Source organism: Haloarcula marismortui ATCC 43049 (genome assembly GCF_000011085.1).
GTDB lineage: Archaea > Halobacteriota > Halobacteria > Halobacteriales > Haloarculaceae > Haloarcula > Haloarcula marismortui.
In genome coordinates this window covers 1802751-2022973 of record NC_006396.1, presented here as the reverse complement: position 1 = coordinate 2022973, position 220223 = coordinate 1802751, and the positions used below count along the sequence as shown (strand labels likewise).

Annotated in this window: 236 protein-coding genes, 1 tRNA gene and 2 pseudogenes (2 of these 239 cut by a window edge); 123 read left to right on the top strand and 116 right to left on the bottom strand. The window is 62.9% G+C overall.

Going from position 1 to position 220223, the window contains the following annotated elements:
* A protein-coding gene (locus RR_RS14115) for a nitric-oxide reductase large subunit (protein ID WP_011224118.1) crosses the window boundary here: on the bottom strand, nt 1-1739 show its 5' portion. Its footprint begins 544 nt before the window's first position; the window shows 1739 of its 2283 coding nt (coding positions 1-1739); the start codon lies at nt 1737-1739; its stop codon lies off the left edge, out of view.
* 175 nt (nt 1740-1914) lie between these two features.
* On the opposite strand from RR_RS14115, the gene RR_RS14110 reads away from it, so the two are divergent.
* Together RR_RS14110 and RR_RS14105 are read left to right on the top strand one after the other, a co-directional pair.
* On the top strand, nt 1915-2487 hold the full coding sequence (locus RR_RS14110; RefSeq protein WP_011224117.1) for a YbhB/YbcL family Raf kinase inhibitor-like protein: 573 nt from the start codon (nt 1915-1917) through the stop codon (nt 2485-2487).
* A gap of 198 nt (nt 2488-2685) precedes the next feature.
* Nucleotides 2686-2865, top strand: a complete 180-nt coding sequence (locus RR_RS14105; RefSeq protein WP_004515335.1) for an HVO_0416 family zinc finger protein — start codon at nt 2686-2688, stop codon at nt 2863-2865.
* Nucleotides 2866-3142: 277 nt separating this feature from the next.
* On the opposite strand, the gene RR_RS14100 is transcribed toward RR_RS14105, so the two are convergent.
* A complete protein-coding gene (locus RR_RS14100) occupies nt 3143-3640 on the bottom strand; it encodes a PadR family transcriptional regulator (protein ID WP_004958931.1) in 498 nt (165 codons plus the stop codon).
* Nucleotides 3641-3772: 132 nt separating this feature from the next.
* Here RR_RS14100 and RR_RS14095 point away from each other — a divergent pair, with 132 nt between their 5' ends.
* The 3 genes from RR_RS14095 (at nt 3773) to RR_RS14085 (ending at nt 6374) form a co-directional block, all read left to right on the top strand.
* On the top strand, nt 3773-4123 hold the full coding sequence (locus RR_RS14095) for an ArsR/SmtB family transcription factor (protein WP_004958928.1): 351 nt from the start codon (nt 3773-3775) through the stop codon (nt 4121-4123).
* Nucleotides 4124-4151: 28 nt separating this feature from the next.
* On the top strand, nt 4152-4451 hold the full coding sequence (locus tag RR_RS14090; RefSeq protein WP_004958925.1) for a DUF7521 family protein: 300 nt from the start codon (nt 4152-4154) through the stop codon (nt 4449-4451).
* An 81-nt stretch (nt 4452-4532) separates the two neighbouring features.
* A complete protein-coding gene (locus RR_RS14085) occupies nt 4533-6374 on the top strand; it encodes a UvrD-helicase domain-containing protein (protein WP_004958922.1) in 1842 nt (613 codons plus the stop codon).
* A 14-nt stretch (nt 6375-6388) separates the two neighbouring features.
* Here the strand turns inward: RR_RS14085 and RR_RS14080 are convergent, their stop codons facing one another.
* Nucleotides 6389-7501 (bottom strand): RNA ligase, encoded by a 1113-nt coding sequence (locus RR_RS14080; protein ID WP_011224116.1) that lies wholly within the window; start codon nt 7499-7501, stop codon nt 6389-6391.
* 96 nt (nt 7502-7597) lie between these two features.
* Between RR_RS14080 and RR_RS14075 the strand changes: the two genes are divergently transcribed.
* Nucleotides 7598-8272 (top strand): RNA ligase partner protein, encoded by a 675-nt coding sequence (locus tag RR_RS14075; RefSeq protein WP_004958916.1) that lies wholly within the window; start codon nt 7598-7600, stop codon nt 8270-8272.
* On the opposite strand, the gene RR_RS14070 is transcribed toward RR_RS14075, so the two are convergent.
* A complete protein-coding gene (locus RR_RS14070; protein WP_004958914.1) occupies nt 8269-8523 on the bottom strand; it encodes a DUF7533 family protein in 255 nt (84 codons plus the stop codon). The two genes, RR_RS14075 and RR_RS14070, sit on opposite strands and share 4 nt — an antisense overlap.
* Before the next feature lie 112 nt (nt 8524-8635).
* Here RR_RS14070 and RR_RS14065 point away from each other — a divergent pair, with 112 nt between their 5' ends.
* Nucleotides 8636-9127 carry a metallophosphoesterase gene (locus tag RR_RS14065; protein WP_011224115.1) on the top strand — a complete coding sequence of 164 codons (492 nt, stop codon included), beginning with the start codon at nt 8636-8638 and terminating at the stop codon, nt 9125-9127.
* A gap of 3 nt (nt 9128-9130) precedes the next feature.
* Here RR_RS14065 and RR_RS14060 read toward each other — a convergent pair whose 3' ends face one another.
* Entirely contained in the window at nt 9131-10195 is a 1065-nt protein-coding gene (locus RR_RS14060) for a type II glyceraldehyde-3-phosphate dehydrogenase (protein WP_011224114.1), read from the bottom strand.
* Nucleotides 10196-10387: 192 nt separating this feature from the next.
* Here RR_RS14060 and RR_RS14055 point away from each other — a divergent pair, with 192 nt between their 5' ends.
* Nucleotides 10388-11341: an aminopeptidase gene (locus tag RR_RS14055; RefSeq protein WP_049938976.1), complete on the top strand. Its 954-nt coding sequence runs from the start codon at nt 10388-10390 to the stop codon at nt 11339-11341.
* A gap of 187 nt (nt 11342-11528) precedes the next feature.
* On the opposite strand, the gene RR_RS14050 is transcribed toward RR_RS14055, so the two are convergent.
* Entirely contained in the window at nt 11529-11942 is a 414-nt protein-coding gene (locus RR_RS14050) for a DUF1648 domain-containing protein (protein ID WP_011224112.1), read from the bottom strand.
* 110 nt (nt 11943-12052) lie between these two features.
* Between RR_RS14050 and RR_RS14045 the strand changes: the two genes are divergently transcribed.
* The 3 genes from RR_RS14045 (at nt 12053) to RR_RS14035 (ending at nt 14124) form a co-directional block, all read left to right on the top strand.
* Nucleotides 12053-12706 carry an HVO_0476 family zinc finger protein gene (locus RR_RS14045; RefSeq protein WP_007189348.1) on the top strand — a complete coding sequence of 218 codons (654 nt, stop codon included), beginning with the start codon at nt 12053-12055 and terminating at the stop codon, nt 12704-12706.
* 1 nt (nt 12707) lies between these two features.
* Complete coding sequence (locus tag RR_RS14040) at nt 12708-13331, top strand: protein-L-isoaspartate(D-aspartate) O-methyltransferase (protein WP_049938975.1); 624 nt, start codon at nt 12708-12710, stop codon at nt 13329-13331.
* 61 nt (nt 13332-13392) lie between these two features.
* Entirely contained in the window at nt 13393-14124 is a 732-nt protein-coding gene (locus tag RR_RS14035) for a protein-L-isoaspartate O-methyltransferase family protein (protein ID WP_004958889.1), read from the top strand.
* Here the strand turns inward: RR_RS14035 and RR_RS14030 are convergent.
* A complete protein-coding gene (locus tag RR_RS14030) occupies nt 14121-14567 on the bottom strand; it encodes a DUF7382 domain-containing protein (protein WP_004958888.1) in 447 nt (148 codons plus the stop codon). The genes RR_RS14035 and RR_RS14030 overlap by 4 nt on opposite strands.
* 75 nt (nt 14568-14642) lie before the next feature.
* On the opposite strand from RR_RS14030, the gene RR_RS14025 reads away from it, so the two are divergent.
* Nucleotides 14643-15725: an ATP-binding protein gene (locus RR_RS14025; protein ID WP_011224110.1), complete on the top strand. Its 1083-nt coding sequence runs from the start codon at nt 14643-14645 to the stop codon at nt 15723-15725.
* Here the strand turns inward: RR_RS14025 and crcB are convergent.
* The 3 genes from crcB to RR_RS14010 are packed head-to-tail and all read right to left on the bottom strand — an operon-like array spanning nt 15722 to nt 16814.
* Nucleotides 15722-16081: a fluoride efflux transporter CrcB gene (crcB, locus tag RR_RS14020; protein WP_011224109.1), complete on the bottom strand. Its 360-nt coding sequence runs from the start codon at nt 16079-16081 to the stop codon at nt 15722-15724. The genes RR_RS14025 and crcB overlap by 4 nt on opposite strands.
* Nucleotides 16081-16464 (bottom strand): fluoride efflux transporter FluC, encoded by a 384-nt coding sequence (locus tag RR_RS14015; protein WP_004958879.1) that lies wholly within the window; start codon nt 16462-16464, stop codon nt 16081-16083. Before RR_RS14015 ends, crcB begins: the two co-directional genes overlap by 1 nt.
* A gap of 2 nt (nt 16465-16466) precedes the next feature.
* Nucleotides 16467-16814 carry a hypothetical protein gene (locus tag RR_RS14010; RefSeq protein WP_007189345.1) on the bottom strand — a complete coding sequence of 116 codons (348 nt, stop codon included), beginning with the start codon at nt 16812-16814 and terminating at the stop codon, nt 16467-16469.
* A gap of 300 nt (nt 16815-17114) precedes the next feature.
* Between RR_RS14010 and RR_RS14005 the strand changes: the two genes are divergently transcribed.
* From RR_RS14005 to RR_RS13990, 4 genes are all read left to right on the top strand, one after another.
* A complete protein-coding gene (locus tag RR_RS14005) occupies nt 17115-19076 on the top strand; it encodes an archaea-specific SMC-related protein (RefSeq protein WP_011224108.1) in 1962 nt (653 codons plus the stop codon).
* A gap of 44 nt (nt 19077-19120) precedes the next feature.
* A complete protein-coding gene (gene rdfA, locus RR_RS14000) occupies nt 19121-19738 on the top strand; it encodes a rod-determining factor RdfA (protein WP_004958870.1) in 618 nt (205 codons plus the stop codon).
* Nucleotides 19739-19942: 204 nt separating this feature from the next.
* Nucleotides 19943-21046 carry an aminotransferase class V-fold PLP-dependent enzyme gene (locus RR_RS13995; protein ID WP_007189343.1) on the top strand — a complete coding sequence of 368 codons (1104 nt, stop codon included), beginning with the start codon at nt 19943-19945 and terminating at the stop codon, nt 21044-21046.
* Between the two features lie 76 nt (nt 21047-21122).
* Nucleotides 21123-22418 (top strand): NUDIX domain-containing protein, encoded by a 1296-nt coding sequence (locus tag RR_RS13990; protein WP_049938974.1) that lies wholly within the window; start codon nt 21123-21125, stop codon nt 22416-22418.
* A gap of 24 nt (nt 22419-22442) precedes the next feature.
* Here the strand turns inward: RR_RS13990 and RR_RS13985 are convergent, their stop codons facing one another.
* Complete coding sequence (locus RR_RS13985) at nt 22443-23189, bottom strand: MBL fold metallo-hydrolase (RefSeq protein WP_004958861.1); 747 nt, start codon at nt 23187-23189, stop codon at nt 22443-22445.
* Nucleotides 23190-23284: 95 nt separating this feature from the next.
* Between RR_RS13985 and RR_RS13980 the strand changes: the two genes are divergently transcribed.
* Nucleotides 23285-24421: a site-2 protease family protein gene (locus RR_RS13980; protein ID WP_049938973.1), complete on the top strand. Its 1137-nt coding sequence runs from the start codon at nt 23285-23287 to the stop codon at nt 24419-24421.
* Between the two features lie 208 nt (nt 24422-24629).
* Nucleotides 24630-25484, top strand: a complete 855-nt coding sequence (locus RR_RS13975) for a ZIP family metal transporter (protein WP_004958855.1) — start codon at nt 24630-24632, stop codon at nt 25482-25484.
* Between the two features lie 7 nt (nt 25485-25491).
* On the opposite strand, the gene RR_RS13970 is transcribed toward RR_RS13975, so the two are convergent.
* From RR_RS13970 to RR_RS13945, 6 genes are all read right to left on the bottom strand, one after another.
* Nucleotides 25492-25791, bottom strand: coding sequence for a CPCC family cysteine-rich protein (locus tag RR_RS13970; RefSeq protein ID WP_004958854.1), 300 nt, complete (start codon nt 25789-25791; stop codon nt 25492-25494).
* Between the two features lie 71 nt (nt 25792-25862).
* Nucleotides 25863-26147 (bottom strand): DUF6360 family protein, encoded by a 285-nt coding sequence (locus RR_RS13965; protein WP_011224105.1) that lies wholly within the window; start codon nt 26145-26147, stop codon nt 25863-25865.
* Between the two features lie 34 nt (nt 26148-26181).
* Nucleotides 26182-27345: a nicotinate phosphoribosyltransferase gene (locus RR_RS13960; protein ID WP_004958847.1), complete on the bottom strand. Its 1164-nt coding sequence runs from the start codon at nt 27343-27345 to the stop codon at nt 26182-26184.
* Between the two features lie 132 nt (nt 27346-27477).
* Nucleotides 27478-27732: a HalOD1 output domain-containing protein gene (locus RR_RS13955; protein ID WP_011224104.1), complete on the bottom strand. Its 255-nt coding sequence runs from the start codon at nt 27730-27732 to the stop codon at nt 27478-27480.
* A 219-nt stretch (nt 27733-27951) separates the two neighbouring features.
* Nucleotides 27952-29310, bottom strand: a complete 1359-nt coding sequence (locus RR_RS13950; protein ID WP_011224103.1) for an Hvo_1808 family surface protein — start codon at nt 29308-29310, stop codon at nt 27952-27954.
* The gene (locus tag RR_RS13945) at nt 29303-30760 is read right to left on the bottom strand and encodes an Hvo_1808 family surface protein (protein ID WP_011224102.1); all 1458 of its coding nucleotides are present in this window, start codon (nt 30758-30760) and stop codon (nt 29303-29305) included. Before RR_RS13945 ends, RR_RS13950 begins: the two co-directional genes overlap by 8 nt.
* 143 nt (nt 30761-30903) lie before the next feature.
* Here RR_RS13945 and RR_RS13940 point away from each other — a divergent pair, with 143 nt between their 5' ends.
* Nucleotides 30904-31476 carry a cysteine hydrolase family protein gene (locus RR_RS13940; RefSeq protein ID WP_004958835.1) on the top strand — a complete coding sequence of 191 codons (573 nt, stop codon included), beginning with the start codon at nt 30904-30906 and terminating at the stop codon, nt 31474-31476.
* Between the two features lie 69 nt (nt 31477-31545).
* Here the strand turns inward: RR_RS13940 and RR_RS13935 are convergent, their stop codons facing one another.
* Nucleotides 31546-32400 (bottom strand): hypothetical protein, encoded by an 855-nt coding sequence (locus tag RR_RS13935; protein ID WP_011224101.1) that lies wholly within the window; start codon nt 32398-32400, stop codon nt 31546-31548.
* Nucleotides 32401-32625: 225 nt separating this feature from the next.
* Between RR_RS13935 and RR_RS13930 the strand changes: the two genes are divergently transcribed.
* On the top strand, nt 32626-33309 hold the full coding sequence (locus RR_RS13930; RefSeq protein WP_011224100.1) for a lipoate--protein ligase family protein: 684 nt from the start codon (nt 32626-32628) through the stop codon (nt 33307-33309).
* Nucleotides 33310-33333: 24 nt separating this feature from the next.
* Entirely contained in the window at nt 33334-34665 is a 1332-nt protein-coding gene (locus tag RR_RS13925) for a dihydroorotase (protein ID WP_007189334.1), read from the top strand.
* On the opposite strand, the gene RR_RS13920 is transcribed toward RR_RS13925, so the two are convergent.
* The 5 genes from RR_RS13920 to RR_RS13900 all read right to left on the bottom strand — a co-directional run bounded on the left by RR_RS13920 (nt 34657) and on the right by RR_RS13900 (nt 41548).
* Nucleotides 34657-35022, bottom strand: a complete 366-nt coding sequence (locus RR_RS13920; RefSeq protein WP_011224099.1) for a DUF7268 family protein — start codon at nt 35020-35022, stop codon at nt 34657-34659. The genes RR_RS13925 and RR_RS13920 overlap by 9 nt on opposite strands.
* The gene (locus RR_RS13915; protein ID WP_007189332.1) at nt 35022-35951 is read right to left on the bottom strand and encodes an ABC transporter permease; all 930 of its coding nucleotides are present in this window, start codon (nt 35949-35951) and stop codon (nt 35022-35024) included. Before RR_RS13915 ends, RR_RS13920 begins: the two co-directional genes overlap by 1 nt.
* The gene (locus RR_RS13910) at nt 35948-37030 is read right to left on the bottom strand and encodes an ABC transporter permease (RefSeq protein WP_011224098.1); all 1083 of its coding nucleotides are present in this window, start codon (nt 37028-37030) and stop codon (nt 35948-35950) included. The genes RR_RS13915 and RR_RS13910 overlap by 4 nt, the downstream gene beginning before the upstream one ends.
* A 20-nt stretch (nt 37031-37050) precedes the next feature.
* On the bottom strand, nt 37051-38778 hold the full coding sequence (locus RR_RS13905; RefSeq protein WP_011224097.1) for an ABC transporter substrate-binding protein: 1728 nt from the start codon (nt 38776-38778) through the stop codon (nt 37051-37053).
* Nucleotides 38779-38875: 97 nt separating this feature from the next.
* On the bottom strand, nt 38876-41548 hold the full coding sequence (locus RR_RS13900) for a dipeptide ABC transporter ATP-binding protein (protein WP_011224096.1): 2673 nt from the start codon (nt 41546-41548) through the stop codon (nt 38876-38878).
* An 86-nt stretch (nt 41549-41634) separates the two neighbouring features.
* Here RR_RS13900 and RR_RS13895 point away from each other — a divergent pair, with 86 nt between their 5' ends.
* Nucleotides 41635-42153, top strand: coding sequence for a DUF7529 family protein (locus tag RR_RS13895; protein ID WP_011224095.1), 519 nt, complete (start codon nt 41635-41637; stop codon nt 42151-42153).
* A gap of 33 nt (nt 42154-42186) precedes the next feature.
* Here RR_RS13895 and RR_RS13890 read toward each other — a convergent pair whose 3' ends face one another.
* Both RR_RS13890 and RR_RS13885 read right to left on the bottom strand, forming a co-directional pair.
* On the bottom strand, nt 42187-42612 hold the full coding sequence (locus tag RR_RS13890; protein WP_004958803.1) for a hypothetical protein: 426 nt from the start codon (nt 42610-42612) through the stop codon (nt 42187-42189).
* 11 nt (nt 42613-42623) lie between these two features.
* Nucleotides 42624-43355, bottom strand: coding sequence for a DUF5806 family protein (locus tag RR_RS13885; RefSeq protein ID WP_011224094.1), 732 nt, complete (start codon nt 43353-43355; stop codon nt 42624-42626).
* Between the two features lie 115 nt (nt 43356-43470).
* On the opposite strand from RR_RS13885, the gene RR_RS13880 reads away from it, so the two are divergent.
* Nucleotides 43471-43842, top strand: a complete 372-nt coding sequence (locus RR_RS13880) for a universal stress protein (protein WP_049938972.1) — start codon at nt 43471-43473, stop codon at nt 43840-43842.
* Nucleotides 43839-44360 carry a GNAT family N-acetyltransferase gene (locus RR_RS13875; RefSeq protein WP_011224092.1) on the top strand — a complete coding sequence of 174 codons (522 nt, stop codon included), beginning with the start codon at nt 43839-43841 and terminating at the stop codon, nt 44358-44360. Before RR_RS13880 ends, RR_RS13875 begins: the two co-directional genes overlap by 4 nt.
* Here RR_RS13875 and RR_RS13870 read toward each other — a convergent pair.
* Nucleotides 44357-44791 (bottom strand): universal stress protein, encoded by a 435-nt coding sequence (locus RR_RS13870; RefSeq protein WP_007189327.1) that lies wholly within the window; start codon nt 44789-44791, stop codon nt 44357-44359. The two genes, RR_RS13875 and RR_RS13870, sit on opposite strands and share 4 nt — an antisense overlap.
* A 124-nt stretch (nt 44792-44915) precedes the next feature.
* Between RR_RS13870 and RR_RS13865 the strand changes: the two genes are divergently transcribed.
* The 4 genes from RR_RS13865 to RR_RS13850 all read left to right on the top strand — a co-directional run bounded on the left by RR_RS13865 (nt 44916) and on the right by RR_RS13850 (nt 48785).
* The gene (locus RR_RS13865) at nt 44916-45380 is read left to right on the top strand and encodes a universal stress protein (RefSeq protein WP_007189326.1); all 465 of its coding nucleotides are present in this window, start codon (nt 44916-44918) and stop codon (nt 45378-45380) included.
* The gene (locus RR_RS21525) at nt 45377-47092 is read left to right on the top strand and encodes a PAS domain S-box protein (RefSeq protein ID WP_332379637.1); all 1716 of its coding nucleotides are present in this window, start codon (nt 45377-45379) and stop codon (nt 47090-47092) included. Before RR_RS13865 ends, RR_RS21525 begins: the two co-directional genes overlap by 4 nt.
* Before the next feature lie 84 nt (nt 47093-47176).
* On the top strand, nt 47177-48268 hold the full coding sequence (locus RR_RS13855) for a DHH family phosphoesterase (RefSeq protein WP_011224089.1): 1092 nt from the start codon (nt 47177-47179) through the stop codon (nt 48266-48268).
* Nucleotides 48269-48347: 79 nt separating this feature from the next.
* Nucleotides 48348-48785 (top strand): hypothetical protein, encoded by a 438-nt coding sequence (locus tag RR_RS13850; RefSeq protein WP_011224088.1) that lies wholly within the window; start codon nt 48348-48350, stop codon nt 48783-48785.
* A gap of 1 nt (nt 48786) precedes the next feature.
* On the opposite strand, the gene RR_RS13845 is transcribed toward RR_RS13850, so the two are convergent.
* A complete protein-coding gene (locus RR_RS13845; protein ID WP_004958780.1) occupies nt 48787-49218 on the bottom strand; it encodes a DUF5807 family protein in 432 nt (143 codons plus the stop codon).
* 104 nt (nt 49219-49322) lie between these two features.
* Between RR_RS13845 and RR_RS13840 the strand changes: the two genes are divergently transcribed.
* Entirely contained in the window at nt 49323-49745 is a 423-nt protein-coding gene (locus tag RR_RS13840; RefSeq protein ID WP_011224087.1) for a dCTP deaminase, read from the top strand.
* Between the two features lie 21 nt (nt 49746-49766).
* Here the strand turns inward: RR_RS13840 and RR_RS13835 are convergent, their stop codons facing one another.
* The 9 genes from RR_RS13835 to RR_RS13795 form a co-directional block, all read right to left on the bottom strand.
* Entirely contained in the window at nt 49767-50645 is an 879-nt protein-coding gene (locus RR_RS13835) for a CheF family chemotaxis protein (protein WP_011224086.1), read from the bottom strand.
* Nucleotides 50646-50745: 100 nt separating this feature from the next.
* Nucleotides 50746-51174, bottom strand: coding sequence for a DUF7112 family protein (locus RR_RS13830; protein ID WP_049938971.1), 429 nt, complete (start codon nt 51172-51174; stop codon nt 50746-50748).
* A 5-nt stretch (nt 51175-51179) separates the two neighbouring features.
* Nucleotides 51180-51569: a 30S ribosomal protein S6e gene (locus RR_RS13825; protein WP_007189320.1), complete on the bottom strand. Its 390-nt coding sequence runs from the start codon at nt 51567-51569 to the stop codon at nt 51180-51182.
* A 69-nt stretch (nt 51570-51638) separates the two neighbouring features.
* Nucleotides 51639-52913, bottom strand: coding sequence for a response regulator (locus RR_RS13820; protein ID WP_011224085.1), 1275 nt, complete (start codon nt 52911-52913; stop codon nt 51639-51641).
* An 82-nt stretch (nt 52914-52995) separates the two neighbouring features.
* Entirely contained in the window at nt 52996-53859 is an 864-nt protein-coding gene (locus tag RR_RS13815; RefSeq protein WP_007189318.1) for a CheF family chemotaxis protein, read from the bottom strand.
* A gap of 59 nt (nt 53860-53918) precedes the next feature.
* Nucleotides 53919-55151, bottom strand: coding sequence for a HEAT repeat domain-containing protein (locus tag RR_RS13810; RefSeq protein WP_011224084.1), 1233 nt, complete (start codon nt 55149-55151; stop codon nt 53919-53921).
* Between the two features lie 6 nt (nt 55152-55157).
* Complete coding sequence (locus RR_RS13805) at nt 55158-55967, bottom strand: CheR family methyltransferase (protein WP_004958756.1); 810 nt, start codon at nt 55965-55967, stop codon at nt 55158-55160.
* Complete coding sequence (gene cheA, locus RR_RS13800) at nt 55964-57952, bottom strand: chemotaxis protein CheA (protein ID WP_011224083.1); 1989 nt, start codon at nt 57950-57952, stop codon at nt 55964-55966. Before cheA ends, RR_RS13805 begins: the two co-directional genes overlap by 4 nt.
* Before the next feature lie 2 nt (nt 57953-57954).
* A complete protein-coding gene (locus RR_RS13795; RefSeq protein WP_007189315.1) occupies nt 57955-59064 on the bottom strand; it encodes a protein-glutamate methylesterase/protein-glutamine glutaminase in 1110 nt (369 codons plus the stop codon).
* Between the two features lie 170 nt (nt 59065-59234).
* Here RR_RS13795 and RR_RS13790 point away from each other — a divergent pair, with 170 nt between their 5' ends.
* The 6 genes and pseudogenes from RR_RS13790 (at nt 59235) to RR_RS13770 (ending at nt 62949) form a co-directional block, all read left to right on the top strand.
* On the top strand, nt 59235-59669 hold the full coding sequence (locus tag RR_RS13790; RefSeq protein WP_004958750.1) for a chemotaxis protein CheW: 435 nt from the start codon (nt 59235-59237) through the stop codon (nt 59667-59669).
* A gap of 88 nt (nt 59670-59757) precedes the next feature.
* Nucleotides 59758-60483: an RAD55 family ATPase gene (locus tag RR_RS13785; protein ID WP_011224082.1), complete on the top strand. Its 726-nt coding sequence runs from the start codon at nt 59758-59760 to the stop codon at nt 60481-60483.
* A 156-nt stretch (nt 60484-60639) separates the two neighbouring features.
* On the top strand, nt 60640-60975 hold the full coding sequence (locus RR_RS13780) for an ArsR/SmtB family transcription factor (RefSeq protein ID WP_004515272.1): 336 nt from the start codon (nt 60640-60642) through the stop codon (nt 60973-60975).
* Nucleotides 60976-61058: 83 nt separating this feature from the next.
* The gene (locus RR_RS13775; RefSeq protein ID WP_004958731.1) at nt 61059-61334 is read left to right on the top strand and encodes a DUF7521 family protein; all 276 of its coding nucleotides are present in this window, start codon (nt 61059-61061) and stop codon (nt 61332-61334) included.
* 250 nt (nt 61335-61584) lie between these two features.
* Nucleotides 61585-61953: pseudogene (locus RR_RS23085) on the top strand (archaellin/type IV pilin N-terminal domain-containing protein); the annotation flags it as partial.
* 78 nt (nt 61954-62031) lie between these two features.
* Entirely contained in the window at nt 62032-62949 is a 918-nt protein-coding gene (locus tag RR_RS13770) for a hypothetical protein (RefSeq protein WP_232508576.1), read from the top strand.
* A gap of 582 nt (nt 62950-63531) precedes the next feature.
* Here RR_RS13770 and RR_RS13765 read toward each other — a convergent pair.
* Entirely contained in the window at nt 63532-64128 is a 597-nt protein-coding gene (locus RR_RS13765; RefSeq protein WP_049938970.1) for an archaellin/type IV pilin N-terminal domain-containing protein, read from the bottom strand.
* Between the two features lie 89 nt (nt 64129-64217).
* On the opposite strand from RR_RS13765, the gene RR_RS13760 reads away from it, so the two are divergent.
* The 10 genes from RR_RS13760 (at nt 64218) to flaJ (ending at nt 74026) form a co-directional block, all read left to right on the top strand.
* Complete coding sequence (locus RR_RS13760; protein WP_004958722.1) at nt 64218-64781, top strand: DUF7500 family protein; 564 nt, start codon at nt 64218-64220, stop codon at nt 64779-64781.
* 148 nt (nt 64782-64929) lie between these two features.
* Nucleotides 64930-65289 carry a chemotaxis protein CheY gene (gene cheY / locus RR_RS13755; protein ID WP_004515265.1) on the top strand — a complete coding sequence of 120 codons (360 nt, stop codon included), beginning with the start codon at nt 64930-64932 and terminating at the stop codon, nt 65287-65289.
* Nucleotides 65290-66507 (top strand): chemotaxis protein CheC, encoded by a 1218-nt coding sequence (locus RR_RS13750; RefSeq protein ID WP_004958720.1) that lies wholly within the window; start codon nt 65290-65292, stop codon nt 66505-66507. It begins immediately after the preceding gene.
* The gene (locus RR_RS13745; protein ID WP_011224079.1) at nt 66507-67028 is read left to right on the top strand and encodes a chemotaxis protein CheD; all 522 of its coding nucleotides are present in this window, start codon (nt 66507-66509) and stop codon (nt 67026-67028) included. Before RR_RS13750 ends, RR_RS13745 begins: the two co-directional genes overlap by 1 nt.
* Before the next feature lie 241 nt (nt 67029-67269).
* On the top strand, nt 67270-68955 hold the full coding sequence (locus tag RR_RS13740; RefSeq protein ID WP_011224078.1) for a FlaD/FlaE family flagellar protein: 1686 nt from the start codon (nt 67270-67272) through the stop codon (nt 68953-68955).
* On the top strand, nt 68939-69376 hold the full coding sequence (locus tag RR_RS13735; protein ID WP_004958708.1) for a flagellar protein F: 438 nt from the start codon (nt 68939-68941) through the stop codon (nt 69374-69376). The genes RR_RS13740 and RR_RS13735 overlap by 17 nt, the downstream gene beginning before the upstream one ends.
* A gap of 1 nt (nt 69377) precedes the next feature.
* A complete protein-coding gene (locus RR_RS13730) occupies nt 69378-69830 on the top strand; it encodes a CARDB domain-containing protein (RefSeq protein ID WP_011224077.1) in 453 nt (150 codons plus the stop codon).
* On the top strand, nt 69827-70588 hold the full coding sequence (locus tag RR_RS13725) for an ATPase domain-containing protein (RefSeq protein WP_005537381.1): 762 nt from the start codon (nt 69827-69829) through the stop codon (nt 70586-70588). Before RR_RS13730 ends, RR_RS13725 begins: the two co-directional genes overlap by 4 nt.
* A 13-nt stretch (nt 70589-70601) precedes the next feature.
* Nucleotides 70602-72275, top strand: coding sequence for a type II/IV secretion system ATPase subunit (locus RR_RS13720; RefSeq protein WP_004958702.1), 1674 nt, complete (start codon nt 70602-70604; stop codon nt 72273-72275).
* Between the two features lie 2 nt (nt 72276-72277).
* Entirely contained in the window at nt 72278-74026 is a 1749-nt protein-coding gene (gene flaJ / locus RR_RS13715; protein ID WP_011224076.1) for an archaellar assembly protein FlaJ, read from the top strand.
* Nucleotides 74027-74378: 352 nt separating this feature from the next.
* On the opposite strand, the gene RR_RS13710 is transcribed toward flaJ, so the two are convergent.
* The gene (locus RR_RS13710) at nt 74379-75476 is read right to left on the bottom strand and encodes an aminopeptidase (protein WP_049938969.1); all 1098 of its coding nucleotides are present in this window, start codon (nt 75474-75476) and stop codon (nt 74379-74381) included.
* A 264-nt stretch (nt 75477-75740) separates the two neighbouring features.
* Between RR_RS13710 and gnd the strand changes: the two genes are divergently transcribed.
* From gnd to RR_RS13675, 7 genes are all read left to right on the top strand, one after another.
* A complete protein-coding gene (gnd, locus tag RR_RS13705) occupies nt 75741-76640 on the top strand; it encodes a phosphogluconate dehydrogenase (NAD(+)-dependent, decarboxylating) (protein WP_011224074.1) in 900 nt (299 codons plus the stop codon).
* A 128-nt stretch (nt 76641-76768) separates the two neighbouring features.
* Nucleotides 76769-77353 carry a 2Fe-2S iron-sulfur cluster-binding protein gene (locus RR_RS23000; protein WP_004958689.1) on the top strand — a complete coding sequence of 195 codons (585 nt, stop codon included), beginning with the start codon at nt 76769-76771 and terminating at the stop codon, nt 77351-77353.
* Between the two features lie 44 nt (nt 77354-77397).
* Nucleotides 77398-77470 (top strand) — tRNA-Arg (locus RR_RS13695).
* A gap of 351 nt (nt 77471-77821) precedes the next feature.
* A complete protein-coding gene (locus RR_RS13690; RefSeq protein ID WP_007189304.1) occupies nt 77822-78706 on the top strand; it encodes an NAD(P)H-binding protein in 885 nt (294 codons plus the stop codon).
* 60 nt (nt 78707-78766) lie between these two features.
* A complete protein-coding gene (locus RR_RS13685; RefSeq protein ID WP_011224073.1) occupies nt 78767-79669 on the top strand; it encodes an NAD-dependent epimerase/dehydratase family protein in 903 nt (300 codons plus the stop codon).
* A 112-nt stretch (nt 79670-79781) separates the two neighbouring features.
* On the top strand, nt 79782-81176 hold the full coding sequence (locus RR_RS13680) for a selenium-binding family protein (protein WP_011224072.1): 1395 nt from the start codon (nt 79782-79784) through the stop codon (nt 81174-81176).
* Between the two features lie 22 nt (nt 81177-81198).
* Nucleotides 81199-81516, top strand: coding sequence for a 2Fe-2S iron-sulfur cluster-binding protein (locus tag RR_RS13675; RefSeq protein ID WP_007189301.1), 318 nt, complete (start codon nt 81199-81201; stop codon nt 81514-81516).
* A 9-nt stretch (nt 81517-81525) separates the two neighbouring features.
* Here the strand turns inward: RR_RS13675 and RR_RS22830 are convergent, their stop codons facing one another.
* Nucleotides 81526-81675, bottom strand: a complete 150-nt coding sequence (locus RR_RS22830) for a hypothetical protein (protein ID WP_011224071.1) — start codon at nt 81673-81675, stop codon at nt 81526-81528.
* 125 nt (nt 81676-81800) lie between these two features.
* Nucleotides 81801-82868: a zinc-dependent alcohol dehydrogenase family protein gene (locus RR_RS13670; protein ID WP_011224070.1), complete on the bottom strand. Its 1068-nt coding sequence runs from the start codon at nt 82866-82868 to the stop codon at nt 81801-81803.
* A gap of 111 nt (nt 82869-82979) precedes the next feature.
* On the opposite strand from RR_RS13670, the gene RR_RS13665 reads away from it, so the two are divergent.
* Both RR_RS13665 and RR_RS13660 read left to right on the top strand, forming a co-directional pair.
* Nucleotides 82980-83312 (top strand): hypothetical protein, encoded by a 333-nt coding sequence (locus tag RR_RS13665; protein ID WP_011224069.1) that lies wholly within the window; start codon nt 82980-82982, stop codon nt 83310-83312.
* A 62-nt stretch (nt 83313-83374) separates the two neighbouring features.
* Nucleotides 83375-84703: a M28 family peptidase gene (locus tag RR_RS13660; RefSeq protein ID WP_011224068.1), complete on the top strand. Its 1329-nt coding sequence runs from the start codon at nt 83375-83377 to the stop codon at nt 84701-84703.
* Nucleotides 84704-85168: 465 nt separating this feature from the next.
* On the opposite strand, the gene RR_RS13655 is transcribed toward RR_RS13660, so the two are convergent.
* Together RR_RS13655 and RR_RS13650 are read right to left on the bottom strand one after the other, a co-directional pair.
* Complete coding sequence (locus RR_RS13655) at nt 85169-85858, bottom strand: hypothetical protein (protein ID WP_049938968.1); 690 nt, start codon at nt 85856-85858, stop codon at nt 85169-85171.
* Nucleotides 85859-85960: 102 nt separating this feature from the next.
* On the bottom strand, nt 85961-86335 hold the full coding sequence (locus RR_RS13650; RefSeq protein ID WP_004958661.1) for a response regulator: 375 nt from the start codon (nt 86333-86335) through the stop codon (nt 85961-85963).
* 141 nt (nt 86336-86476) lie between these two features.
* Between RR_RS13650 and RR_RS13645 the strand changes: the two genes are divergently transcribed.
* The 4 genes from RR_RS13645 (at nt 86477) to queC (ending at nt 88948) form a co-directional block, all read left to right on the top strand.
* Complete coding sequence (locus tag RR_RS13645; RefSeq protein ID WP_007189296.1) at nt 86477-86767, top strand: hypothetical protein; 291 nt, start codon at nt 86477-86479, stop codon at nt 86765-86767.
* A gap of 231 nt (nt 86768-86998) precedes the next feature.
* Nucleotides 86999-87448, top strand: a complete 450-nt coding sequence (locus tag RR_RS13640) for a 6-pyruvoyl trahydropterin synthase family protein (RefSeq protein WP_011224065.1) — start codon at nt 86999-87001, stop codon at nt 87446-87448.
* Complete coding sequence (locus RR_RS13635; protein WP_011224064.1) at nt 87448-88230, top strand: 7-carboxy-7-deazaguanine synthase QueE; 783 nt, start codon at nt 87448-87450, stop codon at nt 88228-88230. Before RR_RS13640 ends, RR_RS13635 begins: the two co-directional genes overlap by 1 nt.
* Nucleotides 88231-88249: 19 nt before the next feature.
* Nucleotides 88250-88948 (top strand): 7-cyano-7-deazaguanine synthase QueC, encoded by a 699-nt coding sequence (gene queC / locus RR_RS13630; protein ID WP_011224063.1) that lies wholly within the window; start codon nt 88250-88252, stop codon nt 88946-88948.
* Nucleotides 88949-88977: 29 nt separating this feature from the next.
* Here the strand turns inward: queC and RR_RS13625 are convergent, their stop codons facing one another.
* The 4 genes and pseudogenes from RR_RS13625 to RR_RS13610 form a co-directional block, all read right to left on the bottom strand.
* The gene (locus tag RR_RS13625; RefSeq protein WP_007189293.1) at nt 88978-89361 is read right to left on the bottom strand and encodes a methylglyoxal synthase; all 384 of its coding nucleotides are present in this window, start codon (nt 89359-89361) and stop codon (nt 88978-88980) included.
* Between the two features lie 58 nt (nt 89362-89419).
* Entirely contained in the window at nt 89420-89698 is a 279-nt protein-coding gene (locus RR_RS13620; RefSeq protein WP_011224062.1) for a HalOD1 output domain-containing protein, read from the bottom strand.
* Nucleotides 89699-89922: 224 nt separating this feature from the next.
* Entirely contained in the window at nt 89923-90582 is a 660-nt protein-coding gene (locus RR_RS13615) for a helix-turn-helix domain-containing protein (protein ID WP_004958638.1), read from the bottom strand.
* A 222-nt stretch (nt 90583-90804) separates the two neighbouring features.
* Nucleotides 90805-91287: pseudogene (locus RR_RS13610) on the bottom strand (deoxyuridine 5'-triphosphate nucleotidohydrolase); the annotation flags it as partial.
* A 141-nt stretch (nt 91288-91428) separates the two neighbouring features.
* Here RR_RS13610 and RR_RS13605 point away from each other — a divergent pair.
* The 8 genes from RR_RS13605 to RR_RS13570 all read left to right on the top strand — a co-directional run bounded on the left by RR_RS13605 (nt 91429) and on the right by RR_RS13570 (nt 97974).
* Nucleotides 91429-93402, top strand: a complete 1974-nt coding sequence (locus tag RR_RS13605; protein WP_004958634.1) for an aconitate hydratase — start codon at nt 91429-91431, stop codon at nt 93400-93402.
* A gap of 580 nt (nt 93403-93982) precedes the next feature.
* The gene (gene rimI / locus RR_RS13600) at nt 93983-94480 is read left to right on the top strand and encodes a ribosomal protein S18-alanine N-acetyltransferase (protein ID WP_049938966.1); all 498 of its coding nucleotides are present in this window, start codon (nt 93983-93985) and stop codon (nt 94478-94480) included.
* A 131-nt stretch (nt 94481-94611) separates the two neighbouring features.
* Nucleotides 94612-95085 carry a DUF5810 domain-containing protein gene (locus RR_RS13595; protein ID WP_007189290.1) on the top strand — a complete coding sequence of 158 codons (474 nt, stop codon included), beginning with the start codon at nt 94612-94614 and terminating at the stop codon, nt 95083-95085.
* A gap of 23 nt (nt 95086-95108) precedes the next feature.
* Complete coding sequence (locus RR_RS13590; RefSeq protein ID WP_004958625.1) at nt 95109-95522, top strand: DUF5809 family protein; 414 nt, start codon at nt 95109-95111, stop codon at nt 95520-95522.
* On the top strand, nt 95522-95935 hold the full coding sequence (locus RR_RS13585; RefSeq protein ID WP_011224058.1) for a hypothetical protein: 414 nt from the start codon (nt 95522-95524) through the stop codon (nt 95933-95935). The genes RR_RS13590 and RR_RS13585 overlap by 1 nt, the downstream gene beginning before the upstream one ends.
* A complete protein-coding gene (locus RR_RS13580) occupies nt 95932-96474 on the top strand; it encodes an NUDIX hydrolase (protein ID WP_011224057.1) in 543 nt (180 codons plus the stop codon). The genes RR_RS13585 and RR_RS13580 overlap by 4 nt, the downstream gene beginning before the upstream one ends.
* Nucleotides 96475-96512: 38 nt before the next feature.
* A complete protein-coding gene (locus tag RR_RS13575) occupies nt 96513-96896 on the top strand; it encodes a rhodanese-like domain-containing protein (protein ID WP_011224056.1) in 384 nt (127 codons plus the stop codon).
* 292 nt (nt 96897-97188) lie between these two features.
* The gene (locus RR_RS13570) at nt 97189-97974 is read left to right on the top strand and encodes a DUF7260 family protein (RefSeq protein WP_049939175.1); all 786 of its coding nucleotides are present in this window, start codon (nt 97189-97191) and stop codon (nt 97972-97974) included.
* A 40-nt stretch (nt 97975-98014) separates the two neighbouring features.
* Here the strand turns inward: RR_RS13570 and RR_RS13565 are convergent, their stop codons facing one another.
* Complete coding sequence (locus tag RR_RS13565) at nt 98015-99019, bottom strand: phosphate uptake regulator PhoU (RefSeq protein ID WP_004958590.1); 1005 nt, start codon at nt 99017-99019, stop codon at nt 98015-98017.
* A gap of 332 nt (nt 99020-99351) precedes the next feature.
* Between RR_RS13565 and RR_RS13560 the strand changes: the two genes are divergently transcribed.
* From RR_RS13560 to thiE, 7 genes are read left to right on the top strand one after another with little or no spacing between them, the layout of a single operon-like run.
* Nucleotides 99352-100506: a substrate-binding domain-containing protein gene (locus tag RR_RS13560; RefSeq protein ID WP_007189285.1), complete on the top strand. Its 1155-nt coding sequence runs from the start codon at nt 99352-99354 to the stop codon at nt 100504-100506.
* A gap of 60 nt (nt 100507-100566) precedes the next feature.
* Nucleotides 100567-101688, top strand: a complete 1122-nt coding sequence (gene pstC, locus RR_RS13555; RefSeq protein ID WP_004958585.1) for a phosphate ABC transporter permease subunit PstC — start codon at nt 100567-100569, stop codon at nt 101686-101688.
* On the top strand, nt 101685-104339 hold the full coding sequence (gene pstA / locus RR_RS13550; protein WP_011224054.1) for a phosphate ABC transporter permease PstA: 2655 nt from the start codon (nt 101685-101687) through the stop codon (nt 104337-104339). The genes pstC and pstA overlap by 4 nt, the downstream gene beginning before the upstream one ends.
* Complete coding sequence (gene pstB / locus RR_RS13545; protein WP_004958581.1) at nt 104332-105273, top strand: phosphate ABC transporter ATP-binding protein PstB; 942 nt, start codon at nt 104332-104334, stop codon at nt 105271-105273. Before pstA ends, pstB begins: the two co-directional genes overlap by 8 nt.
* Before the next feature lie 2 nt (nt 105274-105275).
* The gene (gene phoU, locus RR_RS13540) at nt 105276-105953 is read left to right on the top strand and encodes a phosphate signaling complex protein PhoU (RefSeq protein ID WP_007189282.1); all 678 of its coding nucleotides are present in this window, start codon (nt 105276-105278) and stop codon (nt 105951-105953) included.
* Between the two features lie 2 nt (nt 105954-105955).
* Nucleotides 105956-107017 (top strand): phosphate uptake regulator PhoU, encoded by a 1062-nt coding sequence (locus tag RR_RS13535; RefSeq protein ID WP_011224053.1) that lies wholly within the window; start codon nt 105956-105958, stop codon nt 107015-107017.
* A gap of 43 nt (nt 107018-107060) precedes the next feature.
* Entirely contained in the window at nt 107061-107696 is a 636-nt protein-coding gene (gene thiE / locus RR_RS13530; protein WP_011224052.1) for a thiamine phosphate synthase, read from the top strand.
* Between the two features lie 92 nt (nt 107697-107788).
* On the opposite strand, the gene RR_RS13525 is transcribed toward thiE, so the two are convergent.
* Both RR_RS13525 and RR_RS13520 read right to left on the bottom strand, forming a co-directional pair.
* Entirely contained in the window at nt 107789-108088 is a 300-nt protein-coding gene (locus RR_RS13525; protein WP_011224051.1) for a hypothetical protein, read from the bottom strand.
* A 77-nt stretch (nt 108089-108165) separates the two neighbouring features.
* A complete protein-coding gene (locus RR_RS13520; RefSeq protein ID WP_011224050.1) occupies nt 108166-108420 on the bottom strand; it encodes a glutaredoxin family protein in 255 nt (84 codons plus the stop codon).
* 84 nt (nt 108421-108504) lie between these two features.
* On the opposite strand from RR_RS13520, the gene RR_RS13515 reads away from it, so the two are divergent.
* Together RR_RS13515 and RR_RS13510 are read left to right on the top strand one after the other, a co-directional pair.
* Nucleotides 108505-109446, top strand: a complete 942-nt coding sequence (locus RR_RS13515; protein ID WP_011224049.1) for an oxidoreductase — start codon at nt 108505-108507, stop codon at nt 109444-109446.
* Between the two features lie 83 nt (nt 109447-109529).
* Nucleotides 109530-110606: a CNNM domain-containing protein gene (locus RR_RS13510; protein ID WP_011224048.1), complete on the top strand. Its 1077-nt coding sequence runs from the start codon at nt 109530-109532 to the stop codon at nt 110604-110606.
* Between the two features lie 44 nt (nt 110607-110650).
* Here RR_RS13510 and RR_RS13505 read toward each other — a convergent pair whose 3' ends face one another.
* Nucleotides 110651-110953 carry a cupin domain-containing protein gene (locus RR_RS13505; protein WP_004958563.1) on the bottom strand — a complete coding sequence of 101 codons (303 nt, stop codon included), beginning with the start codon at nt 110951-110953 and terminating at the stop codon, nt 110651-110653.
* Between the two features lie 56 nt (nt 110954-111009).
* Entirely contained in the window at nt 111010-112242 is a 1233-nt protein-coding gene (locus RR_RS13500) for a hypothetical protein (RefSeq protein ID WP_011224047.1), read from the bottom strand.
* A gap of 152 nt (nt 112243-112394) precedes the next feature.
* Between RR_RS13500 and RR_RS13495 the strand changes: the two genes are divergently transcribed.
* Nucleotides 112395-112574: a ribbon-helix-helix protein, CopG family gene (locus RR_RS13495; RefSeq protein WP_004958557.1), complete on the top strand. Its 180-nt coding sequence runs from the start codon at nt 112395-112397 to the stop codon at nt 112572-112574.
* A 28-nt stretch (nt 112575-112602) separates the two neighbouring features.
* On the opposite strand, the gene RR_RS13490 is transcribed toward RR_RS13495, so the two are convergent.
* From RR_RS13490 to RR_RS13480, 3 genes are all read right to left on the bottom strand, one after another.
* Nucleotides 112603-113838 carry an MBL fold metallo-hydrolase gene (locus RR_RS13490; protein WP_007189275.1) on the bottom strand — a complete coding sequence of 412 codons (1236 nt, stop codon included), beginning with the start codon at nt 113836-113838 and terminating at the stop codon, nt 112603-112605.
* 409 nt (nt 113839-114247) lie between these two features.
* Nucleotides 114248-114553: a hypothetical protein gene (locus tag RR_RS13485; protein ID WP_004958552.1), complete on the bottom strand. Its 306-nt coding sequence runs from the start codon at nt 114551-114553 to the stop codon at nt 114248-114250.
* A gap of 296 nt (nt 114554-114849) precedes the next feature.
* Complete coding sequence (locus RR_RS13480; RefSeq protein WP_049938965.1) at nt 114850-115713, bottom strand: sulfurtransferase; 864 nt, start codon at nt 115711-115713, stop codon at nt 114850-114852.
* Nucleotides 115714-115977: 264 nt separating this feature from the next.
* Between RR_RS13480 and RR_RS13475 the strand changes: the two genes are divergently transcribed.
* The gene (locus RR_RS13475) at nt 115978-116772 is read left to right on the top strand and encodes a sulfurtransferase (protein WP_049939174.1); all 795 of its coding nucleotides are present in this window, start codon (nt 115978-115980) and stop codon (nt 116770-116772) included.
* 31 nt (nt 116773-116803) lie between these two features.
* On the opposite strand, the gene RR_RS13470 is transcribed toward RR_RS13475, so the two are convergent.
* The 3 genes from RR_RS13470 to RR_RS13460 all read right to left on the bottom strand — a co-directional run bounded on the left by RR_RS13470 (nt 116804) and on the right by RR_RS13460 (nt 119516).
* On the bottom strand, nt 116804-117808 hold the full coding sequence (locus tag RR_RS13470; protein ID WP_004958520.1) for an AI-2E family transporter: 1005 nt from the start codon (nt 117806-117808) through the stop codon (nt 116804-116806).
* A 64-nt stretch (nt 117809-117872) separates the two neighbouring features.
* Nucleotides 117873-118955, bottom strand: coding sequence for a geranylgeranyl reductase family protein (locus RR_RS13465; protein WP_011224043.1), 1083 nt, complete (start codon nt 118953-118955; stop codon nt 117873-117875).
* 81 nt (nt 118956-119036) lie between these two features.
* Nucleotides 119037-119516 (bottom strand): DUF5518 domain-containing protein, encoded by a 480-nt coding sequence (locus tag RR_RS13460; RefSeq protein WP_007188634.1) that lies wholly within the window; start codon nt 119514-119516, stop codon nt 119037-119039.
* Between the two features lie 68 nt (nt 119517-119584).
* On the opposite strand from RR_RS13460, the gene RR_RS13455 reads away from it, so the two are divergent.
* Nucleotides 119585-119971: a hypothetical protein gene (locus tag RR_RS13455; protein ID WP_004958512.1), complete on the top strand. Its 387-nt coding sequence runs from the start codon at nt 119585-119587 to the stop codon at nt 119969-119971.
* Nucleotides 119972-120029: 58 nt separating this feature from the next.
* On the opposite strand, the gene RR_RS13450 is transcribed toward RR_RS13455, so the two are convergent.
* The 5 genes from RR_RS13450 to uvrA all read right to left on the bottom strand — a co-directional run bounded on the left by RR_RS13450 (nt 120030) and on the right by uvrA (nt 129316).
* Entirely contained in the window at nt 120030-121004 is a 975-nt protein-coding gene (locus tag RR_RS13450) for a WD40/YVTN/BNR-like repeat-containing protein (RefSeq protein WP_011224042.1), read from the bottom strand.
* Nucleotides 121005-121044: 40 nt separating this feature from the next.
* A complete protein-coding gene (locus tag RR_RS13445) occupies nt 121045-123270 on the bottom strand; it encodes a pentapeptide repeat-containing protein (protein ID WP_049938964.1) in 2226 nt (741 codons plus the stop codon).
* Between the two features lie 137 nt (nt 123271-123407).
* On the bottom strand, nt 123408-125315 hold the full coding sequence (locus RR_RS13440; RefSeq protein ID WP_011224040.1) for a S9 family peptidase: 1908 nt from the start codon (nt 125313-125315) through the stop codon (nt 123408-123410).
* 172 nt (nt 125316-125487) lie between these two features.
* Complete coding sequence (locus RR_RS13435) at nt 125488-126255, bottom strand: hypothetical protein (protein WP_007188639.1); 768 nt, start codon at nt 126253-126255, stop codon at nt 125488-125490.
* 82 nt (nt 126256-126337) lie between these two features.
* Nucleotides 126338-129316, bottom strand: a complete 2979-nt coding sequence (gene uvrA / locus RR_RS13430; protein ID WP_011224039.1) for an excinuclease ABC subunit UvrA — start codon at nt 129314-129316, stop codon at nt 126338-126340.
* A gap of 116 nt (nt 129317-129432) precedes the next feature.
* On the opposite strand from uvrA, the gene RR_RS13425 reads away from it, so the two are divergent.
* Together RR_RS13425 and RR_RS13420 are read left to right on the top strand one after the other, a co-directional pair.
* Nucleotides 129433-130014 carry an LURP-one-related/scramblase family protein gene (locus tag RR_RS13425; protein WP_007188641.1) on the top strand — a complete coding sequence of 194 codons (582 nt, stop codon included), beginning with the start codon at nt 129433-129435 and terminating at the stop codon, nt 130012-130014.
* 54 nt (nt 130015-130068) lie between these two features.
* On the top strand, nt 130069-131475 hold the full coding sequence (locus RR_RS13420; RefSeq protein WP_011224037.1) for an LVIVD repeat-containing protein: 1407 nt from the start codon (nt 130069-130071) through the stop codon (nt 131473-131475).
* Nucleotides 131476-131504: 29 nt separating this feature from the next.
* Here RR_RS13420 and RR_RS13415 read toward each other — a convergent pair whose 3' ends face one another.
* The 3 genes from RR_RS13415 to RR_RS13405 are packed head-to-tail and all read right to left on the bottom strand — an operon-like array spanning nt 131505 to nt 133482.
* Nucleotides 131505-132905, bottom strand: coding sequence for a DUF402 domain-containing protein (locus RR_RS13415; RefSeq protein WP_011224036.1), 1401 nt, complete (start codon nt 132903-132905; stop codon nt 131505-131507).
* Nucleotides 132902-133276, bottom strand: coding sequence for a DUF7532 family protein (locus tag RR_RS13410; protein ID WP_011224035.1), 375 nt, complete (start codon nt 133274-133276; stop codon nt 132902-132904). Before RR_RS13410 ends, RR_RS13415 begins: the two co-directional genes overlap by 4 nt.
* A gap of 44 nt (nt 133277-133320) precedes the next feature.
* A complete protein-coding gene (locus RR_RS13405) occupies nt 133321-133482 on the bottom strand; it encodes a preprotein translocase subunit Sec61beta (protein ID WP_004514908.1) in 162 nt (53 codons plus the stop codon).
* A gap of 115 nt (nt 133483-133597) precedes the next feature.
* Between RR_RS13405 and RR_RS13400 the strand changes: the two genes are divergently transcribed.
* The gene (locus tag RR_RS13400) at nt 133598-133864 is read left to right on the top strand and encodes a thioredoxin family protein (RefSeq protein ID WP_004591027.1); all 267 of its coding nucleotides are present in this window, start codon (nt 133598-133600) and stop codon (nt 133862-133864) included.
* Between the two features lie 54 nt (nt 133865-133918).
* Here the strand turns inward: RR_RS13400 and RR_RS13395 are convergent, their stop codons facing one another.
* The 5 genes from RR_RS13395 to RR_RS13375 form a co-directional block, all read right to left on the bottom strand.
* On the bottom strand, nt 133919-134665 hold the full coding sequence (locus RR_RS13395; RefSeq protein ID WP_011224034.1) for a response regulator: 747 nt from the start codon (nt 134663-134665) through the stop codon (nt 133919-133921).
* Nucleotides 134666-135004: 339 nt separating this feature from the next.
* Nucleotides 135005-135673 (bottom strand): NADPH-dependent F420 reductase, encoded by a 669-nt coding sequence (gene npdG / locus RR_RS13390; protein ID WP_004958477.1) that lies wholly within the window; start codon nt 135671-135673, stop codon nt 135005-135007.
* A 49-nt stretch (nt 135674-135722) separates the two neighbouring features.
* Nucleotides 135723-136112, bottom strand: coding sequence for a hypothetical protein (locus tag RR_RS13385; protein ID WP_011224033.1), 390 nt, complete (start codon nt 136110-136112; stop codon nt 135723-135725).
* A 75-nt stretch (nt 136113-136187) separates the two neighbouring features.
* The gene (locus RR_RS13380; RefSeq protein WP_011224032.1) at nt 136188-137060 is read right to left on the bottom strand and encodes a TIGR01548 family HAD-type hydrolase; all 873 of its coding nucleotides are present in this window, start codon (nt 137058-137060) and stop codon (nt 136188-136190) included.
* A 19-nt stretch (nt 137061-137079) separates the two neighbouring features.
* Nucleotides 137080-137493 (bottom strand): UPF0146 family protein, encoded by a 414-nt coding sequence (locus RR_RS13375; protein ID WP_049938963.1) that lies wholly within the window; start codon nt 137491-137493, stop codon nt 137080-137082.
* A 30-nt stretch (nt 137494-137523) separates the two neighbouring features.
* On the opposite strand from RR_RS13375, the gene RR_RS13370 reads away from it, so the two are divergent.
* Together RR_RS13370 and RR_RS13365 are read left to right on the top strand one after the other, a co-directional pair.
* On the top strand, nt 137524-138045 hold the full coding sequence (locus tag RR_RS13370; protein ID WP_004514915.1) for an archaemetzincin family Zn-dependent metalloprotease: 522 nt from the start codon (nt 137524-137526) through the stop codon (nt 138043-138045).
* A gap of 68 nt (nt 138046-138113) precedes the next feature.
* Nucleotides 138114-138329, top strand: a complete 216-nt coding sequence (locus RR_RS13365; protein ID WP_004958463.1) for a hypothetical protein — start codon at nt 138114-138116, stop codon at nt 138327-138329.
* A gap of 28 nt (nt 138330-138357) precedes the next feature.
* Here the strand turns inward: RR_RS13365 and RR_RS13360 are convergent, their stop codons facing one another.
* Nucleotides 138358-140187 carry a ribosome biogenesis/translation initiation ATPase RLI gene (locus RR_RS13360; protein ID WP_011224031.1) on the bottom strand — a complete coding sequence of 610 codons (1830 nt, stop codon included), beginning with the start codon at nt 140185-140187 and terminating at the stop codon, nt 138358-138360.
* Nucleotides 140188-140189: 2 nt separating this feature from the next.
* Nucleotides 140190-140486 (bottom strand): hypothetical protein, encoded by a 297-nt coding sequence (locus tag RR_RS13355; RefSeq protein WP_007188651.1) that lies wholly within the window; start codon nt 140484-140486, stop codon nt 140190-140192.
* 125 nt (nt 140487-140611) lie between these two features.
* Here RR_RS13355 and RR_RS13350 point away from each other — a divergent pair, with 125 nt between their 5' ends.
* Nucleotides 140612-140875 (top strand): winged helix-turn-helix domain-containing protein, encoded by a 264-nt coding sequence (locus tag RR_RS13350; protein ID WP_004958458.1) that lies wholly within the window; start codon nt 140612-140614, stop codon nt 140873-140875.
* 46 nt (nt 140876-140921) lie between these two features.
* Here the strand turns inward: RR_RS13350 and RR_RS13345 are convergent, their stop codons facing one another.
* The 4 genes from RR_RS13345 to uvsE all read right to left on the bottom strand — a co-directional run bounded on the left by RR_RS13345 (nt 140922) and on the right by uvsE (nt 145285).
* Nucleotides 140922-141479, bottom strand: coding sequence for a cysteine hydrolase family protein (locus RR_RS13345; protein ID WP_011224030.1), 558 nt, complete (start codon nt 141477-141479; stop codon nt 140922-140924).
* Between the two features lies 1 nt (nt 141480).
* Nucleotides 141481-142302: a YqcI/YcgG family protein gene (locus RR_RS13340; RefSeq protein WP_011224029.1), complete on the bottom strand. Its 822-nt coding sequence runs from the start codon at nt 142300-142302 to the stop codon at nt 141481-141483.
* Nucleotides 142303-142400: 98 nt separating this feature from the next.
* A complete protein-coding gene (locus RR_RS13335; RefSeq protein WP_049938962.1) occupies nt 142401-144278 on the bottom strand; it encodes a PINc/VapC family ATPase in 1878 nt (625 codons plus the stop codon).
* An 83-nt stretch (nt 144279-144361) separates the two neighbouring features.
* Nucleotides 144362-145285, bottom strand: a complete 924-nt coding sequence (gene uvsE, locus RR_RS13330) for a UV DNA damage repair endonuclease UvsE (RefSeq protein WP_011224027.1) — start codon at nt 145283-145285, stop codon at nt 144362-144364.
* 212 nt (nt 145286-145497) lie between these two features.
* Here uvsE and RR_RS13325 point away from each other — a divergent pair, with 212 nt between their 5' ends.
* The 6 genes from RR_RS13325 to RR_RS13300 all read left to right on the top strand — a co-directional run bounded on the left by RR_RS13325 (nt 145498) and on the right by RR_RS13300 (nt 151964).
* Complete coding sequence (locus tag RR_RS13325; RefSeq protein ID WP_011224026.1) at nt 145498-146580, top strand: M20 family metallopeptidase; 1083 nt, start codon at nt 145498-145500, stop codon at nt 146578-146580.
* Between the two features lie 185 nt (nt 146581-146765).
* Nucleotides 146766-147932 (top strand): acetamidase/formamidase family protein, encoded by a 1167-nt coding sequence (locus RR_RS13320; protein ID WP_011224025.1) that lies wholly within the window; start codon nt 146766-146768, stop codon nt 147930-147932.
* A gap of 88 nt (nt 147933-148020) precedes the next feature.
* A complete protein-coding gene (locus RR_RS13315) occupies nt 148021-149523 on the top strand; it encodes a carboxypeptidase M32 (RefSeq protein WP_011224024.1) in 1503 nt (500 codons plus the stop codon).
* An 89-nt stretch (nt 149524-149612) separates the two neighbouring features.
* On the top strand, nt 149613-150599 hold the full coding sequence (locus RR_RS13310) for a methyl-accepting chemotaxis protein (protein WP_004958436.1): 987 nt from the start codon (nt 149613-149615) through the stop codon (nt 150597-150599).
* Between the two features lie 82 nt (nt 150600-150681).
* The gene (locus RR_RS13305; protein ID WP_004958433.1) at nt 150682-151497 is read left to right on the top strand and encodes an SAMP-activating enzyme E1; all 816 of its coding nucleotides are present in this window, start codon (nt 150682-150684) and stop codon (nt 151495-151497) included.
* A gap of 95 nt (nt 151498-151592) precedes the next feature.
* Entirely contained in the window at nt 151593-151964 is a 372-nt protein-coding gene (locus RR_RS13300; protein ID WP_007188657.1) for a DUF5658 family protein, read from the top strand.
* Here RR_RS13300 and RR_RS13295 read toward each other — a convergent pair.
* Complete coding sequence (locus tag RR_RS13295) at nt 151961-152872, bottom strand: cobalamin-binding protein (RefSeq protein ID WP_011224023.1); 912 nt, start codon at nt 152870-152872, stop codon at nt 151961-151963. The genes RR_RS13300 and RR_RS13295 overlap by 4 nt on opposite strands.
* 95 nt (nt 152873-152967) lie before the next feature.
* On the opposite strand from RR_RS13295, the gene RR_RS13290 reads away from it, so the two are divergent.
* Nucleotides 152968-153447, top strand: a complete 480-nt coding sequence (locus RR_RS13290) for an RNA-binding protein (RefSeq protein ID WP_004958425.1) — start codon at nt 152968-152970, stop codon at nt 153445-153447.
* Nucleotides 153448-153469: 22 nt separating this feature from the next.
* Here RR_RS13290 and RR_RS13285 read toward each other — a convergent pair whose 3' ends face one another.
* Nucleotides 153470-153889: a hypothetical protein gene (locus tag RR_RS13285; RefSeq protein ID WP_011224022.1), complete on the bottom strand. Its 420-nt coding sequence runs from the start codon at nt 153887-153889 to the stop codon at nt 153470-153472.
* Nucleotides 153890-154034: 145 nt separating this feature from the next.
* On the opposite strand from RR_RS13285, the gene sepF reads away from it, so the two are divergent.
* From sepF to RR_RS13270, 3 genes are all read left to right on the top strand, one after another.
* Nucleotides 154035-154394, top strand: a complete 360-nt coding sequence (sepF, locus tag RR_RS13280; RefSeq protein WP_049939172.1) for a cell division protein SepF — start codon at nt 154035-154037, stop codon at nt 154392-154394.
* A 123-nt stretch (nt 154395-154517) separates the two neighbouring features.
* Complete coding sequence (locus RR_RS13275) at nt 154518-155462, top strand: ABC transporter ATP-binding protein (protein ID WP_004958416.1); 945 nt, start codon at nt 154518-154520, stop codon at nt 155460-155462.
* The gene (locus tag RR_RS13270; RefSeq protein WP_004958413.1) at nt 155459-156226 is read left to right on the top strand and encodes an ABC transporter permease; all 768 of its coding nucleotides are present in this window, start codon (nt 155459-155461) and stop codon (nt 156224-156226) included. Before RR_RS13275 ends, RR_RS13270 begins: the two co-directional genes overlap by 4 nt.
* 398 nt (nt 156227-156624) lie before the next feature.
* Here RR_RS13270 and RR_RS13265 read toward each other — a convergent pair whose 3' ends face one another.
* Together RR_RS13265 and RR_RS13260 are read right to left on the bottom strand one after the other, a co-directional pair.
* Entirely contained in the window at nt 156625-157017 is a 393-nt protein-coding gene (locus RR_RS13265) for a DUF5611 family protein (RefSeq protein ID WP_004958411.1), read from the bottom strand.
* Nucleotides 157018-157055: 38 nt separating this feature from the next.
* Entirely contained in the window at nt 157056-157904 is an 849-nt protein-coding gene (locus RR_RS13260; protein WP_007188661.1) for a DUF7093 family protein, read from the bottom strand.
* A 148-nt stretch (nt 157905-158052) separates the two neighbouring features.
* Here RR_RS13260 and RR_RS13255 point away from each other — a divergent pair, with 148 nt between their 5' ends.
* From RR_RS13255 to RR_RS13245, 3 genes are all read left to right on the top strand, one after another.
* Nucleotides 158053-159441, top strand: coding sequence for a PKD domain-containing protein (locus RR_RS13255; RefSeq protein WP_011224020.1), 1389 nt, complete (start codon nt 158053-158055; stop codon nt 159439-159441).
* A 467-nt stretch (nt 159442-159908) separates the two neighbouring features.
* Nucleotides 159909-160574: a hypothetical protein gene (locus RR_RS13250; protein ID WP_011224019.1), complete on the top strand. Its 666-nt coding sequence runs from the start codon at nt 159909-159911 to the stop codon at nt 160572-160574.
* 431 nt (nt 160575-161005) lie between these two features.
* Nucleotides 161006-161299 (top strand): DUF6432 family protein, encoded by a 294-nt coding sequence (locus RR_RS13245; protein WP_004958397.1) that lies wholly within the window; start codon nt 161006-161008, stop codon nt 161297-161299.
* A 22-nt stretch (nt 161300-161321) separates the two neighbouring features.
* Here the strand turns inward: RR_RS13245 and RR_RS13240 are convergent, their stop codons facing one another.
* On the bottom strand, nt 161322-162500 hold the full coding sequence (locus RR_RS13240) for an MBL fold metallo-hydrolase (RefSeq protein WP_011224018.1): 1179 nt from the start codon (nt 162498-162500) through the stop codon (nt 161322-161324).
* A 70-nt stretch (nt 162501-162570) separates the two neighbouring features.
* On the opposite strand from RR_RS13240, the gene RR_RS13235 reads away from it, so the two are divergent.
* Nucleotides 162571-163173 (top strand): hypothetical protein, encoded by a 603-nt coding sequence (locus tag RR_RS13235; RefSeq protein WP_011224017.1) that lies wholly within the window; start codon nt 162571-162573, stop codon nt 163171-163173.
* Here RR_RS13235 and RR_RS13230 read toward each other — a convergent pair.
* The 4 genes from RR_RS13230 to RR_RS13215 all read right to left on the bottom strand — a co-directional run bounded on the left by RR_RS13230 (nt 163170) and on the right by RR_RS13215 (nt 167642).
* Entirely contained in the window at nt 163170-164756 is a 1587-nt protein-coding gene (locus RR_RS13230) for a hypothetical protein (protein WP_171814233.1), read from the bottom strand. The two genes, RR_RS13235 and RR_RS13230, sit on opposite strands and share 4 nt — an antisense overlap.
* Before the next feature lie 20 nt (nt 164757-164776).
* The gene (locus tag RR_RS13225; RefSeq protein WP_011224015.1) at nt 164777-165517 is read right to left on the bottom strand and encodes an ABC transporter ATP-binding protein; all 741 of its coding nucleotides are present in this window, start codon (nt 165515-165517) and stop codon (nt 164777-164779) included.
* A gap of 400 nt (nt 165518-165917) precedes the next feature.
* Entirely contained in the window at nt 165918-167291 is a 1374-nt protein-coding gene (locus RR_RS13220) for an RNB domain-containing ribonuclease (RefSeq protein WP_011224014.1), read from the bottom strand.
* A gap of 66 nt (nt 167292-167357) precedes the next feature.
* Complete coding sequence (locus RR_RS13215) at nt 167358-167642, bottom strand: DUF7562 family protein (RefSeq protein ID WP_004958380.1); 285 nt, start codon at nt 167640-167642, stop codon at nt 167358-167360.
* 129 nt (nt 167643-167771) lie between these two features.
* Between RR_RS13215 and RR_RS13210 the strand changes: the two genes are divergently transcribed.
* The 4 genes from RR_RS13210 (at nt 167772) to RR_RS13195 (ending at nt 172376) form a co-directional block, all read left to right on the top strand.
* Nucleotides 167772-169352, top strand: a complete 1581-nt coding sequence (locus tag RR_RS13210) for a bacterio-opsin activator domain-containing protein (RefSeq protein ID WP_011224013.1) — start codon at nt 167772-167774, stop codon at nt 169350-169352.
* 256 nt (nt 169353-169608) lie between these two features.
* On the top strand, nt 169609-170580 hold the full coding sequence (locus tag RR_RS13205; RefSeq protein WP_004958374.1) for a phytoene/squalene synthase family protein: 972 nt from the start codon (nt 169609-169611) through the stop codon (nt 170578-170580).
* 48 nt (nt 170581-170628) lie between these two features.
* Nucleotides 170629-171354, top strand: coding sequence for a lycopene cyclase domain-containing protein (locus RR_RS13200; protein ID WP_011224012.1), 726 nt, complete (start codon nt 170629-170631; stop codon nt 171352-171354).
* A complete protein-coding gene (locus tag RR_RS13195; RefSeq protein ID WP_171814232.1) occupies nt 171351-172376 on the top strand; it encodes a Brp/Blh family beta-carotene 15,15'-dioxygenase in 1026 nt (341 codons plus the stop codon). Before RR_RS13200 ends, RR_RS13195 begins: the two co-directional genes overlap by 4 nt.
* Before the next feature lie 277 nt (nt 172377-172653).
* Here the strand turns inward: RR_RS13195 and RR_RS13190 are convergent, their stop codons facing one another.
* Nucleotides 172654-173244 (bottom strand): 50S ribosomal protein L15e, encoded by a 591-nt coding sequence (locus RR_RS13190; protein WP_004958369.1) that lies wholly within the window; start codon nt 173242-173244, stop codon nt 172654-172656.
* A 260-nt stretch (nt 173245-173504) separates the two neighbouring features.
* Between RR_RS13190 and RR_RS13185 the strand changes: the two genes are divergently transcribed.
* Together RR_RS13185 and RR_RS13180 are read left to right on the top strand one after the other, a co-directional pair.
* Nucleotides 173505-175451, top strand: coding sequence for an aldehyde ferredoxin oxidoreductase family protein (locus RR_RS13185; protein WP_011224011.1), 1947 nt, complete (start codon nt 173505-173507; stop codon nt 175449-175451).
* 36 nt (nt 175452-175487) lie between these two features.
* A complete protein-coding gene (locus RR_RS13180; RefSeq protein WP_004958366.1) occupies nt 175488-175853 on the top strand; it encodes a hypothetical protein in 366 nt (121 codons plus the stop codon).
* Here RR_RS13180 and RR_RS13175 read toward each other — a convergent pair.
* From RR_RS13175 to RR_RS13165, 3 genes are all read right to left on the bottom strand, one after another.
* Complete coding sequence (locus tag RR_RS13175; RefSeq protein ID WP_004958364.1) at nt 175837-176205, bottom strand: hypothetical protein; 369 nt, start codon at nt 176203-176205, stop codon at nt 175837-175839. The two genes, RR_RS13180 and RR_RS13175, sit on opposite strands and share 17 nt — an antisense overlap.
* A 10-nt stretch (nt 176206-176215) precedes the next feature.
* A complete protein-coding gene (locus RR_RS13170) occupies nt 176216-176470 on the bottom strand; it encodes a hypothetical protein (protein WP_004958362.1) in 255 nt (84 codons plus the stop codon).
* A gap of 104 nt (nt 176471-176574) precedes the next feature.
* Nucleotides 176575-176943, bottom strand: coding sequence for a hypothetical protein (locus RR_RS13165; RefSeq protein WP_004958360.1), 369 nt, complete (start codon nt 176941-176943; stop codon nt 176575-176577).
* 91 nt (nt 176944-177034) lie between these two features.
* On the opposite strand from RR_RS13165, the gene RR_RS13160 reads away from it, so the two are divergent.
* A complete protein-coding gene (locus RR_RS13160) occupies nt 177035-177436 on the top strand; it encodes a MoaD/ThiS family protein (RefSeq protein ID WP_011224010.1) in 402 nt (133 codons plus the stop codon).
* Between the two features lie 25 nt (nt 177437-177461).
* On the opposite strand, the gene RR_RS13155 is transcribed toward RR_RS13160, so the two are convergent.
* Nucleotides 177462-177734 carry a ubiquitin-like small modifier protein 1 gene (locus tag RR_RS13155; protein ID WP_004958357.1) on the bottom strand — a complete coding sequence of 91 codons (273 nt, stop codon included), beginning with the start codon at nt 177732-177734 and terminating at the stop codon, nt 177462-177464.
* Nucleotides 177735-177898: 164 nt separating this feature from the next.
* On the opposite strand from RR_RS13155, the gene RR_RS13150 reads away from it, so the two are divergent.
* Together RR_RS13150 and RR_RS13145 are read left to right on the top strand one after the other, a co-directional pair.
* Nucleotides 177899-178861 carry a C-terminal binding protein gene (locus tag RR_RS13150; RefSeq protein ID WP_011224009.1) on the top strand — a complete coding sequence of 321 codons (963 nt, stop codon included), beginning with the start codon at nt 177899-177901 and terminating at the stop codon, nt 178859-178861.
* A gap of 89 nt (nt 178862-178950) precedes the next feature.
* On the top strand, nt 178951-179730 hold the full coding sequence (locus RR_RS13145) for a DUF7537 family lipoprotein (RefSeq protein WP_011224008.1): 780 nt from the start codon (nt 178951-178953) through the stop codon (nt 179728-179730).
* A 15-nt stretch (nt 179731-179745) separates the two neighbouring features.
* On the opposite strand, the gene RR_RS13140 is transcribed toward RR_RS13145, so the two are convergent.
* Nucleotides 179746-180147 (bottom strand): hypothetical protein, encoded by a 402-nt coding sequence (locus RR_RS13140; RefSeq protein WP_011224007.1) that lies wholly within the window; start codon nt 180145-180147, stop codon nt 179746-179748.
* A 95-nt stretch (nt 180148-180242) separates the two neighbouring features.
* On the opposite strand from RR_RS13140, the gene RR_RS13135 reads away from it, so the two are divergent.
* Both RR_RS13135 and RR_RS13130 read left to right on the top strand, forming a co-directional pair.
* Nucleotides 180243-181028: a helix-turn-helix domain-containing protein gene (locus tag RR_RS13135; RefSeq protein ID WP_049938961.1), complete on the top strand. Its 786-nt coding sequence runs from the start codon at nt 180243-180245 to the stop codon at nt 181026-181028.
* Between the two features lie 238 nt (nt 181029-181266).
* A complete protein-coding gene (locus RR_RS13130; RefSeq protein WP_004958347.1) occupies nt 181267-182286 on the top strand; it encodes a transcription initiation factor IIB in 1020 nt (339 codons plus the stop codon).
* A 28-nt stretch (nt 182287-182314) separates the two neighbouring features.
* On the opposite strand, the gene RR_RS13125 is transcribed toward RR_RS13130, so the two are convergent.
* From RR_RS13125 to RR_RS13115, 3 genes are all read right to left on the bottom strand, one after another.
* Complete coding sequence (locus tag RR_RS13125; RefSeq protein WP_011224005.1) at nt 182315-182641, bottom strand: cupin domain-containing protein; 327 nt, start codon at nt 182639-182641, stop codon at nt 182315-182317.
* A 110-nt stretch (nt 182642-182751) separates the two neighbouring features.
* The gene (locus RR_RS13120; RefSeq protein WP_049938960.1) at nt 182752-183486 is read right to left on the bottom strand and encodes a class I SAM-dependent methyltransferase; all 735 of its coding nucleotides are present in this window, start codon (nt 183484-183486) and stop codon (nt 182752-182754) included.
* A 77-nt stretch (nt 183487-183563) separates the two neighbouring features.
* Complete coding sequence (locus RR_RS13115; RefSeq protein ID WP_007188676.1) at nt 183564-184448, bottom strand: aldo/keto reductase; 885 nt, start codon at nt 184446-184448, stop codon at nt 183564-183566.
* A gap of 127 nt (nt 184449-184575) precedes the next feature.
* Between RR_RS13115 and RR_RS13110 the strand changes: the two genes are divergently transcribed.
* Both RR_RS13110 and RR_RS13105 read left to right on the top strand, forming a co-directional pair.
* Complete coding sequence (locus tag RR_RS13110) at nt 184576-185535, top strand: S49 family peptidase (protein WP_011224003.1); 960 nt, start codon at nt 184576-184578, stop codon at nt 185533-185535.
* Nucleotides 185528-186571 (top strand): DUF4350 domain-containing protein, encoded by a 1044-nt coding sequence (locus tag RR_RS13105; protein WP_004958335.1) that lies wholly within the window; start codon nt 185528-185530, stop codon nt 186569-186571. The genes RR_RS13110 and RR_RS13105 overlap by 8 nt, the downstream gene beginning before the upstream one ends.
* 29 nt (nt 186572-186600) lie before the next feature.
* Here the strand turns inward: RR_RS13105 and RR_RS13100 are convergent, their stop codons facing one another.
* Complete coding sequence (locus RR_RS13100) at nt 186601-187131, bottom strand: hypothetical protein (protein ID WP_049939170.1); 531 nt, start codon at nt 187129-187131, stop codon at nt 186601-186603.
* Between the two features lie 213 nt (nt 187132-187344).
* On the opposite strand from RR_RS13100, the gene RR_RS13095 reads away from it, so the two are divergent.
* Nucleotides 187345-189693 carry a PAS domain S-box protein gene (locus tag RR_RS13095; protein WP_011224001.1) on the top strand — a complete coding sequence of 783 codons (2349 nt, stop codon included), beginning with the start codon at nt 187345-187347 and terminating at the stop codon, nt 189691-189693.
* A 39-nt stretch (nt 189694-189732) separates the two neighbouring features.
* Here the strand turns inward: RR_RS13095 and RR_RS13090 are convergent, their stop codons facing one another.
* The 9 genes from RR_RS13090 to RR_RS13055 form a co-directional block, all read right to left on the bottom strand.
* Nucleotides 189733-191055, bottom strand: coding sequence for an ABC transporter ATP-binding protein (locus tag RR_RS13090; RefSeq protein WP_011224000.1), 1323 nt, complete (start codon nt 191053-191055; stop codon nt 189733-189735).
* Nucleotides 191048-192229, bottom strand: a complete 1182-nt coding sequence (locus RR_RS13085) for an ABC transporter ATP-binding protein (protein WP_011223999.1) — start codon at nt 192227-192229, stop codon at nt 191048-191050. Before RR_RS13085 ends, RR_RS13090 begins: the two co-directional genes overlap by 8 nt.
* Entirely contained in the window at nt 192229-193266 is a 1038-nt protein-coding gene (locus RR_RS13080) for an ABC transporter permease (RefSeq protein ID WP_007188682.1), read from the bottom strand. Before RR_RS13080 ends, RR_RS13085 begins: the two co-directional genes overlap by 1 nt.
* Before the next feature lie 3 nt (nt 193267-193269).
* Nucleotides 193270-194223, bottom strand: coding sequence for an ABC transporter permease (locus RR_RS13075; protein ID WP_004958323.1), 954 nt, complete (start codon nt 194221-194223; stop codon nt 193270-193272).
* A 9-nt stretch (nt 194224-194232) separates the two neighbouring features.
* Complete coding sequence (locus RR_RS13070; protein ID WP_011223998.1) at nt 194233-196182, bottom strand: ABC transporter substrate-binding protein; 1950 nt, start codon at nt 196180-196182, stop codon at nt 194233-194235.
* Nucleotides 196183-196483: 301 nt separating this feature from the next.
* Nucleotides 196484-196810 carry a NifU family protein gene (locus RR_RS13065; RefSeq protein WP_004958317.1) on the bottom strand — a complete coding sequence of 109 codons (327 nt, stop codon included), beginning with the start codon at nt 196808-196810 and terminating at the stop codon, nt 196484-196486.
* Nucleotides 196811-196979: 169 nt separating this feature from the next.
* A complete protein-coding gene (locus RR_RS13060) occupies nt 196980-197399 on the bottom strand; it encodes a metal-dependent transcriptional regulator (RefSeq protein ID WP_004958315.1) in 420 nt (139 codons plus the stop codon).
* Nucleotides 197396-197545, bottom strand: coding sequence for a hypothetical protein (locus tag RR_RS22450; RefSeq protein WP_164734765.1), 150 nt, complete (start codon nt 197543-197545; stop codon nt 197396-197398). Before RR_RS22450 ends, RR_RS13060 begins: the two co-directional genes overlap by 4 nt.
* A gap of 548 nt (nt 197546-198093) precedes the next feature.
* Nucleotides 198094-199002 carry a serine/threonine-protein kinase RIO2 gene (locus RR_RS13055; protein ID WP_007188684.1) on the bottom strand — a complete coding sequence of 303 codons (909 nt, stop codon included), beginning with the start codon at nt 199000-199002 and terminating at the stop codon, nt 198094-198096.
* Between the two features lie 848 nt (nt 199003-199850).
* Here RR_RS13055 and RR_RS13050 point away from each other — a divergent pair.
* Nucleotides 199851-201083 (top strand): DolP-mannose mannosyltransferase, encoded by a 1233-nt coding sequence (locus RR_RS13050; protein WP_011223997.1) that lies wholly within the window; start codon nt 199851-199853, stop codon nt 201081-201083.
* 3 nt (nt 201084-201086) lie between these two features.
* Here RR_RS13050 and RR_RS13045 read toward each other — a convergent pair whose 3' ends face one another.
* From RR_RS13045 to RR_RS13035, 3 genes are all read right to left on the bottom strand, one after another.
* Nucleotides 201087-202271, bottom strand: a complete 1185-nt coding sequence (locus RR_RS13045) for an AI-2E family transporter (protein WP_011223996.1) — start codon at nt 202269-202271, stop codon at nt 201087-201089.
* A 103-nt stretch (nt 202272-202374) separates the two neighbouring features.
* Entirely contained in the window at nt 202375-202794 is a 420-nt protein-coding gene (locus tag RR_RS13040) for an acyl-CoA thioesterase (protein WP_049938959.1), read from the bottom strand.
* Between the two features lie 89 nt (nt 202795-202883).
* A complete protein-coding gene (locus RR_RS13035; protein ID WP_004958307.1) occupies nt 202884-203213 on the bottom strand; it encodes a hypothetical protein in 330 nt (109 codons plus the stop codon).
* Between the two features lie 359 nt (nt 203214-203572).
* Here RR_RS13035 and RR_RS13030 point away from each other — a divergent pair, with 359 nt between their 5' ends.
* Nucleotides 203573-204325: a bacteriorhodopsin gene (locus RR_RS13030; RefSeq protein ID WP_004514987.1), complete on the top strand. Its 753-nt coding sequence runs from the start codon at nt 203573-203575 to the stop codon at nt 204323-204325.
* 65 nt (nt 204326-204390) lie between these two features.
* The gene (locus tag RR_RS13025; protein ID WP_011223993.1) at nt 204391-204618 is read left to right on the top strand and encodes a hypothetical protein; all 228 of its coding nucleotides are present in this window, start codon (nt 204391-204393) and stop codon (nt 204616-204618) included.
* Here RR_RS13025 and RR_RS13020 read toward each other — a convergent pair.
* Together RR_RS13020 and RR_RS13015 are read right to left on the bottom strand one after the other, a co-directional pair.
* Nucleotides 204615-206702, bottom strand: a complete 2088-nt coding sequence (locus tag RR_RS13020; protein WP_011223992.1) for an AAA family ATPase — start codon at nt 206700-206702, stop codon at nt 204615-204617. The genes RR_RS13025 and RR_RS13020 overlap by 4 nt on opposite strands.
* Nucleotides 206702-206899: a hypothetical protein gene (locus RR_RS13015; RefSeq protein WP_004958303.1), complete on the bottom strand. Its 198-nt coding sequence runs from the start codon at nt 206897-206899 to the stop codon at nt 206702-206704. The genes RR_RS13020 and RR_RS13015 overlap by 1 nt, the downstream gene beginning before the upstream one ends.
* A gap of 75 nt (nt 206900-206974) precedes the next feature.
* On the opposite strand from RR_RS13015, the gene RR_RS13010 reads away from it, so the two are divergent.
* A complete protein-coding gene (locus RR_RS13010) occupies nt 206975-207178 on the top strand; it encodes a hypothetical protein (RefSeq protein WP_011223991.1) in 204 nt (67 codons plus the stop codon).
* Between the two features lie 192 nt (nt 207179-207370).
* Here RR_RS13010 and msrA read toward each other — a convergent pair whose 3' ends face one another.
* Together msrA and RR_RS13000 are read right to left on the bottom strand one after the other, a co-directional pair.
* The gene (msrA, locus tag RR_RS13005) at nt 207371-207901 is read right to left on the bottom strand and encodes a peptide-methionine (S)-S-oxide reductase MsrA (RefSeq protein WP_049939169.1); all 531 of its coding nucleotides are present in this window, start codon (nt 207899-207901) and stop codon (nt 207371-207373) included.
* Nucleotides 207902-207965: 64 nt separating this feature from the next.
* Nucleotides 207966-209603, bottom strand: coding sequence for an NADH-quinone oxidoreductase subunit D (locus RR_RS13000; protein WP_011223989.1), 1638 nt, complete (start codon nt 209601-209603; stop codon nt 207966-207968).
* Between the two features lie 88 nt (nt 209604-209691).
* Between RR_RS13000 and RR_RS12995 the strand changes: the two genes are divergently transcribed.
* The 4 genes from RR_RS12995 to katG all read left to right on the top strand — a co-directional run bounded on the left by RR_RS12995 (nt 209692) and on the right by katG (nt 214761).
* Complete coding sequence (locus RR_RS12995) at nt 209692-210369, top strand: helix-turn-helix domain-containing protein (RefSeq protein WP_011223988.1); 678 nt, start codon at nt 209692-209694, stop codon at nt 210367-210369.
* 144 nt (nt 210370-210513) lie between these two features.
* The gene (locus tag RR_RS12990; protein ID WP_004958289.1) at nt 210514-210990 is read left to right on the top strand and encodes a cupin domain-containing protein; all 477 of its coding nucleotides are present in this window, start codon (nt 210514-210516) and stop codon (nt 210988-210990) included.
* A gap of 447 nt (nt 210991-211437) precedes the next feature.
* Nucleotides 211438-212232 carry a lipoate--protein ligase family protein gene (locus tag RR_RS12985; RefSeq protein WP_011223987.1) on the top strand — a complete coding sequence of 265 codons (795 nt, stop codon included), beginning with the start codon at nt 211438-211440 and terminating at the stop codon, nt 212230-212232.
* Between the two features lie 381 nt (nt 212233-212613).
* Nucleotides 212614-214761 carry a catalase/peroxidase HPI gene (gene katG / locus RR_RS12980; protein ID WP_004958285.1) on the top strand — a complete coding sequence of 716 codons (2148 nt, stop codon included), beginning with the start codon at nt 212614-212616 and terminating at the stop codon, nt 214759-214761.
* 39 nt (nt 214762-214800) lie between these two features.
* Here the strand turns inward: katG and RR_RS12975 are convergent, their stop codons facing one another.
* Nucleotides 214801-215550: a helix-turn-helix domain-containing protein gene (locus RR_RS12975; protein ID WP_011223985.1), complete on the bottom strand. Its 750-nt coding sequence runs from the start codon at nt 215548-215550 to the stop codon at nt 214801-214803.
* A gap of 211 nt (nt 215551-215761) precedes the next feature.
* Between RR_RS12975 and RR_RS12970 the strand changes: the two genes are divergently transcribed.
* The 3 genes from RR_RS12970 (at nt 215762) to RR_RS12960 (ending at nt 217793) form a co-directional block, all read left to right on the top strand.
* Nucleotides 215762-216079 carry a hypothetical protein gene (locus RR_RS12970; RefSeq protein ID WP_049938958.1) on the top strand — a complete coding sequence of 106 codons (318 nt, stop codon included), beginning with the start codon at nt 215762-215764 and terminating at the stop codon, nt 216077-216079.
* A 40-nt stretch (nt 216080-216119) separates the two neighbouring features.
* A complete protein-coding gene (locus tag RR_RS12965) occupies nt 216120-216953 on the top strand; it encodes a deoxyribonuclease IV (RefSeq protein WP_007188693.1) in 834 nt (277 codons plus the stop codon).
* A gap of 93 nt (nt 216954-217046) precedes the next feature.
* Nucleotides 217047-217793, top strand: coding sequence for a class I SAM-dependent methyltransferase (locus RR_RS12960; RefSeq protein ID WP_004958278.1), 747 nt, complete (start codon nt 217047-217049; stop codon nt 217791-217793).
* Here RR_RS12960 and RR_RS12955 read toward each other — a convergent pair.
* The 4 genes from RR_RS12955 to RR_RS12940 form a co-directional block, all read right to left on the bottom strand.
* Entirely contained in the window at nt 217771-218355 is a 585-nt protein-coding gene (locus RR_RS12955) for a hypothetical protein (RefSeq protein ID WP_011223983.1), read from the bottom strand. The two genes, RR_RS12960 and RR_RS12955, sit on opposite strands and share 23 nt — an antisense overlap.
* Nucleotides 218348-218779, bottom strand: coding sequence for a CopD family protein (locus RR_RS12950; RefSeq protein ID WP_004958275.1), 432 nt, complete (start codon nt 218777-218779; stop codon nt 218348-218350). The genes RR_RS12955 and RR_RS12950 overlap by 8 nt, the downstream gene beginning before the upstream one ends.
* A 38-nt stretch (nt 218780-218817) precedes the next feature.
* Nucleotides 218818-219600, bottom strand: coding sequence for a hypothetical protein (locus tag RR_RS12945; RefSeq protein WP_004958274.1), 783 nt, complete (start codon nt 219598-219600; stop codon nt 218818-218820).
* A 364-nt stretch (nt 219601-219964) separates the two neighbouring features.
* Nucleotides 219965-220223 carry the 3' end of a DUF7095 family protein gene (locus RR_RS12940; protein ID WP_004591112.1) on the bottom strand. It continues 392 nt past the right edge of the window, so only the last 259 of its 651 coding nucleotides appear in the window; its start codon lies beyond the right edge, outside the window; it ends in the stop codon at nt 219965-219967.

Sequence of the window (220223 nt, the reverse complement as noted above, 5' to 3'; positions counted from 1 at the left end):
TTGTAGGGGAACCCGCCGGTCTCAGACATGGCCCGGTACTGACCCAGCGCCTCATAGAGGATGAACACCAGCGGCAGCAGTTCCAGCGTCGAGAACACGCTCCCGATGGGGACCCACATGTCGGGCATGCCGACCCACCAGTAGTGGTGGGAGACGCCGATGACGCCCGTACTCATCACCAGCAATGCTTGCAGCATGACCGCCTTCTCTGCGCTGCGGCGGCTCAGTAGGTTCATCGACACCAGCGTCAGCCCGATGATGGCGACGATGAAGAACTCGAAGGCCCCTTCGACCCACATGTGGACGACCCACCAGCGCCAGAACTCCGTGACGGCGATGTTGGTCTCGGGGGTGAAAAAGAACCCGGCGGTAAACAGCAGGGCAATCGAGCCGCCGGCGTACAGGATCATGTGCGCGAGGCCGAACACCGGCTCGCGGTCCAGCAGCGGCTTCAGGCCCCGAATCGAGAGGACGGCCCACAGGCCGAAGCCAACGAGCAGTCCGACCTGCCAGAGCTTCCCGACTTCGAGGTACTCGAGGCCCTCGTTGCCGACGACCCACCAGAGGTCACCGAAGTAGCCGTGCGAGCCAAGCCAGATGCCGCCGAGGCCGCCGACGGTGACGACGACGATGGCCCCGAGCAGGATGTCGATGTACGTCGACTGGCGTTTTGGCTCGTGGCCGGTCAGCAGCGGCGGGAGGAACAGTCCCGCGCCGAGCCACGTCGCGGCGATCCAGAGAATACCCAGGTCGATGTGCCAGGTCTTCGCCATCGCGAACGGGAGGAGCTGGAGGATGTGGACGCCGAAGATCTCCTCGATACCGAAGAAGCCGGCCCGTTCGATGTAGAAGTGGGCGAGCAACCCACCGAGTAACACTTGCGCGAGGAACAGCCCGGCGGCGACTGGGATGAACCGCAGGGCGGCCCGCTGGCTGGGAAAAATGCTCACGTCGCCCGGTTCGGGAACCGAGAGGTCGCCGGCGGATGGTTCCGGGAGACTGACGGCGTTGTAGAGCCAGATGCCGCCACCGGCGGCGGCGACGAGGAGGACCATAGCGACGACGCTCCAGGTCATCGCCGCGCCGGTCGCGTCGTTCCCGGCGGCTGGCTCGTAGGGCCAGTCGTTCGTGTAGGAGTGTTCGCCGCCTGGGCGGTCGGTGTGGGAGAACCACGCCGTCCACATGGCGAAGTCGGCGAATTGCCGGGCGTCGGCTTCGGAGTCGATCATCCCCTCGGGAACGCCCCGTTCGTGGCTCCCCTCGTGGTACCGCTCGACGTACTCCTGCCGGACCTGCTGGTGGGCGTACAGCTCCGCGGCGGAGTACTCGATGTTTCCGCCCTCATACTCTCCACTGAGGTCCTGTTTCACGTCGTCATCGACGGCGGCCTGTTCAGCCGTCGACAGCGATTCGTACTCGGTCCCGTAGCGCTCCTCGGCGTAGTACGTCCGCATATGCTGGGTTTTCAACTCCAGCGAGTCGGCGGTGTAGTCCGCACCGTAGTACGCGCCGTTCCCGAGAATCGACCCGTGGTTCATCAGCCCGTTTTTCTGGAACGCCTTCTTCCCGTCGCGGATGTCCTCACCCGTGACGAGTGTCTCGCCGTCGGGTCCGACAACCTGCTCCGGGATGGGTGGCGCTTCCTGATACGCGATCCACGCGCCGGCCCCCATGACGATGAGGTTGAAGACGAACGCGGCGGCGATCACCTTCGCGATTGTTTTGCGTTTGAGCTTCATGTGGTTGGACCTCCAAGACCCCAAAATAAGAAGGGAAGAAGACGTTCTCAGTCGCTGGCGACGGGAGGGAACATGTTCGCCCTGATAGGGACTAGTGGTGTCCCGTCCCCGGATTCGATGTGGGACGTGGCGGGGTATCACAAGGCAAATTACTACCTGTCCCTCCCACTCTGATATGCGCCGTCGCCACTTCGTCCAGACACTCGGGGTGTCAGCACTGGTCGGGAGCGCGGGCTGTGCCGAGCAGTCGGACGACACAACATCGGCCTTCGAAGTGTCAAGCCCCGCGTTTAGTTCCGGAGACGAGCTTCCGGCCCGATTCACCTGCGATGGCGACGGCGTTTCGCCGCCTTTTGTCATCGAGCGCGTCCCGGAGCCGACGGCAGCGCTTGCCATCACAGCCGAGTACGACGGTGGTGTGTTCAGCCAGCCGGTGTTCTGGACGCTGTGGAACGTTCCACCGGGGACAGCGCGGATTCCGGCCGCGCTCCCGCGCGAGCCGACCCTTGATACACTCGGCGGCGCTCGACAGGGAACACACCCCCCCAATGATCCGGGGTACGAACCGCCGTGTCCACCGGCCGGACAGCCCTACGAACACCGGTTTCAGGTGTATGCACTCGGCGAGGAGCTGTCTATCGAGGGTGGAACCGAACAGGAACCGGCGACGGAGGCCATCGCAAACGCACTCATCGCTAGCGCCCGTCTCACTGTGGACTACACTCACCCAGCTGCGACCGAAAGCTAACGAGCGGCACCCGGACGCGAGCGGATCCAGCACGCCGTCTGAACGACTCTCATTTGTTGCTGTCTGCTGGGTGTACGGCTCCTGAGTGGCACAGCCCGCTGTAACTGACCATCTCGTCGCACGTGGCGCGCCGCTAATTATGGCAATGTTTCACAATACCATTAAACCTATATACTGATGTGCTATACCATATCATGTATGGCGTCCGCACCGAGTAGTGACGATATGTTCGACGAGTTCCTCTCCCAGCGTGGCCACGACGTGGACCAGAGTGGTTGGGAAGAGAGCTATAACAAGAAGCAGTGCCCTGATTGCGGCGGTCTTCACGAGTCGACAGCGGCACAGTGCTCGGTGTGTGGCTGGACACCGGTACGGTAAGGATACTCCGCTTTTCGGTCTTCCACCTTTCATCCGAGAGCGACAGTACCGACCTGCAGAACCGGCAGTTCGCTCTCTGCCGAGCTGTGCCTCACGCCGTCGCTTGTCGGGACAGCAACGGTATAGACAGTCGGAACTGCGTTACAGTGCGCAGAAAGGAAGTGGGGAGTCTTTGCGTGGCCAGCCGGCGGTTGGGGGGTCGTGTGCCAGCGGGCCGACCGGTTCGTAGCCGACGATTGGGGGGTCGTGTGTCGGCGAGATAACCGGTTTGTGGTGGTTACAGCGCATCGAGCGACGCATGGAGGAACAGCCCGAGCGCGAGATGTTGGTATGCGGACGTCGCAATCTGCTCTTTTGCAGCCGCATCGTCCGCGATTCCGTACTGTTTCGTCTGGACGAGTTCGTGCATCTGGAGCGTGCCATCCGCTTCTAACTCGTGCAGCCGGGGGTACACTGTCCCCGGGCTCAGTTCGGCACCGAACTGGGCTTCCAGTTCCTCCATCAGTCCGGTCCCGTGGGTGCCACCATCGGCGACTGCGATCATCGCCAGTAGGATCTCTTCCAGACTCTGTGTGACCAGGCCGTCATCGACCGCGGTCTCGCCGTCGACGACGTCGTCAATGACCGGGTCCAACAGCGACTCCGTGATGGCGTCACGACTGGGTGGGTCATGCGATTCCGGGCGCTCTGTATCGCCGAGAGGGGTCACTCGCTCATCGGCGTTTCGGCCCTGCATCTTGCCCGTCGTCACGCGACGGAGGTTGTCTCCGGACATCGTCTCACCTGAACGCAATCCGCAGTGGAAGCTACAGGGGCTATCGTCATATAAACGGGGCAGTGTTTTCTGAACGTGAAACCACCACAGTGCTCGAAAACGCTTATATAATATGACGCGAATCTTGGTGTAGTGGCTGAGGAACAGAGCATCGAGGAGATTCTCGATACGATCGGCGACCAGCACGCGCGCCGTGTACTCGCCGCAATCAGTCGAGAACCGCAGTCGGCGAAGGAACTCGCAGAGGAGTGTGACCTCTCATTGCCGACGGTGTATCGACGTATCGAACTGCTCGACGAGTACGACCTCATCACCGACCGGACGCTCGTCGCCGAGGACGGAAACCACTACAAGGTGTACGAGTCCAACTTCGAGTCGACAGTCATCTCGCTCGAAGACGAGGAGTACAAAGTACGCATCTATCGGGAGGAGAACCTCCCGGACCGGTTCAGTCAGCTCTGGGACGAGCTGAACCCGGAATGAGTGTGCCGACCAGTGAACGGGTGACCGCATGACGACTGGCGTGGCTATCGCACGTAGTGTGCTCATCCTGATGCGGATGGTGGTGTTCGGGCTGACACTCGGTATCACCCTGATTAGCTTTCAGGCCTACCGGAAACGCCCGTCAGAACGCCTCCAGTACGCGTTTGTCGGTTTTGCGTTCATCAGTATGGGCGTCGCTATCTCCAGCGTTATCACGCAACTGAGCGCCGGTGAGACCGGTGCCATCGTTCGCGTGTTCTTCCAGATGTCGGAGACGATCCCGTTTATCATCGGGTTCGCGATGTTGTACGTGTCGCTGTACCGGTGAGAAATCTGCTTGGGATCGCCTGTCACTTGCCGTCCTCGTAAAGCACGTTGTTTATTTGGCCGCGGTCCCACTACATGTTCAATGACTGATTCGACCACCGAGGTTGTCCGCCTGTTCGGTGGGCCCGGTAGCGGGAAGACGACGGCGCTGCTCGACCGCGTCGACGAACTGCTGGAAGACGACGACGTCGATTTCCGTGACGTACTTGTTGTCTCGTACACGCGTGCGGCGGCCGCCGAGATCCGTGAACGGCTCGCGGACCGACTCGGGCTGTCCCCTCGTGCCCTTCGCGGGAACGTCTGTACGATGCACGCGAAGGCGTACGAACTGCTGAACCTCTCTCGTGGCGATGTCGTTGGCGAAGACGACAAGGAAGCCTTCTGCGAGGAGTTCGGCATCGAGTACGAGGACGAATACGAAGGGTCCCGGCGTCGGTCGGCCCGCTCGACGACCCTCGGGAACAAGATCATCGCAACGAGTCAGTGGCTCCAGCGGACCCGCCGTGACGTCGCCGACTGGTACGATGTCCCGTTCAAGTGGGACGACGAGGAGGTCCGACTCCCACCCGAGATCGACGACAACGCCCAGACCGGGAACAAGTACACGCCGACCTGGCCAACCGACGACGACCGTGTTGACGTGCCAAGCGTCATCCGCGGCTGGCGCACCTACAAAGGCGAGAACGACCTGACCGGCTTCGCAGATATGCTCGAACGGGTCGCCCAGCGCTCGCTGCTCCCCAACGTCGACTATCTCATCATCGACGAGTTTCAGGACATCACGACGTTGCAGTACGACGTGTACGACGAGTGGAAACCCCACATGGAGCGGGTGCTCATTGCCGGCGACGACGACCAGGTCGTCTACGCCTGGCAGGGCGCTGACCCCGACCTCCTGCTTGAGGAAGTCGTTACCCAGGACGAGGTCCTTCCGAACTCCTATCGGCTCCCCTCGCGCATTCTGAACGTCGTCAACCGCGAAGTCCGCCACATCGAGAAGCGTCAGGAGAAAGACCTCAATCCGCGCAAGGAGGGCGGCCGCGTCGAGGCGGTCCAGAACCCCTCGATGTTTGACCTCTCACGGAATGTCACGCGGACCATTGAGCAGTCCGACGAGACGGTGATGGTGCTGTTCCGCGCTCGCTACCAGATGTTCCAGTTCATCGACGAGTTCATCGACAACGGGATCCCCTTCTCCTGTCTCACTGACCAGCGGATGTGGACTGACCGCCTCACCCAGTACGTCAACGGGCTCGAAGCCGTCGAAGCTGACGAACCGCTCACGGTGCTCGAAGCGCGCCGGCTCGCTGACATGCTCGTTGACTCCGCCTTCGGGACGGGCGAGCGCGACGACCTCTTTGACGCGCTCGAAGAGATCGACGAGTCCCACGAGGACGAAGACATCGCCGATATCGAAATCGAACCCGACGTGGTTCAGGAGCACGTCCCGTTCCTCCCCGATTCGGCCTCGGCAGGCGACATGCTCCGGAAAGTGACCAACTTCCAGGAGCGGACCGTCGACGCGTACTTCACCGGCGACTACACCGGAATGGACGCCGACCGTGTTCGTGTGGGGACTATCCACTCCGCGAAAGGTCGTGAGGCCGACCACGTGTTTGTCGCGACCGACCTCACGGAGAAGGTCGTCGAACAGATGGCCGCGACTGTCGACCAGCAGGGTATCGAGGTGCCCGGCATGGAAGAATTCACGAAACACACCAGCCCCATCCCGACGCTGACCGACAACGAACGGCGCGTGTTTTACGTTGGGATGTCCCGCGCCCGCGAACGGCTTGTCCTGCTTGAGAATCTCGTCGACGGCGCGCCGACGCTACCCATCGACGTGTTGCTGGAGAACGAGCCAAGTGACCGCTCTATCGAGCAACTGCTTGACGACGCCAGCGAGACCCTCGCGGCTGACTGACGCGGCCGATTTCCTTACTCGTCGATTGTTCCACCCTCCAGGTAGTACCTCGTCTTGTCACGCGTTGACTGTGCGATCTTTGTAAATGTGACCACCCGCTGGTCACCGTCGGTTTCGTCGTGCTCGACGTGGAGTTCCAGCCCCTGGTCGTGGAAGTACGACAACAGGTCGTCGATGGTTCTCGGGTCGCCGCGAACGGTGTGCGTTTCGCCGACCGGGTCGCCCGCGTCAACCGCCCGTACCGTCTCGACTGCAGGCTCGAGGATGGCCTCGCCGAGTTCTCGTGCCCGCTCGCGGACTGCTGCCGGCGACTCGCCGCGTTCGACCGCCTGAAAAGCTTCCCGTATGACGCGCGTGAAAACGAAGTCCCGCCCGTAGTCGAAGGGTAGTTCGAACGCGTGTTCGAGGTCGGCCCGGTGGATAGCGCTCGTTGTGTACTTCAGCGCCGTCTCCCCGTCGGCCGATTTCAGGACCACGCCTTCCCGGCCACGGGCGTTCAGGTCGTCGATCCGTTCGCGGGCAGCGTCGACGGCCGCCGTCGGCGTGAACGTCCCGTAGTGGCCGACGCTGTCGAGGCCGTAGGTCGTACACTGGTCGAGTCGCCGTTCCACACCCATCGGTGTCCCGGTCTCGCGATGGCGGATGCCGAACACGTAGAACCCGACCTCATCGACCTCGCTGTAATCGTGGTCTGTGTAGGGATTCTCCGGCCCGACGAGTTCGCCACACAACATCTGCTCCGGGTGGTCATCGAAAAACGCCTCGGCGTCCAGCAACGCTTCGACCTTCCGCGTGGTGTAGGGGCAGACGAACCCGCTCCGGGTGAACGCCAGGAGGTCGCCGTCGATCCGTGCAACTCTGACGTTGTAGCCGTTGAGTTTCTCCTCGATGGCGACGGGGCCGTCGAACGTCTCTCGGATCGCCGGTTCGAGGACGAGCGCACGCGGCATCGACGGATAGCCGCGAACGATCACGTCGCCGACGAGCGCCGTCCCGCGCTCGACACCGTGACGCTCGTCGCTGAGATGTCGATACCGCTGTCCACGAAACCACTCGGTATCGAAGTGTTCCAGCAGGTCCTCGGGGCCGGTGTCGATATCGAACAGCGACCCCCAGTCTCTCGACATACGTGTTTCTTGTTGACATGACACTAAAATACTGCTGGCGAGCGTTACTACCGTACCTGTCAGAGAGCATTAGTGGCCGGCTATCGTAGCGCTAGTATGGTCGACCGCCCGCTCAAACAACGGTTCGTCCTCGACACGTCGCTGTTTCTCACCCCCGAAATCAGGAGCGGCGACGAGGACCTGGAGGCGGCCTGTCTGGACCTGCTCGATCTCATCTCGGAGGCGAAACTGGTCCACAACATCTCCTGTTACATGCCACCGTCGATACAGGCGGAACTGACGACAATGCTCGAAGACCGGGCCATCAGCGACGAGGTGCTGACGAAACTCGACACATGGGTCATCACGAAGTCACCGGCTCACCACGAGGTGCGGATTCCGGCGGATCTCGTCTACGAGTTCATCGACGAGATGTCTGAGCGGGTCGACCGTGGGCTGCGCGTCTCGGAGAAGGCCGTCCGGAAGGCCGAGGAGTCGCGGGCCGAAACGGTCGAGGAACACGACCACATGACCGAAGTGGACAAAGTCATCTCGGACCTGCGCGACGAGTACCGGGACACGCTCCGACAGGGCGTGCTCGACTCCCGCGAGGACTTCGACCTCCTGATTCTCGCACAGGAACTGGACGCCGGCGTCGTCACGGAGGACCAGGGCATCATCAACTGGGCAGAGGACTTCGGACTGCGGTATCTCAAGGGCCGGAACTTCCCGCCGCTGCTCAGGGAGTATCTCGCCGCCGACGATCCGGACCGCTGGCGCGACGAGAGTTAGTCGTCGTCGCCACTGTCCGGTGGGTTTCCGCCGGGGAGCGCACTGCGCGCCCGCCCAGCGATTGCGCCGGGGATATCTGTCGGGGAGGGAGCGACCCACTCGATAACCAGTAAGGCGGCGGCTAACCCGAGAAAGACCGCACCGATCGCTGTTTGGCCGCGAGCGAGGTTGTCGACGCCGAGGAGGGTGACCCGCGCAGCGAGTACGACCGCAACCATCAGCTCGATTGTCCCGATGAGTCCCCGTGCCATCGGCTGCCGTAGGCGGTGACTAAACAAAAACATCGCGCCTGCGTGACGACTTGCGTCCGCACCAGCGCCGAGGGACATACGTTCAAGTCGCTGCCGGCTGAACCTCGCTGGTATGCAAATCGGCATCGTCTCGGATACGCACGACAACGCGTCGGAGGTCGAAGCCGCAGTTGAGACGTTCGCTGACACGGGCTGTGAGACCGTCGTCCACTGCGGCGACTTCGTTGCGCCGTTCTCCGTGACACCGTTCGACGGCGACTGGTCGTTTTACGCTGTGCGCGGCAACAACGACGGCGAGTGGGCGGTCCAGTCCACCGTCAAGGAGTTTGGCACGTACTTCGGCGAGATGGGTGAGCTGACAATCGACGGGCACACAATCGCAGTCTATCACGGAACTAGCGGGGAAATCGTCGACGCGCTGGTCGAGTGCGGAAGCTACGACTACGTTTTCCACGGGCACACGCACGAACGCGGTTCCAAGGAGCGTGGGGGTACGGTCCGAATCAACCCCGGTGGCATTTCGATTCCGCCGGCGCCCGAGCCGTTTTCGGTCGCGACGCTCTCGACGGAGACTGGCGAGGTCAAATTCCACGAACTGGGGTGAGAATCAGTCGTCGGCGTGACTGTCGACGCGTTGCGGGCTCCCGTCGTGTTCGACGAGGCCGCGCCCGACACCGAGGGCTTCGTCGGTCCGGCGGATGCTCTTTTCAGCGCTTGCGGTCCGCTCTGAGAGCGCGCGAACGGCGTCGATGTTCTCCGGCACGACATCGGCTTCCTGGTGAATCGCCTGGAACAGATAGAGGTCCCGCCCCTCAACTGTGATGGATTCGGCCCAGATACAGTTCTCCCACACGTCACCACGCGGGCGACCGGCGTCACGGGTGTACTCTTTGAGTTTCCCTGCGCCGTCGATACCGAGCGTCTCCGGGATGAGGAACAGCCGCGATTCGTCGGCGAGCAGCGCCGTGACCTCCTCTGTGGCGGGTTCGCTTTCCAGCGTGACGTTGACGCTGTGGGTGTGCATCTGCGTCGTCGGGACCTTCATGCCCATCGTATCGATGTCAAGGTCGGGAAAAATCGTCTGGACGTCGGGACCGTGGTGGGAGGGGATTTCGACGGGGTCGGGGAGTGTGTCGTTGATCGGGCCACGACCGGTCTGGCCCGGGTCGGCACCGCGCCGTACCAGTGTCACACGCGATTTTTCAACGCCGTATGATTCCCTAAGCGGTGCGAGCAGGCGTGAAAGGCCCGTTGTATTGCATGACACGACGCGGGCCGTATCAGCCCCGACTGCCTTCTCGTAGTTGGCGCGAGCGTTGAAGCTCACGTCTGCCACATCGGCGTCCTCTCCACCCTGGAAGATGGCCGGCGTGTCATGTTCGGCGTATAGCGACGCGTTGGCCGCGCCGACGCCACTTGGCGTGGTGTCGACGACCACGTCGCTCGTCTCGATAAGGTCATGGACCGTACCGGCCGTACCGAGATCGGCTTCATCGAACGGTTCGCGGCCGTCCGCGGCGTAGAGATCATAGCCGCGGTCGTCCGCGATAGTTGCCTCGAAGTTCGGCGAGCGCTTTGCGACGCCCGCAACTGTCATATCTGGCTGGACACGCACCGCGTCAGCGACGCGTTTCCCGATGGTGCCGAAGCCGTTGATGCCCACGTGGAGCATACACGTCCATCTCTTCGGGGAGAGTATATTCTTTGTGATTAATTTATGGAGAAATTAACTCAGATAGTTGTACCTCTGGATATTGTGATCTTTTAGCACGAATTACCAGAAAACACTGAGATGGTGCGTGTTTCGCCGGCATACGCCGGCAGTCTATCAAGAGTTATTCAGCCGGAGTACGCAATCAGTTGTATGGACAACTCGTCGCTACGCGCGCCCGCAGAAACCGCCGTCAAACAGTGCCTGAACCTCCAGTCCGACGAGTCATGTGCCGTCATCACTGATGACCAGCGGAAGGCGATCGGCGAGGCGCTGTATCGCGTCGCCGCAGAGATTACCGACGACTCTGTTTTTGTGCGCTACCCGCCGGGCGAGCAACACGGTTCGGAACCGCCTGCGCCGGTCGCCGGCGCGATGGAAACCGCCGATGTCGTGCTCGCGCCGACGACCAAGAGCCTGAGCCACACCGAGGCCCGGACCGACGCCAACGAGGCCGGCGCTCGCGTTGCGACCCTGCCCGGCATCAGCGAGGGCGTGTTCCTCATGGGGTTAGACGCCGACTACCACCTCATTGAACAGCACTGCGAGGACGTGCTGGCACAGGTCGACGACGCCGAGGAGATCCGGGTCACGTCCCCCCAGGGGACCGACATCACGTTTGGTATCGGTTCCCGTGAGTGGCATATGGACACCGGCATTGTCCACGAGGCCGGCGAGATGTCGAATCTCCCTGCCGGCGAGGTGTTCCTCGCCCCTGAAACGGCCGACGGAACGTTCGTCGTCGATGGGACGATGCGCCCCCACGGCAAACTCGACGGGAAGCAACTCACCTTCGAGGTTGAGGACGGGTACGTCACGGACATCGACGACCCCGATATTCGCGCACAGGTCGAGGACGCCGCTGACGAGGTTGGCCGAGACGCCTACAATCTCGCCGAGCTCGGTATCGGCACAAACGTCGCCGTGACCGAACTCGTCGGTTCCGTCCTTCTAGATGAAAAGGCCGGTGGCACGGTCCACATCGCTATCGGCGACGACCACGCGATGGGCGGCGACGTGCACGCGCCGATTCATCTCGACGGGATTTTGACGGAACCGACCGTGTATGCGGACGGCGAGGAAGTGGAACTTCCTCGCGTCGAGTGAGCGGCGACGCCGCGAACGTGGAGAGGTCGTAGACCTCCCGGAGCCGAGCGGTGAATGAAATGAACCGCGAGGCAGGCGAGGAAGTGGAACTTCCTCGCGTTGTATCGTGCTACGCGACGAGAACGGACTCCAAAGTAACGCAAAGACCCGTGAGTAGCGGACGCTGACTGACAGCCGACCGCCGCTATCAGTCTGCGTATTCCGCCTTCAACGCGTACGCGACCATGACAACCGCCCAGACGAGCGACCCGATGAGGACGAGGTCGAACGGCACCGGGTAGCTGAGGTTCCACGCAAGCACAAGCCCGTGTACCGCACCCATGAACGCCATCGTTGCGACGGTGATAGTGGCCGCCACCTGCGGCACGTCTGGCGGGTCATAGCGGAACGCACCCTTTAGGACGAGGAGGGTTGCAAGCATCAGAACTGGCATGAGAACGACACCGACCGGCTTCGAAACGTAGGTATCGGGCGTGCCCGACGCGGAGAAGTGAATTGCGATTTCAGCGGGGAGGCGCGACCAGACTGTGAGACCAGCTATGGTTGTCAGGCCGATGATGACACCGCTTGCGATGTCGGCACGGCTCTGTTGGCGTGCCATACTCGGCGTTTGGTCCGGCGGCACAAGAAGGACAGCGTGACTGTGCGAGTGAGAACCACGAGCAGCGCCGTGGCGACGACCATTTAGGGGAGCACAGTCAACGGCTGTATATGACAGACGCTACACCGGGCGACCGCATCGCCCTCCCGTGTCCGGCCTGTTCGCCGGACCTGGAAACGGTTCACGAGGTGCTGAAGCCGGGCGGCCACGTGACGGTTCGTTGCACGGACTGTGACCACGTTCACAAGGAACAGCTCCCGGAAGAAGAGACACTGCAGCGTAGTGTCGTCGTCTCACAGGACGGGGACTCCTTCACCGCCGAGGTTGACGTGCCGGCCGAAGAAGAACTGTCCGTCGGCGAGGAGTTCCTCCTAGAGACCGAAGAAGCGGTTGTGACTGCGCGCATTACCAGCCTTGAGACCGCGGACGGCCGCGAGGACGAGGCGGCTGCCGAGGACGTCGAGACCATCTGGTCGCGGGCCGTCGGCAACGTTTCGGTCAACGTCACGATGCACCCGAAAGACGGGACTCACGACGAGACTGAGAGCTTCAAACTCCACGTCCCCGGCGACTACGAGTTCGTCGTCGGCGAAACCGAGGAGTTCGGCGAGGAAGAGTTCACCGTCGAAGGGATTCACGTCCGCGACGACGCCCACGGCTACGACCACGAGAACATGGACCACGACGGCGACATGGGTATTGCGAAGGATATCAACCGACTGTACGTCAGGGACGAGTCGACCACGGCGTGGTCGGCCTGGTAGGATGGCCGACTGGGACCGGCAGCGGTCGCGGCTGTCCGACCGTCTGCGAGAACGGGTCGCCGACGAGGATGTTCTCGCGGCGATAGCGTCGGTTCCACGCCATCAGTTCGTTCCGGACGACAAGCGACACGATGCCTACGCCGACCGTCCGCTCCCGATCGGGTCGGGCCAGACGATTTCTGCGCCGCACATGGTCGCAATTATGTCCGAGTTACTCGACCTGTCCCCCGGAGATCAGGTACTGGAGATCGGCACGGGCTGTGGCTACCACGCCGCGGTGACTGCTGAGCTGGTCGGCCCAGAGAACGTCTTCAGCGTGGAGTACCACGCGACGCTGGCAGACGAGGCACGCGAGACACTAGCAGCGACCGGCTACGGCAGCGTTTCTGTTCGAGCCGGTGACGGCAAGCAGGGGTGGCCAGAACACGCGCCCTACGACCGGACGTATCTGACCTGTGCCGCGCCGGATTTCCCCGCCCCGCTCGTCGAGCAGACCCACGATGGTGGCGTCCTGCTGGCTCCGATCGGCGACGGCCAACAGCGACTCATCCGAGCGGAGAAACAGGCTGGCGGCACGCTCGAAAAAGAGGATCACGGCAGCGTCCGGTTCGTCCCGTTGCAGTAGGGTTTTCGACAGACACGGCCGTTGTCGCGCCATTGATATAGCTCCGGCCGAATACACTAATATGGATCCGGCGGTATTGCGGGACGACATGGTCGACAGCCTCCAACACGAGAGTAAGGGTGTCGTCCGGAGCGCGTGGCTGTCGACAGCGATGCGTGCCGTCCCCAGAGAGGCGTTCGTCGGCGAGCAACAGGCTTACTCCGACCGCCCGTTTGAACGCCTCGGCACGCGCGTTCTTTCGCCCAGTACCGCCGGCCGGGTGCTCGAAACCCTGTCACCCGAGGAAGACGACGATGTGCTCGTGGTCGGTGCCGGCGTCGGCTACACGGCCGCCGTGCTGGCAGAACAGGTCGGCGCAGCGAACGTTCATGCGATAGATATCACGCGCCGCCTCGTCATCGAAGCGCGCCAGAATCTGGCAGAAGCAGGCTATGACGCCGTCCTCGTGGACCGTCGTGACGGCGCTGACGGACTCCCGGAGTACGCACCGTACGACCGCATTCTCTTGGAAGCCGCCGCAATCGACCCACCCCGAGCGCTCCTCCAGCAACTAACCGACGACGGCCGCCTCGTGATGCCGCTTGGCACCGGCGAGCAGTCACTGGCCGTCGTGGAGGCCGATGGCTCGGTCAAGCGACACGGCACTGTCGCGTTCCAGCCGATGCTCGTCGAGGGCGAACAGGCTGATACCGTCGAGCGCAACCGGACTCACCGTGAAGACCGCGAGCGTGCCCGCCGGGCCGCCCAGTCCCGCGCCGGCTGGGAGCAGGAATGGATTGACTGGGACGGCTAGGGCGACTCGACGACGAGCAGGTCGGTGTTCGAGCGAGCGTCTTCGTAGTTACTCCCTGCCGGTGGTTTCACTTCGAAAGTGACGGTGCCGTCCTGTTGGTTCGGCCCAAGCGACGGCGACAGTGAGAGGGTCACGTTCCCCGCACTACCGGTCTCACCGGTCGTGACCGACGAGAGCGTTGCTGTCCCACTTTTGGCGACCACTGTTGCACCGGACACGGGCGACCCTTTTGAGTCGACGACGGTGACAACTACGTCCTGCGTCCCCGGATTCGTCACCTCTGGGTGGGGTTCCACATCGACCTCGGTTACTTGCAGCGTCTCGATTCCGGAGATGGTGCTCATCATCACGGAGAGGCAGGCGACACCGACCACCAGCGCGATAACGAGACGAATCGGTAGCCCCTCGATGGCACGTTCGTCGCGCCACAGCGAATCTGACATGGACAGGTGTGGCTCCGAACTCGTATTTGAACCCTCGGACGAACGTTCAAGTGCTGGAACGGGCCAACCGCCGGCATGGTCGTTATCGGACGTGAGGCAGCAACGGGGCCAACGACGCGGCTGGGTCACTATCGGGCCCGCGACGGGAGCCGCGGCGCTGCGGTCGATATCGATGTTGACCGGCCACACGTCGGCCTCGTCGTCGGCAAACGCGGGTCTGGGAAGACGTACACGCTTGGCGTCCTCGCCGAGGGACTGATTACTGCTGCAGGGGTCGCCCCAGTCGCCGTCGACCCGATGGGGGCGTTCACGCCGCTTGAAACTGCAGACGTGTCTGCGATGGTCGTACATCCAAGCGTTCGTGCGGACGCACTCGACCCGCGCCAGTGGTGTACGGTGCTCGGCCTCGACCCGGAACAGGGCGCGGGAGCGCTTGTGTGGCGGGCGGCGAGCGAGTGTGCGACCCTCGACGGGATGCGCTCGTGGGTAGCTGATGCGGATGCAGCGGCGAGCACCGTCCGCGCGGCGGCGAACTATCTCGCGCTCGCCGCGTCATGGGACATCTTCGATGCTACGGGTATCGAGATGCAAACGCTGTGCAGCGATAGCCTGACTGTGCTCGATATGTCGGGACTCGCTTCCCGACCAGCCGGCGCGGTCCTCGCCGCTGTCGCGACTGCGCTGTACGATGCTCGGATAGCTGAACAGACAAGCCGACTGCCGTGGCTGTTGGTCGACGAGGCCCACGTGTTCACTGACGGCGTCGCCCGGCGTCCGCTCCGGCGACTTGTCACTCGGGGCCGCCAGCCCGGGGTAAGTTGTGTGCTGGCGACACAGCGACCCAGCGCGGTGCCAGCGACGACCGTCTCCCAGACTGACCTGCTCGTCGCCCACCGACTGACGAGCATGGCGGACATCAACGCCCTACAGGCGGCCCAGCCAACGTATCTCGACGGCGATTTCGCGGCTCGATTACCAGAAACAACCGGTGACGCGCTCGTCGTCGACGATGGCACCGAATCCGTCCATCACGTGACCGTCCGCGAACGGCGGACACCCCATGGCGGTAAGACACCGCGGGCAAGCGACTTCGCAGCAGACAGCGCGCACGAAGCCCCTTCAAGAAATTGTGAAACCCGATGGCGCGGCGGGAATTAGACGATCCGCACGATGCCCCAGGCAAGCCCGATTCCGACCAGCGCACAGGCGAGGTTCCCGACAGCGTTGAGCGCGGCGAGGGCCACGTAGCCGTTCTCCCACAGTCGGACCGTCTCGACCGAAAACGAGGAAAACGTCGTGAACGAACCGCACGCACCGACACCGACAAGCAATGCTGCGTCACCGGTCACACCAGCGAAGGTCAACAGTCCCAGAGCGAAGCTCCCGAAGGCATTCACCGTGAGCGTCCCGAGCGGAAACGTCTCTCGCTGGATTGCACCCGCCAGATAGTGACGACAGAGTGCGCCGAGCGCCCCACCGGCCCCGACCAGATGTGCCGATTCGAGAGCGACCATTACTGACCACCTCCGGCGAACAGCCGGACGACTTCACGGCCGACAAGGACGCCGGCAAAACCCAGAGCGTAGCTTCCGACGACGTTCGCGACCGCCCACTCGGGTGTCAGAACTGTCTCTACCGCGAACGTGCTGTAGGTGGTAAACGACGAAATGAACCCAGTTGACGCGGCTAGCTTCGTTTCGCTGGCCAGCGCACCGACCTGAAGCCCCTCGTACACCAGGACGCCGAGCGCGAAACTGCCGCAGACGTTGACCAGCAGCGTCCCCTGTAAGCCCGGGAAAAAGAGGCCGACGAAGTACCGGAGGTTCGAGCCAGCAAAGCCCCCCAGACCCACGAGGACGATAGTTTCGACCGTTACCAGCGGGTGGGTGTCTGCCATCGTTACTCCCCGAGTATCTCCGCCAGCCGCGCTTCGCCAAGGGTGTCGACGAGTTGTGCGAGTTCGATAACCCGATCTTCGCCGAGTGTTTCAACGAGTTCACGGATCTCTGCCGGGTCGAACGTCCGGGCGACGTAGCCGAGGTTCTCTACCATCCGCGTGGTCCGGTCAAGCGTCTCTTCGTCGGGGCGTAGTGTCAACGGTCGGTTGGTGAACTTGCCGTTTTCGTTGAAGTAGCAGAACCGTAACTCGGCGGTGTCGCTGTCATCCGGGTCGACGATCTGCAAGACACCATACCCACTGTCCCACTCGTCAAGTTCGACCTCAAGCAGCGTTTCGTAACGGGTCATACGACCAGCTTCCAATCACGCCGACTTATAGATTGGCATATTGATAGCGGTTACAAGCGGGAAATATTAGTATACACAACAAAACAGCAAGACTGGAGAAACAGCCTATCTGTCTTCGCCAATAGCTCTAGCTCGGAATAATATTGGTACAGGTGTTATTCCAGAACCGATTGTCGGTCCGGTCGCTGTCTGCTGTGTAATACCACTTCTGACGTATTGGCCCGCAGTAGGGACATCAATCTGTAACTTGGTTTCCAGCAATGAAACTATTTTTATATCCTCTCCGACTACGGCAGAACAATGCCAGAATCAAAGCAAGGCTCTAGTATCGCCCATTTCGATGTAACCAACATCGGTGGGATCGACGAAACCTCCGTCGATATTCCACCGAGTGTGACGGTGCTGACGGGGAAAAACGCCACAAACCGGACGTCGTTTCTGCAGTCTATTATGGCGGCGATGGGGAGTACACAGGCCACGCTGAAAGGCGACGCAGACGAGGGAAGCGTTGCCCTTACTTACGGGGATGAGGTGTACGAACGGACGCTCACGCGAGCGGGGGACGCTGTTCAGTTCGACGGCGACGGATATCTTGACGACCCTGCGGTCGCCGACCTGTTCGCGTTCCTCCTCGAAACCAACGAGGCACGCCGGTCCGTGGCGCGCGGCGACGACCTCCGCGAGATCATCATGCGGCCGGTCGATATCGACGCGATCCGTTCGGAAGTCGAACAACTGGAAGCGGAGAAAGGCGATATCAACGACGAACTCGCCACGGTTGAATCCCGTCAGCGCGACCTTCCGGATCTCGAACAGCGCCGGACCGAACTCCGCGAGCAGATCGAAGAGAAACGCGAGGAACTGGCCGAGCGGGAAGAAGAGATCGACAACAGCAGTCGAGATATCGAGGAGAGCCGTCAGGAACAGGATGTCCTCGAAGAGAAGCTTGACGAACTCCGCTCGACGCGGTCGGATCTCGAATCTGTCCGGCGTGATATCGAGGCACAGGAAGAGAGCATCTCCTCGCTGAAACGCGAACGGTCCGACCTTGAAGACGAACTGGATGACCTGCCGGAGACGCCAATGGGCGACCAGCAGCACCTCGAAGACGAGATCGCAAGCCTGCGCGACCAGCGCCAGCGGCTGAACAGCGAGATATCCGACCTCCAGAGCCTCATCCAGTACAACGAGGAACGGCTCGAAGAGGAAGACTACGATGTCATCCAGTCGCTCGAAGACGCGCCCGAGGGCTCCGACGGCGCGGTGACAGAACAACTTCTCGAAGGCGAAGACGAGGAATCCGTCGTGTGCTGGACGTGTGGCTCGACGGTTGACCGCGAGCAGATCGAAGACACCGTCGACCGCCTGCAGGACCTCCGCCGGCAGAAGGTCGAGGACCTCAACGACATCAAGTCGGAACTCGACGACCTCAAGACCGACCAGCGCGAGGCCGAAAAGAAGCAGCGCCGTCGCGAGGACGTCGAGCGGAAGATCCAGGAGACGGAAACGGAGATCGAACGCCGTGACGAGCAGATCACTTCGCTGAAGGACCGACGCGAGGAACTGACGGAGGATGTCGAGTCGCTGGAAGACGAGGTCGACAATCTCGAATCCGAGGACTTCGACGAAATTCTCTCGCTGCACCGGGAGGCAAACCAGCTCGAGTTTGAGATCGACAGCCTGGAGTCCGACCTTGACGACGTGTCGGCCGAAATCGAGGAGATTGAGGAACTGGTCAACCGGGCCGACGACCTCCGCGACGAACGCGACGCTCTTGTCGAGGAACTCACCGACAAGCGGACGAAAATAGACCAGATCGAGGCCAACGCTGTCGACGAGTTCAACGAGCACATGGACGCTATCCTCGGGATCCTTGAGTACGAGAACCTCGAGCGCATCTGGATCGAACGCGTTGAGCAGACCGTCCGTGAGGGGCGCCAGAAGGTCGACCGAACGGTGTTTGAACTCCACATCGTCCGGACCACCGAGAACGGTGCGGCTTACGAGGACACCATCGAGCATCTCAGCGAGAGCGAGCGCGAGGTGACCGGCCTCATTTTCGCCCTCGCGGGCTATCTGGTGCACGACCTCCACGAGAGCGTTCCGTTCATGTTGCTCGACTCGCTGGAGGCCATCGATTCGGCGCGGATCGCCGAACTCGTCGAGTACTTCGCCGACTACGCCGAGCATCTTGTCGTCGCCCTCCTGCCGGAGGACGCGCAGGCGCTTGACGACGACTTCAACCGCATCACCTCGATCTAACCCCGTAGTCTTTTAGTTCCGGTTACCGTACGTGGGAACAACAGATGGCGAATACGACAGACGGCCGGCCGTCGAGCAAAGTCGCTCGACTCATCGACGAGTACGAACTTGATGGACTCGGTGCGGAGATGGAGGCGCGCTGGACGGGTGACGGTGAAGAGCGTATGAGTCTTCGTGACCTTGCCGAGTTTTTCAACAAGCGCCTCCTCGAACGTGAACTGGTCGATGCGGGCCTGAGCGCGCTTGAAAGCGATGTGGAATCGACTTACGAGAATCTCACCGGTGACGACATCAGCACAGGCGTTCGGACTGACACCGTCAACCGACTCGAACGCAACGGTGTCGACGTCGACAGTCTCGAAACCGATTTCATCACCTATCAGGCCATTCGGTCGTATCTGAAAGAATGGCGCGGCGCGGAGTATCAGGGGTTGTCCGACGACGAGAAGATCGAAAAGGATCTGGAAAGCATTCAGCGACTCCTGACCCGAACGCTATCGGTCACCGACCAGCGCATCGAGAAACTGCGCGACACGGGTCGCATCGACATTGCGGACTTCGAGGTATTTCTGGACGCGCAGGTGCTGTGCCAGTCGTGCGGTAGCCAGTACGCCGTTGCGGAGTTCTTCGAGCAGGGCGGCTGCGAGTGTCAGCAGGACTGAGTCGCCACTCTGGGCTCTATCTGACTACATCGAGCATCTGCAATGGCTCGTAGATATTCAAACAACCGAGAAAGATTGTGAAACACAACAAGATAGGCAATTCAGTCCAATAATCGGCCATAGAAATAGAACCGTGCTGTCGTCTCGGGAATCCGCCTGCTGGGTCACACAGGGCTGAAGGCGTCGGGGACCATCGGAACGGACATGGACCCAGTCGAGCTCCGAGCGTCGATTCCGGCACTCGAACGGTGTACGTACTTCAACACGGGGGCAAGCGGGCCGACGCCGCGCCCCGTGGTCGACGCTGCGACGGCGTTTCTCGAACGCCACGCCTTCGACGCACCCGCCGATGAAGGGCCCTATACGGTTGCGTGGGACGCTATCGCGGCGGCTCGCGAGGTCGTCGCCAGCCATATCGGGACTGACGCCGCCAACGTCGCCTTGACTCGAAGTACCGCAGACGGGGTCAACATGGTCGCCGGGGCCATCGACTGGCAGCCCGGTGATGTGGTGGTCCGGACTGACCTCGAACACCCGGCTGGCACACTCCCCTGGGACCGGCTGGCCGACACCCACGATATCGAGGTCCGGGTGCTGGAAACAGACGGCGGTCGGCTCGACATGGCGGAGGTAAAAGACGCTGTGGCCGACGCCAGACTGGTGGCGCTGAGTTCGCTCTCCTGGACCCACGGGACCAGACTCCCGGTTGCGGATGTCGTTGCGGTAGCCCACGACGCCGGCGCACAGGTGCTCGTCGATGCTGTCCAGTCTGTTGGGCAACACCCCGTCGACGTGACCGAATGGGGCGCGGACTTCGTGGCCGCGGCGGGCCACAAGTGGCTACTGGGCGTCTGGGGTGGCGGGTTCCTCTATGTCGATCCGGACGCGTACGACCGACTGCGCCAGACTCGTATTGGTTACCGGAGCGTCGAAAACCCCGGTGCGGACGGATACAAGTACCACGAGGGCGCGCGCCGCTTCGAGGTCGGAACCACCTCACCGGTCCCCTACGTCGCGCTCGCAAACGCCATTGAGACGGTCGAAGCCATCGGATTCGATACAATTCAGCCCCGTGTCGAGCGGCTGACCGACCGGCTCAAGGACGGCCTCGGCGACCGACTGCTGAGCCCCCGCGACTACGAGTCGGGACTTGTGACGTTCACCGCCGACGACCCCGAGGCGACCGTTGAGCGACTCGCGGCTGAAGGTATCATCATCAGGTCACTCCCTAACCCTGATGCGCTCCGGGCGTCCGTCCACGCGTTCAATACGGCCGACGACGTCGACCGCTTACTCGACGCGCTGTAGTTCCTTCAACGTCCCCGCCTCGACTGCGGCCCCACTGGCCCGGACTTTCTTGCCCCGGCCGGTCGTTCCGTCTCGTATGGAGACACGCCCCGTCGTGACGTGCTTCCTGCGTAGCGAGGGCGAAGTGTTGCTGTTGCGCCGGAGCGATGCGGTCGGCTCGTATCGGGGCCAGTGGAGCGGGGTCGCGGGACACGTCGCCGACGACGCCGGCCGGGACCGGGACCCGGAAACGGCCGCGCGGGCCGAAGTTGACGAGGAAACCGGGCTGGCCGACGCGGTGACGCTCGTCCGGCAGGGCGACTCGTTTCAGGTCGCGGACACCGACCATGGGGTTCGCTGGCAGGTCCACCCGTTTTTGTTCGACTGCGAGGCCCGCACGGCCGAGACGAACGAGGAGTCGACCGAGACCGCGTGGGTCCACCCGCCGGAAATATTGACTCGTGAGACGGTCCCGCGACTGTGGACCTCCTGGGACCGCATTCGCCCGCGAGTGGCGACCGTTCGCGAGGACCGGACCCACGGCTCGGCGTGGCTGTCGCTCCGGGCGTTGGAGGTGCTGCGCGACGAGGCTGCCTTGGCTGACGCCGGACGGAGCGACGACCTGGAGACGGCCGAGCGGGACGGCGACGACTGGGAGGCGCTTGCCGCCCTCGCCGCTGAAATCCGGGAGGCCCGCCCATCGATGGTCGTCATCGCGAACCGCCTCGACCGGGCGATGGCTGCCGTCACTGACGAATCGCCGGCGGCTGTTGAGCGGGCCGCGACCGAGGCGCTGAACCACGCGGTGACCGCAGACCGGGTTGCCGCGGCCGTCGCCGCCGAACATGTCGGCGACCGTATCGCAACGCTGTCTCGGTCCGGGACAGTCCGTGCAGTGGCCGCCGCCGCTGCGCCAGAGGCTGTGCTCGTCGCCGAGTCACGGCCCGGCGGTGAAGGCGTCGGCGTCGCCGAAACGCTTGCTGAGAGCACCGCGGTGACGCTGACCACCGACGCGGCCTTTGGCCACGAACTGGACGCGTGGAGCGCCGACACGCTCGTCGTCGGGGCCGACCGCATCCTGCCGGACGGTTGCGTGGTCAACAAAGTCGGGACCCGTTCGGCAGCACTGTCGGCGGCCGCCGCGGACGTGGACTGCTACGCGGTGTGTGCGACGGACAAGATTGCACCACGCGCTGCGTGGGACAGGGAGGAACGTGACGCTCAGGAGGTGTACGCCGGCGCCGCCGACATCGCTGTGTCGAATCCCACCTTCGACATAACGCCGGCGTCGGCAGTGACGGTCGTCACCGAGCGCGGCGTGCTGGAGACTGACGAAATCGGTGGGATAGCTGACGCCCACCGGGACCGGAGCGAATGGACCGAGCGCCGGTGATATCCGAGACTGGTGGGCGCTCGGTCACTGCTCGTCTAGCACAACCGGGACGCCGGCTTCGGCCACGTCAGCGGCGAACTCACGGGAGTCGGCTTCAAGATTAGAGAAGGTGTTGTAGTGGACCGGCATCACGAGGTCCGGGTCGATGGTCGCGGCCAGCGAGGCGGCCTCGTGACGGTCCATCGTCGCCCGCGGGCCGATTGGCGGACACAGTAGCGATACCTCAAGGGTCCGATGGCCCGGAAGGACGTCCGAATCGCCGGGATAGAACGCTCTGGTGCCCTCGACGGCAATCATGAAGCCACAGCCGAAACCTTCGGGGTGGTACGGTGTACCATCGGGTAGCGTATGCCGGCCGTCTGGCTCGTTGTACGCCGGTGTCGACCAGATCGGCACGTCCTCGACCGTGGTCTGTGATTTCATCCCGACCTCGACAACGTCGTAGGGCAGCGAGGACAGCGGTGGAAGGTCCCGGTCGCCGACGCGTTCGTCGATACCCTCGTAGGCAACGATGGTCGCGTCCTCGCTCGCGACGCGCTCGATACCGTCCGGGTCGTAGTGGTGGACGTGGGTCACACAGACAATGTCGCCGTCTTCCGGCCGATAGTCGCTGCTTGGCGGATGGCCGATACCGTCCGTGTGGGGCTCCCACTCGCCGGTGAGCACGCCGTACCGGCCCGGGTCGACGTACACCACCGTGTCGTCGCCGGCGAACCGGAGCGTCGCGTACCCCAGCCAGTCGACGGTCAGCCCGTCATGTCGAACTGTCATTAGATATCCGTTCACGCTACACCCTGAATAAGGCCGCTACTCGTCGGCGTCGCCCCGGCAGAAGCTATACCCGGCCACTGTTCGTTGGGCGTCACGTGCGAAACTTCCACATCACGACGATCTGGGGGATTCCGATACGGGTCAACGTCTCGCTGTTGATTTTCCTGCCGGTGCTGGCCTGGATTATCGGCAGCGGGGCTCAGATATCGGTGTACGCTGGTATCGTGAGCGTCCTCTCCGGCGTGACGCTTGACCTTACAGTGCTGACCGCGGGCCAGACGCCGTGGCTTATCGGGACCGCCGCGGCCGTTGGCCTGTTCGCAAGCGTCGCCCTCCACGAACTGGGCCACGCCTGGGCGGCGATGCGCTATGGACTCCGAGTGGAGGCAATCACGCTCTGGATTCTCGGCGGCCTCGCCAGCCTCGAAGCCATACCAAAAGAGTGGAACCGGGAGCTCGTCATCGCGCTGGCCGGCCCTGCTGTGAGTATCCTAACCGGGCTCGCCTGCTACGCCGCACTGTTTGCCCTGCCAGCGAGCGCGCAGGTGACGCTGTTCGTTATCGGCTGGCTGGCCGTCACGAATATCTTTCTCGCCGTGTTCAATATGCTGCCGGCGTTCCCGATGGACGGGGGCCGCGTGCTCCGGGCGCTGCTCGCGCGAACGCGGCCCTACGCGACGGCGACCCGCATCGCCGCTCGGATCGGGACCGGGTTCGCTGTGCTGTTCGCTGTCGTCGGCGTCCTCTCGTTCAGCCCGTTGTTGCTGCTACTCGCGCTGTTTGTCTACGGGGCTGCGTCGAGTGAATCCCGTACCGTCGCGCTGGCAGCGCTGCTTGACGGGCTAAGTGTCGATGACGTGGCCAGCCCACTCGATGCGACTATCGAGGCCAACGCCAGCGTTGAGGACCTTGTCGACCGGATGTTCGCCGACCGCCGGACGGAGTTCGCAGTCACACGCGGTGGTGACGTAGTCGGCGTCGTCACCGTCGACGATTTCAGGGAACTCTCCAAGGCCGAACGCGAAGCGGACACCGTTGCCGACCTGATGGAGGCGGATCTGCCGCGATTCCCTGCAGCGATGGCTGCTTTCGATGCGCTCGTCGAACTCGACACTGCCCGGGCTTCCGCCGCCTTCGTCGACGGGCCTGAGGGAACCCGTGTGGTCTCTCGGGACGACTTCTCCAGCGCGATGGAGATGCGACGGCTCGTCGACTCGCCGGAACCGTTCTAATACAGCGTTTAATCGCTCGAATACGGTCCCTACCAGCCAGAAGGCCCTACCTGAAGCCGGCTGGACGACCTAAGCGAACCAGGACTTTCCGGCGTCGCACGCTTGTCGGTCGGCTGTCGGTATTCGTTGCGGGGATTGCCACTGAAACAGAGACGACCGTTCCTGACTGCCGGTACACCCAAGAGGGGCCGACGTACACTACTCGACAATGCAAACCGGGTTCGTCGAACTGTTTGTCGACCTCGTCGGCACCGACCCGCTCATAAACGGCCTCGTTGGCGGGGTCATCATCGCGACGATGAACCTCTTTGGTGCGTCGCTCGTGCTGGTCTGGCGTGACCCCTCGGAGCGGGCGCTGGACACGGCGCTCGGGTTCGCTGCCGGCGTGATGCTGGCCGCCGCGTTCACGAGCCTCATCATCCCCGGCATCGAGGAGTACTCGGGCGGAAATCCGATTCCGACGCTCGTCGGTGTCGCTCTGGGGGCGCTGTTCCTCGACCGCGCGGACGGCCTCGTCCCGCACGCCCACTACCTCCTGACCGGAAGCCGCCGGTCGGATGCGGCCAACCCCAGTCAGGACCTCTCGGTTGACGAGTCGAAACTGGCGGGCGTCGTCTTGTTCATCCTCGCGATCACGCTCCACAACATCCCTGAGGGGCTGGCCGTTGGGGTCGGCTTCGGCGCGGCCGCCGGCGACCCGCTCCAGATCGGCAGCGCGCTCTCGTTGATGCTTGCTATCGGCATTCAGAACATTCCCGAGGGGCTGGCCGTCTCCGTTGCGGCAATCAACGCGGGTCTGGACCGTCGGCTCTACGCCGTCTTTTCTGGGATTCGCTCGGGCGTCGTGGAAATCCCGCTGGCGGTGCTCGGCGCCGTTGCCGTCGTGACCATCGAACCGCTCCTGCCCTATGCGATGGGCTTTGCGGCGGGCGCGATGCTGTTCGTGATTTCTGACGAAATAATCCCCGAGACGCACCAGCGCGGCTACGAGCGCGTTGCGACGCTCGGGCTGATGGCCGGCGTCATCGTTATGCTGTATCTAGATATCGCGCTTGCAGCCTGAACTGCCGTCACTCTTCGTAGGGCCAGTTCGGGTCGCGGTCAAGGCCTGTCGGCTCCTCGCAATCCCCGGCCTCATCAGGGGAGCACGCTCCGTGCTCGCGGAAGTTCTCGCGTGCTTCCGTCAGTGACACGTGGTTCGTATCGCTGACGAACTCCGCGTCGCCGAACTGGATCGGGTCATCGAGCCAGTGACACACCGAACACACCTCGTATGACCCGGGTCGGCCCTCCGGGAGCGTCTGGTAGCCACAGCACGGGCAATAGCCCAGTTCCCGTGCGGCTGGATTACCGGGCGTCTCGGTTGACATATTTCGTGGTATGTGTCTTCACACCATAGAATTATCGAACCGTCGCGATACATGACGCTGAGCGGGACAGATTACTCAGACTGTGCGGTCTCGACCTTCTCCGCGTACTCCTCCAGCTCGGCAGCCAGTTCGCGGGCCTGTGCCGCCGAGAGCGTCACCGAGTCCGCGTGTGGCTTCACCGCGTCGAGGTCGGTGTTGTCCATCTCCAGTTGGAGTTCGACGTGGTCCGGGTTCTTTCGCGGCGCGGTCACGTTCAGGACAGCCAGAGCCTCCTCCTCGAAGCCGTGGCCTTCTACCTCACCGTCGAGCAGGTCGAGGGTCGTGTACGCGTTGACCTTCATGATGCGGTCGACCATACCGCGTGTTCGCGGCCCGGAGACTTAACGCCCGTTACTCGGCCACGGTCACGCCTTCGTAGCCGACTCGTTCGGCGTCCGCCGCCGCGCGGTCGATGGCTCCGTTGAGGTCGAACTCCCTGACGATTTCCCCATCACGAATCAGTGGTTCCAGTAGCGACTCGGCGTCCGCCGGCCCGTCGCGGTCGGCCAGACCGATGTGATGGCCGCCGTCGGCGGTTCGGTACACCGACTTCGTCCCAGTGAGTTTCCCCCGCTTGGCGGCCGGTTCGCCGTCCAGTTGGACAATATCCAGCGCGAAATCCAGCGGGTCGGCGTTGGCGACGTACCCCCCGACGCCGAAGCCGTCGGCCACATCCCGAAGCTCTCGCAGGGTTGTCGGGGTGATACCGCCCGAGAGGAACAGGTCCACGTCCTCGTGGCCGTAGGCGTCCAGCGTCCAGCGTACCTCTCGAACGATGTGGCGGAAGTCCCCACGGCGGGAGCCGGTCGTGTCCAGTCGAACGCCTGTGAGGTCATCGACGGCTTCCGCTGCGCGGAGCGCTTCGTCGGTCTCGTCGCTGTAGGTGTCCGTCAGCGCGACGCGGGGCGTCTCTTCGGGGACGGCGGCGTCGAACGCCTGCCACGCCTGTTCCTGATTACCGCGGCCGAAACAGATCATGAGCGCGTGGGGCATCGTCCCACCAGCGTCCCGGTCGATGACCTCGCCCGCAGCGACGTTCGAGATGCCGTCGAGACCGCCCAACAGCGCTGACCGCTCGACCATCGCACTGATCGATGGGTGGACGTGGCGCGAACCAAAGGAGAGCACCGTCGACTCGGGCGCGGCGTGACGGGCCTCCAGTGCCCGCGTTGCGATACCGGTCGAGTGTGAGAGAAAGCCAAGGAGCGCGGTCTCCAGCCGGCAGAACTCCCGGTACGCCCCCTCGATGCGCATCACTGGGCCGCCGTCGAACAGTTGTCCTTCGGGGAGCGCGTCAACGTCGACGCTCCGTCCTTCGAGCAACTTGGCGGCGTCTTTCAGCCCCGCCAGCAGCTTCCACTGGCCCGTCGCGAACTGATTTGCCGTCACTTCGGCGACCACGTCCGGGTTCTTGCCTGCGTGTTCCAGCGCCTCCATCGTCCGGTCAAAGTAGGCGTCGGTCGCTCGCCCCTCACGAATCGCCTCTGGCGAGACGACGTCGAACTCCTCGGTCATTAGTTGTCCGTACGACCGGGGGACTGAAAAAGCGGTCCGATTGGTAGGCGTGAGGCGCCGCTCTCAGGGTGCCGCCGTCTCCGGAGGATGGAAGCCGCTTTCTACGGTTCCACAGATAGCCGCCGAGTGTGTCTATCCGCAGTCGCCTTCGCTGGAAACGGTCACGACCCCGTCCTGATTGACAGCGACTATGCAATCCAAGTAGTCGAACCGAACAACTCCCCTGCTCTGCTTGAATAGATTGTCGAGAGCGTCTGGATCAATGACGTTGTACAGTGCCCGGTCCAGCGCAAACTCGTTCACTCCCTTGTAATCCGCGACAGCCGACACGACAGTAGCACTGACGCTTCGTTCGCCACTCCGTGTCCTCGTTGATTTTCTATTCATCAATCTATTCTCAGCCGTGACAATAATAATATTTAAATAACATTTTCCTTAGTGACTGGCTTACTTTCGAGAAAGTCGGTCCTCGGAACTACTGCCGGACGTCCGCGGTCGGCTATGCTTTGGTCGCGGCCCGCATTACTGTCACTGTCATCGGATTCGGCCGCTTCGCGTACTGTCGCACGCTCGGCTATCCGGTGCTCGCCCGCTGACGCGCCGCATTCAGCCTGCTGGCTGGTGAATCTCGTCGAGATTGTTCACTGTCGGGCCGTTGACGATGCGGACGGTCTTGCCGGACCGGACGACGCGGAAGGCGTCGTTGAACTGTGATTCCTCGGGGACGACGTAGACGTTACTCCGGGGCTGGCCGGCGTCGTGTTCCTCGGTCAGCGCCGCCCGATACGCCTGTGCGAACTCGCTGGCGTCTTCCTCAGTATCCCAGCGGGTCTCCCAGACGTACCCGTAGCCGCCGGAGCCGTTGCGGTAGGGCACGACGAGGTCACCACCCCAGCCCGCCGAGATTTCGCTCTCGTAGCTGTAGCGGTCGCCCTCCGTCTGGCCGTTGTGGTACATCATCGCGTAGATCGACGTTTCCCCGACCGTGTCGCCGACCGGATCGTGGTCGAAGCGGCTCCACTCGTCGGATGAGCGGTCCGCGACGCTGACGTTCACGGGCTCTTCGTCGGGATACTTCTCAGGGTGGAGCACCTGCTCGGTGCTGTCGGGGAAGTCGTCGTGGAGGGCGTCGACGGCGTCCCAGCCGCCGTCAGAGCGCACCTGGTCGACGAACCGCGGCCCGGTGACGTACGGCTGGTAGAGAACGGTGAACAGCCCCTCGTTGTAGCTTGGTTCCTGACTGTCGCCGTCTCCGCCGTCGTTGCCTCCCCCGTCGCTGGTCTGGTCCGGGAATGCGATACAGCCCCAGCCGTCACCACACTGTCGCTCGTAGAGGATGCGAACATAGTTGGCCTCGCCCTCGGTGACGCCCTGCCGTGACAGTTGCGTGTCCTGCGTTTCCGCGGAGCCGTTCAGCCCGAAGTGCTGGTCCTGCAGGGCGTGAACGAGTTCGTGTGAGAGCGTTCGCCGGTCGATCTGTGGTGTCTCCGTCGGGCTGACGATGACGATTTCGTCCTCACTCGGCGAGTAGTAGCCCTGCACTGTCGTCGAAAGCGTGTCGTCGATTTCGTCGCTGCTGCCGGAGTCCTCGCCGATGAGCAGGAGCGCTTCCCACACCTGGTCGTTCCAGGGGTCCTGTGGCCGACTGCTGCCGCCGCTGTTGTTGCCCCCCGAGCGGTTCTGGTACTCTGCCCGGGAGATGACCGAAACCGGGACTGGCTCTTTGAATTCCAAGTCACGGACCTGCTCGACGCGGGCCATCGTCCGGGCGACGACAGCCTCTCGCTCCGTCTCGTTCAGGCCGTCGCCGGTCGTCACCGACACCGAGTCGTCGTACCAGTAGCCGCTCTCGTAGCCGATGGCATCGTCACCGGTCGGTGTTGCAGGGTGGTCGCTGCCGCCGAAAGACGGGACCGTACAGCCCGCCAGAACGACCGTCAGGGCGATGAGTAGTTCCTTACGCATCGTGGACCTCTCTCAGTTCGTCGGCTGTCGGTGCGTTCACGACAGTGACCGTGTCCCCGTTGACTCTGACCGAAACAGCGTCGGTGTAGGGACTGCCTTCTTCGATGACCCAGTGGCCTTCAGCGGTTCGAGTGCCGCCCCAGTGGGCGATGACCGCCGCCCAAGCGTCGGCGAACTCGCGGGCATCGGCCTCGCTGGCCCAGGTCGTTTTCCAGACGTAGGCTGTCTCGTCACCGCTGGCGTAGACGTGCATCCGGCCGCCCTGCCAGCCGTCGGTCGCGGGCAGGTCGTAGTTGTACGGGTCGTCGCTGTCCAGTGACCCGTCCTCGTAGTTGATGACGTCCCCCGTCTGGACGACGCTCGACGCGTTGTAGTCATCGGCGATGGTGTACGCCATAGACCCGGCGATGGCGGAGGGCCCGACAACGGCGTAGTCGGGTCGGTCGCGGTCGGTCGAGGGTCTAACCCGTTCCCAGTCGTCGCTGGACCGGTCCGCAAGCGAGACTGACTCGGGTTCCCACTCGGGGTAGCGCTCGGGGTACGTTACCTCAGTGGCCCCATCGGGATGGTCGTCGTAGGCGTCATTGACCGTGCTCCAGCCGCCGCGGTCCCGGAGATTCCCGATCAGGCCAGGGCCGTCGCTGTAGGGGAAATACTTCATGAAGTTGATGCCAAAGTGGCGGTCACCGCCGCCACCGCCGCTCTGGGCGGGCCTGTCGATACAGCGCCATGCCGCACCACAGCGGTCAGTGTAGGTCTGGGTGACGGCGACGGCATCACCTTCGACCACGCCGTTCCGACCCTGCACCTGATCCCGCGTCCGCGCATCACTTTCGAGGCCGAACTGCTGGTCCTGTAGGGCGTGGACAAGTTCGTGGGCCAGCGTCCCCCGGCTTATCGTCGGCGTCTCGGAGTCGCTGACGATGACGATTTCACCGCGCTGGCTGCTGTAGTAACCCAGCACGCTCTCGCCGCGGTTGCTGTTCTGGACGGCGATGGAGTCGCGGTCCTCGCCGATGAAAAACAGCGCCTCGAACTTCACGTTGTCAAACCGACGCAGCGAATCGCCGGTCTCGCCGCCGCCCGTGTTATTACGGTACTCGGATCGCGAGATGACAGAAACCGGCACTGTCTCCTCAAATTCCAGACCGCGAATTCGCTCGACGCGGGCCATCGTTCGGGCAACGACGGCTTCTCGCTCGGTCTCGTTCAGCCCGTCCTCGGTTGTTACCGACAGTGACTCGTTGTACCAGTAGCCGTTCTCGTAGCCCAACTGGTCCGTCGCAGGCGCTGGCGGGGCGGAGTCGTTGTTCCCGTAGTCGGTCGCGGGTTCGCTTGGCGTCAGCTCAGCGTTGCTCGACTCTGTGTCGGGCGACACACTGGGTGCCTGACAGCCCGCAAGTAACAGCGCAACGGCACAGAGAATGACGAGGGCGAAAGGGCGACGCATCTACCTTCACGGTAGGTTACCACAGTGAAAAGTCACACGCTAATCGTGAGTCCATTCGCCGGCCAGAAACAATTTCTGCGTCTGTTTGGGCCGACCCCACCGTGGGAGTAACTTTCGTAGTCGCGCCCTGCCAAGGTTCCCGTATGGAACTCGACCCAGCACAGACCGCCCTGATTGTCGTTGATATGCAGAACGGCTTCTGCCACCCCGATGGGAGCCTCTATGCACCGGACAGCGAAGCAGCCATTGAGCCCTGTGCCGAACTCGTCGACCGTGCCCGCGAAGCCGGCGCGAAGGTCGTATTCACCCGCGACGTGCATCCGCCCGACCAGTTCGAGGACACCCACTACTACGACGAGTTCGACCGATGGGGCGAACACGTCGTCGAAGGGTCCTGGGAGACCGAACTCGTCGATGACCTCGACCCACAGGACGAAGATCTGGTCGTCGTCAAGCACACCTACGACGCCTTCTACCAGACGGAACTGGAGGGATGGCTCGACGCTCACGGCGTCAAGGACCTGGCTATCTGTGGCACGCTCGCGAACGTTTGCGTGCTCCACACTGCCTCTAGCGCTGGCCTCCGTGACTACCGACCAGTTCTCGTCGAGGACGCCGTCGGCTACATCGAGGACGAGCACCGCGAGTATGCACTGGAGCACGCTGAGTGGCTGTTCGGCGAACTGACTGACCGAGGCGGCCTCACGTTTGCCTGACGGATGGCTGAAGACTTGGCCTACGAACAGGCGGAGCAGGCCCACACCGAGCGCTACGGGAAGTCATAGCTACGTAGAGTCGTCACCGGCCGCGCCCCGTTCGATAGTTACTCGGACTTCGTCGCCACGGGCGAGGTCGATGTCCTCGCCAACGAGCTTCGCACCGAAGCGCTCGCGGCCACAGAACAGCGCGATACCGGTTATGGGCTCGCCGTTTGCCAGCACGGCCACGTCGTCCCACGCGACCGTACGGCCGTCGGCTGTCCCGACGTGCTGGCCTGCAAGAGCCGCGGCGCCAGCATTATCATCGCCCAGCAGGCCACCGCCCGAGTAGTGGGGCAAGCCGCCGTCGAGAACGCCCGAACCGTCGCCGCCAACATCGTTGGCGATGCCGACGAAGGAGTCACCGGGGGCCGGATGGGCAGGTTCGTCGAGCCGGGCCCACGTTTCGCCGCCGTCAACGACGGTGCCGGTCCCGTCCCAGAACACCGGCGTCACGTCGGCGGCCACGTCGACCGGCAGCGACCCCGACGCCCGGTAGGGGTTCGCATCAGGGTCGCGGAAGCCGAGGTGGATGTGGTTCGGAACCCACGGCGCGAAAAAGCCCGCTCGCACCAGCGCTCCGAGGTCATCGCCGACAGCGACCGTTTCGCCGGGTTCGACGGCGGGGTCGACATGCAGCAGCCGAGCCACAGTGTCGCCGGTGTCGATCAAAATGAGGTGGTCGTGCTCGGCCGCGTAGGCCTTTGGTGGGGCCTGAACCGTCTTCGTATCGACGACCTCGCCGGCGACCGGCGACGGCGCACGTTCGCCGTCGGGGTAGAGGTCGATAGCACATCCCTCGTCGTGGGCGTCGAACGGCGAATTGTACAGGGAGAACCGGTAGTACTGGAAAAGCACATCCCGCGATATCGTGACGGGCATCGACGGCGATTAGGGGTGTATCGGTATGGCTCTGTCGTCCGAAGGTTCAAGAGCTATCCCGGGGCCACCGCTTCGTGTGCGCTGACGACGACCGCGGCGGGGGCAGCGGGTGTGCGACACGTCCCGCCGCGACGGCCATGTGTCGCCTGTTCGCTATCCACCGCTGCGGGGTCACCTGTTGGACCGGCGGACTGTTTTAATCCGACGGGACCGTACCGCTCGGTTATGCGTCTGCTACGGGGCCGCGCCACCGACCCCGAAACCGACTTCGAGCGGACCCGCGAGATAGCCGAAACGGTCGCCGAAGACCGCGAGCCAGCCCTGCGAGTCTGGCGACCGCACAGACAGGTCGCGTTTGGCCGCCGTGACGCGAACAGCGACAGCTATGACCGGGCGTGCCGGGCCGCTCGCGACCGGGGGTACACTGTCATCGAGCGCGCCGTGGGAGGTCGCGCCGTCGCCTACACCGGGTCGACTGTCTCGTTCTCCCTCGCCGTCCCGACCGAGGACCCGCGAGGAACTATTGATGACCGCTACGAGTGGGCTAAAACCGCTGTGCAGCGCGCACTTGAGGACTGCGGCATCACCGCCCGGACCGGGGAACCGGACGCCGCGTTCTGTCCGGGGAGCCACTCGATTCAGGCCGACGGGAAAATCTCGGGGCTCGCCCAGCGTGTCCGCCAGTCCGTCGCTGTTATCGGCGGCATCGTCGTCGTTCGAGACCACGAGGCTATCGCTGAGGTGCTGGCTCCCATATACGAGTCACTCGATGTCCCGTTCGACCCACAGAGCGTCGGGAGCGTCGCCAACGCTGGGGGGACCGACGACCCTGAACAGGTCATCGCGGCGCTGGAGCGGTCGCTGGCTGACGGCCGCGACGTGTCGGTGAGCGCTATCCGAGAGACTTAGGGGCGCGCCCGGCCGACTGGGCGTATGCTCATCCGTAACGCGACGCTGCCGGACGGCCGCCAGCGGGATGTCCGGGTTCGTGGCGAGTCCATCGCCGAGGTCGGCCGCGACCTCGACGCGTCCGACCAGCACGTTATCGAAGCGACCGGCAAGCGGTTGTTCCCGGGAATGATTGACGTTCATGTCCACTTCCGCCAGCCCGGCTACCCCCACAAGGAGACGTGGGAGAGCGGGTCCCGGTCCGCGGCGGCCGGTGGCGTTACGGCTGTCGTCGACCAGCCAAACACCGACCCGCCAACCATCGACGGCGAGTCGTTCGATCAAAAAGCCGAGTTCGCTGCCGACTCTGTCGTCGACTGGGGTATCAACGGCGGCGTCACGGCCGACTGGATTCCGAACGTCCTCCTGCGCCGTCGGCTGTTCGCACTCGGCGAAGTGTTCCTCGCGGACTCGACCGGTGACATGGGTATCGAGGCCGACCTGTTCGCAGACGCACTGGAAGCTGCCACCGACAACGACGTGCCGGTCACCGTCCACGCTGAGGACGCCGATTACTTCAACGACGACGCCAAGGCCCGCGACGACGCGGATGCCTGGAGCGCGTTCCGGACTGCAAAGGCCGAAGAGAAAGCCGTCGAGCGGGCCTGCGAAGTCGCGCAGAAACACGATGCGACGATACACATCGCGCACACGTCCACCCCGGAGGGTGTTGACATTGCCAGCGAGGCCGGGATGACGACCGAGGTGACGCCACATCACCTGTTGCTCTCTCGGCGCGACCTCTCGGAGCTGGGCACGTTCGGGCGGATGAACCCGCCTCTGCGCCGCGAAAAACGCCGTCAAAAGCTCTACGAGCGCGTCGTGGACGGCACCGTCGATATGATCGCGACGGACCACGCGCCACACACCCGCGAGGAGAAAGACGCCGGCATTTGGGACGCGCCGTCGGGCGTCCCCGGTGTCGAGACGGTCCTCCCGCTCCTACTGGCTGAAGCTCGTGACCCGGACAGCGGGCTCACCTACGAGCGTGTTCGGGACCTCACTGCACGCAACCCGGCCGACGTGTTCGACATCCCACAGAAGGGTGCCATCGAAGCCGGCAAGGACGCCGACCTCGTGCTCGTGGACACGACCGAGACGAGTGAGATCAGCGGTGCGGCGCTCCACTCGAAATGCGACTGGACGCCGTTCGAGGGCCACGATGCGGTGTTCCCTGAATGGACGATGGTCCGTGGGACGGTCGTCTACGAGCGCGGCGACGCGCTGGAAGCCGACGACAGCACTGCTCAAGAGGACGTGTTCTACGATCATCAGGGCGAAAACGTCCGCGGTGCGGACAGCGAGCGGCTAGAGTAACGCCGCGACGACTGACGTCCCGACCATTATCCCGCCGCCACCGCCACAGAGCCGGGCCATTGCCCGCCGCGAATCGCGTTCGGTCCAGTTGCTTCGCGTGTCCATGTGTTCCTGCATAGCTTCGATGCCGCGGCCGGCGAGTATCGACCCGGACCAGCCCAGCAGGCCAAAGCCGAACACCATCGCGCCGAGGGCGAACACCGTCGCTTCACTCGACCGCGCATCACCGGTGTAGAGCGTCCAGCCTGCCATTCCGAGGCCGCCAAGCAGGAGGCCGACGACCAGTCCGCTCCCCACCAGTCGCGCACGGACCGCGACGTACTGCCGGAGTGGCGGTGGGTCACCACGCTGGGCCATCAGTCAATCGCGTCGCGCATCCGCGGATCGAGTGCGTCCCGCATCCCGTCACCGAGCAGATTGAACCCGAGCACGGTGATTGCGAGGAACAGCCCTGGGAAGAAGGAGAGCCACCACTCGCCGGTCAGGAGGCCGTTCTCGACACCGCGGGATAGCATCAGGCCCCACGATGGCGTCCCTGCCTGCGCACCGAACCCGAGGAACGACAGCGCCGCGAGGTCGATGATGGCGAGCCCGAAGTTCAGCGTGGACTGGACGGTAATCGGCGCGAGCGTGTTCGGCAGGATGTGCCGGACGAGAACTCGCGGGTCGGTCGCGCCAAGCGCAACTGTGGCGTCGACGTACTCGTCTTCGAGCACTTTGAGCGCGGCCCCGCGGACGACCCGGGCGAACCGCGGCGTGTACACCAGCACGAGCGCCACCACGGCCCGCCAGAGCCCGAGGTCCCGCGGGAAGATGGCGACCAGCGCGAGCGCGAGCAACAGTGGCGGGAACGCCAACAGCACGTCCATCGTTCGCATGATGACGTTGTCGGTCACGTCGCCGTAGTACGCCGCAATGATACCCAGGCCGACACCGACGGTAGTCGAGGTGCCGACGGTAATCGTCCCGAACTTCAGGGCCAACCACGCACCGTACAGGCTCCGCTTGTAGATGTCACGGGCCGCCGCGTCCGTGCCGAACAGTTGCTGGTTCGCCGGAGCGGGACCGAGCCAACCGGGCGGCGCGCGGTCGGCGATTTCGGTGCCGAGCTGCGAGCTCGTAAGCGCGCCGAAGTCGTAGGTCACGCGGGCGTAGATGGCGACAGCGGCCATGCTGAGGATAATCGTCAGCCCGACGACGGCGAGGCGGTTCGTCAGCAGGTCGGCGAGGAACGGGGACGCCCGCAGGCGTCCCAACGTGCCCCGTGTCTCGGTGTCCGTACTCATTGTTGAATCCGTGGGTCGAGATAGCTATAGGTGACATCGACGAAGAGGTTCACGAGCGTGAACAGCAGGGCGAAGGTGAGCACCGTTCCCTGAACCACCGGGTAGTCAGAGACGCCGATGGCGGTGACGATAGTCAGCCCCATCCCGTTGATACCGAACACGGTTTCGGTCAGGACTGCCCCGCCCAGCAGCGTGCCGAACTGGATGCCGATGACGGTGACGACCGGAATCAGCGCGTTTCGGAAGCCGTGTTTCATCAGCGTGATCTTCGCGCCCTGCCCTTTCGCCCGCGCGGTCCGGATGTAGTCCTGACGGATGACTTCGAGCATCGAGGAACGCATCATTCGTGAGATGAGCGCCGTCGAGTAGACGCCGATGACCACCGCCGGCAGGAACAGGTGATGGGCCGCCGAGAGGAACGCCTCGGTGTTTCCAAGCAGGATCGTATCGAGCGTTATCATCCCGGTCAGGGGCAGCTCACGGCCGAACAGCGTCCAGGTGTCGGGCAGGAACAACGTCGAAGCGATACGCCCGCTGGTCGGGAACACGTCGAGGTACGTCGAGAACAGCAGGATGAGCAACGGTCCGGACCAGAATATCGGGACCGAGATACCAGTCAGCGCCCCGATCCGAGTGACGTGGTCAGTCAGTGAGTCCTGCTTGACCGCGGAGATGATGCCCAGTGGCAGTCCGAGCAGGATGCCCGCCGCCTGGCCGTAAATCGCGAGTTCGAGCGTGATGGGGAGCCGGTCCGAGATGACCGAGCGGACGCTGTTCCCGCGGCTGATGCTGTAGGACTGGCCGAAGTCGAACCGTGCCGCGTCCCACAAGAAGCCCAGATACTGTTCCCAGAGCGGCCGCCGAAGTCCCAGCTCAACACGTATCTGTTCTAGCTGTTCGGCCGACGCTCGCTGGCCGGCAATAATGATAGCCGGGTCCCCCGGAGCCAGGTGGAGGATCGCGAAGACGACCGATGCGACGCCGAACAGGACTGGGATGAGCAACAGCAGCCGCTTGATGACGAACCGTGGCGGTACCACCGGCTCGACCAGCCTGAAAAGAAACTGTGTCCAGTTCATTCGAAAGTTCTCTTAGAGCGCTACTGCAGCTCGACCGTGTTAAGATACGGGCCACCGACAGAGCTGACGGTGTAGGAGTCTTCAACGACAGTCTCGTTGACTGCTCGGAGCGTCTCGGCGTAGTCGAGGAACACCCACGGAGACTCGTCGTAGGCTAGCTGGCTGGCCTCTTCGTACATCGTCTCGCGGTCGCCCTCCGCGTAGGTCCGCTGGGCTTCCCGGACGAGTTCCATGTAGTCGGTGTTGGCCCAGCCGGACACGTTGAGGGTGTTGTACCCGTCAGAATCGAAACTGACCCAGTCCTGCCCGTCGGGGACGGCGTCCATCTCCACCTGTGGGTCCAGCAGGACGTACAGGAAGTTGTCCGGATCGGCATTGTCGGTGTACCAGCCGAGGAAACACGCGTCGTGTTTCCCGGCCGACGTGTAGTCCAGATACGGCCCGAAGTTGGAGAACTGGTTGATGTTGACCGTCAGACCGATTTCCTCCAGGTCCGACTTCACCTGATTCGCCGTGTTGACCGGGCTGGGGTTGTATCCCCGAGGGTTCGAGAACGTCGCGAGTTCGAACTCGAAGCCGTCGCCGTAGCCCGCCTCTTCGAGCATCGATTGCGCCTGCTCCTTGTCCGTCGGATACGGGTCGAGGTCGTCGTTGTGTCCGAGCACGTCCGGCGGGAGCGGCTGGGAGGCCTGCGTTGCAAAGCCCTGATAGATCTGGTTGACGATGGCCTCGGTGTTGACAGCGTGGGCGATGGCCTGGCGGACCTGCCGGTCCCGGAACGGCTCGAACCGCGCCATGTTCATCGCCATGTAGCCGTGGTTGATGCCGTCCTTCCGCAACAGGGTCGCCGTTCCGCTTTCCTCGGCGCGCTGGAATCCGGAGGAGTCGAGGTTGTCCGTGATGTGTGAGGCCCCGTTGATGACGTCCTGCACTCGCGTGCTGTTTTCGGTGATGGTCTTGAAGATGACCGTCCCGACGTTCGGGCCGTCACCCCAGTAATCGTTGTTGGCCGTCAACCGAATACGCTCGTTCGGGTTGTCAAGGGTATCGAACTGGAAGGCCCCAGTGCCTGCGGGTTCACTTCCGAGGTCGGCCTGACTGTCGCCCAGCGATTCGATCTGGGCTTTCGAGAGGACTGCCGAGGCGAACATCGCGAGGTTCCGCAGGAACGGCGCGAACTGCTGTGTAAGCTCGATTGTCAGCTCGTAGTCCTGACTCGCGTCAACGCTTTCGATCCAGTCGCCAAGCGTGAACGGACCGTACCCCGACCGGGTATCATCGCCGAGGTAGTACTCGTAGTCGCTCTGGGTGAACCGCTGCCAGGTCGCCTTGAAGTCTGACGCGGTGAACTCCTCGCCGTTGTGGAACATCACACCCTCTCGGAGGGTCAGCGTTGCGGTGGTTCCCTCGAGAGTGTAGTCGGTTGCGAGCGCGTCTTCGAGCTGGCCGCCGCTCCCGGCTGCGAACTGGATGAGGGTGTCAAACACCTGATTGGTGACCTTCGCCACCTCGCCGCTGGTCGACTGCTGTGGGTCGTAGTTTTCCGGGTGGTCACCGCGGGCGTACACGAGCGTCTGGTCGCTTCTGCCGTCCCCGCCGTCGCTACCAGTGCCGTCGCCACCGTCTCCACCTTCGGTTCCGCCACCATCACCGCCGTCGCCGGAACAACCTGCGAGCGTTGCGGCTGCCGCGGCACTGCCGGCCGCGGTAAGGAAGCTTCGTCTGTCGATAGAATCACCGGATGACATGGGACTTTGTTCAAACAGATCTATTATAATTGTACCGGATAGAACAATGATTCTGCTATATATCTCCTGAGAGTTATGTGCAGCTAAGTAATATTATTCAGGTACTGTCGCTGTCATTCTGGTCGTAAAGGTGACACGCTGCTGGGTGGGAGTCCGGCTGGAGTTCGGGGTGCTGTGTCTCACAGACGCTCTCGAATCGATCCTGTAGCACCGATGCGGCGGCGTCCCAGTCCTCGTCCGCGAGATGCTCAATCGACGTTTCGACGACGCGGCGGTTCTCTCCGGCCAGGTCCGTTTCGAAGAACCGGTCGAACATCGTCTGTTTGAACGCGGACATCGGCACCTGTCCCCTGCCGCTCGGCTGCTCGGTGAGGTTCGCGCCGCCGTCCGTCGCCGCTGTGGCGCTGTCGGCGTCTCCGGCCTGCTCCCGAACTGCATCGATGGAGATGGCCTCGTCCTCGACCCGTTGCCGGTAGTCCATTACCTCGCGGTACGTCTCCTGCTCGATGTCGATATCTGGTGGGATGACCTCGGGACAGCGAGTCCGGAAGTGACAGCCCGACGGTGGGTCAATCGGTGATGGAACGTCGCCCTTCAGCAGTATCCGGTCGGCTTCCACGGTCGGGTCTGGTTCCGGAATCGCCGACATGAGCGCTCGCGTATAGGGGTGTTTCGGGTCCGCAAACAGGTCCGGCGTGTCGGCGACTTCGACCACTTCGCCGAGATACATCACCGCGACGCGGTCACAGATGTGGCGAACCACGCTCAGATCGTGAGCGATGAACAGGTACGTCAGGCCGAACTCATGCTGGAGGTCCTCCAGGAGATTGATTATCTGGGCCTGCACGCTCACGTCCAGCGCCGAAACGGGCTCGTCACAGACGATGAAATCGGGGTCGACGGCGAGCGCGCGGGCGATGCCGACGCGCTGGCGCTGTCCGCCGGACAGTTCGTGCGGGTAGCGGTCGTACTGGTCTGGGTCGAGTCCCACCGCCTCCATGAGGTCCGCCACGCGCTCGACCCGCTGCTCGCGGCGTGAGCCGTCACCGGTGTCTTCCGGGAGGTCATGAATTTTCAGCGGCTCCATAATCGTCTGGCCGACGGTCATCCGTGGGTCGAGGCTGGACATCGGGTCTTGGAAAATCATCTGCAGGTCCCGACGCACCTCTCGCAGGCCACTTTTATCAAGCTCCGAAAGGTCTTGCCCGGCGAAAACTACTTTCCCATCTGTCGGTTCGAGTAGCCGGAGGATGGTTCGCCCGGTCGTCGATTTCCCACAGCCGGACTCGCCGACGAGCCCCAGCGTCTCGCCCTCGTAGATGTCCATCGAGACGCCGTCGACGGCCTTGACTGACTCCGGCTCGCGGCCAATGTACTTGTCCAGCAGGTCGTCGGCCCGCGAGAAGTGCTTTTTCAGCCCGTCGACTTCCATGAGCTGTCTGTCCGTTCGCGTCGTCTCCGTCGCGGCAACGCCGGTGTCGCCGGTGCCGTACTCGCTCGTGTCGAACGATTCGTGGATGCACTTCGAGCGGTGGGTGACATCGTCCGGACCGTGCTGGAGAGACGGAATCTCGCCCTCACGACACTCGGGTTCGGCCCATGGACAGCGGTCGGCGAAGTGGCAGCCACTGGGCATGTCGATGAGGCTGGGGACGTTCCCTTCGATTGGCGTCAGTCGCTCTGTCCCCTCGCCCGGTATCGATTCGAGGAGCGTGTACGTGTACGGGTGTGATGGGTTCTGGAATATCTCCTCGACCGGCCCTTCCTCGACGATTTCGCCGGCGTACATCACGGCGACGCGGTCGCAGGTCTCCGCGACGACGCCGAGGTCGTGCGTGATGAACAGCACCGACATCCCGAGGTCCGCCTGCAGGTCGTCGATGAGGTCCAGAATCTGCGCCTGAATGGTCACGTCGAGCGCCGTCGTCGGCTCGTCGGCGACCAGCAGCTTCGGGCGGCACGCCAGCGCGATGGCGATGAGCACGCGCTGGCGCATCCCGCCGGAGAACTCGTGGGGGTACTCGTTGACACGGTCGGCCGGTTCCGGGATACCGACCTCCTCCAGCAGCGAGATAACGTCAGACCGGATCTCCTCGTCCATCTCGCTGCCCCGGCTGATCGAGGGCGTGATCTCACGGACGGCGTTGAACCACGAGTCGTTTCGCTTGCTCCCGTAGCGGTGAAGGCGCAGGCTCTCCGCGACCTGTTCCCCGACCGTTATCGCGGGATTCAGCGAGGTCATCGGGTCCTGGAAGATCATCCCCATATCGCCGCCGCGGATGTCCCGCATCACCCGCTCCGGGGCTGCCGTCAGGTCAACGTAGCCGTCGGTAATCGTGACGGGCGCGTCACCGGTCTCCGGGAGGGCCTTCTTTGGGGCTTCCTGAATGAACTGCTTTGCCAGCGTCCGGTCATCGGCCGTCGTCTCAAGCGACGCGGGGAGCCGACTCCGGTCGACCGTCGCCGCGTCGATGGTGATGAAGCCGCTGCCTTCGTCGGCTGTCCGTACTGCCTTCGGATACTGCCGGGACAGCCGTGTGACTGTCCCAAGTGCGCCAAACCGGATCTGCCCGCCGGCGATGTGCCCGGGCTCGTCGACGATATCCATTGCCGATAACGCTGTGACAGATTTCCCCGATCCGGATTCGCCGACCAGACCGACGGTTTCCCCCTCCCTGACAGTGAGGTCGATGCCGTCGACGGCTTTGACGGTGCCGCGGTCCGTCTCGAACTGGGTACGGAGGTCAGATAATGTTAAGAGGTCGCGCATCTGTCCCCTTCTTCTCAAAATACCAGTAAAACTGTTGTGCCACTGTCCCACCAACAATTTATCCCGGCCGCCGCCACACTCGACGTATGAACGACCCTGCCGACCCCGAATCTAACCCCTTCGACCGTGTCGTCGGTCACTGGGAGCAGGTCATCGAGGATATGGCTGCGACGGCCACACAGTACCGAGACGACGGGCGCGAGGCTATCGAACTCCACCCCGGCGACGTGACGGTGCTGACCGGTGAGCCGCGGACGATGGCCGAACAGACCGGCGAGTACGAGCCCGAAACCCGGCGACTCGGCTTTGATGTCGTGGTTCCCGGCGATGAGTTCCGGCGCGTCGCCGACGCGCTCGAAGACCGCACCGTCGAGCGCAGCGAGGTGTTCCGGGCGACCGACGACGGGATGGTGTTCCTGCTTGTCGCGCTGGAATGTGGCGACGACCTCGCCGTGCTCGTGCCGCTATACTACGACCGGACCGAGCGCGCGGACCTCTCGCAGGTCGCCGCCGACCACGGACTGTACTCGCATATCCGACCGCTTAGCGACGACGAGGTAGTTACCGTCACTCACGAGGACCCTGAGCCGTTCTTCCCTGACTGAACGCCAGTCTAAGACCGGTCCCCAGCTGCGTGACTATGACTGCTCACGCACCTGGGTCAATCGGTACGCCGGCACGTCGAAGGCGATGCCATAGAGCACCCGGTTACCGATGACACCGACACCGAAGCCCGAGAGGACGGCCGCGAGTACGAGTGTTATCGGCGCATCGGAGAGCGTTACGAGGCCGGCAACAGCCCCGGCAAGCACGACGAACGACGCCAGTGCGGCGACCTCCGGATAGACGCCCGGGACTGCGTCGTGTTCGACGACAGCCACTGCGATACCCGTCAGGAGACCGAACCCGACAACCACCGGCAGTACGTCGAACAGGGCTGTCCCTGCCTCAGCATAGCCAAGCACCGCGCCGCCGATGCCGATGGCCAGGTCGGTCCGTAGCACTTTCTGTGTCGCTTCGTGGACCGACATCGACGGCTGGGCGTCGGGGTCGATGTCGTCCATCTCAGCCGTGGCTACTCGTCAACCTGGAATTCATTGCCACACTCCGGACAACACACCTCGTCGTGTCGCAGCGCCGCCGACTGCTCGCGGACCTCCCGCATCACCGAGGAGATCCGGTCTTCGGCCTCCATCTCGTCTTCGACGGCGAGGTCGACGCCCTCGACTTCGAGGAGGAATTTTGCGACTTCGGTAGCCTCGTACATCACGTCATCGAGGTCCTCAGCGGTGAAGAAGTCACACATCGCGCCGTAGAGGAACGTCGCGCCGGCCTTCCGGACTTTGTCCTCGAAGGCAGCGCGGGCCTGATTAACCGCCTGTGGCGTGTACGTGTCCGTCATGAACGGGACGAGTTCTGGGAGGTTCTCCCCGATTTTCGTCATCTCGACGCCAGTTTCGGTCCGGAAGTCAGCACAGAGGCGGGCGATGGCCCACTCGCGGGCGGTGATGTACGTCCGGTCCCGGAGGAAATCGTTCGCGCGGTCGTAGGTCCCGCCCTCGATTTTCTTGAAGCGGTCGTACTTCTGTACGTCGGACGGGACGTCACTGGCTTCAGAAACCGCTGTCCCGCTGGTTGGCTCGGCCGGTGCTGTCCCCTCGGTGGCCGAGTCGGCGGGGCCGCTTTCCGTGGTCTCGCCGTCGTCGGCCCCGTCATCCGCGGCCGCCGGGTCGTCCGGCTGGTGGCCGGCCGAACCGTCGTCTGCCGCCTCGACATCCGTCTCGTCCGGCGGTGCGCCCTCAGTCATAGCCGGGAATGCGTGCCCGCGGTGAAAAAGGGTATCGCCGCCGCCCCGCTGTCATGGTCTTTCCCCGACAGTTCAGCCGGGTGGCTTTTTTACCGCTCCCATGCATGGCCCGACTATGAAAATACTGCTCGGTGTCGGAGGCAGCGAACTGTCCTACCAGGCACTGACCGAAACACTCGACCGCGTCGCGGAAACAGGCGACGAACTGACCGTCGCTGTCTTCGACAACGAAGACAACGACGCCGACCTCGAAGCGGTCCAGCAACGGATACAGGAGCGTATCGACGAAAGCGGGCTCGAACCCCCGATTCGCCGTGTCGAAGGCACCTCACCGGGAAGTGAGCTGGTGAACATCGCTGAGAGCGAAGGGTTCGATAGAATCGTCCTCGGCGGTGGCGGCCGCTCGCCGCTCGGAAAGATACAGCTCGGCCCCATTGTCGAGTTCGTCCTGCTGAACGCACAGACGCCGGTGACTCTCATCCGATGACTCGCACCTACCCAGACGAACCCGCCGAAGAGTTCCCACAGCCACCGCGGACGATCACCGACCGCGAGGACCGCTCCATCGACGTCATCCCTGCGGACGACGCCGATACGGAGAGCCTCGTCGAGATGTACCTCGACTTCGACCCCGCCGACCGGGCGCAAGGCATCCCACCGGTCAAAGAGGAAGCTATCCGCGAGTGGCTCGACACGATCCTCAACGGCGACTGTGTCAACGTCGTTGCCAAACACGACGACACTGTCGCCGGCCACGCGACGCTGGTCCCGGACAACGAGGACGAGCACGAACTCGCTATCTTCGTGTTACAGGCCTACCAGGGTGCTGGTATCGGGACAGCGCTGGTCGAGACGCTGCTGGGTCAGGGACAGAGTAAAGGCATCGACCACGTCTGGCTCACCGTCGAGCGGTGGAACGACCCGGCGATCTCGCTGTACGAGAAGGTCGGGTTCGAGATCAGTAGCGCCGAGAGCTTCGAAATAGAGATGGCGATCCGAATCTAAACGGTGAGGACCGGCTGGCTAGCGTATTCGATGACGTAGATCGCCGCGCGCCCGACGGCCTCTTCGCTTCCTTCCTCGCGTGGGACGACGATGAAATCCGAATCGAGGTCCTCCGCCACGTCGAGGACGACGCTGCCCGGCGTCTGCATGAGTCGTGTCTCTGAGAACGCGGTCGCGGACGACGTTTCGAACACGCCGTCGTGTGCGTCGCGGAACCGGTCTCGGATGCTCTCGGTGAACGCCTGGTGCTCCTCGGCGATCGCGGTCGCGCTCACGTCGCCGCTATCGATATCCTGGTGAAGTCGTTCGTCGATGACGAACAGCAGGTGGAGGTCGGCGTCATACCGCTCCGCAACGGCGATCGCGTACTCGGCCGCTCGTTCCGACTGGTCGCTGCCGTCGACCGGCGCGAGTACGAGGTCGATATCCATCACTCGCCACTGTGACCCCGGTCGGCAAAAATCCACCGGGGTTCGAGCCGGTAACGTCGTGTCATACGGCGAGTCCCTCGCCGTGACCAACAGTGTATTTAGTCGCGGCTTCGATGCGTGGTGTATGTTCGATACGGTGGTCATCGCCACGGACGGCTCCGGCAGCGCAGAGCGGGCCGTCGAGGCGGCGCTGGACCTGGCAGCACGCTTCGACGCAACTGTCCACGGGCTGTACGTCGTCGACACCGGCGAGGTTGAGACGACTCCCGAAGAGGTTCGCGAGGCGCTGGAGCGCGCGCTGGCGACCACTGGCGGCCGCGCCCTCTCGTTCATTCTGGAGGCCGCCGACGCCGAGGCAGACGAGGAACTCGTTACTGCTGTTCGGGAGGGCGACCCGGCCGACGAAATCTGCACGTACGCAATGGAACACGACGCCGATGTCATCGTCAGCGGGACCCGTGGCCGCCACGGCGAACACGGCTATCTGCTGGGCAGTGTCGCCGAGGAACTCGTCCGGGAGGCTCCCATGCCGGTGCTGACGGTCCGCCAGCTCGAAGGCGAGCCCAACCCAGAGCGAACCGAGGTCTGACGCGCTGCTCGAAGCGCCACGGGATAGGCCACACCGTCCGATCGGCCGGGTACACGCTCCAGACCGGGGGACCGATCGTCGTCGAGGATCTGCGCACTGAGGACCGCTTTAGCGGCCCGCCGCTGTTACTGGACCACGGCGTCGTGAGTGGTATCAGCGTCGTCATCGGCGAGACCGACGACCCGTGGGGCGTCATCGGCACCCACTCGACCGACCAACTCACGTTCACCGACGACGACGTGACGTTCGTCCAGAACGTCGATAATCTGCTTGGCAACGCTATCCAGCGCCACCGGTCTGAGCAGCGCCGGCGCGAGAGCGAGCGTCGATTCCGTGAGATCGCGGAGGTGAGTCCCGACACGATATTTCGGCTGGACATCGACGGCGTGTTCACCTTCGTCTCCCCGGCCATCGAATCGCTTCTCGGTTACTCTCCCGAGGAACTGGTCGACACTCCCTTCCGGAGCTACGTTCCGGAAGAGCGCTTAGAAGCGGCGTTTGACGGATTCTCCAGGGTCGCGGCTGGCGAGACCGTCCGCGAATTTGAACTGCGCCTCACCGACGCAGACGGGGAGCCAGTCTATGTTGAGGTCAGCGCCAGCCCGGTCACACACGACGGGTCAGTTCGGTTCGTGCAGGGACTCGTGCGGGACGTAACTAACCGGACGAAACGCGAGCGACGGCTCGAACGGCTCAAGGCACAGTACGAGACCCTTATCGAGAACCTGCCCGAGATGGGCGTGTTCCTCTTCGACCGCGACTGTCGGTACACCGTCGCCGGCGGCGGCGAAATTTCGTCTGCCGGGCTCACGCCGGCTGATTTCGAGGGCTCGAAACCCCACGACCTGTTTTCGGAGGCAATTGCCGACGAACTCGAGCACTACTACCGCGAGGCGCTCGACGGTCATTCCCACAGCTTCGAACAGCAGTATCGGGGCAAGCACTACCGGGTCCAGACGGTCCCGGTTCGGGACGACAATGGGGAGGTCATCTCCGGGCTGGCGGTGTCGGAAGATGTCACAGCCCGCAGAGAGCGCCAGCGGACGCTGGAACGCCAGAACGAACGTCTCCGGGAGTTCGCTGGCGTGGTCAGCCACGACCTCCGGAATCCGCTCAACGTCGCGCAGGGACGACTAAAGCTAGCTCGGGCGGAATGCGACAGCGAGCACCTCGACAACGTCGCCGCGGCCATCGAACGGAGCAACAGGCTCATCGACGACCTGCTGACGCTCGCCAGCAGCGGGGACGAGGTCACCGAGACGGCGTCGCTGGACCTTGGAGCAGTCGTCGACGGATGCTGGCAGAACGTTCCGACGGACGGCGCGACACTTGTGGTTCGGTCGGAACAGACGGTCGTGGCGGACCGGGGGCGGCTCGAACAGCTACTCGAAAACCTCGTTCGGAACGCCGTCGAACACGCCTTCCCACAGTCTGAGGTGTCGCTGGACGCCGCCGAAGGGGACGCGAGCGACCTGACCGTGACCGTCGGTGCGCTTGAGGACGGGTTCTACGTCGAGGACACTGGCCCCGGAATCCCGCCAGAGGAGCGTGACGACGTTTTCAAGGGTGGCTACTCGACTGCCGCGGACGGGACCGGATTCGGGCTTCGTATCGTCAGGCAAATCGCCGAGGCCCACGGATGGACAGTTACCGTCGCTGACGGCGAGCACGGCGGCGCGCGGTTCGAAGTTCGCGGCATCGAGACGACGTGACCGATGCGCTGACACACCGCCGTGGCAGCACCCTGTCACAGTCGAACCCGACGGCTTCTTGACGCCCCACCCGCTTGCTGTGGCATGGACGATTGGCTCATCGACGACGACCGCCTCTCTATCGGCCGCAAATCTGTACTCCCCGGTGAGGGGTTCTTTATTCCGGATTCCTACGAAGAAGAGCAAGCCGAAGCCGAAGCCGCCGAGACGCTGCAGGACGCCGGCGTCATTGTTATCGCCGACCCCGACGCTGACGGACTGGCCTGTACCGCGCTGATTCGCGAGGCCTACGGCGAAGGCGCGCTGCTGCCCGCCGGCCCGCATGAACTCACGGAGGCGCTCGAATGGACCGCCGAGTACGCCGACCCCGACGCGACCGTCTTCATCTGTGACCTCTGTCCCGACCGCGAGTCCGACATCGCCCCGCTCGATTCACTGGTCGACACCGCCGAGCGGGTCGTCTGGTTCGACCACCACCAGTGGCCCGACGACCTCGCCGCCGACGTGGACGCGGCCGGCGTCGAACGCACCGTTGGCGACTCTGAGGAGGTATGTACCGCCGACGTGGCGCTGTCGGAACTCGACTACGACTTCGACGAGCAGTGGGCCGACCTCGCCGCCGTCACCCGCGACCACGACCTCTGGATCCGTGACGACCCCCGAAGCGACGACCTCGCAGACCTCTCGTACTGGAGCGAGCCAGAGGAGTACATCGAGGCAGTTCGGGACCACGGCCCCGACCTCTCCCCGGAGTTCCATGAGTTCCTTGACGAGAAGCGCGTCGAGAAGGAGGCACTCATCGAGAAGGCCGTCGACCGGGCCGAACTCCGCGACGTAGGCGAGTGGACAGTTGGCGTCACCTACGGCCGCTGTTCGCAGAACGAGGTCGCCGAAGCCCTCCGCGAGCAGGGCGCGGACGCCGCCGTCATCGTCAAACCCGCCGGCTCTGCCTCCATTCGCGGGACGGACAGCTTCGAGCGCGCCCACGAGGTCGCCCAGCAGGTCAACGGCGGCGGCCACCCGAAAGCCGCGGGCTGCAAGCCCGACATCTACGACGACATGATGGATTACGCCCACCACTGGACGACGCAAGGGGCCGTTGCGAAACAGGCTATCGTGGACGCGTTCCGGCGGTTGCCTGAGGAAGAAGAGGAAGGTGTCGATACCGACCGATAGGTGGACTCGCGAGTGAAGTGGGCGGTGTATCGTCGCCCGACGCAACGTTGATTTGCCCCTCAGTCGTCACTTCTGGGTGATGCCCGAGTCCCTCCAGACGCGAATCTGGCGCGAGACAGCTGTCCGACAGCGTCTCAGTAGCGCCGTCGCTGTCGGCGCGACGCTGCTGGTCCTCGACGGCTCAATACGGTACGCCGCGGCCGTGGCGGCGATGGCCTTCTGTGTCTGGCTCGCTGCCGACGCCGCTCAGGTCGCTGTCGGCGACTACGCCGACCACGTAGTGTTTGGCCTCCTCGTGTTCGGGTTCGTGGCGTACACGGTCGCGGCCGCCGGCCCGACGTGGGTCGTCGCCACGGGAGCGCTCCTCGGCTGCTGGTTCGTGATTGACGGCGTCCAGCACCTCCGTCACGGCATCACCCGCGACGAGGTCGGGATTTCATATGCGCACGACGGCGGGCCCGTCACGGGCCTGCTGAAGGCACTGCTCGTCCGACTGGCTGAACCGTTCCTGCTGTAAGCTACTCCCCGACGACCCACTTGTCGCTGTACCGTTCCCCGCAGGCACACACCGCGTAGGCGTGGACCACGTCGCCCTCAGCGTAGAGGCCGCCTACGTCCTCGTTCTGTTCTTCGGCGAAGGCGAAGACAAACCGGGTCGTGTGGTTGCTCTCCGGTTCTTCCTCGGCGACCGGACAGACCGCGTCGGTCAGGTCGTCGTGAATGTCGCCCTCCGTGCCCATCGCCTCTTGAGCCAGCCCCATCGGGTCGATGCCCGTCGCCGACTGGAACGCACTCCGGCCGTCGTCGCCCGGCAGGACGAGGATGTGCCCGTCCTCGACTTCGTCAGCGTACTCAGCCAGTGCGCCCGGGTTCGAGACGGCGTCCTCGTGCAGGAAGAAGAGCACGTCTTCAGGCCGCTCGCCCGCCAGAAACTCCGTGTGTTTGGTCATGCAGAGAGGGAGTCACTCGCCGGGCAAAAGTGCCGCGTTCCTCCTGCAAGTCACTATCCCGTCTCAGCCTCACTTTTAGGCACACTCGCCGAATACAGTCGCATATGACAGACTTCGGCGAGTACGTCACGGATATCGTCCACGAACCGACCCAGACCGACAGCCCGGGGTTCGACCTCACCGTCGCTGCGGTGTATGAAGTCGTCGAACCGGGACGAATCGACTTCGGCGGCGGTGAGCTTGATGCGGCTGAAGTGGTGCCTCACGCAAGCGAAAAGCGGAACCCGGACGACGATTACGAGTGGTGGACGCTGCGAGGCGGCCAGTACCTCGTCGAGTACAACGAGTCGCTGACCGGCGAGGCGACGGTGACGCTCCAGCCGCGGACGGCACTGCTCGAACGTGGGGCGACTCACCCGACTCTGCACGTCGACGCGCTCCCGCGCGTGCCAGTATCGGTCGGCAGCGCAGGGCTGAAGCTCAAAGAAAACGCCAGAGTCAGTACGATTGTCGGAGCCGAGGAGTAAGACGACGGAGGCAGTCGCCTGTCAGGCGTTCACATCTTCCAGGTGACGGCTGGCGACGACCTTCCCAGTCGGCGTGAGCGTCGGCCCGTCGGAGCCGTCCTGTACGAGCCCGTCAGCGGCGAGATCCTGGAGAATCATCGACACCTGCGAGGAGTCCTTCCCGAGAATGCTCGCAAGCGGCATTCCGTCCATGTCGCCGGTCGAGTACATTGCGACCAGCACCTCCTTTTTGTCCTTCGTGAGGTCGACGTCTTCGATCTCCTCCATGAGCTCGGCGTACTCACGGCGGAGATAGCGCCCGAGGATGGACATCTTGCGGTTCGATGCCATCGCAGCCAGCGTCGTCATGGCCGTCCCGTCTTTCATGTGCCGGACTGTCAGCACTGGCCGGCCCTTCCCGTTAATCTCCCGCGTGTTCCGGTCGAAGTCTGACACTGTCTTCAGGTCGACGTTGAACGACCCGTCGCTGCGTCGGAACTCGACGTTACCGGGCGTGAGAAACAGCTTCGCGGTCTTGAACGACTCCTCCGTGACGCGACCACCGACACGGGCGCGCTCTTTGACCGTTGTCTCGGTCCCATTGATGATGGCCTTGAACAGTACCGTCCCGAACTTCTCTATTTTCTCGTCGCCGGCTTCGATGGCTGCGACGAGTCGCTTTCCCCTGTGCTCGAAGGCAATCGTCACTGTCGAGTCGAAGAAATCGCCCAGATCGGGCGGGACCTGCCCGACGGCGATGTCGAAAATCGAATCCAGTGGAATCGTCAGCTTGTCGTCCTCGCTTGCGGCCAGTACCAGCCGCTTCTGGGAGAGGACGACCCGACCTCTGATAGGGTCGCCCCGACCGGCCACTTCGGAGTTGAATTTGCCGACGAAATCCGCGATCACTGATTCCGACATTCGTCCGTTACCCGAAGTACAGCAGCACTGATATTGAGCGTTTCGCGCGAGTATCAACAGCAAAAATCGGGTCTATTCAGGAGAACAGCGGCCAACGGCGTCAGTTGTCGAGATTTCGAGCGATATCTGACAGCGAGGAGTCCGGTCCGTCGGTCGCGGTATAGACGACGCGCTTGCCCGGCGTTCGGAGGCCGTACTCCGTTCCGTCAGTGACCACGTCGAGATGCGCTGAGCCGCCAAGTGAGACATCGCTATCGGCGACCCACTCTGCGAGGCGATTTGTCCCGTCCCGTTCGCGGGCCAGTCGGCGGTTGTCGGCAACGTGTGAGAGTACCGGCTCGCCGTCAAGATTCGTCTCGACGACGGCGTGGTACCGGTCGCCGTCAAGTGCGAGGCGGATGGTGTCACCGTCGTCGAAAGCCAGTTCTTCCGGGAGCACGACCCGTGGTCGGTCAGTTCGACCGACCGACTCGACGGGAACGCGATGCGTCTCGACGGTTTCGTGGTCACTGGGAACGCGGTCCGACACGTGACTTACTCGTCGTCGTCGCCGAGGAGGTCGGCCACATCGTCGCTGCCGCGGGCCGTAATTTTTGCGTTGATCTGGCGCGTGTCGTCGCTGACCTCGCGGCCGCGGACGGTGATCCGCTTGCGCTCGCCGTCGGTGGTCGGCTCGAAGCCGACGCCGCCGTCGGACATGATTTCTTTCGTCGTGACGCCGCGAACGTCAGGTCGCATCGGTCGACCCGAAGTGTCCGAGCCGCCGGTCAGTTCAAGCGAGTAGCCATCGAGGCCAACAGCGCCGCCGTCGACCTCGTCGCCGAGCTCGCGGCCGATGAAGCGGTTTGCGTCCTGTCCGTCAACGTCAATCTGGTAGGTGTGGCCGTCCTCCGGGTCGGAGACAGCGACCGTGAATTCTGCCATACCTGTTCTCAATCAACCGCGATTCAAAAACGCGTCGAACCGTCCCGCTCACTGGAGTCGGACCGACCGTCACACGCTCGCGGACAGGCCGGTGATATCCATTGAGACAACCATGCCGAGCTGTTTGTCGCTGCTACCCGTCACTGGCAGCGTTGACAGCCGGTACTGCTTGCCCTCGTACTCCTGTGTCCAGACCTGTGTTTCACCGTCAAGTGCGGCGCGGTACTTCGGCTTCTGTCTCTCGACAACCGCAGGCGGAAACACTTCTGCGAGGGTCTTCCCTTCCACGTCGGCCGGCGTGAGACCGAACGCGCTGAGCCCCTCACCGCGAGCGATAAGGTATCGAAGGTCGTCATCAAACAGGAATACGCCGCCGCCAGGGAAGTTCTCCAGCAGGGTCTTGTACCGTTGCTCTGCCTGCCGGAGGGTTCCTTCGAGCTGTTCCCGCTCGATGGCATTTGTGAGGGTGTTTGCGACGCCTCTGACAAACGTGATGTCGTCCTTGGTAAAGGGGCGCCGCTCACTCGTATGCGCCCCGAGCACGCCCCACGGCTCGGTGGTTGTTCCGATGATGACGCTGATACCACTCACGACACCGTGGTCCAGTAACAGCGACGGACCACTGAACCGCGATTCCGTCCGGAGGTCTTCAACGACGACCGGCTCTTCGGTCTGGAGCGTGTATCCGGCCTGTGATTCCTCGCCGGCCCCGACTGCTGCCTCGCCGACCAGCCCCGACTGCCAGCCGACACCAGCACGCAACAGGAACTTGTTGTCGGCCGGCCGGTACTCAAGCACCTTGCTGTACTCCGTATTGAGGCCTGCTGCTACGGACTCGACAGCCCGTTCGAACAACGCATCGAGGCCACATCCTGTCAGCGCGTACTGGCCGAGGTCAGCGACGGCTTCTTGCTGCTGGACCCGTGTCCTGAGGCGCTCTTCCGCACGGTGTTGTGTGACGAGGTTCGTGATACGGTTCGCGAGCAGCGTGTACCGCTCGGTCCCGCCCCGCTTCTGGAGGTAGTCGCTTACACCCGCCGAAACCGCTTCACTGGCGACTTCCTCGCTTCCCTTCCCAGTGAACAGAACGAACGGCAGGTCCGGATACTCCGCCCGGACGGCCCTGAGAAATTCGATTCCGTCCATGTCTGCCATGTCGTAGTCCGAGACGATACAGTCAAACGGCGCTTCGGTAAGACGCTTGAGCCCCTCGCTGGTACTGGTCGCCGTCTCGACGCTGAAACCGTCGCTCTGCTGTCGGAGAAATTCGGCTGTTGTCTCCCCGAGCCCCGGTTCGTCGTCGACATGCAGTACCGATATCCGGTGGCTGTCGGGCCCGCCCATGACAATCTATGACAAACCGAACGTATGTCCGTCTTGTGGTACACTGTTTCCAAAACCACGCTCATTCAGGGTGTCATCGCCGCTACTGGTCAGCCATTGCGTCGCTTGCGATCGAGCGGCCGCGGGCCTCCAGTTGGACCTCCCGGCGTGTCCGGACCGGTTCGAGGATATCGGACTCCATCAACCGGTCGTACACGTCCTCGACTTCCTCGATCTCCATATCGACGAACTCCGGGATCTTGAACGGTGAGATGCCGGAGTACAGCGCCATCAGCACCTGTGTCTCCTTATCCGAGAGGTCCACGTCGTCGGCGATATTGCGCTGCTCGCCCTGCCGGACGAGCCCCTCGATGAGCGAGACGTGTCGGGGCGTCCCCGTGATGTGGGTTTCGACGCTGGTGCCCTCGATGGTGTGTTCGACCTCCAGCAGCGGTCGCTCGTCGCCGCGGATCGTCTTCTCCTTGGCCTCGACGGTCCCCACGTCGTCGATGTCCAGTTCGACGAACGTGCCGCTGGCGATGGCCAGATTGATGCAGTCGCCGTCGAGCTTGAGCCGCCCCTTCTCCCAGCCGCCGTCCTGAACAACGCCACCCTTGACTGCGGGGTGGTTGACGAGGACGACAGTCTGGTCGAGTAGCGTGCTGTACAGTTTCTCCTGAAACTCATCGGCTTTCTTCGCCGAGATGAGCGTCACGTTCCGGCCGGCCTGCACCTTGATGTAGCTGTCCACCTGTGCGAGTGGCTGGTTCATCTGGCTGGCCGTGACGCTGCTGACCTTCGACAGCGGGATGGTCCGCTTGCCGTCGTTGGTCGCAAGGACGAGCCGCTTGTTCGAGAGCAAAATCCGACCGGGTAGCCACTCGATGTCGTTTCGCTTCCGCCCGTCCGAGACGACCTGAACGAACTTCCCCTTCGTATCGACCAGTGCGTGTTCTCCGTCGCTCATCGGTTAGCCAGCTATCGCTCTCGTGTACGCCCCGCCACGTCTTAATCCACTCGGCTGACTCATCCGCGGCCACCGAGCTTCGAGATGGCCGAGAAGGCCTTCTTCCTGACCACGTCGTGTTCGGTCTCGTCGATGAGTTTATCCAGCGTCTTTCGGGACCGCTCGCTGCCGACCTTCCCGAGGGTGAAGATAGCCTGTCCGCGGATATCGGGGTCGACGCCGTCGTCTTGCACGATTTTGAGCAGTCGTCGCTCCACCATGTTGTCGTCGTCACCGAGTTCAGCGAGACTGGTGGCGGCGAACTGCCGGAGCATCTGGTCGTCGTCGCCGAGCGCGTCGACCAGCGATTCGATGACGCGGTCACGCTCTTCTTGGCTGGTGACCCGGCCGAGCATCCAGGCGGTGTTGCGCCGCTGGGCGGCCTGCGTGCTCTCTTCGAGAATTTCGACCAGCGGCACGACGACGCTCCGGTCGTCCGTGTTCGAGAGCTTCTCGACGACGGTGTCCCGTATCTCGTGGCTCTGGTCAGTCGGGACGTTCGATAGAAGTTCGATGAGCGAGTAGACGGCCGTCCGGCGGACGGCGGCGGAGTCGTCCGAGAGGGCTTCGATGAGATAATCGACCGGCCGGTCGTTGCCGAAGTTCCCGAACGCCCCGACGGCGATGCGCCGGACTCGCTCGTCGTCGTCCTCGTACAGCGGCAACAGCGCCTGAAGCGCCTGTCGGTTCCCGATATTCCCCAGCGCATCCGCCGCCTCGCGCCTGACGCCAGCTTTTGGGTCCGACAGGACGGACTCCAGCGGCGTCGTTGCCCGCGAGTCGCCGATCTTCCCGGCCGACCGGGCCGCTCGCGCCCGCACTCGCGGGTCGGCGTCCTCGAAGCGCTCTGCGAGCTTCGGGACCGCGTCGGCCTGGTCCAGATTCCCGAGGCCGTTTGCTGCTGCCATCCGAAGTTCCGGCACGTCGGCGTCGAGCACCTGCATATACGCCTTCGCCTTCACCCAGTCGGCGGCGTCGTCTTCGAGGTCGACGCCGGCCATACTCCCGATGAGCTGTGTGATCGCGTCGTCACCGAGTTCGTCAAGCGAGTCGATAGCCGCCCCGGTGATCGCGTCGCTATCGCTCTGTGCCGCGTTCACGAGCGCGTTGACCACGTCGCGCCGGTCGTCGTGGTCCTCGAAGTTCCCCAGTAGCTCCGCGGCACGAGTCTTGACCCGCTCGTTGTCGCTCTCCCTGAGGAGGCGGATGAGTTCCTGTGCATTGCCGTCCCGTTCCAGTTCGTAGAGGCTCATTGGTCGCTACACACGCCGGTAGATGCGGTGTCGTTTGTCGACCGCTTCGAAGGAATCCCGGCACTCCGCGGGCAGCGTCTCAGTCATGCCGATCATGAGATAGCCGCCCTCACGGAGTGACCCGCGGATCGTCTCGAAGATGGGGACCTTGAACTCCGAGTCGATGTAGATGAGGAGGTTCCGGCAGAACACCAGATCGAAATCGCGCTTGGGGTCGCCTCGGATGAGGTCGTGTTGCTCGAACGTGACCATCTCTTTGACTTGGTCCCGAACCTGAAACGTGTCGCCGTCCTGCTCGATGTATTTCGTGTAATCGTCCAGCGGTTCCAGTTCATCGGCGATGTCGGTCGTCTGGGAGGTCGCGTAGGTCCCCTTGCGGGCCTCTTCGAGGATGTCGGCGTTGATGTCTGTCGCCGTGATCTCGACCCGACGGGCATCGATCTCGGGGTCGTCGAGTGCCAGCATCGCCGCCGAATACGGCTCGCGGCCGTCGGCACTCGGGGCCGACCAGAGCCTGACGCGACGGTTGTTCTCCGTGAGTTCTCGGAGGACCGGCCGGAGTCGCTCCCACGCCTCCGGATTCCGGAAGAAGCTGGTGACGTTGATCGACAGCGAATCGAGCAGTTCCTCACGCTCGCCGTTGTCGCGTTCCAGCAGTCGCTGGTATGTCTGGTAGTCCTCGGTGTCGGTCCGACGCATCCGCGCGGTGATGCGGCGGTCGAGATACGAGTCGTTGTAAAAGCCCGACTCGAAGTCCATCTCTTCGCCGATGAACTCTACAAGGTCGTTGAAAGTCCGCTCGCTGCCTTTGTTCATAGCGTCACCACGTCGAGGATGTGGACGATGTTCCCGTCGCCGAGGACGGCCGTGCCCGAGAGGCCGGGTGTTCCCGAGAGGATACCCTCCAGGGGCTTGACGACGACCTCTTCCTGGCTGTTGACCGAGTCACAGTGGAGTGCGACCTGGCGCTCAGACTCGCGGATGCGGACGAGCATCCCGTCGCCGTTGGCTGTCTCGCCCTCGATGTCGAAGGTGTCATCCAGGTGGATGACCGGGTAGATCTCGTCGTTGTGCTTGATGACTTCCTGACCGTTGACCTGCTTTGCCTCTTCCGTCCCGGTAATCTCGTCGACGTTCTTGATTGGGACGCCGTACTCCTCGCCGCCGACCTTGACGAACAGCACCTTGACGATAGCCATCGTCACCGGGAGGCGCAGTGAGACAGTCGTTCCCTCACCCGGTTCGGAGTCGACGCTGACCGACCCGTCGAGCTGGGAGACCGTGTCGTGGACGACGTCCATTCCGACGCCGCGCCCGCTGGTGTCGGTCACTTCGTCGGCCGTCGAGAAGCCGGGATGGAACACGAGGTCATACACCGCGGAGTCGTCCATCGCGTCCAGTTCCTCTGGCGAGCGGACGCCTTTCTCGATGGCCTTCTCTCTGATGCCATCCACGTCAAGCCCGGCCCCGTCGTCTTCGACTTCGATGATAACGTGGTCGCGCTCGCGGGAGGCCCGGAGCGTGATGTGGCCGGTGCGTGACTTGCCCGCCTGTTCGCGCTCTTCGGGCGACTCGATGCCGTGGTCGACTGAATTCCGCAGGATGTGCATCAGCGGGTCCGAAATCTCGGTGAGGATGGTTCGGTCGAGTTCGATGTCCTCGCCCTCGATTTCAAACTCGATGTCCTTGTCGAGTTCGCGTGCGAGGTCCCGGACGAGCCGCGGGAACTTCCCGACGACTTTCTTCAACGGGATGAGCCGCATATCCATCACTGTGTTCTGAAGATTCGCCGTGATCTTGTCCAGTTCGTTCAGCGTCTCGCCGGTGGAGTCGAGGTCGTCTTTCTCGACGCCACGCCGGAGCTTGATTCGGCTCGTGACCAGTTGCTCGACGAGCCCGTGAAGGTCGTCGAGCTGGTCCACGTCGACGCGGACGGATTTGATTTCGTCGACGCTGTGTTCTTCTTCGGCCCCTGGGTCGGGGTCCGAACCCGAATCCGAGCCCGCCCCGCTATCGTCGGCAGCATCGGAGTCGGTGCCTGTGCCGCTGACCAGTTCGTCGGTCACGTCCGTTACGTCGAAGCTGTCGACCTTCCCAGTCGTTCCCAGTTCGGCGTCGACAGTCGCCGCGTCGGGGCCGTCGAGGTACAGGACGAACGTGTCCTCGAACTCGCCGTCCTCGATATCGGCACGGCTCGGACTCGAATCGAGAATGTCGAACCGCCCCTCGATGGACTCGACGGCCAGCATCGAGTCAACGCCGAGCATATCCGACTCTCCGACACTGATTTCGGCCTGCAGGACCCGCTCGTCGACGGCATCGCCGTCGATGTCGGCATCGCTGACGCCCGCATCCGTGGTGAGCGACTCGTCGCTGTCCGACGAGCCGTCGTCTGTCGTTTCGGTGTCACCCGCGGCGGCGGCCCCCTCTTCGAGGACGGCCCGGAGCTCTTCGACCATCTCGTCGGTCTCCGTCCCCGATTCGCCGTGCTCCTCGATCTCCCCGACGATAACTTCTATCTGGTCGACGCCGGCGAAGACGAGGTCCATCAGGTCCGGTGTGACCTCCATTTCGCCCTGGCGCATCTCGTCGAGCAGGTCCTCCATCGCGTGCGCGAGGTCTGCTGCGTTGTCAAAGCCCATCGCTCCGAAGTTACCCTTCAGCGTGTGGGCTGTCCGGAAGATCGAGTCCATCGCCTCCGTGTTGGAGGGGTCAGACTCGAGTTCGAGCAGTGAGTTATTGAGTTCGGTAATCGCTTCTTCACTTTCACGGATGAATGCGTCTAAATACTGGTCGTCCATTGTCAGGTCACCTCAGTGGTAATCGTGTCGATAACGCCGTCCGCAATGTCGTCGATAGGCAAGACAGTGTCCACACAGCCCGTCTCGGCGGCGCGTTTTGGCATGCCGTACACCGCGGACGTGGCCTCGTCCTGTGCGATGGTCTTGCCACCGGCCTGCTTGATGCGCCGAATCCCGTCCGCGCCGTCTTCGCCCATCCCGGTGAGGATGAGCCCGACGAGTGGGTCGTCGATGGTCTCTGCGGCCGTCTGCATCGTCACGTCGACGGCCGGACGGACGCTGTTGACCGGTTCGTCCTGTGTCAACTTCGTCCGCAGTCGGCCGTTCCGGTAGTTTTTGACCTCCATATGCCGGTCACCGGCGGCGACAAGTCCCTCGCCGCCGCCGATGCGTGCCCCGTCGGTGGCCTCCTGAACCTCGTAATCGCTTCGCGTGTTGATCCGCTCGGCGAACCGGCCGGTGAACCCTTCCGGCATGTGCTGGATGATGAGCACCCGCAAGTCGGCCTCGATGGGGAGGTTCTCCATAACCTGTTCCACCATCTTCGGGCCGCCGGTCGAAGAGCCGATGACGAGCGTCGGGTTCGCGACGTAGGTCGTCTGGCCCGACGAGCCTCCGGTCCCTCTCCGGTCAGTGGCCGAACCGCCGGCGGTTGTCGGTGCCGTACCGCTGTCGCTGCCTGTCCCGCTGCGGCTGCCCGTCGCGCCGACATCGACTGCCGCGACAGAACTGACCATCTCGACCAGCTGGTCTTTCAGGCGTGACATCTCCATCGACACCTCACCACCGGGCTTGGTGAAGAAGTCGACCGCACCCTTATCGAGCGCCTCGAACGTCACATCGGCGTTCTCGTCGGTGTGGGCTGACAGCATCAACACCGGCGTCGGAGACTCAGCCATGATGCGCTCGGTTGCCTCAATGCCGTTCATTACCGGCATCTCGACATCCATCGTCACGACATCAGGTCGATGTTCGATAACGGCCGATACTGCCTCCTCGCCGTCACGCGCCTGCGCAACGACATCAATACCGCCATCACTGAGGATATCAGAGATGACACTCCGCATGAAGTGAGAGTCGTCTGCGACCACAGCGCGGACACCATCTGCCATATCACCAACGCTCCCGTCGGACAGGAGACATCGGCGAACGAGACATCCTCATACCTACTTCCAAATCCCGTCCGGCCCCGAAATAAATACTCCGCCCACGTAATCAAAGTTGATAGCCCAGCAGGCACCTTTATGCGCCACTATCCGCGACAGTTTGGATAAGAACTGCAATGGCAGCACAGTCAGCCACCACCGGCCAAGTACTCGAGTTCCAGCTCGGCTCGGAAACGTACTGCGTGAGTATCGACTACGTGACTGAGATCGTCGATATCGGCGAACTCACGTCCGTTCCGAACGCCCCGCCGCACGTCCGTGGCGTCATGGACCTTCGCGGGCGCACGACATCGATTGTTGACCCTAAAGTCGTCTTCGGCATTGGAGACGAGGGTGCGGAGAAGCGAATTATCGTCTTCGACCCGGATATCGTCGAGGAACAGGGTGCAGCTGGCTGGCTCGTCGACGAAGTGTATCAGGTAGTCCAGATCACTCCTGAACAGGTCGACCGGTCCCCCGCGAACGACGCCGGCTCAATCCGGGGCGTCATCAAGCGAGATGACAGTTTTGTTATCTGGGTGGACCCCGCCATCGTCCACGCTGGTGACTGATTCCAGTTTGTTTAGCGACACACCAGCAAGACTTTTTAACATTCCCGACAGAGGAGTATCTAATCAACTTCCAGTTCCTTCCGAAACTATGATTGAGCAAACCAAAACGGGGATCGAGGGCCTCGACGACATTCTGAACGGCGGCATTGTGAAGAACTCGACGACACTGGTGAGCGGCAACCCTGGTGCCGGGAAATCGATCCTCTGCCTCCAGTACATCTACAACGGCGTCGAAAAGTACGACGAGAAGGGCATCTACCTCTCCTTCGAGGAAGACGAGTCGGACCTCCGGGAAGCCGCCGAATCTCTCGGCTTCGACAACTGGCAGGACCACGTCGACAACGGGAACATCAAGGTGTACGACAAGCAGGTGCTCCTGCGCGAGAACGACTTCACCTCCTCGCTGGATATTCTACTGGAGGAACTCGAAGACGGTGACTACGACCGACTGGTGCTTGACTCGCTTGCCATGTTCGAACTGTTCTTCGAAAACGAGAGGGAGAAGCGGACGTATCTCCTGAAGTTCACTGACATCCTCAGCGACAGCGGGCTCACGACGCTGATGACCAACGAACAGGGGGCCGTCTTCCCGGACACCGAGGTCGGACTGGAGAACTATCTAACTGACGGCAACATCTACCTTATCCAGACGCCGACTGACACCGGTGTGAACAGATACGTCTGGGTCGCCAAGATGCGAAAACAGAACATCGAGACGGACATCTATCCGATGGAGATTGACCACGGCGGCATCGATGTCCACCAGAACGCCAGCGCCTTCTCGATGATGAGCGAGGAAGAATCACCAATTTAACGATACGATAGAGCCATTATTACTCCGTAGAACGACGGATACAGCGACACAGACCGCCGTTTTCGCACGGACGCCCCGCAGTGCGTGTTTGTCTTCCTTTCACTCGATATCACAGGCGATACCTTTATTATTGACTGAATTTATGATTTGATAACGATGGATTCAGGGGAGATTCTTCAGACGCTTGGCAATAAATACAGTGCCGAAATCCTTGACGCGACGGATGAACCGGTCTCCGCACAGGAGCTCAGCGACGAACTCGGAATCCCCATCGCGACGTGTTACCGACGGATCGACGAACTGACCGAACATGACCTGCTGGAACTCCACGACAATATTCTCTCTGACGACCGCCGACGTATCAAAGTGTACCGGCGGAACGTGGATGAAGTCCGGGTCGACTTCGACGATGAACTGACTGTCCACATCGAAGAGCGGTCGGAAGTGACCAACAAACTTGACGAGGCGTGGCGGACCCTATCCGAGCGATAGAGCCCCTCTTTTCGCCGTTATCACGAAAGATATTTTCGAGCATGGATTTAATAACGGGTTCGCTGTAGCACTGCACAGTGCTGATGATAGAACTTCTCTATGCCATATCGACGCTGGTATTCGTCGTGGCCGGACTGACAATGGTTGGGATGGCCATGCGGGCGTACGTCCAGACATCCCGGCAGGCGATGCTTCACCTCTCGGTGGGATTTTCGCTTGCAATCGCGGGCGCGGCCGCGACCATGATTAGCGCGTTCATCAATGACTTCGAAGGCGTCCGCTCGTTGCTGCTGGTCAACAGTGGGCTGACGACCTTCGGTTATCTGTTTGTGATGTACAGTCTCATCACGTACGAATGACTGTCCCTGCGTGTGACCCGACCGGCCGACCGGCCGCTTTCAGCTTGCAAAATTAATTTTCAATACTGATTCCGGGTTTTCCGACGATCGCTATACGACCGTGAAATCGGTTCAAATCGACTCTGAATACTATTGAGAAGTACCGTCTAAACCGGCTGAAACCACCGTTATCAAGAATAAAATTTTGAGGGATGATGTTATTAGGTGGTACGTACTCGTTCCGATAGGGTCAGAGCGACCCGGACTACACATGTTCGAACGCATTACAAATCCAGAAGACCGAGGCCAAGTGGGGATCGGGACCCTCATCGTGTTCATCGCGATGGTGCTTGTCGCCGCGATTGCGGCAGGCGTCCTGATCAACACTGCTGGCTTCCTGCAGAGTTCAGCTGAACAGACCGGCCAAGAAAGTAGCGACCAAGTGACCAACCAGATTCAAGTAGCGTCGAAGATTGGGTCTGTGGCGGGTTCGGGCCCGACGGATACGATCATTGTTGAAGGAGAAACCATTCAGTTCGCGATTGACTCAGGATCAACGCTAACTGTCAGTTCAACCAGTGCAGGTGATAGTAACCTCGCAAACCTTGACGGGCAGGATGGTGAAGTTGCCGTTGAGCAGGGTGACGAAATTCGATTCACCCGGGAAAGTACCAGCACAATCTCTGTTACAAACACTGAGACCGGAGCATCAACTACCGTGTCTGAGGGTACCGATACTCTCTCACTTGCGGGCGACTCTGATACTAACGATGACACTGTAACGTTCCAACGGACTTATGAAGACCCGGTCAACGGCGAGGTTGATATCACCTCAGTTACACTTAACGATGGCGAGTCCACTAGCGCGGTCAGTGCTGACCTAGAGAACAGTCAAAACACTGAACAGTACCTCCCCCTGACCGGTGACGATAGTAACAGTGATGACGTGATTGTTAGTGACGGTGAAACGCTCAGTGCCACGTCAGGAAGTTCTGACATCACTGTAGCTTCAAGTACGATCACGATCAATCAGGGCGATGACGTGACGTTCGACGTTATTGCAAATGATGAAGTTCGGATTACGAATGAAAATACTGGCGACAGTGTGTCATTCAACCCATTCGATAATCAAATTGATACTGCTAGCGCACTCACGCTAGAGAATGACGACGGAGACCAAATTATAACCACAAGTTCTGGCCAAATTACGGGTCTAGCTAGCTCTGAAGTTTCACTCACGACCTCTCAGGTGCTACTCGTAAACGAGGACTACAGCACTGGCGGTGGTGGTGTCTCTGAGATTAGCGTCATCGCAATTAAGGGCTCCGGCGCGGACCAGATCAATCTCGAGCAGACGACTATCACCACAATCGGCCCCAGTGGCACGAACACCCTGACCTACGGCGGCAATAGTGCCACCGAAGGTGAGACGTTCGGTGTACAGGCCGTCCAAGACGAGGATGACTCGCTCCCGGTGATGACCGACGCTGACCGCTTCCGCATTATCGTCAACCCCGGGACGCTCGAAACCGGCGAAACGATGACGCTGGAAGTGACGACAGAGTCCGGCGCGACCACCGAAATCCGCGTTAGCGTGCCCAACACGCTATCGGGCGAAACCGCAGTGCAGGTCTAACGCGAGCCGTTCTTTCGCTTGCAGAACTTTTCTCTCTGTTTTCCACCCGCGACCAGCGACAGCTATCTCGTGGGGGCGTCGACTATGCTCTGTGTTCGGTTCTATCATGTAAGCGAAGCTCTACTGCATGCACCTTTTTGCAGGTACGACCTCGATTCTGTTACGTCGTGTCAGTTTCACATTCCCGTCCAAACATCCAGACAGTGACAAGAAGCCCACGCCGAGAGCCCGATACATTTGCGACGTGCTTCGGTTGGACGGATCGAACTCATACACAGGTCAGTGTTTCACACTGTTTCTGTCGCTGTGCGGTCTGTTTCTGTGCGTCGGTACGTTCGTCAACGGCGACATAGCGAACTGCGTCGGCTCGCAGTTATCGTGTGACACACCATATTTCCTCCCGACCAGACTCGGGAGAGACGATTGTAGCAGCCGCCGGATGCACAGACGGCCAAACGCCACGCGGTATGGCTGTCTACTGGTCGAAGTCGGGCGTCAAGAACTCGGGTCAGCACGCCTCTCCGCATCGGTATCCGTGAGCCGGCTCACACTGTTCGGGCGGTCGGCTGCTACTGCCGGCCGTCAGAGCGGGACCGTTGTCTTCCCGTTGAGCGACGATGGGACCGAGACTCTGACCGTTGTCGTCGCGCCGTCAGGTGACAGCAACCGTATCGTGCCGCTTTCGCTCGGCTGGAGCTCGACCCCTGTCAGTGCCGCGAGGTCGATACGCAAGGCTGCCCGGTCGCCGTCGTCGTTCAGGATGTCCCGCGAGAGTGAGTCGTCGTCATCTCTGAGTGGGGTAACCGTAACCTCAGCAGCGGAACCCACCGGCGCGTCGGCCCCGCTCCCGATTGTCGTCCCAACGACAACATCGCTAAGGTCCATGTTCCCGCCCCCTTCCGCTCGCTTCACCACGAGCGTCACCGCTTCGATGCTCTGTCCAGTCGTGTTAACGTGGCCAGTGCTCCCGACGACTTCGGTCCGCGCAATGACCCGGTCGGCGCTTTTGTCGCTGGCCGTGGCCGCGTCGGACTGAAACCCACCGACTACTTCGAACAGTACGCCAGCCGTGGCTGCGGCGATCAGGAGCGCCGCAATCAGGAGGATAATCGACCCGAGAGAGCTCTGTGCCCGCCGTTTAACGGTCGCTCGCTCCTCTCGCCGGTTCGGTTCGCTCACACTGTGAACGTATCCACGACCAGTCAAAACCGTGTCGGCTACCCCTGAGCAGCGACGGAATTATATCATCCCATCTCTCATGTATCTGCATGGCCTCGGGGTCAGACGAACCGAATCCAGAGGACGGTAAGATCCTCTCTCCGGAAGAATTAGACATCGCGGATGACGAGCACGTCACAGAGATCGACGAAGGACGGTATGTCGTCTCCTCTGATGTTCGAACCAACGATTCCTACGGCAATCAGGTTTCGTCTGACTCCACCCCTGACCCGGACCCAGCTCCCGAGCCCGACGCTCCTGAGTTTACCGACGCGAACGTTCACGAGTGGCTCGCCGAGCAAATGGCGAAATCAAACAGCCGGTATGGGTTCGATGTGACCGCGAAGTTTGACGGGAACGTTGACCAGCAACAGGTTGTGTCCAACGACATCATCACCGCGTTCGAGAGTTTCATGCTCTGGTACGGCCGGCAGATGGACGGGTCGACATCGGTCGAGAACGTGCTCGGCATTCTGCTCTCGGAGTCCAACGTCCCAGTCAAACACCCGCCAGAGAGCTTCAAGCGGATGGTCCAGTCGACCGGTCTCTCGCCGGACGACAGTATCGCAGACCTCGTTGAGGCTATCGAAGCACGAGACGGTGCGAAGTTCTAAAGCAGGCACCAGCACACGAAGGCGTTGTACCTGTCATCGCGGTCAGAATCGGAACGCAGTTGCCCGGTTTCGGGTCCCACCGATATCACACGCGATAATTTACGGGACACCTTTATCTAACTCATCACGATATGTAGGCTTGATAGGCATGCCAGACGTACTGATCGCCGACGATTCAGAGTTTATGCGTAACCTCCTCCGCGAGATTCTCGAAGAAGACCACGAGATTGTTGGGGAGGTCGAGAACGGAGTCGAAGCTGTCGAAGTGTTCAAAGAAGAAGGGCCAGACCTGGTGATGATGGACATTGTGATGCCCATCCGGGATGGTATCGAGGCCACGGACGAAATCAAATCTTCCAATCCCGATGCGAACGTCATCATGTGTACAAGCGTTGGTCAGGAAGAGAAGATGAAGGAGGCCGTGAAAGCGGGGGCCGACGGGTACATCACCAAGCCGTTCCAGAAACCCAGCGTGATGGAGGCTATCGAGGACGTCGTTCCCTCATAGATGAACGTCGATATTCAGTCGCTCGGCACGTTCAACCAACTCGCTCACGAGGGGGCTGAACAGGCCACGCAGTCGATGGGCCAGATGACTGGCATCGATGCTGTCGTCGACGTCACCAAGATCACGCTGCTCGACAGGGCTGATGTCGGCGAAGAACTGGCTGGCCGGGACTTCGTCGGAGTCGAGTTCTCTTTCGATGGCGTTCTAGAGGGCGATACTGTGCTTGCCTTCGACGTTGACAGCGCCGGGACGATCACCGAGGAAATGATGCCCGGTAGCAGCGACGACGAGGCGATGGCCAGAAGCGGTATCGAGGAGATCGGCAACATCATGATGAGCGGGTTCATCGACGGCTGGGCCGACTACGTCGGTGCGACCATCGACCACTCGCCGCCGGAGTATATTGAGGAGTCCGGTAGCGACGTGCTCCCTGATGCGCCCGAGAGCGGCGACCACCAGCAGGTGTTCGTGTTCAAATCGGAGATCGAATGGATCGACGAATCGGTGAATTTCTACATCTACATGCTCCCTGAGTACGAATCACTCACGGAGATGATGGTAGAGCACGTCGACACGGACGGCGATGCGATCCCCATCGACAAGCTCCAGACGTTCAACGAGATGACGACCAGAGGCACTCAAAAAGCCGCTGACAACGTCGAAATGATGACCGGTATCCCGACTGAATCGGAGGTGACACAGATCAGTTTCGCTCCCATTGAGGACGTGCCAAAGCAGATCGGCACGGACACGTTCGTCGGGACGGTCGTCGAGTTCACTGGGACGCCCAGTGGCTACCTCATGGTGCTGTTCGACGAGGTCTCAGCAATCAACGTTGCGGAGGCGATGATGCCCATCGAAATGGACAGTGATGAGCTAACTGACCAGCACAAGGCTGCCATCGAGGAGCTGGGGAATATCATGACGAGCGGGTTCGTCGACGGCTGGGCGAACGTCCTCCAGACGTCAGTCGAACATACGCCGCCGCGGGTCGTCCACGATATGGGCCGGGCGATTATGGACCCGCTTGCGGCGCAGGTCGGACAGTATCAGGAGCATGCGTTTATCATCGACTCCCAGATGCAGACCGACGACATCGAGTTTCAGGCTGAGATTCACGCTCTCCCCAACGAGAAAGAGTTGCGCGCCGCCCTCAACGACCTCGATGTCGAGCGGGCGACCGAGACGGGCGCGGACGTCGAACAGATATTCAAATAATGAAAGTATACGATGGTAGCCAAACAGAGAGTCCCGAACAAAGTACGCCCGAGCGCATCAAAGTCGGCATCGCGGAGTACAAGGTGACCACAGAGCCGGCCATGCTAACCACAAGCGGACTGGGCTCCTGTATCGGGATCGCAATATATGATACCCGTAACACGGTGGCCGGACTCGTCCACGTCATGCTTCCGTCGGCGGCTGATATCGACGGCGGCAACCATGCGAAGTTCGCGGACACGGGCATCCAAGCACTCATCGAGGCCATGGCGGATGCCGGGGCGTCGACGGAGGCCATGGAGGCCAAAATCGCTGGCGGGAGCGATATGCTCGACTTCTCCGAGAACGGATCCTCTATCGGTTCGCGCAACGCCAAGAAGGTGCGTGAGACGCTGGACGAACACGGCGTTCCCGTTGTCGGCGAAGACCTGGGTGGCGACCACGGCCGGTCCGTCAAACTCGAAGCGGACACTGGCAATTTCATTGTCAAAAGCGCGAACACGGACTCGATAACACTGTAATGTCTGCGAGCAGTAATCGTGTCTAACGTCTGGCGTCAGACGGGTGACAGCCGTTCGTCTGCCGGGGGCGCACTGCCACACTCTGTTCCCCGGCTTTCAGCTCGAAATTAATCTGAAATGTAACAGGCTAGTACTTGGATCGTTAATTTACCCCATCTGAGCCGGGAAAATGGGATATTATTATCAAATATGATACGCTAAGGGGAATATTCAAGAGTAGAAAAAGCGTGAGATACAAGAGATGAGTAGTCTCGCTCTCGTGCCACTGGCTCCAGCCGTCTCACCGGAACTGGCTGGACTGGCACCCGCCCTCTTTGTTCTGCTGACCGGCGGGCTGGTTGGTATGAGCATCAAGAATATGTTCGATTCGATTCTATCGGACGACGAGAGCGAGAACGCAAGCGACGACGGTGGCGGCGGGATGGCCGACGGCGGCGGCCTGATGGGTGACGACGGTGGCGGTGGCGACGATCTCGGCGGTGGTGGCGACGATCTCGGTGGCCTCGGCGGCCTCGACGACGACGGCGACGACATGGGTGGGTTCGGTGATGACGAGTTCGGCGATATGGAGGACGCGAGCGGGCCTGACACTGACGAGCTGGAACACCGACTCGACGAACTGGAAAACGAGGTCGGTAGCCTCTCCTCGACGGTCAACACGGTGCGGACGGAAAACGAGAGCATCTCCGAATCTGTCGAAGAAACCGAGGAGAACGTCCGGAAGCTGCTCGACATCTACGAGATGGTCACCCGTGGCGTCAACCCCTTCGCCGATGATGTCGACGGCGGCATGGGCGGCATGGGCGAAGGCGGCGGCTCTTTCGGCTTGTTCGACGACGACGGGAGTGACGATACCGAGGAGGACATCGACGACGATGTCGCCAACGCCGACGCAGAAGGGTTCTTCGACGAAGACCTGACGGATGACACTGGCGGTGATATGTCGATGGACGATGGCGGTGTCGACGATATGTTTCCCGATGACGGCGGCGACGACATGGGCGGCTTCGAGGACGACGGCGGGTCGTTCGACGAGGAGTTCGACGACTTCGACGACACGGAGGACGACATGAGCATGGACGATGGGATGAGCATGGACGACGGGGAGAGTATGGACGAGGACAGCGACGATGGTGACGGCGGCAAATCGTTCGCAGAGCTCAAAGACGAGTACGAGTCCGGCGACGCCGAGTGGGCAGAGGGCGAGGAACCTGAGGGCGAATCGGACGACGATGACCTCCTTGCTGACGACGATGACGACCTGCTGGCCGACGAGGGCGATGATCTGCTGGGCGAGGACGATTCGGACGGCGACGCGGGCGGGCTGGAAGACGACGACCTCTTCGACGAGGTCATCGAGGACGATGGGATTGATGAGGCCGAGACGGAAGCTATGGAAGCCGAACCAGAGCCGGAACCGGACCCAGAGCCGGAACCGGAGCCTGAGCCGGTCGCGGAGCCTGAACCCGAGCCAGAGCCGGAACCGGCCGCAGAGCCAGAGCCTGAACCAGAGCCGGAACCGACTGACACCGCGGCTACCGGCAGCGGTGATGCGGCAACGGCAGACGACGGCTCGGACGCGGACGATGACGGGAAACCCTACCTGGCGACGATGCCGGAAGGGTTCGCGGCGGACCTCATCATCGTCGAGTGGCTCGAGTTCCTGGTCCAGCACTCGGGCTACCGTGAGACGGCTCGCGCTATCGACTATTATGAGACTATCGACTGGATCGACGAGTCGGTCGCGGACCAGCTCAAGGAGTACCTCCGCGGCTTCGACGGCGTGAACGACACCGGGGATGGGCTGTCTATCGACCACCACACGGAGAGCCTGCACTACATCTCACAGCTTGACAGTGACAGCGGCGCTGACGCCGTTGCGCTCTCGAAACTGGTGGGGGGTGGTTCCGATGGGATTCAGCGTTAGCGGCTCGGCAGCCGTCATTTTCGTGGCCGCGTTCATCGGCTTCGGGATGTTCTACTCCGCAGCCGCGAACGGCTTCGAACGCGTCAACGACGCCCGCGAGGACCAGCGCGACCGGCTCCTCGACCAGCAAAACACCGATATCTCGCTTGTGTCGGCGACGTGGAACAGCAGCGGGAACGACAACCTTGTCGTGACCGTCGACAACACCGGTTCCGAGACGCTGTCGGTCGAAGCGACCGACCTGCTGGTCGACAACGATTACCGCACAGGCTACGGCACGACGGTCGACGGTGACGGTTCGACGGACATCTGGGCGTCACAGGAGCGATTAGAGATTACCGTCACCTCGCTCAGTAGTCAGCCCGGCCGGGTGAAAGTCGTCGCCGAGAACGGCATCGCCGAAACGATGGTGGTGAGCTAATATGGCAAGCGTCTCCGTCTCACACCTGATTCTGTTCATCGCGTCGATGGCTATCGCCGCGAGCGTGGCTGGCGTCTTTACGAGCAGTATCGGCGAACTGAGCAACGCTGTTTCGGAACAGGGGTTGGACGTGAGCAGCGACGTCCGAACCGACGTGGAAATCATTTCCGACAGCGGTAGCGACACCATCTACGACAGCGGCGCGAACACAATCACGGTTCACGTCAAAAACACCGGTTCAGAGACGTTGGCTCCGGTCCCCGGGCAAGTAGATGTGTTCGTTGACGGGACCTTCGCCAGTGATTACACGGTAACGCTGGAGCCAAACGGTGGCAACAGCTGGCGGCCCGGTGAGGTCGTCCGCATCGACATCAACGACAACCTCAGCGGCGGCGACCACCGGCTCAAGCTCATCGTCAACGGCGACGAGGAGGTGTTCGAGTTCAACACATGAGTATCGCAAGTACTGACCTATTCTCGCTCGGACTGGACGATCACGACCGGCTGAACAAGGAACTGGGCGGCGGTATCCCACCCGGCAGCATCATCCTCGTCGAGGGTGACTACGGCGCCGGCAAATCCGCCATGAGCCAGCGGTTCACCTACGGCCTCTGTGAAGAGGGCCACGAAGTGACCTACCTCTCGACGGAACTCACTGTTGGGAGCTTCCTCGACCAGATGCACTCGCTGTCGTATGACATGGTCGACCACATCCTCGATGAGGACGTGTTGTTCCTGCACGCCGACATCGGCGAATCGAACGCCCTCACCGGCGGAGACGACCAGACCGACCGGAAGGAACTCCTCAAGCGGCTGATGGAGGCCGAGGTGATGTGGGACGCCGATGTCGTCGTCATCGATACCTTCGACGCTATCCTCAGGAACGACCCCAAGTTCGAAGCTCTCGTCCGGCAAAACGAGGAGCGACAGGCCGCCCTAGAAGTTATCTCATACTTCCGGGACGTCATCTCACAGGGCAAATGCATCATGCTCACTGTCGACCCGTCGACGCTGGACGAGGAGGCTATCGGCCCGTTCCGGGCCATCGCTGACGTGTTCATCGAACTGGAGATGATCGAGGTCGGGAACGACGTGCGCCGGCAGATCAACGTTCTCCGATTTGCCGGCATGGGCGAACAGGTCGGTGACACCATCGGGTTCTCGGTCCGCTCGGGAACCGGCATCGTCATCGAATCGCGCAGTGTCGCCTAGAGGTGACTAAGATATGACAGATCACGGACGTGCGAAGCCGTCGGACGAACTTCGACAGATGGCAGCGCGGCGGCCCCACCTGCGGGACCACCTGAAGAAGTTCAAACAGATCACCGGTGAGTTCCCGATGCTCATCGACGAGGCCGACGACGACTACGAGACGAATCGGCCGAACGTGCTGTACCCGGTCGGTGGCCCTATCTTCTGTCATATCTACGGCGACGTGGGTCAGGACATGAAGTACTACGCCATTGAGCCGGAACTTGATGAGGACGAGCGGGCCGTCTTCGGGAAGGTCCGGAACCGCCTGCTCCAGCGCAGCGTCAACAAGCCCGCGCCCGAAAACGAGGCCCAGTTCGACGACCGTATCGAGGAACTCCTGCAGGAGACCACCAAAGTCCGGGACGAGGACAGCGACAGTGGCGTCCTCACGCGCCTGTCGAACCTGACCGACGTGAGCAGCGTCGAAGTCACACAGGAGACCTACGAGAACATCCTCTATCGACTGAACCGCGACATCGTCGGCCTCGGCCCACTCGAACCGGTCATGCGCGACCCGGCCAACGAGGACATTCACGTTATCGGCCGCAGCGAATGCCACGTCGACCACGGGGTCTACGGCATGCTCGAAACCACCGTCGAGTGGGAGACCGAGGAATCGTTCGACCAGTGGCTCCGGAACATGGGCGAGCGGATGGGTGACCCCGTCTCCGATTCGGACCCTATCGTCGACTCGACGCTGCCGGACGGGTCGCGTCTGAACCTCATCTACTCCGACGACGTGAGCCTCAAAGGCCCCTCGCTCACGATTCGGCAGGGCGACGACGTCCCGCTGTCCATTTTTCAGATTACCAAGTGGATGACACTGTCGCCGCAACTGGCCGCGTATCTCTGGCTCTGTCTGGAGAACGAACAGACCGTGTTCGTGGTCGGGGAGACGGCGTCCGGGAAGACGACGACGCTGAACGCCATCACTTCGTTCATCCCCGACGACGCGAAAATCTACACCGCGGAGGACACCGCCGAGGTGCTGCCGCCGCACAACACCTGGCAGCAACTCCTCACTCGTGAGGGTGAAGACGAGGGCACCAGCATCGACATGTTCGACCTGGTCGCCGCCGCGCTGCGTTCTCGTCCCGACTACATCATCGTGGGTGAGGTTCGTGGTGAGGAGGGACGGATGGCGTTCCAGGCCGCCCAGACCGGCCACCCGGTGATGCTGACCTTCCACGCGAGCGACATCGTGTCAATGATTCAGCGCTTCACCGGCGAACCGATTAACGTCCCCGAGACGTTCATGGACGTGGCCGACGTGGCGCTGTTCCAGAACCGCGTCAAGCAGGGCGACCAGGTCCTTCGCCGCGTGACGAGCGTGCAGGAGATCGAGGGCTACTCCAAGGAGATGGACGGTGTCGTCACCCGGCAGGTGTTCAACTGGGACCCCGTCGAGGACGAAATCATCTTCCAGGGAATGAACAACTCCTTCGTCCTCGAAGAGCAGATCGCGACCCTGCTCGGTTACGAGGACACGCGTGACATCTACGACGACCTCGAGTTCCGCGCGAACCTCATCGAACGCGCCATTCAGGAGGGGATTCTTGGGTATCACGAAGTCAACGACTTCATTTCGGACTTCCAGCGCGACGGTGTCGAAGGGATTCCATTCAACATGGCTAGGCCCGACTAACGATGGCTCAGGGCGAAGCCGAAAGCGACCTTGACCTGACGATTTCCGAGACGATCCAGTCGCTCGTTGAGTCCTACCGCCAGATGACGATCCCGCTGGAGCGGTATCTCTTTCTCATTTTGCTGCCAGCCGTCGGCTTCTTCATTATCTCTACGGTCGTCGCCCTGCTGCTGGAGCAGCCCATTGCAGTCCGAGCACCGATCCCCCTGCTTGGGTTCCTAGTGATGGCATCGGCGATTTTCTACCCCAAAATCCTGTTGAGCCAGCGCAAGCGCGAACTCAACAACCGGTTTCACCTGCTTATTACGCACATGACCGTGCTGGCGACGACGAAAATCGACCGGATGGAGGTGTTCCGAACGCTAGCCGAGGAAGACGAGTACGGCGAACTCGCGATGGAGATGCACCGCATCGTCCAGCTCGTCGACACCTGGAACCTGAGCCTCGACGACGCCTGTCGTCGCCGCGCCAAACAGGTCCCGAGCCGCGCAGTTTCGGACTTCTTTGACCGCCTCGCGTACACGCTCGGGGCCGGACAGGGACTCGACGACTACCTCCTGACCGAACAGGAGCAGATCATCCAGCACTACTCGACGGTGTACAAGAGTTCGCTCGACAGCCTCGAAGTGATGAAAGACCTCTACCTGTCGATGATTCTGTCGATGACGTTCGCGCTTGTGTTCGCCGTCGTCCTTCCGGTGCTGACCGGGACGAACCCGACGATGACCGTCAGCGCCGTTATCGTGATGTTCGTCTTTGTCCAGACTGGCTTCTACCTCGCCATCCGCTCGATGGCCCCGTACGACCCGGTGTGGTTCCACCCAGTCGAGTACCCGTCGCCGATTGAGTCTAAGCTCAACAAATCGATGGTCGCCGGCGTGGGGCTGTCGATGCTGCTCGTGTTCATCACGCTGGGCGGGATGCTCGGCATCTCGCCAGTCACGCTGAACGACCTCTTTTTCATGCTTGACGGAGTGCCGCTGCCGCTGTACGCCGCCGCGCCAATCACGCCAATGCTCATCCCCGGCATCGCCTTCCGGCAGGAAGAACAACGCATCAAGGACCGGGATTCGGAGTTCCCGAACTTCATCCGTGCGCTCGGTGCGACCGAAGGCGCAAAGCAGTCTACCACCGGTGCGGTGCTTCGCACCCTCCGCAAGAAGGACTTCGGCGCACTCTCGCCCAACATCGATAATCTCTACAAACGACTGAATATGCGGATCGAGCCGACCTCTGCTTGGCGCTTTTTCACCGCGGACTGCCGCTCCTATCTCATCCAGACCTTCTCCGAGATGTACCTCATCGGCCGCGAGATGGGTGGGTCGCCAAAGCAACTGGGCGAGCTTATCTCCGAGAACATGAATCAGGTGCTGCAACTCCGCCAGAAGCGCAAGCAGGCGGCAACGACGCTTGTGGGCCTCCTCTACGGGATGACCGCCGCGTCGACCTTCGCCTTCTTCATCGGCCTGCAGGTCGTCAACATCCTCGCTGATATGTCGCTCAACCTGAGCACCGGGAGCCGGCTCGACGCTGCCTCGCTTATCAACACCAGCGTCTACAACATCCCGCTCATCGAGTTCCTGCTTATCATCATCATCATGTTCGGCGCGATGCTGTCGTCCCTGATGATCCGGACCGTCGACGGCGGCCACAACGCCAACACGTACATGCATTTCGTGGTGCTCTCGTGGATCGGCGCTATTACTGGGACGTTCACGAAGTGGCTGGTGTCGCAGTTCCTCTCCATCTAAATTTTTACTTCGGGGGGTGTCCTCGGCCGCTTCGCGGCCTGTGGGCACCCCCACTCGCAAAAATTTAGTACAAAAACGACCTCCGAGTCGCGGCCTGCGGCCGCGCTCGGAGTGAAACCGCTCGCTCCGCTCGCGGTACATCATCAGCACAGTCTCAGCACAACTGCAGGCAAGCCTGCCTTTCCCCCGGGTCGCGCCACGGAGGGCGCTCCCGGCCCAAAGCATCGCAACGGCTGCTCTCCAGCCACGGCATCGCAACGGTTACTCTCCAGCCACGGCACCGCAACAGCTAATCCCAGCCTACAGCACCGCGACAGTGACGCTCAGTGAGTGGCACCGCAGTCCCGCGAAGCTACCCCTCGAAGCCGTCTTCCCAGCGGAAGACGCCGTCTCTCTGAATTGTCTCGCCGTCGACTTCGAGCCGCGACCCCTCGCCCATCGTCGTGATGAGGTCCTCGTGGACGGCGCTGTCGTTGCCGGACTCGCCCTCTGGGAGGCAGGCGTCGTACGCGCGCCCGAGCGCGAGGTGGACGGTCCCGCCCATCTTCTCGTCGAAGAGGATATTGTCGGTGACGCGGTCGACGCCGCGGTTCATCCCGATACCGAGTTCACCCAGTTGGCGGGAGCCGCTGTCGGTCCCGATGATTTCGTCGATGACTGCCTCGCCCTGCTCGGCCGACCAGTCGACGACGACACCGTCTTTGAATGTCAGCTCGACGTTTTTGACGCGACGACCCTGTATCGTCATCGGCACGTCGAAGGTGACGACGCCGGCGGTATCGTGGGGCGCGGTGAACACCTCGCCGGAGGGTAGGTTGTGGGAGTCGTAGGCCACGCTGGCGGCGGAGTTGACGGCGATACGGCCATCGATGAACAGCGTGATGTCAGTGCCGTCCGCGACGATACGGACCTCCGAACCGTCGTCCAGAATCTCCTTCAGACGAGCCTGTTCATCCGCCAGCGCCTCCCAGTCCCGTAGCGTCGCGTCGTAGACAAAATCCTTGTATTCGGCGTACGCCATTCCGGCCTGCTGGGCCATCGCCCGTGTCGGATGCTGTGTCGATACCCAGTCGGTATCCAGCCGAGCCTCTCTGATTTCCTGTCGAGCCGTCGAGTACGCCTGCCGCTGGTCGCTGTCCACGTCGGCCGTCTCGGTGGTATTCCGTGACCCTTTCAGGAACAGCACGCTGTCGGCCCGCTCGTACAGTGCCAGTTCGTAGTCTGGGTTCTCGGTAAACGACCCGTCGTGCGCCTGCAGATAGGCCCGCGTGAGTTCGTCTGACTGGTACGTCGACAGGAGGTTCGCGCCGCGGTCGCCGAGCTGCTCGGCCACGGCGACTGCGAGGTCGTGCGCACCATCCTCGACGGCCACGACCACGTCGTCGCCCGCGTCGATGCGAGCGCTCCAGTCAACAAGAATCCGGGCGTGTTCGCGTATTCGGTCGTCCATATCCCCACCAAGTGTGGCCGGAACAAAACGGCGGTGGTCCCCGGGTTGGCACGGCTGATGTGAGTGTATTCCGTGAATTTTTTGCGTTCCAGCGCTGGAATACTTGGTGCAGTACGGGACAGGACTCATGGCGATTCTCTCAGGGCCGTTTCCGGGACAGCCGATTGACGACGGCGTCAGGACTGACGACGGCACGGATGGTGTTCGTGCCACGCTTTTCTGTCGAACCGCAACCCCTACCTGTTCGGTCGGCGACTCCTCGGTATGGAACTTGGCGTCATTGGACTCGGACGCATGGGCCGCATCGTCGTCGACCGCGTACTCGAAGCCGGCCACGAAGTCGTCGTCTTCGATATCGACGAGGAGAGCGTCGCTGACGCGGCAGACGCCGGCGCTCGACCGGCATCGTCCATCGCGGATCTCGCGGGGAAACTCGGCTCGGAGAAACGGATCTGGCTGATGGTCCCGGCCGGGGACCCGGTCGACGCCGCGCTGGACGAATTGGCTCCGACACTCGACAGCGATGACGTCGTGGTCGACGGCGGCAATTCATACTTCGAGGACTCGGTCCGGCGCGCCGAGTCGACCGACGCGGCATACCTCGACTGTGGGACCTCTGGCGGTCCCGCCGGTGCAGATCTGGGCTTCTCGCTGATGGTCGGCGGCCCGGAGTGGGCCTACGACGAACTGGTCCCCGTCTTCGATGCCGTTGCGACCGGACCGGACGGCCACGACCGGATGGGGCCGGCGGGCTCCGGGCATTACGTCAAAATGATTCACAACGGCGTCGAGTACGCGCTGATGCAGACCTACGGCGAAGGCTTCGAACTACTGGCTAACGGCCGGTACGACCTCGACCTCGAATCAGTCGCCAACACGTGGAACAACGGCGCTGTCATCCGTTCGTGGCTGCTGGAGCTCTGTGAGGAGGCGTTCCGCGAGGAGGGCAATGACCTCGGCGACGTGGCCGACCGAGTGGAGGGTGGGTCGACTGGTACCTGGACCGTACAGGAAGCGCTCGAACAGGAAGTTCCAGTGCCGCTCATCTACCAGTCGCTGGCCGAGCGGTTCGGCTCGCGGGCTGACGACGGTCGCTTCGCGCGCCGCCTCGCCAGCCGACTCCGATACGGCTTCGGTCGTCACGAGGTCCCACGACGGGAGTAGCCCTGCCGCCGATTGCGGTTGCTTTCTGTGCCCCCGTTCTGTGCCGAGGGCTGCTTCGTCAAGCGGTGTCGACGGTGCTCGCGCGCTGAAACAACAGCTAATTAAACCAGTATTCCATAGCCGTGCACATGGTAGAACTCGTTGGACTCGCCGCCGGGGCCACGCTCACCCTGATAGTGGTCGCGCTCCACTACGCCAAAGGGACCGGTTGGGAGGCACCGGAAGACATCTCCCAGGAGGTCCTTGAGCAGCGGGCCGCGACAGTCCCCGAGACTGACTTTGCGGAGCCGTACAACCGCTCTATCGGTGGTGGCGGTGCCGTAGCGATTCCGGCTGGTGAGGCCGAAGGCGAACTTGGCGAAGGTGAAGCGGTCGAAGAAGAAGACGAAGGCTTCGACCCCGACGACATCGCCGACGACGAGGTCGAGTACTACGAAATCGAATTCGCCAAGGAAGGCGAGACAATCGAGGTCGCCAACAACGAGACGATTCTCGACGCCGGCGAAGAGGAAGGCTGGGACCTTCCCTACGCTTGCCGCGAAGGCCAGTGTATCTCCTGTGCCGGCCACATTGAGGACGGCCCGGCGACGGACCACATTCGCCACAGCAACAACGACTCGCTGATGGATGACGACATGGAAGAGGGGTACTGCCTGACCTGTGTCGCGTACCCGACCAGCGAGTTCACTATCGAGACCGGCGAGTCACCCTGACGGTTCACAACCGTTAAGACGGACAGTCTGATACCGTTTTCTGTGGGCGGCTAGTTCAGCGGACAGAACGCCTGGTTCCGGACCAGATGGTCGGGGGTTCAAATCCCTCGCCGCCCGTGTAACGAACCTGCCGAGCAACAGCGAGACTGTGGGTGAACCGGCAGCGAAGATTCGAATCAGGGAGTGGAGCGAAGCGGAACGACCGTGGTTCAAATCCCTCGCCGTGCGCTATTCTGCGCGGAACGGACGTGACGAGCGAATAGCAGTACAAGAGCGGTTTGAACCCGGGGAGTCGCAGCGACCGAGCGAAGCGGGGGCGACCGTCTCCACTCGGTTCAAATCCCTCGCCGCCCGCTTTTTGCGACCCACTGTATAGACCACGTGTCTCGTTCTGTGGTCCCGGACATCGACAGGACTGCACGGGAATCGCCGCAACGTCCTTGGGGTTCCGACCCAAGGTACGAACACATGCGTGTGCTCGTTATGGGTGCGACCGGATTCATTGGACGGCGACTGGTTCGTGCCCTGGACGACGCAGGCCACGATGTGGTGGCGTTCTCCCGGAGCGCGAGCGAAGAGTCCTTTCCCGAGGGGGTTGAACCGTTTGAGGGCGACCTCGGCGAACCGGACTCTCTTGATGGCCTCTGTGATGATATCGATGTCGCGTATTATCTTATCCATTCGCTCACCTCCGAGAACTTCGCTGAGTTAGACCGTCGCTACGCCCGTCGGTTCGCGGACTCCGCGTCGGCTGCGGGCGTCGACAGAGTTGTCTATCTCAGCGGCATCAGCGGCGACGAGGAGAATCTCTCGCCACATCTGGCGTCGCGGCGCGAAGTCGAATCGGTGCTGGCGGAGGGGTCGTTCGACCTGACAGTGCTCCGGGCGGCGGTCATCATCGGCCCGGAGAGCGCGAGCTTCCGGATCGTCGACGACCTGACCGACCGCCTGCCGCTGATGCTCGTTCCCAAGTGGGTCCGAACGCCGTGTCAGCCCATCGGCGTCGACGACGCTATCAGCTACCTCGTGGAGTTACTCGATGCCGACGAGACCCGTGGCGAGACCTACGACATCGGCGGGCCATCGGTGTGGTCCTACGAGTCGCTGCTGAAACTTACCGCCGCCGAGAAGGGCAAGCGGGTGTTTATTGTTCCCGTGCCAGTGATGACGCCGGGCCTGTCCTCGCACTGGCTTCGATTCACGACAGACGTACAGTACGCCATCGCTCGGCCGCTGGCCGAGAGTATGCGGAACCCGGTCACGGTCGACCCGGAAATGGACCTGCAGGATGCCGTGCCAATCGACCAGACGCCGATCAAGGACGCCGTTCGGAAGGCGCTTGCTGGGGCGTGACGACTGGCGGCGACGTGTTCCGGCGGAACCCCTTTGGGCCTGTCTGCTGCATACCCTCGCATGCCTGAATCGGTCGCCGTCACCGGTGGCAACGGCCGCATTGGCAAGCACGTCCTCGACCATCTGACCACAGCCGGGTATCGAACGGTCAACCTCTCCCGTGGCAAGTGCGACGAGGCACACTCGGACGCGTACATCAAGACGGACCTGCTCGATGCGGGCGAGCTGTACGGTGCACTCGCAAAGAGCGATGCCGACACTGTCGTCCACCTCGGAATGATTCCCACGCCCGACCAGACGCCGGGATACCGGACCTACGAGAGCAACGTCATGTCCAGCTATCATGTGTTGGAGGCCGCTGGCGAACTGGGAATCGACACGGTTGCGCTGGCGTCGAGTTTCAGCGCTATTGGCGGCGGGTTCGAACCGGACCTGATAACAGTCGACTACCTTCCGATTGACGAGGACCACCGACTCACGCCATCGAACCCGTATGCAATGGGGAAGCAGACACTGGAGATCGCCGCCGACGGGTTCGCTCGCCGGAGTACGGACGCGCCGGAGACCATCACATCGCTTCGGTTCCCGTGGGTCGTTGACGATGACCTGGCTCAGGAGACGTTTGTCGAGGCCGACCGTACCCTCGCCGGACTCCGGAACTCTGACCATTTCCACACCCAGCGCAACACGCTCTGTGGCTATGTCCACGTCACAGACGCCGTTGCGCTCGTTGAGGCAGCCATCGAGGCGTCGTTCGCTGGCCACGAGCGGCTCTGGGTATCGGCTCCAGACACCAGCGCTGAGACACCGAGCGCTGAACTCGCGGCGGAGCTGTACTCCGACGCTGACTACCGGGGCCAAACGGGCGACGACGGAAGCCCCTACACGGCGCTCATTGACACGACGAAAGCTGAGCGGCTGCTTGGCTGGGAACCGACCTGGAACTGGCGACAACTGGCGTGAAGCCAGCGGTGGTCCGTCCATCGCTCTGGACACCACCATTACCGCGACGCATATAGCGGCTGTTTCGGCCGGAACACGTTGATAAAATGTAATGTGTCTGTAACTAACACGCATGAGTGATGCAGAGCAGCCAGCCGAGAGCGAGACACACGACCACCATGACCACGATCACGAAGGGCCGGGCTATGCCACTCCGCAGGCCGCCATCGAGGCGGCCGAACCCGAACAGACCGCGTACGTGATGGGGCTTCACGTCGGTCAGGATGTCGACGCGCCGGACTTTCTGGCTGTCGTTGACCTTGATCCCGACTCCGACACCTACAGCGAAATAATCAATCGGGTCCAGATGCCGAACAAGGGCGATGAACTCCACCACTTCGGGTGGAACGCCTGTTCCTCCTCGTGTCATATGGACGGGCTGGAGCGCCGGCATCTCGTCATTCCTGGTCAGCGGTCCTCGCGCATCCACATCGTCGACACAAAGGAGCGCCGCGACCCCGAACTGACGAAAGTCATCGAACCGGAAGAGGTGTACGAGCACGACCTCTCCGCGCCCCACACCGTCCACTGCATCCCCGACGGTGAGATTCTGATTTCCATGTTGGGCGACGCCGACGGCGACCTGCCCGGCGGCTTCCTCGAACTGAACGACGACTTCGAGGTGCAGGGGCGGTGGGACCCGCCCGGCGAGATCGAGATGAACTACGACTACTGGTACCAGCCCCGCCAGAACGTGATGCTGTCGACGGAGTGGGCCGCCCCGAAAACCTACTACCCCGGTTTCGATCTGGACGATGTCGAGGACGGGAAGTACGGCCAGCGGCTCAACTTCTGGGACTGGGAAGACGGTGTCATCGAGCAGACCATCGACCTTGGCGAGGACGGCCTGATTCCGCTGGAAGCCCGCTTTTTGCACACGCCCGAGAGCACCCACGGCTACGTTGGCGCGGCGCTGTCCTCGAATATCATTCACTTCCACGAGTCGGACGGCAGGTACCACGCCGAGCCGGTCATCGAGTTCGACGACCGCGAGCACGAAGGCTGGGACATGCCGGTGCCGGCACTGGTGACGGATATCCTCATTTCGATGGACGACCGCTACCTCTTCGGGTCGAGCTGGCTCCACGGGGAGGTGTGGATGTACGACATCTCGGACCCCTCCAACCCCCGAAAGGCGGATTCCATCTCTATTGGCGGCTACTTCGGCGACATCGAACAGGTTCAGGGTCGTGATATCGTCGCGGGTCCGCAGATGCTCCAGCTTTCGCTCGACGGCGAGCGGCTGTACTGGACGACCTCACTGTTTTCCTCGTGGGACAACCAGTTCTTCCCCGAGGAAGCCGAGAAGGGGTCAGTGATGCTCAAAGCCGACGTGGACCCGCGAACGGGAACGATGTCGCTGGATCGGGATTTCCTCGTGGATTTCGGCGACCTCCCCGAAGGCCCTGCTCGTGCCCACGAGATTCGGTGGCCCGACGGGGACTGCACCAGCGACGTGTGGCAATGACGATGGTGTGGCTGGACAGCCGATGACCGAGGTCCTGCTGGACTGGCGGGACAGTGAGCGCACCGAGACGATTGCGGTGCCGGACGGTGAGACGATACTCGATGCCGCGGCGGCCGCGGATATCGGGCTGCCCTTTGGCTGTCGGACTGGCGCCTGTGGGACCTGTACTGCTCGGTTGCTGTCCGGCGATGTGGTCCATCACCGCCCGCCGCGGGCGCTCAAGGACCGGCATCTGGCGGACGGCTACGTCCTGCTCTGTATCGCCGAGCCGACGACCGACACGCATCTCGCTGTCGGTGCAACGGTGCAAGCAGAACTGGTCCCGAACCCCTGGAAGTGACGGGGCCGCTTAGGCCCGGTGCTGGCCTGACAGCGCCTGCTGGAGTACCTGCCCCAGAAACCCGATAGCCGGGACGACGAACACCGTCGCGTGCACCCAGGCGTCGTAGGTGATATTGCCCGGCTTGGTCACGAGAAAGAGGCCGTAGAGGACGAGCATCACGAGAACCCACAGGACGGTGATGACCAGAAACGGGACGGCGTCCTAGACTGGGTTGACGACAGCGTCACGCAGTATGTCGGACATGCTTGGGTGGTCAGGCTGAAGCGGGAAAAGCGTACCCGCTACCGACCGAACTCTGTCACCAGTTCGATGCCGTCGGTTCCGTAGTCGGTCATCGCCGCCAGCCGCTCCGAAACCGCCTCTAGCGCGACTCGGCGAGTGACGAGCGCACCGGGGTCGAGTGGCCCGTCAGCGACCAGTCGGAGGAGTTCGTCGTACCGCGACGGCGGCATCCCGCGAGAGCCGAGCACGTCGATGTCCCAGCGGGTAATCCAGTCGGTCGGCAGCGCCACCTCGCCGCGCTCGGCGTTGGTCGTCAGCCCGACCTGAACGTGTGTCCCCCGTGGGCGGAGGCTCCGAACGCTGTTTTGACAGGTCTCGGCTCGGCCCAGCGCATCGACGGACACCTCCGCGCCGCCGTCCGTTTCGCCCTCGATGGCCGCCGGCACGTCCTCGACAGCGCTGGCGTCGACAACGGTGCTTGCGCCCGCGTCACGGGCCATCGCCAGCGGCTCGTCCCGGATGTCGACGGCGATGACGCTCGCACCCAGTGCCGACGCGATCTGGACGGCTGCCAGCCCGAGGCCGCCACAGCCATGCACCGCGACGCGGTCCCCGGCGGCGATATCGGCCCGATGGGCCAGTGCGTGGAACGCTGTGACGTATCGACAGCCAAGCGCCGCCGCGGCGTCGGAGCTGACGCCGTCGGGCAGCCCCACGAGGTTGTAGTCGGCCTGCGGGACGGCGACCTGCTCGGCAAACGCGCCCGGCGCATCGGATTCGAAGCCCAGCGCCCACCCGTCTGTACAGACGTTGCCGTGACCGTTCCGGCAGTAGCCACAGGTCCCGTCGCCGAGGTTGAACGGCACGACGACGCGGTCGCCGACCGACACTGTCGTCACCTGGTTGCCCGTTGCGGTGACGCGACCCGCCGGTTCGTGACCCAGCACCTGCCCTATCGGCACGTCGTCGTCGGCCCAGTCGCCGTGGCCCTGCCAGGCGTGCCAGTCGCTCCGACAGATCCCACACGCCTCGACCGCGACGACGGCCCCGTCCGGGTTCGGCGTCGGCGGGTCGCGGTCCCGGACGGCCAGCGGTTCGCCGTACGCCTCAAGCACTGCCGCGCGCATGAGGTTGCTTCGCGCGGCCCGGATAAAATACCGAGGACGGCAACCCCGGACTGCTGAGCGGCCAGTTACCGGGAGCCGGTCTTATGTAGCCCTGCAGCCAACTGTCCGGGTATGACCCTCCTCCCGGTTGTCGTCGCCCTGTTCGTGTCGCCAGCGGTCACCGCGCTGGTGTACGCCGACGCCAGACGGCGCGACCTGTCCCAGCGGTACTGCACCGTCGCCGCCTTTGCCGTCGGGCTCGCCAGTTTCGGCGGGTTTCTCGCCGCGAGTGTCCTCGGTAGCGGGCTCTTTTCGGCGTTCTACCGCCTCTTGAACCAGCCGGTCATAGCCGTCACGCCGCTTGATTTGCTTCTTTCCTTACTCTGCTTCGGCCTCGCTGTCACTGCACTGGCTGTTCTTGGATATGGACTCACCAGTCGATACGGCCCGCTCGCGTCGTCGTAACCGCCGCCGATTTCGGCTCGGCGACCCCCAATTTCAAAGCCGGCACGGCCCCACCGAGACGTATGGACGACACTGACTGGATCGGAGAAACGTTCACCAGCACGGTCGGGTGGGACCACTTGGAGACGCTGGTCGACATCGGGAACCGGATGGCGGGCAGCGGCGGCGAACGGGCGGCCGCAGAAGCGACCCGAGACGCGCTGGCGGAATACACCCGCGACGCTCGGCTCTCTGAGTTCGGGATACAGGGCTGGGAGCGGGGCGACAGCGCCGTCCACGCCGGCGGGTCACCGGTGGCGACACAGGCCCACGAGTGCATCGCCCTCCCGCGGTCGCCGGCCGGCGAGGTGACCGGCGAACTGGTCGATGTCGGTCACGGTCTCCCAGAGGATTTCGAAGACGCTGACTGCGAGGGCCAGATAGTGCTGGCCCGCTCGGACGTGCCAGACTGGTACGACCGGTATATCCACCGGCGGGAAAAGTACTACCACGCTGTCGAGGCGGGAGCCGCGGGGTTCATCTACCGTAACCACGTCGACGGCGTGCTGCCACCGACCGGGAGCGTCGGCACCGCGGACGCACCAATCGGCGAGATTCCGGCTATCGGCGTCGCAAGCGAGACGGGCGCACGGCTGGCTCGCCGATACGCCGGGGAAAACGTCACCCTCAGCGTCGACTGCGAGACCCCCAAGGCGACGAGCCAGAACGTCCACGCCGAACTGGGACCGGACACGGACGAGCGACTGCTGGTGACCAGCCACGCCGACGCCCACGACATCGCGGAAGGGGCGATGGACAACGGGGCCGGGACGGCGATGGTCGTTGAGGTGGCCCGCGCGCTGGCCGGCCGCGAGGACGAACTGGCGACGCGCGTGGAGTTCGTCGCCTTCGGTGCCGAGGAGGTCGGACTTGTCGGCTCGAATCGGCTGGCCGGCGAAACTACCCTCGACGACGTAACGGCCGTGCTCAACTTCGACGGCGTCGTTCAGGGTCGCACGTTGAAGTGTTACACCCACGGCTTCGACGCACTTACCGCCGCTGCCGAGGACGTGGCTGACCGCCTTGACCACCCCATTTCGCTCACGCCGGAGCAAGGCCCCCATAGCGACCACTGGCCGTTCGTGCAGCGGGGCGTCCCCGGCTATCACGTGACCAGCGAAACCGGCGGCGAGGGACGTGGCTGGGGCCACACCCACGCCGATACGCTGGACAAACTGGAACCCCGGACGTTCCGCGAACAGGCCGTCCTTCTAACCGAACTTGCTGTGGCGCTTGCGGACGACTCTGCACGGCCTGCTCACAAAGACCCCGCGGAGATCGCCAATGCGCTCGAAGCACAGAACCTCGCCGAAGGGATGCGGATTACAGGAGATTGGCCTTTCGGCGATTGACGCGACGCCGCCCGCTTCACCGCCACGTTCGACTCCCGTGACCTGTGCCAAAGAATTACCAGATTTCTAGTATTTTCGACCCCACCTGCGTTCCGGTGTTCTAGTCGCTGACGGCGGACTATAATGATTTACTCAGTATAGAAGTAACATATTCCGTAGGTTATTTACCATATGGGTACATGGAAATCGATGGCAGGTCGATTGGTCTACGTACTGAAGCCCGCATGTGAACGCTGTCACCGGCGTTCGCTGCCAAGCTCCCATGCTATTCGGTCTCGCGGAGTCCGAGACCGAGCCGACGTGAGTAAACCATCCCTGCCGTCGTCAGTCAACACCAACACCAATACCTGACGCGACGGCCGTCCACGTGCCAAGGCGGCCGTCGTGTCCACTTTCGGACTGAACTTCTGAGGAACACCAGCCGGGAGCGCGTACTGTAGAAACCGACATCCGGCGACGAGGGTTCTATGACTCGTACGCCTGTTCTACGTCAGCCTTCGCCGACGGAATGACCTGTTGTTCAGCCCGTCGCATCGATCGCAATGCCTCGTCGGTGAACTCGACATCGAGCGTGGGGAGGGCCCGTGCGAGACCGCCCAGTACCTCGCCGGGGTCGATGCTTAGTTCGAAGGCGAAGGCGTTCTGGTCCTCCTGTAGTGGGACGGAGAACTCGAAGTGTGTCTGGACAATATCCGTCGCCATCTCCTGGTCGTATGCGTCGGTGACAGCAGTCCAGAAGTCGTCGCTGTCGGCGGCCACCAGCGGTTCGAGGTCATCGCCAAACGACTGCTGGCGGGCCAGCAGTCGCTCCCGAATCTGGTCTCGTCGGTCGCCACGGACGGTGTCCCGGAGCGCGTCCCAGTAGATGTCCCGGGCCAGCACTTCGTCAGCATAGGTGTCGAACGCCGCGTCAGTGGCGGCGTAATCGAGCACCGGCTCCAGCTGGTCGAGTATCTGTTGCTGGTAGGACTGGAGTTTCGGCCGGATGACGTGGCGCTCTAGTGGGCGGCTGTTGTTCAGCAGTTTGCCCGCAACGCGGCCTCCGCTCCCGTTTGACCCGCGTAGCACGGCTGCCACGTCAAACGCCGCGTACGTCTCGTCGACGAACTGCGAGAGGTAACGTTCGAACTCTCGTTCGACGGCACGTCGTGTCACACCCGACTCTGTGGGCTGCAGTGACCTATCCCTTACGCCGATGTTCGCCACCGATAGTCCCTCGCAACATGGGCCACCGCTGCCGACTGCCGTGTTTCGAGGTCACTCCCGGCCTGCACGGACTACCACGGAGACCCGATTGGCCACGATATTCATCTCTCCGACAATGTTGTCTTTGTGCACGAAATCGGTTACACCGGCCTCCAGCGCCTCGGCCGCAATCGATTTCAGTTCGGTCGTTGTCAGCAGGAGGACCGGCAGTGAGTCGGGTAGATCCCTGGCCAGCGCAATACCAGTTTCATCCGGCAGGTCGTAGTTCGTTACGACACAGTCGACCTCGTTCTGGGCAACGTGTCGTGCTGCTTCACGGGCAGTCGAAACGACGGCGACGGCGAAATTGTAGCCCCGAAGTGCGTCCTGTAGTTGTGTCCCGAGAAAATCGCTGTCTTCGACCAATAACAGCCGATCGGTCGTCATAGTACACGCTAGGGACAGGACAGATTAAAACCACCGTCAGTGCATCTCGGAAGCAATCATAACTGTCGTCTGGGGCTTGTGCCGCGTTTTCCGCTGTGCATTCAACACGACCGTTATCACTGTGCATACCTAACAGCGTCTGTGTCCAGAGATCTGCCCAGCGACGTACACGCGGTGCTGACACAACTCGCTGAAGAGGGAGAGACGGCGATCAGCGGCGCGGAGTTCGATACGGCTCGGCAGACGGTTGCGACGGTCGAGACGGTCAGCCGGAACAAACTCCCGGAGTGTGAGTTGCGCTCGCAGTTGCTCCACGGCTGTGAGCAAGTGTACACCGCGCTCGATACCGACGATCCCGACGCTGCCGCCGAGTATCTCCGAGCGATGAACCGACGACTTGCGGCCGTTGACGACGGAACAATCTCTGAGTAATCTGGCACCCATACTAAGACGCGGAACCGGCTTTGGAGATTGCTGAGCACCATCCTGCGGTGAACGCTGTCCGATTAGCTACTGTCTATTTGCTCTCGATGCGCGTCCGCCACTGCACGCATACTGTCGGAGAATGACTACTGAAGTCCCTTCTATCTCAGTTCCGTGTTACCGAGACACTTGCGGGCCAGTTCCCGTGAGAGTTAAGCCACCGACCGATAATACCGTGATATGTCTCAGCGACTATCGAAGGCCGATAACACACTCGCCGACGCTGGCGAACGCGAACTCGTCGTCGGCGGTGACCGGCCGCTCCGGATCTCTGCGGGCCATCGATTGCTCCATCACGACGGGAAATGCTCGCGCCCGCACGGACACAACTACGAAGTAACCGTCCGCGTCACCGGCGAACTCACCGATGAGGGGTGGGTCGTCGACAAGGGCGAGATTACGGACGTAATCGACGAGTGGGACCACCGTTTCCTGCTTGAGGCCGGCGACCCACTGGTCGAGGCCTTTGACTCCAGCGGCGACGGCGACGCCGTGGTCGTCCTCGACCACCCGCCGACAGCCGAGGTCATGGCGGCGATACTGGAACAGCGCCTCGCCGACCGCCTCCCCGAGACCGTGTCGGATGTCGCCGTCTCTGTTCGGGAGACAAGCGAACTCTGTATCCGCTGATGCCGGTCGCAAACGACGCGCCCGGGGTCGATATCGAGGGGACCGACGCCGACGCAGAGTCGGGTGACCTCCCCATCAACGAACTGTTCCAGTCCCTTCAGGGCGAGGGCCGACTGGCGGGCGTCCCGAGCGTGTTCGTCCGGACCAGCGGCTGTAACCTGCGGTGCTGGTTCTGTGACTCCTATCACACCTCGTGGGAGCCGACCCATGACTGGTTTACCGTCGATGACGTGCTCGCGGCTATCGAGGAGTACGACGCCAACCACGTCGTCCTGACCGGCGGCGAACCGCTCATTCACGATTCGAGCGAGGACTTGCTGGCACGGCTGACCGACCGGGGGTATCACACGACGGTCGAGACCAACGGGACCGTCGTCCCGGACGCCCCTATCGACCTCGCCAGTGTCAGCCCGAAACTGGCCTCCAGCACGCCGACGGCCGACCGCGACCCCGACGGTAACGGCGAGTGGGCGGACCGCCACGAGGAGCGCCGGCTCGACGTGCCGACGCTGGCCGAACTCGTCGAAACCTACGACACGCAACTGAAGTTCGTCGTCACAGGGCGCGAGGATATGGCCGAAATCGAGCGCCTCCTCAAGCGACTCCGCGACGCCGCGTCTACCTGCGTTCGTGACGACGACGTGCTGCTGATGCCGGAAGGCCAGACGCGAGACCAGCTCGAAGCGACCCGGGAGACGGTCGCTGACCTTGCGCTGGAGCACGGCTACCGATACACGCCGCGACTCCACGTCGACCTCTGGAACGACGCACCGGGCACCTGACTGACCTGACCGACAACAGATGACTGATGACACCCGCGCTGTCGTGCTCGCCTCGGGCGGCATGGACAGCGCCACGGCGGCCTACGAAGCACAGACCCGCGGTTACGACCACCTGTACCTGCTGCATACGAGCTACGGGCAAAACACCGAGGACCGGGAGTACGAGTGTGCCAGCGCGCTGGCCGACCACGTCGACGCGGCTGACTTCCTCCACGTCGAAACCGGCCACCTCACCCAGATCGGCGCGTCGTCGCTGACCGACGACTCGATGGAGGTAGCGGACGCTGACACCGACAGCGACGAGATTCCGACCTCGTACGTCCCGTTCCGGAACGCGAACCTCCTCTCGATGGCGGTCTCCTACGCCGAGGCCAACGACTGCGGAGCCGTCTTCATCGGCGCACACAGTGAGGATTTCTCGGGATATCCGGACTGTCGGCCCGCCTTCTTCGACGCCTTTCAGGGCGTCATCGACGCCGGAACGAAGCCCGACACTGACATCGCCCTCGTCGCGCCCTTCGTCGAGTGGTCCAAGACCGACATCGCCGAGCGCGGCGTCGAACTCGGCGTCCCCTACGCGGACACCTGGAGTTGCTACCGGGACGACGAACCGGCCTGTGGGACCTGTGACGCCTGTGCGTTCCGGCTCGAAGCCTTCCAGCGAATCGGGGAACGGGACCCCATCGAGTACGCGGAGCGACCGACGTACGCTGAGTAAGTAGATTGTAGGCGGTGTCGACTGCGGAACTAGTCGTCGGCTCTGTCCTGTGCCAGCCCTTCGAGGATGTATTCTGCAGAGGCCCGCGTCGTCGCCAGCGGCACGTCGTGAACGTCACAGATGCGCAGGAGCGCCGAGATGTCCGGCTCGTGGGGCTGTGCCGTCAGCGGGTCCCGGAGGAAGACGATGCCGTCCATCCGGCCCTCAGCGACTTCCGCGCCGATCTGCGTGTCGCCGCCCATCGGCCCGCTCTCTTTGCGCTCGACTGTGAGGTCAGTTTCTGCCATGATGCGCTTGCTCGTCGTGCCGGTCCCGACGAGGTCAAACTCCGAAAGCGTTGCTTCGTAACTCTGTGCCAGGTCGATCATCTCGGGCTTCTCGTCGTCGTGTGCGATGAGCGCGATGCGGGTCATACCTTGGGCTCTCGGGCCACCGTCTTATGTCATTTGGACGGGGACGTGTCAGCGCCCGTTACCCGTCGACAGAAACCTCACCGTCAGCCGTTATCGTCACCTCGTGTCCTTCGACAGTGAACGTCAGCGACTCCGTCGTCCTCTCCCCGACGACCGCACGGAGTGACTCGCTGTTGACGTATGTATCCAGCTCGTCAATATCATCTGCATCCAGATCTGTCGCTTCGAGTACCGCATCGGCAATAACATCTTCTGCGGGTTCGGGGCTCACCCAGTCGTTGGACCCCTCCGTGGCCCGGTTTCGCAGCATATACACAGTCCCCTCGTTCGAGCTCATATCCTACCATACGCTCCCTTCTCTTATAACAGCGGATGAGCAGTTTCACTGTCTGAAGTAACCGGCGTGCCGATGACAGACCAGACGCTACGTCACGCACCGTCAGCTCAAACGACGCAAAACACAGCTATTCGGCAATCTGTCGCCCCCAGACCCGGTTCTCACAGCGGGTCAGCGTCCCACCACCCTCGCTTTTCACCAGCCGGAAGCCGTTCCTGGTCCGATTACTCCGGCGGTGAGCCGACAAGCGGCCGTTCAGGGGCCGCCAGCGTGTTCTGTACCAGCGTTCGCGTCCCCCGCCGGAGCCGCTCTGAAGCGGCCTGACTGGAGATACCGAGCTCCGCGGCGAGGTCCGAGAGGGACGACTCCCGCGGGACGGTGAAGTACCCACGATTGAGCGCGAGCAACAGCACTTCTCGCTGTGGGTCCGTCACGCCGAACTGTGGGGAGGCTTCCGTGTCGTCAGTGATAGTCTGAATGTCGATGTTGATATCACTGGCCACGAGTGTGTCACGGAACGACAGTACGGAACTCTTCTCGGGGAACCGGGCTCGAAACACCCAGTCATCGCCGGTCTGTGCGGCACCGAGCAGGAACCCGTCCGCGTTTAATAACGATTCTCCGATCGTGTCGATTGTCGTATCAGTTGTATGCAGGGTATACCAGTGACCATCTCCTTCTGCCGCTACATGGGCATAGTCGGTGATACTCTCGTCCTGGGCCAGATTCGCTTCGATGGCGGGCCGTTCGACGGGGCCAATCCAGGCGACGGCACGGCAGTCGCCGCTCTCGCAGTGAAGTCGCTGTATCCGTATCGCTGCTTTACTCAGCGTTTCAGCTGTTCGCTGCAAGAGGGGGGCATCGATGTGAAATTCTACTATCATGTCTCACTGTCACGCAGCAACGATGATAAACCCCGGTCAGACAGTTGTCGTACCTGAAAACGGTGCTTGTGTAATTTCCGGGTACTGAAGGCTAACGGCAGTGTGGACCGGGGTATAGTTGCTTCAAGCACCAATCGATAGCACTCAGGAAATCCACTTAAATTCACAGCATGGCCTACCATGTCTCGGACGATGAGACACGTCTGGGACTGCGATTACATCTCAGAGATTTTCACCCTGATACGACCCTTCGTACGTCCCTTCGTGAGCGGCGTCAGCGAGCACGAGTTGTGCGATCCGCGCGCCCTGTTCGAGTTCGATTGGGTGGTGGACCTCCAGTAGCCCCTCGCCTCGCCCCTCGTAACCGGCGTCCCAGACAGCCGTATCAAGCATGCAGGAGTTGCGGAGCAACGACGACCGCGGGAGGAGAAAGCCGATGTGGCCATCCGGAATGACGACCCGGTCGGCGTACTCGACGATGTAGCCGCCCCGGTCGAGGTGATAGACACCGTCGTCGGGCTCAACTTCCTGTCGCTCGCCGACAGTTTTGTCGCCGCGTTCGATGCGCCCCGGCTCGACCTGTTCGTAGAGTGCACCGAGCGTAAGGTCGACGCCGTTCGGTTGCACCTGCGAGTCTCTCAGGTCGCCGAGAGCATCAGCGACGAACCGCCCACTCTTGAACATACGCGGTTCTGTGCGAGTGTCGTGGAAAGACCTGCCGGTCTGGTCGACCGCTGTCCCGGCCTGTTGACTCGCTTCTGAGTGACCGACGGCACGGATTTTTATATGAAAAATACGACGGAATACGCGGGATTTATACCGCCGCGCCATCCATTGACGCACGTTATGGGACAGACGCTTACGGAAAAAATTCTCGACGACCATCTCGTCGAAGGGGAGCTAACACCCGGAGAAGAGATCGGGATCGAGATCGATCAGGTGCTGACACAGGACACGACCGGGACACTCGTCTGGCTGCAGTTCGAAGCGCTGGGCCTCGAAGAGGTTCAGACGGAACTGGCCGCCCAGTACTGTGACCACCAGACCTATCAGTTCGACTTTAAGAATACCGACGACCACCGCTTCCTCCGCTCTGCGGCAGGCACGTTCGGGGCCCATTTCTCGCGCCCCGGCAACGGTATCTGTCACAACGTCCACAAGGAGAACTTCGCTGCACCCGGCAAGACGATGCTCGGGTCCGACTCCCACACACCGACCCCCGGCGGCCTCGGCGAGCTCGCTATCGGGTCCGGTGGCCTCGACGTCGCCGTCGCGATGGGTGGCGGCGCCTACTACATTGAGATGCCGGAAGTCGTCAACGTCCGCCTCGAAGGCGAACTGCCCGAATGGGCGACTGCCAAGGACGTCATCTTGGAGCTGCTCCGCCGGCTGTCGGTCAAGGGCGGCGTCGGCAAGGTGCTGGAATACACCGGTCCCGGCGTCGAGACGCTGACCGTCCCCGAGCGGACCACCATCACCAACATGGGGACCGAGCTCGGTGCCACCTCGTCGATTTTCCCGACGGACGACCAGACCAAGGACTACCTCGAACGCCTCGGCCGCGAGGATGTCTTCGAGGACATCGGCCCCGACGAGGATGCCGAGTACGCCGACGAAATCGTCGTCGACCTCTCGGACCTCGAACCGCTCATCGCCGAGCCGTCCATGCCTGACAACGTCGTGCCGGTCTCCGAGGTCGAGGGCGTCGACGTCGAGCAGGTCATGATCGGTTCCTGTACGAACGGCGCCTACGAGGACATCCTCCCGGCCGCGAAGATGCTGGAAGGGCGCAACATCGACAAGAAGACCGAGATGATCGTCGCCCCCGGCTCCAAGCAGGCCTCCGAAATGCTGGCCCGCGAGGGCTGGACCGCGGAGATGATGGCCGCTGGCGTCAACTTCTCCGAGGCGACGTGTGGTGCCTGTATCGGCATCGGTCACGTCCCGGCCTCCGATTCCGTCTCCCTGCGGACGTTCAACCGCAACTTCGAGGGTCGCTCCGGTATCGAGGACGACAACGTCTACCTCTGCTCGCCGGAAGTCGCCACCGCGGCGGCCATCAAAGGCGAAATCGTTGACCCGCGAGACCTCGCCGACGAACTCGGCGACCTCGAGGCACCCGGTCTGGAGATGCCCGACCAGTACATCGGCAACTCCGAATCGGACCTCATCGCGCCGGACAACGCCGTCGACGACGAACTCATCAAGGGCCCGAACATCGGCGACGTGCCGCTGAAGGACCCGCTTGAGACCGAAGTCGGTGGTGAAGCCCTCCTGAAGATGGAGGACAACATCACGACGGACCACATCATCCCGGCCACACAGGACATCCTGATGTACCGGTCGAACGTCCCGAAGCTCTCCGAGTTCACGCTCTCGCGCGTCGACGACACGTTCGCGGAGCGCGCACTCGAAGCAGACGGCGGCGTACTCGTCGCTGGCGAGAACTACGGTCAGGGGTCCTCGCGTGAACACGCGGCCCTGTGCCCGATGTACCTGGGTATCGAGACCGTTCTTGCACAGAGCTTCGCCCGCATCCACAAGGCGAACCTGTTCAACTTCGGTATCGTCCCGCTCACCATCGACGAGGAGACCTACGAGAAGATCGAGGAAGGCGACGACATCGAAGTCGTCGACGACGCGGCCGAGGCCGTCAAGTCCGGCCAGACGGAGTTCACCATCCGCGTGAACGACGACTGGGAAGCGACTGGCCAGCTTGACGCCTCCGAGCGCGAACGCGAGATCCTCGCCGCCGGTGGCAAACTCTCGCACACGAAGCAGCAGCACGACGACGGCGGCGCTGCACCTGCTGACGACTAACGTGAGGTCGCGAAGCGACCTCAGATTCCGGAGCGGAGCGGGACCGTAGGTCCCGCAGGCAGTCGGGCAGCATCGCCGCCCGACGACGGGGAGGAACGACCCGCGACGGAGCGATTCCGAGCGTAGCGAGGAATCGATTTCAGGTCGAACGGCGCTTTGCGCCGTGAGACAGCGCGGTCGCCTTCTGACCGCGGTTTTTTATCGAGAAACGAAGCCTAGTACCACGTTTCCTTCAGATAACAGGATACTAAAACCGCACCAGCGCCAGAGATATGATACCCATTCCGTAGCCGGGGGACGCCTTCATTCCGACGCCTGCAGTCGGCTCTGGCAGAACCTACGTCTAGTACAACTCGGCAGCGATGGAAAAGTTTGGAAAGAGGGGTGGGGGTGGGGGTGGTGGCACCCAAAATGGGTGCGCTTATAGATAGACTCGTCAGACTAAAGAACCTTCCGGAGTTCTAACTTTGTCCTGCCCCTATCGATGCATGAATTATCAGCACTTATCGACAAACAGTCAGAACCCGGGATATCTTCGGTCGGCGGTAACACATATGTAGGTCCATACCGAAGTACACACGTGACAACGGTCGCTCCTGACGGACCGGAGACGCCGGATACGCCAGCGGTTCGACGCGCCGTCCGTGCGGATCTCATCGAGGTCCACCGCATCGAGCAGGCGTCATTTCCACAGCCATGGCCGTTTTCTGCACTGGAGAGCTATCTCGGCGAAACGGGGTTTCTCGTCGCCGAAACCGGTAACGACGACGACGACCCGCCCGCTGTCGCAGGCTACGTCATCGCGGATACGGTGCCGAACCACGGTACCCCGCTCGGTCACATCAAGGACCTCGCGGTTCGGCCGGCGTACCGACGGCAGGGGGTTGCGAGCGCGCTGTTGCGGCGTGCGATGGAGGTCATCGACGAGACCGGTGCCGGCTCGGTCAAGCTGGAGGTCCGGGCCGACAATGGCGGCGCGCGAAAGCTCTACCGGCGCTTCGGGTTCGAACACCGCAAGACGATTCCGAACTACTACAGCAACGGCGAGGACGCCTTGGTAATGGTCTGTCTGCTGTAGGCGCTTGCCTCACTCCGCGGTCCGTATACTCAGATGCAGTCCCGGCGAAGAGCGGGAGCGCCGGTCTGAAACGACGACCGCTTCGAGACCCCGACTACATATACGGCTCCGCATCCACGCTTTGCACACCAATGGGATACGCCTGTCCAGTGTGTGACGACCCGCAAGCCGATGACGTGCATCTGGCGAACCACCTCGCGTTTACCGCGATGACCGGCGGCGATGATCATGAAGCGTGGCTTGACGACCGCGTCCCCGACTGGGGCCAACTCGGCGAGGACGAACTGTCCACCGAAGTCGTCGAATACGCTGAGGAGACGGAGTTCCCACAGGTGTTCGAGGATACCGTCGACCGCAGCGATGGGCATAGCCACGACCACGCGCACGGACACGGCCACGGCGACCTCCCGCAGGGCGCGGACCGCCACCGGGGATCGAACGCGCTCAGCGACCACGACAGCGAGGTGCTGGCCGAGGCCCGGGACCTGACGCGGGAGATGCTACGCGATAGCGACGACGAGAACGATGCGGACGCCACTGATAGTGACACGTCGGCATCCGACGCTGGCGACGAGGCTGGCGCGACCGGAGACGAAACCGAATAGTCCCGCCGGCAGCAACAGGACGTATGGACACTGAGGGGCAGTTCGCGCCGGTATCGGCAGCCGAGGCCCGCGAGCGCTACGACGCGTTCGGGCCGACGGCACAGGTCGTCGTCAAGGAAGTCGCGAAGGCGATGGGTCTCGACCCGGAGACCTACGAGGAGCGAGTCACCAGCGAGGTCGTCGAAACCGCTCGCGACGTGCTGTTCGCAGAATCGCTCGCGGTTCAGGTCGGCTCGATGGCGGAGTTCGAAGAGTGGCGCGAAGACACCGACTGTGAGGTGACGCTAGTCGGCGCGGAGAACGTCGACAACGTTGTCTGGCACGCCGCGCCCTTCGCGGAGCAGGCCGTCGCGGCGACGTTTCAGGACGAACGTCGCGCTGCTGTCGGGACGCTCCGTCGCCAGGCCTTCGGCCGCATCTACCGCGAGGTCATCTGATGCGCCCGGTCACACGGAACACCCTGCTCGGTATCATCGCCGTCGTCGTGCTGTTGCTGGCGCTGGGTGCGCTGCCGGGCCTCCTCAAGAGCGGGGACCCTTACTACGCCGTTGCTACGCCGACCGACGGCGAGTACAGCGTCGACAACGGCACGGCAATCAACTGGAGCAGCCAGTCTGAGCGACGCTTCCCGTACACGAGCGAGGCGCTGGCCGACGCATCTCCGTCGGCGACCGGGCAATCCGAGCCGTACTGGCGCGGGCCGCTCGGGTTCAAGGGTGCGTTCACTCATTCGCCGTTCGACGAGCGAGACGCGCTTAGCCAGCAGTATGACGGGGCTGTAACCGACGACGGCGTCATCGTCAGGCACAACGGCACGTTTTACCACGTCGCGGTCCGACAGGACGTATGACCCGCGAACCGGACCACAAGTGGCCAATCGTCGAGAGCCAACGCGAGTACGAGACCGGCTGGTACACCGGCGGTTACGACCGAGTTCGCCAGCCCGACGGCTCCGAGAAGGACTACTACTGGGCCGAACTCCCTGATGCGGCCGTCGTGGTCGCCACGACCGGCGACGAACTCGTCATGGTCGACCAGTATCGCCCGACCATTCGTGAGCAGTGCCTCGAACTCCCGGCCGGCATCGTCGAAGACGACGAATCCTACACGGCCGCCGGTGCGCGCGAACTCCGCGAGGAGACCGGCTTCGAGGCCGCCGGCGTTTCACTTATCGAAGAGTTCTCGTGTTCGACCGGCGTGCTCCGGCACCGCCGTGGCATCGTCTTCGCTGAGGGCCTCGAACCGGTCGACCGGGAACTTGACGACAACGAGTTCCTCTCGGTGACGACAGTTCCCATCGACGAGGCACTGGCGGTCGCCCGTCGCGAGCCAGCTAACGATGCGACCATCGAAGGCATCCTGCTGGCACAGGCTGATGGATTGCTGTAGCCGGTGAAGGTTTAGGTATCGCCCGCTAGCGGCTGGATATGGACGGCGAAATCGACGCCGACGAGCTACGGTCGAAACTCGACGAGGAGACGGTCCGGGTAGTCGATATCCGCTCACCCGGCGCGTTCGAGCGAGGCCACATCCCCGAGAGCGAGAACGTCCCGTTCCCGTCGCTCGTCGATGAAGTCGAACGGTTCGAAGGCGACGACGAGGTCGTGACAGTGTGTCCGAAAGGCAAATCCAGTGTGCAGGCCGCCCGGCTCATCGCGTCGTACGAAGGGTTTGATGGTGACGTTGTAAGCTTTGCACCGGGGCTGAACGGCTGGGACGGCCCGCTGGAGCGTGCCGAAGATGAGGAGACGCCGGCAGACACTGCAGCTGCTGACAGAGATTCCGACGAAGGCCCTGCTGCACCGTTTTAGTCGCTGTTCGGAGTTGAAATGGTGGCTCAGGAAAAGTCCATCGTCACAAGGGGCTCAGCGGGGGTAACATCTCGTCATCGCCACCAGCAGGTCGTAGTTCCCCACTCGGGAAAAGTGCATCCGTTGCGGACGACATGGACGGACCGGGCTGACAGTACCTGTCGCTGGCAGGGACATTGCTGCTCGGAGCGAATCGCACCACTGTGGATTCCGACGGTAGCGGTACGACGGTCTATATAGCGAACATATAAAATACCTATACGACGACAGCAAACACTCCGGCTGAGTGTCCGTGTCTACCACCGAGACAAGCCAGCCGCGGATCGAGCAGGCGCTCGCTGTCGTTCAGCGAGAGATCGACTGTATCGAGGCTGAACTGGCGGCGCTCAGGCGTTTTCGGACCCAGATGGTATCTATTGAGCCGACGGCCCAATCCGCGGGTACCGTTGACACCTCCGGGGGTGGGATGTCGGCATTCAGTGCCCGGCAGCCGAAACCCGATACTAGCCTGCGTGCTGTCCGGGAAGCCTACCGCGAGACGGTCATGGCTGTACCACATTTCGAAGCCGAGTACGACGACTCGCTAGAAGCGAATATGTCGATGGAGTTCGGCCCGGAACTCGGCACGCAGATCGCCACGGGAACGCGCTTGACGGCGCAGTTGTACGAGGCACTGTTGACTGCAAGCGAGGGGGCGCGCGACGAACGTGAAATGTTGCTCCCGGCGCTCGAACGCGAACGGGAGTCATTACAGTCGGTGCAAGCGACGCTTGATGACTGCGAACGCCGTGCAGCTGCACTCGGTGCGAACGCACGCCGCACAACCGACCCGGCGCGGCTCGACACCATCGACGACCAGCTTGCTGAAATTGAAGCTAACTGTGAGGCGGCGGCAGCGACCCGCCAACAGCAACTCCACAGCCGGTCGGCCGCCGCTCTCTCCGGTGTTGACGGGACCAGTCTCGTTCGGTATCTCTACGACGGCTGTCCGGTGACGTGCCCGGCGCTTGTTGACACCGTCACGTGCCTCGATACGATCAGGCGGCATCGTCGTCACTGTATCGTTTCGACAAGCTAAGGTCGCAGGACGGCTCTCTAGTTTTTGCCGTGCCGGGTGGTCAGGACTGCGGTCGAGGCGCGGCCTTCTGGAGGGCGCTTTCGGCAATGTTGCCGCCGTAGTCGGCGGTCCGGGACAGGGAGTCGACGATTAGGCCCAGAACCTGAGCGCTCTGTGGGTCGAACTCGCGGATCTGGCCATCGACTTCGCGGGCAGTCTCGTCGACATCGGGGATCTGGCTACGGGCTCCGTTTGCCAGTTCGACGGCCTCGTCGGAGTCTTCGGTCAACAGGGCGTCCATCGCAGTCTCGGGGACTGCAATGGCCTCGGCTTCCAGCTGATCGAGAAGCTCGGCTGTTTCGCCGGTGATCTCCCCGATTTCCTGGGAGAGGCTGGCGATCTTCGTCGCGTGGTCGGCAATACGCTCTAGCTGGCGGGCGCTGGACTGGAAGTCGAAGACGGTCTCGCGCGGGAAGCCGATCTCGTTAGCTGCCGTTGGGTTTCGGAGGACGGTGCGGAACACGCGCGAAACCATGTACCAGAGGCGGTCCACGTCGTCGTCGCGTTGCATCACGTCCGCCGCGAGGTCGTCGTCGTCCTCGATGAGCGCTTCGACAGCGTCGGAGAGCATTGTCAACGAGACCAGCCGCATACGCGTGATCGCGTTGTGGACAGACAGCTCCGAGGAATCCAGCAGGTCCTGCAGGACGACCCGGTCGGTCGTTTCCTCAATCATCTCCAGACCGACCAGCCCCTGTGTCGCATCACGGATGATGCGTCGCTGTTCGGCCGTTATCCGAGTCGCTTCGAGCTGGATGATGTCGAAGCCACTGACGTACATCGTCATCACCGCTCGCGTGAGTTCGTGCCTGTTTTCGAGTCCCTCCACGTCGAGACTCCCTTCTACGCGGCCGTTGTCCCGCTGTGGAGCGAGCAGCAGCAGGTCCCGCTCAGCGTGGAATTCGACGACGCTGCCCGCGCTCACGTCGTTTTCTGTCGCCCACTCTTTGGGTAGTGAGACGGTGTATGTCGACCCGCCCGTCACCTGGACCTTGCGTGTCTCCATGTGACTGACACTCGTTCATGCGATGATATAAATCCACTCATATCTATATACTGTATTGGAGTTCTAATATTTGGGGACATATTCGCCGGCTGGCCGCCGACTCTCCGGCAATTTTTGCTGGCAGTGGCGGCGAAGACGGCTAATACGCCGAGATACATAATTATCCTTCATATTCGACGTATTTGGGTACTTGGAGGCCTAAATAAGACGAATAAGCTATTATATTCACACCTGTTTGCGAGTGTTTGTCATACTAATTCTATATAGTAGTAACCCAATAGATATAGCTATCTTAGCAGATTACTTATTAGCTGTCCTGTTGGCTTCTGTTGATGGCGCACGACTCAAACGGGCTGTCAGAGTTTGTATCGCGGCGGAAATTCATCGCAACGACAGGTGCGACCAGTATCGCTGCGATCGCTGGCTGCTCCAGTGGGAGCAGTGACTCCGGGTCAGACGGAAGTTCCGGCGGCAGTGAGGACACCGAAGCGCCGGCGACAGAGATGGACGCAACCGAAATGGACGCGACCGAAGAGGGTGGCTCCAGCGACACCAGTGCACTCGAGTCCGGCGGCTCCTCGACGGTGTACCCCATCGCCAACACTGCGGCCTCGTACTGGAACGCCAACCGACCGGCAAGTGACAGCGAGTACTGGCCCCACGGCGAGTACGACATCGACACCGACCAGAATCTCGCTGACTACTGGGCGGGTCTCTACGGGTTCGAAGCCGGCGGCGAGGACGGCCCGCCGTTCCAGTTCACGGTCGGTCTTTCCCACTCCGGCACCGGTGTCGAGAAGGTCATGAACGGCCAGAACGACATGGGCAACTCCTCCGGGAACGTCGAGGACGAACTCCCGGACCGGGACTCTTACGACCAGTTCATCGACCACGTCGTCGGCGTGGACGGCCAGCCACTGGTCGTCTCCCAGGAGATCGCCGACGCCGGCGTCGAGCAGATCACCGGCGACCAGCTCAAAAGCCTCTACAAAGGTGAACTCACCAACTGGAGCGAACTCGGTGGTCCGGACCGCGAAATTCAGGTGCTGGGCCGCGTCAAGGGCTCCGGGACGCGAACCTCCTTCGTCTCCAACGTCTTTGGCAACCCCGAGGAAGACACCAGCGTCGCCAACCGTTATGGCCAGAACCAGCGCCTCGCACAGGCTATCGCACAGGCCGACAACGCTATCAGCTACCTCGCGCTGGCGTTTATCGACACGGACGGCCTGGCCCCCGTCGGGCTGGAGTGGGAAGGGACGACCTACAGCTATCAGGACGACGAGAACGGCCTCGACTCAACGGCATACCCCCTCTCGCGTGACCTTCACATGTACACGTGGGAAGGCACCTCGAAAAAAGAGGCCGCGGTCATCAACATGATCCTGTCTGACTTCGGTCAGGACACCTTCGTCGCGCCGAACAACTACTTCAAGCTCGGCGCACGCCGCCGCGAGGAAGAGCGCGCCAAGCTCCCCGACCAGGTGTAATCGCCCACGGCTCGGACCACATCTGACAGTTATCGGCCGTGTCGGTCGATTTTCCATACTATGACAGAGGATATACCTACAACGGAGGGCGAGGCGGTGTCGGGCGGGGACAGAGTCGACGGGTCGACGCTCGCCGTCGTCACGATAGCGACGACGCTGGTGGCGACGATTCTTGTCTTCCTGTTTCGGCCGGCGCTGGCGTTGCCCATGCTGCTGGCATTCGTGTTTGTCACGGCGGTCGGCTGGGTCACCTATCAGGCTGAGGTTGCACGCCTACTCACGCTGGTTGCGACGGTGCTAACGGTGTTGACCGTCGCGTTCATCACGTTCTTCCTGTTCGCAAGCGCACTGCCAGCGTTTCTCGAACGTGGACTTGGACTGCTGTTGATCCCGGAACAGGGCGGGAACGCTCGCTGGTTCTTCTGGCTCGAATCCGTGCTGCCGTCGGACTCGACCTACTGGAACCCCCTTAGCGGGGCGTACTCGCTGATACCGATGATATGGGCGACAGTGGTCGTAACCATCATCGCGGGTGCGGTTGCGGGGCCGCTTGGCCTGTTCGGCGCGCTGTTCATCGCCGAGGTCGCCAGCGACCGCCTGCGGGAACTGATCAAGCCCGGCGTGGAGATTCTGGCCGGCATCCCCTCCATCGTCTACGGGTTCATCGGCTTTCAGGTGCTGAACGGCTTCATTCAGACGAACTTCCTCGATGACGGGGCGAGCTTCCTCATCGCGGGGATCGTCGTGGGCGTGATGGCGCTCCCGACAGTCGTCTCCGTCGGCGAGGACGCTCTCTCCAGTGTCCCCCAGTCGATGGGTGACGGCTCCGTCGCCATGGGCGCGACCGAGTGGCAGACAATGAAGAGCATCTCCATCCCGGCGGCGTTCTCGGGCATCTCCGCGGCCGTCATTCTCGGCCTGGGTCGAGCCATCGGCGAGACGATGGCCGTCGCCGCGATCATGGCCTCGGGGACACAGTTCGCCGACCCACTGTTCGACATCTTCGACGCGAACGCGACGCTGACCAGCCTGATCGCGACCCAGTACGGGAGCGCATCCGAGAGCACCGTCGACGTGCTGTTCGTCGCCGGCGTCATGCTGTTCGTCATCGTCGCCGGGATGAGCATCGTCTCGCAGTACATCGAGCGGCGTATGCAGCGGAAACTGAAGGGGCAACAATGAGTGACGCCTACGCGACTACGGACCGACTCGTCAGTGCGGACTCGAACAGCTACGACCGGGGACTGGATACGGCGATCGCACTGAGCGTCGTCGGCTTCACGCTCGGACTCATCACGCTGGTGAATCTGGTCCCGCCCGGTGCCAGTGGCAGTGCCCTCACCACGGCGCTCGGGACGCTACTTGCTGTCGTCGTCGGCGCGGTCGGGATCACCGGCCTCGCCTCCTACACCAACGTCGTCCCGGTCACCTCACAGCGAGTGCGCGGCATCGGGCTGGGCCTCGTCGTTTCGACGCTTGCGCTGACCGCGCTTGCCGCGGTCCTTCCCGTGACGATGGCGACGCTGCTTGGAACCGTGTTGCTGGCCGAAGCGCTGGCGATCACTGCCGCCGGTGTCTCCTCCCGACTCGAACTCGTGGACACGGAACCGAACATGAGCGCCGGGCTGCTCTCCGGCGGCGCGCTCGGCGCGGTCGGCCTTGCTATGGGGGCTGCCATCGGCGGTGCACTCACCAGTGCCGGCTCACTTCTGTGGCTCGTCGGGGCTGTCGTCGCCGGCGTCGGGCTGTTCCTGCTGGCAATTCTCCCTCGCGAGGACCTCGGTTCGACGCTCCCGACAGCCATCGTGGTCGGCGCGCTCGGGCTGACAATCGTAACCGGCACCATCGGCGTCGGCTGGCAGTGGAACCCGCAGACCCTCTCCGGTGGCTTCACCGGCGGCGCGGTCATCCCCGTGTTCCTTCTGGTCGGGACGCTCCTGTCGGCCTGGTCGGCCGCCAAGTGCCGGGCCGGATTCGGCGCTCGGGGCCGGGAGTACGGGGCCTTCCTCGTCATCAACCTCAACGCCTTCCTGATGGTGGCCGTGATGGCGACAATCGTCGTGTTCGTGACCGTCAAAGGCGTCGGCTACGCCTTCCACGGGCTCTCGGTCGGTGCGCTGACCGCGCTGGTCCTCCTGACGCCAGCCCTTCTCGCCGCGGTCCAGTTCGCTCGCACACCTGCGGGCACGAATGACTGGAACAGCGGCGCTCGACAGCTATTCCGCGTCCTCCCACTGGCGGCAGTCGGCGCGCTTGCCGCGACGGTTGCGAGCGTCCTCGTCACTGGGTCCCCGCTACGCTACTCCTATGCCTACACTGTTCAGGTCAACCGACAGGGACAGGCACTCGATACGGCATTCGCGGTGACCCCTGACACGACAATCGGAACGCTACTGCTGTTCGCGCCGGCGGCGCTGCTCGCAGTCACCTTCTTCCGTTCGTTCGGTTCGCTCCGAAAGGTCGGGACACAGTCCGAGCGGGCCGGCTCGATTCGACAGGCCGTCCCGACCGCGGTTCTCGCGCTCGTCGTCCTCACCGGCTTCTTCCTCGTTTTCGGCCCCGCTCCGTTCGGCCTGCCGCTCGGCGAGACGCTCGGCTTCGCCGCCGTCGCCGCCGGGTCGGTCGCCGCGGGCGGTCTCGCAGTCTACCCGCTTGTCGGCGTGCTCACAAGCGACGGGCCGACGCTCGCGGACAGCGCACAGTCCGAGGCGCCGCTGTTCACGCTGGGTGTGTTCGGCGGACTCGGGCTGTTGCTGGCCGCGCTGTTGCTCCAGCCAGTCGCCGGCATCAATCCACTGGTCGGCCCGGTGAACCTTGTGCCGGCAATCGCACTCGGGGCCGCGGTGGCCTCGCTCGCACTGGCGACGCTCACGACCGTCGCAAAGCGGTCCAGCGAAGAGACGATCACCCGCCGGCTCCTGACCGAGGAGACGCGACTTGGACTTGTCGGCACGGCCGGCTTCACCGCGCTGGTGGGCCTGCACGTGGCCGTTACCGGCACGTCATTCAATGTTCTCGGCGTCTCCATTGCCAACGAGGGGAGCCTCTCGTGGCCGATGGTGATGCAGGCCTACATCCCGCTGGGGGCCGAGCCCGGCGGTATCATGCCTGCCATCATCGGCACGGTGTGGCTGGTCATCGGCGCGACGCTGTTCGCCGTCCCGCTGGGCGTCGGTGCGGCGGTGTTCCTCACCGAGTACGCCGAGCAGGGCCAGTTCACCGCACTCGTCGAGATCGCGACGAACGCGCTCTGGTCCACGCCGAGCATCGTCTTCGGCCTGTTCGGGGCCGCGTTCCTGATTCCGCGGCTGGGCGGCGACGAGTCCCTGCTGGCCGGGATGCTGGTGCTCGGGTTCATGCTCTTGCCGCTGGTGCTTATCACCTCGCGGGAGTCGATCAAGGCCGTCCCCGACGAGTATCGTGACGCCAGCGCAGCGCTGGGTGTGACCCAGTGGGAGACCATCAAGAGTGTCGTCCTGCCGGCGGCGATGCCGGGCGTCATCACCGGTGTCATCCTCGGCGTCGGCCGCATCGCCGGCGAGACTGCTCCGCTCATTCTCGTCCTCGGGTCGACGCTGAACGCGACGGCTGCCGTCGATGTCATCGGCGGCTTCCGCTTCGTATCGGGGCCGCCGTTCATCGCCAACGACGCCTTGCTGACGGCCTCAGCGTCGCTACCGACGCAGGTGTGGGCCGTTATCGCGGCCGGGGTGTCTGGGTCGCCACAGATGGGGTGGGCGACGGCGTTTATCCTGCTGATGGTTGTTCTGACGTTCTACGCGGTCGGTATCACGGCGCGGACGTACTTCCGGAGGAAACTCAACTATGAGTGATAGCATCAACACGGAGCCGAGCACGGACACGCAAACGAACGGCGAACGGACGGTCGAAACCACATCGCCGAGCGCTGAGACGACGGCCGGTGAGAGCGAGGAGCAAGTCCGCGACGAGTGGCGGCACTACGAGTTCGACGGCGACACGAAGCTCTCGGTCGAGAACCTCGACGTGTGGTACGGCGACGACCACGCCCTCAAGGACGTCTCGATGGAGATCCCGGAAAACAGCGTCACGGCACTCATCGGCCCGTCGGGCTGTGGCAAGTCGACGTATCTGCGGTGCCTGAACCGCATGAACGACCGCATCAAGGCCGCCCGCATCGACGGCTCGGTCGAGCTGGAGGGCACCGAAATTTACGACCCTAACGCCAACCTCGTCGAACTGCGCAAACGTATCGGAATGGTGTTCCAGTCGCCGAACCCGTTCCCGAAATCCATCCGGGAGAACATTTCCTACGGTCCCCGCAAGCACGGCGACATCAACAAGGGCCTGCTCGCACGTCTGTTCGGCCGCGACGACACGGAACAGGAGGGCGAACTCGTTGAGCGGTCGCTGAAACAGGCTGCCCTGTGGGAGGAGGTCAGCGACCGCCTCGACGACAACGCGCTCGGTCTCTCGGGCGGCCAGCAACAGCGGCTCTGTATTGCCCGTTGTCTGGCTGTCGACCCTGAGGTCATCTTGATGGACGAGCCGGCGTCGGCGCTTGACCCCATTGCAACGTCGAAAATCGAGGACCTCGTCGAGGAACTGTCGAAGGACTACACCGTCGTCATCGTCACCCACAATATGCAGCAGGCGGCCCGCATCTCAGACCAGACTGCCGTGTTCCTCACCGGTGGCGAACTCGTCGAGTACGACGACACGGACAAGATCTTCGAGAACCCCGAGAGCCAGCGTGTCGAGGACTACATCACCGGCAAGTTCGGGTAACTATGTCACGCGAGTCGTACCAGCAACTGCTGGACGAACTCCGGGAGCACGTGGTCGAGATGGGCGACCTCGTCGTCGAGCGGCTCGAAGCGGCGCTCACTGCGCTCCGGACCGTCGACCGGGAGATGGCGCAGTCTGTCATCGACAGCGACGACGAAATAAACGAGTTGTATCTGGCCCTCGAAGCCGACTGTATCGACCTCTTTGCCCTCCAGCAGCCGGTCGCGACCGACCTCCGCTTTGTCGCCGCCTCGTTCAAGATTATCACCGACCTCGAACGCATCGCGGACCTCGCCACGAACCTCGCAGCGTACGCACAATCTGCCGACCGTCGACTCGCTCCCGAGGTCGACGTCGACACGATCGGCCGCGAAGCCACTGAGATGGTCGAGCGCAGTATCGATGCCTATCGGCGTGAAGACGTCGAGGAATGCCGCGCTATCGCGGCTGACGACGACGCGCTCGACGCGCTCTGCCAGCGGGCCAGCGAGACCGTCGCTCGGGACCTCATCGAACGAGAGGCCGACGGCGACGACGGCTGGGCGGTTGAGCAGTTGCTTGATGATGTGTCCCGACTCCTGCTGACGGTTCGAGACCTCGAACGCGTTGGCGACCACGCGGTCAACATCGCGGCACGCACGCTGTACATGGTCGAAACCGACTCCGAACTCATCTACTAAGCATGGAAACCCGAAAGATACAGACCGTCGGCGGCGGGACGTACACGGTTTCACTACCGAAAGAGTGGGCCGAATCGGAGAACTGTACGGCCGGAACGACGGTGAACCTCCACACGCACATCGACGGGCTACTCGTGATTCAGACACCCGAGTCCCGGACCACGCCGCGGAACCGCGTCACCCTGGAGGTCGGAAACGACGACCCGGCGGAAATCGAGCAGTTGTTGCGAGCGGCCTACGCTGCCGGGGTCGAGTCCGTCGTTCTTGAACTCCCCGACGGCTACAGCGACGCGCAACACCGGGCCATCGAACGCGTCACCCGAAACCTGACTGGCGTAACCATCGCCGAGGAGACTGAAACACACGTGACGGTCCAGACGTTGCTCGACGCCAGCGAGGTGTCGGTCCGGCAGTCGGTTCGCCAGCTCCAGTTCGTCGCTCTGTCGATGCACCGGGATGCGATGGCTGCCCTCACAACCGGGACGACCAGCGACCGGTGGGGTGACCGTGACGAGCAGGCCGACCGACTGCACGCCATGATCGACCGCTATTTCGAGCGGGGCCTGGCACGGCTTGATGAGATCGATGCGCTCGGGCTGACGCGTCCGGAACTGTTCACCCTTTGGGGGACCGCGAACGAACTCGAACGCGTGGCTGACCACGCCGAACGCATCGGCACCATCGCCGACCAGCTCGACGGCCAGCCAACCGGTTCCATCGTCACAGCCCTCGAAGATATCGCTCAGGACGTTCGCACCGTTGTTGAGGACGCTGTCCGTGTGATCATTGGCGACGCCTGTGTCGACACCGCCCGACAGACGCTGGCCACGCGCCGGGCCGTGCGCCAGCAGATAACGAGCCTTGACCGCCAGCTGTTCGAATCGGGCGACGCCGACTACCGGCTCACCCGCGCCCTCGATAGCCTCGCCAGAACAGCCGAGCACGGTGGCAACATCGCCGAGTTTGGTCTTCGGATGGCCGTCCGCGACGGCGCGCTCACCGCTTCCGAGGGCGGTACCGACGACGCGGACACGACGAGTTCAACAGCCGAAACAGAGTCCTGACCTAACGCACAGCACACAAGGGCCATCGGTTCCGACACTTGCTATGGTCGACTGGGACGTGTATCTCGTCACGCAGGCGTCGCTCTCGGCGGGCCGGACAACCGACGAAATCGTCGCGGAGGCGATCGAGAGCGGCGTCGGCGTCGTCCAGCTCCGCGAGAAGAACCGGACCGCACGCGAACGCTACGAACTCGGGCAGAAACTGCGAGAACTGACCCGCGAGGCCGACGTCACGTTCGTCGTTAACGACCGTATCGACCTCGCACAGGCCATCGACGCCGACGGAGTTCACCTCGGCGACGACGACCTCCCTGTTTCTGTTGCCCGGGATATCCTCGGTGACGATGCGGTCATCGGGCGCTCGGTCTCGACCGTCGAAGACGCCCGGGAAGCGGCGACGGCTGGTGCAGACTACCTTGGTGTCGGCGCGGTGTTTGCCACTGGCTCGAAAGACGACATCGACGATGAGGAGTACGCTGTTGGCACCGACCGCGTCGCCGCAATTGCCGAGGCAGTGGACATCCCCTTTGTCGGCATCGGTGGCATCACGGCCGGGAACGCCACTGCGGTCGTTGACGCCGGGGCCGACGGTGTAGCTGTTATCACCGAGATTACGAAGGCCGACGACCCGGCGGCGGCGGCTGAAGCGTTACACAGTGCCGTCGAGCAAGGACGATAGCACCGGCCAGCCCGTGGTAGCCGTCGGGCAGGGGCGATAGCACCGGTCTATCCGTGGTCACCGTCGAGACGGGCCGGTTCTGCGAGTGGTGCTCAGATACCGAGGAAGCCGGGCACGACGAGGGCTGCAACGACGATACAGAAAAACACGAGAATCGCGATCGAGCGCAAGACGCCGGCCAACTGCCGCCTGTGCTTTGGCAACGCCTCAGCAATGCCCGCTAATCCGGTTCCGACGACCATAGCGAGTAACCAGGTGGCCGCGGCAGAACCGTCGGTACTCCACGCGGACACGTAGAGACCGGCGAAGACAAGCGAACCAGCGAAGTGGATGAGTGCAATCCGTGGCCCGGACGGTTCGCTGAACACGGTGTTGCTGATACTGGAGGGCATCAGCGACGAAACGTATCCCAGAATTAATAAATTGCGGTGGGAGCCGCGACGGACGGCCTGTCGGGAGCCCGAGGCCGCTACGCCGACTGCTGCAGTTTTTCGCGCAACTGTCGCTCGGTGACGTGATACTTGAACGCCGGCGACCCGTCGACGAAGACGTAGGGCACGCGTTCGCCGTATTCCTCGCGGAGGTCAGGGTCCTCGTCGACGTCAACGAGGTCCAGTTCGATGGCGGCCCCCTCGTCGTCGGCGACCCGCTCGATTGTCCCGATGGCCTCCTCACAGAGATGGCAGTCCTCCCGCGTGTAGACGGTGATCGACACGTCGCTCATCACTGGAACACGGGGGCGACGGCATAAGACTCTCACTCTCTTGCCGGCGATGGGTTTCAGTGTCTCGCGCCCGTATCTGCGTCAATGACAGGCTGGACTATCGAAGATATGCCCCCGCTGAGGGACCGAACTGTGGTCGTGACTGGTGCGAACAGCGGGCTGGGACTCGAAGGCTCGAAGGCGTTCGCTCGCAGAGGTGCGACGGTAGTGATGGCCTGCCGGAGCGTCGAACGCGGTGAGTCGGCCGCCGCAGAGATCCGCGAGGCCGTTCCGAACGCGACACTCGATGTTCGAGAGTGTGATCTGGCCGACCTGTCGAACGTCGCGTCGTTCGCCGACGGCCTCCGGGCCGACTACGACGCTGTCGACATCCTCTGTAACAACGCCGGTGTCATGGCGATTCCGCGGAGCGAGACAGCCGACGGCTTCGAGACGCAGTTCGGTGTCAACCATCTGGGCCACTTCGCCCTGACCGGGCACCTGCTCGACTTGCTTGGGGCCGCTGACGGCGAATCCCGAATCGTCACGCAGTCCAGCGGCGCGCACGAGATGGGCGAAATCGACTTTGATGACCTCCAGCGTGAGCGCTCCTACGGGAAGTGGTCAGCCTACGGTCAGAGCAAGCTCGCAAACCTCCTCTTTGCCTACGAACTCCAGCGGCGGCTGGGCAACCACGGCTGGGACGACGTGCTAAGTGTCGCCTGCCATCCTGGGTACGCCGACACCGACCTCCAGTTCCGCGGGCCGCGGGAGATGGGGTCGACGCTGCGAACCGCGGCCATGGGCGTTGCCAACGCCGTCTTCGCCCAATCAGCCGAACAGGGCGCGCTGCCGATGCTGTACGCCGCCACCGCCGAGGATGTCATCGGCGGCGAGTACGTCGGTCCCGGCGGACTGTTCGACATGCGCGGCTCGCCCGAGTTCCAGCAGTCCAACGATGCGTCACAGGACGAGGAAACCGCCGAGCAGCTCTGGGCGGTCTCAACCGACCTCACCGGCGTGGAATACGATTTCGAGCGTACTTGAGGACGGTCGACGGTGCTGCCGCGACGCGAGCGGGACCGGCAATCCCCACTTTTTCCCCGCCAGACCGTGAACCCCGCCGGCACATGCAACCAGTCGAAGTCACAGTCAGGCTGCTTGCAGGACTCGCCCTGATCCTCGCCAACGGCTTCTTCGTCGCCATCGAGTTCGCACTGACGCGAGCCAGACAGTACTCCGAATCGGAGTTCGACGAACCCGGTCTCCGGCGTGCCTGGGAGATGACTGACGATCTGGAGATCTATCTCACCAGTTGTCAGGTCGGCATCACCGCCTCCAGCATCGCCGTCGGTATCATCGCCGAGCCGGCGCTTGCGGCCATCTTCGAGCCCTATTTCGAGTCGTCGGTTCTGGCCGGCGTCGGTGTCGGCGGTGCTATTGCGTTCCTCCTCATCAACCTCGTTCACCTCACCCACGGCGAGCAGACGCCAACCTATCTCGGTGTCGAGCGCGCAAAGTTCGTCTGTCGGTACGGCGCGACGCCGCTGTACTACTTCGCGTGGGTCATCTCGCCGATTATCAAAGTCGGCGACGGCGTCGCCAAGTGGACGCTCGGGCTGTTCGGTGTCGAAATGTCCGGCGCGTGGCTCGAAGCAGAAGTCGATAGCATCGAGTCCCGGGGCGAGCTGCGAAACGAACTCGGCTCCGTTCTGGACCGCGGCGACGTATCCGACGAGCGCCGCGAGGAGGTCCTCTCCGCGTTCCGCGTCGGCGACCGCGAAGTCAACGAGGTGATGGTCCCGCGGGAAGACATCGTTGCGCTGTCGCCTACCGACGACGATGCGACCAACGCCGAGCGGATCGCCGAAACGCCACACACCCGCTACCCACTCGTCGGTGAGGCGCTCGAAGAGTTCCTCGGCATCGTCTACATCCCTGCGCTCGTCGACGAGCGCGAGGAGCAGGCCGGCGACGGCGGCCTGCTTGACCGTATCGACCTCGAAGCCGTCGCCTCACCGCGGATGACGATGTCGCCGGACACAACCGTCAGCGACGCTATCGACCAGTTCCAGGCCGAGCGTCAGGAACTCGCATTCGTCCTTGAGGACGGCGACGTTGTCGGGCTGGTGACGGTCACAGACCTGCTCGAAGAGGTCGTCGGCGACATTCAGGACCCGATGGACGCCGAAGCTGGCGTTGACTGACGCTGAACACATTTTCGGGTCGACGACACCGAAACCTGAGGCGGCTATCGCGGCGGCGTGTAGAAGTTGACCGTCTCTAGGGGCTCGGGCCCGTCGTTTTCGATGCCGTGGCGTTCGCCGGCCTCGATGCGAATGAGGTCGCCGGCGTCAACGTGGTGGGTATCACCGTCGACAGTGACGGTGCCGGTACCGCTGACTACGAACAGCCACTGGTCGCTGTCAGCGTGGTAGTTCTCCGGCCCACCCACGGACCGGCCTGGCTCGATAGTCATCTCCGCAGCCTGTGCCTCCGCAGTCTCCATGGCGACTTCGAAGTAGCGGTCGAACCCGAGATGCGCCTGCTCCATACGTTTCGGTCCGTCTGTACGGTAGAATCGCTTTCGGGAGAGCGCACAGCAGGGACTCACTCACTGCTGGTGAGCCGCCCGACCCGCCCGCTGAGCCGGGCTGCGAGCCCCTCGAAATGGGCGGTGCTCCAGCCTGCGACGATGAGTGCGCCAATCGTATTGAACACGAGGTCGTTCACGATGTCGCTCGTTCCGTACTGGGCGAGGACCGCTTCGCCGCCGACCATCGACGCAATGCCACCGCTGGCGAACTCAAGGATCTCCCAGCCGACACCCACAGCGAGAACGAACAGGACGACGAAGGTCGCACGAAACTCCCTGTTGAAATCAACCGCCCTGGAGTGGCGTTCGACTGCTCGTGCGATCGCGTATCCCACGCCGGCCACGAGCGACGCCGAGACGGCGTGGGCCAGACTGTCGTACCAGCCAAACGCTTCGTACAGTTCGAACGCGCCGGCCGCGTGCAGCGTCGACGCCACCGTGATCCACAGCACAAGACCAGTGTTCATCCCGTAGCCGTACTCCCGGCGGAACAGCGCTGGCAGGAACGTTATCGCCAGCGGGCCGCCGCTGTTGACGAACAGCGTCACATTGCCCTGCGCAAGTGCGAATGCAGATAGTACACCGAGGACAGCCTGTAGCGCACGGGCAGCGATGCGATGGTGCGTGCCGTTTCCAGGAAGGGACGCGTCCGGCTGGTCAAACTCCGAGGCGTCAGCTCCTGAGACGCGCAGTCGGGCGATGCGTGTTGACCGCTCGAAATACAGTTCGAACACGACCCCAGCGACGAGACCGGCGGCTGCCGCAGTGACGAGGTCCCACATCAGCTCTGTCTGTCCATCGAGAAACGCGGTCCCCAGTAGCGTGTCGGCCGCATAGATACCGACCGCCCAGACGCCCGCGACGGCCATCGTCACAATGACGACGAACACCGTTGCGAACCGCGGCGTCATCGTCAGTGAGGTGCACGCATCAAGGACGACGGCCAGCAACAGTGCGACCCCGGCGATCACGAGAAACGGGGTGACCTGCGGGAAACCGCCAACCGCCCGGACGAGTACTGGAACCGCGACCAGTCCGAGTAACTCCGCGGGCACCGTCGTTTCGAGGTCCCGCGTGGCAAACGGAACCGTGACCGCGATAGCGACGAGGAGTGCCGTGAGCACTGCCCAATCGAAGTGGCCACCGGCCGCGAACCGTCCGACGCCCCCGATGAGAATTCCCGTTACCGCCCACGCGCCGAGCGCGTCGAGCCGGTGGGGACCGATAAGAGACTGTAGCGAACCCATCACTGCCGTGGATACAACACGAGTCGTAATCAAAGCACGGCGGTTCCTGCAACCCTTCTGGAATTTTTCGTCGTCGCGGCCTCTGTCACACGACTGACCGACGGCTGTCTGACGAGGATATATTTCGCTGGCGGTCAAACTCCCCGTAATCAATGGACGAAGCGTTTCTGGACCTCGAATCGGTTGCGGTCGAACTGGATGAGGAGTTGCTCGACGCGATTGATGACAAGGCGTTCGCCGACCATCGCGACAACCGGGACGCTGCGGTCCGCGACCTGCTTGACGAATGGCTGAAACAGCGTGCTGCCGAGGATGCGGACGAGAGTATCTGAGCGGGACTGCGGTCGCATATACAACCGCCTACTGAATGGCGACGGTTGCGCCTAACTCGGGCGCTGTCGCGTCGTAGCCGTCCTCGCGGAGCGTGGTTGCAAAGGCCTCACAGCGGTCGCCGTGGTTCACGAGTACCGGCGTGTCACGGTAGCTGTCGAGATACGCAAACAGCCCGTCTCGGTCGGCGTGTGCCGAAAAGTCGTACTGCTCGACCCGTGCGCTGACCGGCATAATCCGGCCGTCTATCTCGGCACTCCCCGTCTCTAGCAGGTCCCGTCCCGGCGTCCCCTCGACCTGATACCCGGTCATCGTGATCTTGTTCATCGGATTCCCGCGGATTTCCGGAATGTACGTCATCGCCGGGCCACCAGAGAGCATCCCGCTGGTGGTGACGATTGCCGCCTTCTGGTCGGTAATGCGCTTTCGCTGGCCGTCCTTCCCAGTGACGAACCGGGCGTGGGATTTCGCCCGCTGGAGCGCGTCCGCGTCGCGGACGAACTCGGGGTACTGCCCGAGCATCTCGGTCACCTGCTTCCCCATCCCGTCGACGTAACACGGGATGTCGTGTGCCTCGCAGACGAGCAGCATCTCCTGTGTTCGACCGATTGCGAAGGCGGGCACGACGACGGTCCCGCCCTCCCAGAGCGTCGTCTCGACGCTCTCGACGAACCGCCCCTCGACCGTTTCTCTGGGGTCGTGGTCGACATCGGAATAGGTGCTCTCACAGATGACCGCGTCCGCGTCCGGACGGGCCGTCGTCCCGGCCACGAGGCGCTGGTCGTCGGTGTGGAAATCGCCCGTGTACAGCAGTCTGGTGTCGCCATCGTCGACGAGCACGTGCGCGCTGCCCGGAATGTGGCCGGCGTTGTAGAAGGTGACCTCGTAGCCGGCAGCCTCGAACGACTCGCGGTAGCCGTGGGTCTCCGACACCTGTGTGACCCGTCTGACGTTGGTTTCGGTAAACGGACAGTTGACCGTTCCCCCGTGGAGTTTGAGCGTGTCCCGCGCGAGCGTCATCGCCAGTTCGTACGTCGGCGGTGTCCAGTGAATCGGTGGCCGCGCGTCGCCCGACACCAGCGCCGGGATGGTCCCGACGTGGTCGAGGTGGCCGTGCGAGACGACGACGGCGTCCGGCGACGGGGTCCGCACCGGGAACTGTGGCGGCGAGTCGGTCAGCATCCCGAAATCCAGTAGCAGCGACTCGTCGATGAGGACGGCGCTTCGACCGATCTCATCCGCCCCGCCGAGAAACTGCACATCCATTATCGAGACGAAAGCGGCCCGTCCGTTTCCGTTCGTCGGTTCTCACCGAATCATGTCGCCGACCGCTGAACAGACAGAATACGTTTGAACCAGAACACGACGATATCTGGACGCTCAGTGGCTATAAACTATCAAGGAGATGTTTTCGGATATGGTGTTGTGTACGGATAACACATCTACTGGGCAGTGTTATCACGCTAGCATAAACAATTATTATACTCGGGGCTCATTATCTATTTGTCATGGCGACACGCCAGCAATCCCCGACGACGTACCACACGTGCAGTTGCGGTGAGGAGTTTGACACAACGGAGGAACTCCTCGAACACGCACGAGAGGCACACGGGCTTAGCGTACACTGACTGGCGTCGCGTCGTTTTTCATACGCAGAAATACCGACAGCGACAGGTCAGGATGTCTTGTCGATGTCCTGTCGCACACTGAACCGCGCGTAGCCGCCGTGTGAGAGGTCAAGCGCACCCAGCCACCAGTTCCACCGCTCGGCGAGTTGATAATCGTCGGGCGCGTCCGCGAGGTTGTCGACGACATCCTCAACGGTCAGTTCCGCCCCGAAGTCGGTCACGAACTGGTCCGACTCCGAAAGGTCCCGTGCCTGTCTGGCGACGACCGTGACGATATCCGAGTTGGCGTCGAAAGCATCGCGAAGTTCCTGTTCGAGTTCCGTTCGGTCCACACCCGGGTGTAGGACCCGCATCTGACTTGAATGTACGGTTGGGCACACCGCTGTCTGTCGAGGTCGGCGACTGACTGTTCGGTGCGGAGCCCTGTCTCAGCGACGCTCTTGCTCTCGAACAACGCTACAAAAATCAGAAAGTAAGCCGTCACCGCTTCGATTCGAAGCTTCGTGCGCTGTCGCTTACTCAGCCTCGCCTGTTCCACGGGTCGCCTTTCGGGCTCCCCGTTCCACTACGAAGCGCACTCCTGCGCTTCGCCTGCTCGCGGGCACGGCCCGCTCACCCAACCGAGATTCTCCTAAAGTCGAATCTCGCGTCAGTCGTCCGCTTCGCCCTTCTCTATCGGCGCACCAACCAGATTGCCCCATTCGGTCCAGGAGCCGTCATAGTTGATGGTGTCGTCGTAGCCCAGCAGTTCGTGCAGGGCGAACCAGGCGACGGAGGAGCGCTCACCGATGCGGCAGTAGGCAACTGTCGTGGAGTCGCCGTCGATGCCGTACTCGGCGTAGAGCTCTTCGAGTTCGTCGTAGTCTTTGAACGTCCCGTCGTCGTTGGTGACGGCCGCCCAGGAGATGTTCTGTGCACCGGGCACGTGGCCGCCACGCTGTGCGGTCTCCTGCAGTCCAGGCGGTGCGAGGATTTCGCCGGAGAACTCTTCGGGCGAGCGAACGTCGACGAGCGGCAGTTCGCGCTCGATAGCGTTCTCGACGTCCTCTCGGTAGGCACGGATGGACTCGCGCGGGCCGGCGGCTTCGTAGTCGACTTCGGAGAACTCGGGCACTTCGTCGGTGAGTTCGTAGTCGTTCTCGACCCAGTACTCGCGGCCGCCGTCGAGGAGCTTCACGTCGTCGTGGCCGTAGTACTTGAACTGCCAATATGTGTAGGCGGCGAACCAGTTGGAGTTGTCACCGTAGAGAACGACTGTCGAGTCCTCGCTGATGCCGTGGGCACCGAGCAGGTCCTCGAAGTCGTCCTTGTCGAGGATGTCCCGCGTGGTCTGGTCCTGCAGGTCCGTCTCCCAGTTGAAGCCGATCGCGCCGGGCGCGTGGCTCTCGTCGTACAGTTCCGTGTCGACGTCCACCTCTACCAGTCGGTGGGCGGGGTCGTCGCTCTGGAACTCGTCCAGATGCTCGCTGACCCAGTCGGCCGAGACGAGCACGTCGTTAGCGTAGTCAGTCATAATGCATCGAAGCGTAAGTCTACCAGACATATATTACTACGACTTTCGGCATGTTCGGCCACTCATCCACCGTGTAGGCAGATGTTGCCCCTACTGTCACGTGTTGTTACCCGATACTTCGGCCGCCCAGCAGGGAGGGGCCATGGCGTGCCATGTCCGGATGTGAGTCAGGCCACTCTCTCGCGAGAGGCGGCAGCATTTGCATCCACCTTCGACCGGCTGTGATGGGAGTTTTCAAGCGGACGGAGCGGTAACGCGTGGATGATGACTGATTTCGTCTCTGCGGAGTGGGTGTCGAGTCGGGGCGACGACCTCCGGGTGGTCGACGTGCGGGACGCGTGGGAGTACGATGGCCTCGGGCACCTCCCGGGCGCGGTGAACGTGCCTTTCGATTCATTCCGGGCGGACGAACACGGCGCGGAGTCGGACGCTGGCGACGGAATGCTCCCCGACGAAGGCGACTGGGCGGAGCTACTCTCAGAGGCCGGCATTACGCCGGAGAGCGACATCGTCGCGTACGACGACCACCACGGCGTCTTCGCCGCGCGGTTTCTGGTCACTGCGGAACTGTTCGGCCACGACCCGGACCGGCTACATCTCCTCGACGGCGACTTCTCCAGTTGGCAACTCGAACGGGAGACGACGAGCGAGACGCCGACCGTCGAGCCAACTGACTACGAGGTGACGCGACCCGACTCGACGCCACTGGTCGGCCCGGACGCAGTCGCTGACGCCGCGGACGACCCCGACGCGGTGCTGGTCGATACTCGCGAGGACGAGGAGTATGATGCGGGCCACATCCCCGGTGCGGTGCTGCTGGACTGGCGAAACCTCGTTGACAACGAGACTCGTGGACTGCTTCCGCAAGACGAGGCGCTGTCCGTTCTCGAAGCCGCCGGCATCGTCCCCGGCAAACGCGTCGTCCTCTACTGTAACACTGCCCGTCGCATTAGCCACACCTACGTCGTCTTGCGGCATCTCGGCTTCGAGCAGGTGGATTTCTACGAAGGGAGCCTCACCGAATGGGAGGCACAGGGGCGGCCGCTGGAGACGAACTGAGGCGTCGTCGCAACTGCTGGTGCGGTCAACATTACGTCAGCCGCTGCTGGTCCCCCTGTCGCTCGCTGGTCAGCAGCGACGACAGTTCGACCAGCAGCGCGATAACGACCGGCCCGGCGATAAAGCCGATGACGCCAAGTGTTAACACGCCGCCGGTGAACCCGACGAAGTAGAGACTGGCCGGGAGCCCGGTCGTGTAGCGGGCCAGTTTCGGCCTGATGACCGCGTCGGGGAGGAAGCCGACGAAGACGAGGCCGAATACGGTCACCAGTACCGCCCCGGTGATGTTGCCGTTGATGATATCCGCGACAGCGATGGTAAGGACGACCACGCTGGGGCCGATGACGGGAACGAACTGCAGGATGCCGGCGACGACCGCCAGCGCGAACGCGCCCTGATAGCCCAGCAGCCAGAACACGACCCACGCCACGACGAAGGTCCCGAACGCCGTCGCCGCCTGAAGAACGTAAATCGCGTACAGCGTCCCCCGGAGTCGCTGATGGAGTCGGTTGACGACCTCGTGATACGACGCCGGCACTGTCCGATAGACGGCCTTTTTTGGTGCCTGTGGCCGCCAGAGCATCGCGTAAACAAGAATCGAAAACAGCACGGCTTTCAGCGCCAGCACAGGCGATTCGGCAGCGAGGTCGACCGCGACGGCCGTGAGCGTCTCTCGGGCGGCTATCAGCGTCGGCGCAATCTCGACCGGGTAGCTAAACTCACCGACTTCGAGGGTCACCATCGGCGGGAGTTGCTGGAAGAAGGTAAACAGGTCACGACGCCGGAGATACAGCACGGCCCCGAGCGGGACGACGATGAGCGTGCCGCTGACAAAGGCGATACCCGTCGTCACAGCCGCTGACAGTCGCTTGTTGAGCCCGTGGCGTCCGAGCCACTCCGAAACGGGGAAGAGCACGTATGCGACCGTGATTGCGAAGAATATTGTCGAGAGCACTCGCGCGAGCAGGACCGTCGTCAGGCAGCCGGTAAGAACGAGCAGGCCCGCGAGGACGTAGGTTCGTCGGCGTGTTACCACGCCCGCCCTTTTCCAGCGGTCGGTAAAAACGTTACCTGCACACGATAGTTCGGTAACACGTCCGTCAGGACCGGGAGAACAGCGCTGCTAACTGCTCCCGGGAGAACAGCGTCGTCGGCCGGTCCATGTGGACGCCGATCTCGCCTTCGAAGGCTTTCATCCCGGCTTTCTGTATCGGCTCCGGCGCAGAGTAGCCGGCCCGAACCGCGTGGCCGAGGCGGATTTCCTGCCGGAGGTCGTCGCGCCACGCCCGCTCGTACTCGCCCAGTGTCGCCGGGTCCTCGGGGTCTATCTCTCGGGCTGCGTGGTCGGCGGCGGTCATGCCGTAGCGGATGCCGCCGCCGGTGAAGGGCTTGGTCTGGGCCGCGGCGTCACCGATGAGGAACGACCGTCGGCCGGTGACTCGCTTCGGCGGGCCAATCGGGATGAGTCCCGAACAGCGGTGGTCAGTTTCGACGCCGTAGCCGTCGACGAATTCCTCGAAACGGCCGCGGGCGTCATCGCCCGGCGGCACCGCCAGTCCGTACTCAACACCGGCCTCGCCCCGTGGGATGCGCCAGGCGAAAAACCGCGGAACGGTGAGGTGCACGTCGACGAAATCGCCGTGGTCCACTTCATCGCTGAACCCGAGAACACCATGCAGCAGTTCGTCGGGCTCCGGCAGGTCCAGTTCCCGCCGGACGCGGCTCTTCGGGCCGTCACAGCCCGCGACCATCTTCGCCCGGTGTGTCTCGACGCCGTCGTCGCCGCGGACCTCCACGGTGACGCCGTCCCTGTCTTCGGTGACCCCGACGACGGAGTGTGCTTCTCGAACGTCCGCACCGGCGTCGCGGGCCAGCCCCGCGAGGTGCTTGTCCAGGCCGACGCGGTCGATGACGTTCGAGATGACCTCGTCCTTGTAGAATGGGTGGTCTTGGCTCCCGGGACCGCCCGTGTGAAAGCGTGCGCCCGAAATCTCGTTCTGGAACAGTTCGTCGCGGGCGTCCTCGGTGAATTCCCAGATATCCGTGCTCACGTGGCCCGAGCAGGCCAGTGGTTTGCCGATCTCTCCCTGTTCGAACACCACCACGTCGAGCCCCCGACTCGCCGCCTGACGCGCGTACCGGGACCCAGCCGGACCCGCGCCGACCACCACAACATCGTACATACACGTTCTCTCGGTGTCACGAATCAAATAGCTTCTTGATTCATACAGACTGCTGTCCCTGTTCCCGGGACGACCGCCGGGTCAACTCCCCGCCGTGGGGACCCGCGGATGGCCCTGTTGCTCAGCCAGCCAGCCGCCGAAACGGCCGGCCAGGCCGCCGACTGCCATCGGGAGGCCCAGCAGTAGCACACCAACAACGAGGGCGAGTCCGACGCCGACGACCCGGAACCAAAGCGGATTCGGAATCGTTGGGATAGCCACTAACAGCTCTTTCAGCGACCAGAGCGCTGGAACGCCGCCAATGAGTCCGGCTCTAATTCCGGCGGCAGTCCCGACCCCACCGTGACGTTTGACCAGATAGCCTGCGACGACGCCGCCGAGGAAAAGCCCCTGAAAGGTGATATTCGATGCTGACCGCAACACGTCCACGACCGTGAACGCTGCGGGGATGACGCCGCCAATAAGGGCGCATTTCCACGTTTTCGATAGCTCGAACTGGAGGGACATAGCTGGATGGTTGACCGCCGAAATGAAAAACCACACCCCTGACGACACAACCATTTGAAACCGACCGTCGCGTCACTACCCGAATCAGGGCGTATTTGTCGGTGTAGCCCCTGTCATGGCCTATGGCAGAGTATCAGCCCGGGGTGTGTAACATCGGAGCGAACCAGCGCCGCGCCCGCCGACTGTCGGCCATTGCTTCGTTTGCGGTCGCTGTCGGTCTCGCGCTCGCCGTCGCAGTGGGCGCGGTCCCCAACCTGTCGCTGTGGGCGACTATCCCCTTCATTTTCGGCGGGTACGTCGGCGCGTTTCAGGACTACTTCCGGTTCTGTGTCGCCTTCGGTGCGCTGGCCCGCTACGACCTCTCGGGGTCGGGCGGGGAACGCGGCAGTGTCGATACAAGTGAGGCCGTTCGCGCTGACCGGCGAAAAGCGGCGAAGATTCTCCTGTTTGCGGCCGCCGCGACGGTCGTGACGAGCGGCATCGGATACGTGGTCGTCACCGCCCTGTAAGGACTGCTGTCTGCTGTGTGTTCTGCGCGTCTTCCGACCGAATCACGAGGTGGCGGTATTAGACGATGGCCAGTCCGCTCGGGACCTGGTCGTACTCGGCTGTCCAGTCCCCGCTGACGAGGTTCTGCTTGACCCACGTCTCCCCGTGTTTCGACTGGAACAGGCCGTGGTTCGTCAACGCGAGAAAGCCATCAGTCGGGGCAGCGCTGAGAATCGGCCGGGCCAGACCTTCCGGTCCCGGCAGGCCGTCCATCGATTGCGTCCACCGGTCACCGTTCCATCGATACACGTAGCTCTCGCCGTGTGTACTGTGAGCCGAACGGGGTCCGCTGGCCGCCGAGACGATAGCACAGTCCGGGTCGTCGGGGTGGACGGCCAGCCCCCACACGTACCGATGGGCTAGCCCCTCCTGCGGGTGGGTCCACGCCGCTCCACGGTCGGTCGACAGCGCGAAACCGTCGCCGGCGGCGGTGTACACCCGGTCAGGAGCGTCAGGATGGGTCGCCAGCGTGTGGTTGTCTCGCCGAGCGCCGTCGGGGTGGTCGACCCACGTCTCGCCGCCGTCGGGACTGCGGACGAACGCGCCGGCCTCGATGGCGGCGTACACCTGCTCCGGGTCGTCTGGAGCGAGGGCGAGCCAGCGCACGTGGTGGGTGTCGGGCCGCGGCGGGAACGACCACCGTGCTGCCGAGTCCAGTTCCGTCAGTCTGGGCTTCTCGGTCCACGTTTCACCACCGTCAGCCGAACGGTAGACCGCGCTCGGCTCCGTCCCGGCCCACACCACGTCAGCGTCGTGCGGGCTGACCGTGACGCTCGTCACGCGGTCGCCGGCATCGAGGACTGTTTCCCACGTCGCGCCGCCGTCGGTGGTCCGCTGGAGGCCAGCATCCGAGGGACCCACGAAGGCTCGCTCCGGCTCGGCAGCCTCTGCGGCGACACACTCGATATCGTGGCCACGGAGGCAATCGTCCCAGCCGCTGTTACCGTCCCCAACAAGGACGCGGTCACCAAGTGCGGCGTAGACGGTGTCCATGGCCGACCTACGTTGCCCGAGCGAAGAAAGCTGGCGGTGGTCAGCGACTGACCGACCGCGTCAGGGCGAAAACATACAGCGCGACGAAGAAGCCGCCGAGGAACGCCTCGGACTGGGCGAGGAGGCTCACAGTCGGATTACTGACCTCGCCAACGCCGCCGAGGAAGAAGGCAATAAACGACCCGAGGCTGAGCTGGGCGTACTGGCCGACACTGTCGAACAGGTCCGGCGCGATAGCGAGGTACAGCCCCGCGTATGTGACGATGAGTACCGCCGAGGCCGCGAGCGTGTACGATGCCCGCTCACCGTAGCCGGTCGTCACGAACAGGAAGGCGTTCATCCCCCAGCGGGCGAGCGCCCGCCCCCGCTCCCGCAGCGACGCCGCACTGTCCCGGACGCGCCGGGACTGACAGCGCCGCCGGTATCCCATCTGCGACATGAAGAACTCGGAGGCCGCGGTGTTGTCGGCGATGTCGTTTGCGCCGTTTTTGGCCCGGAGATATGTCACCTCGCCGGCGGCAGCCGCGATTCGCCCCTCTGTCGCCGTCCCGAGTCGCTCGGCAGTGGCGCGGGCGGCTGTCGGGACCGCATGGTCCTGGGCCTGCTTGGCCGCCAGGTTGGTGAGAGTCGGCGGTTCATCGCCCACCGCGGCCGTGTTACCGTCGCCGGCGGTCGAGCCCGCCCTGTCCTCGCCGGCCGACGCGACTCTCGGGACAGTGCCTGGCTCGGCGGTCTTTGCGTTTTCGTTGCCGTCCGCCAGGGCTTCGACGGCCTCGTCGAGGGCTGCCGGGTACGACAGCGCGGTCCGCAGGCCGTCCCACAGCCTGCTGTCGAGTTCGTGAAGCCGGTAGTTTGCAGCCTCCAAGTCGAGGGCATCGTCGTCGCGGAAATCGAAGCCCGCGAACCGCGTCCGGTAGAACGCGACACGGCTGAGGACGCTCTCCGTCCCGTCGCCCTCAAATCGGACAGTGCCAAGCGTCGCTCGCTCGGGGTCGTAAACCGCTGCGCCTGCAGCCGGCTGGCCGAACGTGCCGTCTTCGACTGTGGTCTCGGAGAGCGAGACGAGTCCGACGCCGTCCGGTTCGACGGCCGCTGGCCGGAGGTCGACCGATCCGATGGTGCAGCCGTGGAGTCGGACGGTGCCTATGCAGGTCACCTCCGCAGCACGGAACTGGTCGATGTCGCTGTCAGCGAATTGTGGGCTCGCCAGCGTTGCCCCGCTCAGGTCGAGGTCGGTGACAGCGGCGTCGACGAATCTCGCGGCGACCAGCGTCGTGTCCGTGGCGTCGAGCCGCTCGATGTTTGCGCCCTCGAAGTCGGTGCCCACGAACACCGAGTCGTGGACGACTAGTTTCATCGAGACGGCCGCGTCGGCGAACGTCGCGTTGGTGAGCGTCACGTCAGGGAGATAGAGTCGCTCGGCCTCCACCCGCTCGAAAACGGCCTCGTCATAACTGGTCTCGTTGAAGTAGCCGCCGCTGAACGTCGCGCCGTAGAACCGCGCCGTGCCGAACTCCGCCCATCGGAAGTCCGCCTCGTCGAAGGTCGCGTGGTAGAAGTCGCCCGTCCCGAACGTCGCCTCGTCGAAGTCGGCCATCTCCAGTGTGGCGTGCTGGAACGACCCCTCCTCGATAGTCACCCGGTCGAAGGCGGCGTCGGTCACCGATGCCCGGTCGAAGGTCGCGCTTTCAATTGTTGCGTCGCGGGCATCAACTTCGGACAGTTCCGCGCTCTCGAACGCAGCGGTGTCCAGTTGCGCGCCCCTGAGGTCGACCCGGTCCGCTGTCACCCCGTTGAATACTGCCTCGGAAATCGTCGCGTCTTTCGCATCGATTTCGTGGTACGTCCCGTCGAACGTGGCCGTTTCCGTGACCGTCGCTCCCCGGAGGTCGAGGCGCTGGCCGAACTCGCTGTCAGTGCAGTCCAGCCGACCGATTGTCGCCCCGCGGAGGTCGACCGGATGGTTGTCGGCGGCGTCGACGACCGCGTTCGATACGTCGAGAACATCGAACGTCGCTCCGATGAACTGCTTCGCCCGCTCGCGGTCCTGCCGACTCTCGCCGGCATCCCCGGTTATCGCGTCGAGAAATGCCTCGGACACGTCCATGCCATCGGGGACGTCTTCAGGCTGGCAATGGAACGGACACCGTTCTTTGCCGTCGAGTGCGCCGTGTGGACATTCCCACGCCGCTTCGGCCTCGCCGTGTACGTCCACGATGTTATCTGTGAAGCCACACCGGCTCTCGGCGCGTCCCGACCAAGCCATCGTTGGCCGAAACGGTCGGGAGGCAGGGGCATAAGCGCTTCTACACCGAGGACTCATACGGATTGTTAGAGCGCCTTACCGGTATGTGTCGACTCTATGGGTCGGCACTAGTTGGAAATACTCGACAACAATCCGTCTCAGTCGTCGGCAGCGACCGCTTCGGTCCCGACTCGCCGACCGAGGAAGTCGTCGAGGAGGCGGAACAGCCGTTTCTTCTGCTCGATGTCCGAGGATGCGTGGCCCTCCTCACCGAGCTCCCGGTACTCGAACGCGCCGTCCGGTCCTTCGGTGTAGCCCGCGTCTTCGAGGGCATCGCGGAACAGCCGGGCCTGCGAGACGGGGACCCGGCGGTCGTTGACGCCGTGGACGATGAACAGCGGGGCGTCGAGGTTGTCGACGTGGGTGATGGGCGACCGTTCCTCGTACAGGTCCGGGTTCTTCTCCGGAGTACCCATGTTCTTCTCCATCAACTCTGTTCGGTAGTGCGCCATCGTGTTCTCGTACTGGTCTTCGAGGTCTGTGAGACCGATCCAGGCGACGCCGGCGTCGTACAGGTCCGGGTACTGGACCAGTTGCCAGTACGCCGAGTAGCCCCCGTAGGAGCCGCCGAAGACGACGACGCGCTCGTCGTCAAGCCACTCGCGGGTCGAGAGAACATGTTCAGCGGCCGAGGCCACGTCGCCCTGTTCGGCCCCGCCCCAGTCGTCGTACAGTTCGCGGATGAACTCGCGGCCGTGGCCAGTCGAACCCCGGTAGTTCACCTGCAGGACGGAGAAGCCCCGCTGAACGAGGAACTGTGTGTAGAGGTCGAATGATTTGCTGTCCATTCCGCGGGGGCCGCCGTGGGGGTTCACGATGAGCGGCGACGGTCGCTCGCCTGAATCATAGAGGAGACAGCCGATATCCAGCGTGTCGTACGGGTCGTACTCGACAGCCGCCTGCCGCGTTTCGGGCACGCCGTCGGACTCGATGGTGAAGTACTCGGCGTCGGCGAAGACGTTGGGCGAGAACGGCCCGTACTCGGCCTCGACCAGCGGCTCCGTTTCGTCTGTCGCGAGGTCGTATGTGAGCAGTTCGGGGCGGCGTGTGGGCGTCGTATGCAGCGCCAGGAGGCGGTCGCCATCCAGTATCGGGTCACCGCCCATCCGGCCGAATGACGCGACGCCTGCAGGAAGGTCGAGTTCGCGTGCGTCGCCGGTCTCGATGCCGTACACGACCGGCAGCTTCGTCGCCTCACGCGTCCGGACCGCGAGGAACCGCTTGCCGTCGGGCAGGAGCGCCTGTGGCTCCTCCTCGTACTCGCCGCCGAACCACGTTACCTCGTCCGTTTCCAGATCGTAGACGCCGCTCCGGGACAGGTCCTCGCTGTTGTCCACGACCAGCAGGCGGTCGCCGTCGGGTCCCCAGTCGGCCGGGGCGGCCTCCGCGCCGGTGACACCGATTTCGAGTGTCTCTGGGTCCGACTCGTCGGCGTCACTGACGTACACGTCCATGTTGTCGAAGTCGTCAGTCTCGTTGGTCGCGTACGCTAACTGCGACCCGTCGGGCGAGAGCAGTCCCGTGTGAACCGCTCGGTCGTAGTCAGTAATCTTGGACGTCTCGCCGCTCCCGAGGTGGTGGCTGTAGAGGTTCATCTGCCCGTCGCGGGTCGACCCGACCAGTAGCGTCTCGCCGTCCTCGCCAACGTCCTGCAGCACTACCTGCCCGTCCATCTCGACGACCGCCTCAACCGACCCGTCGCGGTCGATGGCGTACACGTCGTTCTGTTCGTTGCCGTCGTCGTCGAGGTGGAAGAACACGCGCTCGCCGTCGGCGTCCCACTCCACGTGCCAGCGGGCGTTCCTGGGGACATCGCCGTCGCTCCACTGCTCGTGCGTGCCGGCCTCGACGTCGAGGACGTGGAGTTCGTTGCGCCCGCTCACGTCGTAGTAGCAGGCCACTTCGCTGCCGTCAGGGGATGCCGTCGGATGCGCCAGCGTCGGCAGCCCAGCGAGTTCCTCTAGCACCGCCTCGGGGTCCGTCGGACCGCTGTCAGGGTCGGACATACGAACCGACGTATCGGACGGCTAACCTGTAGGTGTTCTGCCGACATCAGAGAACGCCGTGAGTGCACACACTCGAACAGCAGACAACCCCGCCCGAAGTCAGCCGAGAAACCCGAGCCGGGTTGGACTGTCCGGCTCTATCTCGTTTGTACCACGGGATACTCCCACCCCGCTATGGTGTCCACCAGCGCAGGCCGACCATCACGAACACGATAGCCAACTGCATCAGCCCCTGCAAGCCCCCCAGTCTGGCGTTTCGCATCCCGATTTCGGAGACGAGGTCGACGTCCGGGTTCTCGGAGACGACCTGCCGGTAGATACGGACCTCGCCGGGCAGGATGACGCCAAAGCCCTGCACGGACAGCAGCGTCACGATACCGAGCGTGGCGACCATCCACCACGAGGTCATTGCGAAGGCCGGCAGCGTCGTGACGAGATACGCGCCCGAACCCACGACGGCGACGCCGAGGATGCCCAGCGTCTTCGGGTCGGTCAGCGCGTCGAACTGATAGCCGATGAGGAGAATGACCGGAATCAGCGTCGCAGCGGTCAGGATTGCCAGCCACGGGTCGGCGTTGGGGAACTTCCCGAGGCGAAGTGCCAGCAGGATGCCGCCCGAAATAGTCACCGTCGCCAGCGTTGGCATCAGGAACGTCATCTTGGGCGTGAACGATGCGAAGAAGTCTGCCCGTGCCTCTGGTTCTTGACCGCCGAGCACTGGCCCCAGCACGAGGCCCATGAACAGGTCGATACCGGTCCACAGCACCCCGGCCATCACATGGACGTAGGTCAGCGCCCGGATGTTTCCGCTGGCGAGTGCCCCCGCAAACGCGATGAGCGGGACGGCGACTGCCCCCACAGCAAACGCCGGGTTCGCCTGCTTCGCCAGCCCACCGATACCCCGTTTCCGCTCGACGCGGTCTGCTGTCGACTGCGCCATAACTGGCTATATCAGGTTTCCCTACTGTCAAAAACGTTGGTGGCCGTTTCAGCTATTGCCTGCTTTCAGCATACCGACTTCCTTAGTCGTCGTCCGCGGCCGGCTGTTCGGCCGCTGTGTCGCGGTCCGCTCGCGGCCCCTCTAGGTCGACGTTCGGCAGCAGGTCGCGGAGGTACTGCCCAGTGTAGGATGCCTCGGTCCGGGCCACGTCCTCCGGAGTGCCCTGTGCGACGAGTACGCCGCCGTTCTCGCCACCCTCGGGACCGAGGTCGATGATCTGGTCGGCGTTCTTTATCAGGTCGAGTTCGTGCTCGATAACGACGACTGTGTTGCCGTCGTCGGTGAGCCGGTGGAGCACGTCGATGAGTTTGCGTTCGTCCTCCGGGTGGAGCCCGGTGGTCGGCTCGTCGAGCAGGTACAGCGTCTCGCCCGAATCCTTCTTGCCGAGTTCCTCGGCGAGTTTGACGCGCTGGGCCTCACCGCCGGAGAGCGTCGTCGAAGGCTGGCCCAGCCGCATATAACCCAGCCCCACGTCCTTCAGGAGTTCTAGCCGGCGACGGATGCCGCTGTGGCTCTCGAAGAAGTCATAGGCCTCCTCGACAGTCATATCGAGCACGTCAGCGATGGTCGCGCCCTTGTAGGTCACGTCCAGCGTCTCATCGTTGTAGCGCGCGCCGCCACACTCCTCACAGGGGACCGTCACGTCCGAGAGGAAGTTCATGTCGATGGTGACCGTCCCCTGGCCGCCACAGCCCTCACAGCGGCCGCCCTTGACGTTGAACGAGAACCGGCCGACTTCGTAGCCGCGCTGTTTCGAGAGGCTCGTCTCGGCAAACAGCTCGCGGATGTGGTCGAAGACGTTGGTGTACGTCGCCGGGTTCGAGCGGGGCGTTCGGCCGATAGGCGACTGGTCGATGAGCCGAACCGTTTCGATGTCGTCGAGGCCGTCGATAGCGTCATGTTCGCCGGGGTTCACGTCGGTGTCGTTCATCCGACGCACCAGCCCCTTGTACAGCACGTCGTGCATCAGCGTGGATTTCCCGGAGCCCGAGACGCCTGTGATGGCGGTGAACGTCCCCAGCGGGATGGATACGTCGAGGTCAGCGAGGTTGTGCTGGCGAGCACCCCGAACGGTGAGTTCGCCGTCGGCCTCGCGGCGGCTGTCGGGCACTGGAATCGTCCGCTCGCCCGAGAGGTACTCCCCAGTCACCGATTCCTCGGTGTCGATGACCTCGTCCATCGAGGCGTTGACGACGACCTCGCCGCCGCGCTTGCCCGGTCCGGGTCCCATGTCGATTATCTGGTCGGCCCGGCGCATCGTCTCGGTGTCGTGTTCGACCACGAGCAGCGTGTTCCCGAGGTCTCGAAGCTCTTCGAGGGTGTTCAGCAGGCGGTCGTTGTCCCGCTGGTGGAGGCCGATAGAGGGCTCGTCGAGGACGTAGAGAACACCGACGAGGCCGCTCCCGATCTGGGTCGCCAGCCGGATCCGCTGGCTCTCACCGCCCGACAGCGTCGACGCCTCGCGGTCCAGCGTCAGGTAGTCCAGTCCGACCTCGGTCATGAAGCCCAGACGGGCGCGGATCTCCTTGAGAATCTCCTCGGCGATCTTCCGGTCCCGGGCCGAGAGGTTCTCCTCCATCCCCTCGAAGTGGGCCAGCGCGTCACTGATGGACATCTCGTTGACTTCCGTTATCGAGGTGCCGTCAACGAGCACTGCCCGCGACTCCGCTTTGAGTCGCGTCCCTTCACAGGCCGGGCACGTCGTCGTCGCCATGAACTCCTCGATATGCTCGCGGGCGCGGTCTGAATCCGTCTCGACGTGTCGCCGCTCCAGATTCGGGATGACGCCCTCGAAGCGCTCAGTCTTCTCGCGGGTCCCGTTCTTGGTCCGCCACTCGAAGTGGACCCTGCTGTCGGTCCCGTAGAGGAACTGCCGCTGGACGGACTCGTCTAGCTCCTCGAACGGCGTCGAGAGGTCGACGCCAAAGTGCTCGGCGACGTTGTCCAGTTGCCGCGAGTAGTACGTCCGGTCGTAGCTCCAGGGCTCGAAGACGTGCTTGAGCGGCTTCGTCGGGTCGGTGACGACGAGGTCTTCGCTGACCTCCTTCGTTTCGCCAAGCCCTTCACACTCCGGACAGGCCCCGTGCGGTGAGTTGAACGAGAACGACCGCGTCTCGATTTCGGAGATGTCGATACCGCAGTGGGTGCAGGCAAGGTCCTCGGAGAGTTCGACGACGATTCGGTCCGAAGTAGCTCCGTCGTCCTCCTCACCGTCGGCGAGGTCGCCGGTTGCCCGGGCGTCTGACCCGCCGAGCGTCTCTGCCGCGCCTTCTGCCGGGTCCGGCAGAATGACCTTCAGCGTCCCGTCGGCCTCTTCGAGCGCGGTTTCGACGGAGTCCGTGATGCGCGAGCGGGCGTCCGGCGAAATCTTCACGCGGTCCACGACCACGTCGATGGTGTGGTCGTAGTTTTCGTCCAGTTCGGGTCGGTCCAGCGTGAGGTCGAACTCCTCGCCGTCGACCTCGACGCGACTGTACCCCTCGCCGACGAGGTCGTCGAACAGGTCTTCGAAGGCACCCTTCTGGTCGCGGACGACCGGCGCACACAGTTTGGCGCGGGTTCCCTCCGGGAGTTCCAGCAGCCGCGAGACCATGTTCTGGGCGGACTGCTCGCCGACCTCGCGGCCACACTCCGGGCAGTGTGGCGTGCCGACGCGGGCGTACAACAGGCGAAGGTAGTCGTGGAGTTCGGTGACAGTGCCGACCGTCGAGCGGGGGTTGTTGGCGGCGTTTTTCTGGTCGATAGAGATCGCCGGGGAGAGCCCCTCGACGTTCTCGACCTGTGGCTTGTCCATCTGCCCCAGAAAGTTCCGGGCGTAGGCGGAGAGCGACTCGATGTAGCGCCGCTGGCCTTCGGCGTACACCGTCTCGAACGCGAGCGAGGATTTGCCCGACCCCGACAGCCCGGTGACGACCGTCAGTTCCTCGCGGGGAATCTCCACGTCGACGTCCTTGAGGTTGTGTTCCTCGGCCCCTCGGACCTCGATTATATCCTTGCTCATCTTTGCATCTTCGTTGGCCGGCAGGAGGGAAACCCTGTCGGTTGCGTCCGAAACCGTACTTGATTGGTACTGGTTCCGTCGAAAGCTTGATTACGGCGTGTTCTATGGTAAATAATATGAGTACGCCCTCCACGTACGACATCAAGGGAATCGACCTCTCTGATGACAGCTACACTGTCGAACAGAGTCTGGTCCGCAACAAGTACAAAGCCATGGACGCCGCCGGGAACGTCGTCCTCCGCGGGAAACAGAAGATGCTGAAGATGAAAGAGCAGTTCCCGTTCGTCGACGGAAATGGTGACGAAGTGTTCGAAGTCAACGCCGGCGGCATCATCGACGTGGCCGGCAACTACGTCCTCACCGACTCCAAGACCGGCGAGGACATCGTCATCCTCGATAACGACTACTCGATTTTTCAGGACACGTGGAAGATTCGGGACGCCAGCACGGAGGCGAAGATCGCCGAGATCAACTCTCAGGGCGCGCTCGTGACCATCGCCCGCAACGTCGTCCCCTTTGGGGGGTGGATTCCCCACAAGTACGAGATCACCGACCAGGACGGCACCCACGTCGGCAACATCGACGGGCAGTTCTCACTGAAAGACCGCTACGAGATCACCATCGACGACGCCAGCACGGTCCCGAAGGAGCCGATCATCGCCGCGGCGATGGTTATCGACGCGATTCAGGGGAACTGACCGCGACCCGCGGGCACCGGAATCCTTCTTGCCCTGGCTCCCGCAGGGACGGCTATGCGCCGCCGGACGGTCCTCCGACGACTCGCCCTCGCAGGAACAGGTGTCGGTCTCGCGGCGGGAACGACTCGCGGCCATCCGACGCCGACCGGTGACGGGACGGCCGAGCCAGCGGCCTCCGACACCCCGACCGGCGAGGACCCACTGGGCGTGCTGGAGATGGAGACGGTGTACGAGGTCGTCACCAGTCCCGACGGCCACACGGCCTACGTCGCAACGGGTGACGGCGTCGCGCTCGTTGACCTCGTCACGCCGACCAGTCCTCGACTGCTCAGCCGCCGAACCGATCTGCTGGCCGACAGCGAGAATGGACCGATACAGCGCGTCCAGGACCTCGCCGTCAGCGGTTCGCGGCTATTGGCTGCTGGTCCCGCTCACCCCGCTGACGGCGCCCACGGCTTCGTCGTCTTCGACGTGAGCGACCGGCAGGACCCGTCCCGAATCGCGGGCCTCGAACTGGACACGCGCATCCACAACTGCCACTTCGACGGCCGCTACGCCTATCTGACCGCGAACGACCGCGACGGCAACCCCCTGCTCGTCGTCGATGTCGACGCCGAACAGGAAGTCGGCGACTGGTCGCTGTTAGACGCCGGCGACGCCTGGACCGACGTGCCGACGAGCCTCTGGCCGCTACACGACGTGTGGGTGCAACACGACCGGGCGTACTTGGCGTACTGGGACGGCGGGACGTGGGTCGTGGACGTGTCGGACCCGAGCGACATCTCGCTCGTCTCGAAGGTCCGCGGTCGGCCTCCCGAAGACCTCGCCGCCATCGAGGACCCCGGGACCGAACGGAGCGAGCCGCCGGGCAACGACCACTTCGTGACGGTCAATGAGGACGCGTCGCTGCTGGGCGTCGGCGGCGAATCATGGGACCTTGGCGACGACGACAGCGGCGGCCCCAGCGGCATCGAGCTGTACGACATCAGCGACCCGACCGACGCTGAACTGCTGTCCACGCTCGACCCGCCGCCGACCTCGGACCCATCGCCGGGTGGCATCCTCACGACGGCACACAACTTCGAACTGACCGACAACCGCTGTTACTCGGCGTGGTACAACGGCGGGGTCCGGGTCCACGACCTGACGGACCCGACCGCGCCTGAACTCGCGTTCGAGTGGCGCGACACTGAAACGACCTCGTTCTGGACCGCCCAGCGCGCCGCCGGCTGTTTCGTCGCCGGGAGCACGAACGCGAGCCAGGGGACGGAGGTCCAGCCCGGACTGTACACGTTCCCGGACCCCCAGATACGGACGCCAACGCCCACGGACGACGAGGCGGGCAACGCTACCGACGCTGACGGCACCTCCCTTGGCGTCGGCGGCCCCGGCTTCGGCGTCGGGTCGGCAGTCGCGGCGGTCGGACTCGCAGCGTGGCGCGCCCGACGCCGGCGCGACTGACCTCGCCCGCCTGATTGAGCCCCGTTGCGTCACTCCAGTGCGCTCTTGACAGCGGCGGCGACACTCCGGGCGCGCTCGGCCAGCGGCTCGGAGATGTGGCCGCGCTCGACGGCCGCGTCGAGTTCGTCGTCGTCGACCCGCTCGACGGCCCCGTCAGCGTGTTTCACCACGTCGACGTGGAGGTCGACGTACCGAGCGGTGTCGGGGAATATCTCGACGGGCGTGCAGACGTTGACGTACGTGCCCTTCTTCTCGCCGTCGCTGTCGCGGTACACCGTCGGGTACCACCACCGCCCCTCCTTAACCTTCGTTTCAGCGATGTCGCCGGCCTCCTTCGGGACGCCCAGCGCGTCGTAGGTGCCGCCGGGACTCATCTCGCGCTCGATGGTCACCGTTCCGTCGTCATCGACGGACTGGACCTCGCCATTGCCTAGCGTGATGAGTCGGCCGTCGGGCTTGCCGTGACCCAGCGACAGCGACCCGCCGACCTGCGGGCCGAACTGCCGGGTCGTTACGGCGAAGGGGAAGTCCGTCTCGCCGGTTTCGGGGTCATCACACAGCGCTTCGACGTAGTCCACAGCGGCGCTGGCCGCGCGGTCCCCGGCCTTCACGCGGTGGTGGCCCGGCATCGTCGACGTCACCTCGCGGCGGACCTCGTCGAGGGCGAACCGGCTCTCGCGGCCGAACCACAGCCACACCGTCGAACGTCCCTCGTCGTAACGGGTCGGCGCGCAGTCCTCGGGCGCGTCGGCCCCGTCGAGCGATGCATCGATGGCCGCCGCACGGTCGTTGGCGGCGTCGAGTGCCGCAGCCAGCGCGTCGAAACTCGCGTCCTCGCTCGCCGACTCCCACGAGACGCCCCAGCCGTCCCGGGGCTCCGCGGCGATGAGGTCCAGCATCGCCGGGCCGCCAGTCCCCGGTGTGCTGGCGGTCTCGCCGCGCACGAGCGAGAGCAGCGACCCGCGGACCGCGACGGTCGTGTCCAGCACGGGGCGGCCGTCGGTCCACGGCGCGCTCGCTTCGACGACCTGCACCCGGAGCGTATCGCCCGTCTCGACGCGCTCGTCCGAAGACGAGTACGGGAGAAACCCCTCGCCGTCGCCAAGGTCGACGACGGCGCCGCTCCCCAGCGTATCCGTCACCGTGCCGGCGTAGATAGCGCCCTCGGGCGTCGGGTCGCTCCAGTGGAGCGTATCTCGCCCGAGTTCGGTCAGGCGGTCGGTAACGGCCGCGGCAGCGTCGTGGTCACCGATGACACCGACGCCCTGCTGGTCGTCCGTCGTCGTCACGGTGACCGCCGCCCGCTCGTCGGCGAACTCGCCGTCGAAGCGGTCCTCGATGGGCCCCGACGCCTGCACGACCTCGTGGCCCGCCTCGCGCAGTAGCCGGGTCAGCGCCGTTGCGTAGATGCCCCTGACCCGGACGGTCATAGCGCGTCCTCGTCGGCGGCAAAGCGGACCCGTCCGTGGACTGTCGGCCCGAGCGAGAGCTCGACCTTCTCCTCGCTCAGAATGCGTCCGCCCTCGACCGGAACGCCCCAGGTGTCGAAGCGCAGATAGCCCCGGATGTCGTCGGCGTGGGTGAACAGGTCGCAGTATTCGACGGTGTGTTCCTGAATCTCGCTGGAACTGTGAGCGATATCCATATCGGAGTACACGGTCTCGCGGCCGTCGAAGAAGGCTTCCAGTTCTCCGGCCGCGTCGTCGGTGGCTTCGACCACCGCGTCGGAGGCCGCTTCGATGGTCGCTTGCTCAACGCCAGCATCGCGGAGCGCCTGCTGTTCGCGTTGCGTGAAGTGCATACCCGCGAGTCAGTGGCGGGGAGAGGAAAACAGTGCGGAATCGCCTACACGATCATCGCGTTCAGCACGAGCATCAACAGCCCGAACATGACGCCGGTCGCGACGATTGTTCGAGGGTCGATACGGATCGTGTTCTGGTCTTCAGCGTCGAAATACCGGACCAGTCCCGCACTGGACATCAGTCCGCCGCCGTCGCTACCACTCATACTTCAGGGTGGTGTATCACCAACACTAAGCCTTTCGGGTCGCCCGCGATTGCGTGCCCCCGGTACACATGGATAACCCTTATCAGATACCGCGGGCTAACACGAACAGAGTACTATGACGGTTACACTGAAGGACTTCTACGCGGACTGGTGCGGCCCTTGCAAAACGCAGGACCCGATCCTCGAAGACCTCGAAGAGGAGTGGGCGGACGTTGAGTTCGAGAAGATCAACGTCGACGAGGAACAGGACGTTGCCAACGAGTATCAGGTACGTTCCCTGCCGACGCTCATCATCGAGAACGACGACGGCATCGTCGAGCGCTTCGTCGGCGTCACGCAGGCCGACGACATCGACGACGCGCTGCAGCAGGCCTCGGCGTAACGCAGTCGCTTTTGCGGTTTATCACACCGGCCAGTAGCAACCGCTGGCTCACTCCTATTCGGCCAGTCCCGAATCGTCGATTTCGTCGACGGCGATCAGCATCCGTCCGTCTTCAAGCGCCGTCACCATCTTCGACTCGGTGAAGGTAGTTTCGTCGGCCCGCAACCCTTTGCTCTGGCCGGTCCACTTCCCGCCGCTTCTGACGGCAGGAATGACGTGCGTCCTGATGTGCTGGACTTCGTTGCTTGGGTGGAGTTCCGACCAGTGCTTGCCGACGAGTTCCTCCGACTCGTAGCCGTAGTACGAGGCGTAGGTCTCGCCGACTCGCTCGAACCGCTCGTCCGTGCCGATGACGCCGACGCCGCTGAGTTTGACTTCGTTGCCCGTCTCGAAGCTCCCGTCCGAATCGACGGCGTGTTCGACTCGGCGGATGAGCGACGTGTACTGGTCGGTTCCAACGGATTTCTTGAGATAGTCTGTGACACCGGCCTGAATGATTTCGGCGGCGACATCGCCGGTTTCCTCCCCGGAGAACAGCAACACCGGCAGCTCCGGATGGGTCTCCCGGATGGCTTCGAGGAAGTCGATACCGTTCATCTCCGGCATATCGTAATCGCTGACGATACAATCGAAGTTCGTCTCCGACGACCGAATCAGCGATAGCGCGGTTTCGGGGTTCGTCTCTGTCGTGACAGTACAATCGAGGCCGCTGTCCTCTCGCTCAAGATACAATTCCACGAGCGCTCCCAATTCCGCGTCATCGTCAACATGGAGTATTGAGAGTGACCCTTCTGTCTCCATCCTCTATGGTCACGGCTGCAGTGCGCAAGTAGTTGCTGCTTGTTTTTGCCTATCTGATACGTATATGGAACCCCGACCCTCACTTCGGGCCGCGCCAGCGTCTCGTCGCTGGCGTCGGGGAAGGGCAGGGCTGCCGCTGAAGCAGGATTAGTAGAAGTGCCGCCGTTGCGGTAGCCGAGTGAGTGCAGTAAAGCATACCGCTCGCCGACGGCGAGCGGTTTCACTCCGAGCGCGCTCTGTGAGCGCGACTCGGAGGTCGTTTTTAGCGTAGATTTTTACGAGGAGCCCTCCCACAGCGGCGCGAAGCGCCGCGAGGAAGGGCGACGAAGTAAAAAGGTACTATTGGAACCGCACGCCCAGGTCATGCAGGCCGTCGTTGTGGCGGGCGACGTTGATGAGCAGCGGCGTCAGTCCCTCAATTTCGGCGGCGTTAGCGAGCGGGCCGCCGTCGAGGGCACGAAGCCCCTCGATGCCCTCGGCGAGTTCACAGACGGTGTCTTTGGCGTCGGTGTCGTCGCCGACGACAATGGTGTCCCAGTTCAGGTCGGCGTCGAGGTTGGCAAGACGACCGGCCGCGAGGTTGTGGAACGCGCCGACAACAGGCGTGTCATCGGGGGCGGCGTTGGCGGCCAGTTGCGTGACGCTGCCGGCACCGGGGCGGTTGTAGTGGAAGCCGTCCTCGTCGCGTTGCATCCCGACGGCGGGGGCCACAAGGGTTGTGTCGTCGAGTTCGTCGGCAACGGCGTCGATGGTGTCGGTAAGGTGGTAGGCCGGGACGGCGGCGACAACCACGTCGGCGCGGGCGGCGGCGTCCTCGTTCACCAGCCCGGCGATTGATACGTCGTCGTGGCCGCGGCTGGCCAGTTCTGTCTCGTACTCCTCGGCTTTGTTCGCCGCTTTCTGGGCTTTCCGGGAGCCGATGATGATCGTGTGGTTGGTGTCGTCAGCCCAGCGGAGGGCAAGGCCTTGGCCGATGTCTCCAGTACCGCCAAGCAACGCGATGTCCATACTTACGGCGTAGGCCGACCACTGAATAAACGTTGTGTGACAGGTTCACTCAGGTGTACTTCTCCCAAGCCCGGTCGAACCCGCCGGCGAAGGCGACGTACAGCGCGATCCCGAGGCCCACCAGATAGCTGACCCACTGCGTTGCGACGCCAGCGACTGATGCGTCCCCGAGCACGAGGGCAAAGACAGTCGTAAGCGGCACCATCACGAAAAAGAGGATGATGATGAACATCCCGACGCGGCCCGGCCGGTGGACGGATTCGAGGATGTGACTGCGTTCACGCATCGTCCCGTAGGCCGCGATAAGGCCGAGTAGCTGGCAGATAACGGCGTACAGCGGCACCAGGTCGACCGACGGCTCGCGGATGACCGCGCCTCCGACGAGTCCGGCCCAGATGCTCACCAGCAGCGCCCAGCCGAACGTCGGTAGTCGTCGCATATCCGTGGTCTCTGTCCCGTCGGTGAAACCGTTGCCGTTTACTGCCGGTCGGTCGCGCTGTCCCCGCCACCTCGCTTATACCGCGTCGAGAAGCTCGGGCAGGTCGGTGACCGACTCGATGACGGCACTCGCGCCGTTGTTGGCGAACGTCTGGCGGCCGGCATCGCCGGTCAGCCCGCCGGTCAAGACGCCGATGCCGTAGTAGACGCGGTCGTCGTCGGCTGCATCGGCGTTGACTGCCGTCGCCACGTCGTCAAGGGTGTCGCCGGCAAAGGCGACCCGCTCGGCGTCGAAGCGCTCGGCGAGCGTCTGCAGGGCGGCGGGGTGGGGTTTGCCCTCCTCCCAGTCATCCATCGTGAAGCGGTGCTCTGCGGGCAGGTCGAGGCCGACCCGCTCCAGCGCGATGTCGGCTTCGGCCGCCGGTCGGCCGGTGACGACGCCGACGGCGAAACGGTCCTGCAGAGCCGATAGCGTCTCGCCGTCGACCAGCAACGGCTCGTCATGGATGTAGCCCGGCGCGGTAAACGGTGGCTCGCCGCCCTCGATATCCCGGTAGCGGTCGGTTCCGAGATACAGCGTCTGGAACACATCCCGGAGCTGTTCGCGGTTCCAAGCGTCGAAGACTCGGTCTTCCGCGGGGTCATCCAGCAGGTCACGAACCACCGCTTCGGCCGCGTCGAGGCCACCGCCGCGTTCGGCGATAGCGTCGGTGAACGCCGCTATATCTGCGACAGTGGACTCGCGGCCGGCGAGAACGAACAGCGCGGCCGCATAGGTCAGTTCCCAGTCGTTGTTGAACCCGCCGGCGTCCTTGAACTGCTGGACTGCCGCCTTCTCGATCGTGTCGCCGTACACCCGCTCGATGGATTCGATAATCGCTCGGCGATAGGAGTCGGCCACGTCCACCAGCACGCCGTCGATGTCGAGGACGACCGCGTCGACTTGCATGGGCGAGCGAAGGCAGTCCTCACTCAAGCGCCTTGCTATCTTTCGCCCGGTACAGCGTCTCCCCGCCCGGGAGCTGCTCCCGCTCGACGGCGACCGTTGGCTGGTCGCCGCCCAGCGTCGTGAACCAGAACGCGGCCCCAACGGCCTCGGCAACGGTCAACGTCGGCCGGTGCAGTTCAGGCGGGAGGTTCCGGGCGAACACGATGTCTGCATCCACATACACCGAGCGGTCGGGTTTGAGGATGTCATCCACGACGAACCGCACCCCGTCGGGGGCCTCCCGTTCGACGATATCCGTTGCGGTCACATCTACGCCCTGCTCGGCCAGAGCATCGGCTACGTCAGGGTGGTTTCCGATGCCGACCTCGACGACGGAATCGACAGACGCCAGTCGGTCGACAAGCGGGCCGGTGGTGTCGGTCACGTCGTACAATTTATGAGATGCGGGCGCATATGCGTTCCCATGCACGTCGACATCGTGCCGGTGGGCGAGGTCTCAGCCCAGGTCAAACGCGAGGCCTCGGACGGACTCCGCTCCGTCTACGACTGTGAGGTCTCGATGCACGAGCCACAGTCCATTCCTGCCGGCGCGTACGATGGGGACCGCGACCAGTACCGCGCAGAGGAGTTTATCGATCTGGCCCGCCGGGTCGGCTCCGGCGGCAAAAACATCGCTATCACGCCGAAAGACCTCTTCTACCGCCGCCGAAACTACGTTTTCGGACTCGCGTATCTCGGTGGCTCCGGTAGCGTTATCTCCACGTACCGGCTCCAGACGTCCTCCGATGGCGGCTTCTCAAACCGCTCTGCCGGCGAAATCTTCTCACAGCGGGTTCGAAAAGAGGTCGTCCACGAGGTCGGCCACACCCTCGGGCTGGAACACTGCGACAACAAGCGCTGCGTGATGAATTTCTCCCCCACCGTCCGACAAGTCGACGTAAAAGAGGTTTCGCTGTGCGGGTCCTGCCAGCGGAACGTGCTGTGATTTGCGAACAGATACCAAACTGATTCGGTATAGCGCCTACCTTTCTGTGGTACTTGTACACACACGCGATGAGCAAGAGTCAGTCACCCGAGCGCGTTGCGGAACTGCGAGACATCTTCGTGACGGTTACCGGCGATGAAGCGGTCACTGAACGCCAGACAGACGAGCAGACTGACCGCGAACTCGACCCGGACGAGGAGTTCGACCCAGAAGAAGTCGCTGACGGCCTCGATGACGCGGTTGCGGGGTCCGAGACGAGCAGTGGCAGTGACCCCGCGGCTTGACACCGTACTGTGTCTTCGAGTTCCGACGCTACGGCGCGTAGTAGTACTCGCCGGCGTTTTTCTGCTCGCGGTCCAGTTGCGAGTCAGGCTTGTTGATACGGGGCCGTGAGGTTCGCTCGTCGCGGCGGAACGTGATATCGAGGTTCTGGAGGAACTCGTTCATGCCCTCGCGCATGCCCTGTGGCGGCGCAGCGTGGCCGTTCTTGGCCGGCTCGCCGTCGAAGACGAGCAGGCGGTCGGCCAGCAGGTCGATCATGTAGATGTCGTGGTCGATGACCATCGCCGTCGCGTCGTGGTTCTCGGCGTAGCGGCGGATGGCGGAGGTCGCCATGACGCGCTGTTCCACGTCCAGATGGGCCGAGGGCTCGTCGAGCAGGTAGAGGTCGGCATCTTTCGAGAGGCAGGCCGCGATGGCGACCCGCTGGCGCTCCCCGCCAGAGAGGTCGGTGAGTTGCTGTTCCATCACCGACTCCAACTGGAGCGGCTGGGCGATTTCGGTGTTCCAGTAGGAACTGCCGAAGTCGTCCGTAATCGACGCGAGGAAGGCGTCGACCCGCATCGGCTGGTCGATTTCGATATACTGGGGCTTGTAGGCGATGTCGAGGCTGGTGTCGATCTCGCCCGCGGTCGGTTCGAGCCGGCCGGCGAGCATCTTCGCGAACGTCGACTTCCCGATACCGTTCGGCCCGACGACGCCCAGCACTTCGCTCTCGCGGATGGTGCCGGCCTCGACATCCAGTGAGAACTCGCCGTCGCCGTAGCTCTTCTGGAGTTCGGGGTACTCGATGACCACGTCGCCCTGGGACGCACTCCGTGGCGCGTGCTCCTCGAACTCGATGTCCGTCTGGCGGATGCGCATATTCTCGTTCTCGAGGTAGCCCGAGAGGTACTCGTTGATGCCCTTCTTCGTCGATTTTGGCGGTGTGATGACACCGAACGCGCCGGGGGTCCCGTAGGCGACGTTGATGTTGTCCGCGAGCAGGTCCAGAATGGCGAGGTCGTGCTCGACGACGAGCATCGAGCGGTCCTCCTCCTCGGCGAGTTCGCGGATGAGCCGTGCGGCGGTCATCCGCTGGCCGATGTCCAGATACGGCGTGATCTCGTCGAGGAAGTAGAAGTCCGCGTCCCGTGCCAGCGTGGCGACGAGCGCGACCCGCTGGAGTTCCCCGCCGGAGAGGTCGTCGATGTGGTTGTCGACGACCGGCTCGATACCCGTCTGCTCGACGAGGTAGTCGAGGGCACCGCGTTCGTCGGTCTGGTCCAGCAGTTCGATGGCCTTGCCGTCGAACTGGTTCGGGATCCGGTCGACGTACTGGGGCTTGCGGGCGACATCCACGTCACCGCCGCGCATCTGTTCAAGGTACTCCTGCAGGGCGGTGCCGCGGTACTCATCGAGGATTTCGTCCCAGCTCGGTTCCTCGCCGTAGCGGCCCAGATTGGGCTGCATCTCGTCTGCGAGGATGCGGACGGCGGTGGTCTTCCCGATGCCGTTCGGGCCGAGAATCCCCGTCACCTGCCCTTCGGCGGGGCTCGGGAGCCCGTACAGTGCGAAGGCGTTCTCCCCGTAGCGGTGGACCGGTTCGTCGGTCAGTTCCTGTGGGAGATTGATGATTTCGATCGCGTCGAACGGACACTTGTTCACGCAGATACCACAGGACTCGCCCAGACAGATCTCTTCGGAGATGCGGACCTGATCGGGCTGGCCCTCGAAGGGCTCGTCTTCCTCGTACTCGTCTTCCCGTTTGACGATGCATTCTTTCCCGCTGCGGTTGGGCGGGCAGTAGTTCATGCACTCGTAGTTACAGCGGTCGGGCTGACACCGCTCCAAGTCGACGACGGCGATACTGTCTTCGGCCATCGTTATGCCCCCGTTGTGAGGAGGATACCCCAGGAGACGAACCACAGCGAGAAGGTCATGAAGCCGATGTAGAGCACGTCCTTCGTCGAGAGGTCGTCCGTGTCGATGCCGATCACCCGCAGAATCGGGAACTGTGCTGCGATAGCGACCGCGAGGACGAGCACGCCCTGTGGGTCGTTTGGCGTGGCCGCTAGCGCGTTGGAACCAAACGCGGCGGCGATGCCAGCGACGGCTGTCAGCGTCGTGACAGTGAGCCCCCGCATATGGGAGCTCATTCCGTCCGCCGTTTCCGTAGCCATACCACACGTTCCACTACCCGCAACCAAAAGGTGCGCGGTTCAGCACTGTGACGCGGCCGCGAATGCGTGCGCCGGCGAGACTGACTCCTCAATCTTTATGCGCCCGGCGCTTGTGATTACGGGTAATGACGGACTCTGATGGGGAAGCCATCGCAGACCTTCCGCCGAGCGCAAAGCTCGTGTACAAGGTTCTGGAGTACGACGGCCCGCTGACACAGAAAGGCATCGTCGAGGAGTCGATGCTTTCGGCACGGACTGTCCGCTACGCTCTGGAACGACTCGACGAAGTCGGTGTCATCGAAGAAGACGTGTACTTCGCCGACGCGCGGCAGAACCTCTACGAGATTATCGAACAACCGGCAGAAGCGGACGCCGCGGTTTCGGATTAACTCGCTTTCTCGCTCGTTGTTTCCCAGCGCAGTCGGGAGCTTGCCGCTACAGCGACGCGACCACGTCGTCCGTCGTCGCAATCGTCGCGAACTCACCGCGCAGTTGCGCCAGCGCCGTTCGGTGAACGAGGTCCGGGTCGAAGTGTTCGCCGTCGAGTGTCCGGTCGAACGTCGCGGTCGCGTCGCCCGGAACGACAACGTCGAATCCCCGGTTCTCGGCCATCCGTGTCGTTGTTGAGACACAGTGGTCGGTCGTCAGGCCACAGATGACGAGCGTCTCGGAGGCAGTGTCGCGGAGCCAGTCCGCTAATCCGGTGTCGATGAACGCGCCGTTGACGCGCTTTTCGAACGTTGCTTCTCCCGCTTCGGGCGATAGTTCTCGTTTGAACGCGAACCCCGGTTCGCCGCGCCGAAGCGGTGAGTCCGGTTCCGTCGAGTTGTGGCGGACGTGCGCAACTGGCAGACTGCGCTCTCGCCACGCCGTAAGCAGGCGCGCCGCGTTCGCCTCGGCGTCGGGATTGTTCCGCGTTCCCCACTGCGACTCGTCGAATCCCTGCTGGAAGTCGACCAGCACGAGGACTGGTGTCTCGGGCAGTACGACCATCTTAGTCGGCCGGCTCCGGCGCGGGCGTCTCGACGAGCCACTTCGATTTCGGGTGCTCGCGCGTCACGGTTATCGGACACTCGTCCGGCGACGCGTTCTCGTCCGATGACAGCATGTACTGGGGCCATTCCCGGTCGCCCTCAACGCCCCAGTCGCCGATGTCGGCGTGGGGACAGACGCCGTCGTACTCCTCCAGCCGTCCCTGAATGACATCGCGGGCGTGCTGGCCGGCCTCGGTGTCGGCCGTGACGTTCAGGTCCTCGAACAGCGCCCGGGGCTGGAACGTAATTTCCAGCCCGACCGGACAGTAGCGGCTCTTTCGCGTGTCGTAGAACGGTGCGCGGCAGGTCGGAAACATCGGCTTGCCGCCGAAACAGAACTCCCAGTGAGGGTCGTCCGGGTCAGTCGGAATATCCTCGGGCCACGGCTCCGGGTCGTGGACGTGGAGGAACTGAAGAATGTGCCAGAGTCGGTCGTGGTACTCGGCCTCTGTCAGTGGCCGTTCGGGTGGCCGGAAGAAGGTCACTAGCGAGGCCCGCTCGCTGTGGTCTTGGTAGGTGTCAAGGTACTTCAGGAGCGTCTGGCCGAGGTCGAACAGCGCGTCCGGGTCACTCATCGACGGGACGGCCGTGTACAGCGGCTCGCCGTCCCGAACTGACTCCGCGCCGAAGAAACAGGGGAACGGGGAGCCGTTTCGCTCACCGGTCAACCCCTCGCGGAAGGTCCGCCAGTGAGCCCCGACCCACTCTGGCGCGTCGCCCCGCTCCACTCGGGCGGCCAGCGTCTCCTGGTCTTGTAACTTACCGACGACTGCATCGGTCATAGCTATATTGTCGTGTTCCAGCGGAATTTAGCTGTCGTTTTCGCCGGCTCGGACCCATTTCTCGGCGATAACCGCACGACCGGCTTGCTCGCCGAACCCTACGACGGCACGACGGTAATCGTGCTTCCGCGGTCGATAGCTCGCTCCAGTTCCTCGGCGATGCCCGACCCGCGCGAGACCTGAATCTCGCCGCCACGGGAGACTGTCGCGGTAAAGAGGTACTCGCCGTCGGCCTGCAGTTCGACCGTGTCACCGGCGTGACCGTCGAGCGGGACGATGACGTGCCGCGAGGTGACTTCCGGCTGGACGATTTCGCCCTGCTTGCCGCCGGAGTCGGTCTGGGGGCCGCCCGACGGCCCGGACGGTCGTTCCTCGAAGGTCCGCACGTCGATGTCGATACCGAGGCGGTTCTCCACGTCGGAGATGCGGCCGCCGCCCTTCCCGATGACCTGTGAGATGTCGTCGTCCTCGACCCAGACGACAGCGGTGTTGGGCCCGCGGAGCTCGACCTCGACGTGGCCCCGCGCGATGGAGCGGATCTCGCGCTCGACCTCCTGCTTTGCAAGGCGGTCGACGCCGGAGTCCTGCTCGTCCTCGTCGTCGCCCAGCGGGACGGTGACGACCTGGTTGTTGAACGTGTAGATCTCGAACTCCGGCCGGTTGGTCTCGAAGTCTTTGACCATGATGACCGGTCGCGCGAGGTCTTCCTCCATGAGCCCCTGCGGGACCTTGACTTCGGTCGTCACGTCGTAGACCGTGTCGACCTCCCCGGCTTCAATGTAGACGACGGTGTCGACGATCTGGGGGATGAGCCCAAGTTCAACGCGGCCGATAAGCCGCTGGAGCGCGTCGATGGCGCGGGTTGCGTGGACGACGCCGACCATGCCGACGCCGGCCAGTCGCATATCCGCGAACACTTCGAAGTCGTCGGTCTTGCGCACCTCGTCGTAGATGGTGTAGTCCGGCCGGACCATCAACAGCGAGTCGGCGGTCTTCTCCATCGAGCCGCCGAGTTCGGTGTACTGCGTGATGTTCGGGCCGACCTGCAGGTCCCGCGGTTTCTCCATCGTCTTGACCGCGTAGTCGGCGTCGACGAGGAACTCGCCGACCGCCTGCGCGAAGGTGGACTTCCCGGCCCCGGGCGAACCGGAGATGAGGACGCCGCGCTGGTGTTCGGTGAAGCGGTCCCGCAGTTCGTCAGCGTACTCGTAGTCGTCCAGTTCGGTCTTGACGATAGGCCGAACGGCCGTGATTTCGAGTGCGTCCGAGAAGGGTGGCCGCGCGATGGCGATTCGGTAGTCCCGGAACTGCGTGATTGTCATGCCGGGCTCGTCGAGTTCGAGGAAGCCGTCCGGCGATGCGCGTGCGCTCTCCTCGATGTCGGCAGCGTACTCCCGGAGTTCGCTCTCCGTCGCGGGACTGTCGCGGATCGGCGTGTACTGCATATCGCCGATAGAGCCCTTCTTGGCGTAGGGCTCGACACCGACCTTGAGGTGGACGCTCATCGTCCCCTCGTCGAAGAAGTTCTCTATCTGCAGGCGGTCGACTGTTCGCTTCACCGGGTCGACAAACTCCACTGCGAGACCCTTCGCGCGGGCGACTTCGGCTTGGACGTCGTCGCTGGTCACGAGCGTCGCGTCGCGGTCACCGGCGATATCCCGGATGAGCGCGTCAATCTGGCCTTCGCCGGCCTCGCGCTTTTCGATGGCATCGGGCCGCCGGCCGACGTACTCCACGTCGATGGTGCCTTCCTCAGCCAGGTCGACGAGTGTTTGGAGCTCTTCGAGTCCTTCCCAGCCCGTCTCGCGGCCATCGTTCGCCTGTGCTTCGAGTTCGCCGACGACGGCCTCGGGAACGACGACCGTCGCGCCGGCAAAGCCCATGCCGTCGACATCCGTGTCAGGGTCGGCATCAGCCTTCACTTGGTCGGACACGCGGCCGTCGATGACCACGCTCGTGTCCGGTACAATTTCCATATGCGAACGTTGGAGACTGCCGTTCATAAGGGTGTGGAGTCTCCCGCTCCGGACCGACGTTCGACACCGAATAGCGTGCCTGCTCACTCCGTGCCTGGCACACGGTCGGCGTCAGCCGCCCGCAGGCGAAACAACGACCGTTCCTTGCCGTGGGATTCAACCATCACGTCCGATTGTTCGGTGAGCCACGTCGGGACAGCAGCGACGTGGTCAGCGTGTGCCTGTGGGCTCGCATCGCTGTCGGGCCGGAGGCGCGCCGGCTCCGAGTAATGTGTGATCGGCCGGGCGCCATCCCACGTTTCCCGGGCCAACTCGAACCCTTCACGATAGGTGAGCCCGCGGTCGGTGAAGCTGTGATGGTGATAATCGAACGTCACAGGAATATCGACTTGACTGGCGACATCCGTGACGAGTTCCTGAACGCTCCACAGCGACTCGGTGTCGTCGTTTTCGACAGTCAGCCGGTCGCGAGCCCGTGGTGCAAGGTCGCTGACGACATCGCAGAACCGGTCGGCTGTCGCCGCCTTGTCACCGTAATGAGCGCCGATATGGACGTTAATCGCGTACCGCGGCGACCGCGGGACCCCCATCAGGTCGAGCCAGCGGCCGTGGTGTTCGACCGACTCGACGGAACGAGCGACGGTGTCGTCGGACTCACTCGCCAGCTTGCACCAGTGGCTCGGGTGAAAGGTCAGACGCATATCGTTGTCCTGTACGAGCGCACCACACTCCGCTGCCAGTGACTGGACCCGCTCGTAGTTCGGCAGGGCAGTAATGTCGAACTGTGAGTTCCACGGGACGAGTTTGGAGCTACAGCGATAGAAGTCGATGCCGTGGTCGCGATTCCACAGCAGAATCTCGCGCAGGTCCTCGAAGTTCTGCGCAGCGAGCGTGGCCGCGTACTCGATACCCTCGGATTCCCAGGTCTTCTTCTGCATGTCGCGATTGCACCGGCGAGGCGGGTCACGCTCTCGAAGCGTCCGGTTCATCGCCGCGTAGCCCAGCATTACCGAGTATTACCGCTCGGGACACACAGGTGTTCGGTTCGAAACGGACACCAGAAGTCTCAGCGAAAACTGCGCCCCTCCAACCCGTTTCAGGCCTGATACAGAGTCACCGGTGGACTGACGCCCATCTTTCGGACCGGGTCGGCGTGGGCCAGCCAACGCAAGCATCGCCTGCCGCGGATTTTTGTTCCGCGGGCTCCCGACCCACGGATATGGACACGCTCACATCGCTGACTCGTGACCTCGTTTCGATCCCCAGTCACGACGACGAAGCGGCTGCTGGGGAGTACATCACAGCGTGGCTCCGGGACCACACCGACGCACGAGTCACCCGTGACGACCACGGGAACGTCATCGCCCGCAAGGGCCAGGGCGACGACTCGCTCGCCTTCGTCGGCCACCACGATGTGGTCCCACCGGACGGGTCGCAGGTCGGTGCCGACGGCGAGTACGTCGTCGAGGAGCGCGACGGCCGCCTCTACGGCCGCGGCACGGCGGACATGAAAGGGTGTGTCGCCGCGGCGATGCTTGCCTTCCGGGACGCCGACCCCGCCGGCGAACTGGTCTTCGCTTCTTTCGTCGGCGAGGAACAGGGTGGCGTCGGCTGTCAGGCCGCTATCGAGGACGGTTTCGCGCCCGACTACGCCGTCGTCGGCGAGGGGTCGACCGGCTACTCTGCACCCGGAACGACGGACGTGGCCGTCGCGCACAAGGGCCGGCGGGGGTCGACCATCGTCGCCAACGGCGCAGCGGCCCACGCCAGCGAACCAGAGGCCGGCGCGAACGCTATCTACCGCGTGACCGACGCCGTCGACGTGGTCCGGGATCTCGACTTTCCGTCGACAACCGTCCTCGGGCACGAAATGCGCGGGAGCGTCGCGGTCACCGAGATTGACGGGGGCTCGGCCTGGAACGTCATCCCCGAGCGGTGTGCGGCCACAGTAGACGAGCGGACGGTCCCCGGCGAACGCGCGCCGCTTGACAGGGTCGAAGCCATCGATGGCGTGACCTGGCGCGTCGACCAGGACCTCCCGCCGATGGCCTGTGGCGACGCCGACTTTGCGGACGCAGTGCTGGACGCCGCTACCACCGCTCAGGACGGGACGCCCGAACACGTCGTCAAACCGCACGCGACCGACGCCGGCTGGCTCGCACAGGCCGGAACGGACTGCGTCATCGTCGGCGCGGCTGAGCCCGGCGAGGCTCACACCGCCGACGAGAGCGTGTCGCTGGCCGTCGTTGAGCGATGTCAGGACGTATATGAGCGCGTCGCTGCGTCGTGGCCGTCCCGCTAAGCCATCACCGAGTGGACTCCGCTCCGGAGCGAGCGCGACTGTCTATGTCTGTTTTGTAATTCGGAAGAAAATACGACGAACGGTCGACTATCGTTCGTAATCTGGTGTATTGATGTTTGGTTGACGAAATAATTGTTATTTCGTCTGTCCTTTTACATGACAGACACTTCCCGCGACGTGGAGCGATGAAACGAAGACGACTCATGAAAGCGGCAGGCGCGCTGGGTCTCCTCGGAGCAGGGACCGGCTCACAGGTTCTCGGGGACAACGTCGACATCGCGGCCGCACAGGCCGACGACGGGACAGACACACAGGAGGGAGGCGACTCCTACGAAGTCGATACCGTCGTCGAATCGACGACCGAGAACGTGGTCTGGGGCGCGATCGACCCGACGAAAGAGCCCATAGAACGTGTCGAATCTGGCTCGGTCGTCCAAATCGAGACGATATCCCACGAGGGCATCTTAGAGGACCAGCCGGGGCCGGAGGAGTTCTTCACGAATGCGGGGATTCCGGAGTCGGACATCCTAGAGGATCAGGTCAGCGTCTACGAGGAGGTCCCACACGATGGAGCCGGGCCGCACGTCGTCACCGGGCCGGTGTACATTGAGGACGCCGAACCGGGCGACGTGCTGGAGGTCGAAGTGCTTGATATCGACTTCCGCGTTCCCTACGGCGCGAACACGATGCGACAGCGAAAGGGCGGCCTCCCCTCGGAGTTCACGTGGAACGACAGTGAGGTAATCGAGTTCGACCTCGACCGAGGGGTGGCCGAACTCAGCGACACGACCGAAATCCCGCTGGACCCGTTCCAGGGAATCATGGCCGTCGGTCCGACGGCGACTACGGGGCGGGTGAACTCGGTCCCGCCGGGTCCGTTCGGCGGCAACATCGACATTCAGGGCACCGGCGTCGGGACGACGCTCTACTTCCCGGTGTTCGCCCCGGGCGCGCTGTTTTTCACCGGCGACGGGCACGCGCTTCAGGGCAACGGCGAGGTCGACCTCACTGCCCTGGAGACGTCGCTGACGCCAACGTTCCGGTTCACGCTGCACAAGGACGCCCAGCAGATGGACTGGCCCGTTGCCGAGACCGACGAGGATGTCTACGTTATGGGAATTAACGACGACCTCGACAACGCGATGGAGCAGGCTCTCAGGGAAGCGATATCGCTGCTCGTCCACCAGAAGGATATGACACCGACGGAGGCGTACCGACTACTGAGCCTTGCCGGGAATTTCAACGTCTCGCAGATAGTCGATATCAACAAAGGCATTCACGGCAAAATCCCGAAGGGTATCTTCACCGACGGCTTTGAAATCGACCCGCAGACGCTCGGGGAGAGCTTCTGAGCGAGCACGGTCCAGCCTGGCGGGGCTGACCGGTGCACCCCTTACCGGCGGCATCGGGTCTTTACCGTCGCCGGCCTAACCCCGCCGTATGGCAACAGCGAGCGAGGACAGCGAGTCCACGTACGAGCAGTTTCTGGATCACGTCCGCCGCCTCCATTACGTCGGGGACGCCGGCGGCGTCCTCAACTGGGACCAGCAGGTGATGATGCCCGACGCCGGGACGCCGGCCCGGGCGAAGCAGACCTCCGCCATCTCGACGCTCCATCACGAACTGCTGACCGACGATGCTCTGGCTGACTGGCTGGACGAACTCGACGACGCCGAACTCGACCCCGAACAGGAAGCGGTCGTTCGAGAAGTCCGGCGGGACCACGAGCGAGCCACCAGAGTTCCAGCCGATCTGGTCGAACGCATCTCCGAGGCGTCTTCGAACGCCCTGCCGGTCTGGAAAGAGGCCAAGGCCGAGGACGACTTCGACGCCTTCGCCGACACGCTCGAAGAACTGGTCGAACTCCGCCGGGAGTACGCCGCGGCCATTGACCCCGACCGCGACCCCTACGAGGTGCTGTTCGAGGAGTACGAACCGTACCTCGGCATTGACACCGCCGAGGACGTACTGACGGACCTTCGAGACGCGCTCGTCCCGCTCATAGACGATATCGGCGACAGCGACGTGACGCTGGCCGACCCGTTCGAAGGGACGTACGACGACGACACGCAGCACGACCTCGTCGAGACGGCGCTCGACGTGCTGGGCTACGACTGGGACCGCGGCCGCCTCGACACTGCCCCTCATCCGTTCTCGATGGGGACGCAGTTCGACGCCCGCGTCACCACCCGCTTTACCCCCGAGGACCCGCTGGACGCGCTGGGCTCGACCATCCACGAGTTCGGCCACGCCACCTACACGCTCGGCCTGCCACAGGAGGACTATGGCACGCCGCTGGGCGACAACCGCGACCTCTCCGTTCACGAGTCCCAGTCGCGCTTCTGGGAGAACCACGTCGGTCGCTCGCGTCCATTCTGGGATTTCTTCACCGAGACGGCCAACGACCATCTCGGGACCGACGCCACCGCCCAGCAGTTCTACGAAGCGTCCAACGAGGTGTACGACGACAACCTCATCCGGGTCGAAGCGGACGAACTGACCTACCATATGCACATCATCGTTCGCTTCGAAATCGAGCGAGACCTCATCCGTGGGGACCTCGACGTCGAAGACGTGCCAGAGGTCTGGAACGACAAGATGGAAGAGTATCTCGGTATCCGCCCCGACACCGACGCCGAGGGCTGCCTGCAGGACATCCACTGGACCAACGGGGCCTTCGGGTACTTCCCCACCTACACGCTCGGGTCGGTGCTGGCCGCGCAACTGGACCACCACGCTCGGCAGGACATCGACGGCTTCGACGACCACGTCCGAGCCGGCGAGTTCGGCCCGATCCACGACTGGCTCACCGAACACGTCCACCAGCACGGCGCTCGCTACCGGACCGACGACCTCGTCGAGGAGGCGACGGGTGAATCCTTCACCGCCGAGCACTTCCTCGATTACGCCGACGAGAAGTACCGCGCGCTGTACGACTGCTGACACGACGGTCGACAAACGTCGTTCCAGATATCGACTCTGATATTATTGGGCAACTCGTTTTATATTCCCCGCTCATTGTGACGACTACTATGGCTGAGAGACCGACGGAAAATGTACCGAGCCAAACAGGGTCGGGAATCGACGACAATATCGACGCGGATATTCAGGACGATATCTCGGAGGACATCGACACGGAGGCCGGCTACAGCCACACCGCTGCAAGCGAGATTCAGACGATGCTGGCCGAGCTGGAGGGGTCGTCGGTCGGTATCGCCGAGGAAACCGCCGACATCCGCGAACAGGCCACCGAGCAGTACGAGAGCCTGACGGACATCGCAAACGAAGTGTCGAACCTCTCTGCGTCGGTCGAGCAGATCGCCTCGTCGTCCGAAGAGGTCTCTGCGGCCTCCCGCGAAGCGAAGGAACTCGCCGAGCGCGGACAGGGGAACGCTGACGACGTCCATGAGGCGATGGAGAACATCCAGCAGGCAGCCGACAGCGTCGCCGAGGACGTCAAGACGATACAGCAGAGCGTTCAGGAGATCGACGAGATCGTCGATGTCATCAACGACATCGCTGACCAGACCAACATGCTGGCGCTGAACGCGTCCATCGAGGCCGCTCGCGCTGGCGAGGCAGGCGAAGGATTCGCCGTTGTCGCAAACGAGGTCAAGAGCCTCGCCGAGGAGTCACAGGAGCAGGCGACGACCATTGAGCAGATGATCGACGGTATTCAGGACGATACCGAGAACGCCGTCGAGAGCCTCGAAGAGAGCAACAACGAGATCGACGAGGGTATCGACACCGTCGAGGAATCGACCCAGATTCTCGGAGAGATCGACGACACCGTCCGCGAGGTCAACAACGGTATCGAGGAGGTCGCGACGGCCACGGACCAGCAGGCTGCTTCGACTGAGGAAGTGGCGAGCATGATCGACCAGTCCACGGATACAGCCGAAGATATCGCCGACAGTACGGCTGACATCGCCGACGAATCCGATGGGCAAACAGACCTTCTCACCGACATCAATCAGGCGATAGACGACCTTGTCGCGGACCTCCAGCGCAACAACTGAGCAGTCTGGATTTATCAGCCCTACAGCTCGAAACGCCCGAGACGAACCAGTCGTTTATTCCTCCGGGTGGCGTACGACCACTATGCGACCGGATCTGGACCCAGAACAGCTTGACCGCTACTCCCGGCACATCATCATGAACGACGTTGGGCCGGAGGGGCAGGCCACACTGCTCGACACCGATGTGCTGGTCATCGGGGCCGGCGGCCTCGGCGCACCAGTCCTCCAGTATCTCGCGGCTGCGGGCATCGGGCGGCTCGGAATCGTCGACGACGACGTGGTTGAACGGTCGAATCTCCAGCGGCAGGTCATCCACAAGGACGACGACGTTGGCCGGTCAAAAGTTGACAGCGCCGCTGAGTTCGTCACGGGACTCAATCCCGACGTGACCGTCGACCGCCACGAACTGCGGCTGGCGCGGGAGAACGCGACCGACCTGGTGGCCGACTACGACATCGTTGTCGACGCCTCCGACAACTTCGCCACGCGCTTTCTCGTCAACGACGCCTGTACGCTCTCGGGCACGCCGTTCTCCCACGGGGCGATCTTCCAGTTCGAGGGGCAGGTGACGACGTTTTCGGGCGACAGTCCGTGTTACCGCTGTCTGTTCCCCGAAGCACCGCCGGAGGGCACCGTCCCCGACTGCGCGACTGCGGGCGTTCTCGGTGTGCTCCCGGGCACTATCGGATGTATGCAAGCAACCGAAGTCGTCAAGCTTGCGATGGACTACGGCGAGACGCTAGAGGGGCGGCTCGTCGCCTACGACGCCGCCGAGATGTCTTTCGAGGAGGTCCCTATCGCGCCCAAGCCGGACTGCCCGGTGTGTGGCGACGACCCCGCCATCGCGAGCGTCGCCGACGCCAGCTACGAGGGCCGCTGTTCGCTCGCCGAGGACTGACTGGAACCGCTCCGTCCTCCCGTCTAATTCTCACGGCTGATACTGTGGAACCGAGGTTTATGCACCGATAGCCCCGAGTAACGGTATCGACTCACATGTCCCAGCCCGACCACGCCTCTCACCCCTTCTCCGTTCGCCTTGAAAAGCCCAGCTACGTCGAACTGGTGTTCTCGCTGGTGCTCGTCTGGGGCTTCGGCGATGCGCTGTCGACGCTGTTCGCCGCGCAGTTTGCCGGACCGGGACTGGAAGCGAACCCCTGGATACGGACCCTCCTTATCCACGAACCGCTGCTCGTGATTGCCCTGAAGATGGCTGTCGTTCTCTACGTCGGCGTCGTCCTGCTGGAGTGCCGCAACGTGGTCGAGCGGGTCCCGCTGTGGCGGGCCTGGCTCCTGACTGTCGTCGCCCTCGGCGCGGTTGTCGTCCTCGGCAACACTTACGTCGGTCTGGCTGCGGCCGCCGCCTAGGCCCGGACCGTCCCGAGTTCGACGACGGCGTCCCGCGGTGGCGTCTCGAACAGGTCTGGGTGGACAAGCGCCGCCAGAAACTCAAGCGTGTCCACGAGTCGCGGCCCCGACCGATTCACGTAGTGGTGGCCGTCAATCACGTACGCCCGGCCGTCCCGAACCGCAGTCAGGTCGTCGAACCCGGGTCGTCTGGTCAGGTCTGTGAGGTTCTCGCGGGTCTGTGCCACGTCGAAACCACACGGTGCAGCCACCAGCACTTCGGGGTCGTATTCGACGACTTCTTCCCACTCGCGCGGCCGGGAGTGAGCGCCGTCTTCCTCCATCCCGTAGGTGCCGCCCGCCATCTCGATCATCTCCGGGACCCAGTGCCCGGCAGCCATCACCGGGTCGAGCCAGTCGAGCACCGCCACGCGGGGCGTCGTCTCGCCTCGTGTCGCTGTTGTTTCCACTGCTGCGACGCGCTCCCGGAGGTCCGCAACGAGTTCGGCAGCGCGCTCGTCGCGCCCGACCGCCGCGCCGACCCGGTGGATGGACTCGAACAGGCCGTCGAGACTGTGGACATCGAGCGTTAGCACGTCGGTGTCCAGCCCCAGTTCCTCGACAGCCTCAGCGACCACCACATGGTCGACGGCACACACGTCACAGACGCCCTGCGTGACAATGAGGTCTGGCTCCAGTTCCGCGAGTGTCTCGCGGTCGATGGCGTAGACGCCGTCGCTCTCCTCGACAGCAGCGACCTGTTCGTTGATCTCGCCACTCGATGCCGTCGGGTCGACACGCGAGCGATTGACTGACGGCTTCTCGCGGGCCGCCGGCGGATGGTCGCACTCGTGTGAGACACCGACCGGCTCGACGCCGAGCGCGTAGACGATTTCCGTCGCCGAGGGCAGGAGCGTGACGACTCGCATACTCTGACCTTGGCCCGCGCGGACAAAAACCTGCGTCCGTCACATCGCCCACACGCTTCGTTACGCTTACCCTCTGTCGCCGACGAGACGCGAGCATGGAAGTCAAGTCGCGACACCACCTCCGTTCGGACGAGGTCGACACCATCACGACGGCGCTGTCGGAGAACCTCGGTGTCGAACTCGACGCGGACAGCTTCGAAAAGGTCGAGTTCGACGACAGCGACTGGGATGTCGTCCTCGTCGACGGCGACCCGCTCGTCCTCTATCTGAACGGCGAACCGTTCCTGACCGTTCAGGGAGCTAATCAGTACCCGCCGGAGAAACACATCGTCACTGTGGACGCCGGGGCCGTCTCCTTTGTCTCGGACGGCGCTGACATCATGCGGCCGGGTATCACCGAGGCCGACGACGACATCAGTGCGGACGACCTGGTCGTCATCAACGAGGAGTCCCACGGGAAGTTTCTCGCTGTCGGCCGCGCACAGACCGACGGCGACGACATGGTCGGCGACAGCGGGAAAGTCGTCAAGTCGCTCCACCACGTCGGCGACGACCTGTTCGAGTTTTCAGTGTAGCACAGTGCTGGCCTCGCGCCAGTCACACCAGCGGTCGGAGCCCGAACCGGTCGACACCACGGCTTAGACCGATCCTGACACCCGCTTCAATGACACCGGCTCCGACGGCAATACCGAGCAACAGGGGCCAGACAGTGAGATACGACGACAGCGGGTGGAGATGTATCCCGTAGAGCCATTCATACACCGTATTGCCGAGTAGCCAGAGCGTCACGAACACCGGCGTAACGAGCGAGAGCCGGCTACAGAGATACAGCGGGACGGCACCCATGAGAAACATCCCGATGACGGCGTAGCTGGCCCCAAACGCGAGGCTCGTTGAGTCATGTGACGAGAAGTGGACGCTGTTTGCAAACAGCCACGACAGCACGCCGACAGCATAGAGGATGCCGCCCGCGGCTGCGACGGTACTGGGAGCCGTTCCGATGGAGGGTAGGCGCATCTGTGTCGATAGTTGTCCGATCACCTGCATAACGTTTTGTGCAGCCCACACCGCTCTCGGTCCTCACCACGGTAGATCAGGGTGTGCTGTGGTGATACGTTCGATGGACGAAAAGTTGAAACGGGTAGCGCACGCCGTGAGTGACATGGGACTGATGAGCAAGATCCTCGGGGAGTCTGGATCCTCTCGGAACACCGAGGATTACGTCGAACTGAACGCGAACGAATTCGAGATGACCGGGACGGAACTCGAACGCCAGGTCCGTATCGCCCGCATCAGCGACAAGCAGGACGTCATTGACATCAAGGACGCCGTCTACGACGGCGATGTGGTCGTCGCGGACATCACGCGCCACTCCACACAGGACCGCACGATGGAACACATCAGCGACGAACTCAAGCAGGTCGCCAACGAAGTCGGCGGCGATATCGTCCAGAAGGACGACGACCAGCTCATCATCACCCCCGCCGGCGTCGGCATCGCCCGGGAACGACTCGGCCGATAGGAGTGTGACAGTCCGGTCGGCGCGACCTTGTTGTTCGGTCGATCTTGTCAGCCTGTATCACTCTAACTGCCGGTTTTCGGGGGCTTCAATGCGTTTTTCGGTGTCGCCACGCTAAGGGCGGCAATGACTGAACCGGCGATACGCGCCAGTGGGTTACAGAAGCGCTACGGCGATGTGCAGGCGCTCGATGACCTAGAACTGACAGTTGAGCAAGGAGAATTCTTCGGGTTGCTCGGGCCAAACGGAGCCGGCAAGACGACGTTTATCAACACGCTGGTCGGTCTCGTCCACAAGGACCGCGGGACCGCCGAGGTGTTCGGCTTCGATGTGGAAGATGACTACCGGGAGGCCCGCGACCGCATCGGTGTCGCGCCACAGGAGTTCAACGTCGACCGTTTTTTCCCCATCATCGAGGTGCTCGAACACAAGGCGGGCTACCACGGCATCGGTCGGGCTGAGGCCCGCGAGCGCGCCGAAGACGCGCTGAAGACGGTCGGTATCTGGGACAAGCGGGACACGCGCTTCGACTGGCTCTCCGGCGGCATGAAACGCCGCTTCGTCCTCGCTCGTGCGCTGGTCTCCGACCCGGACCTGCTCATCCTCGACGAGCCGACGGCCGGGGTCGACGTCCAGCTTCGCCACGACCTCTGGGATATCATCAACCGGATGAACGACGCTGGGACGACGATTTTGCTGACGACCCACTACATCGAGGAGGCCGAACGCCTCTGTGACCGGGTTGCAATCATGGACGACGGGCGGAAAGTCGAGGTGGCGACCCCCGACGACCTGATGGCCCGCGGCACAGACACTATCGTCCTCGAACTAGCCAAGATGCCGCGGACGGCCCCGAAACTCGACGTTGAGGGCATCACCGATATCGAACTAACCGACGAAGGGCTGGCCGTCACCGCGATGGGCGGGAGCCAGACTGCGCCGGCCATCATGCGCGAACTCGAAGCGCAGGGCCACACCGTCACCTCACTGGACATCCGCCGCGCGTCGCTCGAAGAGGTGTTCGTCGACATGACCCGCGACGACCGCGAGTACGCGGAGGTGTCCGCATGAACCAGAACACGACGCAGTTCCTGACGCTGGTCCGTCGGGAAATCCTCCGGTTCGTCCGTCGCCCGTACAACACCTTCCTCCCGCCGATCATCACGAACGCGCTGTACTTCTCCGTGTTCGGTGTGATTCTGGGGAGCCGAATCGGTGAAATCGCTGGCGTGAGCTACCTCCAGTTTGTCCTCCCCGGACTGGTCGTGCTCGGAGCCATCTCTGACAGCTTCGAGAACGCCTCTTTCACTATCTTCCACGGACGCTGGAACGATTACATTCAGGCCGTCCTCACCTCGCCGATGTCGAACCGAAGTATGGTGGCGGCCTATGTCTCAGCCAGCGCGCTCCGGGGGGTCGTCACGTCGCTGCTGATCGTCGGCGTGGGACTGATATTCACTCCGGTTCCGGTCGCTAACCCCGTGTATCTCGTCTCGTTCCTGCTGGTGATTACCACGCTGTTCGGCGGTCTCGGCGTCATCGGCGGCCTCTGGGCGAGCGACTTCGACTACCTGACAGTGATGAACCAGTTCATTCTCCGGCCGCTGGTGTTCTTCGGCGCGGTGTTCTACTCGCTCGAAGTCCTCCCGGCGTTCTGGCGGAACGTCTCGCTTCTCAATCCGATGGTATACATGGTCAACGGCGTCCGTTACGGCATGATCGGCGTCACCGAAATCGATCCGAACACGTCGCTGGCCGTCCTGACTGGGACGACCGTGGTCGTGCTGTCAATCGACTACATGCTGTTCAGGCGCGGCTACGGACTCGCCGAATAGCGCCGTTCTGTCCGTCACCGCTTCCCATCCATCAGCTAACCCTGCCGCCGGTCTCGCACCAATAAAACAGAAGTGCCGGCTCGGTAACTGACCTGGCCGCGAATGCCGGATTGGGTCCGCTCCGGCGGGCGGACAAACTATGACAGGTTGCCCCGGAATCCGCTGCCGTGGCATCACGAGTGGTGTCTCGTGTCCCGGATACTTGTGTGCGCCTCCGGGTGGGGCGTATGTGAATGTATGCCACAAGCGTATTTAGATGTGACGCCCGTCTGACGCTGAGTGATACTGGCAGTGTACGGTATCGAAGAATTTCCGAACAGCTACGCGGACCGGGCTGGACACGATAGCGCAGTATCGGCCTGCCACACTCACGGACTGTGTACGCCCGACAGCCGTCGTTAGACGTTGTCCGGGGCGTCGGCGTCGTCCTCGACCGAGCGCTTCAGCGAGTCACGTCGTGCCTTTGCGTCGCGGTCGGTCGCCTCCTCCAGGAAATCGTTCTTGATGGCGACAGCGTCCTCGGCCGCATCGACGTTGCCCTCTGCGATGACGTCCTCCGCCGGTCGCTCATCGATATGAAGCGCGATTTTGTCCTTCTTCGAGCCGTACTCGACGCGACCCGCGACGACCCGGTCGAACACGGGGTTGTCGGGGTCATCGACGACTAGCAGGTCGTTGCCCTCGTAGTCTTCTGTGTCGGTTACTTCGCCGAAGTACTCCTCGACGAACGCTTCCATGTCAGGGACGCGGTCTTCGAGATGCTCGCCCCGTCGCATCTTGTACTCTCGCATGGGCGAGTTTTTGCGAGGGGCTGTCTTACCCTTTGCGTTCACTCCTCGCCACGGGTGATAAGTGACCCCTTGTGACACTCCGGACAGAAGTCCCCGGCGCGCAACGATGTCGATTCGACCTCTGTGGTGAATCCACACTCCGGACAGGCGAACTCGCCCTCTGGAACCGTCACGGCACTGTCGCTGGTTGACTCAACACCCGAATCGTCGTCCGTTCCGGAATCGACCGGCATCGTCTCCGGCGACCAGCCGTCCCCGTCGTCTCCTGGCTCATCAGGCCACTCACCGGGCTGGCGGTCGTCGCCGGTCGACTCCGATTCCGCTTCCTCGCCGAGAATGAGCCCGTCGTCTTTCTCCGGATCAGTCTCGTCTTCGGTTACCGGCTCCTCGCTCTCGGCGTCCGGGACGTCGACCGTCGTCGTCGGCTCGTCCAGTTCCACGTCGCCGCTTCCCTCGCTGTCGCTGTCATCGATAATCTCGGCGTCGTCGGCCGACGGATCAACCGGCTCGTCGTCTCCGCCATTGTCGCCGACTCCCGAATCCCCCGGCGCTTTGACCGGATCGTCGACGCTATCCCAGCCGTCCGAGCGCTCCGTTCCCTCGTCAGTGGGTTCGGCCGCGCTGTCAGCCGGCTCGTCTTCCGGCGGTGACTCGGTTTCCGCCGTTTCGGATTCGGACTCGTCTTCGACGAGGTCGCTAGCGATATCCGACGGCGTCTCGATAGCCGTTACCTCCTTGTTCTCCGAGACAATGCGCGTATTTCCACACCGCTCACAGGTCTCCCGTTCCTGGATGGTGATGACGACTTCGCTACCCTGCTCTTCGCGCTCGCGCTCGACGGTGGTCTCACCGTACTTGTGCCCGAGGACGGAACATTTGAGACCCATTGCCAGAACTTCCCACCGTGGCGTACTTAAACCCTGCCCGTTGGCTCGACCATTCCTGACAGAATACTACCTGTTTCGCGACGGCGTTATATTAATTTCAGTCTAGTTTGTGAAATTTTATAACTGATACAGATGTTACGCTACGCTAATGCACCGGACCGCGACACTCGTGGTGTCGGCCCTCGCCCTCTCGGCACTTCTCGGCGGGACAGCGGTGGCGACCGGCAACCAGCCACCGCTTGCCGACGCCGGACTGGACCAGTCCGTCGAGCGAGCAACGACGGTCCAGCTGGACGCTAACGGCTCGCGCGACCCCGACGGCACAATCGAAGATACCGAGTGGTCCATCGAAACGCCGGACGGCACAACACGCACACCCGACTGCCCGACCTGCGTCCAGACGACGTTTTCACCGGCCGACACCGGCCAGTACAACGTTACTGTCACCGTCACTGATGACGACGGTGTGTCGCGCTCGGACACGCTCCATGTCGACGTGGTGGCCGCCAGTGGACCGTCAGTCTCAGTTTCGGCCCCGTCTGCGGTACCCGCTGGCCTCCGGCGGAATCTGACTGCCAACGTAACTGCCGGCGATGCCGACCTCCGAACGCTCGCCTGGGTCGTCAACGGCACCGCCCAAAACCAGACGCGACTCGCCGGTGAGAACGCCACCTCGACCATTACGCACACGTTCAACGACTCCGGCTCTGTATCCGTCCGTGTGATCGCTTACGATGCCGACGGACGGCGTGGCGTCGCCAATCGGACGATTCAGGTCGCCGACTCGTCTGGCAACGGTGGCAGCGCCGGTGGCAACAACTGTCCGGGCGGTAGCGGGAACTACTACGTTGACGGGCAGAACAAGGGCTGTACTTCGGCCGCGATGAAGATCGGCGATACGTGGGTTGATACTGACGGGAAAGACGGCCTGTGGGTCCATGTGGATGGCGAGCTAACCAAAATCGCGAACGAAGACGAATTGAACGACCTCTCTGCGGACGGCTATGGCGGCACATTCACTGAAGAGACTATCGATACTCGGACGGACGCGATAGAGGAGGAATTAGAAGAACAAACCAACAAGAACGGTGACGATGGTGGTGACGGTGGCAGTGTTGACGACGGCAGCGGTGACGGTGGAAGTACTCGTCCGGCCTCAAGTGTGCCGAACAACCTGATGAATCCTGGCGGAGGAGATGATGACGACGGTAGAGATGATGACGACGATGGAGGCTTTGATTGGACGTACGATGATAATAACGGTAGCAATGATGACGGTGACAGCAGCGACGACAGTAGCAGCAGTGACGACGATGATGATGACGATGGCGGTGAAAATGATGACAACAGTGATGGCGACGAAGACAACGGCGGCTGGTTCGGCGGCGGTGGTGATGACGATGACGACGACGGCGGTTGGTTAGGTGGCGGCAATGATGACGATGACGACGACGGCGGTTGGTTAGGTGGCGGCAATGATGACGACGATGATAGTAGCGACGACGATGACGGCGGGGGCGGTTGGAGCTTCTGGTAACGTGTTTACTTCTCTATTTTAATGCTTAGATTTATAACAGACAGAAAATAGATTCAAGATAGGATGTGCTGTAGGGGAAAGACCGGAGAGGTAGTTGCCTACCTATTAGCGACCGAAGCAGGGACTCTCCTGCACTCAGTTGTTGCTCCGATCATCACGCGGACGGATGCCCGTGAGTACTTGTCTGCGTACTCATGGGCTCCCGGTATCCAGTCTGATGATGGCTCCGTTAGTACCTTGTGTATATCCGTCCACGTAGTTGTCTCGGCCGCTCTAACTGATGGAATCGCACTTTTCGCCTCTAGTGACGGAACTGCGCCTGATTCACCACCTGCGGGAGGAGATGGAAATGAGTCAACGGTTGGTTGGATACCCGAACCAACGCCAACTCCGACTGAGATTCCGACCCTCTCGCCTGTTAAATCAGAAACCGATAATACAGACACTAACAACGAGAATAAAAAGCCATGACAAAGAGAAAAACAATCTTTAGCAGTGTTGCTATAGCCCTCTTGATTATTTCCGGCGGTTGTTCCGGATTTGTGGGAGGTGGCGAGCCTGTCGAAGAGACAGCCACACCAACGCAGACGCCAGAACCGACGCCTACCACTACCCCTTCCCCAACGCCCGAGCCAACCGCAACCACACCAGTAGCCACTGAAGAACCTGAAACAGAGACTGAGTCCGACAGTGGAGAGCTCACCAAAGCGGAGAAGTTCGAGAAGTTCGACGAGAATGTTCACAGACTCTATCGAGGGGACGATGATAACCGAACCCTCGTTGAGACAGAAACCCATCCAGAGAACGACTCATACCATCTTACGGTGAAGATGCGTGATACCACGAACCGGACAAAGACCGTCGAGGACCGACTTAACCCTCTCTGGAAGTACTACGCCATTGTGAAAGACTATAACTACGGCGACACTTACCCAGAGCGGGACCACACGTATATTCCCGATACGGTCAACGTGACCTTCCTCCGAGAGGACGGAAAGAAGTTCCAAACTAGCTACATCAAGTACCTCTGGGCATACAATTACGCCAATGATGAGTGGTCGCTCCGTGTCCTTATGGGGAAGTATTCAACAACGTTTGACGAGGGTCCGGCCTATCATGATAAGTGGGAGTAGCGAACCGCATAGAACAGTACCATTAGTCAGATCGTTCATTTAATATCTCCATATCGACCGACATTAATTCGTATTTTATTATGTCGATGGGTATAGTGTCGATATTCGTTTGCATCCTATTCCTGTTGTGCGAACTATTCTCTCCCGGACACAACAAGACGTTCGTTAGGCGGCATGGAATTTCCAAAATTACACAAGGAGGGGAGATTTCGCCCTCCGACTTGCCGGTAGCGGTGCGGCGTAACTGATTTTCTGGACCTTTGTGATATAGAGAGCGAGAATACGGGCAAAGACGAGAGAAGCGAGTGCAGAACTCATAGTGGCCGAGCAAATCATGCCGGCTGCTCCGGCAATGTACGGTTCACTGCACATGGCAGTATGTCACAATCCCGAGGGACAGAGATTAGACCTAGCCGGTTTTAGAGGGAGATATGAGAGCGAAGCCGGAGTATCGCGACCGGGACGACACAGAGGTTGCGGTGCTCGATGCGCTCGCTGACCGCCGCGATGAGGGGATGACTGTCTTCGAGCTTCGGTCGCGGACGGAAGAGAATATTGACCGCATTGAGGATGCACTCGCGGCTCTCAAGGCAGACGACCTCATCGAGGTCGAGGACAACGGGGAACGGACCGTTATTCTGCCAGGAGAGGGCGTGGTTGGGGAGTCACTGCCGGACGAAGACGAATCGATTCTCGACCAGATTCGCAAGCGGCTCCCACTGTAGCTACGACTCTCTCGTGGCGGTGTCACACTGTGTCCGTCGGCGCAGCGGCGCAGTTGTTCGGGCCGAGTTCGAGTTCGAACGCGGTGTCGTCGTCGGCAGTCTCCGTTCCGAGGTTGATGGCGATAACCCGCTCGAAGTTGGCGGGGCGCGGCGGGATGTCGTCGCAGACGTACTCGACAAATGCCTCGCGGTCCATCGTGAATCCCGGGAGTTGGTCGCGGAGACCTCCCAGAGGAGCGGTGAACGTACCGTCGTCAGACGGCACCGTCGACTCGCTGTAGTGGCCCGGGGCAACGAGTGTCTCATCGGGGAGTGCTGCGAGCCGGTCAGTCAGCGTGCGATGGAGGTCGCGGGCGAGGTCACGAGCGCCGTCCGCTCCGGCTTCGAGGTCTGGGCGGGCGACGCTGTCGAGGAAGACGCTGTCGCCGGCTAGGAGCACGTCGCCGACGGTGAAGCCGGTCATGCCGGTCGTATGCCCGGGTAGGGGACGAGGCTCCAGTGTGGCCGAGCCGACGCGTAGCGTTTCGTCGGCGGCCAGTGCGGTCACGTCGTCGACACCGCGGGCGACCGCCCGTTCGGAAAGGATCGGCTCGGCACCGGTCTCTACGGCAAGGCGGCGGACGCCGCTGATGTGGTCGGCGTGGACGTGCGTGTCGATAGCGTGGGTGATCGAGGCGTCGCGGTCGGCGGCATCGGCGCTGTACCGGTCGGTGAACGCCCGGAGCGGGTCGACAACGGCGGCCGACCCGTCGCTGATGATCATGTAGCCGAGACAGCCAGATGACGGACGGCGATACTGGAGGACGGTTGCGGCGTCGCAGGAAATCTCGCGGGCTTCGTAGAGCCGCGCCCACCCCTCCATGCCGTCGCTGAGGTTCTGCGCCTCGACACCGTGTTCAGTCAGTAGGCCGGCGACGAAGGCGCTGGCTTCGCCGCGGCCACAGATGACCGTTATCGGGCCGGTGCCGGCCACCTCGGCGACGAGGCTGTCCACTTCGCCGGTCACCTTCGCCTGGAGAAATTTGGTAAAGGGGAGCTGTGTTGCTGTTACCGACTCGCCGCGGAGTCGCCACTCCTCGTACTCGCCACGGTCGCGAACGTCGAGCAGCCGGACCGATTCACCGGCGTCCAGCTTCGCTTGCAACGTCGCTGCCGATAGTGACGGCGGGTCCGTCGGCGGGTCAGGGTAGTCCTCGGCCATACCGACTGTAGCGCTCCCCGGTGGATAAATCGGGCGGGGATTTCAAGCCCCTGCCGCGCCCAGCGGAGGTATGGACGCTGGAGCTACTATCAACGCCGTCCGTGACCAGACTGAGACGGAGCGAGACAGACTGGGCTCGGACAAGGTGCTTATCGCAGCAACAGATGCGACACTGGAGACGGAGGTGGTGCTCACAACAGCGGCGACACGCGAGTCAGGGCTTGCAGATGCCCTCGGCCAGTGGGCCGCCGAGGCGGACAGCGACGTGGCGACGCAGTTTGAGGGAGCCGCCGAGGCCGCGGCCGAGCGGGCAGACCGCATCGACGCAGACGCCGGTGACCCCGATGGGTTCATCGACCACCTCGAAACCGTTAGCGGGACTGCACGGCGCGTCGGGGCCGGCCTCGTCGCTGCCCCGTTGGTCGCCGACCGGTTCTATCTGCAGGTGGTGAGCTTCTTCATCAACGAGGCTGACGAACAGCGGGCCGATACGTTCCGTGAGATTCGACGCGAGGCATCGGCACTCGACGACGGGGAAACTGCCCTCGGACACCTCTCGGAATCCGAGCGCGAGACGGCAGCGGCGGCCGCGACGGAGGCCGTTGGAGCGGCGTACGACGACTACGCGGAGACGCTGGAGGCGATGGGGCTGGACCCGAAGCCGGTCTGCTAATCCAGCCGGTATGTTGCAACGCGGTTAGCGGCATAGAGGAACCCCGCGACAGCGCCAGCGCTGGCGATTCCAATGCTCACCACCAGCCCCCCGCCGAGGAGCCAGGTTTTGTCGAACGGTAGCGAGAACAGGTCACGAACGGCGAGCAGGTACGTCAGGCTCCCCGGCGCGACGGCCACGCCGAGGACGAGGAAGTACAGCCCGAACGCCCAGCCGCTTGGAACCACTACTTCGTGGCCCTGCACCGATGACGACTCGAACTTCGGGAACACGACGCCGGCTCCGACGGCGATAGCCGGTGCGGCGAGGGTTGCGGCCAGTGCGACTGTGAGTCCGGCAGCGAGCGTGACTGGTGGCGTTCCGGCGGCGACACCGAGACCGACGACCAGTAGCGTCGTCACCACGACACCGGGGAGTGCGCCCGCAAGGACGAGTCCGGTGACGAACGCCCGGCCGGAGACGTTGGCGGTCAGTGTCAGCGGCAGCACTCCTTCCTCGCCGCCGAGCGGATTGAGCGAGAACGCGGCCCCGAACGCCGCCGCGCTGGCGAGGCCAGCGCTGAGGGGGAGCGTTGGCGGGACCACTCGCTCCAGAATGACGATCTGGAGATGATACACCAGGAAGAAAAACGGCATGATCGCGAACTGCACGGAAATGGGCGCTCGCTTGGCACGGAGCCACGACTTCTGGGCGACCACGCGGGTCGCCGTCGAGACCCGTCCTCTCAGCAGACGGTCCGAGAGTGTCTGCTTGTCTGCGTCGAACTCGTAGTCAGGCTGGACCGGATCGACATACCAAGCCCGCGCAGCCAGCCACAGACACGCAACCACGCCGACCGGGAGCGCGCTGAGAACCCCCACCGTAGCGACGGTGGCAGCGACCGGATCGCCACCGGCCCCCAGAACGAGCAGGACCACGTCAGCAGGCCACGAGAGCGGGGACTGGGTCGCCAGCTGGAGCACGCGAAACTGTACCGTCGGGACAGTCGTCATCGCAACCCAGCCAAGCGGCAGGACGAGCGAGACGGCAGCCCCGACGCTCGCTCGATGCCGCGCGATGAAGGCCGAGCGGTTCGCGACCAGTTTTATCACCAGCCCTAGACTGAAGCCGAGGACCGTCCCGAGCAGGGTGACCGCGACTGACCCGACCAGCGCCACGACAGCGACGAGTACCCCAGCATCACCGACTGCAAGTCCGCCCACCAGCGCCAGAATCGGGATGGTGACCGCGAGCAACACTCGACCGACCTCGGCGGCGAGCAGCCCGGCCGCCGCGTCCTCGTAGGGCACCGTCGTCAGTAGACCGTCGGCAGCGTCCGGTTCGCCGGCCGATTTCACCGTATGCTGGAGTGTGAAGAAGCCGACGAGTCCGAGCAGCCCGACGATGCCCGCCGTCGTCGCGAGTCTAACCGTCTGGGTGTCGCTGCCGGTGAGGGCGCCGCCGAAAAAGAACGCCATCACGCCGATAGCGAGACTGTATATGACGATGCCCAGTCCTCCGCCAAGTAACATGAGCGTCCCGCGCGCCGTGCCCATGAGCTTGCGCCAGGTGCGCCGCAGTTCCGTCTGTGCGATCAGTCGCATCCGCCGTCCGTTCGGTCGCCTCATCGCTCACCCGGGTGCTCGCTGGTCACGTCGAGGAACACGTCTTCGAGTGTGCTCCCGGACTCGACGCTGCCGGTCAGTTCCTCAGGAGACCCCTCCGCGACGAGGTCGCCGTCATACAGGACGCCGACGGTATCCGCTAACTCCTCAACGACGGGCAGGATATGCGTCGAGAGAAAGACCGTCGTGTCAGCGGCCGCGACTTCGCTGATGGTGTCACGCACCGTCCGCGCCGCCCGCGGGTCAAGTCCCGAGGTGGGTTCATCGAGGAAGAGGACATCAGGGTCGTGCAACAGCGCCTGAACGAGGCCGAGTTTCTGTTTCATCCCCTTTGAATACGTCTCGACGCGCCGGTCGGCGTCCCCGTCGAGGTCGAACCGGTCGAGCAGCGACTCCACGCGGTCCCAGTCCTCGTGCCCGCGCAGGCCGGCGACGTACTCCAGCTGCTCGCGGCCGGTGAGTTCGTCGTACAGCGGGGGTTCTTCGGGCAGGAAGCCGATGTGTTCGACCACCGCGGCGCGGTCAGCGACCGACTCGCCCGCCACCCGTGCGGTGCCGCTCGTCGGGTTCGTCAACGTCGTCAGGATGCGAATCGTCGAGGTCTTGCCCGCGCCGTTCGGGCCGAGAAAGCCGAAGACGCTTCCGCGAGGGACCGTCAGGTCGAGGGACTCTATTGCCGAGACGCCGCTGTAACGCTTTGTCAACCCCTCGGTGACGATTGCGGGTGCTGGAGGGCACATACGGGCAGTGCCGTACCGACTGTGAAAAGGTCTTGCTGTTGCTATGCGCGACTCTCTAGAATGGTTGTTTGGTACTGTTTCGCCCTGGAGCTGGAGTTTGAACAGCCAGAAAGCCCCCTGTCGCTGGGCTACTGCGACTCGCTGCGCTCCTCACTTCGTTGCGGTGCTTGCGTCGTCTCGAACGCCCAGCGACAGGCCCCTTTCAGTCCCACCCGTAGCCGGTTGCCCAATCCAGGCTGGGTGGGACCGAAAGGGGCCGCGCCATCGACGAACCCCGGCGACGTAAGCACGCGAAGCGCGCGCAGCGAGCCGCGGGAGTCGATGGCGTGGGGGCTTTCTGGCTCCCGACGGCCGTAGCTGCAGAACCATGCACAACAGAACCCGATACTTTAGCTAGCCGTTACTCTTCAACGGCTGCGTCGGCGGCATCGGCTTCAGCGTCTTCATCCTCGTCGCCGTCGTCAGGATTTTCGACGACTTCGATACCGCGGTTGTTGACCGCTGACGGGTCCAGCCCGACCTCCTGCAGGAAGTTCTTGTACTCCCGTTCGCACTGCTCGGCGTCCTTCTGGCGGTCGCTGGCGCGGTCACACAGCGCAATGAGGTCCTCGGGCACGTCGTTACTGTAGACGATCCAGTGGTTGATGAGGTCCGAGAGGCGGCGAATCGGCGAGGTGAAGTGGCCGTAGATCTCGAAGTTCAGGGCGTGGTGGCCGCCGAAGGGGTCGTTCATGTACTTCGCGCGCGGCATCACCTTCATCACGGCCCACTGGATCTTATCGAGCTGGCGACCGGGGGCCTGTTCGAGCGTGGCGTTGACGGCCTTTCGCGGGTCGTCCCAAGCGTCGCCGGGGATAGAGACGCCGTCGAGTTCCTGAATCTCGACCAGCGCTTCGTCCCACTCGTCGGGGCTCGGCTGTGGGTGGACGCGGTACATCGCCTCGACGCCGCGGTTCCACATCAGCTCGTGCGTGACGGCCTTGTTCGCCTTCAGCATACACTCCTCAATGATAGTGTGCGCGCGGTCACGGGCAGGATTGAGGACGAGTGACCCCTCCTCTTTGCGCTGCTCGTGCATCCGGTCGGCCAGTTCCCAGACGCGCTCGGTCTTCTCCGCGAGGTCGACGCTCTGGTCTTCCAGCACGTCTTCTGCGGTCTCTGGCTCATCCAGCAGGCGCTCGGCTTCGGTGTAGGTCAGCCGGGCATCCGAGCGGATGACGGACTTGTAGATATTGATCTCCTCGTAGCCGAGGTTCTCCTTGTCGAGGTGCATTTCGACGGTGTGGGCCAGACGGTCCTCGTTGGGGACCAGCGAACACACCGTCTCGGCGAGGACGGGTGGTAGCATGTGGACGGTGTAGGCCGGGAGGTAGACGGTGTTCCCGCGCTCGACGGCCTGCTCCCACATCTTCGTGTCGGGGTTGACGTAGTGGGTCACGTCGGCGATGTGGACCCAGAGGACGATCTCGTCTTCGCGCTCCTCAATGGAGATGGCATCGTCGAAGTCCTGCGCGTCGATGGGGTCAGTCGTCCAGGTGGTCATCTCCCGGAGGTCCTGCCGCTCGTCGACCTCGTCTTCAATCTCCGCCTGAACGCCCTTCGTGCGCTCCTTGGCCTCTTCCAGTACTTCGGGCGGGAACTCGTCGGGAATGCCGAACTTCTCGAACAGTTCCTCGCGTTTGTTCTCCAGATGTCGTGCCATCTCCGGGTCGATCTCGACGGGGCCTTGCCCCTCGGCGGTCCCGGCGGCCGCCTGTGCGTCCTCTGTAGTCATGTCACCCGGTACGAACAGGGCGTAGTTAGGGCTGTCGGGGTGGGACTGGGCCGTGACCCCTGCGTCTCAGTCCCTGCGAGCGTCGCCCTCGGAGAGTTCCCGGAACCGTCTCAGGAACGTCTTCTGGTCGGCCTCGCCGGCTCCGGCGGCGTCAAGTGTCGTCTCGAGCCCATCTCGTGGTTGCTGGCATAGCTCGGCAAAACAGGTTTTACAGAGATGCTCGAACGTCTTGTTTCGACGGTCCCACCGGTCGCCGTGTTTGTCGTACTCGCGGGCCTCGGACCGTGGGATGGACTCGCCACACGCGATGCAAGTGACTGACTCCCCCCGGGAACTCCGGGACCCGAACATACCTACGCGTTGCGGGCGACATCGTTTAGAACTTTTCGCACAGGCAACAGTCCCCCGTTTTCGGGCCACACGTTTATTCACCCGCCGCCACTACACAGGGTATCGGCTATTCGGAGCCAGGGACACTGAATGAAGCCACCAGAGACACTCGCTCACTCGACGTTGGACACGCTACCCATCAACATCGCTGTCCTCGACGACGAGGGAACGATCCTGTTCACGAACCGCGCCTGGCGGGAGTTCGCGGGCGACGAGGACGGGGAGATGGAGGGGACGAACTACTTCACGACAACCGATGTCGACGCCGACGAATACGCCGGACAGGCAGTCGGCGGCATCGAGTCGGTCATCGACGGTGAGCAAGACCTGTTCACGATGGAGTACCCGTGTCACTCTCCGGAGGAGAAACAGTGGTTTCTGATGCGGGTCGCACCACTTCCGGAGGATGAGGCCGGGAGCGCAGTCGTCGCACACATCGATATCACCCAGCGGAAACTCGCCGAACTGGCGGCTGAACGACGGAGCGAAGAGCTGAAGGCCGAACGCCAGAACCTCAAGCAACTCGTCGACCGGGTCGACGGGCTGCTGAAGGCGGTGATGGGCGACGTACTGACCGTCGACTCGCGGGAGGCCATCGAGCAGACCGTCTGTGACCGGCTGGCCACGGTCGACTCCTACCAGTTCGCCTGGGTGTCCGAACTCGACTTGCGCGACGAGACGCTGTCGTCGACGGCCCTGTCAGCCGACCGACCGACCGCGTTATCTATCCCACTTGACGCCGACGACCCGGTCGCGGAGGCGGCTCGTACCGAGGAGATGCAGGTCGTGACCGGTGGTATCGACGAGCAACACAGCCGGCTTGCTGACTCCGACGTGGCATCTGTCGCGGCCGTGCCGCTCGTCTCCGGCGAATCGTTATACGGCGTGCTCACCGTCTATGCCGACAGTGACGACGTGTTTGATCCCCGAGAACAGGCCGTGCTGGGAACCATCGGCCGGGCCACCGCGGCGGCTATCGATGCTCGCGAGACCAGCCGGCTGCTGACCGCCGACAACGTCACGGAACTCGAACTGCAGGTCACCGACCCCGACGTTTTTTATATTCACGTGGCAAGCGAACTCGGTTGTTCGATGGAGTACGGTGGGAGCGTCCCCAACGGTGAGGAAACGGTGATGTTCTTCCTCGTCGAGACGGACGACCCCTCGGCGGTCTGTGCCGTTGCCGCCGACCACCCGCAGGTGTCGGGCGTCTCGCACGTCTCGACGTCGGACTCGGCGGCGCTGTTCGAGTTCACCGTCTCGGACCCACCGGTCGTCTCGGTCGTCGCCGACCGCGGAGCCCAGACGGGCGACATTCTCGTCGAACCGCGACAAGCGACGGTCACCGTCACGCTTCCGGCGTCGATGGAGACCCGAAGCGTGGTCGAGCAGGTCCGAAACCAGTATCCGGAGACGGAACTGCTTTCGGTGCGAGAGCGGGACGAACCGCCCGTTTCCCGGCAGGCATTCATTGCAAACGTCGAGGAACGTCTCACGAACCGCCAGCTAACGGCGCTCCGGAAAGGGTTCCTCGGCGGCTTTTTCGACTGGCCACGTGATGTCTCCGGTGAGCAACTGGCCGAGTCGATGGATATCTGCCCGTCGACGTTCCACCAGCACCTCCGTGCGGGTGAGCGAAAGCTACTGGAAGAAGTGTTTGAAAACTGGTAACTCGTGATTCCGAACCCCCTTACCGGTGTCGGACGCTTGACGCGATTCCCGAAGCAGTTTGGTAGTCTGCTTATACCGATAACAACCGTATATACATGTAGTGATACCGAACCAGTGTCCTGTTTGTCACCGGCGAACCGACGGGACACAGACCCCCGTAATAGCGGCGCACTCACGGACCGACCGGACTATTACGGACAGCCTGCCGACAAGCGCGCGACGCATCGCCCGCCGAATGACCGCCCGATAGCTTTCAATGCATTCCGATAACATCCAAACCAGCAAATCGATACAGCAGGAAACCGGACGGACGTTCCACCTTGCGACGCGTCTGCTTCCGGAGCGTATCCGCCACCCGACGTACGTCATGTACGCGTTTTTCCGGGTCGCGGACGAGGTCGTCGACCAGACGGACGGGCCGCCGCCGACCGTTCAGCACGAGCAACTGGAGGTGATTCGCGAGGCCGCACTCGGGAACATCGACCCGGAAGAAACCGACCACGAGGCAGTCATGGCGGCGTTTCAGGACCTGGCTGACCGTCACGACATCTCCGAGGAGACGATTAACGTCTTCATCGACGCGATGGAGATGGACATCGCACAGGCCCGCTATGAGACGTTTGAGGACCTCCGTGAGTACATGGGCGGTTCTGCCGTCGCCGTCGGCCACATGATGACGGAGGTAATGGACCCGCCACAGAAGGAGGAGGCCCTGCCCCACGCGACGGCACTGGCCGAAGCGTTCCAGCTTTCGAACTTCCTGCGGGATGTTCGTGAGGACATTCACGACTACGGCCGGGTGTATCTCCCACAGGAGACGCTCGAGCGCCACGGCGTCACCGAGGAGCAACTGGCCGACGCCGAGGTCGATGACGCCTTCCGCGCCGTGATGCAGGAGGAACTGGCCCGGACCGACGAACTCTACCGCGAGGGCGTCGCCGGCATCCGGTACCTGCCGGAAGACTGCCAGTTTGGCGTGTTGCTGGCTGCGGTCCTGTACGCTGACCACCACCGGCTTATCCGTGACCGCGGGTACGACGTGCTGACGGAGACACCGGACCTCACCCGTCGCCGCCGGCTGTGGCTCCTCGCCCGCACGTGGTGGCACTGGCGGCGTAACGGCGACCCCGAAGCGACGTTCTACACCGTGAGCGCTGTCTCCGAGCGTGGCCCCGGTGAGACGCCAACAGACACTCACAGCCACGGGCAGCCCACGTGGCGTGGATGACAGCCACGCGCCGGGCATCGTTTTCGACCACCTGCTGTATCTGAACTCATGCTGTCTACCCTCACGTATCTCCAGTTTCACGCCCTCTTCGTGGTCCCAGTCGTGGCCGGCCTAGCGTTGACGGCTACCTACCGCCTCGGGAGCCGCCGGGACGTACTCACAGGAACAGCTATCCTCACCGGTCTGGCGCTCGTCTACACGACGCCGTGGGACGGCGCGCTCATCCGGCGCGGCGTCTGGTGGTACGGCGACGGCGCTGTACTGCTTCGGTTCTGGTCGATACCCCTCGGCGAGTACCTCTTTTTCATCCTGCAGACGGCGATGGTGGGGCTGTGGGTGGCCCGGTTTCGGGTAGACACGGAGCGCCCGCTGGCCACGCCAACACGAACGCGACTCGTCGGGCTTGCCGTTGCGCTCGTCGTCGTGCTGTCCGGCCTTGCACTCCTGCGCTCCGATTCGGGGCTGTACCTCGGGTCCCTGCTGGTCTGGAGCGGTCCGATTCTCGCCATTCAGTGGCTGTTTGGGTGGCATTTCCTCGTCGGCGAGTGGCGGACCGTGAGCGTCGCGACACTGGTCCCAATGGCCTATCTCTGTGGTATCGACAGCATCGCCATCCGACTCGGCGTCTGGACGATTTCAAAACAGTACACGACCGGCTACACGGTTCCCCTGCTTGACCTGCCGATTGAGGAAGCGGTGTTTTTCCTCCTGACGACGCTGTTCGTCGTGCAGGGGGTCGTGCTCTATACTTGGCTCATGGACAGATGGGAGTGAGCTACCGCAGCGCCGTCGAACCGTCGGTTCGCTACCGGGTCGCACTGGCTCCCGGCTGGGTCGCTAGCCTCGCCGTCGTCGCTCCGTTTCTCGCGGGGGTCTCGATACCACCTGCGCTCCAGTACGCCCCGCTGGTTGTCAGCGCTGTCCTGCTCGGCTTGCCCCACGGCGCAGTCGACCACCTCGCGGTCGCACGGACCCGTGGCGAGCGCCCGGACTGGCGTGCTATCGCCCGCGTGTTCGCGCTCTACGGCGTCGTTGGCGGGGCTTACGCCGTCACCTGGTTCCTCGCACCCGCGGCGGCCTTCGTCCTGTTCATCGCGGTGACGTGGTTCCACTGGGGGCAGGGCGACCTCTACGCGCTACGCGCGCTGGCCGACGCCGACCACCTCCGGTCACTCCCGCAGCGAATCGGAACCGTCCTCGTCCGCGGCGGCCTGCCGATGCTAGTCCCGCTGCTCGCGTTCCCGGAGTGGTACCGCCGCGTCGCGACGGACCTCGTCTCGCTGTTCGCGCCCGACGCCGTGGCCGCTATCGGCTGGGCGTTCCGGACCGACGTGCGGACCGCGCTCGCCCTCGCCTACGGCGCGCTCGTCGTGGCGACGCTGGCCGTCGGGTTCGCTCGCGCCGATGCCCGCCGGCCGTGGCTGCTCGACGCCGGTGAGACGCTGGGCCTGCTTGCCTACTTCGCCCTCGTCCCGCCGGTGCTCGCCATCGGCGTGTACTTCTGTCTGTGGCACTCGCTGCGCCACGTCGCCCGCCTGCTGCTGGTCGACGACGACGCCACTGCCGCACTCCAGAACCGCGACCCATCGGCGGCACTGGCGCGGTTTGCCCGCGACGCCGCCCCGCTGACCGCTGCCTCGCTCGCTCTCCTCGGCGGGCTATATTTCCTTGTCCCAAATCCGCCGGGGTCCGTCCCGGAGTGGGTCGCGCTGTACTTGGTGTTCATCGCTGTCGTCACACTGCCTCACGTCGTTGTGGTCAGCATTATGGACCGCGAACAGGGCGTCTGGGCGTAGTCGGCTCCCTCTCTAGACGGCACTATGACCGGATGTCTGGAAGAACTGAAGTCGAAAATCACGGTGGACATCCACGCGAGCGAAGCGAGCGTTCGGCCTTTTTCGCCACCGAAAGACTCGCGTTGCTCGCTCGTCTTTCGAGCTGCTCGGAAATCGAAGATTTCCGGCATGACGAGACGGCAATGCCGTCTCGAACCACCTCGCTCGCTTCGCTCACGAGGACCACGTTTTTGCGCCGAGTGGTGCGCTTCGCGCACCCGAGGCGGAAAAAGGTGGGTTACTTGCCCTTGCCGCCGTTGCTGCGCAGCGACGGGCGGGTCTTTTCGCTACCCTTGCCCTTGCCGCTGAGGCCGCGGTTGCGGCGACCGGCACCGGTCAGACCGCGGAAGACGCGGTCGGCCTGGTCGTCAGCACAGATCCACGACAGGTCGTCGTCGTTCTGGATGGCCGGGTGGTTCGGGTCGATGAGGATGACCTCATGCCACTTCTGGCGGCCGTCCTGACCGACGGAGTAGCTGTTGAGCACGCGCAGGTTCGGGAAGGTGCGGGAGGCGCGTTCCTCGGCGACGCGCTGGATGTCCTTCCGGCGGGTGATGCGCGTGACGCCCTGGCGCTTGGAGCGGCGGCCGGCCTTGTGGCGGCGCTTGCGTGCGCTGCCCTTGCGGACGGAGACGCGGGCGACAATAACGCCCTGCTTGGCCTTGTAACCCTGCGAGCGGGCCTTGTCGAGGCGGGTCGGGCGCTCGATGCGCTCGACGGCCCCTTCGTTGCGCCATTCCTGCTGGCGCTGCCACTGTAGTTCTGCGAGTTGTCCGTCGCCTGGGTTCTTCCAGGCATCTCGAATGTACGAATATGCGCTTCGTGCCATATGTATTCACCACGGGCGTTGCGTGGTTCAAGTCGCGCGCGGCGCGACTCACATCCCGACCTGCACACGCAGGTGCCCGCTGGTGCCCGTTGTCCAGCGAGTTACCCCGGAGTTTGCCGCTCGGAGTCTTAAACGGTTCGGACCAGACTTGTGGATGAGACCCGGTCACGCAGGGCAAGTGACCGCTGAAACCGTCAGATATCTATATTTTAGCAACACAAACCGTTAACTTGCTTGCGGCCAGAGAGTCACGTATTACCATGACAGACCTTGGTGGCTTTCAGGACCACGTGGCACGGATCGACCTCGGAGACGGGGACGTAGCCTACGAAGGTATTGACGAGGAAGACGCGAAAAAGTATATCGGTGCACGCGGACTCGGCGTGAAGTATGTCTTCGACCAGGGGCCGGACGTTGACCCGCTTGGGCCGGAGAACCTGCTGGCGTTCATGAACGGGCCGCTGACGGGGACACAGGTGACGATGAGCGGTCGTATCGCCATCTGTACGAAGTCGCCGCTGACGGGGACCGTCACTGATTCCCACCACGGCGGCTGGTCCGGGGCGCGACTGAAGTGGTCGGGCTTCGACGGACTGCTGTTCGAAGGGCAGGCTGACGAGCCGGTGTATGCGCTCGTCGAAGACGGCGAAGTGGAACTGCGCGACGCCTCACACCTCTGGGGGCAGGGCGTCCACGACACTATCGACGACCTCGAAGGCGAAATCGAGGGCGGCTCGCTGGGCAAGAACCTTTCCGTAATGGCCATCGGCCAGGGCGGTGAGAACGAGGTCAAATACGCCTGTATCGTCAACGAGGACGACCGCGCGTCGGGTCGCGGTGGCACCGGCTGCGTGATGGGCAACAAGAACCTCAAAGCCGTCGTCGTCAAGTCCAGCACTCGGATGCCGAAGCCAAAAGACCAAGAGACGTTCCAGGAGGGCCACAAGCAGGCGATGCAGGTCATCCAGGAATCCGACGTGACCGCGCCCAATGAAGGCGGACTCTCGATGTACGGGACCAACGTCCTGATGAATCCCACCGAGGAGATGGACGGTCTCCCGACGAAAAACGGGAAGTACTCGTCGACGCGAGCGTACTCGGACGCCGAGGGCGACGGCGAGCGTATCATCGACTCAGAGAACGTCTCGGGCGAAAACGTCCGGGAGAACATCCTTGTTGACGAGCCGACCTGTCACTCCTGTCCGGTCGCCTGCAAGAAGGAAGTCGAGGTGCAGGCGATGCACAAGGGCGAGGAGATGAACGTCCGCACCGAATCCTACGAGTACGAGTCCGCGTGGGCGCTCGGCCCGAACTCCGGCCACGTCGAACGCGACAAGATTGCAGTGATGCTCGACCGGTGTAACGACCTCGGCGTCGACACCATCGATGTTGGTAACACCATGGCGATGACGATGGAGATGACCGAGGAGGGCAAACTCGACGAACTCGACGACGGTCTGGACTGGGGCGACGCCGAGACGATGATCGACATGATCGAGATGATCGCCCACCGCGAGACGGAACTCGCGGACCACCTCGCCGAGGGGCCGGACCATCTCGCCGAGGAGTTCGACGCTCACACCAACTCTCTCGCGGTCAAAGGCCAGACGATGGCCGCCTACGACCCGCGCTGTATGAAGGGGATGGCAATCGGGTACGCGACCTCAAACCGTGGGGCGTGTCACCTGCGCGGCTACACCCCAGCAGCCGAAATTCTCGGTATCCCGGAGAAGGTTGACCCGCGAGAGTGGGAGGGCAAAGGCGAGCTGTGTGCTACCTTCCAGGACCTGCACGCTATCAGTGACTCCTTCGACATCTGCAAGTTCAACGCCTTCGCGGAAGGTATCGAGGAGTACGTCCTGCAGTACAACGGCATGACTGGGCTGGACGTGAGCGAGGAGGAACTGATGGAGGCCGGCGAGCGCGTCTACAACCTCGAACGGTACTACAACAACCTCGCGGGCTTCGACGGGTCCGACGACGACCTGCCAAACCGGTTCGTGGAGGGCGACGAGCACGCGATGCCAGCCCAAGGCGGTTCCGAGGGCGAACTCGCGGAACTCTCGAAGATGAAAGACGAGTACTACGAGGTCCGTGGCTGGGAGAACGGCGTCGTTCCCGACGAGAAACTCGACGAACTGGGAATCGATATCGGCCCCGGAACCGGCGTCAGCTCCGGCGGCGCAGCGGCACCGAGCGACGACTGAGATAGCGCCGGCCGTCGAACACATTTCACTTCTCTAATGCGCAAGGAAGATATCGACGACTTCGAATTTCAAGTAGAGTCCCGACTGACCAGCCACGGCGTTTACGTCACCGACTTCACCGACGAGGGCGAGACGTACCGGCTCACATATGAATCAATTTCGGCCGACGAGGCGGCCGTCATTCCCCACCGGGAAATCGGCCGCGTCATCAACGTCTTTCGGGACCTCCACGCTGATGACTGGTCCGGCGTCGACATCGAGGCGACCGTGACGGATCTTGAGGACACCGAACTTGGCGAATGGTCAGTCGACAGCGAGTGGATCGACGACCTCGAAAACGGCGACCTCTCCGAAACGGCGTTCTCCCAGCGCGTGCTGGAGACGATTACGGTTCAGAGCTGACTGCCAGTACGGCCCTGATTTCCAGCGTCGTCTCGAACTCCTCGCTTCTGTCCAGCCGCCGCCCGTCGCGCTCGAACTGGGCGGCGTGGGCCCGCTGAACGGCGTCCTGCTCGCGGTTGCTCAGTCCAAGTTCTGTGCCGATACTGTCCCAGTGGTCCGACTCAGCGCAGACGTAATCGGCCTCTCTGGGGCCGCTGATGCGTTCGTACTCTCTGTCGTAGGTTTCCCGGTTTGCCCGGAGATACGTTTGCACCTGTTCGAGCAGGTCGGGGAGGCGGTCGAGCGGGACGCTGGCCTGCGTGCCGGCCAGCAAGACGATCTGCCCCTCGATTGGGTACGACGGGTCGGCCATCGCGCCCCGGTCAGCCGCCCGCCCGCATTGCTTTCTGTGCGAACTTCTCGATAAGCGGCTCCAGTGTCTCCGGGTCACCGTCGAACTGGATTGTTACCTCGTTGAGTTGGAGGCTGGGGCCGATAGCGACTTTCTCCTCTGAGAGTGTCGCCGCCCAGCCGTCGCCTTCGACGGTCGCTTCGCCGCGTTGCTCGCCGCCGAGGTTCTCTAGATACCCGATAGCGGCTCGAACCGAGATGCCGCGAAAACTCCGTTCACGCTCCATCGTGTGGTCGTTACGGGTGCGGTCGTCTAAACTTATCGGCGGTCCGGCGCTCGTTTGCCACACCCGCGCTATCCCGAGGTGTCACTCTGCCGGACAGAGAGGGTCTACCCCGGCCGGATACCGTCGTCGACGATGCGGGCGTTGCGCTCGCGGTTGATGCGCTCATCCAGATCGGCGTGGTCGTAAATCTGGGCAATGACGGCGGCGTGCAGGTCGCGCCAGGCCATCGCGTAGATGGGTGACTGACCCCAGGCCCGAAGTTCGACGACGTACTCGTCGTAGGCCTCCCACCGGCTCTCGAACTGCTCGATGTGGTCGACGACGGCGCTGGCCGGCTCTTCGGTATTGAGCGCGGCGTTGAGCTCCCGCTCCCAGCCACCAACGGCCTGTTCCATGTCGCGTTTCGTGTCCTCGCTGTCCGGCGGCAGCGAGTCGACAATTCCGGCCGGAATCCCCAGTTCGATATTGTCCATATCGCCACACAGAGTTCGCCGCAAATAAACCCCAGCGATGGGCGAACATGTTCGTCTCTACTGACTTCTATCGGCGGGGTGTAGCGTACACATGAGCAGTGAGACAGTAGAGCGACAGTCGTCGGCAATGGACCTGACTACTGTCGAGGTCAGGTGCACCGGCCACGTTCGCCGGGTCGTCGGCGAACCGGCGCTGTCATACACGTTCGAAGGGAACACGCTACGTGACTTCCTCGACGCGTTCTTTCAGGAGTACGACGTGGGCGATATGCTCATCGCGGAAACCGAAGCCGACGCCACCACCGAGGGCTGGGCCCCGGAGATAGCGGACCTGCCGGGCGACTGGGCGAAAAACCCCGAAGGCGAACAGACCAGATGCTACGCGCGAGTGGCGGTCAACGGTGAGTTCAACGAACATCTCGACGGACTGGACACGGAACTGGAAACCGGCGACCGCATCGGGTTGCTATACCCGTTCATCTTCTGTTGCTGACTCGGGCAACTGACTGTCGCAGGAATTACCCCCCGGCAACTGGCGGGAACACGCTAAGTTCGTCTCCGTCTTCCAGTGGGGTCTCTAGACCATCGAGATGGGCAATGTCTCTTCCGTTCCGGAGGATTGTCAGATACTCTCGCAGTTCGCCGTCCTCAAATAGGTCCATCTCTGTGAACTCCTCGGAGAGCTGTCGGAGCACATCGCCCGCCTGCAGGTCCGTTTCATACTCGCGGTGAACCGTTTTCTGTCCGACGGCTTCCCGGAAGTTGGCAAAAAACCGCAGCTCGATTTGCATACCGCTGGATTGGCGGTCGAGTGGCTTAAATCACAGCGCTCGAACCACGTGGATCGAACAATCAACTGATTTACTCGTTGTATTGAATCTATCATCGACCTCGAATTCCTATCCGATGGGAACGACTTCGACCCGTTTTACCGTCTCAGGCCCTGACTCCGAACATGGAACGTGTGGTCGCAAGCGATGACCCGATGATAGATGTCGACCGACTGCGAGCGGAACTCGACGCTGATGTCGTCGTCGCGGAGACAGACGACGAGGACGCGGTCCGGGACGCCGCTGCCGGGGCAGCGGGCCTCGTCGTGGACGTGAACACGCCGGTCACTGCCGGCGTGCTTGACGCGCTGGACGACCTCAAGATCGTTGCGAGAGCGGGCGTCGGTATCGACAACATCGACGTGTCTGCGGCGGCAGACAACGGCGTGACCGTCACGAACGTCCCCGAGTACTGTACCGACGAGGTCGCTACCCACACGGTGACGCTACTGCTTGACTGTGTTCGGACGCTTACGGCCTACGACCGCGACGTTCGCGACGGCGGCTGGGGCTGGGAGCGAACCCGGCCGGTGCATCGCGTCCGCGACCAGACGCTGGGCCTCGTCTCTTTCGGCCCCATCGCGCGGCGGGTGCGCGACCAACTGCGTGGCTTTGACCTCGACGTGATTGCCTACGACCCCTACGTCGATGCCGAGGAGATGGCCGACGCCGATGTCGAAAAGGTCGCGCTGGAGACGCTGTACGAGCGAGCTGACTACGTTTCCCTCCACGCGCCGCTGACCGGGGAGACGGCAGAGATGATAGACGCCGACGCGCTCGCAGCGATGCGTGAGCAGGCAATTCTGGTCAACACCGGCCGTGGCGGCCTCGTCGACGAAGCGGCGCTCCGGACGGCGCTGGAGGACGGAATGATTGGAGCGGCGGGTCTCGATGTACTCGCCGAGGAACCGCCGACGGCTGAGCACCCGCTGGTCGGCCTTGACAACTGTATCGTCACGCCGCATGCGGCCTGGTACTCTGAGGAAGCTCGCGACGACCTTAATGCCGCCGTCGCGGCGAACGTCGAAGCCGCGCTGGCCGGCGAGACGCCGCCGAACCGAATCGACCCGGACACGGACTGGCTGTAGCGCCTTTGCAGGTGCAAGTGCCGCGTCGCCGGCCCCGCCGGTCGTATCAACCATACTAGCTTATCTCCTGTGGCAGCCTCCTCTCAGACATGACAACGCGGTTACTTACTGTGCTGGTGGTGTCACTGCTCGTCCTTGCCGGGTGTCTCGGCGGCGGTCCGGCGGTGGGCGACGGGACTGATGCAGACGACGGCGGGGCCGCACCGGCAGACCGGGACGACCTTTCGGTTGAGGCGACGGACCGCCTCCTGCGAGACGCGGGCAGTTTCACCGCGAGGTGGTCGTACTCGACGACTGAGGCCGGCGAGACGGCTACGATAACGAACGTCTATCAGGTGGACCTGCAGGCGAACCGTTCGCTGGAGACGTTCACGATGTCCGGGCCGGACGCCAGAACTGATTTCGAGACGTTTGTCGCCGACGGCTCGGCCTACACGCGGTACGAGACTGACGGCGAAGCGTTCTATCAGGTCAGGCCACAGGACGACACCTCGTTCCAGTCCGCCGTCGACCGCGGGACGCTCAGCTACGAATCAGTCGATGACGCCCGCTTTGTCGGGACAGAAACCTTCGACGGCGTCACGGTGGACCGCTACGAGTACTCGGACCTCTCGACCTGGCGGCAGTTCGGTGCCGGCGCGTTCGGGTCCGGCGGGAACGTGACTGTGACCGATTTCACTGTCGTGATTCTGGTCGATTCGGACGGACTTGCACGCCAGACAGCGTGGACGCTGACCGGCGAGACTGACAACGGCGAAACGGTCTCAATCGAGTGGCGCTACGAGATCACCGACGTCGGGTCGACTGACGTTCCAGACCCGGACTGGCTTGCAGAGGCCCGGTCTCAGCAATCGACCGCAACCACGTGAGCGGCGTGGCCGACCTCAGCACCTGAGGAATTCCCGGCGCTGGTCGCCGAGAGCGCTCTGGCCGGTCCCTGCCGTCTTGATATCCCGAATGAGGTTCGAGAGGTACGCCTGAAGACCGGGGTCACAGGTGCCAAACTCTCTCGCTTGGCGGTAATCACACCAGAGTGCGACCGGCAACAGCGGGGCCGCAAACAGTCCGGACAGCGTGACCCCCAGCTGGAACGGGTGACCGGTCGGGACGGCGAGCCACGCAGCGGCCACGATTGCCCAGAACACCGCCCCGTAGACGACGGTGTGTCGCCAGTTGTGCGTCGGTAGTTCATATCCGCGAATGCGCGACGGCGAGTCGTCCGGTGTGTCGCCAGTGACCGCTCCGCTGGACGAGTCGCCAGTAGATGGAGAGACAGGACACGACATACTCCCTCGAAAGCGTGCTTCGATAATGACGGCTGGTTTGGCATACGCCGAACGAGACAGTGCGTATAAGCCACTCGACACGCAACGGGATGTACATGCGAGAGTTCATCTTCACTATCGACTACGAGTGGAACGTCGACCCCGTTATGGACGTGTTCATCGACTATCCGGAGACCCATTCCCGGACGATAGCGTGCAACGTCACACGAGACGGGATGTGGCGGCTCGAGCGCGTCGCCGGCCCGGAGACTGCGCTTGAACAGCTGGATGACGTGTACGACGACCCGGTCCAGTGTACCGAGTGCATCGGAACCCGTAACTGCAAGACGGACTGGACGTACGAGGTCATCGGCTCGGACCCCGGCGCTCGGACGGTGTACAGCTACCGGTCGGAAGCCGGCGACTGTCACTCGATTCCGCGGTTAGCCATCGACCACGTCGGCCGCGGCGTCCTCGTCGAGACTGAGCGCCGTGGCAGCCGGTGTGAGTGGCGGCTCCTCCTCTGTAGCGACGCCGGCGTCGACGGCCTGTTCGAGGAGATGAAATCCGAGCTCCGGGAGGGACTCACCGTCGAATTCCGGCAGCTCAGTTCCCCCTCGTACTGGGTCGACGAGGCCGTGACGCTGGCGGAGCTGCCGCCGGAACAACAGGCCGCTGTCGAGGCTGCCGTCGAACACGGCTACTACCGGACGCCCCGGGACACCTCGCTCACTGACCTCGCAGAGACGCTCGACGTGTCACGGTCGACGCTCCAGTACCGCCTCCAGCGTGCGGAGGCGTGGATCGTCCGGTCGTTCGTCACGCGGTCGATGGGGCCAGTTCAGGCCGACGAAGATGTCGCCGAGGGTGGACGCCTCCGTATCGGTCGCTCGGGCGTGTAGTCGACAGTATCGCGTCTGGCACCAGAACCGAACTGCACTGCACTACCTGTATACTGCCGCGTCGCAGTTCAGAACGCGGTAACAGCGGGAGTGAGAGTTGTACGTCGTGGTGCGCCGAACGTGACACATAGATATTACTTCTCCGAACTTCGGCATATGCCAAACGAGGCGTCATGGGGGATGCACCCCTATAATTGGGTACGACCGCGGGCGTCCCACGCGCTCGCAGAGGACATCTATGACGACACGCAGCATCTATTCCCCCGACGAACGCGATGAAAGTGCGGACGAACAGGCCGAGTCCGAGGCGAGCACTGGCCACGCCTGCCCGGACTGTGGCGGAAGCCTCGTCACCGACGACAGTCGTGGCGAGACCGTCTGCGAGTCGTGTGGTCTCGTCGTCGATGAGGACGAGATCGACCACGGGCCGGAGTGGCGCGCTTTCGACAGTCAGGAGCGCGACAACAAGCGCCGGGTCGGCGCGCCGACGACCGAGATGAAACACGACAAGGGCCTCTCGACGAATATCGGCTGGCAGGACAAGGACGCCTACGGCAACTCCCTGTCGACGCGCCAGCGCGAGAAGATGCAGCGCCTGCGGACCTGGGACGAGCGGTTCCGCACCCGCGACCACGCCGAGCGCAACCTCAAGCAGGCGCTTGGCGAGATTGACCGGATGGGGAGCGCCCTCGGTGTCCCCGAGAGCGCCCGTGAGACGGCCAGCGTCATCTACCGCCGCGCGCTCGATGAAGGGATGCTACCCGGTCGCTCCATCGAAGGGATGGCGACCGCCGCGCTGTACGCTGCCGTCAGGCAGGCGAACCTTCCGCAGACGCTTGACGACATGGCTGTCGTCAGCCGCGTCGACGAGATGGAGTTCACTCGGGCCTATCGCTATCTCAACCGCGAACTCTCCCTGCAGGTCGGCCCGCCGGACCCTGCAACCTACCTCAGCAAGTTCGTCTCCAAACTCGACGCAGACGACGCCCTCGAACGCCAGGCCCGCGCCCTCATCGAAGCGGGGAAGGAAGCGAACGTCCACAGCGGCAAGAGCCCCGTCGGCCTCGCCGCTGCGGCCATCTACGCCGCCGGCCTCCTACTCGGCGAGGAGATGACCCAGGAGACCGTCAGTGAGGCTACTGACATCAGCACCGTGACCATCCGCGAGCGCTACCGCGAACTGCTTGAAGCCGAGTCGGAACTCGACGACAGCGCCGTCGACGCGGCCAGCGGCACCGAATCCGGCGCGAGCGCCTGAACCGTCGTATCTCCCGCTCTGTTACTCTCTACTGTCCCGGCAGCGGACAGAGGCTCGCAGTCAAAACAGCTACCTCGTCGGTGTGGTTGTGCGCGCCATGGGCCTGCCCGCGCTCGTTCAGGACGACGCCCGGCGCGGCGATGGCTTCCTCGGTGTCGTCCTGCTGGACCGTCACCTCGCCGCGGACGACGTGGAACACGTTCGTCGCGCCGTCGTGCTCGTGCGGGTCGATTGTCGCGTCCGGCCCCAGCGCGAACGCCTTCACCAGCACGTCGTCGGTCACTGCCAGTTCTCCGTCGATGACTTCGCCTGCTTCCGGTTCGGCGTCGAACGCTGCCAATCTATCGAGTGACATACCGGCACGTGGGCCGGGGCGTCCTTAGCCGTTCGGCTGCTGAGAAATTCGTGACTGTTTGTATCGGTGCATACACTGTTCAGACTCGCCTCACGAGACACCAACACGGCTCACGCATCTGCTCGCCGGAACGCGAGACTGTACATCGTCCCGGTTCGCTCGGAGCCGATAGCTGCGACCAGATCTTCAGCCATCGCAGTCAGTGGCTCCCCGAGCGAATCCGGAAGCGCCGCGGCGTACTCCCGCACCACCTCTGCGTGGGCATCTAGATGAGCCTCGGTCCAGGGGACCGGGTTCAGCAGCGTCTTCCGTCGTTCGACACTCCAGCCGTTGGCGGCGAAGACGGCAACCAGCACGGCGGGCGGGTAGAACGTCAGCACCGGCCGGCCGTCGACTACCCGCGCGGCGGCGTTTTCCAGCGCGAACAGTCGGTTGACAGCCGCGTCGGCGGGCGGCACCGCGTAGTCGTCGACGACGAGGCAACCGTCGGGTTTTGCGACCCGCGTCAGTTCGGCCGCGATAGGGGCCAGTTCGGCCGGTGGCAGGACGTTACACAGTCCGTGGGCGGCGACGAGGTCGACGCTGTCGGTCGCAAGCGGCGTCGCCCGGAGGTCAGCCTCGATCACGGCCAGCCGGTCGGCGTTTCGGTCGCCGATGCGGTCCCGGACCGTCGCGGCGTGGTCTGCGTCGTTCGTCACCGCATACACGCGTTTTGCGCCCGCGGCCAGCAGTCCTGCCGTCGTGTTCCCGACGCCGGCTCCGGCCTCAAGACAGACCCGTCCCTCGACCCGCTGGTCAGCGAGTGCCGCTGTCACCGTCTCCGGAACGTCCCCGTTCACGCTCATACTGTTTGCTGTAACTTTATGTAGATATTCACCACCCTCTGGTGGTGCCATTTTTCAATGGCTTACAGCCGACAGTATCAGTGGTGCAGTTGCTCGGGCACCGGACTGTCATCGTGGCGCGCTTCCTCGATGAGTGCGCGCTGGCGCGCCTCGTCCATCCCCGCCGAGCGACTGGCGGCATCGAGCACCATCTTCACGAGCTTCGGGTCGCCGGGGCTGACGATGGTATCGAGACCTCGGGCGGCGGCGAAGTCGAACCGCTCGCGGATGTCCTCTGGTGTGTCGACCGGCTCGTACCAGTTCGCGTACGGGCGGTCGGCCTCGGCCAGTTCGTCGGTCGGTGGCCACGACCCCTTCGCGAACGCCTTGATGCCCAGCGTACCGATGCCCTCCGCCTCACAGCGGTCCAGCACGGCCTCGTAGTCGTACTCGTCACCGTCCTTGCCGGCGACGACGGGGTTCAGCGGGAACATCACCGTCTCAAGGTCGTCGATGCGGTCGATGGCGTCGAGGATGAGCCCGGGGTTGCCGTGGCTCGTCAGCCCGATGTGGTCTACCTTCCCTGCCGCCTTTGCCTCGCGTATCGCATCGAGTGCGCCGCCGTCAGCGGTGATCGTGTCCAGTTCGTCTTCGTATTCCAGGCCGTGGATCTGGTAGAGGTCGATAGTGTCGATGCCGAGGCGGTTCAGCGACCGGTCGATTTTCCGGGCGGCCCCCTCGTACTCTCGCTCTTGGGTCTTACAGCCCAGGAAGATGTTCTCGCGGTACTGCCGGAGCTTCGGCCCCAGTTTCAGCTCTGCGTCACCGTAGGTCGGTGCTACGTCGAAGTGGTTGACGCCGTGGTCCAACACGAGTTCGACCAACTGGTTCGCGCCCTCCTGTTCGAGCCAGTTGAGTGCGATCGAACCGAACGTCAGCATCGTGCTCTCCTGTCCAGTGTCGCCCAGTGCTCGGGTCTCCATACCCGGTTGCACGCTCCGGATACCAATAACCGTTCGTCGCTGCTGTCACAGCCAATCTGGCTGCCGGACTGCGACAGGGCACGCCGACCGGGGTTTATTACTCTCTCAGTCCGAACGGGATGTATAGATGTCTAGGAGAGATCAACTGTTCTCGGCGATGACGGCGTCGTACGTGATCGCGGTCACGCTCGCCATCGTCATCGCCGCGATATTCGCGCCGGTCATCTGGAACGGCGTGCCAAGCGGTGGTGACGACGACCCGAGCGTCGCCGTCATCACCCTTCGGGGCGGCACAACCGACGCGAACGTCAACGCCGTCAAACAGGACCTCCGCGAAGCGCGAACGAACGAATCAATCGAGGCGGTCGTCCTCCGGGTCGACAGCCCCGGCGGCCCGGTCGACTCAAGCGAGGAGTTCTACCTCGCCGTGAACCGGACCGCCAGTGAGATGCCCGTTGTCGCCTACGTCGAGGGGACGGCCGCTTCGGGTGGGTACTATGGCATCACACCGGCCGACGAGATCGTCGTCAAGCCGAGTTCGAACGTCGGCAGCATCGGCGTCATCGTCCAGGCCCCGCTGAGTCTCATCGAGCAGGTCGAACAGCAGGGCGAGACGTTCGTCCGCTCGGGGCCGGACAAGGCCCAAATAAGCAAAGACAGCCTCCGCGAGGATATCGAGGTGCTCCAGCGGTCCTTCGTCGGGACAGTCATGCGCCATCGGGGCGAGCAACTGACGGTCTCCCGTGAGGAAGTCGCCAACGGAGGCACGTATCTCGGCGCACAGGCGACCGAGAACGGCTTTGCCGACCGGATCGGCGATACCGGACTGGCCATCGAGCGGGCCGCTGCACTCTCAGACGACATCGAGGGCGACCAGTACGACGTTGTGTATCAGGGCAGTGGCGGTGCCGAATTCAACGTCATCATCGTCCCTGCCGGCGCTGAAACCGTACAGGGCGCGAATAACGTGACCTATCTCGTTCATCCCGACAACAGTGAGACGACGTTCCGGGAACCGGTGAAGTACTACGCCGTCTGGGGAATCCCCGCCGAAGACAACAATGCAACGGTGATCCGCAATGACTGAGGGTCGTATCGTTAAGCCACTTGCCGTGTTTATCGTCGTCCTCGTGGTGATACTGGGCGGCACGTTCCTTCTCGCAGTCGTTAACCCGGGCTCATCGGGGCCGCCAGATGGCCAGTCCATCGACGGTCAATCGCCGTCACAGTACCAGCCCGACGCTGTCAATGCCCCTGTCGACCCCGAAGAAGGGGCGATCTCGGTCGACTCTGAGGGAAGTGACAAGCGAATACTCGTCGATACGAGCCACGGCAACCAGGTGTCCGAATCCGAACTCGAACCAATCACTGAGGCAGTGTTCGAGGCGGGCCATACTGTCGAGTACGGCACGTCCGGCACCGCCTCGTTCGCCGATTCGCTGGGCCAGTACGACGGCATACTCATCGTCCAGCCGCTCGGCAGTTACTCCGAAGCGGAACGCGAAGCATTACAGGAGTACACCGACGATGGCGGCCGTGTTGTCGTCCTCGCCGAACCGACACAGACCCGCCTTTCGACCGGCTTCACCCAGTCGACCACGACGGTATCGTTCGGGGCCAACAACGCCACCGAGCGCTACGGCGTTCGGATGGGGTCCGAACAGCTGTACAATGTCGACGATGCGGCCAACGACAACAACTTCAAAGCCATCTACGCCTCACCGAGCGACGATGGTGACCTGACCGACGGTGTCGAGACGATTACGTTCGACACCGCCGGCTACGCGGTGGTGAACGGCGACGCCGAGACGAAGTTCACCGCTGTCGAGGGTACCCGGACGCTGGAGACGCGGCGTACCGGAACGTACGCGACAGTCGTCCGCAACGACAACATGGTGTTTGTCACTGACTCGACGTTCATCAGTAGTTCCGAGCTATACGACGCCGACAACGAGGTGTTCATCGGGAACCTGCTTTCGTTCTTGCTCGACGGCGAAGCACCCGACCCGGGCGGTGGCGCGACCCCAAGTGCTGGATTCGGGACTGGTGACAGTGCTTCCACTCCGGCCGAAACACCGCCGGAGCCGACCCCGACGCCAGTCCCCACCCCAAGCGGGTCCTGACCCCGCTCACTCGAACCTTGCTTGCGGAGCTACCGTTCGCTGATACTGACCGTCGTCTCGCTGTACAGGCCACGCTCGCCGGCGTTGGCCACACTCAGTCCGGCGCTGATGGTATACTCCCCGGCTGATGCAGGCTCCCATTCGTCGTCGCTGACTCGGAACATCCGGTCCCACCGTCGCCTGAACTGCTTTCGTTCGCCGCGGTCAAATCGGAGGCTGCCGTCCTCACTGGGCACGCTATCGACGTGGGATGCCTCTGGCACTCCATCAACGTACCACGTCCACGGCCGCGGCGATTCCGTCGGTAGCGTTATCGGCACCGGAAGCGCGTTCTGCATCGTCACGACGAACGGCACCTCGGTTCCCGCCGGATACGACGTCTGCGGGACCTCGATATCGACCGATACCGCACGATAGCGGAGCCACGTCGGTATCAGCAGATCGCTCCAGGCCTGGCCGTCGATACTGCGTGCGGCCTGTGGCTGCGCCCCGCGCTCAGTGGGAGCCTGTGGCTCCTCGTCGTCACGGTGGAGCGCCCCCGAGTCGTAGATGCGACGCATTGTCAGCATATCGGTTGGCATGCGCAAAAGTGTTCGTCGGGCCAGTTCGGCTGGCCCGTCGGGTTCGGCCAAAGCGATACCCCGACGCAGGCACATCGCTGGAAATTGCAGAAAACGCTCACACCTGCCCGTGGATGCCGACCATGCATGTAACACACAGCCAAACACGCTAAGTGGCCGGCCCTCTGATATGTCAGCAAGCTACCGCTCCCGATGACATCAACACGCGACGCGATTCGGCTGTTGCACGTCGACGACGAGCCGGACTTCGCGGAGACGGCCGCCGCGTTCCTTGAAAAAGAGAACGACCGACTCCGCGTTGAAACAGCGTCAAACGCGGAAAACGCGCTGGAACGGCTCGAATCGTCGACGTTTGACTGTATCGTGTCGGATTACGATATGCCCGGGCGCAGCGGCATCGAGTTCCTCGAAGCCGTCCGCGAGGAGTACCCTGAACTCCCGCTCATCCTGTTCACCGGAAAGGGAAGCGAGGAGGTCGCGAGTGACGCCATCTCGGCCGGTGTCACCGACTATCTGCAGAAGGAGGCCGGGACAGACCAGTACACATTGCTGGCGAATCGGGTCCAGAACGCGGTGGAAGCGAGACAGTCAGCGACTGAGGCCGAGCGGCGGCGGCACCGTCTCGAACAGATCCTCAAGACTGTCCCGTCGTGTGTTGTGCAACTCGACCGCGACGGCCAGTTTGTCTTCGCCAACCAGCGCGCTATCGATGTCCTCGGCCTGTCACAATCGGAATTGAAAGACCGGCTGTACAATGACCCGGAATGGGAAATACGTGACCTCGATGGTCACCCGATACCGGACGCGGAGCTTCCGTTTCGGCAGGTGCTCGAAACCGGCCAGCCCCTATCCGATGCCCGGCACACGATCCATTGGCCGGACGGTACCGAGAAGGTACTCTCGGTGAACGGCGCACCGCTGTTCGACGACGACGGGGCTGTTGAAAGCGTGGTCTGTACCCTGACGGATATCACCGACAAGCGAGACCGGAAACGCGACTTACAGGAAACCGAGCGCCGACTCCAATTGGCGCTGGAAGCCAGCGAAACGGGTGTCTTGGAGTGGGACTACGAGACGGACGAGGTCGTATTAAGCGATACGCTCGAACGACTCTTGGGCTTCGAGCCCGGCGAGTTCGGCGGGACGCTGTCGGCCGTGTTCGAACTGATTCACCCCGAGGACCGCACTGAAGTCCGCGAACAAATAGAGCGGGCAGTCGAGACAGACAGCGTCTACGACGGGGAGTTCCGGATGATCGACGCGGACGGCGACGTACAGTGGGGCTCTGTTCGGGGCCAACCCATCGAAGACGACGACAGTACACTGATGGTCGGCGTCCACCACGACATCACCGAGCACAAGGAACGTGAGCGCGACCTGCGGGTAATAGAGCGCCGGCTCGAGGCAATTCTGGAAAACACCACGACTCCGATGTTTATGAAAGACGACGAAGGGCAGTACCTCTTCGTCAACCACGGCTATCGGGAGCTTACCGGGCTCGCTGACGAGGAAATCGTCGGCCGTACGGACTTCGAGCTGTTCCCCGAAGAGACAGCTGAAACGACGTGGGCAAACGACCGTGCTGTCCTGCAAGCCGGGCAACCGATAGAGACCGAGGAGCAACTCATCATCGACGGCGAGACGCTCCAGTTCCTCTCGACGAAGGTTCCAATATACGACACGGGTGAGCGGTCTGACCCGGATACCCCGGTTGCCGTGTTCGGCGTCGCAAGCAACATTACCGACATCCGAAAGCAAGAACAGGAGCTACAGCGTGAGCGCGACCGGCTTGCGGAGTTCGCCAGCGTCGTTAGCCACGACCTTCGCAGTCCGCTGAGCGTCGCACAGGGGCGGCTGCAACTCGCCCGGACAACCGGTGATGAGAGCCATCTGGAGGGCATCGAAACTGCACTCGACCGGATGGAACGCATCATCGATGACGTGTTGCTCCTGGCTCGCCAGGGACAGGACATCCAGGAGACAGCACCGGTCTCGCTCCATGACGCGGTCGCGGATGCCTGGGAGATGGTGTCTCAGGACGCAGAAGACGGGACGCTCGCCTTCACCGACACTGACAAACGAGACGTAACGATTACCGCCGACCGGCCGCGCCTGTTGCAACTGCTTGAGAACCTGCTCCGGAACAGTGTGGAACATGGTGCCACGCGCAGTCCGACGGGGGCCGACAACGGTGTGAAACACGAGTCGGGGGAGCCGCGTTCACAGGCACACACAAACGTAGACCACGGCACAGCGGGCAGCCAGACGAAGTCTGTGGACGCCGCCGACGGGGATGGAAGCGTGAACATCACTGTCGGTGCCATCAAAGGGGGCTTCTACGTGGCCGACGACGGTCCCGGCGTTCCGGAAGACGAGCGCGAGACATTGTTCGAGGCTGGATACTCGACCGCCGACAACGGGTCCGGGTTCGGGCTGGCGATTGTCGACCGCATCGCAGAGGCCCACGGCTGGGCGGTCGACGTGGCAGAGAGCGCCGACGGCGGCGCACGCTTCGAGATTACCGGCGTTGAGTTTGCGTAGTCGAGTGGGCACACAGCGAGCCACTGTACTGGTACCCTGTCAGCGACTACTGGCCCGTGTAGACGTATCCGGATGGTCGTCATCGTACAGCAGGCAGGCGATTTGGTGGTCGTCACCGACATCGAACAGCGCGGGGTCGGTTCGCTCGCAGGGGGATTCGAAGGCGTCGTCCATCGCAGTCTGGGCGGCTTCGAAAGCCTCGTCGTGCAGGTGGTCGAGCGCCGTCGCCAGCACTCCTTCGGCCTCCCGGTCGCCGACCGTGTCCGGGAGGCCGAATTCGGCTCGGACCCGTGTTTCGAGAGCGGACCGAGAGAGCTGACGCAGGTCCTCGTCCTCGACACTGTCCTTGACGGCAGTGACGGCCTCCAGTGAGTCGGCCTTCCGGAGCCGTTGTTTCAGGTCCATCAGTGACCGCCACTCGGACTGGGCCATGTCAGTCCCCTCGGGCTGGATGACCCTCGGACAGCGGGTGTGGAACCGACAGCCCGACGGGGGGTTCAGTGGCGATGGAACATCGCCGGAGAGGAAAATCCGGTCGCCCTCCCAGCCGGGGTCTGGTTCCGGAATGGCGGACAGAAGCGCCTCGGCGTAGGGGTGATACGGTGGCTGAAACACGTTCTCGGTCGGCCCGACTTCGGCGAACTCCCCGAGATACAGGACACCCACGCGGTCGGCGATATGCTCAACGACGCTGAGGTCGTGGGCGATGACAATATAGGAGAGGCCGAACTCCGACTGCAGGTCCGTAAGCAGGTTCAGAATCTGGGCCTGCACGCTCACGTCCAGCGCCGAGACGGGTTCGTCACAGACGATGACCTCGGGGTCGACGGCGAGTGCGCGGGCGATGCCGATTCGCTGGCGCTGGCCACCGGAGAACTCGTGGGGATAGCGGTGGGTGTGACGCTGGTTTAGCCCGACGGTCTCCAGCAAGTCGTTGACACGCTCGGTTCGCGCCTCGCCGTCTGCGATCCCGTGGATATCCAGCGGCTCGCCGACGATGTCGCCCACCGTCAGCCGCGGGTTGAGGCTGGCGAACGGGTCCTGAAATATATACTGGATATCCTTTCGAAGCGCCCGCAGACGGTCATTTGAGGCACCTGTCAGGTCTTCGCCTTTGTAGCGAACTGAGCCGGCTGTGGGTTCGATGAGCCGAAGCAGCGTCTGGGCGAGCGTGGTCTTGCCACAGCCGGACTCGCCGACGATACCCAGTGTCTCGCCGGGATAGAGCTCCAGATCGACGCCATCTAGAGCTTTCACTTCCTGACTCCGACCCAGCAGGGTATCGACGATGGTCCCGCCGGACTCGTAGTACTTCGTGAGGTTTTCGACCTCCAGAATGGGGCTGTCGGCTGTCTTAGCCATCCTGCTGGCCCCCCGTATCGTTGTCCGCGTTGCCGTCCCGGTCTAGCAGGTCGGTATCGAGGCCGACCGGATCGGAGTCTGTCCGGAGTGGATCTGCGTCCGTCCGTCCGGAGCGGGAGCCGGGCTGTGTGTTGTCGGGCGGCGTGTCGCGACCCTGTACCTCGACCTCGTAATCCAGTTCGTCGTCAAGGTCGCCGGTGTAGGCCAGACAGGCCGCTCCGCGGTCAGACAGGCCGACGCCGTCGCCGGTCTCCGGGTCGACGAGCGGTGGTTGTTTGCGCGTACAGACCTCCTCGGCGAAGGGACAGCGTGGGTGGAAGCTACAGCCCGATGGCACTTCGACGAGGTCCGGCATGGTCCCCGGAATCGTCTTGAGGCGGTCCTGCCGGTCGCCGATACGCGGGATAGCACTCATCAGCCCGACGGTGTAGGGGTGTTTTGGGTCGTAGTACAGTTCTTCGACAGAAGCTTTCTCGACAGCGCGGCCGGCGTACATCACCATCACCCGGTCGCACATCTCCGCGATGACGCCGAGGTCGTGGGTGATGAGCTGAATCGCCGTGTCGTACTCGTCGGCGAGCCGGTTGAGGCGGTCCAGAATCTTCGCCTCGATGGTCACGTCAAGCGCCGTCGTCGGCTCGTCGGCGATGAGGAGTTCGGGGTCACAGGACAGCGCCATCGCGATGATGGCCCGCTGTTGCATCCCGCCGGAGAATTCGTGTGGGTAGTCGTCGTATCTGGCTTCGGGTTCCGGGATACCGACATCATCGAGCAGCCGAATCGTGCGTTCGCGAGCGGCTGTGTCGTCGTAGTCGAGGTGGTGCCGGATAGCCTCTGAAATCTGTTCGCCGACGGTGTAGACGGGGTTGAGTGCGGTCTGTGCGTCCTGAAATATCATCGCAACGTCGTTGCCCCGGACATCTCGAACCTCGGAGTCGGACAGTTCGGTGAGGTCCTGGCCGTCAAAACGAATCGTCCCGCTCTCGATACGGCCGGGCTCTTCGATGAGTCGCATTACCGACAGCGCGGTGACGCTCTTGCCCGCGCCGCTCTCGCCGACGACGCCGAACTTCTCGCCGCGGTTGATACGAAACGAGAGGTCGTCGACGGCGGTGACAACGCCCTCCTCGGTGTAGAAGTTCACCGTGAGGTTCTCGACTTCGAGCAGCGCCATCAGACCTCGCCCCCGCGGGCCACGTCTTCGCCCTCCTGGGCGTCGAGGGCATCGTTGATGCCGTCGCCGATGAGGTTCATCGACATCACGAACAGGAAGATCGCGCCGCCGGGGAACACAGTGACCCACCAGGGGATCGTCCCACCAGGGCCCTGAACGATAGTCTCGCGGGTCTGATCCAGCATCGTCCCCCACTCGGCTGACCCGGGCGGAAGGCCCAGCCCGAGGAAGCCAAGTGCCGCCACACCGATGACGACCGTTCCGATAGAGAGAGAGGCCTGGACGACAAGCGGTGCGACAGCGTTGGGGACGACGTGTCTGAAGATGACGCGCCGGTCACGCGCGCCCAGCGCCTTCGCGGCCATGACGTACTCGTTTTCCTTGACTTTCAGTATCTCCCCGCGTATCAGCCGGGCGTAGCCGGCCCAGCCGAATGCGGTGAACGCGAGCACTAGCTCCCAGTACCCTTTGCCGAGCACAGCGACGATAATCAACGCCAGCAGGAGGCCGGGGAACGCGAATATCAGGTCCAGCGTTCGCATCATCACCTCGTCAACCCGGCCGCCGTAGTAGCCCGCGATGGCACCATACACCAGCCCGATGGCGGCGGTGATGAACACCACAATAAAGCCAATCGAGAGGCTGAACCGACCGCCGTACAGCACGCGGGAGAACACGTCCCGGGCGGAGCCGTCGGTTCCGAAGGGATGGGCCAGCGACGGAGCCTCGTACGCACTCACATCGAGGCCCTGTACGTACAGAATCGCGCTCGGGTCGTAGGGGGCCAGCGAGAAGGGCTGGACTGTCACGCCAGCAATGGTGACTGGGCGGGCGAATAGAGCCAGGATTCCCATCAGGGCAACAGTATAGAGCCCGAGCATCGCGCTCCGGTTGTCACGGAACTCACGCCAGGCGCGCCCCCAGCGGCTCTCGGTTTCAGTGCCTCGCTGCTCTGTCCAGTCGGATAGTGGTTCGCGGGACTCGACGCGGTCGGCGTCGAACCCCGTTATCCGGATGCGTCCTCGGTCAGTACTCATAGGTCAGTCATAGCGGATTCGTGGGTCTAACAGCGCGTACGCAATGTCTGCGAGCAAGTTTGCCAGGATGATCGTCACACCGGTAAACAGCGTAATCGCCATAATGAGGTCGACTTCGCGGCCGACGATAGCGCCGACGAAGGCTCGGCCCAGGCCGGGCCAGGCGAACACCTGCTCGACGACGACGGCACCGGCGAAGATACTCGCGGTCAGGAACGCGGCAATAGTGGTCACGGAAATGAGCGAGTTCCGCAGGACGTGTTTCAACACGACTGTCCGCTCCGGAAGCCCCTTCGCCCGCGCCGCCGTGACGTACTGCTTGTTCATTTCTTCGGCCATCGACGACCGCATCACGCGCATCAGCGTCGCCGACGACGCTGTCCCGATGGTGACGCCCGGGAGGACGAGATACCACAGCATCTCAGGCGAGAGTAGCGGCCTGTCCGGAGCCAGCACCGGCCACAGGTCGAGCCAGAGCGCGAACACGAGGATGAGCATCAGGCCGAGCCAGAAGTTCGGCAGCGAGATGCCCGAAAGGGCGAACACCCGCGAGAGGTCGTCGCCCAGCGTATCCTTGTTCACCGCAGCGTAGATACCGGTCGGGATGGAGATCAGCAATGCGATGGCCCAGCCGAACAGCCCCAGCGCGATGGTTTCGGGGAGCCGGGCCATGATGTAGGGCAGGACCGGCTGGTCGACGCTGATGACCGTGCCGAGGTCGCCCTGCAGAACGTTACCTATCCATGTGAGATACTGCTGCCAGACAGGGCCGTCGAGGCCGTATCTGGCGCGTATCGCTGCCTCCTCAGCCGCCGAAATCTGGGGGTTCAGTGCAACCATCTGGTCGATGGGGTCCCCCGGCGTCAGGTGGACCAGCGCGAAGGTAAGCACCGAGACGCCAAACAGTATCGGCACCGTCGCGGCCACGCGAACCGCGATGAATCGTCTGAGGCTCATCGTACTGACTCACTCCCGGTCCAGATACGCGACCTGCTGGTCCGTCGGGTCGTGCAGTCCGTAGGGGAGAATCCCGCCCGAGAACGTGTACGTGTTGTGCCCGACGTAGTCGGTTGACAGCGACGAGACGTTCGTTCCGAAGACGGTGTAGCTGTTCGGGGCCTGCTCGATGAGTCCGCGCCACACCTGGTCGTACTGTTCCCCGCGGAACGCGGGGTCCTCGACGGCCTCGACCGAGAACCGCGCTTCCGTTGCGATCTCGTCGAGATCGGGCGTATCGACCCGCTGGAAGTTACAGCACTGGCCGAAGTTGTCGATGGAGTTGACGGCGTCGTAGAAGCTCCCGGGGTTGAACGTCCCCGAGAGGCCGATGAGGACGATGTTGCCCTGCTGGTAGTACTCCGGGCCGAGGATGCGCTGGACGAACGTCGTGAACTCGAAGGTCTCGACGCTGATGTCGAAAAACTCCGTGTTGCTCATCACCTGGGCGATGAGTTCGGCCTCGCGCACCCGGTCGTCGGAGGTGTTGGTCTCGATGGTCGCCTCGATTGGTGTCTCGACGCCGAGGTCGTCGACGGCCTCCCCTAGCAGTTCGGTCGCGGCCTCGGTGTTCTGTTCGGTCTCCGGGCGCAGTTCCTCCACCAGCGCGTCGTAGTCGGCCGACCCTTCCGCAGCGGCCAACTCTGGCAGTGGCGTGTAGGCCGGATTCCGGTACCCGTTATAGATATTCTCGGCGATCTGGGCGCGTGGAATCAACTGATTGACCCCCCGGCGGATGCGGGGGTCGTCCCACGGCGAGACCGTGACAGGGTACTGCAGGAAATTGTACGCCCCGGCGTTGGTCACGCTGAGCCGGTACTCCTCCGAACTCCGGTACTCGCTGTAGGTGTCGCTCGTGAGGCCATAGGTGAGGTCTATCTCGTTGTTGTTGAGCGCGGCCGCACGGGTCGCGTCGTCGGTAACGATGGAGACCGTGACATCGTCGACGACTGGGCTCGTCGGGAACCCCTCTGGGCCGTCCCACCACTCCAGCGCGTCGAGGCCGAGGTCGTCCAGCCAGTAGTCGTCGAACGTGCTGAACTGGGCGCGCTGTTCGGCCTCGTAGGACTCGAACTCGAAGGGACCGGTCCCGATAGGCGTCAGGTCGTTGCGCGGGTCCGCGGCGGTATCGGGGTAGTCCTCGATGTGCGCCATGGGGTACACCGTCGGTGGGAGTTGACTGTCGGCCTCGGCGTCTGGCTCCTGCCCGTAGATGTTGACGGTGTAGTCATCGACAGCCTCGGCGTAGAGGAACGAGTCGAAGGTCTGGGCCGAAATCGCGGAGTTCTCAAGCACCTCATACGAGCGGGCGACGTGCTCTGCGGTCATTTCCTCGCCGTTGTGGAAGGTGACGCCCTCGTGGAGTTCGGCTTGGTACTGAATTCCATAGGTGCCGTCTTCAACCGCGTCCGGCGCTTCGTTGACCGTCAGCACCTCGCCGGCGTCAGGGTTCCTGATGATGATCTGGTCGTCGGCGACGAGGTTCCCCTCGTCGTCCGTCTCCGCCGACACCATGTACGGCTCGTAGGCTCCGTCTTCGACCTCTTGGACCTCTACCCGTTCCCACGTCCGCGCGAGCCACGGGTACACGGTCCCCGCAGCGTCCTGTGTGATGAGGCCCTCGTAGACGAGTCCGTGGACGTTCCCGGCCGGCGCACTGGTGCTGTAAGACGGGTCGAAGGAGTCGATACCCGCTCCGAGGCCGAACCTGAGTGTCCCGCCCTCTTGGATGTCGTCGACGGCAACCTCCGCCCGTTCCCGAACTGGGTCGAGGCTCTGCTCGCCCCCGCTTTCACCCTGCTCCGCTCCGTCGCTTCCGGCGTTGCAGCCGGCGAACGCCACCACCGCCGACGCGCCCGCCGTCTTGAGGACGCGCCGTCGCGATACTGTACTCGCATCGGTATCTGCGTCATAAGGCATTCACGTTGACCTCGAGAGTTATGTATTGTGTTGCCGTCCCACACACTTATAGCATACCGGCCCTCAAGCTACCGAAGTCGGGTGACACCACCGGAGAGCGACGGTCTGGGGACACACTCAATAGAACCGACGCAGACTCCACGGGCGACTTTCACCGCCGGTTGGACTGTGTCGGTGTCTGGCCTCCGACCGGTTCTCCGATATCTCCTTGCCAGTGAACGCTATTTGCCGTGCATAAAACTGTGTCCCGGTCGGTATCGGGGAAAGCGCGGGCAGTTGCGCTCCAAATACGAACGGGCGCTCAGAACGGCGGGCTGTAATCTTCGTACTCGTCCATCTCCTCCATATCGTCGGTCTTCGAGGGCATGACCGCGGCGCGCGGCCCGCCGGAGCGGACGACTTCGACATCTTCGAGCCCGTCGACACTCTCGGGGAGTCGCTGCTCGATTGCCTTCATCGTCATCGGAGCGATGCCACATCCCGAACACGCGCCGCCGATAGCGACGGTAGCCGTGCCTTTGCTCTCGTCGACCTCGCGGACCTCGAAGTTGCCGCCGTGTTGCTGGATCTGCGGGACGTTATTGCTCAAGTAGTTACGCGTCTGTCGTTCGAGTCCTTCTACGCTCATGACAGTTCTACCTACGCACCATCATATCATAAATCTAGTGTTTTTGGAGGGCCTGAAATACCGAATTTTAGGCCTTCAAAATCCCGAATTTTGGCTATGCGAAATTTTACTATACTTCTTCTGTTACTTTTTCGCACCGCCTAAAACAGGTCTTGATCGATATAGCCCCTCAAACAGTGTCTCTATCGGAGGCCGTCGTGTTTGAATCGGCGAGCCCCCGTGTACTTTCCCCGGCGTCACAGGGCAGTGTGGCCGCCAGCCGCTTGGCAACTATCGGACTGACTAGACCGGCCAGCTCCATCGCTTCTGTCTCGTGGTCGTCGAGGTCCAGCACACCCCGAAAGAACCACGAGACGGTCACGTACGTCTCGTGCAACTCCGCGGCTTTCTCGCGTCCCGGTTCGGTCAGTGTCACCCCGTCGTAGGGCTTGTAGGACACGAGACCGTCTTCCGAAAGTCGCTGACACATCTCCGTCACCGCTGCCGGAGACCGGTCGAGCATCTCTCCCAACTCCCCCGGCGAAACAGGCGGTTCGCTCCGGTGCTGTGCGATATAGATCGCCAACAGGTACTCCGGTGCCGTGCTCATCGCTCCGACGAATCCGTTCCGTCCCCGTGGTTTGCTGTGGGCGTATCGGTCGTCAGCTCCCCTGTCGACCGCTTACCGGCCTCGAAGACCACCGCGTAGGCCCATGCCCACAGTCGAGCGCGCGACCGTTGCGGGCGTTCATTCATCGTTTGGCTCCCCCCCAGCCCCACCACCATTGCCACCCATTAGGCAGACGCCCCCCATGGTTCCGGCAGAGCACGGGCGGGCGAGCAACAGCTCGTCGGTGGGACCTCGGGATATCGCTCGCGGTATATGTTGGCACCACGCAGACGGTGTCGATGGGTCTGGACAATACGAAGCGTCCCGCCATCGTTCCTTGCGTGGGTCTTCCCCCGTTTGTGCCCCGCACTCAGTACCGTCGTCTGCCATATGATTTAGGGCTACCTAACAATATAAAACGTCTGTGGTTTTTAGGATGGCCTAATCCAATCTGCGGAGCGTCGGTACATCTGGAACATTCGAACCTGCTATCCAACGAAGTGGGTCCGTCGCACAGCACTCAGCCCCGCTACCGGTAAAGACTCGCCTCCATCACCGCTGTCTCGAATCGACCCGGCCAGCACGGTTTTGTCTAATTTGATATCGCATTATAGGATTTATCCGAGCGACGATCGGCCCAGCTCCGAGTCGTCTGTGAACCGCCAGAAGAGAGCAATTAGCGGCCAAAACGCCGCTACTCAGTAAATTCGGTAATCGAATCGAACGCGTCGGTCGCCAGCCGTTCGGCGACTGCGTCCCTGTCGACGTTACTGATTTCCTGCGGATATTTTCGTTCGAAGTAGCTCACGATGTTCTCGACATCGCGAGTTAGCAGTTCCCGGGCGTTTTCGTGGTCGGTCGGGACTGCCTGTGGCCAGTCGAAGACGACGACACCCTCGTTCGTGACGAAGACGTTGTACTCGCTCATGTCCGCGTGGACGTACCCTTCGCGGTAGGCCGTCTGCATCTCCTCAAGCACGAGATCTAGAATCGGTAGTACCTGTGCTGTTTCGAGTTTCGTTCGGGAGAGCTCGACGCCATCTATTTTCTCCATGACAATCGCATGGCGGTTCGTGTCGATTGGCTGTGGGACCGACACGTTCGGATACAGCGTCTCGAGGGCATCGTACTCCCGCTCGGCTGCCTTCCGGGCGGTGTAGAGCCAGGAGACATGGTCTCGGTCGGCGGTGTACTCTCGTTCTTTCATCACTTCGCGGAAATTGGTGTACCCCTCGCGGTGGTATTTCAGCGCCACCGGTTTGTACGACTGGGCCTCGTACACGTCGCTCTCCTTGCCGACGCCCAGCGGCGATCCCACTCCTTCAATTGTGTCTCGCTCAGCAAAGGTATGCAGCGCAAGCGTATCGTACCCTTCAAAAGTGAGTTTGAACCCTTCGTACTGGATGGTTTTTCGCTCGACCAGTCCCCGGTCCGCACACCGGTCAAGCCGGTAGTCGACATCTTCTGTCGTCAGCCGGGAGAACTCGGTCAACTTCTCGCGGGCGACGTACTCCGAGAACCGCATCCCCTGTTCGACGCCAGAGAGCAGATGGAAGTCCTCGGGTTCCAGCTCCGCCATCACTGAAGCCACGTTCTGGACCATTAGGTCCCCCTACTCGGCGTACTCGTAAAAGGCCGACGCGTTCGGTGAATGGCGCCGATAAACTGGTAATTGCTATACTAAATTGGCTTTGTCCTCACCGCTCTTGGTTTGCTACCTGACTGTCGATGTGCCGATCAGTACCGTCTGTTGTGCAAGCGGGTCCAGTTCGGTGAAGTACTGGTACGGCTCCGTACGGTAGTTCTGTACCGATTGGCGTTTCAAACACAGTCGCCGTCGCCGTCGCCGTGTTTAATTAAATCCAAGAAGGCAGCGCGCTCGTAATAGACTGGAGTTCGCTTGACCGGTTCCAATATTCGGTATCTAACTACTCTGATATGATACTTGCTTTCGCTGTTTCGGGACCGAAACAGTGCCTGCGACGCCATCACGCCGAGTAGGGGAAGTTTAACCCACATGAGTACACGTTCGATATAACAGTACTATTGACCGGGCATCACTGCTGTACCACCGTTCCGTACTCAAACTAGGACTGAGTACGCACGAAAGCGGTCTCTGAACGGTTGTAGCTATTCATACGAACTGTGTCTGAAATGGGTTGCGAGCTACACAGCAATCTACAAATACAATCCTAACCACGGTGACTGTATATGTAATGCGAACAGTGACTGCTTTCAGCTACTGCACATGTTCTAAATTAGTCTATACTTTTGCTCACCTGAACACAAACAAACCGTGTGAGCAGACGAAACAAAGACCAGCTCAGGGATCTGCTTCGTTCGCTTGCTCTTCGACCCCACGATAGACGGCTCGCGTTTCCAGTGCTGTTCGCCGTTGGCACACAGTTGTACTTTTTCGTGACAATCACACTCGACTCTACTCGACCACCCATGGCACCCGACGCTGGAATCTTCGAGCATCTCGGCTGGTATCTGACACATGGTGGCCGGTTGTACGTCGATGCCTGGGAACCGAAGTTGCCGCTGTCCTACGAGACGACTGGGGTACTGGCGTTGCTATCTGGCGGCGATATGTATCGCCTCCACCTCCTCAGCGTGGTGCTGATGAGCGGCGCGGTGTGTGCAATCGTTGCACTCGTTGTGATGCTCGTCTACGACATCACTGGCGACGATATCGTTGCGCCGCTGGCTGGTCTGTCGATGTTCCTGTTGCCGGGGTTTGCTGTCCGTCCGGCGTATGGGTTCAAAGCGAAATATCTTCTCGTTCTCTGTGGGCTACTAGCGATATATCTGTACACGCGTGGCTACCCGGCACTGAGCGGTGTGGCTGCGGCAGCCAGCGTGGGATACTGGCAGGCAGGAGCCATCTTCCCGCTGATTGTGGTCGGTTTAGCGGTCCAGCGGCGCGACATGCGGGCGCTTGAGCGTGTCGTCGCCGGTGGCCTCGGTTTTACCATCGTCATGTTGCTGCCGGTGTTTCTCCTGTGGCATTCGGCCTCGGAGATGGTCGTTCAGGTTTTCCTCGTCCCGTTACAGACGGAGGAACACGCGTCGTTGCTCGCTCGGTTTGTGGCCGGTGTTGTCCACTTCAAATGGGCGTCACCGTTCGTCGTGCTTGGTGGACTTGGCCTCGCTCACACCGCTCGACACTGTTTCACTGGTGCTGACGGTGTTGTCGGACGCACCGAATGGTGGATTCCGGTCGGCGCAGCGTGGTTTGTGTTTCTGATACTGTTCGTTGATTTCGAGACCGGTGGCTACACAGACCTCATTCCGGGGCTTGCGTTCGTCGCAATCGGGCTCGGGATGGTTGCGACAGTGTTTCGGGACCGGCAACAGACACAGTATCTCAGCGCCATCCTTGCGCTGGTCCTCGTTGTGAATGTCGTCTTCCTCGGTAGCGTTGGCGTTATCTTCACACCCGTCGAGACACCGGGCCCGGAACCGATGTCAGATCTCGAAACCCACGACCTCCCAGCGGCATACGACGAGGCCGAACCAGTACCCGACGTCCGGTACCTCTACTGGCAACAGGCCGAGCCATCGACGTGTCACTACCGCCTCTCGGTGATGGAGCTACGGTGGCTCGACCGAATCGATTCGTCGGTAGACAGTCGCTGTCTCGACTTCGGGACTGCCAGCGCCCGACTCAGGAACGGGTAGCAGTTACGACTCCCCGGAGTCGTATTCGGAGAGCGACGTCTGTGTCGTTTCGACTGTGCCCGTAATGATGTAGGGGACAATAATCCGGAAGAACTGGGCGGCAAGGACCAGCAGCATCGGACCCAAAAAGATGCCGTAGAAGCCAAAGGCGATGGGACCGAGGATGTACGCGAACATCAACAGGCCGACGTGGGTCAGGTCGCCACTGACGTACGGCCGAATCAGGAAATCCGGGATAGTGTCGACGACGACCAGTGTGACCACGAGGAAGAGGGCAACCCAGGCCAGGGCCGCCGTCTGCCCCGTGACGACCGCGGAGACCGCAAGCAGCACAGCGACGGGCAGGTAGACGATTTTCATCCCGACCACGGGAATGAGGCTGCCGATGCCGGTGAGTGCGCCGACAAGTGGCGCAAACGGAATCTGTACTGAGCCGGGAGCGACCAGATTGTACAGCGAGAACACGAAAATCCCGATGACGCCGGTCACCAGTGCGTTCAGGATGTTTCCGAAGAGAATTGAAGACAGTTCCTCGTCGACTGCCGCCGCGTACTCGCGAAGGACACCCGACCCGTCGAAGGTGTCGAGAAACCAGCCGACAAGCCGCGGTCCGTCGGTAAGCAGGTAGTACGTTCCAGCGAACATGATGAACACGCGAAGCAGTAGCGATGTGAGCAGACTCAACGATCCAATGAGCGTATCAGAGACTCGTCCCAGCCACGACTGGACTGTCGCGTTTCGCAACAGGTCGATCACCTCAGCCGGCCCCATTGCCAGCACCTCTGAGAAGCCGAGGTCAGCGAGCGGTCCCGGCGGCGAGCCACCCTGCAGCTCCTGAAACTGTGAGAGGTACGCCGCACCCAGGCCACCCTCGCCGAAGAACGACTGTAGCTCAGGGATAACGAGGACGAGCGTGTAGCCGACCAGAACCACAAACGGCAACAGAAAGAAGAAAATCGTGGCGGCCGCATGGACCTGCTTCTGGTAGGGGACGGCCCGCTTCAGGAACGACTTGGGCAGCGGAAGCCGTCCGAGCCGTCGATAAATCGGTCGGCTGGCATAGTACAGAAAGACGGTAAACACGAGCGTCGGAAGGAACTGGGACAGGACGAGCCCGACCACGAGGAGGAGTGCGACGCCCGCGAGGGTGAGGAGGACGCGCCGTCCGAGGTCGGTACTGTATTCCATATGTTTTCAGTACAACATCTGGATAAAAAGTAAAACCACCGGTCGGCCCGACGGTTTCTACGTTGGACGGAGCAAAATGGATGGTTCTCGCTATCGGCTGTGGCTACAGCCCCTCGAATTTCGTGATCGCGTCCCGCCAGTCTTCGGGAATCGGGCGCGAGGATTCCGTGTCGCGATCGTATGTGACGACGGTTGTTTCCCCGGTCGCAGCCACCCCATCTTCGGTCCGGACCTCATACTCGAAGGGGAAGCTCTTCTCACCCAGACGTGGAACCCGGACGGCAACGGCGACTGAGTCACTGATCTGGACCGGCTGGATGTAATCGACTTCGAGGTTCGCGATGACCATTCCGGTGCCCGACTCGCTGCCCGAGAGTAGCGCTTCGCCACAGTTGACCACGTCGTGCAGGTAGTCGATGCGAGCCTCCTCGAAGTAGGTCGCATACGTCGCGTTGTTGACGTGGCCGTACGTGTCGATGTCCGTGTACCGGACCTCGACTGTAGTCGTATACTCGAAGCTCACAGCACTGTTACGACCCACCGGCATTTCAGTGTCCCCTCTTGACGCAGGGTACGGACGAGGTCCGGTCCGTCGTCCCGGCCTGCACCAGTTCAGTACTCGTGGAACACGCGCCCGCAGTCGGTGCACTTGATCTTCGCTGAGCGGAACCATGGACTGACCTTGATGACTGGCCCGTGACAGTCAGGACAGACTCCCATAGAGTTCCCGTCTGCAACCCGCGTTGAGAGGTCTAGGAGCAAGTCTTCGAGTTCTTCTATCTGCTCTTGCTGCTCATCGATAACCTCCCGCAATTCCGCTGTAGACTGTGTCGCAGCCGCTGCATCTGCATCAAGGACCGCCTCTGTCTCGGTTTCGGCTTGCGAAGTAGCTGACTCCTCTGACTCTGCCTCGCTTTCTGTAGCCTCGGCCTCATCCGACATATGGTAATATAGGCCGGACATATGTTTTAAGTTACTGCCAATTCAGCGGCATATCGGCGGATTTCCGCTCGCTCATAACCCAGTACGTTTGTTATCCGGCGCGCTCGCGCGCGCGATTAAAAACCTATCTAATCACGACGTATTTTCCGTCAGCTATCGCTCACTCTGAGATGACTAGTCACTATGTAAACTATTGCTATGGTGTGTCAGCACTTCCCCGCAGACGCCGAATATACATTACTATCCCTGCTTACCCTGAGCACAGTACTCAACTGTCCCAGCAAAAGTGATAATTATCGTTCATACACGTATCAATTTGGGGGTGCTGTTTTTTATGTCCAGCCTTTATTGTTGATGTGATGTTGCCACTCCAGGTGTCAAGTCTCGGTGTAGAGGGCGAAGGAATCTGGCTCGCACTCGGCACGGTCGGGATGTTACTGGGTATGGTGTACTTCATGGCCAAAGGATGGGACGTTCAGGACCCCGAGCAGGAGGAGTTCTACGTCATCACCATCCTTATCGCAGGTATCGCCGCGTCGTCGTACCTGTCGATGTTCTTCGGGTTCGGCCTGACGGAGGTCGAACTCGTCAACGGACGGGTCATCGACGTATACTGGGCGCGATACGCTGACTGGCTGTTCACGACGCCGCTGTTGTTGCTTGATATCGGCCTCCTGGCCGGCGCAAGCAACCGCGACATGGCGTCGCTCATCACCATCGACGCCTTCATGATCGTTACCGGCCTCGCCGCGACGCTGATGAAGGTGCCTGTGGCCCGGTACGCCTTCTGGACTATCAGCACCATCGCGATGCTGTTCGTCCTGTACTACCTCGTCGTCGTTGTCGGCGAGGCCGCGAGCGATGCCAGCGAAGAAGCACAGTCGACGTTCAACGTCCTTCGAAACATCATCCTCGTCGCGTGGGCCATCTACCCCGTCGCGTGGCTTGTTGGGACCGAGGGACTCGGACTCGTCGGCCTGTTCGGCGAAACCCTGCTGTTCATGATTCTGGACCTGACCGCGAAGATCGGGTTCGGATTCATCCTGCTGCGCAGTCGCGCAATCGTCGGTGGCGACTCCGCCCCGACGCCGTCCGCTGAAGCCGCTGACTAGCGGACATCCAGCACTCATCGACTTTTTTATACGCCGCACCAACGATACGTACGTTTGATACGCACATGAGTGAGGAGCCAACGACGCCGAAGGAACTAAGTGTTCGATCACTAACGGGACTCATTCTCTCGGCCGGACTCGCAGTCGTGGGATTGTTCATCCTCCCAGTGTTCCGGTCGTTTGGACTGGCGTTCCGGCCGGCGTTCTGGCTGGTGCTCGCAATAGAGGCAGTTGCACTTGCTGGCGTCGTTATCTCCGTTCTGACGCTTCACCGACAGCGGACGCTTGATTAGCTCCGGTGGCCGGTTTCGCCTGCCTGATCCGCCCCGGACGATTCGACGGATTGCAGGGCTTTTTCGAGGTGTGACTCCCGAAGGCTGACCGGCTTGCGCGACCGGTCGCTGTCGCCCTGGGCCCTGAGGTGTTCTTCGATGGCAAGCAGTCCCGCCTCTCTGACGACTGCAGCGATGTCGCTGCCGCTGTATCCGGCCGTGCGTGCGGCGAACGCTTCGAGGTCTACCTGCCCGGTTATCCTGTCACCGATATGCGTGTCGAATATCTCGGCTCGGTCGGCCGCGTCGGGAAGCGAGACCTCAACGATACGGTCGAAACGCCCCGTCCGGAGCAGCGCGTCGTCCAACCGGTCGCGTCTGTTCGTCGTCGCGATAACCGTCACTCCTTCCCGACCTTCGATCCCGTCCAGTTCTGTGAGCAACTGTGACACCGTTCGGGCGCTCGCGCCGGAGTCGTTGTCGTCGCTTCGTGTCGTACCCAGCGCGTCGATCTCATCGAAAAACACGATCGAGGGGGCGTTCGACCGCGCCTGGTCGAACACTCGCCTGACTGCCCGCTCGCTCTCGCCGACGTACTTGTTCATCAGTTCCGGCCCGTTGACCGGGATAAAGTTCGCGTCGCTTGTCGACGCGACTGCTCGCGCGAGCATCGTTTTCCCTGTCCCCGGCGGCCCATACAGCAACACCCCGGCTGGGGGGTCGATGTCCAGCGAGTCAAACAGGTCTGGCTTCGTCAGCGGCCAGTTGACGGCCCGGATGAGCTCGCGCTTTGGCCCGTCGAGACCGCCGATGTCGCTGAAAGATGTCGACGGAATCTCCGGTACTGTGCCACGGATACCACTCGGTTCGACTGCGTCGCGGGCCGCTTCGAGGTCCGCTGCTGAGACGACCACCGGATCGCCGCCAGCGCCGTCTCGAGCAACTGCCGCTTCCACCGCGTGTAGCCAGAGCGCGACGATGTCCGCCGCAACGTAGCCAAACGCCTGTTCTCCGGTCGCTTTGAGATCCGCCTCTGCGCTCACCATCGCTCCAGTGGCGACTGTCTTCAGAATCTCGGCCCGGTCCCGGCGACTCGGCTCCGGCACGGTAACCGTCCGAGACAACCGTGTCGCCTGCACGATATCAACGGGGACGTCGTCCTCGCTGGTCGCTTCGCCGACAGCGGCGACGCCGTCGAGCGTCGAGATATCGTCGAGCCACTGGCGCAACAGCAGCCGCGTTTTATCACCGCCGTCAGCCGACACCGTATCGAGCCCATCGATGTGGACGATCCCGCGTTCACTTCCCTGTGCAGCCCGTGCGACATCGTCGAGATACGCTCTTGCTCCGTCTTGGTCCAGTGAGAGCAGGCGCCCAGCATCAACAGAGTGTATCGTCGCGTTCACGAGCCAAGCCACGTGTTGCAGAAGGTGTGTCTTCCCGACCCCGTGGGCACCGACGAGCAATACGCCGGCGCGGTTTCGAACGCTTCCGGGAACGTCGTCGGACGCCAGCAACGCCGTTGAAACGGCAGTTTCTAGCGTTGCAACTGTGTCGGCATACCCGCCGACAGCCGTCTCGGCAAGCGGGTCGAGGCCACTGTTTGACCGCCTCGGAGCTGGCCCATCAGTAATCTCGATCACGGTGTCATCCACGAGGGTGACAGGCCCTGCCGGCTGTGTCGATACCACACGCACTGGTACCGTTAGCGACCCGTCGAACAACGAGACGGTGATGGTGTCGCCGTCCAGCAGAGGGCGATCACCGACCGCGTCCCTGACAAGCCCTTCACCGCCCCGGATTGACAGTTGCGGGACCGGCGCGACGCTGATATGTGTCGCGACCGCCGGGTCAGCCGCCTCCACGGTGACCCGATCCCCGTCGCGAAGCCCGAGCGTCTCGGCGGTCTGTGGACCGACACGGGCCGTCTCCGCCGGAACTGAATCCGCTTGCCGTACGGTCGCGGCCTGCACCTGCCCGCGCTGCTTTCGGATGAGTACTGCGCCGTTGCCACCCAGCCCGAGACGTGTCCCGACCGTTGTCGGCACTGCGATGCTCTCGTTCGCTTCGTCGACGCTGATCGTGAGTTCGAGGTTCTGGACCATTAGCCCGATGCCAGCACGTCTGGCACTGCACTGCCGTACAGCACGTACCGAACGACCCCGAACACCAGTAGCGCAAGCGGGGTGGCTAAAATCGTCACATACACGGGAAGTGTAAGAGCGAAACCGACGATGTTCGACACTGCAATGACGACGACTGCGGCGGCCATCGGCAGCCGGTCCTGTCTATTGAACCCCATCAGTAGATACCCCTGTCTGTGTCCGACATATGTTTCAGTTGGTTCGTGTATAGTGGCCGCGCTCGTTTAGCATTGATGCCGTCACAGTTGGTTAGCCAACCGACTGACCGACCGCCCGAGCAGACCCACCATGACTCCGATAGCAGTCAGCAACGCGAACTGAATGAGGTCGCCGCTCGCGGCGGCGAGAACACCAAACCCGACAAGTACGACAGCGACGAACCCGTGAGCACCGAGTATTATCGCTTGGATATTCACGCGGGACACCCCGGCGACTGACCTGTTCTGTCAGAGACAGACAGCGCTTTCGGCTCAACAATATCGTCAGTGGTTGGGAACGGTCGCCGGTGTGTGTGCCGGCGACCACCATCCAGCACCAGATGTCTGTGGATGGGCTGTCGTAGGTACGCGACAGCAATGTAGGATATGGATTGGATAAACATATGTTTTATTCCAACTGATTTACTCGCGCTAGTCAGCCCGCAGGAGCTCCTCGTGCGTCTCTTCGAGCTTCTCGATTTTCGGCGGGATGGTCAACTGACAGTAGCTCTGGTCCGGGTTCTTCTCGAAGTAGTCCTGATGATACTCCTCGGCAGGATAGAACGTCTCCAGCGGCTCGACTTCGGTGACGATATCGCTGTCGTAGCCCGGCTCTATCTCCTCGATGAGGGCTTCGACAGTTTCGCGCTGAGCCTCGTCGTGGTAGAACACAGCCGAGCGGTACTGCGTGCCAACGTCGTTGCCTTCCCGGTCTTTCGTCGTCGGGGTATGCGTTGTGAAGTGGACCGCGAGCAGGTCCTCGTAGCTCACCTCCTCGGGGTCGTAGGTGAGCTGTACGCACTCGGCATGGCCCGTTTCCTCGCGGCAGACCGCCTCGTAGCTGGGGTCAGCGACGTGGCCGCCGGCATAGCCCGAAACCACATCGGTCACCCCGTTGATCTGCTTGAACACCGATTCCGTACACCAGAAGCAACCGCCCGCGAATGTCGCTTGTTCAGTCATCATCGGTCGTACGTGCCCGGCGTACAAAACTCACTGGCTGTGGTCGTCGCAGATGGGTGCCGGCCTATCGGTCGACCTCGCCCATGATTGTGTCCAGACTGCCGATTGTCGCGACGAGGTCTGGCACGTATTCACCGCGAGCCATCTCGGACAGTGCCTGCACGTGTGAGAAGGAGGGGCCGCGAATCTTGAACCGCGCCGGCGTCTCCGTCCCATCAGAACGGATGTAGATGCCAAGTTCGCCTTTCGCGGCCTCGACGGCGCGGTAGATTTCGGTGTCAGGGTCTGGCCGGAGCGTGCGGGGGACGTTTGCCTGTATCTCGCGGTCGTCCTCGGGCCAGTCCTCCAGCAGGTCGACGCACTGGCCGATAATCTTCGCCGATTCCTCTACTTCGCGCAGGCGCACGAGCAGGCGCGAGAAGTTGTCGCCGCCCTGTTCGGTGACGACCGACCAGTCAAGTTCGTCGTAGTAGCCGTATGGGTCGTCCCGACGAAGGTCGTAGTCGACGCCGGACGCTCGGGCGACCGGGCCGGTACAGCCGTAGGCCTTCGCGGTCTCGGCCGAGAGGTGGCCCGTGTCAATCGTCCGTAGCTGGAGGATCTCGTTGCTGGTGAGCATGTCGTGGTACTCAGTGAGTTTATGGGGCAGATCGTCGAGGAACGCACGTATCTTCTCGAAGAACGCCTCGCGAGGTTCGGGCAAGTCCCAGGCGACACCACCCAGCCGCAAGTAGTTGAACATCAGCCGCTGGCCGGTGAGGTCTTCGAGGATATCCTGAACGAGTTCACGGTCCCGGACCCCCCACTGGAAGGTGGCGGTGAACTCCCCGACCACGTCGAGCGCGTAGGTCGCGACCGCGAGCATATGCGAGAGAATGCGTGAGAGTTCGCCGCCCATCGTCCGGATCACCTGGGCGTACGCCGGCACCTCGATGTCCGCGAGGGCCTCGGCCGCACGGGCGTACGCCCACTCGTTCAGCAGGCCGGCCCCGCCCCAGTCCCAGCGGTCCGGGTACGGCATTATCTGGTGGCGGTAGGTGCCCTGCTGACACATCTGCTCTTCACAGCGATGGATGTAGCCGATGTCAGGGTCGACGGCCGCTACCTGCTCGCCATCGAGCTGGACGTTCAAGTGCAAGACGCCGTGTGTCGAGGGATGGTGTGGTCCCATGTTGATGTGCATCGTCTCCGGTCCCGCACGGTGGTCTTCGAGCAGGCGCTCGTGTTCGCGGAAGGAGACGATTTGTGGCTGGTCTTGATTGTAGTCCCGGCTCAGTGGGTGGCCCTGCCAGGTCTCGGGCAGGAGAATCCGCCGGAGGTCGGGATGGTCTTCGTACTCGATACCGACCAAATCGTACGCCTCCCGCTCGTGCCACGCTGCCGTCGGATACACGGGCACGGCTGACTCGCTGGTCGGCGACTCTCTGGCCGTCGGGACGACGACCGAGAGTTCCTGTGTCGGGTCGGCGTAGCGTCGCAGGTGATAGATCGTCTCGAACCGGTCGGCGTACTCCTGGGCTGTGACGCAGGCGCAGTGGTCCAGACCGGCCTCGGTTCGAAGCGTCGAGAGGACGGTCTGGACCTCGTCAGCACGGATGACAGCAGCCGGGGCGTTCTCGTGGCGTTCGGTGGAAAGGACGTGGTCGGCGATCGGCTCGATAAGCGGATGGACATCGTCGGTTCGGTGGACTGTCTGGGCCATCTCCGTGACCGTGCGTTCGGCGTTTGCGTCCCTCGACCTGTCCCCTCACGCCCGAGGTTATTTTAAATACTGCTCGGAACAGCCAGGTATGAAATACGTCACGCTCTCGCTGTGGATGGCCCCCGAGGTCCGCCACCCGATGCACCAGTTCGTCGTTGAGCACGACGGCTACGAGGCGAGCTATCTCCTCCGGGGCAACGACATCGGTTCCGACCTCCAGACGCTGCTGTTTCACGTCGACGGCTTCCCGCCGGAGCCCTACCGAGCGGCGCTGGAACAGGCCGAAACCGTCCGGGAATATGCTATCTCGACGTGTCCCGACGAGACGTTCTTCCTCTACGTACAGGATTCGCCGTCGGCGACCGGTCACGACCTCGTCGACGCCCTCACGCGGGCCGGTCTAGTCATCGTCTCGCCGGTCGCATACCGCACCGATGGCACTGTCGGACTCACGCTGGTCGGTCCGGGCGGGACGGTCCAGCAGGCAGTCGAGACGGTGCCAGACGGCGTCTCCGTCGACGTTCGGGAGGTGGGGGAGTACGACAGCCGGCGGCTCGACACCGGCGCGGCGCTCACCGACCGGCAGTTCGAGGCCGTCGCCGCCGCCGTCGACTGTGGGTACTACGGCGACACTCGCGAAGGCGGCGTCGACGATGTCGCCGATGAACTCGGCTGTGCACCCGGAACTGCCGCTGAACACCTCCGGAAAGCTGAGGCCCGCGTGATGGCTGACATACTCGAACAGCGTCCCGCATCGACGGCGTAGTCCGTTCTGCCCGGGAACTGTCGGAGCGGTTGCCCACCGTATGCTGTCCCGAAAAACTATAAACTCCGGAACAGTGCCTTCTAATGCTGGATTGCGAACGCATCACAGGGGCCAGCGGTAGCCCGACTCAGGACAACACCGACCATGAACACAGTAACTATCGACGACGTACCGGTTGAACGGAATCCGATGCAGGTACACGACATCCGCAAGCCTGTCTCCCGGACACTCGGGACCGAGCATTTCGCGGCAAACTACTTCGAACTCGAACCCGGCGACTCCTTCTCGGGGAGCCTCCATCGCCACCACGACCAGGAAGAGGTGTTCTACATCGAACAGGGACAGACCACCTTCGAGGTCGGCCTCGACCGCGAGGAAGTCGATGTTTCGGGCGGCGAACTGATTCGCTTCGAGCCCGGCGAGTTTCAGGAAGGGTACAACTCCGGCGACGAGCGCGTCATCGGCTGGGCCTTTGGCGCGCCCGGCGCGACCCACGACTGGGACGCCATCGAATCGAGAGCGCACTGTCCAGAGTGCGACACGGAAACCACCCAGAGCGTCGCCCTCGCCGACGGTCGGTTCGAACTGACCTGTACCGAGTGCGGGAACGTTCAGGGCTAGGACCCACTTCTGTCGCTCTCGTGATTGGTAACGGGTGTTTGTACAGCCAGAAAGCCCCCGCTCGACTCCTGCGACTCGCTGCGCGCTTCCTCGCTCCTCAACGTTGCTCGTCAGTGCTTGCATCGCCTCGAACGTCGAGCGAGCGGCCCCTTTCAGTCCCACCCGTAGCCGGTTGGACAAAGAATGCTGGGCGGGACTGAAAGGGGCGTTGTCGGCGCTGTGCGCCGACTGCTCGGGAGACCGCAGGTCTCCCGGTGGGCGGTTGGACGAAGGCGGGCGATGTAAGCACCACAGGAACGACCGGAGGGAGTGACAAGGAGCGCAGCGAGTCCCCCGAGTTCAGCCGGCCGGGGCTTTCCGGCGCTTTGCATAAACACACCCCCGCCAGTAATTCTACCCACTGCTAGAGCCCACAATTCATATCGCATCGCGTCACGAAGCCCGGGTATGTCACTGGCCGACCTGGAGTGGCGCGTCATCGGCGAGGAAACACGACCCGGACCGATGACGATGGCGCTGGAAGCGGCCGCTGCCGAAACCGTCGCCGCGGGCGGTCCGGCAACGGTGCGAGTGTACACCTGGCCCGATACGCTGTCGCTGGGCTACGGGCAGGACCCCGACACCATCGACTGGGAGTTCTGCAAGCGCGAGGACGTTGGTGTAACGCGACGGCTCACCGGTGGCGGCGCGATCTACCACGACAGCGTGGCGGACATCTCCTATGGCATCATCGCGCCGGCCGACGCCGTGCCGGGCGATCTGATGGCGTGTTACGAGCAGTTCTGTGAGCCCGTTTTGGACGCGTTCGAGCGCATGGGCGTCGACGCGTCGTTTGCCGACGACGAGCGGTCGGCGGTCCACCAGCCGGCGTGTTACCTGCGGCAACTCCATCCGGCCCACGATATCGTCGGTCCCGATGGCCGAAAACTCAGCGGGAACGCGCAGTACCGCCAGAAGGACGCCGTCATCCAGCACGGCTCCCTGTCCGTCTCGCTGCGCCCCGACCGCCACTGCGGCTGTTTCACTGCCGACCCCGACTCGGAGCGGTTCACCGAGCGCGTCGGAGCGATAGACGAATACGCCGACATCGACCGCGCCGATGCTGTCGAGACGCTCCGCTCGACGCTGGCCGAGTGGGTCGACGCGACCGAGGGCTCGTGGACGGACGACGAACTGGCACGCGCACGCGAGCACGCGAAAGAGAAGTTTGACGCAGACGAGTGGATTCGACGGTCCCCATGATACCACTCCGGAACGGTCGGGGGTTGTGGTTCCACAGCGACGAGTCCGCTGACTCCGTTGCCGTAGTCACGAGGTGAGGCCACGTCGTGAAACGAATTGGCCATCGTATCAAAGTCGCTTTATAACTCTCACTGGACGGTCGAACCGTGCAGCAGAAGCTAGCATACGCTAACACTTTGGGCGGCCCACGGAGAGCTATTTGGAGATTTCAGCAGTGAACGGCGGCTCGCAGGTTTCGCTTAATTACGTTTTGAGCGCTTTGGGAGCGGTATACTGGACTAACTCTCTCAGTGCAAGAACCCCCAATCGAATCGTACGCTGGCAAGATCTTGTCTAATGCTAAAAACAGTGCTAATGCCTTCACCCAGCAAGTGTTCGTTGATGGCTAAACGAGACCAAGATTGGTCGCCAAACCAGCTGCGTCTAGATATTCTCGACCAGAACGCGCGTGACGCTGACCCGCGGGGGACAGGGTTCGACTACGCTGAAGAATTTCAGGAACTCGACCTCGACGCGGTGAAAGCTGACCTCGAAGAGCTGATGACATCGTCACAGGACTGGTGGCCGGCTGACTACGGCCACTACGGGCCGCTGTTCATTCGGATGGCCTGGCACAGCGCCGGGACATACCGCACCACCGACGGCCGCGGTGGTGCGTCCGGTGGCCGCCAGCGCTTTGCACCGCTCAATAGCTGGCCGGACAACGCGAACCTGGATAAGGCGCGTCGGTTGCTCTGGCCAATCAAAAAGAAGTACGGCCGCAAGCTCTCGTGGGCCGACCTGATCGTGCTGGCTGGCAACCACGCCATCGAATCGATGGGGCTCAAGACGTTCGGCTGGGCCGGCGGGCGCGAAGATGCGTTTGAACCCGACGAAGCAGTCGACTGGGGGCCCGAAGACGAGATGGAAGCCCATCAGTCCGAGCGGCGTACTGACGACGGCGAACTCAAAGAGCCTCTGGGTGCTGCGGTGATGGGGCTGATTTACGTGGACCCAGAGGGGCCAAACGGCAACCCGGACCCGCTCGCGTCCGCGGAAAATATCCGCGAGTCGTTCGGTCGGATGGCGATGAACGACGAGGAAACGGCGGCACTCATCGCTGGCGGCCACACGTTCGGGAAGGTCCACGGTGCCGACGACCCCGAGGAGAACCTCGGCGACGTTCCCGAGGACGCGCCAATCGAACAGATGGGGCTGGGCTGGGAGAACGACTACGGCTCCGGGAAGGCCGGCGATACAATCACCAGTGGTATCGAAGGCCCCTGGACGCAGGCACCGATAGAGTGGGACAACGGCTACATCGACAATCTCCTCGACTACGAGTGGGAACCCGAGAAAGGACCCGGCGGGGCGTGGCAGTGGACGCCGACGGACGAGGCACTTGCGAATACAGTCCCAGATGCCCATGACCCATCGGAAAAGCAGACGCCGATGATGCTCACGACCGATATCGCGCTCAAGCGGGACCCGGACTACCGCGAGGTGATGGAGCGATTCCAGGAGAACCCGATGGAGTTCGGCATCAACTTCGCGCGGGCGTGGTACAAACTGATCCATCGGGACATGGGCCCGCCCGAGCGGTTCCTCGGTCCGGACGCCCCCGACGAAGAGATGATCTGGCAGGACCCCGTACCCGATGTCGACCACGACCTGATCGGGGACGAGGAAGTCGCCGAGCTCAAGACGGACATCCTCGAAACGGACCTCACTGTTTCCCAGCTCGTGAAGACTGCCTGGGCGTCGGCATCGACCTACCGCGACAGCGACAAGCGCGGCGGCGCGAACGGGGCACGCATCCGACTCGAACCCCAGAAAAACTGGGAGGTCAACGAACCGGCCCAACTCGAAACGGTCCTCGCCACGCTCGAAGAGATTCAGGCGGAATTCAACAGCGCCCGGACCGATGACACGCGTGTCTCGCTCGCAGACCTGATTGTGCTGGGCGGCAACGCGGCCGTCGAGCAGGCGGCGGCCGACGCCGGCTACGATGTGACGGTGCCGTTTGAACCGGGCCGGACAGACGCGACGCCGGAACAGACCGATGTCGATTCCTTCGAGGCGCTCAAGCCGAGGGCCGATGGGTTCCGGAACTACGCCCGTGACGACGTTGACGTGCCGGCCGAAGAGCTACTCGTGGACAGAGCGGACCTGCTGGACCTGACTCCAGAGGAGATGACCGTGCTGGTTGGCGGGCTCCGCTCGCTGGGTGCGACGTATCAGGACTCCGACCTTGGCGTGTTCACCGACGAACCGGGAACGTTGACAAACGACTTCTTCGAGGTCGTTCTCGGTATGGATACAGAGTGGGAGCCCGTCTCGGAGTCGAAAGATGTCTTCGAGGGGTACGACCGAGAAACGGGCGAACAGACGTGGGCGGCGTCCCGCGTCGACCTGATCTTCGGGTCACACTCTCGCCTGCGCGCCATTGCGGAAGTCTACGGCGCTGACGGCGCCGAGGCCGAACTCGTCGATGACTTCGTCGACGCGTGGCACAAGGTGATGCGCCTCGACCGCTTCGACCTCGAATAGGGTCCCAGCGAGTAGCGTTTCTGCTCGCGCAATCCGCTCTCAGAGGGTTTCCTCGACAAACTGCGAGACGATGCGGTCCTCGGCAGTCCGGAGCTGGTACTGCACGGTCGACCGGGGCTCGTCAAGTATCGATGCGAGGTCCTTGACAGAGACTTCCCGCGGTCGCTCGTAGTAGCCGTGGGTCACGGCGGCCTTGAGCACCCGCCACTGCTGGGGCGAGAAGTTCGTTGCGACTCGCTCGGTGGCCTTCCAGTTTCCGGCACTGGTGATATGGGACACTGAGAGTGTGACGCCATCGCGGAGGCTCGATTCGATTTTGTCGTACACCTCGCCGATGGGGTTGGACCCCGGATAGAGAACGCGCCAGCGGTACTCGTTGCCCGTCCGTCGGGATTCGAAGATAGTGCCTTCGCTGACGTGCCGGTGCAGGAAACTCGGCAGCGACTGACAGCCGCTGAGTTCACGACGCAACGTGTACACTGTCCGTGACGACTCCCCGCGGTCCAGCATGTGGTAGGTTCGCGTCGTCTCACAGCTCACGACGTCGAAACACTCGTTACAGCGGTCCTCGTCCAGAAAGACCTCGTCGAACGCGTTCAGGGCCTCCGGCGTTCCTTTCGCGTGGTCGAGTCGCCACATATGGTCGTCACCGACGAAGATGGCCGAGGACCACACAGAGAGGCTCTCGTGTTGCCGAAACACGTCCATCAGCTTATCAGCTCCTGCGTCGAACTGCAAGACGAACTCGAACTCGCGTGTGTCCGCGACTGCGGCCTGTGATTCGGTCATCTGGCTATTACTAAATTAGGTGTGTTGGTATAAGTCGGTTACTGGTCCACCGAACTCCTTTCACTCTGTTTAGTTGGCTATTGATAAGACTATACAGTCACGCCACTGCGGACCGTACGTCTGCAATGACGGGGCTACAGGGATGGACTGGCCACCGGTCGTGACAACAGCCCTACGTCACCGTTTTGTGACATCCCGGCCAAGCGGTGGTATGGTCTCGTCCCCCGCTGATGACGGCCCTGTCGACACCTCCACCGACCCTCCAGCAACTGACGGCACCGTCGCAGCGCTTTCTGAGGAAGAACTGTACGCGATTGTCCGTGTCGCAGCCGAGGACGCGGTGCTTGGCGCGCTCGGGACGCTCATGCTGGTCGGCATCGGAATCGTCCTGATTGCTACCGGCGTGTCCGCACTGCTTGCAGATGTAACACCGATTTCGTTGCTCGTCTCCGCCGTTTTCATCGGCTTTGGCGTCTACCTCGTTACGTCGAGTCTCGGCGTGATTCCGCCCGCCCGCGAGTGGCTCTGACTCCGGAACCTCTTTTGTCGGGCATCACTGACCGGTGTGCATGGTACGAGTCGGGGCACACACCTCTATCGCCGGCGGTGTCTACAACGCCGTCGAGGAACAGGTCGAGTACAGCGGCAACTGCGGGCAGATATTCTCCCATTCGCCGCAGGTCTGGCAGGACCCGAACATCGACGACGACGAGGCCGAGCAGTTCCGCGACCTCGCAGCCGACCACGGCGTCGGCCCGTGGGTCATCCACTCGTCGTATCTGGTCAATCTCTGTACGCCCAAAGACGACCTCCGGGAGAAGTCACTGGACTCCATGCAGAAGGAGGTCGACGCCGCCGCGAAATTGGGCATCGAGTACGTCAACGTCCACCTCGGCGCCCACACCGGCGCGGGTGTCGACGGTGGCCTCGACAACGCCGCGAGCGTGCTGGACGACCTCGACATCCCCGAGGGCGTCACGGTGCTGGTCGAGTCTGATGCGGGTAGCGGGACGAAACTCGGCGGCCAGTTCGAGCATCTGGCGACGGTCCGTGAACGCACGGACCAGGATATCGAGTTCTGTCTCGACACGGCCCATATGTTCGCCGCGGGCTACGACCTCTCGACACCCGAGGCCGTCGACGAGACGCTCGCGGAGTTCGACGAGGTCGTCGGTGTTGAGGACCTCGCCTGTGTCCACCTCAACGACTCGAAACACGAGTGCGGGACGAACAAGGACGAACACGCCCACATCGGTGAGGGCCACATCGGCGAGGACGGCATGCGCGCGTTCGTCAACCACGACGCCATCCGCGACGTACCGCTGGTGCTTGAGACGCCGACCGAGAACGGCAAGAGCTTCGCCTGGAACATCGAGCGCGTCAAGGAACTACGCGGCGAATAAGGCCCTTCGACCGCGGTACTTTTGAGGGCGACTCGACTCTGAGGAACTGTGCGCAGGTTCTCCGCCGACTACCTCGAAACCACCCGCCGGGGGATGTGGACCGACTCCCGCGAGGCGCTCTCAGACCTGCAGTTGGGCGAGTGCGAGCGCGTCCTCGACGTGGGCTGTGGGACCGGCGAACTGACCCGTGTCCTCCGCGAGGAGACCGACGGCACGGTCGTCGGCCTCGACGCCGATACGGACCTGCTGGCCGCCGCCGGCGACCCGACCGTCTGTGGGGACGCGACGCAACTCCCTTTCGACGACGACAGCTTCGATCTGGTCGTGTGCCAGGCGCTGCTCATCAACCTCCCCGACCCCGAGGTCGCAGTCCGGGAGTTCGCCCGCGTCGCCACCGACCGGGTGGCTGCCATCGAGCCGAACAACGCTGCGGTCACCGTTGAGTCGACCGTCGACGCGGAGCCCATGCTGGCCCGCCGCGCTCGCCGGCTTTTTCTCGATGGAGTGCGGACAGACGTGACCCTCGGTAGTGACGCCGCCGACGTGTTCAGCGATGCGGAGCTGACCGTCGTTTCGACGACACAGTACGACCAGGAGCAGCAAATCGAACCACCCTACGACGACGCGGCGATGCAGGCCGCCCGGCGGAAGGCGACCGGGACCGGGCTGGCTCACGACCGCGAAACGATTCTCAACGGCGAGGCGACGCCCGCCGAGTACGATGCGCTCCGGGAGCGCTGGCGGTCGATGGGCCGCGACGTGGTCGAGCAGATGCAGGACGAGGCCTACGAGCGCCACGAGACCGTGCCGTTCTTCGTCACCGTCGGCGAGATTCCGTGACCCGCTCGCCCCCGGCTTCGGGCAGCAGAGAGCCTGCCAGTCCGTAGACTGCGATATCCAGCAGGCTGGCGAGCAGGCCGACGACGCCGCCGACGATAGCGGCGACACCGGCTCCGATGAGCAGGACCAGTACCACGGTCTGGAGGCTGACCCCGCCGCCCTGTATTGTTGGGACGAGTGCCACCGCGAGCAGTCCCAGCAAGAACGCGACGCCTGCGACACTCCCGGCCGCAACTCCGTGGAGGACGAGGGTTTGCAGCGGGACATCCACAAGTGCCACCCGGCTGTGGACCCACCGAACGGCCAGGACGAACAGCGCCCAGAGATAGCAGAAGACGGCGACGCCGACGAGGGTGTTCAGCCCGGCGAGCAGGTCGGCGAGGCCACCGCTCGCGTGGGCGGCGAGGACGCCGAGCAGGACGAACAGGGCAGTGTCGAACGTGGCGAGCGTCCACGTCACGAGTGGCACCGGTCGCGTAGAACGCTGTCTGGCGTCGCGCGCTGGCTTGGTCTCACTCGCTCGTTCCGCCATAGCTTCCCGCTCACGCTGGTTCTCACCCATGCGCGAGGACCTCCGCGAGGACGACGATGCTCAAGAGGACGGCCGCCGTCGCGCCGTAGGCCCGCGAGAGCGTTTGCTGAATGGCCGGGGGTAGGTCGTCGAACGTGCCCTCGCGGTCACTGGCTCGGACGAGCAAAAGCGTACGGACGACCGACCCGCCGATGAGGACAACGACGATGGCGAGTTTCGCCAGCAGTGTTCGTCCCCAGTCGGTTCCGGGACCCGGCGGCCCGAGCGCGCCGAGGTTCCCGATGCCGGTGAACACGAGTACGCCGACACCGCCCCAGAACAGCCACTCAAACTGTTGCGCGGGCGCGAGCGAGGCAATAGCGCCGCTCCGATAGCTGTACCAGAGAACGGTCGTGCCGCCGACGAGGGCCGCCATCGCGAGCACGTGGAGGGTTCGAATCAGGAGGGCTGCCATAGCTGTCGCTTCACCGGCAGGTCGCAAAGAACACGGGGTCAGTTCGACTGGTCGATTGTTACCACGTCCTCGCCCGTCGCCACGTTGTACCGCGTCGACGGGTCGACGGTCAGGCTGACGACGCCGCTGTCAAGTGCGTCTGGGCGCTCGAACCGTGCCACCGTTGTGCGGGCGGTGTAATCGGCGGTGTAGACGCAGGGCCGGGTGTAACAGCCGAAGGCGTGGATTCCGGTGTCGGTCGCCTCGATGCGTTTCAGATGGGGCAGTATCGACCCCGATCCCCAGCCGGTCTGGACGACAAGGACGGCCCGGCGCTCGAAGTCCGTCTCCGAAACGAACGCGTGAATTTCGTCCCTCTCGTCGTCGAGTCGATCGACATCGTCGGGCCCGGTCAACAGTGTCGCATAGAGCTGTTTGCCGTTTCCGCCGCTGTCGTCGCCGGGAGAGAACTGTAGCCCTTCCTCGCGAAACACCGTTCCCCGCGCCGGCCGCTGGTCGAACGCCAGCGACGGCTCGGCCGGCATGTTGGCACAGAGATACAGCGGGTCGTAGTCCTCGTTCTGCCCGTCTCCCGAGCACGTGGGCTCCTCAGTGTCGTACGGCGGCGCGTCGACCCGCTTGACGCCAGCGGGGAGTCTGTTTGGCGTCCGGGTCGGGGTTTCGTTCTCGGTGTCGGTCGGTGTGCCCTGGTCGGTGCCGTTTCGCGGCGTTGGCGTCGTCGCGCCGCCGTCGCCGCCAGCCCCGGGAGCGAGACAGCCGCCGAGGACGGTCGCCGCGAGGCCCCCGACCAGCCCCAGTGTCTCGCGTCTCGTTCGGTTCATACGAGACGCTCCGATCGGCGCGGATGTATCCTTTCTGTACGCTCAAACTCGCGTTGTAGTTGTCATGGACTGTGTCCATGCCCGTGACCTCGCCCAGAGCGATGTCGACCGCCGACAGACCCTTGCAAGGCGAACGGCTACGAACGACACGTGTCGATTCGCGCCTTCCCATGATACCACCGCTCGTCCGCCGCTGTCCGGAGTGCCGTCACGTGACCTGGAGCCGCCGGTTCACTGCGGTCGCCGACGGCGGGAGCGGCTCGCGGCTCGTCGAATGCCCCGCCTGCGGACATCAGTTTTCAACAGTCGACACCCCGTGGTTGCAGTAATCGGTCTGCCAAAGCCGGCCGTGACTGCCTACTGCCTACACCACGTCGCCCCGAACCGTCGCTCCCTCCTGCTGTGCCCGGTACTCTTTGACCGCGTCGGCAGCGTCGCCGGCTTCCGTCTCGTCCATCCCGAGCATCGACAGCGACTGCGTTAGTGTGGGGAAGACGAACTCGTTGTCCCGGAGCTTCTGGAACGCGTCGGGAGACCGTTCGCCGTCGAGCCACAGGCAGGCTCCACGCGGGTCCAGAATCTGCTCGTAGTCGTTTCGCATCTTGGCCCCTTTGAGCCGCTGG

Excerpts from the sequence above, each read along its gene's own strand:
- cheY (WP_004515265.1), top strand. The coding sequence starts at position 64,930 with ATGCCAGACGTACTGATCGCCGACGATTCAGAGTTTATGCGTAACCTC.
- RR_RS13970 (WP_004958854.1), bottom strand. The coding sequence starts at position 25,791 with ATGTCAACCGAGACGCCCGGTAATCCAGCCGCACGGGAACTGGGCTAT.
- RR_RS13290 (WP_004958425.1), top strand. The coding sequence starts at position 152,968 with ATGGAAGTCAAGTCGCGACACCACCTCCGTTCGGACGAGGTCGACACC.
- crcB (WP_011224109.1), bottom strand. The coding sequence starts at position 16,081 with ATGGTCGCTCTCGAATCGGCACATCTGGTCGGGGCCGGTGGGGCGCTC.
- RR_RS22830 (WP_011224071.1), bottom strand. The coding sequence starts at position 81,675 with ATGCTCGTCCTCTACGGCCTCTTTCTCGTGACCAAGCCGGGCAATATC.
- RR_RS13235 (WP_011224017.1), top strand. The coding sequence starts at position 162,571 with ATGGACGCTGGAGCTACTATCAACGCCGTCCGTGACCAGACTGAGACG.
- RR_RS13935 (WP_011224101.1), bottom strand. The coding sequence starts at position 32,400 with ATGCCCGTCACGATATCGCGGGATGTGCTTTTCCAGTACTACCGGTTC.
- npdG (WP_004958477.1), bottom strand. The coding sequence starts at position 135,673 with ATGGACATCGCGTTGCTTGGCGGTACTGGAGACATCGGCCAAGGCCTT.
- RR_RS14075 (WP_004958916.1), top strand. The coding sequence starts at position 7,598 with ATGGTCGACCGCCCGCTCAAACAACGGTTCGTCCTCGACACGTCGCTG.
- RR_RS13175 (WP_004958364.1), bottom strand. The coding sequence starts at position 176,205 with ATGGCCGACCCGTCGTACCCAATCGAGGGGCAGATCGTCTTGCTGGCC.
- RR_RS13275 (WP_004958416.1), top strand. The coding sequence starts at position 154,518 with ATGACTGAACCGGCGATACGCGCCAGTGGGTTACAGAAGCGCTACGGC.
- pstA (WP_011224054.1), top strand. The coding sequence starts at position 101,685 with ATGAGTGACGCCTACGCGACTACGGACCGACTCGTCAGTGCGGACTCG.
- RR_RS13010 (WP_011223991.1), top strand. The coding sequence starts at position 206,975 with ATGCCGTCACAGTTGGTTAGCCAACCGACTGACCGACCGCCCGAGCAG.
- RR_RS13780 (WP_004515272.1), top strand. The coding sequence starts at position 60,640 with ATGGATTCAGGGGAGATTCTTCAGACGCTTGGCAATAAATACAGTGCC.
- RR_RS13360 (WP_011224031.1), bottom strand. The coding sequence starts at position 140,187 with ATGGCCGAAGACAGTATCGCCGTCGTCGACTTGGAGCGGTGTCAGCCC.
- RR_RS13535 (WP_011224053.1), top strand. The coding sequence starts at position 105,956 with ATGGAAACCCGAAAGATACAGACCGTCGGCGGCGGGACGTACACGGTT.
- RR_RS13915 (WP_007189332.1), bottom strand. The coding sequence starts at position 35,951 with ATGAGTACGGACACCGAGACACGGGGCACGTTGGGACGCCTGCGGGCG.
- RR_RS13200 (WP_011224012.1), top strand. The coding sequence starts at position 170,629 with ATGCTGTCTACCCTCACGTATCTCCAGTTTCACGCCCTCTTCGTGGTC.
- RR_RS13065 (WP_004958317.1), bottom strand. The coding sequence starts at position 196,810 with ATGAGCGTAGAAGGACTCGAACGACAGACGCGTAACTACTTGAGCAAT.
- RR_RS13180 (WP_004958366.1), top strand. The coding sequence starts at position 175,488 with ATGCGCAAGGAAGATATCGACGACTTCGAATTTCAAGTAGAGTCCCGA.
- RR_RS12995 (WP_011223988.1), top strand. The coding sequence starts at position 209,692 with ATGAAATACGTCACGCTCTCGCTGTGGATGGCCCCCGAGGTCCGCCAC.
- RR_RS13170 (WP_004958362.1), bottom strand. The coding sequence starts at position 176,470 with ATGGAGCGTGAACGGAGTTTTCGCGGCATCTCGGTTCGAGCCGCTATC.
- RR_RS13105 (WP_004958335.1), top strand. The coding sequence starts at position 185,528 with ATGACTGAGGGTCGTATCGTTAAGCCACTTGCCGTGTTTATCGTCGTC.
- RR_RS22450 (WP_164734765.1), bottom strand. The coding sequence starts at position 197,545 with ATGAATGAACGCCCGCAACGGTCGCGCGCTCGACTGTGGGCATGGGCC.
- RR_RS13785 (WP_011224082.1), top strand. The coding sequence starts at position 59,758 with ATGATTGAGCAAACCAAAACGGGGATCGAGGGCCTCGACGACATTCTG.
- RR_RS13575 (WP_011224056.1), top strand. The coding sequence starts at position 96,513 with ATGGACGGCGAAATCGACGCCGACGAGCTACGGTCGAAACTCGACGAG.
- RR_RS12945 (WP_004958274.1), bottom strand. The coding sequence starts at position 219,600 with ATGAACCGAACGAGACGCGAGACACTGGGGCTGGTCGGGGGCCTCGCG.
- RR_RS13440 (WP_011224040.1), bottom strand. The coding sequence starts at position 125,315 with ATGTCCGACCCTGACAGCGGTCCGACGGACCCCGAGGCGGTGCTAGAG.
- RR_RS13620 (WP_011224062.1), bottom strand. The coding sequence starts at position 89,698 with ATGAGCTCGAACGAGGGGACTGTGTATATGCTGCGAAACCGGGCCACG.
- RR_RS14110 (WP_011224117.1), top strand. The coding sequence starts at position 1,915 with ATGCGCCGTCGCCACTTCGTCCAGACACTCGGGGTGTCAGCACTGGTC.
- RR_RS13710 (WP_049938969.1), bottom strand. The coding sequence starts at position 75,476 with ATGGACGACCGAATACGCGAACACGCCCGGATTCTTGTTGACTGGAGC.
- RR_RS14090 (WP_004958925.1), top strand. The coding sequence starts at position 4,152 with ATGACGACTGGCGTGGCTATCGCACGTAGTGTGCTCATCCTGATGCGG.
- RR_RS13220 (WP_011224014.1), bottom strand. The coding sequence starts at position 167,291 with ATGACTACAGAGGACGCACAGGCGGCCGCCGGGACCGCCGAGGGGCAA.
- rdfA (WP_004958870.1), top strand. The coding sequence starts at position 19,121 with ATGGCGAATACGACAGACGGCCGGCCGTCGAGCAAAGTCGCTCGACTC.
- RR_RS12970 (WP_049938958.1), top strand. The coding sequence starts at position 215,762 with ATGGTCTCGTCCCCCGCTGATGACGGCCCTGTCGACACCTCCACCGAC.
- RR_RS13095 (WP_011224001.1), top strand. The coding sequence starts at position 187,345 with ATGACATCAACACGCGACGCGATTCGGCTGTTGCACGTCGACGACGAG.
- RR_RS14040 (WP_049938975.1), top strand. The coding sequence starts at position 12,708 with ATGGCCGACTGGGACCGGCAGCGGTCGCGGCTGTCCGACCGTCTGCGA.
- RR_RS13365 (WP_004958463.1), top strand. The coding sequence starts at position 138,114 with ATGAGCAAGAGTCAGTCACCCGAGCGCGTTGCGGAACTGCGAGACATC.
- RR_RS12975 (WP_011223985.1), bottom strand. The coding sequence starts at position 215,550 with ATGACCGAATCACAGGCCGCAGTCGCGGACACACGCGAGTTCGAGTTC.
- uvrA (WP_011224039.1), bottom strand. The coding sequence starts at position 129,316 with ATGAGCAAGGATATAATCGAGGTCCGAGGGGCCGAGGAACACAACCTC.
- RR_RS13625 (WP_007189293.1), bottom strand. The coding sequence starts at position 89,361 with ATGACCCGCATCGCGCTCATCGCACACGACGACGAGAAGCCCGAGATG.
- RR_RS13815 (WP_007189318.1), bottom strand. The coding sequence starts at position 53,859 with ATGAGCGACGGAGAACACGCACTGGTCGATACGAAGGGGAAGTTCGTT.
- RR_RS13865 (WP_007189326.1), top strand. The coding sequence starts at position 44,916 with ATGTTCGATACGGTGGTCATCGCCACGGACGGCTCCGGCAGCGCAGAG.
- RR_RS13500 (WP_011224047.1), bottom strand. The coding sequence starts at position 112,242 with ATGGGTTCGCTACAGTCTCTTATCGGTCCCCACCGGCTCGACGCGCTC.
- RR_RS13140 (WP_011224007.1), bottom strand. The coding sequence starts at position 180,147 with ATGTCGTGTCCTGTCTCTCCATCTACTGGCGACTCGTCCAGCGGAGCG.
- RR_RS13565 (WP_004958590.1), bottom strand. The coding sequence starts at position 99,019 with ATGGAGACACGCAAGGTCCAGGTGACGGGCGGGTCGACATACACCGTC.
- RR_RS13075 (WP_004958323.1), bottom strand. The coding sequence starts at position 194,223 with ATGAGCCTCAGACGATTCATCGCGGTTCGCGTGGCCGCGACGGTGCCG.
- RR_RS12990 (WP_004958289.1), top strand. The coding sequence starts at position 210,514 with ATGAACACAGTAACTATCGACGACGTACCGGTTGAACGGAATCCGATG.
- RR_RS13315 (WP_011224024.1), top strand. The coding sequence starts at position 148,021 with ATGGCAACAGCGAGCGAGGACAGCGAGTCCACGTACGAGCAGTTTCTG.
- RR_RS13250 (WP_011224019.1), top strand. The coding sequence starts at position 159,909 with ATGACAAAGAGAAAAACAATCTTTAGCAGTGTTGCTATAGCCCTCTTG.
- thiE (WP_011224052.1), top strand. The coding sequence starts at position 107,061 with ATGGTCGACTGGGACGTGTATCTCGTCACGCAGGCGTCGCTCTCGGCG.
- RR_RS13520 (WP_011224050.1), bottom strand. The coding sequence starts at position 108,420 with ATGAGCGACGTGTCGATCACCGTCTACACGCGGGAGGACTGCCATCTC.
- RR_RS13025 (WP_011223993.1), top strand. The coding sequence starts at position 204,391 with ATGAGTGAGGAGCCAACGACGCCGAAGGAACTAAGTGTTCGATCACTA.
- RR_RS13905 (WP_011224097.1), bottom strand. The coding sequence starts at position 38,778 with ATGTCATCCGGTGATTCTATCGACAGACGAAGCTTCCTTACCGCGGCC.
- RR_RS13340 (WP_011224029.1), bottom strand. The coding sequence starts at position 142,302 with ATGACCGATGCAGTCGTCGGTAAGTTACAAGACCAGGAGACGCTGGCC.
- RR_RS13120 (WP_049938960.1), bottom strand. The coding sequence starts at position 183,486 with ATGAGCGTGAACGGGGACGTTCCGGAGACGGTGACAGCGGCACTCGCT.
- RR_RS13835 (WP_011224086.1), bottom strand. The coding sequence starts at position 50,645 with ATGTCGGAATCAGTGATCGCGGATTTCGTCGGCAAATTCAACTCCGAA.
- RR_RS13820 (WP_011224085.1), bottom strand. The coding sequence starts at position 52,913 with ATGGGCGGGCCCGACAGCCACCGGATATCGGTACTGCATGTCGACGAC.
- RR_RS13660 (WP_011224068.1), top strand. The coding sequence starts at position 83,375 with ATGGACGACACTGACTGGATCGGAGAAACGTTCACCAGCACGGTCGGG.
- RR_RS13945 (WP_011224102.1), bottom strand. The coding sequence starts at position 30,760 with ATGCGTCGCCCTTTCGCCCTCGTCATTCTCTGTGCCGTTGCGCTGTTA.
- RR_RS13460 (WP_007188634.1), bottom strand. The coding sequence starts at position 119,516 with ATGGTTGTGTCGTCAGGGGTGTGGTTTTTCATTTCGGCGGTCAACCAT.
- RR_RS13910 (WP_011224098.1), bottom strand. The coding sequence starts at position 37,030 with ATGAACTGGACACAGTTTCTTTTCAGGCTGGTCGAGCCGGTGGTACCG.
- RR_RS13215 (WP_004958380.1), bottom strand. The coding sequence starts at position 167,642 with ATGTTCGGGTCCCGGAGTTCCCGGGGGGAGTCAGTCACTTGCATCGCG.
- RR_RS12960 (WP_004958278.1), top strand. The coding sequence starts at position 217,047 with ATGTGGACCGACTCCCGCGAGGCGCTCTCAGACCTGCAGTTGGGCGAG.
- RR_RS13650 (WP_004958661.1), bottom strand. The coding sequence starts at position 86,335 with ATGACGACCGATCGGCTGTTATTGGTCGAAGACAGCGATTTTCTCGGG.
- RR_RS13455 (WP_004958512.1), top strand. The coding sequence starts at position 119,585 with ATGGCAGAGTATCAGCCCGGGGTGTGTAACATCGGAGCGAACCAGCGC.
- RR_RS13580 (WP_011224057.1), top strand. The coding sequence starts at position 95,932 with ATGACCCGCGAACCGGACCACAAGTGGCCAATCGTCGAGAGCCAACGC.
- RR_RS14060 (WP_011224114.1), bottom strand. The coding sequence starts at position 10,195 with ATGCTCCACGTGGGCATCAACGGCTTCGGCACCATCGGGAAACGCGTC.
- RR_RS13635 (WP_011224064.1), top strand. The coding sequence starts at position 87,448 with ATGCCGGTCGCAAACGACGCGCCCGGGGTCGATATCGAGGGGACCGAC.
- RR_RS13735 (WP_004958708.1), top strand. The coding sequence starts at position 68,939 with ATGGGATTCAGCGTTAGCGGCTCGGCAGCCGTCATTTTCGTGGCCGCG.
- RR_RS13205 (WP_004958374.1), top strand. The coding sequence starts at position 169,609 with ATGCATTCCGATAACATCCAAACCAGCAAATCGATACAGCAGGAAACC.
- RR_RS13270 (WP_004958413.1), top strand. The coding sequence starts at position 155,459 with ATGAACCAGAACACGACGCAGTTCCTGACGCTGGTCCGTCGGGAAATC.
- RR_RS13895 (WP_011224095.1), top strand. The coding sequence starts at position 41,635 with ATGAACGACCCTGCCGACCCCGAATCTAACCCCTTCGACCGTGTCGTC.
- RR_RS13295 (WP_011224023.1), bottom strand. The coding sequence starts at position 152,872 with ATGCGAGTCGTCACGCTCCTGCCCTCGGCGACGGAAATCGTCTACGCG.
- RR_RS13685 (WP_011224073.1), top strand. The coding sequence starts at position 78,767 with ATGCCTGAATCGGTCGCCGTCACCGGTGGCAACGGCCGCATTGGCAAG.
- RR_RS13335 (WP_049938962.1), bottom strand. The coding sequence starts at position 144,278 with ATGGAAATTGTACCGGACACGAGCGTGGTCATCGACGGCCGCGTGTCC.
- RR_RS13590 (WP_004958625.1), top strand. The coding sequence starts at position 95,109 with ATGGACACTGAGGGGCAGTTCGCGCCGGTATCGGCAGCCGAGGCCCGC.
- RR_RS13665 (WP_011224069.1), top strand. The coding sequence starts at position 82,980 with ATGACCCTCCTCCCGGTTGTCGTCGCCCTGTTCGTGTCGCCAGCGGTC.
- katG (WP_004958285.1), top strand. The coding sequence starts at position 212,614 with ATGGCTAAACGAGACCAAGATTGGTCGCCAAACCAGCTGCGTCTAGAT.
- RR_RS13950 (WP_011224103.1), bottom strand. The coding sequence starts at position 29,310 with ATGCGTAAGGAACTACTCATCGCCCTGACGGTCGTTCTGGCGGGCTGT.
- RR_RS13135 (WP_049938961.1), top strand. The coding sequence starts at position 180,243 with ATGCGAGAGTTCATCTTCACTATCGACTACGAGTGGAACGTCGACCCC.
- RR_RS13085 (WP_011223999.1), bottom strand. The coding sequence starts at position 192,229 with ATGGCGCTGCTCGAAGTCGAGAACCTCACGGTGAACTTCTACACCGAG.
- RR_RS13995 (WP_007189343.1), top strand. The coding sequence starts at position 19,943 with ATGGACCCAGTCGAGCTCCGAGCGTCGATTCCGGCACTCGAACGGTGT.
- RR_RS13475 (WP_049939174.1), top strand. The coding sequence starts at position 115,978 with ATGACTGATTTCGTCTCTGCGGAGTGGGTGTCGAGTCGGGGCGACGAC.
- RR_RS14050 (WP_011224112.1), bottom strand. The coding sequence starts at position 11,942 with ATGGCACGCCAACAGAGCCGTGCCGACATCGCAAGCGGTGTCATCATC.
- RR_RS13795 (WP_007189315.1), bottom strand. The coding sequence starts at position 59,064 with ATGGCAGATGGTGTCCGCGCTGTGGTCGCAGACGACTCTCACTTCATG.
- RR_RS13260 (WP_007188661.1), bottom strand. The coding sequence starts at position 157,904 with ATGGGTCTCAAATGTTCCGTCCTCGGGCACAAGTACGGTGAGACCACC.
- flaJ (WP_011224076.1), top strand. The coding sequence starts at position 72,278 with ATGGCTCAGGGCGAAGCCGAAAGCGACCTTGACCTGACGATTTCCGAG.
- RR_RS13350 (WP_004958458.1), top strand. The coding sequence starts at position 140,612 with ATGACGGACTCTGATGGGGAAGCCATCGCAGACCTTCCGCCGAGCGCA.
- RR_RS14030 (WP_004958888.1), bottom strand. The coding sequence starts at position 14,567 with ATGTCAGATTCGCTGTGGCGCGACGAACGTGCCATCGAGGGGCTACCG.
- RR_RS13930 (WP_011224100.1), top strand. The coding sequence starts at position 32,626 with ATGCGTCTGCTACGGGGCCGCGCCACCGACCCCGAAACCGACTTCGAG.
- RR_RS13725 (WP_005537381.1), top strand. The coding sequence starts at position 69,827 with ATGAGTATCGCAAGTACTGACCTATTCTCGCTCGGACTGGACGATCAC.
- RR_RS13510 (WP_011224048.1), top strand. The coding sequence starts at position 109,530 with ATGCAACCAGTCGAAGTCACAGTCAGGCTGCTTGCAGGACTCGCCCTG.
- RR_RS13285 (WP_011224022.1), bottom strand. The coding sequence starts at position 153,889 with ATGCGCCTACCCTCCATCGGAACGGCTCCCAGTACCGTCGCAGCCGCG.
- RR_RS13160 (WP_011224010.1), top strand. The coding sequence starts at position 177,035 with ATGAGCAGTGAGACAGTAGAGCGACAGTCGTCGGCAATGGACCTGACT.
- RR_RS13730 (WP_011224077.1), top strand. The coding sequence starts at position 69,378 with ATGGCAAGCGTCTCCGTCTCACACCTGATTCTGTTCATCGCGTCGATG.
- RR_RS13015 (WP_004958303.1), bottom strand. The coding sequence starts at position 206,899 with ATGGGGTTCAATAGACAGGACCGGCTGCCGATGGCCGCCGCAGTCGTC.
- RR_RS13605 (WP_004958634.1), top strand. The coding sequence starts at position 91,429 with ATGGGACAGACGCTTACGGAAAAAATTCTCGACGACCATCTCGTCGAA.
- RR_RS13145 (WP_011224008.1), top strand. The coding sequence starts at position 178,951 with ATGACAACGCGGTTACTTACTGTGCTGGTGGTGTCACTGCTCGTCCTT.
- RR_RS13100 (WP_049939170.1), bottom strand. The coding sequence starts at position 187,131 with ATGCGTCGCATCTACGACTCGGGGGCGCTCCACCGTGACGACGAGGAG.
- RR_RS13410 (WP_011224035.1), bottom strand. The coding sequence starts at position 133,276 with ATGCACTTCACGCAACGCGAACAGCAGGCGCTCCGCGATGCTGGCGTT.
- RR_RS13320 (WP_011224025.1), top strand. The coding sequence starts at position 146,766 with ATGAAACGAAGACGACTCATGAAAGCGGCAGGCGCGCTGGGTCTCCTC.
- RR_RS13130 (WP_004958347.1), top strand. The coding sequence starts at position 181,267 with ATGACGACACGCAGCATCTATTCCCCCGACGAACGCGATGAAAGTGCG.
- RR_RS13345 (WP_011224030.1), bottom strand. The coding sequence starts at position 141,479 with ATGGTCGTACTGCCCGAGACACCAGTCCTCGTGCTGGTCGACTTCCAG.
- RR_RS13020 (WP_011223992.1), bottom strand. The coding sequence starts at position 206,702 with ATGGTCCAGAACCTCGAACTCACGATCAGCGTCGACGAAGCGAACGAG.
- RR_RS13190 (WP_004958369.1), bottom strand. The coding sequence starts at position 173,244 with ATGGCACGAAGCGCATATTCGTACATTCGAGATGCCTGGAAGAACCCA.
- RR_RS14070 (WP_004958914.1), bottom strand. The coding sequence starts at position 8,523 with ATGGCACGGGGACTCATCGGGACAATCGAGCTGATGGTTGCGGTCGTA.
- RR_RS14010 (WP_007189345.1), bottom strand. The coding sequence starts at position 16,814 with ATGACCCGTTACGAAACGCTGCTTGAGGTCGAACTTGACGAGTGGGAC.
- RR_RS13640 (WP_011224065.1), top strand. The coding sequence starts at position 86,999 with ATGTCTCAGCGACTATCGAAGGCCGATAACACACTCGCCGACGCTGGC.
- RR_RS13355 (WP_007188651.1), bottom strand. The coding sequence starts at position 140,486 with ATGGCTACGGAAACGGCGGACGGAATGAGCTCCCATATGCGGGGGCTC.
- RR_RS13880 (WP_049938972.1), top strand. The coding sequence starts at position 43,471 with ATGAAAATACTGCTCGGTGTCGGAGGCAGCGAACTGTCCTACCAGGCA.
- RR_RS14085 (WP_004958922.1), top strand. The coding sequence starts at position 4,533 with ATGACTGATTCGACCACCGAGGTTGTCCGCCTGTTCGGTGGGCCCGGT.
- RR_RS13850 (WP_011224088.1), top strand. The coding sequence starts at position 48,348 with ATGCCCGAGTCCCTCCAGACGCGAATCTGGCGCGAGACAGCTGTCCGA.
- RR_RS13310 (WP_004958436.1), top strand. The coding sequence starts at position 149,613 with ATGGCTGAGAGACCGACGGAAAATGTACCGAGCCAAACAGGGTCGGGA.
- RR_RS13030 (WP_004514987.1), top strand. The coding sequence starts at position 203,573 with ATGTTGCCACTCCAGGTGTCAAGTCTCGGTGTAGAGGGCGAAGGAATC.
- RR_RS14035 (WP_004958889.1), top strand. The coding sequence starts at position 13,393 with ATGGATCCGGCGGTATTGCGGGACGACATGGTCGACAGCCTCCAACAC.
- RR_RS13585 (WP_011224058.1), top strand. The coding sequence starts at position 95,522 with ATGCGCCCGGTCACACGGAACACCCTGCTCGGTATCATCGCCGTCGTC.
- RR_RS13300 (WP_007188657.1), top strand. The coding sequence starts at position 151,593 with ATGTCCCAGCCCGACCACGCCTCTCACCCCTTCTCCGTTCGCCTTGAA.
- RR_RS14005 (WP_011224108.1), top strand. The coding sequence starts at position 17,115 with ATGCCAGAATCAAAGCAAGGCTCTAGTATCGCCCATTTCGATGTAACC.
- gnd (WP_011224074.1), top strand. The coding sequence starts at position 75,741 with ATGGAACTTGGCGTCATTGGACTCGGACGCATGGGCCGCATCGTCGTC.
- RR_RS13450 (WP_011224042.1), bottom strand. The coding sequence starts at position 121,004 with ATGGACACCGTCTACGCCGCACTTGGTGACCGCGTCCTTGTTGGGGAC.
- RR_RS13720 (WP_004958702.1), top strand. The coding sequence starts at position 70,602 with ATGACAGATCACGGACGTGCGAAGCCGTCGGACGAACTTCGACAGATG.
- RR_RS13515 (WP_011224049.1), top strand. The coding sequence starts at position 108,505 with ATGACAGGCTGGACTATCGAAGATATGCCCCCGCTGAGGGACCGAACT.
- RR_RS13400 (WP_004591027.1), top strand. The coding sequence starts at position 133,598 with ATGACGGTTACACTGAAGGACTTCTACGCGGACTGGTGCGGCCCTTGC.
- RR_RS13225 (WP_011224015.1), bottom strand. The coding sequence starts at position 165,517 with ATGTGCCCTCCAGCACCCGCAATCGTCACCGAGGGGTTGACAAAGCGT.
- RR_RS14100 (WP_004958931.1), bottom strand. The coding sequence starts at position 3,640 with ATGTCCGGAGACAACCTCCGTCGCGTGACGACGGGCAAGATGCAGGGC.
- RR_RS13775 (WP_004958731.1), top strand. The coding sequence starts at position 61,059 with ATGATAGAACTTCTCTATGCCATATCGACGCTGGTATTCGTCGTGGCC.
- RR_RS13750 (WP_004958720.1), top strand. The coding sequence starts at position 65,290 with ATGAACGTCGATATTCAGTCGCTCGGCACGTTCAACCAACTCGCTCAC.
- RR_RS13000 (WP_011223989.1), bottom strand. The coding sequence starts at position 209,603 with ATGGCCCAGACAGTCCACCGAACCGACGATGTCCATCCGCTTATCGAG.
- RR_RS13940 (WP_004958835.1), top strand. The coding sequence starts at position 30,904 with ATGGAACTCGACCCAGCACAGACCGCCCTGATTGTCGTTGATATGCAG.
- RR_RS13425 (WP_007188641.1), top strand. The coding sequence starts at position 129,433 with ATGAGTACGCCCTCCACGTACGACATCAAGGGAATCGACCTCTCTGAT.
- RR_RS13690 (WP_007189304.1), top strand. The coding sequence starts at position 77,822 with ATGCGTGTGCTCGTTATGGGTGCGACCGGATTCATTGGACGGCGACTG.
- RR_RS13415 (WP_011224036.1), bottom strand. The coding sequence starts at position 132,905 with ATGACCGTCCGGGTCAGGGGCATCTACGCAACGGCGCTGACCCGGCTA.
- RR_RS13985 (WP_004958861.1), bottom strand. The coding sequence starts at position 23,189 with ATGACAGTTCGACATGACGGGCTGACCGTCGACTGGCTGGGGTACGCG.
- RR_RS13240 (WP_011224018.1), bottom strand. The coding sequence starts at position 162,500 with ATGGCCGAGGACTACCCTGACCCGCCGACGGACCCGCCGTCACTATCG.
- queC (WP_011224063.1), top strand. The coding sequence starts at position 88,250 with ATGACTGATGACACCCGCGCTGTCGTGCTCGCCTCGGGCGGCATGGAC.
- RR_RS13435 (WP_007188639.1), bottom strand. The coding sequence starts at position 126,255 with ATGGCGCAGTCGACAGCAGACCGCGTCGAGCGGAAACGGGGTATCGGT.
- RR_RS13560 (WP_007189285.1), top strand. The coding sequence starts at position 99,352 with ATGGCGCACGACTCAAACGGGCTGTCAGAGTTTGTATCGCGGCGGAAA.
- RR_RS13745 (WP_011224079.1), top strand. The coding sequence starts at position 66,507 with ATGAAAGTATACGATGGTAGCCAAACAGAGAGTCCCGAACAAAGTACG.
- RR_RS13870 (WP_007189327.1), bottom strand. The coding sequence starts at position 44,791 with ATGGATATCGACCTCGTACTCGCGCCGGTCGACGGCAGCGACCAGTCG.
- RR_RS13035 (WP_004958307.1), bottom strand. The coding sequence starts at position 203,213 with ATGTCGGATGAGGCCGAGGCTACAGAAAGCGAGGCAGAGTCAGAGGAG.
- RR_RS13080 (WP_007188682.1), bottom strand. The coding sequence starts at position 193,266 with ATGAGTACTGACCGAGGACGCATCCGGATAACGGGGTTCGACGCCGAC.
- RR_RS13380 (WP_011224032.1), bottom strand. The coding sequence starts at position 137,060 with ATGCAAGTCGACGCGGTCGTCCTCGACATCGACGGCGTGCTGGTGGAC.
- RR_RS14080 (WP_011224116.1), bottom strand. The coding sequence starts at position 7,501 with ATGTCGAGAGACTGGGGGTCGCTGTTCGATATCGACACCGGCCCCGAG.
- RR_RS13305 (WP_004958433.1), top strand. The coding sequence starts at position 150,682 with ATGCGACCGGATCTGGACCCAGAACAGCTTGACCGCTACTCCCGGCAC.
- RR_RS13810 (WP_011224084.1), bottom strand. The coding sequence starts at position 55,151 with ATGAGCCTCTACGAACTGGAACGGGACGGCAATGCACAGGAACTCATC.
- RR_RS13615 (WP_004958638.1), bottom strand. The coding sequence starts at position 90,582 with ATGATAGTAGAATTTCACATCGATGCCCCCCTCTTGCAGCGAACAGCT.
- cheA (WP_011224083.1), bottom strand. The coding sequence starts at position 57,952 with ATGGACGACCAGTATTTAGACGCATTCATCCGTGAAAGTGAAGAAGCG.
- RR_RS13875 (WP_011224092.1), top strand. The coding sequence starts at position 43,839 with ATGACTCGCACCTACCCAGACGAACCCGCCGAAGAGTTCCCACAGCCA.
- RR_RS13525 (WP_011224051.1), bottom strand. The coding sequence starts at position 108,088 with ATGCCCTCCAGTATCAGCAACACCGTGTTCAGCGAACCGTCCGGGCCA.
- RR_RS13255 (WP_011224020.1), top strand. The coding sequence starts at position 158,053 with ATGCACCGGACCGCGACACTCGTGGTGTCGGCCCTCGCCCTCTCGGCA.
- pstC (WP_004958585.1), top strand. The coding sequence starts at position 100,567 with ATGACAGAGGATATACCTACAACGGAGGGCGAGGCGGTGTCGGGCGGG.
- RR_RS12950 (WP_004958275.1), bottom strand. The coding sequence starts at position 218,779 with ATGGCAGCCCTCCTGATTCGAACCCTCCACGTGCTCGCGATGGCGGCC.
- RR_RS13505 (WP_004958563.1), bottom strand. The coding sequence starts at position 110,953 with ATGGAGCAGGCGCATCTCGGGTTCGACCGCTACTTCGAAGTCGCCATG.
- RR_RS13825 (WP_007189320.1), bottom strand. The coding sequence starts at position 51,569 with ATGGCAGAATTCACGGTCGCTGTCTCCGACCCGGAGGACGGCCACACC.
- RR_RS13325 (WP_011224026.1), top strand. The coding sequence starts at position 145,498 with ATGGACACGCTCACATCGCTGACTCGTGACCTCGTTTCGATCCCCAGT.
- RR_RS13675 (WP_007189301.1), top strand. The coding sequence starts at position 81,199 with ATGACCGAGGTCCTGCTGGACTGGCGGGACAGTGAGCGCACCGAGACG.
- RR_RS13890 (WP_004958803.1), bottom strand. The coding sequence starts at position 42,612 with ATGGACGACATCGACCCCGACGCCCAGCCGTCGATGTCGGTCCACGAA.
- RR_RS13805 (WP_004958756.1), bottom strand. The coding sequence starts at position 55,967 with ATGAACAAAGGCAGCGAGCGGACTTTCAACGACCTTGTAGAGTTCATC.
- RR_RS13230 (WP_171814233.1), bottom strand. The coding sequence starts at position 164,756 with ATGCGACTGATCGCACAGACGGAACTGCGGCGCACCTGGCGCAAGCTC.
- RR_RS13370 (WP_004514915.1), top strand. The coding sequence starts at position 137,524 with ATGCACGTCGACATCGTGCCGGTGGGCGAGGTCTCAGCCCAGGTCAAA.
- sepF (WP_049939172.1), top strand. The coding sequence starts at position 154,035 with ATGGGACTGATGAGCAAGATCCTCGGGGAGTCTGGATCCTCTCGGAAC.
- RR_RS13185 (WP_011224011.1), top strand. The coding sequence starts at position 173,505 with ATGACAGACCTTGGTGGCTTTCAGGACCACGTGGCACGGATCGACCTC.
- RR_RS13115 (WP_007188676.1), bottom strand. The coding sequence starts at position 184,448 with ATGGAGACCCGAGCACTGGGCGACACTGGACAGGAGAGCACGATGCTG.
- RR_RS23000 (WP_004958689.1), top strand. The coding sequence starts at position 76,769 with ATGGTAGAACTCGTTGGACTCGCCGCCGGGGCCACGCTCACCCTGATA.
- RR_RS13265 (WP_004958411.1), bottom strand. The coding sequence starts at position 157,017 with ATGCGAGAGTACAAGATGCGACGGGGCGAGCATCTCGAAGACCGCGTC.
- RR_RS13245 (WP_004958397.1), top strand. The coding sequence starts at position 161,006 with ATGAGAGCGAAGCCGGAGTATCGCGACCGGGACGACACAGAGGTTGCG.
- RR_RS13975 (WP_004958855.1), top strand. The coding sequence starts at position 24,630 with ATGCAAACCGGGTTCGTCGAACTGTTTGTCGACCTCGTCGGCACCGAC.
- RR_RS13165 (WP_004958360.1), bottom strand. The coding sequence starts at position 176,943 with ATGGACAATATCGAACTGGGGATTCCGGCCGGAATTGTCGACTCGCTG.
- RR_RS13485 (WP_004958552.1), bottom strand. The coding sequence starts at position 114,553 with ATGCGGGTCCTACACCCGGGTGTGGACCGAACGGAACTCGAACAGGAA.
- RR_RS13385 (WP_011224033.1), bottom strand. The coding sequence starts at position 136,112 with ATGCGACGACTACCGACGTTCGGCTGGGCGCTGCTGGTGAGCATCTGG.
- msrA (WP_049939169.1), bottom strand. The coding sequence starts at position 207,901 with ATGACTGAACAAGCGACATTCGCGGGCGGTTGCTTCTGGTGTACGGAA.
- RR_RS13480 (WP_049938965.1), bottom strand. The coding sequence starts at position 115,713 with ATGACTGACTACGCTAACGACGTGCTCGTCTCGGCCGACTGGGTCAGC.
- RR_RS13110 (WP_011224003.1), top strand. The coding sequence starts at position 184,576 with ATGTCTAGGAGAGATCAACTGTTCTCGGCGATGACGGCGTCGTACGTG.
- RR_RS13595 (WP_007189290.1), top strand. The coding sequence starts at position 94,612 with ATGGGATACGCCTGTCCAGTGTGTGACGACCCGCAAGCCGATGACGTG.
- RR_RS14055 (WP_049938976.1), top strand. The coding sequence starts at position 10,388 with ATGGACAACTCGTCGCTACGCGCGCCCGCAGAAACCGCCGTCAAACAG.
- RR_RS13210 (WP_011224013.1), top strand. The coding sequence starts at position 167,772 with ATGAAGCCACCAGAGACACTCGCTCACTCGACGTTGGACACGCTACCC.
- RR_RS14015 (WP_004958879.1), bottom strand. The coding sequence starts at position 16,464 with ATGGCAGACACCCACCCGCTGGTAACGGTCGAAACTATCGTCCTCGTG.
- RR_RS14065 (WP_011224115.1), top strand. The coding sequence starts at position 8,636 with ATGCAAATCGGCATCGTCTCGGATACGCACGACAACGCGTCGGAGGTC.
- RR_RS13840 (WP_011224087.1), top strand. The coding sequence starts at position 49,323 with ATGACAGACTTCGGCGAGTACGTCACGGATATCGTCCACGAACCGACC.
- RR_RS13125 (WP_011224005.1), bottom strand. The coding sequence starts at position 182,641 with ATGTCACTCGATAGATTGGCAGCGTTCGACGCCGAACCGGAAGCAGGC.
- RR_RS13045 (WP_011223996.1), bottom strand. The coding sequence starts at position 202,271 with ATGGAATACAGTACCGACCTCGGACGGCGCGTCCTCCTCACCCTCGCG.
- RR_RS13050 (WP_011223997.1), top strand. The coding sequence starts at position 199,851 with ATGGCACCCGACGCTGGAATCTTCGAGCATCTCGGCTGGTATCTGACA.
- RR_RS13060 (WP_004958315.1), bottom strand. The coding sequence starts at position 197,399 with ATGAGCACGGCACCGGAGTACCTGTTGGCGATCTATATCGCACAGCAC.
- RR_RS13885 (WP_011224094.1), bottom strand. The coding sequence starts at position 43,355 with ATGACTGAGGGCGCACCGCCGGACGAGACGGATGTCGAGGCGGCAGAC.
- RR_RS13955 (WP_011224104.1), bottom strand. The coding sequence starts at position 27,732 with ATGAATAGAAAATCAACGAGGACACGGAGTGGCGAACGAAGCGTCAGT.
- RR_RS13150 (WP_011224009.1), top strand. The coding sequence starts at position 177,899 with ATGGAACGTGTGGTCGCAAGCGATGACCCGATGATAGATGTCGACCGA.
- RR_RS13055 (WP_007188684.1), bottom strand. The coding sequence starts at position 199,002 with ATGGTCCAGAACGTGGCTTCAGTGATGGCGGAGCTGGAACCCGAGGAC.
- RR_RS13395 (WP_011224034.1), bottom strand. The coding sequence starts at position 134,665 with ATGGAGACAGAAGGGTCACTCTCAATACTCCATGTTGACGATGACGCG.
- RR_RS13960 (WP_004958847.1), bottom strand. The coding sequence starts at position 27,345 with ATGACCGAGGAGTTCGACGTCGTCTCGCCAGAGGCGATTCGTGAGGGG.
- RR_RS14025 (WP_011224110.1), top strand. The coding sequence starts at position 14,643 with ATGGTCGTTATCGGACGTGAGGCAGCAACGGGGCCAACGACGCGGCTG.
- RR_RS13495 (WP_004958557.1), top strand. The coding sequence starts at position 112,395 with ATGGACGAAGCGTTTCTGGACCTCGAATCGGTTGCGGTCGAACTGGAT.
- RR_RS13155 (WP_004958357.1), bottom strand. The coding sequence starts at position 177,734 with ATGCAAATCGAGCTGCGGTTTTTTGCCAACTTCCGGGAAGCCGTCGGA.
- RR_RS12985 (WP_011223987.1), top strand. The coding sequence starts at position 211,438 with ATGTCACTGGCCGACCTGGAGTGGCGCGTCATCGGCGAGGAAACACGA.
- RR_RS13845 (WP_004958780.1), bottom strand. The coding sequence starts at position 49,218 with ATGACCAAACACACGGAGTTTCTGGCGGGCGAGCGGCCTGAAGACGTG.
- uvsE (WP_011224027.1), bottom strand. The coding sequence starts at position 145,285 with ATGCTGGGCTACGCGGCGATGAACCGGACGCTTCGAGAGCGTGACCCG.
- RR_RS13670 (WP_011224070.1), bottom strand. The coding sequence starts at position 82,868 with ATGCGCGCGGCAGTGCTTGAGGCGTACGGCGAACCGCTGGCCGTCCGG.
- RR_RS13920 (WP_011224099.1), bottom strand. The coding sequence starts at position 35,022 with ATGGCCCAGCGTGGTGACCCACCGCCACTCCGGCAGTACGTCGCGGTC.
- RR_RS13925 (WP_007189334.1), top strand. The coding sequence starts at position 33,334 with ATGCTCATCCGTAACGCGACGCTGCCGGACGGCCGCCAGCGGGATGTC.
- RR_RS13740 (WP_011224078.1), top strand. The coding sequence starts at position 67,270 with ATGAGTAGTCTCGCTCTCGTGCCACTGGCTCCAGCCGTCTCACCGGAA.
- RR_RS13965 (WP_011224105.1), bottom strand. The coding sequence starts at position 26,147 with ATGGTCGACCGCATCATGAAGGTCAACGCGTACACGACCCTCGACCTG.
- RR_RS13855 (WP_011224089.1), top strand. The coding sequence starts at position 47,177 with ATGGACGATTGGCTCATCGACGACGACCGCCTCTCTATCGGCCGCAAA.
- phoU (WP_007189282.1), top strand. The coding sequence starts at position 105,276 with ATGTCACGCGAGTCGTACCAGCAACTGCTGGACGAACTCCGGGAGCAC.
- RR_RS13465 (WP_011224043.1), bottom strand. The coding sequence starts at position 118,955 with ATGTACGATGTTGTGGTGGTCGGCGCGGGTCCGGCTGGGTCCCGGTAC.
- RR_RS13680 (WP_011224072.1), top strand. The coding sequence starts at position 79,782 with ATGAGTGATGCAGAGCAGCCAGCCGAGAGCGAGACACACGACCACCAT.
- RR_RS13900 (WP_011224096.1), bottom strand. The coding sequence starts at position 41,548 with ATGCGCGACCTCTTAACATTATCTGACCTCCGTACCCAGTTCGAGACG.
- RR_RS13790 (WP_004958750.1), top strand. The coding sequence starts at position 59,235 with ATGGCAGCACAGTCAGCCACCACCGGCCAAGTACTCGAGTTCCAGCTC.
- RR_RS13490 (WP_007189275.1), bottom strand. The coding sequence starts at position 113,838 with ATGGATGTGCAGTTTCTCGGCGGGGCGGATGAGATCGGTCGAAGCGCC.
- RR_RS13445 (WP_049938964.1), bottom strand. The coding sequence starts at position 123,270 with ATGGCTTGGTCGGGACGCGCCGAGAGCCGGTGTGGCTTCACAGATAAC.
- RR_RS13070 (WP_011223998.1), bottom strand. The coding sequence starts at position 196,182 with ATGCCTTATGACGCAGATACCGATGCGAGTACAGTATCGCGACGGCGC.
- RR_RS14045 (WP_007189348.1), top strand. The coding sequence starts at position 12,053 with ATGACAGACGCTACACCGGGCGACCGCATCGCCCTCCCGTGTCCGGCC.
- pstB (WP_004958581.1), top strand. The coding sequence starts at position 104,332 with ATGAGTGATAGCATCAACACGGAGCCGAGCACGGACACGCAAACGAAC.
- RR_RS12965 (WP_007188693.1), top strand. The coding sequence starts at position 216,120 with ATGGTACGAGTCGGGGCACACACCTCTATCGCCGGCGGTGTCTACAAC.
- RR_RS13405 (WP_004514908.1), bottom strand. The coding sequence starts at position 133,482 with ATGAGTGGTAGCGACGGCGGCGGACTGATGTCCAGTGCGGGACTGGTC.
- RR_RS12955 (WP_011223983.1), bottom strand. The coding sequence starts at position 218,355 with ATGGGTGAGAACCAGCGTGAGCGGGAAGCTATGGCGGAACGAGCGAGT.
- RR_RS13090 (WP_011224000.1), bottom strand. The coding sequence starts at position 191,055 with ATGGCTAAGACAGCCGACAGCCCCATTCTGGAGGTCGAAAACCTCACG.
- RR_RS13420 (WP_011224037.1), top strand. The coding sequence starts at position 130,069 with ATGCGCCGCCGGACGGTCCTCCGACGACTCGCCCTCGCAGGAACAGGT.
- RR_RS13990 (WP_049938974.1), top strand. The coding sequence starts at position 21,123 with ATGGAGACACGCCCCGTCGTGACGTGCTTCCTGCGTAGCGAGGGCGAA.
- RR_RS14105 (WP_004515335.1), top strand. The coding sequence starts at position 2,686 with ATGGCGTCCGCACCGAGTAGTGACGATATGTTCGACGAGTTCCTCTCC.
- RR_RS13760 (WP_004958722.1), top strand. The coding sequence starts at position 64,218 with ATGGCCTCGGGGTCAGACGAACCGAATCCAGAGGACGGTAAGATCCTC.